The following is a 230,686-nucleotide window of genomic DNA, read 5'->3' on the forward strand; positions in this document are numbered from 1 at the left end:
CACTAGGACGCGACGGTCGACGGGCTCGAGGCTGTCCAGCTCGGCGCGGAAGGGCGCCACCGTGCGCCAGCCGTCGGGAATGTTGTCCGACAACGAGGCGATTGCGACCGGATCGACGGATTCGGGTACCGGAATCAGCATCGCGTCGGCATACGGCACCAACACCAGGTCGGACATAAATCCGCCACCGTCCAGCCCGGCAATCGGGGCCATGCCGTACATCGCCAGTAACGGCACCGACGCGCACGAGCCCGTCACGCCGCGGCGGCAATGTGCGCAACCGCCGCAGCTGATCTGAAACGGCACCACCACCCGGTCGCCCGCCCGGACGGTGTGGACATCGTCGCCAACCGCGACGACCTCACCCAGCCCCTCGTGGCCGACCGCGTGTCCGGGCGGCATCGGCAGTCTCCCCTCCACGACCGCGACGTCAAGATCGCAACAGGCCACCGCCGTCGGTCGCACCAGTGCCTGTTCTGGTGACTTGATCTCGGGTTCGACCGTCTCTCGCCACGCGTAGCGGCCGTCTTCTTCAAACACCAATTGCCGCACTACCCGATTATTGAGTAATCACTCAAAAATAGCAAGTAGTATTGGGCAATGTGCCGAGACCTGATCGCAGCCGGGCCGCCCTGATCAACACCGCCGCCACCCTGTTCCGCCGACAGGGCTATGCCGCAACCGGGCTCAATCAGATCCTCGCGGAGGCCGGAGCGAAGCCCGGCTCCCTGTATCACCACTTCCCACGAGGCAAGCAGCAGTTGGCCGCCGCGGTCGTCGAGACCGCAGGGACCGGCATCGAACAACTGCTGCGTCGATTTCTGGCCAGCGACCGCTCGGTGGCCGACATCGTCGATCGCTGGATCGACCTGCTTATCGACGGTCTCGCCGGCGACCAACGGGACGGCTGCCCAATCGAGCCGATCGCCACCGAGTCAGTGAACGCCAGTCCCATGGTGCGCGAGGCCTCGGCGCGTGTGTTCAAGGGCTGGTGCACAGCGATCGAAGAACGGCTGGTCGCCGAGGGTTGGCCCATCAAAGACGCAGAAAGCTTTGCTACAGCGGTAATTTCGTTGATTGAGGGCGCTTTGATACTGTCCCGGACCGCTGGCGATACGGCTGCGCTTGAGGCTGCCAAACCGGCAGCGCGCCTGCTGCTACGCAATGGCTATCCGCGAACAGATGCGAAGTCTGCTTATATTTAGGCGATTTGGGCGCTTTTGCGTCTGCTCGGTCGAGGCTGGCTCACGTGTCCAGGCCGATGTCGAGCACCCGCGTCGAGTGGGTGAGCGCACCCACCGCAAGGAAGTCGACCCCGGTGGCGGCGTATTGCGCGGCATTGTCCAGCGACAGACCCCCGGAGGACTCGAGCTTGGTACCCGCAGCGCGGGCATCGCGACGCTGCACCGCGATCTGGGTCTGCCACACCGCAAAGTTGTCCAGCAGCACCAACTCCGGCTTTTCTGCCAGCACCTCGTCGAGTTGCTCCAGCGAATCCACTTCCACTTCGCACGGCAGATCGGGTGTGGCCGCGCGCACTGCGCGCAGCGCCGCCACCACCGAGCCGCCGCGGCGACGTGGTTGTCCTTGATCAGCGCGGCATCGCCCAGGCCCAGCCGATGGTTCACACCCCCGCCGACGCGCACCGCGTACTTCTGCAGCGCCCGCAGCCCGGGCAGCGTCTTGCGGGTATCACGGATCTGCGCTTTGGTCCCCCGCACCGCGTCAACCCACGCAGCAGTCGTGGTGGCGATCCCCGAGAGGTGGCCGACCAGATTCAGCATGGTGCGCTCGGCGGTCAACAAACCGCGGGTCGGCGCCTCGAGCACCAGCAGCGGAGAGCCCGGCTGCAGTCGGGCGCCGTCGTCGACGCGGTCGAGTACCCGGTATTCGCCGTCGAGCACTTCCTCGAGCACCAGCAGCGCGATGTCCACACCGGCGATCACGCCGGGTTCCCGGGTCACCAGCGACGCGGTCGTCACCGCTTCGGCCGGCACGGTTGCCGACGTGGTCACATCCGGTCCGTAACGTAAATCCTCGTCCAGGGCGCGTCGTATCACGGCGCGAGCTTCGGCCAGGTCGCAGCCCGACAATGCCGCCGCAGTCATCAGCACACCGCCGCCAAAGCCTCGACGTGCACGCCGATCTCGTCGTCGGCCAGCCGAACCACACTGCTTTGCGCCTGTTCGGGTGTGGTGTGCGGGTAGTCGGCCCGGGTGTGGCAACCCCGGCTCTCGTCGCGGGCGAGCGCCGCCGCGGCGACCGCGCGAGCGGTCAGGGTCAATGCCGCGTCTTCGACGTCGGCCCGGTTTTCGACGGGCCGGCCCGTCGCTGCGGACAACGTGTCGAGCAACCGCTGCAGCCCGACGGCATCGCGGACCACCGATGCGTCCCGCGTCATCGCCCGTTGCAGTTCGCGGCGCTCCACAGCCGAATAGCTGGTTAGCTCAATCGGTTTCGCGTATGAGGGTCCGACCGCTGCTGCGTGCGCGGCGGCGGCGCGTCCCGCACGTCCGCCGACGACCAGCCCCTCCAGCAGGCTGTTGGACGCCAGCCTGTTGGCGCCGTGCATTCCGGTGCGAGCGACCTCCCCGGCGGCGAACAGGCCAGGCAACTCGGTGCGGCCGCAGACATCGGTGACGACGCCGCCGCAGCTGTAGTGCGCGCCCGGCACGACCGGTATGGGCTGGCGCACAGGGTCGACACCGACCGCCTGGCAAGCCGCGGTGACGGTCGGGAACCGGGATTCGAAGTCGGCAATCCCGCGGGCATCCAGGTACACACACGGGTCACCGGTTGCCTTCAGCCGGGCGTCGATGGCAGCCGCGACCACGTCGCGCGGCGCCAGATCACCCATCGGATGCACGCCCGCCATCACCGAAACACCTTGGGCATCAACCAATGTCGCACCCTCGCCGCGGATCGCCTCGGTGACCAGTGGTCGCCGGCCTCCGGCGAGGCCGCCGAACAGCATGGTCGGATGAAACTGGATGAACTCGAGATCGCTCACCGCGACACCGGCCCGCAGTGCCAGCGCGACACCGTCGCCGGTCGAACCGTCGGGATTGGTGGTCACCCCATAGAGATGCCCGAGCCCACCGGTGGCCAAGATCACCGACGGCGCGTGCACGACGCCGAGTCCGTCGGGATTGAGCACCGACACCCCCGTCACCGCCGCATCGTCGTGCAACACCTGCACGGCGGTGTGGCCGGTGCGGATATCCAGTGCGGCAGCCGCATTGTCGAGCACGCGTTGCACCTCTGCCCCGGTGGCGTCACCTCCGGCGTGCACGATACGGCGGTGCGAGTGGCCGCCTTCTCGGGTCACCGCCCACCGGCCAGGGAAGTCTTCGTCGAATCGCGCTCCGTCGCGGACCAATTCCGCTACCGCGCGAAACCCGTCCGCGACGATCGAGCGCACCGCGTCGGGGTCACACAACCCTGCGCCCGCGGCCAGCGTGTCGGCGACATGCGCCTCGACCGAGTCGTCGCTGTCGGGCAGCACCACTGCGATACCACCCTGGGCGTAGTGGGTGGCGGTGACCCCGCTTGTTTGGGCGGCCTTGCTGAGCACCACGACGCGTCGCCCCGCCCGGTGAGCGGCCAGCGCGGCCGCTAACCCGGCGACGCCGGTACCGATGACGACGACGTCGGCTCGCTGTTCCCAAGCCGGGGTCATTCGCCGCCACCCGGCTGGCCGATCTCGATCATCCGTTGCACACTGCGCCGCGCCAGCGCCGACGTCTCGGGATCCACGTCGACCTCGTCGACGCCGTCGAGCAGGCAGCGCAGCAGCGCGGCGGGGGTGATCATTTTCATGTACTTGCACGATGCCCGGTCGTTGACGGCCTGGAAGTCCACCTGGGGCGCCGCGCGCCGCAGCTGATACAGCATGCCCACCTCGGTGGCCACCAGCACCTCTCGGGCGCGGGTAGCGCGCGCAGCGTCCAGCATGCCGCCGGTGGAGAGGATCTTCACCCGGTCTTGCGGGAAAGCGCCCTCCCCGGCGAGATACAAAGCTGAAGTGGCGCAACCACATTCGGGGTGCACGAATAATTCGGCGTCGGGGTGCCGGCGGGCCCGGTCGGCGAGCTCGTCGCCGTTGATCCCGGCGTGCACATGGCATTCGCCGGCCCACACGTGCAGGTTCTTGCGGCCGGTCACCCGCCGGACATGCGCACCCAAAAATTGGTCGGGGCAAAACAGGACGTCGCGGTCCGGATCGATGGAGTTGACCACGTCGACGGCGTTGGACGACGTGCAGCAGATGTCGGTAAGCGCCTTGACCGCGGCGGTGGTGTTGACGTAGGACACCACGACCGCGCCCGGATGCTCGTCCTTCCAGGCGCGCAGTTCTTCGACGGTGATCGAGTCGGCCAACGAACAGCCGGCCCGCTGGTCGGGGATGAGCACAGTCTTGTGCGGGCTCAGGATTTTGGCGGTCTCGGCCATGAAATGCACGCCGCAGAACACGATGGTGTCCTCGGGCGCGTCGGCCGCCACCCGCGACAGCGCCAACGAGTCACCGACATGGTCGGCGACGTCCTGGATGGCCGGCAGCTGATAGTTGTGCGCCAAGATGGTGGCATTGCGCAGTTGCGCGAGCCGGCGAATCGCTGCGGCCCATTGTTCGCTGCCGTCCACACCGGTGTAGCCGGCCGGGGAGTCGACGATCCCGGCGGCCAGCTCGTCTACCAGGGTTTCCGTGCGATTCAGGACCGTCATGGCCGTTCCTTCCGCCCAAAAGAAGAGGTTTTCGACTTAGAATCGAAAACATGGCCCATGGTAGCACTGCGCACGAAGTGCTCGCCGTCGTGTTCCAGGTTCGCTGCCCGGGATCGGGCAGCGCACGCGAGAAGCCCCAGCTCAACGTGCTGCTGTGGCAGCGGGCGCGAGAGCCGCAAGTGGGGGCATGGGCCCTGCCCGGTGGACGGCTGCGAAACGACGAGGATTTGACCACCTCGGTTCGGCGTCAACTGGCCGAGAAAGTCGACCTGCGAGAGCTCGCCCATTTGGAGCAGCTGGCCGTGTTCTCCGATCCCCACCGGGTGCCTGGCGGTCGGGTGATCGCATCGACGTTTTTGGGTCTGGTGCCCTCCCCCGCCACCCCGGAACTGCCACCCGACACCCGCTGGCATCCGGTGACCGCGCTACCGCCGATGGCGTTCGACCACGGTCCGATGGTGGCCCACGCCCGGGCCCGCCTGGTCGCCAAGATGTCGTACACGAATATCGGATTCGCCTTGGCGCCAAAGGAATTCGCGTTATCCACACTGCGTGACATTTATAGTGCAACCCTGGGCTACCAGGTTGACGCGACCAATCTGCAGCGAGTGCTGGCCCGCCGCGGCGTCATCACCCAGACCGGCACCATCGCCCAGTCGGGCCGCAGCGGGGGCCGCCCGGCCGCGCTGTACCGCTTCACCGACTCCCGACTGCGGGTCACCGACGAGTTCGCCGCGCTCCGGCCACCCAGCTAACCCAGTGACACGTCCCACACCGGAAAGCCGGCGCGGCAACTGGATTCTTAATGCCTTCTTAAGTAACAATGGCCCCGATGGACCCAGCCGCGCGCGCCGGCACGAGCGGCGCCGAATGGATCGCCCGTCCTCCGCACGAAAAGCTGCGACGCAAGGAGCGTCCGCCGCTGCCGTCGGACGACCCGTTCTACCAGCCACCGCCCGGCTTCCAGCACGCGCTGCCGGGTACCGTGCTGCGTTCCCGCGACGTCGAGCTGGCCTTTCTCGGGCTGATACCGCAGCGGGCCACCGCCACCCAGCTGCTGTACCGGACCACCGACATGAACGGCAAGCCGGAGGCGGCGGTGACCACGGTGATCGTCCCCGCCGAGGTCGCGCCCGGGCAGCCGTGCCCACTGCTGTCGTACCAGTGCGCGATCGACGCGGTGGCGTCCCGCTGTTTCCCCTCTTATGCGCTGCGGCGTTACGCCAAGGCGATCGGCGCATTGGCCCCGCTGGAGTTTCTGCTGATCACCGCGGCCCTCGCTGAGGGCTGGGCGGTGTCGGTGCCCGACCACGAGGGCCGCCACGGCATGTGGGGTGCGCCTTACCAACCTGGTTATTGCATTCTCGACGGAGTCCGCGCCGCGCTCCGCTCGGAGCGCACCGCGCTGTCGCCGTCGGCGCCGGTGGCGTTGTGGGGCTATTCCGGTGGAGGGCTGGCCACCGCATGGGCGGCCGAAGTATGCGCCGACTACGCGCCCGAGCTCGACATCGTCGGCGCGGTGCTGGGATCGCCCGTCGGCGACCTCGCCCACACCTTCCGGCGGCTCAACGGCGGCCTGCTCGCTGGTTTGCCGGCGTTGGTGATCGCTGCGCTGGCGCACGTCTACCCCGACCTGGACCGGGTGATCAAGAAGCACACCAACGAAGCGGGGCGGACTCTGCTTCGCCAGCTGGAGGAGATGACGACGGTGGGGGCTGTCATCCGGATGGCCGGCAAGAACGTCAACCAGTACCTCGACCGGCCGCTCGAGGAGATCCTCGAGATGCCCGAAGTCCAATACGTTTTCGACAACATCAAACTGGGCACCGCGGTGCCGACACCGCCGATCCTGATCGTGCAGGCCGTACACGACTACCTCATCGCCGTCGAGGACATCGATGCGCTGGCCGACGCCTACTCGGGCGGTGGCGCCGACGTCACCTACCACCGGGACGCGTTCAACGAGCATCTGCTGTTGCATCCGCTGTCGGCGCCCCTGACCCTGCGCTGGTTGCAGGCCCGCTTCGCACGTCGACCGCTCAACGAGCGCCGGCTCCGCACGACGTGGCCGACCCTGTTCAACCCCGCCACCTACGTCGGCATGGCCAGGCTGGGCGTCATCGCGGCGAAGGTCATCACCGGCAGGCCGGTGCACCGGCGCCCGCTGTAACTACCGCGAGCCGCCGCCCGGCGACACGGTGACCGCGGTCGGGGCTTGCGGCGACTCCACCGCCGGATAGCCGCCCAGGTCGTCACGCACCGCCGCCGCGACCAGGAAGGCGTACACCAGGGCGGTGGTGGCCGCCGGCAACAGCAGCGTGCAGCCGATCTGCAGCGGGCCGGGCCCGAAGAATACCGGCGGCGCCTCGGTGAAGTAGTGCACCCGGTGCTCGGGCGTCAGCGGCGCTGCGGCGATGTCGACGACGCCGTAGCGCGCACGCACCAGCAGCGCGCCCAGCGGGGTTGCGGCCGCTGCGGCGCCCACCATGCCGACCGACAGCGCGACCACCATCGCCGGCCCGCGGTGGGCCCGCCATTCCCACACCAGCACGGAGGCGACCACAGCCACCACCGTCAACAGCCCCAGCATCAAAAACGCGGCGACGAAGAAGTGGTCGGCTTCGTTGCCGAGGTAGTCGTGGACTCGTTCACCCTCGTGGGTCAGCGCCACGACCCCGTGGATGGGCGGGGCGATCCACGCCCACAGCGCGCCGATTACCACACCCGCGGCGACCAGGCCCGCCACCACCACCGCGATCGCTCGTCGACGAGACGCGCGCGGGGCGTCACCCGAACGGGGCTCGCTCATCGCCGCGTTTCCAGGTCGGTGGAGTCCACCCGGCCGTGCCGGGAACACTTGGCCCACCAACCATCGGGCCGCACCTGGACAACCATCCGGCGGCCGCATTCCGCGCAGAACCGAGGCGGCTCCAACCCCAACCGGGCGGCGGGCGGCGATACCGAGGTGCCCGCCGGGTCCCCGGTGTAGACGTCGTAGCTCCCCGCGCCGAGCGGAGCGGGCAGATCGCGAACCATCGCCTCCCAGTATCTACAGGCTTGCGTTGAGCGCCTTGATCGGCATCTGCAGATCGTCGAGCAGTTCCAGGTCGGCCGCGGCCGGCCGGCCCAGTGTGGTGGTGGTAGTTGCCGACGATCACTGCGTTGATGCCGCCGAGCATGCCACGTTTGGCACCGAGGTCCCCCAGCGTGATCTCACGGCCGCCCGCGAATCGGAGCATGGTGCGCGGTAGTGCCAGCCGAAAGGCGGCCACCGCCTTGAGCGCTTCGCTGGCCGGCATTACCTCCAAGTCGGCGAAGGGGGTGCCCGGGCGCGGGTTGAGGAAGTTCAGCGGCACCTCGTCCGGACCGAGTGCGGCGAGCTCCGCGGCGAATTCGGCGCGCTGCTGCAGTGTTTCGCCCATGCCGAGGATGCCGCCGCAACACACCTCCAGGCCGGCCTCGCGCACCATCGACAGCGTGTTCCAGCGCTCTTCCCAGGTGTGGGTGGTGACGACGTGGGGAAAGAACGAGCGGGCCGTCTCCAGGTTGTGGTTGTAGCGGTGCACACCCATCGCCGCCAGTTGCTTCACCTGCTCGGCGCTGAGCATCCCCAGCGAGCAGGCGATATTGATGTCGACCTCGTTGCGGATCGCCTCGATGCCCGCGGCCACCTGGGCCATCAACCGCTCGTCGGGTCCGCGCACCGCGGCCACGATGCAGAACTCGGTGGCACCGGTCTTTGCGGTCTGCTTCGCTGCTTCCACCAGGCTCGGAATGTCGAGCCAGGCGCTGCGCACAGGTGAGGCGAAAAGCCCTGACTGCGAACAAAAATGGCAGTCCTCCGGGCAGCCACCGGTTTTCAGGCTGATGATGCCCTCGACCTCGACCTCGGGGCCGCACCAGGCCATCCGCACCTCGTGAGCCAGCGCCAGCAGTTCTTCGAGTCGGTCGTCGGGCAGTTGCAACACCTGCAGCACCTGATCTCGGCTCAGTCCCTCGCCGCGATGCAGCACCTGCTGGCGGGCCAGGTCCAAGATGTCGGTGCTGGGCCGAGTCGCCGCCTGGGTCACCGGGTACTCCCTTACATCCTTATCTGTGCGGACACAAAACCGGGCCAGGCCCGCCGGGCCCGGCGTAAACGGTGTTCACGTTAGGGTACGGGCGCTCCACCGCACAAACGCGCCGAGGGCCCGGTGACGGGGTACGTTCGCCGGTAACAGTCAACCAACGGAAACCATGAGTCAAGCGCACGTCGAATACCTTGCCCATCATTGGCTCCTGCTGGCGGGGCCGGCGTTTTTGCCTGCCGTGATCGTCGTCGGCGTAGTGCTGTACATCGCGGTACGCGACCGGCGCAACGCAAACCGGAACAAGCAGACCGAGGTAGGCGACGGGCCGAAATGACATCGCATTGTTAGACGAATTGGTGTTTGGGCTCCCGCTGGATCGGTAACCTACCGTCGAGTAAGTTGCCGCGGCTTGGCGGCCAGACTCCCGGGTTGGCCCGGTGTGGTTGGGAGGCGATGACGGTGGGATCAGCAATTGTTGCGGAGGCGCCCGCACGCGGTGCCGGGCTCAACCAGGTGATCGGGTTGACGATTGCCGCGGCCGTGATCGTGGCTTTGATGCTGTGGGCGGGTTACGCGCACCGCAGTCATCGGATCAACTGGTTGAACGGGATCGCGGAGTGGCTGGGCGAAAAGTTCAACCGTCCCGCGTGGGTAGCCCTGCCGGTTCTGGTGTTCACGACGTCGATCATCTGCGCCCTTTTTGGCTTCATCTGGGACGTCAGCTGGCACATCGGCAATGGCCGCGATCCGGGACCGTTGGCCAACCCTGCGCACTACTTCATCGTGGTCGGGCTTTTCGGCATTTTCCTCGCCGGCATGATCGCGGTGGTAGTCCCGTTCGAGAGGCCCGGCCCGGCGGCCGTACGCATCACCGACAGCTGGTACGCACCGGTCGGCGGTGTGCTGATGGCAGGCTGCGGGCTGTACGCACTGACCGGTTTCCCGCTCGACGACATCTGGCATCGCATCTTTGGCCAAGACGTGACCCTTTGGGGACCAACGCATTTGATGATGATCGGTGGCGCCGGGTTCTCGCTATATGCGGCGTTGATGCTGGAATACGAAGGCGGACGGGCCATGCCGGAAACGCCAGCCGAGGGTCCTTACGGCCAACGCGAGCGCCCGTTCATCCAATTCCTGCGGTACCTGTCCTTCGGCGGGTTGTTCATCGGGATGTCGGTCTGGCAGATCGAGTTCGATTTCGGTGTGCCCCAGTTCCGGCTGGTGTTTCAGCCGATGCTGATCGCTGCGGCAGCCGCCGTCGCCGCCGTCGCAGCCCGCATCACGATGGGACCAGGGGCGGCGGTCATCGCGGCGCTTCTCGCGATCGCGCTCCGCGGCGCGGTCGCCGTGCTGGTCGGGCCGGTCTTGGGAGCCCCGATCAACTGGTTCCCGCTGTATCTCGGTCCGGCCGTAGTGGTCGAATTGCTGGCCCTCACACCGATTTTCCGGCGTCCGCTGCTGTTCGGTGCCGTCGCCGGTTTAGCTGTGGGCACCATCGGGCTGTGGCTGGAGTCGCTGTGGATCGGCGCCGTGTACCACTACCCGTGGCCGGTCAGCATGTGGGGCGAAGCCCTGGCGATGGCGGTGCCGGCTGCGGTGCTGACCGGGATGTGCGGGGCGATGCTGGGGATGGTGCTGACCGGCCAGCGCCTGCCGGGGCGGGCCGCAAGCATCGCGATCGTGGCGCTCACCGTGCTCGTTGTCGGAGCCGGAGTGGCCAACGGTCTGCATATCCGGGTGCCCAAGCAAGACACCGCCACGATCACCTTGACCGACCTGCCGAGCCCGCCCGGGCGACACATGGTGTCGGCCGACGTGCGGATCAATCCACCCGACCTGGTCAGCAGCCGCCCGGACTGGCTGACGATCCTGTCCTGGCAGGGGCAGATGAGCGATCACCGGGGCTTGATGATCGACTGGCTCAAGCAGGTCGGGCCCGGGCACTACCAGTCCACCCAGCCGGTTCCGGTCTGGGGCACCTGGAAGACGCTGCTGCGCGTCCAGGACGGCAGGACCATGACGGCGGTGCCGATTTGGGCGCCCGCCGACGACGCCATTCCCGCACCCGAAATTCCGGCGCTGTCCTCCACCACTCGTCCGTTCGTGCTCGAGGTCACGATCTTGCAGCGCGAACGCGACCCGAACGTGCCGGCCTGGTTGTTCACCACCGGCGGTGTGATTGTGCTGATCTTCACGCTGATGGTCATCGCCGGGCTGACGTGGGGCGCTGGCCGCATCAACGCTCACGACACCACGCCCGGGCAGCCGGACCAGAAAGCGGCGGATCGTTCCCCTCCACAGGCAGCGTGATCGTGACGAAGACCATTCGCGCGGCGCTGGTCATCGTCGCGGCCGCGGCCCTGATCGGGGGCCTTCTCGCGTGCGGTGGTCCATCGCACAAAGGTGGGCCGCCCAACGCCGTGGTGGTCAATGTCACGATCAGCAAGGGGCAAGTCACGCCAACCAATGCCACCCTGCAGGCCAAGGTCGGCGCGCCGATCACCTTCGACGTGACCAGTGACGCCGCCGACGAGCTGCACGTGCATTCGGTGCCTGACCACAAGTTCGCGGTCGCGGCCGGGCCGAACCAAAAGTTCGTATTCAAGGTCGACGTCCCGGGCAATGTCGAGGTCGAGCTGCATCATCTGGACCGCACCATCGCCACCATCCAAGTGCGCCCGTGACGGCGGCCAGCGCCGCTGACGTTCTGGCGCACGGCCTGGGCGGCTCGAGTGATCTGCCGGTGCCCTACGCCTATGCGGTGGTCGGTGCGGCCTGGGCGCTGACGTTCACGTTCGCCCTGGTGGCCTTCGCATGGCGGCGGCCGCGGTTCGATCCATTCGCGCCCGGCCGACCACTGCCCGCAGTGATCACCGCGGTCATGGATGCCCGCATCACCCGCGCTTCCGCTGCCGGAGCGGCACTGGTATTCGCGGTGTGGGTGGTGCTGGCCGGGTTGTGGGGCCCGCAGACGCCGAACAACGCCCTGCTCGGAGCGTTCTACGTGCTGCTGTGGGTCGGATTGGTCGCGCTGTCACTGCTTTTCGGACCGGTGTGGCGGGTACTTTCGCCCGTGCGGACGGTTTACCTGCTGCTTTTGCGCGTCACCCCGCCGCGGCTGCGTCGTCCACGACTGTCCTACCCGGAAAGCTGGGGATATCGCCCGGCCGCAGTAGGCCTGTTCGCGTTCGTGTGGATGGAGTTGGCCAGTCCCAACTCGGCGTCACCTCCCGCGGTCGAGACGTGGCTGCTGGTCTACGCGGTGGTGTTGCTGGTCGGAGCGTGGGTGTGCGGGCAGCGCTGGCTGGCCCGGGTTGACCCGTTCGCGGTGTACAGCATGGCGGTCTCGCGGCTCTCGCCGTTTCGCCGCAACTCGGTCTCCGGGCAGATCGTCGTCGGCAACCCGCTCGATCACCTGCCGTCGCTGCCGGTCCGGCCGGGCGTCGTGGCGATGCTGGCGGTGCTGCTCGGCTCGACCGCATTCGACAGCTACTCGGCTTCACCGACGTGGCGCAACTTCGCCGACCGGTTGTCGCGGGCTGCTGGCGCCGTGCCCACCGCGGTGTCGTCGTCGGTGCTGCGCAGTGTCGGATTGCTGGTCTTTATTGCCGTTGTGGCGCTGACGTTTTCGCTTGCGGCACGGGCCACCGGCGGCGTCGACCGTGAGCAGCGCCGGGCCCTGCCGGGCCAGATGGCGCACTCGTTGATCCCGATCGTGGTGGGCTACATTTTCGCCCACTACCTGTCGTATCTGGTCGAGCGCGGCCAACAGGCCCTCTTCGCGCTCGCCGACCCGCTGGCCCGGGGCTGGAACCTGCTCGGTTTGGCGCAGCTGCATGTCGCCTATGTGCTGTCCATGCACCCGTCGGTGTTGGCCGGGATCAAGGTGGCCTGCGTCGTGACCGGCCACATCGTGGCCGTTGTCGCCGCCCACGACCGAGCGTTGCGACTGCTGCCGAAGGGCCATCAGCTCACCGGCCAACTCACCATGATGCTGGTCATGGTGGGCTATACCTTCACCGGTCTGTACCTGTTGTTCGGCGGATAGGCTCGCGGGTCAGGCGATCAAGTACTCGGCCTTCTTGTTGCCGTCCCAGCGGCGCAGCCCCGCGATGCCGCCGGCGATCTCCGACGGTCGTGCGGCGATGCGCAGCGCACGCCCGAGCTGGGCGCCGCCGACCCGTCTGGCCAGCGTGATGTGCGCTGTCCAATGGCCTGGCAGGCAGTTGGGCATCGGCGCGGGCGCCAGATGCGGCAGGGACAGCCGGTACACCTCGGCGTGCACGCTCAGCAACTCCGTTGTCGGAATGACCAGCCGCGCCAGCACCGCCTTGCCGCGACCGAACAGCAGCGGCGCGCCGATGACACACTCCGGCGGTAGCCGGCGGGCAACGGCGGCCAACAGCGCGTCGACCTCGGGCTCGATGCGTTCGGCGACCACCAGCGTTGCGTGCGGACGGCTGGCCGGTGCCTGGCTGGGGATGCCGGCAGCGGCAAGGTCGCTCCAGATGCGGCGAATCGCCGCCTCGGTGTCGGCGTCGAACACCAGCTCGATCGAATGGACCATCAGCCGACCAGCGCGCTCACCCAGTCCCGGTCGAACGCTCGCGCGCTCATCGCGGCGAAATCCGCAGCGTCCATCGTCCCGGCCGAGGCGGGCAGCACGGCCCGCACCGGTGCCAGCTTCGCCAGCACGCACCGGTTGGAGACATGCACCGTCGCCGGCCGGGCCGCCAACTGCCAATTACCAGTCCGGCGCACGGAACACCGTGCGCTGCAAGAGCTTCCAATGTCAGCGCGGTGTGGTTGAGGGTGCCCAGCTCGCAACGGGTCACCAGCAGCACCGCCGCGTCGAGGTCGACGGCGAGGTCGCGCAACGTGACACCGTTTTGGGCCAGCTGCACCAGCAGTCCGCCCGCGCCTTCGACCAGGGTCAACCGTGTCGGGCGGTCGACGCCGCGGACCAGGCCCAGTAGGTCGGTGCGGGAGGGCAGGCTCATGCCGGCGTGGTAGGCAGCGGCTGCCGGCGCCAGCGGCTGCGGGTAACGCGCCAACCCGGCCAGCCGGGTGACCCCGGACAGCCGGGCCACGACGGCGAGGTCGTCGTCGCCGGCGTCGGTGCCGGTCTGCACTGGTTTGCACACCGCCACGTCGGCTCCGGCTTGCCGCGCATGGCAGGCCAGTGCCGCGGTGGCGATCGTCTTGCCCACCCCGGTGTCGGTGCCGGTGACGATCAGGATTGTCAAGGCCGTGCTGTGGCCAGCACGTCGGTCAACACCGTTCGCGCCCGCTCGAGATCGTCGTCGTCCAACGATGCCCGGGCGGTCAGCCGCAGCCGCGACGTCCCGGCGGGCACGGTCGGGGGGCGGAAGCAGCCCACCCGCACCCCGGCGTCCAGGCACGCGGTCGCCGCCGCTGCGGCGACCTGCGGATCCCCGAGGATCACCGGCACCACCGCGGACTCCGGTACCTGACTTACGCCGCAGATCTGGGCGAGCCTGCGGGCATGGCGCAGCACCGCGTCGGGCCGCCACGGCTCGGCCGCCAGCACGCGCAGCGCGGCCAGCGCCGTGCCCACCGCTGCCGGCGCCAGAGCGGTGTCGAATATGAACGCTCGCGCCGCGTCGATCAGGTGATCCCGGACCTCGGGCGGCCCGAGCACCGCGCCGCCCTGGCTGCCGAGCGCCTTGGACAACGTGGCCGTCATCACCACGTCGGGCGCGCCGGCGAGGCCGAGCTCGTGCACCAGCCCGCGCCCGCCCGCACCGCGCACCCCGAGGCCGTGCGCCTCGTCGACGATGAGCAGCGCGCGGTGCCGTCGGCAGACCTCGTACAGCTGCTGCACCGGCGCCAGGGCACCGTCGGCGGAAAACACCGAGTCGGTGACGACCACCGCACGCTCCTCCTGCCGCGACGCCAGCGCCGCATCCACCGCGTCGACGTCGAGGTGCGGCGTCACCACCACCCGGGCCCGAGACAGACGGCAGGCATCGACCAGCGAGGCGTGCGACTGCGCGTCGGACACCAGCAGCGAACCGGGACCCGACAAGGCGACCACCGCGCCCAGGTTGGCGGTGTAACCAGACGAGAACACCAAACCTGTTGGTGCGCCGACGAATTGTGCTAGCTCACACTCGAGTTCGTGATGCAGTTCGGTGTCGCCGGTGACCAGCCGCGAACCGGTGGAGCCCGCCCCCCACGTCCGCAGGGCCTGCACCCCGCCGTCGACGACCTCGGGATGCTGGGAAAGACCGAGGTAGTCATTGGACGCCAGGTCCAGCTCGGCGGCCACCGCCGGGCGCGGCCGCAGCGAGCGCCGCAAGCCGGCCTGCCGGCGCTGTTGTTCTACCGCCCGTAACCAGGCCAGCGGTGAGGTCTCGATCGGCGCGTGCGTCATGTCGGCGTTCAGCCTACGAGGCGAGCCACCTCGACCATCGCCGAGGTGATCTGGGTGATCTCCTCGGGCCCGCAGATGAACGGCGGCATCGCGTAGACAAGGTTGCGGAACGGTCGCAGCCACACTCCGTGGTCCAGCGCGGCCGGGGTAGCGACGGCCAAATCGACGGGGCGATCGCATTCGATGACGCCGATGGCGCCGCATACCCGCACATCGGTCACGGCCGGCAGCGCCCGGGCCGGTTGCAGCCCGGCGGTGAGCCCGGCGCTGATCTCGCTCACCGCCGCTCGCCAGTCGTGCCGCAGCAGCAGCTCGATGCTGGCCACCGACACCGCGCAGGCCAGCGGGTTGGCCATGAAGGTGGGCCCGTGCAGCAGCGGACCCGCGGAGCTGATGCGGTGCGCGACGTCGGTGGTGCACAGCGTGGCGGCCAGGCTTAGGTAGCCGCCGGTGAGCGCTTTGCCGACACACATGATGTCCGGGCTGACCTCGACGTGGTCGGCGGCGAACAGCTCGCCGGTACGCCCGAAGCCGGTGGCGATCTCGTCGAAAATCAGCAAAACCCCGTGCCGGTCGCAGATGTCTCGCAGGTCGACCAGGTAGCGGGGGTCGTGGAAGCGCATCCCGCCCGCGCCCTGCACCACCGGTTCGACGACCACGGCCGCCAGTTCGCCGGCGTGCTCGGCCAGTTGCGCCTCGAACGCCGCGCTGTAGCCCGGGTCGTAGTCGCGCGGCACCTGCGGGGCGAACACCTGCTGGGCGAGCACGTCGGCCCACAGCTTGTGCATCCCGCCGTCGGGGTCGCAGATGCTCATCGGGGTGAAGGTGTCACCGTGGTAGCCGCCGCGCCAGGTCATCAGCCGCGTCTTGCCGGGCTGGCCGCGGCTGCGCCAGTACTGCAGCGCCATTTTCACCGCGACTTCGACCGACACCGACCCGGAGTCGCAGAAAAACACCGTCTGTAGCGCGGCCGGAGTGATGTCCACCAGTAGCTGGGCCAGCCGCGCGGCCGGCTCGTGGGTGAGGCCGCCGAACATGACGTGGTTCATCGTGCTCAGTTGTTTGGTCAGCGCGGCGTCGAGGACCGGGTGGCCGTGGCCGTGGATCGCGGTCCACCATGAGCTCATCGCGTCGAGCGCGTCGATCGACTCGCCGTCGCGGATCAGTGTCAGCCAGGCACCACGCGCACCGACCGCCACCACCGGCGGCACGGCTTCGGCGCCGATCGTGCTGTACGGGTGCCACAGGTGGGCGGCGTCGATGGCGCTGATCTGCAAAGGAGTCAACGCGGGCACGATGACCGAGCGTAATCCAGCGGTATGCGGCCCATCGGTCGCAGAACTCGCCACCATCGGGAAGCATTGACCGGCATGGCCTCGCATGAGCCCCGCCACCCCTACCCGGGGAACAGCCAACCGCCGAAACGTCAGCCGCGGCTAGCGCTTTGGGACGTGATCTGCACCCTTGTCACAGTGACGCTGGTCGTTGTCGCGGCCACCACGACGACGTTGCCGTCGCGGCTCTTCGGCTTCGTGGCGGACGTCTGTGCGGCGGACAGTTGCGCCCCTGCCCCGTTGGGCATCAACTACTGGATCTACCCGGTGGTATGGGGCGGTTTAGGTGCGGCGTGTGCCGCCGCTGCCATCGGCCCATTCGTCTCCCTGGTGAAGGGCTGGTACCTGTTCTTCTGGCCGCTGCTGGCCGTCGCCATCGTCGCCCTCAGCTCGGTGGCCGGATCGGTGATGACCGCATTCAGCGAACGGTACGGACATTGACGCCGCATCGCCGGGGTGAGACCGAAATCACAACGGGCCGCGCAGGATTCGGCCAGTAGCGGTCACCGTTCGGTCACAGTACGACAAAATTCCCTCTCGCGGCCGCCCCGGCTATGGCCACCACGACCAATTGTTGTCAAAGTGTCTTTAGTGATTACCGTGACTCAAGTGACTAACGTGACGGTAGGTGTGCGCAGCATTGTGACCGAGAGGGGTGGACTCGAATGAGGCGCAGCTATGCCGCCGCACTCGGCGCGGCCGCGGTGGCAGCCGGGTTGACGGCGACGGCCGGTGCGGCGAGCGCTGACACGAACGTCGTGTCGGCCAGCCACCAGCAGGTCATCAACTACGTGATCCAGCGCGCATTGTCCCAGCGCGGCGTGCCGTACCTCTACGGCGGGGGCAACGCCGCAGGGCCCACCCACGGCACCGGCCTGCACGCCAACACCGTCGGGTTCGACGCCTCAGGCCTGGTTCAGTACGCCTTCGCCGGCGCCGGGATCAAGATGCCGCGGACTTCGGGCGAGCAATGCAACGTCGGCCGCAAGATTTTGCCGGCGCAGGCCCGACCGGGCGACTTGATCTGCTACGGCCCCGGCGGCAGCCAAAGCGTGGCGATCTACCTCGGCAACGGACAGATGATCGAAGCCACCGAGCCCGCGGTGACGGTGTCGGCGGCACGCACCACCAACATGACGCCCTACCTGACGCGGATCATCGACTCCTGAGGTCCGCCGAGCAGACGCAAAATCGCCCATTTTGGCCAAGATTGGGCTGATTTTGCGTCTGCTCGGCCGGGAAACCGGTTAGGTAGATTGTCTGGCGATCATGCTGACCCTCTCCGCGAATCGCCCGGCTGCCGCGCTGCAGCCTGCCGCCGCCGCGAGCCGCGATCGCAAGTCGGCGTTCTACCGCCACGACCTAGACGGCCTGCGCGGCATCGCGATCGCGCTGGTCGCGATGTTCCACGTCTGGTTCGGCCGGGTGTCCGGCGGCGTGGACGTGTTCTTGGCGCTGTCGGGATTCTTCTTCGGCGGCAAGGTGTTGCGGACCGCGCTTAACCCGGTGGCGTCGCTGTCGCCGGCGCCGGAGGTAATCCGGCTGGTGCGACGATTGCTGCCCGCGCTGGTCGTCGTGCTCGCCGGGTCCGCGGTGCTGACCATCCTGATCCAGCCGCAGACCCGCTGGGAAACCTTCGCCGACCAGAGCCTGGCCAGCCTCGGCTACTACCAGAACTGGGAGTTGGCCCGCACCGCGGGCGACTACCTGCGGGCCGGGGAAGCCGTCAGCCCGCTGCAGCACATCTGGTCGATGTCGGTGCAGGGCCAGTTCTACCTCGCGTTTTTGGCGCTGGCGTTCGGTTGCGCGTACGCGCTACGCCGATCCTTCGGCTCGCGGCTGCGGGCGCTGTTCGTCGTGCTGCTCGGCGCACTGACCGTCGCCTCGTTCGGGTATGCGATCGTTGCCCACCAGACCGGCCAGGCGATCGCCTACTACGACAGCTTCGCGCGGGCGTGGGAACTGCTGCTGGGAGCGCTGGTCGGCGCGCTGGTGCCCTACATCCGCTGGCCGATGTGGCTGCGCACGCTGCTCGCCACGATCGCGCTGGCAGCGATCCTGTCCTGCGGCGCGCTTATCGACGGCGTCACGGAATTTCCGGGGCCGTGGGCGTTGGTCCCGGTCGGCGCGACGGTGCTGATGATCCTTGCCGGCGCCAACCGCCACGCCGACCCGGGTGCCGGCGGTCGCATGCCGCTGCCCAACCGCGTGCTGGCCGCGGGTCCGCTGGTGACGCTCGGCGGCATGGCCTACTCGCTGTACCTGTGGCACTGGCCGCTGCTGATCTTCTGGCTCGCCTACACCGGCCATCGGCGCGCCAACTTCGTCGAGGGCACTGCGGTTCTGGTGATCTCCGGCGTGCTGGCCTATTTCACGATGCGCTACGTCGAGGATCCGCTGCGGTACCGCGCCCCGGCCCACCCGGTGGCACAGCCACCCGCGGTGCCCTGGCGGTCGCGGCTGCGCCGGCCCACGATGGCGCTGGGCTCGGTGGTGGCCCTGCTGGGCGTCACCCTGACCGCGACCTCGTTCACGTGGCGTGAGCACGTCACCGTGCAACGCGCCGACGGCAAGGAGCTAAGCGGGCTCAGCGCTCGCGACTATCCGGGCGCGCGCGCTTTGGTCCAACACGTGCGGGTGCCCAAGCTGCGGATGCGGCCCACCGTCCTGGAAGCCAAGAACGATCTGCCGCTGTCCACCAAAGACGGCTGCATCAGCGACTGGACCAACCCGGCGCTGATCAACTGCACCTACGGCGACGCCAACGCCGCGCGGACCATCGCACTGGCCGGCGGGTCGCACGCCGAGCACTGGATCACCGCGCTGGATCTGCTCGGCCGCATGCATCACTTCAAGGTAGTGACCTACCTCAAGATGGGCTGCCCGCTGTCCACCGAGGAAGTCCCGCTGATCATGGGCAATAACGCCGCCTACCCGCAGTGCCACCAGTGGGTGCAAAAGACGATGGCCAAACTCATCGCCGACCGTCCGGACTATGTGTTCACCACGTCCACTCGACCGTGGAACATCAAGCCCGGCGACGTGATGCCGGCGACCTATATCGGGATCTGGCAGACGTTCGCGGACAACAACATTCCCGTGCTGGCCATGCGGGACACACCGTGGCTGGTCAAGGACGGCCAGCCGTTCGAACCCGCGGACTGCCTGGCCAAGGGCGGCAACGCATCCTCGTGCGGAATCAAACGCTCCGATGTGCTGGCCGATCACAACCCAACCCTGGACTTCGTCGAGCAGTTCCCGGGGCTCAAACCGCTGGACTTAAGCGACGCGATCTGCCGCGCCGACATCTGCCGCGCGGTCGAGGGAAACGTGTTGATCTACCACGACGCCCACCACCTGTCGGCCACCTACATGCGCACCCTGGCCGGTGAACTCGGCCGGCAGATCGCGGCCACCACCGGCTGGTGGTGACGCCCGAGCGTCGGTGACGCGACACGGATAAAGTCGAGTGATGCCGCCGAGACAACCGAACACGGCAATGACCGACACCACACCGACGCTGCCCACCGTGTGGCCGGGCAACAGCTATCCGCTCGGCGCCACCTACGACGGCGCAGGCACCAACTTCGCGCTGTTTTCCGAGATCGCCGAAAAAGTCGAGTTGTGTTTGATCAACGACGGCACCGAAACCCGCATCACCCTCGACGAGGTCGACGGCTATGTGTGGCATGCCTATCTGCCGGGCGTCGGACCGGGCCAGCGCTACGGGTTTCGGGTGCACGGCCCGTTCGAGCCGGCCGCCGGCCATCGGTGCGATCCGAGCAAGCTGCTGCTCGACCCGTACGGCAAGGCCTTTCACGGCGAATTCGACTTCTGTCAGGCGTTGTTCTCCTACGACATGGAATTCGTCAACTCCGAAGGCGCCGAACCCGGAGAGACCGGCACCCCACCCATGGTCGACTCGCTCGGACACACCATGACCAGCGTGGTGATCAATCCGTTCTTCGACTGGGCATTCGACCGCGCGCCGCGCACCCCCTACCACGAAACGGTGATCTACGAAGCACATGTCAAGGGCATGACGCAGACCCACCCGGCGATACCCGAGGAACTGCGCGGCACCTACGCGGGCTTGGCCCACCCGGCGATCATCGACCATCTCAAGTCGCTGAACGTCACGGCGATCGAACTGATGCCGGTGCACCAGTTCATGCACGACAGCCGACTGCTGGAGATGGGGCTGCGAAACTACTGGGGCTACAACACTTTCGGCTTCTTCGCCCCGCATCACGAATACGCGTCGTCGCGTGAGCCGGGCAGCGCGGTGGGCGAATTCAAGGCCATGGTGAGGACCTTCCACGAAGAAGGCATCGAGGTCATCCTCGACGTGGTCTACAACCACACCGCCGAAGGCAACCACCTCGGCCCGACCATCAACTTCCGCGGTATCGACAACGCCGCTTACTACCGCCTCGAAGACGACGACCCCCGCTTCTACAAGGATTTCACCGGCACCGGCAACAGCCTCAACGCGCGGCACCCGCACACTTTGCAGCTGATCATGGACTCGCTGCGCTACTGGGTGACCGAGATGCACGTCGACGGATTCCGGTTCGACCTGGCCTCGACGCTGGCCCGCGAGTTCTACGACGTCGACCGACTGAGCGCGTTTTTCGATCTGGTGCAGCAAGACCCGGTGGTCAGCCAGGTGAAGTTGATTGCCGAGCCGTGGGACGTCGGTGAGGGTGGCTACCAGGTGGGCAACTTCCCGGGTTTATGGACCGAATGGAACGGGAAATACCGCGACACTGTGCGTGACTACTGGCGCGGCGAGCCCGCAACCCTCGGCGAATTCGCTTCCCGACTGACCGGCTCGTCGGACCTCTACGAGGCGACCGGCCGGCGGCCCAGCGCCAGCATCAATTTCGTGACCTGCCACGACGGGTTCACGCTGGCCGACCTGGTCTCGTACAACGAGAAACACAACGAAGCCAACGGCGAGGACAACCTCGACGGTGAAAGCCACAACCGGTCCTGGAACTGCGGGGTCGAGGGTCCCACCGACGACCCCGAGATCCTGGCGCTGCGCAGCCGTCAGATGCGCAACATCCTGGCCACGCTGATGGTCAGCCAGGGCACCCCGATGATCGCCCACGGCGACGAGTTCGGGCGCACCCAGCACGGCAACAACAACGTCTACTGTCAAGACTCCGAGCTGTCGTGGATGGACTGGTCGCTGGCCGAGAAGAACGCCGATTTGCTTGCCTTCACCCGCACGGTGACGCAATTTCGCAAAGACCATCCGGTGTTTCGCCGCCGCCGCTTCTTCGAAGGCCGGCCCATGCGCCGCGGCGACGAACTGCGCGACATCGCCTGGCTGACACCGAGCGGGCGGGAGATGACGCAGGAGGACTGGGACAGGGGTTTCGACAAGTGCGTGGCAGTATTCCTCAACGGCAATGCCATTCGCGAACCCGACGCGCGAGGTGAACGAATCGTCGACGACTCGTTCCTGTTGTGTTTCAACGCTCACGACGAAGACGTGGAGTTCATCGTCCCCGACGGTGACTACGCCGACCAGTGGACCGCAGAGCTGGACACCACCGATCCCGTCGGCGCTGCGGACCTGGTCGTCAACGCCGGCGACAAGGTCGCCGTTGCCGGCCGCTCGGTGCTTGTCCTGCGTAAGACCGCCTGACGCATGGCTTTTCCGGTACTGTCCACCTACCGGTTACAGCTGCGCGGCCCCGAGAGCGGATTCGGGTTCACCTTCGCCGACGCCGAACGTCTGCTCGACTATCTCGACGAGCTCGGGGTTTCCCACCTCTACCTCTCCCCCGTCATGACCGCGGTCCGCGGTTCGCCGCACGGCTACGACGTCACCGACCCGACGACGGTGTCCGCCGAACTCGGTGGTGCCGAGGGTTTGGCGCGGCTCTCCGCGGCAGCGCGACAACGCGGGATGGGGCTGGTGGTCGACATCGTGCCCAACCACGTCGGGATCGACAAACCCGAGCAAAACCCGTGGTGGTGGGACGTGCTCACCCATGGCCGTTCGTCGCGCTATGCGCGTTTTTTCGACATCGACTGGGACCTTGGTGATGGCCGAATCATTTTGCCACTGTTAGGTTCCGACGACGACCTGGCTGGGCTGACAGTGGATGGCGACCGGCTGCGGCTCGGGGATCTGGTGCTGCCCATTACTCCTGGCAGCGGCGGCGGCAGCGCTGCGGAAGTCCATGACCGCCAGCACTTTCGGCTGGTGGGTTGGCGCAACGGGGTGTGCGGTTATCGGCGTTTCTTTTCGATCACCTCGCTGGCCGGGCTGCGCCAGGAGGACCGCGAGGTGTTCGACGCCTGGCACGCCGAAGTCGCCCGCTGGATTTCCGAGGGACTGGTCGACGGCGTGCGTGTCGATCACCCCGACGGGCTTTCCACGCCCACAGGCTATTTGACGTGGCTGCGTGACCTGTTGGGGCCGGACGCCTGGATCGTCATCGAGAAGATCCTGGCCGTCGACGAGGCGCTGGAGCCCACGCTGCCGGTGGCCGGCACCACGGGCTACGACGTGCTGCGGGAAGTCGGCGGCGTCTTCCTCGACCCGGCGGGTTCCGCGGAGTTAACAGCGCTGGTCGAATCCGCCGGTGTCGACTACGACGACATGCCAGCCCTGCAGCGCAGCCTGAAAGCCACCGTGGCCACCGACACCCTGGCCAGCGAGTTGGGCAGGCTGCGGCGCAGCATCGTCGCCACCACCGGTGCCGACCATGCGCAGCTGCCCCGAGCCCTGGCGGCGCTGCTCGGCTACATCGACGTCTACCGCTGCGACTACCCGGGCCTGGCCGCGACGCTGCCCCGAGCTCTGGCCGAAACTGCCACGGCGTCACCGGAATTGGGCCCGCCGCTGCAGATCATCGCGGCGGCGCTGGCCGCCGGCGGTGAACCCGCGACACGGCTGCAGCAGTTGTGCGGCGCAGTCACCGCCAAGGCGGTCGAGGACTGCCTGTTCTACCGGGACGCCCGGCTGGTGTCGCTGAACGAAGTGGGCGGTGAGCCCCGCCGGTTCGGTGTCGGCGCCGCCGAATTCCACTGTCGCGCCGCGACCCGTGCCCGGTTGTGGCCGCACACCATGACGACACTGACCACCCACGACACCAAGCGCAGCGAGGACGTCCGCGCCCGCATCGGAGTGCTCTCACAAGTGCCGTCGCTGTGGCGAGAGTTCGTCACCCGCTGGGAGAAGCTGGCGCCCTCCCCCGATATCGCGACCGGATTGTTTCTGTGGCAGAACATCTTCGGCGTGTGGCCGGTCGGCGGCACGGTCACCGCCGAGTTGCGCGACAGGTTGCACCGCTACGCGGAAAAAGCGATCCGGGAAGCCGCATCGCACACCTCGTGGCACGATCCGAACACCGAATTCGAGGACGCGGTCCACTCCTGGCTCGACGCAGTGCTCGACGGGCCGGTCGCGCGTGAGTTGACACAGCTCGTCGGCCAACTACATCCGCATGAGGAAAACGACGCACTGGGCCAAAAACTGCTCGCGTTGACCGTTCCCGGTGTCCCCGATGTCTATCAGGGCACCGAATTGTGGGACGACAGCCTGGTCGATCCCGACAACCGGCGCCCAGTGGACTACACAGCCCGCCGCCAAGCGTTGAAGTCGTTGCAGCACCCGAAGGTTCGTGTGGTTGCAGCAGCGCTGCGGCTGCGACGAGCTCGCCCCCGCAGTTTCCTGCGCGGCGGTTACCATCCGTTGCTCGCCAGCGGAACGGCAGCCGATCATATCGTGGCGTTCGGCCGCGGTGACGACGTCGTGGTCGCCGTCACCCGCTGGACGTTCCGGCTCGACGAAACCGGCTGGGGCAACACGGTGATGCCGCTGCCCGACGGCCTGTGGCGCGACACCCTTAGCGGCACGGTGTTCACCGGCGCGACGCCGGCTGCTGCGCTGTTCCCCGACCTTCCGGTGGTGTTGCTGGAGCGCGCAGATGCGTGAATTCGCGGTCTGGGCACCCAAACCCGAGCGGGTGCGGCTCGACGTCGACGGTGTAGCTCACCCGATGACACGCACCGAGGGCGGCTGGTGGCGAGCCACCGTCGACGCGATGTCGAACTCCCGCTACGGCTTTCTGCTCGACGACGATCCCGCGGTGTTGCCCGACCCGCGCTCGCCGCGCCAGCCCGAAGGCGTGCACGCACGTTCCCAGCTGTGGGAGCCTGCTGCTGCAGCGTGGACCGATGGCGACTGGGCTGGGCGTTCCGTGGAGGGCGGGGTGATCTACGAGTTGCACGTCGGGACGTTCACGCCGACGGGAACTTTCGACGCTGCGATCGAAAAGCTCGATCATCTGGCCGATCTGGGTGTCGACTTCGTCGAAGTGATGCCGGTCAACTCGTTCTCCGGCACACACGGCTGGGGATACGACGGTGTGCTCTGGTATGCGGTGCACGAACCTTACGGCGGCCCGGACGGACTCGTCCGGTTTGTCGACGCCTGCCATGCCCGCGGCCTGGGTGTGCTGATCGACGTCGTGTTCAACCATCTCGGCCCGTCGGGCAACTACCTGCCGCGGTTCGGGCCGTACCTGTCGTCGGCAAGCAATCCGTGGGGCGAGGGCATCAACATCGCTGACGCCGGCTCTGATGAGGTGCGCCGCTATATCATCGACTGCGCGCTGCACTGGATGGTCGACTTTCACGCCGACGGCCTGCGGCTAGACGCGGTGCACGCGCTGGTGGATACCACCGCGATCCACATCCTGGAAGAGCTTGCCGCCGAAACCGATCGGCTGTCGGAGCAATTGGGCCGCCCGCTGTCGCTGATCGCCGAAAGCGACCTCAACGACCCGCGGTTGATCACCCCGCGCGATCAGGGCGGCTACGGCCTGACCGCGCAGTGGGACGACGACATCCATCACGCCGTCCACGCCGCGGTCTCCGGCGAACGGCAAGGCTACTACGCGGATTTCGGCTCGCTGGCCACACTGGCGGACGCATTGCGGCACGGCTTCTTCCACGCCGCTACGTACTCGTCGTTTCGGGGCCGTCGGCACGGTCGGCCGCTGGACAGGTCGAGGATTCCGGCCACCCGGCTGCTGGCCTACACCTGCACCCACGACCAGGTGGGCAATCGGGCGCTGGGCGATCGCCCCTCGCAGAACCTCAGCTTCGGCCAGCTTGCCGTCAAGGCTGCTTTGGTGCTCGGATCACCTTATACAGTAATGCTTTTCATGGGCGAGGAGTGGGGCGCCTCAACTCCGTTCCAGTTTTTCAGCTCGCATCCAGAACCCGAGCTTGCTCGGGCCACCGCCGAGGGGCGCAAGAAGGAGTTCGCCGAACACGGCTGGGACGCCGACGAGATCCCAGACCCGCAGGACCCGAGCACATTTCAGCGTTCTAAGCTCGACTGGGACGAGGCCGGCGCCGGTGAGCATGCGCGCCTGCTGAGCATCTATCGTGAATTGATCGCCTTGCGGCGCAAAGAACCGGATTTCGCTGACCCGTGGCTTGAGCATCTTGATGTCGACTACGACGAGGGCCAACGCTGGATCACCTTGCGCCGCGGCCGGTTTACCGTCGCCTGCAACCTCAGCGCTGACCCGGTGAGGGTGCCGGTCGGCGGCGAGGTGGTGCTGGCTTCAGACCAGCCGGCGGCGAGCGTCGAGCACAGTGTGCTGCCCGGGTATTCGTTCGTGGTCCTGCGTATCGGTAGCTGATCGCCGTCACGCCGTCTCGTCACCGCAAGCCAGCTGGCGGGCGCGGGCGCGCCGCGTGTTGTCCCACCACGACCCGACCACCATCACAGCGCCTGCCCAGGCGGCACCCAGCAGCCAGCCGGCCACAACATCGCTGATGTAGTGCACCCCGAGATAGACGCGGGAGAACCCCAGCACGGCGGCAATGCCGATCGCGGCGGCCCACACCGCCACCCGGCCGGCCCAGCGGGTAACCAGCCATCGCGTCAGCATCCACGCGAAAAGACCTGCGCCCGCAGCGGCGCCGCGGCGTGGCCGGAGGGGAACGAATAGCCGTCCGCGGCGATCGCCGCGAACGGCAAGGGCGGACGGTCCCGGACCACCAGGGCTTTGGCGGTGAATAGCACCAGCGTGATCCCGCCGGCACCGGCGAGGCCGAACACTACAGGCGCCCAAGACCGAGACGCCCAGCTGGCGGCCGCGCAGGCGATGGCGGCCACCGCACCCAAGGTGGCGCCCCCGCCCGCACCGGTGATCGCGCGCAGTGCCGTCGTCAGCCACAAGTCGCGGTGGGTTGCCAGCCACCGAGCGGCCGGTTGGTCGATACCGGCGATACCGTCACCCTCGAGCACGTCATCGAGCACCTCGGTAAAGCCAGCCCCCAGTGCCACGACGACGGCCAAGCCGACGAGCAACGCCACACCCGCCACCTCGGATAGCGGCCACCGGAGCGGCAACGACCATCCCCGGTCGTGCAATTTCTCGCGGGCCCAGGCCTCGGCTCGCGTTACCGCGGCGACGTTTCGGAGGCGAGCCCACAGCATGGGGACCAGATCCCGATTTTGAGCTACCCACACAGCCGCTGCGACCAGCAGGATCAGCGACACCAGGACGCCGACGCTGACCAAGCCGAAATTCTGTGTCCCCGGGCCGTACGTCATGATCGAAATCCAACCAGGAAACACCCGGCGGCCGGCGAGCGGTCCTCGTCCTGGGCGCTTCTTTCGATCGACGGTTATCGGTTGGCAAACCAATCGACGCCTGGTGTTTGCACAAGCGACCATTTGCTGTCGATTCGCTGTCGTGAGCCGCTGGTATTCTTCTGCGCGCATCGCGAGCACTAGGACCGTCGTGAAATGACCCGCAACGTTGTCCCGCCGCGCGGTCAACGGGGGATACGTTATGGCTTGGCTATTCCGAGACATATTGTGTGGCAACGTTCTTCGGTGCACCATACCGCCGCGTCGACTGGGTGGTGGGCCCGCATCAAAATCGCGCTGATTCGACACCAGGCGTTAACGGTGCTGGCATCGGCAGCCCCGACGCTGCTGATCTGCCTCGGTGTGCTGCTGTGGTCAATTGGCAACCCGCTGGGCCAGATTGGCGAGTCACCGATACTCGCCGACGGTGATTCGGGGGCCCTGTACGCCCGCGTGGGCAACACCTTGTATCCGGTGTTGAATCTGGCCTCGGCGCGGCTGATCACCGGCCGGTCGGACAACCCGCATCAGGTGCGGTCCAGCGCGATCGCTGGCCTGCGGCGCGGGCCGGTGGTGGGCATCCCCGGAGCGCCGTCAGGATTCTCGCCGACCAGTCCGGTGTCGTCGTCGTGGCTGGTGTGCGATGCGCTAGCACCCGTGCCCGCATCCGGCGCTGCGCCGGTGGTGACGGTCATCGACGGCGTCCCCGACATGTCAGGGCGCCAGCGAATATTAGGCGAGTCAGACGCGGTGGTCTTGCGCTACGGCAATGAGACGTGGGTCATTCGGCAAGGGCGCCGGGCGCGCGTCGACCCGCCTGACCGGTCAACGTTGTCGCGGTTGGGGTTGACGCCGGACCAGCTCAGTCAGGTGCCGACCATGAGCCGGGCGCTGTATGACGCCTTGCCGGTGGATTCCGAATTCCCTGTTCTCTCCGCTGATCTCAATGGTCAGCTGAAGGTGGTCGATATGCAGGACAACCCGACGACCTGCTGGTGGTGGGAACGGACCGCCGGCGAGGGCCGGGCCCGTGTCCACGTGGTGTCGGCGCCCGCGGTTCCCGTGGCGGCGACCGAAGTGAACAATTTTGTGCCACTGGCGAAATCGGATACATCGGATCCGCAGCCGACCGGTTCTATTTCGGGCCTGGGTACGCCAACTTTGTTGTCGCGGTCGAAACCAATCCACCGACGCCGGAAACGCTGTTCTGGCTGGAGAATTCGGGGGTGCGGTTTGGTGTGGACGCCACCGGTGCGACGCGTTCGGCGTTAGGGTTGCTCGCTGCGCCAAGTCCGGCGCCGTGGGCCGCGCTGCGGCTGCTCGTTCCGGGACCGACACTGTCCCGCGCCAGTGCGTTGCTCCGCCACGACGCCGGCCACGGTGACGTTTCGCCGCGGTGATCCCGACACAGGGTTTCGAGGCGCCGCCGCGTTGTTTGTCGGCAGTTCTGTGGATAGCTGGCTGGCGGCAACGCCGCACACCATTGATGCTTCACCCATGAGTCATCGCGAACTGCCTACGCCACCTGTTGCCACGGCGACCGACCCGGTGCAGTCGGCCGCCGATTTGCGCCAGCGATGGCGCGCGCTCATGGGACCACTGGGGTTTGGCGAAAAGCTGCTGTGGTTCGCCTTTGTCGGACCGGACCGTCGGCTCACCAAGGTGCTCAGCCAGGTGCCGATCGGCCCGCGTCCACAGGGCCGGATGCTCAGGAAGCTGATGTCGGCATTGCGCACGCTGCTCGACGACATGGCGTCCAAAACCACTGTCGCGCTGCTGCTGACCGGGCCGGGGCGGGGCCCGATCTCGACCGGCGACCGGGTGTGGGCGAAGTCGCTGACGGAAACGGCCGAACGGTTTGGCGTGCCGCTCGAGCCGATATTCCGGGCCAACGACGAGGCGCTCGTCCAGATCGACGGGCACACGAACCGCACCACCCCGCTGCCTGATGGGATCGCCTGCTTCCGCGAGCCGAAGCGTCGTCACAGCAAGTAGCGGTACGCCGGTGAGCCGGGCTCGAGCACTTCGATGTGCAGGTCGGTGGCCCGCATTCGCGCCAGCAGCCCGTCGAGCTCGGCGGCTGAGCCCAGTTCGATGCCGACCAGCGCCTCGCCGGTTTCCCGGTTGTTGCGCTTGACGTACTCGAACAGCGTGATGTCGTCGTTGGGTCCCAGCACCTGGTCGAGGAAACGGCGCAGCGCGCCAGGTTCCTGAGGAAAGTCGACCAGGAAGTAGTGCTTGAGGCCGAGGTGGACCAGCGAGCGCTCGAGGATCTCCCCGTAGCGGGAGACGTCGTTGTTGCCCCCCGAGATCAAGCACACCACCGTCGACCCTGGCTCAATGTCGGCTTCCAGCAGGCCCGCGACCGACAACGCGCCCGCCGGCTCGGCGATGATGCCCTCGTGCTGGTAGAGATCGAGCATCGCGGTGCACACCGCGCCCTCGTCGACCGCGGTGATCGACACCATGTCACCGGCGGCCGCCAGCGCCGCGTAGGTCAGCGTTCCCGCCCGATTCACCGCCGCGCCGTCGACGAACTGGTCCACGTGGTCCAACGTCACCGGCTCGCCCGCCGCCAGCGCGGCCATCATCGCGGCGGCGCCGCCGGTTCAACACCGAGCACCGAGGTGTTGGCCGTCCGCTCCGCCAGATAGGTCGCGATGCCGGCCACGCATCCGCCGCCGCCCACCGGAACCACCACCAGGTCAGGCTCGACGTCGAGCTGGTCGAGTAGTTCGACGGCGATGGTGCCCTGACCAGCGATGGTGCGCACATCGTCATACGGCGGCACCAGTGTGGCACCAGTGCGCGCCACGTCGGCGAGCGCCGCCTCGGCCGCCATGTCGTATGTCGAGCCGCCGACGATCAGCTCGACGAATTCTCCGCCGTGGTAGCGAATCCGGTCCTTCTTCTGCTTAGGCGTCTTGGCCGGCACGTAGACCCGGCCGCGAACCCCCAGCGCGCGACAGGCGTAGGCAAAGCCCTGGGCGTGGTTGCCGGCCGACGAGCACACCACACCCGCCGCGATCTCGTCCTCGGAAAGCTGCACCAGCAGGTTGTAGGCGCCACGCAGCTTGTAGGAGCGCACCGACTGCAGATCCTCGCGTTTGAGGTAAACCGTCGCCCCAGTGGCCTCCGACAATCGCTCGCACAGCTGCAGTGGGGTGGGTGCGACGACAGGAGCGATCCGCTTGGCCGCAGCGTCGATGTCCGCCGCGGACAGCGGCGGGGCGCTGGGCTCTTGGCTGAGTTCGGCGGACACCGGGTTCATGGTGCCATTCAACAGGCAGTTCAGCCGACCGGGGTCAGCACGAACACCGGAATCTGGCGATCGGTCCTGGCCTGATACTTGGCGTAGTCCGGCCAGACCCGCACCGCACGTTCCCACCAGAGCGCCTTTTCGTCGCCGAATACCTCGCGCGCCTCGTAGTCCCTGGTGACCGGGCCGTCCTGCAGCTCCACCCGCGGGTTCTTCTTGACGTTGTGGTACCACACGGGGTGCTTCGGGGCACCGCCCAGCGAGGCGACGATCGCGTATTGGCCGTCATGTTCAACCCGCATCAGCGGAGTCTTGCGGAGTTTGCCGGTTTTGGCTCCGACCGTGGTCAGCAGGACAACGGGCTTTCCCTGCAGCTCGGTGCCCTCGGCCCCGCCAGAGGCCATGTACTTCTCGGCTTGCTCGCGGGACCAGTCGAGCGGGCTGGGTGCGTATTCACCTGAAAGCGGCATATCGACACCTTAAGGGCTGGTGGGCCCGCGATGACTTGTGCCGCCAGATCCAGTGTTTCGGTTGGCCGAAAAAACAAGTAAGCGCTACCTTTAATTTGTGACGACTGCACAGCAGTTACGGTCGTTGGTCGCTGCCGACGAGATGCTGGTTGCCGGTGTGCCATGGCCCCGATACAAGGCCGTGGCACTGATCGCCGGCTTTGCCACCTTGCTGCTCGTCGCGGTGTTGACCGCCAGCGTGGCGCCGTCCGTCCTCGCCGCCGCCGGGGTTTCCGTGAGCGTGGGCGTGGTGCTCAAGGCGCTGCAACAGCCGCGCCAGTAGGCGCTATTTCACGCGGGTTGTGCGGTGGGCGCGGCAGCGGGTTCGTGGACGTGCGGACCCGGCTGCTCCGCGTAGAGCTCCTCGATCTCGGCGGCGTATTTCTCGGCGATGGGGCGGCGTTTGAGCTTCATCGTCAGCGTCATCTCCTCACCACCCGGCTCCCACACTGTCGGCAACACCCGGAAACGCTTGATCTGCTCGACCCGCGACAACTTGGCGTTGCCCTCGGCCACCCCCGCGGCAATCTGCGCGATCACATCCGGGTGGGCTGCCAGCGCTGCCGGAGACGCGTCGGACAGCCCGTGCTGGGCCGCCAGGGGTCCAACCGAGTCGGCGTCGAAGACCAGCAACGCGGTGTTGTAGGGCCGCCCGTCGCCGATGGTGACCATCGCCCCGATCATCGGGCACGCGGCCAGGATCGCGTTTTCGATGTTGGCCGGCGACATGTTCTTGCCGGCCGCGTTGATGATCAACTCCTTCTTGCGGTCGACCACCCGCAGGTAGCCGTCGGAGTCCATGTCGAGGATGTCGCCGGTGTGCAGCCAGCCGTCGGCGTCGATAGCCTCGGCGGTCTTGGCGGGCTCTTTGCGGTAGCCCTTCATCACCAGTGGGCCGCGCACCAGAAACTCACCGTCGTCGGCGATCTTGCCCTCCAGCCCGGGCAACAACTTGCCGACCGTGCCCAACCGGGCGTCGCGCGGGTGGCTGACGCTCGCCACGCAGCTCAGCTCCGACATCCCCCACACTTCGCTGATCGGGATGCCGATGCCGGCGAAGAAGCCCAGGGTCTCCTTCGGGATCGGCGCCGCACCCGAGACCGCCCAGCGCAGCTCTCCAAAGCCCAGGCGCTCCCGAAGCTTCGAGAGCACCAGCTCGTCGGCCTTAGCCCATTCGGCGGCCAGCTCGTCGGACATCGGTTCACCGGCCAGCAGCGCGGCCGCGCGTTTCGCCGCCACCGACATACCCCACTGCAACGCCTGCCGCTTGGTCTCGTCCGGCTCATGTGTGACAGCGAATTCTATTGCCGCTTTGAGCTTTTCCCATACCCGCGGGACGGCACCCCAAATGGTCGGCCGGGTGTCGGGCAGCGCCGCCGCGATCGCCCTGGCATCAGACACCACGGTGACCTGCACGCCGAACACCTCCTGGTTGTACAACGCCATCATCCGGTCGGCGATGTGCGCCGAGGGCAAAAACGAGGTGATCCGGTCACCGAAGCGCACACCGAGAACATCTTGCAGCGCTGAGGCCTCGAACATCAGGTTGGCATGCGTCATCTCCACGCCCTTGGGGTTGCCCGTCGTGCCCGAGGTGTAGATAAGCGTGACGATGTCGTCGGGTTGCACTGCGCGCCAGGTGGATTCGAAGTCAAAGTCAGTCGGCGCGGCGGCGTAGAGGTCGTCCACGGACAGGGTGCCCTCCGGTGAGCCGTCAATGCAGACAATGTGCTCGAGTTGGGCGCCGCTGGCGCGAATCCGGTCGACGTATTGTTGCTCGCATATCACCAGCTTGGTGCCGGCGTTGTCGAACAGGTAGGTCAACTGTTCGGCGGGCAGTGTGTTGTACACCGAGAACGAGGTCGCGCCGACATGCTGCGCACCGACTTCCAACGGGTAAAACTCGATCCGGTTCGCCATCATCAGCGACACCGTGTCGCCACGCCGTACGCCCAGCCCGGCCAGCCCGGCCGCGACCCGACGTACCTGGGCCGCGTAGTCTCGCCAGGTCAACGTCTGGTGGCCGCCGGGCGTTCGGAGTGCTACGGCACCCGGATCGATTGCGGCGGTGCGCTGAAACGCCTCGCACATCGTGGTGGGGCGCTCTGCCAACGTCATTTTCGTCCTCCTTTGTGTGCCTACCTCATCTGAGCACAGACCTGACAGGCCGTGGAGTAGGTTCGCCGACATGGCAACGATCCTGATCACTGGTGCCAACGTGTGGGATGGACGCTCCGATGCGCCGACGCCCCGTCAGGTGCTGGTGGCCGACGGCCGCATCCAGCGGATCGCCGACACGATCGAGCCGCCCGCACAAACGCAGGTGATCAACTTGCCGGGGCATACCCTGACGCCCGGATTTATGGATTGCCACGTGCACGTGACGTTGGCGCCGCCGCTCGGCCCCGCGGTGGCGACCGCCTCGAGCGTCGCGAAGGCGTTGAAATCTTTGCCGGTGCTGCAGACCTTGCTCATGAACGGGTTCACCACCGTGCGCGACCTAGCCTGTGCAGACCTCGATTACCCGACCGTCGATCTGCGCGATGCTGTGGCGGCCGGCACCGTGGTGGGTCCGCGGATGCTGGTGGCGCCGCACATGATATCGGCGCGCGGCGGTCACGGCGACTTCAGCGGAATGGTCGCCGACGAATATCAAGGCCCCTCGCGGGCGCTGGAATTGGCGGCGGCCGACGGGTGCGACGAGATCCGCACCCGGGTGCGCCAAGAGATCCGCGCCGGCGCGGATTGGATCAAGTTCGCCGCCACCGGCGGTTTCGCGTCTCCCTCCGACGATCCCGGCCAGGCCACCTACAGCCAGGAAGAAATGGACGTGTTGGTGGCCACAGCGGCGGATCTCGGTGTGCCGGTCACGCCGCACAGCTACGGCGACGAAGGCATCCAGCGCGCCGTGCGTGCCGGGGTGCGCAGCATCGAACACGGAAACCTGGCGTCGGCCGACACATTGCGGATGATGGAAGACGCCGGGGTGTTTCTGGTGCCGACGCAGTACGCGATCGTCTCCGGCGCCCGACGCGGCGAGGACGATCCGGTGTGGGCGGCCATGCCCGAATACGCGAAGCGCAAAGCCCGCAAATATCGGGGCGCGTTGCTGGACGCCGCCGAGCGCGTCGCGGCAAGCAATGTCCGTATCGCTTTCGGCACCGACGCCGGAATGTTCCCGCACCAAGACAATTGGCGCGAGTTCCCGACGATGGTGTCCACCGGGATCAGCCCGCTGCGCGCACTACAGGCTGCCACCAGCGTAGCGGCGGAGCTACTTCAGCTCGACGACCTGGGAGTGATCGCCGAAGGCAAGATCGCCGATCTGATTGCGATGCCGGGCGACCCGTTCACCGATATCGAAGTCACTGGTCAAGTGGACCTCGTGATGAAAGAGGGCGTCATCTATAAGGATCCGGCCGGCAAGCGCGAGGCGCGGGTCGCAACCGCCTGTTAGGCGACATGGCGTGCCAGCATGATACCGACCCGCGCCTCAATCTCGCTCACCGTCACGGTCAGTGTGCGCTGCGGCGCCTTCGACCGATACCGGTGTCCCGTTGGTGTCGTGAATTCCGCTGTGTGCCTTCCCGTTTCGTCGGCTGCAGCGATGACTCGCCAGCCCGCAGACTCCTTCGTGTAGTTGCACCGTTCGCAGGATCCCAGCCCGTTATCCGCCGTGGTGGGACCGGCGCGAGCGTGCGGTTGCGCGTGGTCGCGGTGCCTGATCGGAGCGTCGCAATACGGGGTGCGACAACGCTGGTCACGCAGACCGATGAAGGCGGCCAGCCCGCGGGGAAACAGTCGTGCCCGCGACTCCATCGCCACTAGTGCCCCGGAGCGGGGATGGGCGTACAGGCGCCGCAATGTGGCCCGGGACCGCCGGTCAGTTACCGCGGCCGACACCAGGCCGCGTGCAACGGCAGCCGGGATGGGGCCGTAGCCGCACAGATCTCCGGGGCTGTTTGCACCGCCCAGGAGCGTCTCATCCGACAACACCAGGTTGACTGCGATTGGCGTGGCACTCGCCGCGCTGCGTCCGGTGACACGCTCGATCAAGGTGTCGGCCATCACCTGGCCACGGGTACGGCCGTCGAACGTGGTATCGGCTGCCCGGCGCAGCGCCGCGTACACCGAGACGCCCTGAGCGACCGGCAGCAACGCGGTCAGATACGTCATGGTGTCGGGTGCCGGACGGATGGTGACCGTCCGCTCGCCTTCCGCCTTCGCTGCCCGCTCGACGACCGCGCGTGGATCGAGCCGGTAGGCGATTGCCTTGGCGGCGTACGCTATCCGCGCATCGCCCATCCCGTCCAAAGCGGCAGCGTCAGCGCACAGCTCGGCGTCGAGGGCGCGCCGGTCATCGACGTCTAGGCAGGCACTCTCGCGGACGATGAGGGTGGCCCGCCATTCGGACAGGATTCCGCGCTCCAACGCTGCCAAGGTGTGCGGCATCTCGTTGACCAGTGCCTTGGCGAAGCCGAGATGCCGACTGCCGCGAACCGGTGAATCGCGGCGCGCCAAAGCTACTTCCGTCGCCACGCCACGACCGCGACGCGCCGCCGGTACCCCCGTCGCGGTCTCGGCGAGCCGCCGCGCCGCGTCCAACGCGGCAGCTGCCCGTGCCTGACCGGCTGATGCGGCCGCCTTGAGCCGCTCCAGCGCGGCGATGCGCTCGATCAGCGCCGGCTCATCGCAGTCTGGGTCGATCACCGCCGCCGCGGACGCCACCGCTTGCCAATCGAGCATGGCTTCGTTGTAACAGAGGGGTCTGACAAGTCCGTCCGGCCTGGTTAGGCGCCCAAGCACCCTGGGCCGAGCAGCGCCTTAAGGTCACCCATCAACGCCGGGGACGGTGTCACCCGAAGCGAGGAGTCCAGCTCCAACGTCGTGACCCGGTCTCCGCTAAGCAGCCGCAGATGCACCTGCGAAGTCCCGGGATGCCGGGCCAGGACTTGCTTGAGCGCATTGACCTTGTCGGCTGTGCATTGGCGGGTGGGGAGGCTCACTTCCAGTGGCCGCACCGGCTGCACATTCGAAAAGTCCGGCACCACAAGGTCGTTGGCGACCAAGCAGATCCGATCGTCTTGGACTTTCACTCGAGCGTTGATCACCACCACGGCATCGTCGACGATGTCGGCACCATAGCTGGAGTAGGTGTGCGGGAAGAACATCACCTCGATGCCACCGGTGAGGTCTTCTAGTTGCGCTGATGCCCAAGGCATTCCGTTCTTGTTCACCCGGCGGTTCACCGATGCCAGGATGCCGCCGACCCGCACCGGAGCTTCGTTGGGGACGTCGCCGTCGAGGATCGCCGGGATGGCGGTGTCCACCTGGGTGGCCAGCAGATGCGCCACCCCGTTGAGCGGATGCCCGGACACGTATAGCCCCAGCATTTCGCGCTCCAACGCCAGCTTGTGCTTGTCGTCCCACTCCTCGTCGGGCACTTTGACGCTGAACACCGCGTCGGTGGCCGTGTCGGTGCCGCCGAACAGGTCGAACTGGCCCATCGCCTCGGCCTTCTTGGTGCCCAGTACCGCGTCGACAGCATCCGTGTGCACCAGGAACAAGCCCTTACGGGGGTGGCCCAGCGAATCGAACGCGCCGGCTTTGATCAGCGATTCGGTGACCTTCTTGTTGCACGCCGCGATGTCGATCTTGTTCAAGTAGTCGGAGAAGTCGGTGAACTTACCCTTCTCGGTGCGGGTCTTGAGCAGCGAGGCAACAACATTCGCACCGACGTTGCGCACTGCGCCGAGCCCGTAGCGGATGTCGGTGCCCACCGACGCGAAGTTCAAACCCGACTCGTTGACGTCGGGCGGCAGCACCGTGATGCCCAGCTTGCGGCAATCGGCCAGGTAGACCGCGGCTTTGTCCTTGTCGTCGCCAACCGAGGTCAAGAGCCCGGCCATGTATTCGGCCGGGTAGTTGGCCTTCAAGTAGGCGGTCCAATAAGACACCATCGCATATCCGGCGGCATGCGACTTGTTGAACGCGTAGTCGGCGAACGGCAAGATGGTGTCCCACAGCGCCTTGATCGCCCCGCTCGAGAATCCGTTGGCACGCATGCCCGCCGCGAAGCTTTCGTATTCGGCGGCCAGAACGTCAGCTTTCTTCTTGCCCATGGCTTTTCGCAGAATGTCGGCTTGGGCCAGCGAATAGCCCGCAACCTTCTGCGCGATCCGCATGATCTGCTCTTGGTAGACGATCAAGCCGTACGTCTCGGCCAGGATCTCCTGCAACGGCTGGGCGAGTTCGGGGTGGATCGGTGTGATGGGCTGGCGGCCGTTCTTGCGGTCGGCGTAGTCGTTGTGGGCGTTCATGCCCATGGGCCCGGGCCGATACAGCGCGATCACCGCGACGACGTCTTCGAAGCCGGTGGGCTGCATGCGCCGCAGCAGGTCCCGCATGGGGCCGCCGTCGAGTTGGAAGACACCGAGCGTGTCGCCGCGGCCCAGCAGCGCGTAGGTGGCCGGGTCGTCGAGCGGCACAGATTCCAGGTCGACGTCGATTCCCCTGTTGGCCTTGATGTTCTCGATCGCGTCGCCGATGATCGTCAGGTTGCGCAGGCCGAGGAAATCCATTTTCAGCAGCCCGATTTCCTCGCACGCCGGATAGTCCCAGCCGGTGATGATCGCGCCGTCCTGGGGGCGCTTCCACAGCGGGATGGCGTCGGTGAGCGGTTCGCTGCTCATGATCACCGCGCAGGCGTGCACCCCCGCGTTGCGGATCAGACCTTCCAGCCCGCGGGCGGTCTCGTAGATGGTGCGCACGTCGGGGTCGGTGTCGATCAACCCCCGCACCTCGGCGGCTTCCTTGTACCGCTCGTGGTTGGGATCGGTGATTCCCGACAGCGGAATATCTTTGGCCATGATCGGCGGCGGCAGGGCCTTGGTGATCCGGTCGGCGATCGCGAAACCTGGCTGGCCGTAGTGGATTCGCGCCGAATCCTTCAGCGCTGCTTTGGTTTTGATGGTGCCGAATGTGATCACCTGGGCGACCCGGTCATGGCCCCACTTGTCGGCGGCGTATCGAACCATCTCGCCGCGGCGGCGATCGTCGAAGTCGATGTCGATGTCGGGCATCGACGTGCGCTCGGGGTTGAGGAACCGCTCGAACAGCAGTCCGTGCGGGATCGGGTCGATGTCGGTGATGCCCAACGCGTACGCGACCAGCGAACCGGCCGCCGAGCCGCGGCCCGGCCCGACCCGGATGTTCACCGAACGGGCGTAGTTGACCAGGTCGGCCACGATCAGGAAGTAGGACGGAAAGCCCTTGGCGCAGATGACTTCGATCTCGTAGGCGGCCCGCTCGGCATATCCGGGCGGTATCCCGTCCGGGAACCGGCGAGCCAGCCCGGCCTCGACCTCGTGACGCAGCCACGACGCCTGGTCGTGTCCGTCGGGCACCGGGAAAACCGGCATCCGGTTGCGCGGTGTCCACACCTCGGCATACGAGCCCACCCGCTCGGCGATCAGCAGCGTGGTGTCGCAGGCCCCGGGCACGGCGTCGTCCCAGATCGCCCGCATCTCGGCGGCCGACTTCAGGTAATAGCCGTCGCCTTCGAACTTGAACCGAGTCGGATCCGACAGGGTTTTGCCGGTCTGCACGCACAGCAGCGCCTCGTGGTTGTGCGCGGCGTCGCGAGTGACGTAGTGGCAGTCGTTGGTGGCCAGCGGCGCGATACCGAGCTTGCGGCCGATCTCGAGCAGCCCGTCGCGGACCCGTCGCTCGATGGTCAGCCCGTGGTCCATCAGCTCCAGGAAATAGTTGTCCGGGCCGAAGATCTCCCGCCACCGGGCGGCCGACTCCAGCGCCTCCCGGTCCTGGCCGAGCCGCAGCCGGGTCTGCACCTCACCGGAGGGGCAGCCGGTGGTGGCGATGATGCCGCCGGCGTGCTCGGCGATCAGCTCGGCGTCCATCCGCGACCATTTGCCCAACTGGCCCTCGAACGACGCCAGCGACGTCAGCTTGAACAGGTTGCGCAGCCCGGCGGCGTTTTCGGCGATCATGGTCAGGTGGGTGTAGGACCCGCTGCCTGAGACGTCGTCGCCCTTCTGCGCCGGATCGCCCCAGAACACCCGCCGCGAGTCGAACCGTGAGCCGGGCGCGACATAGGCCTCGACCCCGATGATCGGCTTGATCCCGGCTTCGGTGCATGCGTTGTAGAACTCGCTGGCGCCGAACATGTTTCCGTGGTCGGTCATCCCGATGGCCGACATGCCCAGGCGCTGCGCCTCGGCCAGCATCGGGCTGATCTTCGCGGCACCGTCCAGCATCGAGTACTCGGTGTGGTTATGCAGGTGCACGAAGGAGCCAGTCATCGCAGACGCCAGTCTATGGCCGCCCACCGACACCGGTTCGGCGTGTCGCCCGGGAGTGTCGTGACGTGTGGTCGCGATGAGCCGGCGTGCAGGTCGGTGAGTCACCGGCAATCGTGTTGTTACGTCGAGTAATCGCGCCGTGATGGCGCGCTAACGGATGGGCAACGCCGCAATGGTCCCCTGGGGATATGGGAATGCTGCCACGATTCCGCACGCGCAAGGCGCGATCTATCTACGACCGCATCGGCGGCCATGAGGCGATCGAAGTGGTGGTCGAGGACTTCTATTCGCGGGTGCTTGCCGATGCGCAGCTGGCCGGCTTCTTCGCCGGGACCAACGTCAATCGGCTGAAGGGCAAACAAGCCGAGTTCCTTGCCGCAGCGCTCGGCGGCCCGCTGCCCTATACGGGTGTCTCGATGAAGCAGGCTCATAAGGGCCGCGGGATCACCATGCACCACTTCAACCTGGTGGCGGGACACTTGAGCGATTCGCTCACCGCGGCGGGCGTGCCCGACAAGACGGTGGCAGAAATTCTTGCCGTGGTGGCACCGCTGGCCAGCGACATCGCCTCCGACGCCGAGCCAGCACGCGTCTGACACCTCGCCACGCGCCGCAGCGGGCGGGTGCCGATCGGCATCGGCCACAATGCCTGCATGCCCCGAAGCTTCGACGACCTGGTGGCCCAGGCCGCGGCGGCGCCCGTCGAGGGCTGGGACTTCTCCTGGCTGGATGGTCGCGGGACCGAGGAACGCCCGTCGTGGGGTTATCAGCGGCTGATGAGCCAGCGGTTGGCCCGGGCGTCAGCCGCCGTCGACCTGCAGACCGGTGGCGGAGAAGTATTGGCCGGGGCGGCCACGTTCCCGCCGACCATGGCCGCCACCGAGTCGTGGCCACCCAACGCTGCACTGGCCACCCGGCGCTTACACCCGCGCGGGGTGGTGGTGGTCGCTACGCGCGACGAGCCGCCGCTGCCGTTCGCCGACGAGGCATTCGACTTGGTGACCAGCCGCCATCCCATCGCGGTGTGGTGGACGGAAATCGCGCGGGTGCTAAGGCCGGGCGGCACGTACTTGGCCCAGCACATCGGTCCGGCAAGCGTACGTGAGCTGGTCGAGTTCTTCCGCGGACCCCAGCCAGCGGCCCCGCGCTACCCGGACGACTGGAACACCCAGGCCCAAGCGGCCGGCCTGCAGATCGTCGACCTGCGCATGGAACGCCTGCGGGTGGAGTTCTTCGACGTCGGTGCGGTCATCTACTTTCTGCGCAAGGTGATCTGGGCGGTGCCCGACTTCAGCGTCGACCGCTATCACCAGCGGCTGCGCGACTTGCATGACCGCATCGAAGCCGACGGGCCTTTCGTCACGTATTCCACGCGAGTGCTCGTCGAAGCACGCAAACCGCCGTGATCACCCCTCGGCCCGCAACACGTCCAGCGCATGCTGCAGATCCGGCGGGTAGGGACTGACGATCTCGATCTGCCGGCCGTCGGCCGGGTGTGCGAACGACAGTGACCTCGCGTGCAGCCATTGACGCTCCAGCCCAAGCTTTTTCGCGAGCTTGGGGTCCGCGCCGTAGGTCAGGTCGCCGCAACAAGGGTGATGCAGCGCCGCGAAATGCACCCGGATCTGGTGAGTGCGACCGGTTTCCAGGTGCACGTCGAGCAGGCTGGCGGCAACGAACGCTTCGATGGTGTCGTAATGGGTGAGACTGTGCCGGCCGTGTTTGGTGACGGCGAACTTCCAGTCGTGGCTGCGATGCCGGCCGATCGGGGCGTCGATGGTCCCGCTGGAGGGATCCGGATGTCCTTGCACCAGCGCGTGGTAGCGCTTGTCGACGGTGCGCTGTTTGAACGCGCGTTTCAGCACGGTGTAGGCGCGGTCGGACAGCGCCACCACCATCACCCCTGAGGTGCCGACGTCAAGGCGATGCACGATGCCCTGCCGCTCGTGGATGCCTGACGTGGTGATCCGGTAACCAGCGGCGGCCAAGCCACCGAGCACCGTCGGCCCGGTCCAACCCACCGTGGCATGCGCGGCCACCCCGGGCGGCTTGTCGACCGCGACGATGTCGTCGTCGGCATACAGGATCGTCATGCCCTCGATCGCAACCGGCGTGTTTTGCAGCGGGGGCGATGCCTCGGGCAGCCGCACATGCAGCAGGGCACCCGGGGTCAGCCGGTCGGATTTGCCAACCACCACGCCGTCCAACTCGACCCCGCCGTCTTCGGCCAGCGCGGCGGCGGCGGTCCGCGACAGGCCCAGCAGACGCGCGAGGCCCGCGTCGACACGCATGCCCGCCAATCCCTCCGGGACCGGCATCGAGCGGTGGCGCATCAGGGTTGGTCGGCCTCACGCGGTGCCCGGGAAACCTCGCGCTTGCGCCTGCCCACAGTGTCGAAGTCATAGCCGAACACCGACAGCGCGACCAGCAAGATCGCCCCGCCCACCACCGACGGGTCGGCGACGTTGAACACCGGCCACCAGCCGATCGACAGGAAATCCACGACATGACCGCGCAGCGGTCCGGGGGACCGGAAGAACCGGTCGACCAGGTTGCCCGTCGCCCCGCCCAGAATCATGCCCAGGCCGATGGCCCACCACGGCGACACCAGCCGTCGCCCCATCCAGAAGATGCCGACCACGACACCGGTCGCGATCACCGTCAACAGCCAGGTGTATCCCGTCGCCATCGAGAACGCCGCCCCGGAATTGCGCACCAACGTCCAGGTGACGGTGTCGCCGATGATCGACACCGGCTGTCCGGGGGTCAGCAGTTCGACAGCGAGCACCTTGGTGACGATGTCGAGTACCAGCACCACCGCGGCCACCGACAGCAGCAGGCGCAGCCGCCGCGGCGGCGCGGCGGCGTCAGAGTCTCCCGCCGTCACCGGCTCAGCCGACCGCGTTGGTTCCTCGGGCACGCCTACATCATCCCCTAACATCCCAGCATGGGCCGCGTTGCCGTCGTCACCACCGGGGGAACGATCGCCAGCAGCAGCGACCCCGACGGAATACGGCGGCCGACCCGCGGCGGCGCCGAGCTGACGGCCGGGCTCGACGTCGACGTCGTCGAGCTGATGGCGCTCGACAGCTCGCGGCTGACGCCGGCCGATTGGGACCGGATCCGCGACGCGGTCCAAGCGGCGGCCGACGGTGGTGCTGACGGCGTGGTCGTCACGCACGGCACCGACACGCTCGAGGAGACGGCGCTGTGGTTGGACCTGACCTATGCCGGCCCGGTGCCGGTGGTGTTGACCGGCGCGCTGCGCAGCGCCGACGACCCCGAGGCCGATGGTCCGGCCAATCTGCGTGACGCGGTGGCGGTAGCACGGTGCCCCGAGGCGCGCGGCCTTGGCGTGGTGGTGTGCTTCGGGGGGCGGGTGTTGCAGTCGTTGGGCCTGTACAAGGTGGCCACCCGCGACGGGTTCGCCGGCGCGCCGCTGGGCGTCGTCGCCCATGGCGAGGTGACCGTGACCGTGCCCACGACTCGGCCTTACCTGGGAGACCTGCGCGCTGCCGCAGCACCGCGCGTGGACATCGTGGCGGCCTACGCAGGCAGCGACGCGGTGGCGCTGGACGCCTGCGTGGCCGCCGGCGCCCGCGGGGTGGTGCTGGAGGCACTGGGTTCGGGCAATGCCGCAGCGGCGGTGGTCGACGGAGTGCGCCGCCACTGCCGCGACGGCATCGTGGTCGCGGTGTCGACCCGGGTTGCCGGGGGCGGGTTCGGCCGGGCTACGGCCCGGGCCATGACCTGGTCGAAGCCGGCGCGGTGATGGTGCCCGGGCTGGCGCCGAGCCAGGTGCGGGTGCTGCTGATGGCGGCGCTGGCCGCGAAGCTACCGGTCGGCGACGTCATCGACCGCCTGCTCTGACAACGCCGCCACATACTCCGGCCAGTCGAGGCTGTCGACCGGATTGGCGGGGCTGAGCTCGCCGCTGTCGACGGGAAATGTGCGCGCCGGTCCGGGCCCGGAGCTGCGGGTCTCGAACCGCACGGTGACCACGCCGTGCCCGGCGCCCTGAACCCAGCCGTGGCCCAGTTCGCGGTGCTTCACGTCGTCGCCGATCCGCCAGGCCGCCGTCTGTGCCATCTCGGCGGAGGTGTCGACGCGCTGATCGGGCGCCGACATCACACCAAACAGGTCCAGGTCGGAAAACAGCGACTCTTGGCGTATCTCGGTCAAACCCGAAAACCCCACTCCCAGTAAGCGAATTGGCCCAATCTCGCGCGGGTCGAGCAGCAGCCGCCGGGCCACCGCGACCAATGCGGCGGCATCGGTGGTGCCGTAGGGTAGCGTCGCCGAGCGGGTCAGCGTGCTCATGTCGGACTTCTTCAACTTCACCGTGACAGTGCGCGCTCCCCGCCCGTCGCGGATGAGGCGTTGATGCGCATGCTCGGCGATCGGTCCGATCGCCTCCCCCAGCTGGTCGAGTGTGGTCAGGTCGGCCGGGAAGGTGGACTCGGCGCTGATCTGCTTGGCTTCGGCGCGTTCGGCCACCGGGCGGTCGTCGATGCCGCGGGCCAGCCGGTGCAGCGCGGGCCCGATTGTCGCCCCCAAGATGTTGGCCACCTCGGCTTCGGTGAGCGCGGCCAGCTGGCCGATCGTTTCGATGCCGAGCCGGTGCAGCTTCTCCTCGGCCACCGGACCGATGCCCCACAGCCGTCGCACCGGCAACCCGGCCAGCAACGCCCGTTCGTCGGCGCGCCGGATCACCCGCACGCCGTCGGGTTTGGCCAACCCGGAAGCGATCTTGGCGATCTGCTTGCCCGACCCGGCGCCGACCGAGGCGATAAGGCCGGTCTCCTCGCGCACCCGTCGCCGCAAGTCCTCGCAGAACCGCTCGACGTCGACGACCGAGGCGCCGGCGAGCTCGGGGGGTTCTGCGAATCCCTCGTCGTAGGAAAGCTGTTCGACAACGGCCACCGCTGCGCGCACCGTGTCGAAGACACGCCGACTGGCCACCCCGTACACCACGCCGCGCGGCGGCAACACCACCGCGTGGATACCCACCAGCCGGCGCGCCTGGTGCATCGGCATCGCCGAGCGGGCACCGAACGTCCGCGCTTCGTAGCTGGCGCCGGCCACCACACCCCGGCCGCCCAGCCCACCGACCAGCACCGGCCGGCCCCGCAGGGTGGGACGGGTGAGCTGCTCGACGGAGGCGAAGAACGCGTCCATGTCCAGGTGCAGCACCCAACGGGAGTCCACAACCGCAGATGCTATTGCTATAGCCTCAAAACCCATGGCGATGAATCTGTGTCACCGGGTGTGCTGCAGCTCCAACCGCTACTTCAAGGCGGTCGAGAACCGGCTGCTGCCATGGGTTCTGGCCGATGTGGATCTCGGCGACGACGTGCTGGAGATCGGACCTGGCTACGGCGCCAACATCCGGGTGCTGATCGACAAAGCCGCACGCTACGCCGCCGTCGAGATCGACCAGGCGATGGCCGAGCGGCTGCGCGCCACCTACGGTGACCGGGCACGGATCATCCACGGCGACGGCACTGACACCGGCTTGCCGGCCGACAATTTCAGCTCGGTGGTGTGCTTCACCATGCTGCACCACATCCCGACCGCGGCATTGCAAGACCGCCTGTTCACCGAAGCGTTCCGGGTGCTGCGGCCCGGCGGGGTGTTCGCCGGCAGCGACAGCGCGGCGTCGATTTTATTCCGGATTTTGCATTTCCGCGACACCTGTAACCCGGTGTCACCCCATACCCTGCCGAATCGGTTACAAGCCGCGGGTTTTCGCGACATCGACGTCGACTCCCGCGGCGGCCGCATGCGCTGGCGCGCGGTCAAGCCTTAGCCGCGAAAATGCAACTGCCGACAGGCCTACTCGAGAAATGCGTCGGCAGTTGCACTTTCGCGGCTCTAGAGTGGGCATCCCGCGGCGTGAAGCGCCTCTCGGGCCCGCGCGACGATGACGTGTGGACGGTGCCGCAACATTTCGGAGCTCACCCGTACCAGCCGCCAGCCCAAGCGCTCGAGTTTGACCGTGCGCTCGATGTCGTTAGCGCGGATCCATGGGTCGGTCCAGTGTTGAGGGCCGTCGTATTCCACGCCGACGCGCCATTCCTCCCAACCCATGTCGATGCGGTACTTGCCCACCACGATCTGGGTCTGCGGCCTGGGCAGACCACCCGCGATCAGTACCAGTCGTGTCCGTGTCTCCTGCGGTGACTCGGCGCCGGCGTCGACCAACGGGAGCACGCGTCGCAGCTGTTTGATGCCGCGAGCGCCACGATGGATGTCGATCAGCGGCTGAACTTCACTGATGCTCATCCCGGTGGCTTGCGCCAAAGCATCGATGCGAATGGCGGCCGTCTGGAAACCGGGACGCCGCCCAATGTCGAACGCGGTGCGAGCGGGCGACGTCACGGCAACACCGTCGACCGACGTGGTCTCGCCGCACAGCAGCGTCTCGTTGCGGGTGATGATCAGCGGCGGCGGGCGCTTGCGATCGGTGATCAGTTCGGCGGGCTCGTGCGGGTCGACCCACTTCGCACCGAGTAGTGCGGCCGCAGAGTTGCCGGCAACGACCGCCTTCTTGCCCGACCACAGCCATGCGGCGATCGCGCGATCTCGCGCGGTGAGCTCGGCGTCCTGACGCTGGTAGACGTTGCGGTAGATACGCGTGCAGGACCGCCGCAGCTCACGTTCAGTTACCTTTCCCGCGCGGAGTGCTTCGGTGCCGACGAACGGTGTGGTCGCCATAATCCCCCCTCCGCGAAAGTGCAACGATCGACGCGTGTAGTCGAGAAATGCGTCGTGGAATGCACTTTCGCGGGTCAGAGTTTAGAGATCGCGACCCGGACGCCGTCACCGATTTCCACACCGTCGGGCGGCTCGCCGAATTCGAAACTGGTCGCCAGGATTTCGCGGGCGATCAGCTCGCGATGGGTGCGAGCCCAGTCGGCGCGTTCGGCCGGTACCGACATCACCACGCTGATCCGGTCGGACACGTCGAGACCGGTCGACTTGCGCAACTCTTGCAGTTCACGGATGCGGTCTTTGGCCCAGCCTTCGGCTTCCAATTCGGGTGTCACCGCGGCGTCCAGCACCACCAGCCCGGCGCCGTCGGGCAGCGCAGCGGTGAATTCGGGGTCGGTGGCCACCAGCCGTGAGCTGTATTCGTCGGGTTGCAGCACGGCCGGGCCCGCGGTGAGGGTGCCGTCGGGGTTGACGACGCCCTCACCGGCCTTGACGGCCTTGATGGCGGCCTGCACCTGCTTGCCCAGCCGCGGCCCGGCCACCCGCGCGTTGACGGTGAGTTCGAAGCGCCCATAGGTGTCGACGGCGTCGGTCAGCTCGACCTGCTTGACGTTGAGCTCGTCGGCGATCAGTCCGCTGAACGGTTCCAGCCGCTGCGGATCTGGCACTGCCACAGTCAGTTTCGGCAACGGCAGCCGCACTCGCAGCTTTTTGGCCTTGCGCAGCGACGACGCCGCCGAGCACACCTCGCGGACTTGGTCCATGGTAGCGACCAGCTCGGCGTCGGCGGGCAGCGCGTCGGCCGAGGGCCAGTCGGTCAGATGCACCGAACGCTCGCCGGTGATACCGCGCCAGATCACCTCGGTGGTCAGCGGCAGCAGCGGAGCGGCCAGCCGGGCGGTGACCTCCAGCACGGTGTGCAACGTGTCGATGGCGTCGGCGTCTTCATCCCAGAACCGCTGTCGGGAGCGCCGCACATACCAATTCGTCAACGCCTCGGTGAATTGGCGCAGCTGTTCGCAGGCACCGGCGATGTCGTAGACATCCATCGCCTCGGTCAGGTAGTCACGTAGCGCGGCCAGCTTGGCCAGGATGTAGCGGTCCAATACATGCGACGAATCGGTGCGCCAGTTCCCGACTTTCGGTGCGTATAAGGCCAGGAAGCTGTAGGCGTTCCAGAACGGCAGCATCACCTGACGCACGCCCTCGCGGATGCCCGGTTCGGTCACGATGAGGTTGCCGCCGCGCAGGATCGGCGACGACATCAAAAACCACCGCATCGCATCGGACCCGTCACGGTCGAACACCTCGTTGACGTCGGGATAATTACGCAACGACTTGCTCATTTTTTGGCCGTCGTAGCCCAACACAATCCCGTGGGCCACACAGGTTTTGAATGCAGGGCGGTCGAACAGCGCCGTGGCTAGCACGTGCAGCGTGTAGAACCAGCCGCGGGTCTGCCCGATGTACTCGACGATGAAGTCGCCGGGATAGTGGGTTTCGAACCAGGCGCGGTTCTCGAACGGATAATGCACTTGCGCGTAGGGCATCGACCCCGAGTCGAACCATACGTCGAACACATCGGGGATGCGCCGCATCGTCGACCGCCCGCTGGGGTCGTCGGGATTGGGCCGGACGAGCTCGTCGATGTAGGGCCGGTGCAGATTGTCCGGGCGCACACCGAAGTCGCGCTCCAACTCGTCGAGGCTGCCGTAGACGTCGATCCGCCGGTAGGCCGGGTCGTCGGAGACCCACACCGGAATCGGGGTGCCCCAGTAACGGTTTCGCGAGATCGACCAGTCACGCGCGCCTTGCAGCCAGTTGCCGAACTGGCCGTCCTTGACGTGTTCGGGATACCAGGTGATCTGCTGGTTGAGTTCAACCATGCGGTCCCGGAATTCGGTGACCTTGACAAACCACGACGACACCGCCCGGTAGATCAGCGGGTTGCGGCAGCGCCAGCAGTGCGGGTAGGGGTGCTCGTAGGTGTCGTGGCGCAGCAGCACCGCGCCGTTGGCGGCGGCGGGGCCGGTGCCGTTTTTCAGGTCGCGGATGATGTGCGCGTTGGCGTCGAAGACGTGCTGGCCCTGGTAGTCGGGCACGGTGGCGTCGAAGCGTCCGTTGGAATCGACCGGGGTCACCGCCGCGATGCCCACCTCGTCGGCGACCGCCATGTCGTCCTCGCCGTAGGCCGGTGCCAGGTGCACGATCCCGGTGCCGTCCTCGGTGGTGACGAAGTCGCCGGCCAGCACCCGAAAAGCCTTGGGCGAGTCCATGAAATAGGCGAACGGCGGCAGGTAGCGCTGGCCCAGCAGATCCGCGCCGCGATAGCGGCCCAGCACCTCGGGTTCGTCGCCGAGTTCCCGCGCGTAAGCACCCAGCCGGCCCTCGGCCAGCACATAGCGCCGCTCCCCTGCCCGCACCTGCACGTAGGTCACGTCGGGGTTGACGGCGACCGCCTGGTTGGACGGCAACGTCCACGGTGTCGTCGTCCACACCAGCAGGTATGTGCCCGCCAATTCGCCGTCGGGCACGGCGAATCCGACTGTGATGGCCGGGTCTTGGCGGCTCTGGTAGACGTCGTCGTCCATCCGCAGCTCGTGGTTGGACAGCGGCGTTTCATCACGCCAGCAATACGGCAGTACGCGGTAACCCTCGTAAACCAGGCCCTTGTCCCACAGCTGCTTGAACGCCCAGATCACCGACTCCATGTAGGGCAGGTCGAGCGTCTTGTAGTCGTTGTCGAAGTCCACCCACCGGGCTTGACGGGTGACGTAGGCGCGCCATTCGTCGGTGTAGCGCGACACCGATTCGCGGCAGGCTTCGTTGAATGCCGCAACGCCCATCGCGTCGATCTGCGATTTGTCGGTGATGCCGAGCTGGCGCTCGACTTCGAGTTCGGCCGGCAGCCCGTGGGTGTCCCAGCCGAAACGGCGCTCCACCTTGTAGCCGCGCATGGTCCGATACCGGGGCACGATGTCTTTGACGTAGCCGGTGAGCAGATGCCCGTAGTGCGGGAGGCCGTTGGCGAACGGCGGCCCGTCGTAGAACACGTATTCTTCGGCCTCCGCGCGGCGGGCGATGCTGGCGCGGAAGGTGTCGTCGCGCGCCCAGTAGTCGAGAACCTCGGCTTCCAACGCCGGGAAGTCGGGTGCCCCGCTGCCCAGTTTGGGATAGCTGTGCTCGCTCACTTGCGTCGTCTCCTGTGCCATTGTCAGGCCCGGGGACGACGCCGCGCCGATGCGCGAGCGCCGCGGTACCACCCCGCTTGCCGCGCCTGGGCGCGACCACTCGTTGGCGGCTATGACGGGCCTACCCGTTCGGTTCTACTGGGGCCCGCACGCCGGCTGGGCCTGTTCTTCCGAAGGCTCCCCGGTGATGGCCGGATCGACGCCGATGCTCAAAATTCTAGGGGTTCGCCGAATCGCGGCAAATCAGCCCAGGGCCGCCTTCGCGTCGGCGAGGTTATCCGCGCCCAACACGAGACGGGTGTGGGTGGCCAGGTAAGCGGTCTCCAAGTTGACCTTTGCGTCGCCGAGCTTGTGGACCACCTCGGCGAGGGCGCCTGGCCGGTCTTCGATGTCGAGGACGATGACTTCCTGCTCTTCGACGATCTTGATTCCGGCCCCCTGTAGCGCTTCGAAGGCCGGTGTGGCGTCGTGAACCAGGATGTGCACTTCGGACTGGCCGCCACCGCTGCTGAGCGCACACAGCCCGGCGATGTTGACGCCCGCTTTGCCGAGCACGTCGCCGACCCTGGCCAGCTCCCCCGGCTCGTCGTCAAGATAGAGCGTCAGATCGGTCGCCATGACCCGCTCCCTTCGTGCCGCGCCCAGCATGTCAACGCTACTGCGCAGAGCCATCGTTGTTGCCGCGATTTCCCGGGCCGCGCCGGCGCTGCGTTCCTAGACTGCGGCGTGTGGCCTTCGACGCGTTGTTCGCTCGCGACGTGGCCCTGCCGTTGGCGGCGGCCGCCTACAGCGTGCTCAGCGGTAGTCCCGCGGTCTTGCCGACTGGATTCGTGAAAACCGCATTGATCCGCGCCGACGGCGCTGCGCTGACCGCGATGACCGATCCGCACCCCGCGGTGACCGCGATGACCAAGGACACCGACCTCTTCGGCCTGTTGGGTCATAACCCGGCCAGCCGCACCGCGTTCGTGTCGTTTCGCGGCAGCGCGGATCTGGCGGATTGGCTGGCTGACATCGATGCCCTTCCCCAGCCCTACCTCCCGATCGCGGGATTCGGGCACGTCCATGCCGGCTTCCAGCAGGTCTATGAGTTGGTCCGCGAAAGCGTCGCCGCCAACCTGGCTGCGGCCACTGCTGGGACCGACCAGATTCTGGTCACTGGGCACAGTCTGGGCGCCGCGCTGGCTGTGCTGGCCGCGCCGGACATCTGCCGCAACATGCCGCCGAACACCATCGAGCCGCGACTCGTCACCTTCGCCGGCCCGCGGGTCGGGTTGAGCGACTTCGCGGCCGCGTTCAACGCTGCGATCGAAAGTTGTTATCGGGTGGTGAATTTCCTCGACATCGTGCCGCACGTGCCGCCGTCACCGTACGTGCATGTCGGGGTGGAGATCGACGTCGACAGCGGCGGGGCGATCGACGTCGCCTGGCGCCACAGTTTGACGGCCTACCGGGACGGGTTGACCGCACTCATCGCCGCGGCATCTGCCTAGGACGCGACGCACCGATCATGGAGGCAACCAATGATGACCGGCGCGCCGCGTCCCGCGAATACGCAAGTTGCCAGGCCGCCCGACAAACAGTCAGCGACCTGGCAACTAGAGGCTTGGGTGAGAGGATTGCTCGGCAGTCATCGGACTACGCCCCGACCTCGAGCACCCCAACCCGCCACAGCGCTGCGTATAGGTGACGCAGCGGAATGCTCAACAGACGAGCAGCCCCGGTGACCAACGGGTCGCCGCCACCGAAGGGGTCGGAGTCGATGCGCCGCGACGCCTTCTTCGGCGCGGCTTCCTTCGGCGCGGGGGCCACGGTCAGCTTGGGAGCTGCCGTCAGCCGGGGGGCGGGTGCTGTCGTCACCACCTCGTCGTACAGAACAGCGGTCATGGTTGCCTCCTAGGCGGAAATCAAGCGGTCATATTTGGACTCGCTGTTCCGTCCCGCGGTTCCGAGCAGGTCTCTGCTCTGGGGCAACGCGCGCGTCGAGCCGATTCAGCCGGAGGCGGCGTGCCGGGGACCGGATCGGGACGAAACAGGACCCCTATATCGGTCCGGACTCTCACTGGAACTCATTCGTCCCTCACCTCCTCACGGCGACGCCAGGTGCGGATCACCCGCACGATCCACGTGCACTGCAGGAGTACAGAACCCGACGAACGTCGGAGACCGCACCCCTCTCGCTAGAGCTTCGGCACCACACGGCGTGTCCGGTAGGACCGGAAGCCACTTGGGCTCAACCCTTAAGCCGGGAGGAGCTGTCCTGACCCGGGGCGTCTCTCGACGTTCAGGGTCAGTGGCCTATATCCGTGTAGCCGCCTCACCTAACGAGGTGCTTGCCCTTCCGATGATGCACCAACAACTTGAGCGGGTCAATTTAATCCCGGCCATCGTGTCGGTGAATTGACGGTATCTTTTCGGACACGCCACTTCCCCAGCGCTGATGCGCTGCTACACGAGGTCGTAGTCGGCCAGCTCAGGGCGTGCCATGACCTCGCGGAACCGCGTGAAGCTCCACGGCCACACGGCCGGCAACCCGCGGTCATCGAGATACCAACTTCGGCAGCCGGTCACCCAGACCGTCTTCGCCGACGCCCTGGCCCTCGCGTCCTCGAAGCGTGCGGTGGCCTCGGTACTGGCGCTGATCGTGCGGTAGCGGCCGTCGCCCAGTGCCTCGATGAGCTGCATGAGGTAGGCGAATTGCGCCTCGGCCACATCGATCAGCGAGAAGTTACCGACCGGCCCGTTGGGACCGTTGAGCATGAATAAATTGGGAAAGTTCGGTACCGACACCGACAGGTAGGCGAACGGACGCTGCGCCCACACGTCGTCGAGGCGCACCCCGTCGCGGCCGACCACCTGGATCGGCCGCAGAAAGCGGTCCACCCGAAACCCCGTAGCCAGCACCAACACATCCAGCCGGTGCAGCTCGCCGTCGACGGTGCGGACTCCCTCGGGCTCCACGCGGGCGATCGGCTCGGTGACCAGGCGGGCGTTGGGCCGCTGGATGGCGTCGTAGAAGTTGGGCGAGATGATCAACCGTTTACACCCGGCCCGGTAGTCGGGCCGCAGCTTCTCTCGCAGCACAGGGTCGGCGACGTTGTCCTCGAGGTTGGCGCGGGCGGCCTGCTGCAGCTGCTTCAGCTGCGGCGAGTCGGCGTCGACGACCGCGTTGGCGAAGCTTTGGACGAACCCACTGTTCAGCTCGTCGCGCAGCGCGGTCAACACCGACGGATCAGCGCGGTATCGGGTCCGGTCCGCCTCGTCGATCGGCGGGTTTTGCACCGGCAGGATCCATTGCGGGGTGCGCTGGAACAGGCGCAGCCCTGCCACGGTGTTCGGTCACGGCGCCGACGATCTGCACCGCCGAGGAGCCGGTGCCGATCACGCCGAGCCGTGTGTCGCCAAGCGAGACGCTGTGGTCCCAGCGAGAGCTGTGGAAAACCCTGCCGGCAAACCGGTCCAGCCCGTCGATGTCGGGATAGCGCGGGTGATGCAGCACGCCCGTAGCAGCGATGACGACGTCGGCTACGTCGGGTTCTCCGGTGGAAGTTGTTATTCGCCAACGGTTTTCGATGTAGTCCAGGCGACGTACTTCGCGGCCGTAGCGGATCAGCTTGTCGACGCCGTGGCGGTGCGCGACGCTGTCGAAGTAGGCGAGGATCTCCGGGCCGGGCGCGAACGTGTGGCTCCAGTCCGGGTTGGGCGCAAACGTGTAGGTATAGAGGTGTGACGGCACATCACAGGCGATTCCCGGGTAGGTGTTTTCTCGCCAGGTGCCGCCGAGCCGATCGGCTTTCTCGTACACCGTGACATCGGCAAAGCCGGCCTCGCGCAGTTTGATCGCGGCCAGTATTCCCGCCATCCCTGCCCCGACGATGACGAAGCGCACGTCACCCCCTGCGAGGTCGCAACCCGTCGAGGACCAGCGACACCACGAAGTCGGCGACCTCGGCGGCCGTGACGCCGTCGTCGGTGGAAAGCCGCCGGTGCGCCAGTTGGCCGATCAGCGCAGCCAGGGTGTAGGCCACCATCCGCGGCGGCGCCGCCACCACCTCGCCGCGTTGTTGCGCGACGACGATGAACGTTTCGATGTCGTCGATGAACCGTTCATAGATGCCACCGAGGTGCTTTTCGAATCGGTCGCCGAGGGCATAGGCGTCGCGGAACAACAATTTGACGGTGGCTTTGTCGGTTTCGAAGAACTCGAAGGTGGCCTGCACGGCTGCACGAAACGACGCCTCGACGCCGTCACCGCCCGGCGCTTCGACCGCGGCAGCGAGGTGGCTGCGCAAGGCCTGCTCTTCGACGGCCATCAACGCGTGGAACAGGTCTTCTTTGGAGTCGAAATACCAATAGACCGACCCGTAGGCTAGCCCGGCCTGTTTCGCGACGTCGGCGATGGTGGCAGCGTGAAAACCCTTGCGCGCAAACACTTTTTTGGCTGCAGCCATGATCTGGTCACGGCGCGCGGACTTGTCCTCGTCGCTGACCGCGCGACGGCGCCGGGTCGGCGCGCTCACCGCTCGACCAGCCGCTCGAGGCGCTCGACGGCGTCGATGAACTCCGAGACCATGTCCAGCACCACCGACCGCGCCGGCTGCACTTTGTCCAGCGATCCCACCACCTGGCCGACGAAGTAGGTCGCCAGTTCACGTGCTTTGGCGTCGGGCTGGTTGGCGGCGGCGTTGATGCGCAGCTGCGGGTCGGCGACCAACGCGCTTTGCAGCGGCATGCCCAGCGGCTCGGGGCTGCCGGGCCGCTCCCACTCGTCGGTCCAGGCGGTGCGCAGCATCCGGGCGGGCTTGCCGGTCAGCGACCGAGACCGCACGGTGTCCGTCGACGAGGCGGCCAAGAACTTGTCCTTCACCACCGGCGGTGTCTCGGCTTCCTCAGTGGTCAGCCACACCGACCCGCACCACACACCTTCGGCGCCCAGCGCCAACGCGGCGGCGATCTGGCGGCCGCGGGCGATCCCGCCGCCGCCAACACGGGGATCGGGTCGACGGCATCGACGATCTCGGGCACCAGCACCATCGTCGCCACCTCACCGGTGTGGCCGCCGGCCTCGGTGCCCTGCGCGACGATCAGGTCGACGCCCGCGGCGGCGTGGCGCAGGGCGTGCTGTTTGGTGCCGGCCAGGGCGGCCACCAGCACATCGTTGTCGTGGGCACGGGTGACCAAATCCGGCGGCGGCGGGCCCAGCGCGCTGGCGATCAGCCGAATGTCGTGGTCGAAGGCGACGTCGAGCAACGGCTGGTAGCCCTTGGGCGAAATGTTGAGTCCCGCGGTGGGCGGCAAAGACCCTGCCTCGCTGCGGATTCCGTAGCGGTCGAGAAGGTCGTCGAGGAATGCGCGATGCTCCCGCGGCAGCAGCTCGCGAACCTGCCGCGCGTCGATCCCGCCCGCGTCCGCGCCGACATATTTGGGCGGCAGCAGCAGGTCGACACCGTAGGGCTTGCCGCCGGTCTGCTGCTCGATCCAGGTCAACTCGGTCTCCAGCCGCTGCGGGCTGTGCGCGACGGCGCCGAGGATGCCGAATCCGCCCGCGTTGGACACCGCGGCCACCACGTCACGGCAGTGGCTGAACGCGCAGATCGGGAACTCCACGCCGAGCAGTTCGGCGACCCTGGTTCGCATCGCCTCGACGCTACGAGTTATTGATTGATGTGTCAATCGCGTGCGGTACAGTGCGGCCATGGCTTTGACCGAGGAACAACAGCACAAGCGCCGCCAGGCGGTGCGCGACCTGATGCCGACCACGCCGTTCCTGGCCGGCCTCGGCATCGTGTTCGAACGCTACGAGCCAGACGACGTCGTCATCCGGTTGCCGTTTCGGGAGGATCTGACCAACGACGGCACCTACTTTCACGGCGGGGTGATCGCGTCGGTGATGGACACCGCCGGCGCCGCGGCCGCCTGGTCCAACCACGACTTCGACAAGGGGATGCGCGCCTCCACTGTCGCGATGAGCATCCAGTACACCGGGGCAGCCAAGCACTGCGACCTGCTATGTCATGCCCGCACCGCGCGTCGGCGAAAGGAGCTGACCTTCACCGAGATCACCGCCACCGACGCCGAGGGCAACATCGTCGCCCACGCCGTGCAGACCTACCGGATCGTGTGAGCGCGCTGCGCTACGGAGCTTGCCCGTCGGGTGGCCAGCTGGCGACGCCATCTTCCAACGGAACTTGCAGGCTTTGGACGATCGTGGCGATCATCCGCCAAGCAGCGATCGCGGTGACGAGCTCGATCAACACGGCGGGGTCGTCTGCGAGTTCGCGTTGGCAGGCGGCCCAATTCTGAGCACTTACCGCACCGTCACGCACGACATCGTCGGTGGCCGCGAGCACCGCCTGCTCGGCGGGCCCGAAGCCGTCATAGGCGCGCCAGTCCCGCACCCCGAGCAGATCGTCGGCCGAGACACCCAGGCCCTGAGCTACCCGCCAATGCTGGGTCCACTCGTAATCGGCTCCGGTGAGCCAGGCGATGCGCATGATCACCAATTCGCGCAGCCGCGAATCAAGGCGGCCGTGCCACAGCATGCTCGCCAGCAGGTCGTTGATGGACCGGGCCAGCAGCGGGTGGTTCAACAGCACCTGGAAGATCGCCAACTCGGCCATGTAGTTGGGCACACCTGCTTCGTCAGCTGCGGCCTTGGCCTCGTCGACCGGCAGGCGCCGCACCCGCGGCTTGGTCATGGCGTGATCACCCCGTGGACCGGTGGGACACCGGCGCGTTCGCCGGCCATCGTCGCGATCAGCTCCTCGGCATCGTCGAGGCCGACGCAGCGACGAGGCAAGCTCTCGAACGGGTAGCGGCCCGACGCCAGCAGCTCCAGCGCCGCCCGATATGCGGTGACGTCGACGCCGAGTGCACCAAGGACGCGTAATTCCTTGAGCACCAGGATATCTGGCGAGAAACCCGGGGCGCCGCTGTCAAAGCCTCTGGTGCCGGCGATCACGACGGTGCCAGCGGGACGGGCGAGCGCGATCGCTTGCGCGAAAGCCGCCGGGGCCCTGGCGGTGACGTCGACGACGACATCGGCCAGCCTGCCGGCCGCTTTTGTCAGTGCTGCGACTGGATCGTCGACGGCCACGTCGACCGCGAGGTCGGCGCCGAACTTTGCGGCCAGCGCCAATCGGTCGGCGTCGCGTGGGCCCAGTCCTGTCACCATGACGAATCCGGCGCCGGCCTCTTTGGCCGCGGCGGCGGCACACAACCCGCGAATCCCGGGGCCGAGCACCGCGACCACGTCACCCGGACTAGTGTCGGGGAGCGTTGCGCCCCAGCGTATTCCAGCGCCCAACGGATTGAACAAGGTGGCAACGACCGGATCGAGGTCGGCCGGTATCGGCAGCACCATCGAATCCGGTGACAGGTATTGGTAGTCGGCGTAGCCGCCCCACAGCCCAGGTGGGCGATCGACGGGAATGAATCCATACATGTCGGCGATTCCGTGGCGCTCACAGCGCCGGTATTGTCCGGCAAGGCAATTCGCGCATTCTCGGCACGACTGGAAGACTTCGACGGCGACCCGATCGCCGACGGCCACGCCCCAGCGCTGCGCCGCCCGTGGGCCGATAGCTTCGATAGTCCCCACCGTCTCGTGACCCGGGATGAACGCGAAACCGCCGGATAGCTCGCCGGTGTACTCCTCGTGGTCGGTGCCGCAGAGCCCGCAGGCCGCTACCCGCACCACCGCATCGTCGGCGCCCACCGCCGGCACGGGGAATTGGCGACTCACCAGGTGCCGCGGCGCCTCCAGCACCAGGGCCCGTGCCATCGCGTCGCGCGACATACGCGCACCTTACGGAGTTGTTGATTGATGAGTCAATCGCGAGGTTCGCGGCGTTATTTCCGAGACCTCTGCTGGAATACATGGGTCAGTACGGGCCATTCGGCTTTTAAACGTGTGGCTTAGAACTTAAAACGTGGTAGGAAATTGGCGCGCCACAGCCAGCGGATCGACTCCGGAATTAACCCCCGATGGAGCAGGCGGGCGCTATTGTACCGGTTACAGCGAAAAATGGGCTGGCGTTTTGTGAAGAAATGTTCTTAGGCAGTGCATAGCTATCTGGGCCGTCACCAAAGGGTATAGACGCTAAGCTGATAAGATCGCCGTCCAATGTCCGGCGATGAATTCGTTGAAAGGTGTTCATAAATGGTCACATTCTTGTCGCCCAGACTGGCGACCGCGGTCGGTGCTGTGGCATTGTCGCTGACCGCCGGAGCCGGCCTGGCGTCCGCACAGCCGGATCCAGTCATCAACACCACCTGCACCTACCCGCAGGTGGTCTCGGCGCTCAACGCGCAAGACCCAGCTGCGGCTGCGCAGTTCAACGCATCGCCGGTGGCGCAGTCGGCGCTGCGCCGATTCCTCGCCTCTCCGCCGGCTCAGCGCCAGCAGATGATCCAGCAGCTACAGGCCAGCCCAGGCGGTCAGCAGTACCTCGGAACAATCGAACAGGTCGCTCAGACTTGCAATAACTACTGAGCCTGGGGATCACCCTCCACGGCGGTCGGTCCGCGGCGGCGCCACGCTGGTTATGGTGCACGCGTCCACCGGCGAAAGGCGTGCCATGAGCAACCACACCTACCGCGTGATCGAGATCGTCGGCAGTTCACCCGACGGCGTGGACACAGCGATCCGCAATGCGATCTCGCGCGCCGCGCAGACCATGCGCGGGCTCGACTGGTTCGAAGTGCAGTCCGTGCGCGGGCACCTGGAAAACGGCGCGATCGGACACTTCCAGGTGACGCTCAAAGTCGGGTTCCGGATGGAGGACGCTACCTAAAGCGTCGTTAGCCGGCGGCCTCGCCCGGCCGAGGGAACGGCGCCCCGAAATCGGGCACCGGCTCAAACCCCCGTCGTCGTGCCAGCGATGCGCCCCGACGCAGCATGGCCCCCATCGCGACAAACCCGGCGTGGTCCACAACAACGAACGGCGACAGCAGCCTGTTGTGCACGAACGCGAACGCCACGCCGCTCGCCGGGTCGGCCCAGCCCAGTGAACCGCCCAGTCCCGCGTGACCGAAGCCCGGCATCACGTTGAACGGCACACGATGATAACCCATGTGAAATGCTAATGGCACCAAAATGTTTCGGTCGGGCCGCAGGCTCCGCCGTCCGCTGAGCGCGGCCACCAGCTCCTGCGAAAGGAACTGGGCGCCGTCGATTCGGCCGCCGTTGGCGATGGCGCCGTACATCCGTGCCAAGCTTCGCGCCGTGGCCACCCCGTTCACCGACGGAATCTCGGCGTCAAGCAACGGAATGTCGCCCTGCACAACAGCTCTCATCCCCGGGAAGTACATCGAGCCGAACCCGGCGGACAGCTCCAGCGCGGCGATCCGCGGAGCGATGCTGTTGAACACCGGATTCGGAATGGTGCTTTGCGGCATGATGATTTGCGCGACCTTCGTCGGCGACTCCAGCGGCGGCCGGCCCAGGTGCAGTCCGTCGGTGTCCAGCGGCTCGGCCAGCTCCTCGCGAACCAGCTCCCGCATCCCTTTGCCGGTGACGGCCCGGGCCAGGCCCGACATCAGCCAGCCGTACGTCAACGCGTGATACGCGGGTTTGCCCAGCAGGCTGCCCGGGGCGGCTGCAGCGATCCGCTGTTCCATTCGCACGTGATCCAGCAAGTCCTCCTTGCTGGCGCCGCGCAGGTGTGAGAGGCCGGCGCGGTGGCGCATCACCTGGCGGACGGTGATGCGCTCTTTGCCGTTCGCCCCGAACTCGGGCCAGTACCGAGCAACCGGTGCGTCGTAGTCGATCAACCCGCGGTCGGCCAGCCGGTGGATGACGGTGGAGGCCATGCCCTTGGTCGCCGAGAACACCATGGCTCCGGTATCCGCCGACCACGGCACCTCACCGGCCCGGTCTGCCCAGCCCGTCCACACGTCGACGACGGGCTCGCCGTCGACATATACCGCGAGCGCGCCGCCGCCGAATCGCCGAGATGGGAAGATGCTGGCGAAGCTACGCACGGCGCAGGCAAAGTGCGGATCCGCTGCGCCGTGCACCCCACGGGGCAGCACCGCACCGCGGTAGCCACGGGTTTCTTGCCTCACACCATCGAATTTACCCACCCGGTTGGCAAACAATCCTTAAGTTACCTTTCCGTTAGGCTGATGCAACCTTAAGTATTTGCTGAGCCGCCATTGCCGGGGTCAATTCCCCAGCTAGCACCTGCCGCTCGACGTCCGCGCCGATCTTGCGGACCTCGGGATTGGACAGCACCCGCTCCAGCACCGTGTCGCGAACCATCTGCCAGGTCCAGTCGACCTGCTGCGCGCGCCGGCGCGCCTCGAACTCGCCAACCTCGGTCAGCACCCGGCGGTGACGTTCGACGGTGTCCCACAGCTCCTCCAGGCCCGTTCCCTCGAGCGCGCTCATGGTCAAAACTGGTGGGCGCCAAAGAGTATCGCGTGGATAGATCACCCGGATCACCGACGACAGCTCGCGAGCGGCGACCCGCGCCTCGGCCAAATGGTCACCGTCGGCCTTGTTGACCACCACGATGTCCGCCAGCTCCAGCACGCCTTTTTTGATGCCTTGCAACTGGTCGCCGGTGCGCGCCAGGGTCAGGAAGATGAAGGTGTCCACCATGTTGGCCACCGCCACCTCGGACTGGCCGACCCCGACGGTCTCGACCAGGACCACGTCGAAGCCCGCGGCCTCGAGCAGCACGATGGTTTCCCGGGTGGCTTTGGCCACCCCGCCCAGCGTGCCGGAGGTCGGGGACGGGCGGATATAGGCGTCGGGATGCGTTGCCAGCCGGGGCATCCGGGTCTTGTCGCCAAGAATCGATCCCCCGGTGCGGGTCGACGAGGGGTCGACCGCCAGCACCGCCACCCGATGGCCCTGCCCGATCAGCTTCATGCCGAGCGCTTCGATCGCCGTCGACTTGCCCACCCCGGGCACCCCGGTGATGCCGACGTGGTGAGCGCGTCCCGCCGCGGGCATCAGCGCCAGCAGCAGCTGTTGAGCCTGCTCGCGGTGGTCGATCCGGGTGGACTCCACCAACGTGATCGCGCGGGCCAGTGCGGCGCGGTCGCCGCCGCGCACGGCGGCCGCCAGCTCGTCGACGGTGTCGGTGTCCTCGGCTGCCATCTAGGTAAGTGTGTACCCCCGCCGCTCGGCGAGCTTGTGCAGCAAGTCGATCGCGGCGTCGGCGATCACGGTGCCCGGCGGGAAGATCGCGGTAGCGCCAGCGGCGTACAGCGCGTCGAAGTCGCCCGGCGGGATCACACCGCCCACGACGATCATGATGTCGGGCCGGCCTACCTCATGCAGCGCGTCGCGCAACGCGGGCACCAGCGTCAGGTGACCGGCCGCCAGCGACGAGACCCCGACGATGTGCACGTCGTTGTCGGCGGCCTGCCGGGCCACCTCCTCGGGAGTGCAGAACAGCGCTCCGACGTCGACGTCGAATCCGATGTCGGCGAACGCCGTGGCGATCACCTTCTGGCCGCGGTCGTGGCCGTCCTGGCCCATCTTCGCCACGAGAATCCGTGGCCGTCGGCCGTCGGCCTCGGCGAACTTCTCGACGAGCTTGGTCGCTCTGGAAAGGGGGGTGATGCTTCCTTCTCCTCCGGCTTCATCACGGTAGACCCCGGCGATAGTACGAATTTCGGCCTGATGACGTCCGTATACCTTTTCGAGTGCGTCGGAGATCTCGCCTACCGTCGCCTTGGCTCGTGCCGCGTTGATCGACAGCGCCAAAAGGTTGTTGCCGAGCCCGTCTGGACCCGCTTTTCCCTGCGCAGCGGCGGCGCGGGTCAATTCCGCCAGCGCCTTATCCACCGCCTCCTGGTCCCGATTCGCCCGCAGCTCTTGGAGTTTGGCCAGCTGCTCGGCACGCACCCGGGTGTTGTCGACCTTGAGCACCTCGATCTCGTGGTCTTCGTCGACCCGATACTTGTTGACCCCGATCACCGTCTGGCGCCCGGAGTCGATGCGGGCCTGGGTACGCGCGGCGGCCTCTTCGATGCGCAGCTTGGGGATGCCGTCGCTGATGGCCTGGGCCATGCCACCGTGTTCGGCGACCTCGCGCAGGTGTGCGCGAGCCTTGGCGGCGAGCTGATGGGTCAGCCACTCCACGTAATACGACCCGCCCCACGGGTCGATCGGCCGCGTAGTGCCCGATTCCTGCTGCAACACCAGCTGGGTGTTGCGGGCAATCCGTGCCGAAAAGTCGGTGGGCAGCGCCAGCGCCTCGTCCAGCGCGTTGGTGTGCAGCGACTGGGTGTGACCCTGGGTGGCGGCCATCGCCTCGATACAGGTTCGGGCCACATTGTTGAACGGGTCCTGAGCGGTCAGCGACCAGCCCGAGGTCTGCGAATGAGTACGCAGCGACAGCGATTTGGGGTTGTTCGGGTTGAACTGGGCGACCAGCTCACTCCACAGCAGCCGTCCCGCTCGCAGCTTGGCGACTTCCATGAAGAAGTTCATTCCGATGCCCCAGAAGAACGACAACCGCGGCGCGAACTGGTCGATGTGTAAGCCGGCGTCCAGGCCCGCCTTGATGTAGTCCACCCCGTCGGCAAGCGTGTAGGCCAACTCCAAATCCGCTGTGGCGCCGGCTTCTTGGATGTGGTAGCCGGAGATCGAGATTGAGTTGAACTTCGGCATCTTGGCGCTGGTGTAGGCGAAGATGTCGGAAATGATCCGCATCGACGGCTTGGGCGGATAGATGTAGGTGTTGCGGACCATGAACTCTTTGAGAATGTCGTTTTGGATGGTGCCGGCGAGCTTCTCCGGCGGCACGCCCTGCTCCTCGGCGGCCACCACATAAAGCGCCAGAATCGGCAGCACCGCGCCGTTCATGGTCATCGACACGCTGACCGATCCCAGGTCGATTCCATCGAACAGCTGCCGCATGTCGAGAATGGAATCGATTGCCACACCCGCCATTCCCACGTCGCCCTGGACACGGGGATGGTCGGAGTCGTAGCCCCGGTGGGTGGCCAGGTCGAACGCCACCGACAGGCCTTTCTGCCCGGCGGCCAGGTTGCGGCGGTAGAACGCGTTGGATTCTGCCGCGGTGGAGAACCCGGCGTATTGGCGGATGGTCCACGGCTGGTTGACGTACATGGTCGGATAGGGGCCGCGGACGTAGGGCGGTTCACCCGGGAAGCTGTCCAGCGGATAGCCGTCTTTGACCGCCGCGTCGCGGTCGGCGGCGATGTAAACCGGTTTGACGACAATGCCTTCCGGCGTGTGCCATTCCAACTGCTCGGGGGTGTACCCATGTGCCGACGCCGCTGCGGCGACGTGCTTTTCCACAGCCGCCTCAGTAACCGGCTCGCCGGTAATGTCGCTGTGCAGCGGTACATCGGCGAAGCTGCCGATAATCGAGGTGCTCGCAGTCATCGCTAGGCCCCCAATCGGGTGAGCAGATTCGACAGAGCTTCCACCGCATTGATTTTGGCGGTCAGGTACTCGTCGGGCAGATATTCTGCATCTTGCAGAACCGTTTTCGGCCCGGCGAGGTAAATCCGCTCCACCCCGGCACCGCGCGCCGCCCTGACGACCTCGGCGGCCTCGTCCTTGTAGCGCTTGTCGGTGCCGCAAATCACCGCGGCTTTCGTGATACCGGCGTCGGACACGGCTTGCGCGACACCGGCGGCGTCGACCGGCCCGGGGTTGATCGCCTCGATCCCGCCGGAGGCCAGCAGGTTGGTCGCGAACGTGGCGCGGACGTTGTGCTCAGCCTGCGGGCCCAGCGGCAGCAGCAGCACAGATGGACGTTGCCCGGTCGACTCCCAGTAAGCGTCGGAACGATCTCGCAATGCCTCGAACTGTGCGGCGTAGCGTTGCACTGTGGGTGTCGAATCGGCATGCGGCAGAGGCGGTTCAGCGAGGTTCGGGTATTCGTTGACTCCGGTAACGGCGGTGCGGCGGTGCGCGATGTCGTCGATGCGCCTCGCAGCAACCTGGGCGATCTGATCGCTCAGATAGTCGCGGGCCTCGACAAAGCCGCCACGCGCCTCGATGTCCTGGAAATGCCGCCAGGCCTGCTGGGCCAGCTCTTCGGTGAGGTTTTCGACGTACCAGGAGCCACCGGCCGGGTCGAGGACGCGGCCGATGTGCGACTCCTCCAACAACAACAGCTGGGTGTTGCGGGCGATGCGGCGCGAGAAGGCCTTCGGCGTGCCCGGATAACCCCCCGGGATCGCTGCGTCGAACGGCAGTACCCGCACAGTGTCGGCACCGCCCACACCTGCGCCGAAGGCCGCCAGCGTGGTGCGCAGCATGTTCACCCAGGGGTCGCGCTGGGTCATCATCGGCAGTGACGTCTCAGCGTGCACAACCGCCGTGCCGCTGTCGGGTTCGCCGACCACCTCGGCCACCCGCGCCCACAGTTGTCGCGCCGCGCGCATTTTCGCGATCGTCATGAACTGGTCGTCGTCGGCGGCCAGACGAAAACTGATCTGCCGCAGGGCATGCGGAATTGCCAGTCCGGATCCGCCGAGCACCCGCAGATAGCTGACCGCGGCGGCGATGCTGCCGGCGAGCTCCCAGGCGGCGTTGGCGCCCCGGTTGTGGAAGGCGGGTCCGTCGACGGTAACAGCCCGCACCCCGCGCGCGTGCGCCACGCGTGCCGCGATCGCGACCACGTCGTCGATCGAAGGGGCCGAACGCCGACTCAGCGGCGCGGTGAGCGGGTCGGCGCCGAGGTCAACCGAGAGCCTGGCCCGCTTGTCATCGTCCAGTTCGTCGATCAGCGCCAGCACGGTGTTGGCAGCCGTTGGGTAGTCGGCGCCGGCGTCCACAATCACCGGCACCAAATCCAAATACACCCCGGCGAGCAGGCGGTCGAGCCGGGCCGGTGGCACGCCGGACTGGCCCACCTGCAGCACCAGGGCGCTGACCCCGTCGCTCAGCGCGGCCAGCAGCGCCGCATTGTCGTCGGCGCCATTGCCGGGGAACGCTTCGGCCACTTTCCAGCCGACGTTGACGTCGCGGTGGGCGTCTGCGCCACGCACATAGGGGAACTCACCCGGCAGCGGCCGCTCCGGCAGCGCGTCGAGCGCGGTGTAGAGCGCGCGGATCGCGAACCCTTCATAGGTAGGGGTGTCCAGCAGCCGCTCGGGTTCCGCACCGAGCTCGTCAGCCGGACGGCGGGTGCTTTTGGCCAGCACCTCGGCCACCGCTGTGCGCCATCGGGCACGAGCCTGCGCCAGATCGGCGGGCTCGGACGACACATCGACGGACACCGGCGGCTCCCGTTATCGCAGCATGTGACGGCAGAGGTTCGATTGCCAGGCTAATTGATTGGCCTCGAGGCGTCAGAGCCGAGGTGCGCTGGCCTGCCGGATCGCGGCCGCCGGAAACGACCCGTCACCCGACACCCGTAGCCTTGGACACCGTGATGGTTGCCGCCGCCAGCAAGATCGTCGACACCCTGCGTGGCGTCGCGTCTGCGGTGGTCGCGACTGCGCGTCAAGTGCCCCGGCGGCGGATCGGCGTGGCTGCGGCAACAATCGTGGCTCTGGTCGCGGTGGCGCTGCTGGTTCCGATTCCCACCGCGGTGCAGTTGCGGGACTGGGCGACATCGGTGGGGCCCTGGTTTCCGCTGGCGTTCCTGGGCGCGCACATCGTCGTGACGGCGCTGCCGTTTCCCCGGACAGCATTCACCCTGGCCGCCGGCCTGTTGTTCGGGCCGCTGCTCGGGGTTCTGATCGCGGTGCTGGCCAGCACCGCCAGCGCGGTGGTCGCGTTGGTGCTGGTGCGGGTGGCCGGCCTGCAGCTAAGCCGTCTGGTACGCCACCGGGCGATCGACACGGTCGACGAGCGGCTGCGTGACCGCGGTTGGCCGACGATCCTTTCGCTGCGACTGATTCCGGCCGTGCCGTTTTCGGTGCTCAACTACGCCGCCGGGGCTTCGGCCGTGCGCTTTTGGCCATACACGGTGGCCACGCTGGTCGGCACCGCCCCGGGGACGGCTGCCGTGGTGATCCTCGGCGATGCGCTGACCGGTCATGTCAGCCCGCTGCTGGTCCTGGTGTCGCTGTGCACCGGCGCCGTCGGCTTTGCGGTGCTGTGCTACGAGATCCGCCAGCATCGGCGGCGGTCGGCCGGCCTGCACGGCTCGGCGGGGCCGGTGGCTAGCCGGTGAGGGTCTCGTCGGCGTCGACGGGCAAGCTGAGCCGGAATTGAGCGCCGCCGTCGTGAGATAGGCAGGTCAGCTCGCCCCGTGGGCGCGGGCCAGGGCCCGCGCGATCGGTAGGCCCAAGCCTGCGCCGCCGTGATCACGGGCCCGTCCGGCATCCAGGCGGACCAGCCGTTCGAAGACGCGTTCGCGCTCGTGGTCGGGAATGCCCGGGCCGGTGTCGGTGACCGTCACCTCGGCATGGTGCTCGCGTTGCTGGAGGTCGATGGTGATCTGTCCACCCCGCGGGTGTGCCGTCGTGCGTTGTCGAGCAGGTTGGACACGATCTGGGCGACCCGGGTCGGGTCGGCCCGCAGCGGCAACGTGGTGACCCCGGTGCGGGTGACGGTCAGTTGCGGCGCCAGCATCGCGGTACGGTCGGCTTCGGTGTCGACGATCCCCGCGAGGTCGCAGTCTTGGCGGTCCAGCGGCAACCCGGCGTCGATGCGGCTCAGGTCGAGCATGTCGGCGACCAGGCGGGCCGCTCGGCGGGCGTCCGAGAGCAACAGCGTTGCGCGACGGTACTGGCGGCGCGCAGCCGGGTCGGACCGGCGCTGGCTGGCGTTGCTGACGAGTTGCTCGGCGGCGGCTTGGATCCCGGCCATCGGGGTGCGAAGTTCGTGCGCGGCGTCGACGAGGAATCGCCAGGTCGCGGTTTCGGCGCGCTGCGCGGCTTCCGCGGCACGCTGAGCGCGGTGCTCCGAGGCTTCCAACGCATCAAGCATGCCGTCGAAAGCGCTTGCGGCGCGGCCTAATTCGGTGTCGGGGCGGTCGGGTCGCAGCCGTCTGCCCCGGTCACCGGTGGTGATGCTTTTCGCCAGCTGAGTCAGCCGTTCCAGCGGTCGCAACGCGGCGCGGCTCGCCGCGACAAGCAGCAGGGCCGCGACGGCGAGTGTGGCGAGGCCGGCCCCGATCATCAGTCGGCGCAGCTGGCCCATCATTTGTGTGGTCTGGGTGGTGTCGGCCACCAGGATCACCCGTCCGCCGCCCGGCAGCGGGTGCACCAAGGCGGTAGCGGTCGCATCCGGCGGCGGGGGCGGTGGCGGAGGCGCCTGAGCCCAGGGCGCCTCCAGCGGGGGTGGGGGCGGCGGAGCCCACGGCGGTGGTGGTCGTCGAGGCGGCGGCGGGGGCCGAGGCGGCGGAGGGACGAGCGGGCCCGCAGCGGTGTCTGGGCTGATCGCCGGGTCACCGTAGGTGGCGCCGTCGGCGGTCACCACCAGCGCCCGCACGCTACCGCCGTTGAGTTCGGCGGCCAGTTGGGCCGGTGCGGCGCCGCCGGCGGCGAGCGCGTCGGCACGCGACGTGGCCGCAAGCAGCCGGTCATGCAGATTGCGGCGGGCTTGTACTGCCACGCTCACGTCGATGATCGCCCCCAGCAGCAGCAAGACCACCGCCAGCAGCCCGACCACGATCAGGGTCACCCGGCGCTGCAGCGACGGGGTCGGCGTGGCGGCCGACGTCATGACCGCTGCGGTTGTAGGCGGTAGCCGATACCGCGAACGGTGTGCAGAATTCGCGGCCCGTGCGCCTCGAGCTTGCGGCGCAACCCGCTGATGTGCACCTGCACCAGGTTGGGGTCGTAGGCGTCATAACCCCACACCGCGGTCAGGATCTGGCCCGCGCTGACGATCCGGCCGCGCTGCTCGAGAAGGAAGGCCAGCAGCCGCAGCTCGGTGGCGGTCAGATCCAGCCGGTGGCCGTCGCGGGCGGCCACTCCGGCGTCGATATCCACCATCAGGTCGCCTGCTTGCACCGCCGCGGGCAGCCGTCCCCGGCGGCGCAGCACCGCACCCACCCGCGATACCAGTTCGGCGAGCTCGAAGGGTTTGACCACGTAGTCGTCGGCGCCACCGTCGAGACCGCGCAACCGGTCGGGCAGGCCGTCACGGGCGGTGATCATCACGATCCCGACATCGCCCCAGGCAAGCGCGACGTCAATCAGGCTGAACCCGTCGCGGCCGCCCGGCAGCATCACGTCAAGCACCACCAGGTCTGGGCGGAAGCCGTCGAGCACGTCTTCGAGGCCCTCGCCGTCGGGTCGGGCGTCGGTGTGGTAGCCGGCGTCGGCCAGCGCCTCACTGAGCATTTCCCGGATGGTCTCCGAGTCCTCGATCACCAGCACCCGCGGCGCGCCGACGCTGAACCGATTGCCCCTTCGGGCAACCGCACGCCTGCCCTGGCGGCCGGCGCCACGGCGATCGGTCATAGTTCATTGTTAGCGCCGCTTTTCTGAGACCAACCTGAAGAAACGGCGGCGACCGTTTCTTCAGGTTTACTTCAAGTTCGCTGGCTACCGTCGGCGCTGACCACTCAGGCCGACGTAGGAAGCGACATGACAGACCAGCAACCCACCCCCGACAACGATGCCGACATTGCCACGCCCGTCATCGAATCTGACGGCCGGCCAACAGCTTCCGATCATGAAACGCCGCGCCGTCAGGGCCGCTGGACCGGCTTCACCCACCGCCATCCGACGGGTGCGGTCGTCGGCGCAGGAGTGGTTGGGCTGCTGGTCGGGGCGGTTGCCGCCGCCGCGGTGATCACGATCACCGCGCCCGCACCCGAGTTACCGGCCCGCGCCGCCGCGCCGTGGGCGCTGGGTCCGATCCCACGCCACCTCGAGTTGGGCAATCGGCCGCCCATGCCGGACCAGCCAGCTCCGCCACCGCCGCCGGCACCACCTCCCCCGCCGGGCAGACCATGCCCGCCAGGCGCACCTCCCCCGCCGGCCTGGGGCCCACCCCCACCGCCGCCGCCGTGGGGACCACCTCCGCCACCGTAAGGCATGCCGGGTGTCACCGCGCGGGTCACCGGCCTCCGTGGCGACCACCGAACCCGCCGAATCCGCCACCGATTCCGCCGATTCCGCCGAAGCCGCCATGGCCGCCACCGCCAATCCCGCCGAGCCCGCCGTGGTTTCCGGCTATGCCACCGGGAAGCCATCCGCTCCCGCCGCGGTCACCGCCCGGTTGCCATCCGCGGCCGGGCGGCCATCCGCCGCGATCGTTGCCACTACCGCCGGGCCACCCGCCCCGATCGTGGTCGCCTCCACCGGGCCGGACCGGTGGGTTCTGGGCCGGCGGATTGAAGATTGGCGGCAGGATCGGAACCGCCGGCGCCGCCGGCACCGGGATAGGCAGCGGTGCGACCGCCACAGGAGCAGGGGGTGGAGCCGCGGGAGGGGGAGCGGCCGGGACGGGTGCTTGCGCCGCGGGCACCGGAGCAGGAGCGGCCGGAGGGGGCGTCGCAGCGACGGGCACCGGGACGGGCTTCGAAACAGCGGGCACCGGCGCGGGGACGGCGGCCTCCGGCGCAGGGGCTTCGGGCATCGGCGCAGGTGGTGGAGCCGCTGGCGCAACCGCTTTGGGGGCCGCTTGCTGCGCCTCGGGCGCTGGCGGCGGCACCATGTTCGGCGGCGGCGCGAGCGGGGCTTGCGGCTCCGGCTTCGGCGCCTTCGGAGCCGGGACGGGCGCCTCCTTAACCGGGAAAATGAGGTCCGTGCCAACCCTGGGCTGCTGACTCACCGCGGGGCGAGCCCGTAGCCCCAACGAGATCACCAGCGCCGACACTCCTACGAAGAAGACCGTCATCACCCCCAGGGCCACCAGGAACGGTCTGCGGCCGGGTTCGTCGGCGCGGAAATTTTCCTCGTCGTAGCTGTAGGCCGGGTCGTCGACGGCGTCAGCACCTGCGTCACGGGAGCCGGCGCCGGCCGCAGACGCATCGACCACCCCGGCGGTGGTCCAGTCGGGGACTTGCGAGTAGGCCACGGCCGCGGTCGAGGACACGAACAGCGGTGCATGCGCCGACGCCAACGCCGCGCCGCGAGCGAGCGCCGTCTCCGGCTCTTCGGGCACGGTCACCGGCAGCGTCGTCGCCGACTCCACGCAGGGCTTGATCGACGTGATGTCAACCCCGGCACCCACCAGGAAGACCCCGTCGGGCGGCGATTCCAACGCGTCGAACTGAGCCACCAGGTCGGTCAGTTCGTCCACCGCATCGGCGCTCTGCACCGGCCGGCGGCGCACGTCGATGATCGAGCCGTCGGCGGAGTCAACGACTGCCAGCGTCGCAGTGTCGGGTTCGAGGAACAGCAGCCCGGTGTGCGCATAGCCCACAGCGCTGCCGACCGACTGGGCCAGCGCCGCCGCGGCCAAAAACGCCGAGACCAACATGACGTTCTCGACCTTGTGTGCCGCCAGCGCATCCCGCAGGATCGCGGCTTCGACGGGGTCGGTCCACGTGACCCCGGTTGACGCCAGGCGGTAATCACCTTCTGCCGCGCTCTCCCGGGTGCCGAGGATGGCCGCGATCACCCGCTCAGGCGCACCAGAGGTGGGCGAGTCCTCGGCAGCGACCACCTCGAAGCCGTCTTCGTCGACTGTGGCGCCGTCGGCGTTTTCCCCTTCGACCAGCACCAGGCGGACCGTCGTGGGCGCCATCGACACACCGAGGACGATGTCCACTGCTCCTCCACTCACCTGGCCTACTCGGCGATCCCGCTACAACATAGAGTTGCTAAATATCAGCTTACTCACCTGGCATCGTTCAGCGTTCGTGCGTGGGCGCTCAACACCTCGGACACGAGAGGCAGAACCATGTCGGCATTAGAGCCATCATCGCGGCTTGCCGCCATCGGCGCCAGGCTGCTTCGGTCACGCAGGCTGATGCGCGCTCCGATTTGGATCTATAGGGCTCGCGCCGGGGCGGTGTTCGGCTCGCGGCTGCTGATGCTCGAACACATCGGCCGCAGGTCCGGTCGCCGCCGCTACGTCGTCTTGGAAGTCGTCGATCACCCGACGCCCGACACGTATGTCGTCGCCTCCGGGTTCGGCGGCAACGCGCAGTGGTTCCGCAATATTCAGGCCAACCCACGCGTGCGCGTCTATGCCGGCAGTCGCGCCCCGACACCCGCTAGGGCGCGCGTGCTTAGCCAACACGAAGCCGACAACACGCTCGGCATCTACATCCGTCGACATCCGCATGCGTGGACGGCGTTTCAGCGCGTACTCGAGAACACCCTGGGAACATCGGTCACCGAGACCAACACGCCGCTGCCCATGGTCGAGTTGCGAATGGCTGCGAATCAGTCCGGTGGCTGACAGCCCTCGGTCGCGGCGGCGTTCGCTACCGCGAGTTTCGGGGAAAGTCACGACGCTCGCGCGACATCTACTGGCTCAACTCGGGCGTCGTGCCGACCGGGCCCTCCACCGGCTTACGCGCATCGGCCTCGGCCTTGGCCACCGCCTGCATGATCGCCGGATCCGTCTGCGTCGAGAACCAGTCGGCGATCTCGTCGCTGTCGTCTTCGGGCTTGGGCAACTCTTCCTCAACCGGCGAGGGTTGATAGCGGTACACGCCGTCATCGCCCGGCGCCCCAAGCAGTTTGGTGAAACCTTGTAAGGCCGAGCCGAAGTCGCTGGGGATCACCCACACCTTGTTCGCGTCGCCCTGGCCGAGTTGCGGCAGCACTTGCAAGTACTGGTAGGCCAGCAGCTCCGGAGTGGGCCTGCCGGCCTTGATCGCGGCGAATGTCTTCTCGATCGCCTTGGCTTGGCCTTGGGCCTGCAGGTAAGCCGCCGCCCGTTCGCCCTGCGCCCGCAGCATGCGCGACTGCCGGTCGGCCTCGGCCGCCAAGATCGCGGCCTGCTTGGCGCCCTCGGCTTCCAGGATCTGCGCCTGCTTTTGCCCCTCGGCCTGTTTGATCGCCGACTCGCGGGTGCCCTCGGCGGTTAAGATCATCGCCCGCTTCTCCCGGTCGGCTTTCATCTGCTTTTCCATCGACGCCTGGATCGACGGTGGCGGGTCGATGCTGCGTAGCTCCACGCGCGCCACCCGCAGCCCCCACCGGCCGGTGGCCTCGTCGAGCACGCCGCGCAGCTGCCTGTTGATGACCTCCCTCGACGTCAGGGTCTGCTCCAGTGTCATGCCACCCACCACATTGCGCAGCGTGGTGGTGGTCAGCTGCTCGACACCGACGATGTAGTTGCTGATCTCGTAGACCGCGGCCTGGGGGTTGGTGACCTGGAAGTAGACCACGGTGTCGATGTTGAGCGTGAGGTTGTCCTCGGTGATCACCGGTTGTGGCGGAAACGACACCACCCGCTCACGCAGATCCACCCGAGCGCGGATGCGGTCGATGAACGGCACCAGCAGCGTCAGCTGACCGCTCACCGTGCGGCTGTACCGGCCCAACCGTTCGATCACCGCGGCCTCCGCCTGCGGGATCAGCGCCACCGATTTGGCCACCACGATCACCGCAAAAATCACTAAAACAGCAAGCAACACCAGACCGGCAACCGCACCTTGCATGGGCTTCTCCTATTGCTCTCGAGGGTTTAGACGTTCTTCCACACCACCGCGGTGGCGCCGTCGATGCGCATGACGGTCACCAACTCGCCGGGCTCATAGACGTCGGCCTCATTGAACGGCCGCGCCGTCCACACCTGACCGTCCAGCTTGATTTGACCCTCGTGTCGTGCGACGCGGTCGAGGACCAGCGCGCTCTTGCCCTCCAGCGCCTGCACCCCGGTCGCTATTTCCTTCGCCGGGGTCAGCCGCCGCCGTACCGCGGGCCGGACCACAGCCAGCAGCAGAACCGAGACCACCAGGAACACCGCCCCGTCGGCCCACGCCGGCCAGTCCAGCAGCCAACTGGTTGCGGCCGCAGCCAGCGCCCCGCCACCGAGCATCAGCAGGAACATGTCGCCGGTCAGCGCCTCCGCGCCGGCCAGGCCCAACGCGAAGATCAGCCAGAGCAAGGCTGCGGGCATGCGGTCAGGATATCGCGCGATCAGCCACAATCAGGGCGAACAACTAGACTGCGAGAACATGTGGTGCCCTAGTGCGACGCTCTCGGTTTGGGCTAACGCCTGGCTCGCTGGCAAGGCGGCGCCCGACGACGTTCTCGACGCGCTATCACATTGGGCGCCAAGACAATCCGTGACCGCGTATGACGCCGTCGCGGCCGGCCACACCGGCCTGCCGTGGCCGGATGTGCATGACGGGGGGGCGGTGTCACTTTTGCAAACGCTGCGCACCGCGGCTGGCCGGCCCGCGGTCAACGGACCGTCGGTGAACGTCGTTTTACCGGTGCCGGGCGACGTGCGAGGGCTGGCGGCTGGCACGCAGTTCGAGCGTGACGCGCTGGCCGCGGGCGAGGCGGTGATTGTCGGCGATCCCGGCGATCAGTCCGTGGCCGTCGGGCTGATTCCCGAGTGCCGCTACGACGACTCCGATGACCGGGCCGATACACCCGAAGTGCTGTGCTGGACAGTGTATTCCCTGCCCGCCGCACCCGTTTTCGACCCGCACGAGCTCGGCGAGGCCGAATACGCGCTGCGGTCAGCGGTGCGCTCTGCGGCCGACACACTGGCCGCGATCGGGTTCGACAGCCCCGCAGCAGATGTCGACGATCCGCGCGCGCTGGTCGCGCAGCTGCTGGCAGCCTCGCAGCAGCACCGAATTCCCGACCACGCACCGACGCGGGCGGTGCGAGTCCTGGAGAATGCGGCACACGTCGATGCGATCATCACGGTCAGCGCCGCGCTGAGCCGGCTGCCGATCGCGGCGCAATCCTTGTCGCAGAACCGAATCGCCGCCGACGCGTTGCGCCCGCTGGCCGGCGTGGTGCGTTCGGCGCGAATCGCGGCGATCAGCGCGATCCTGCGGTCGGCGTGGCGGGATTGACGGCGGCGCGCATTCGGCGACGCAGTGCGGCGGCCGGCATGGCGTGCCGTTGACGCTGGCCCCGCAGCCGGGTACCGGATCGGGTCCGCCGACCCGCTTCGGCGCACGGGCGTAGCGCATTTCGTCGATCAGTTCCACGGCCAGGCGGGCGAATCGCCGATCGGCGTTGGGGGTGCTGGCCCGGGCGAACGCCATGCCCGCCGCCTGGGCCTGCGACCGCAGCTCATGGTCGAGATCCCACACCACCTCGATGTGGTCGGCGACGAAACCGATCGGGCACACAACGACAGCTTTGGTCTCACGGTCAGCAAGGGCCGCGAGATGATCGGCGACATCGGGCTCCAGCCAAGGGATTTGGGGCGGACCCGATCTCGATTGCCACACCACGTCATAATCGGTGTATCCGGCGGCGGTCGCGACAAGCCTTGCAGCATAAGCGACTTGGCGGCTGTACAGGCGGGGACCGCAGCGCTCGTCGGCGGCAACCGGAATCGAATGCGCGGTGAACACCAGCCGCGCATCGGCGGGTACGGTCTCAGCGGCTTTGGTGATCGCCTCCGCGAACATCTCGACGAACAGCGGGTGGTCGAAATAGGGCCGCAGCTTGACCAGCTCCGGCGCGTCCGGGCCAGCTGCAGCCCGGGCGCGGGCGATGTCCTCGACATACTGGGCACAGCTGGAATAACCACTCCACGCCGACGTGGTGAACACGGCTGCACGGCGAATCCCGTTGTCACGCATCGCCTTAACAACGTCCTCGACGTAGGGTTCCCAGTTGCGGTTACCGAAATACACTGGCAGATCGGTCTCGGCCCGCAGTTCGGTGACCAGCGCCCGGTTGATGCCGTTGATCGGCGATACCCCGCCGAAATGCAGGTAATGCTCGGCGACCTCGTCGAGACGCTGCGGCGGCACACCGCGCCCGCGGGTGACGTTCTCCAAAAACGGCCGCACCTGCTCGGGCCCCTCCGGTCCGCCGAAGGACAGCAGCAGGACGGCGTCGAACCGCATCAGAGCAACTGGGTATGGGCACCGCCGTCGGCGTAGATGATGTCCCCGGTGGTGGCCGGCAACCAATCCGACAGCACCGCGCACACCGTCTTGGCGACGGGTGTGGCGTCCTTCATGTCCCAACCGATCGGGGCGCGCTGGTCCCAGCCCTGTTCGAGCAACTCCATCTGCTTGCTGGCTTCCTCACCCAGCGCACCACCGACGATCGCGCTCATCGCCAATGTCCGAATCGGTCCGGCGGCAACAAGGTTGGATCGCACGCCGTATGGGCCGGCCTCACGGGCGACGAAACGGTTCACCGACTCCAGCGCGCTTTTGGCGACCGTCATCCAGTTGTACGCCGGCATCGCGCGGGAGGGGTCGAAGTCCATGCCGACGATCGCCCCACCGCGATTCATGATCGGTAACAATGCCTTCGCCAGCGACGCGTACGAGTACGCCGAAATGTGAATGCCTTTGGCGACGTCCTCCCACGGCGCCTCGAAGAACGGGTTGATGCCCATCCCGCTCGGCGGCATGAACCCGATGGAGTGCACCACACCGTCGAGCTTGTTGCCCTCCCCGATGACCCCGATCACCCGGTCGGCCAGCGTGTCGAGATGCTCGTTGTTCTGCACGTCGAGTTCGAGCAGCGGCGGCTTCTGCGGCAGCCGGTCTAGGATGCGCTCGATCAGCCGCAGCCGGTCGAAACCGGTGCAGACCAGCTGTGCGCCCTGCTCTTGCGCGACTCGGGCGATGTGGAACGCGATCGACGCGTCGGTGATGATCCCGCTGACCAGGATCCGTTTGCCGTCAAGCAGTCCTGCCATGTCCGTCCTTTGTCGACCCTTTTTCGAAAAAGTGCCGGCGAAGAGCCTAGTGCCCCATTCCCATCCCGCCGTCGACGGGAATCACCGCGCCGGAAATGTAACTGGCGTCCTCGGAAGCCAGGAAGCTGACGACACCGGCGACCTCGGCGGCGGTGCCAATCCGCTTCGCCGGGATGAATTCCAGTGCGCCCTTTTGGATCCGCTCATCCAGCGCGCGGGTCATATCGGTGTCGATGTAGCCCGGGGCCACCACATTGGCGGTCACGTTGGCCTTCGACAGCTCCCGGGCGATCGAGCGGGCCATCCCGATCAAACCGGCTTTGGAGGCTGCGTAATTGGCCTGGTTGCCGATGCCCCAGGTGGCCGAGACCGAACCCATGAAGATCATCCGGCCGAAGCGATTTCGCTGCATGCTGCGTGACGCGCGCTGGGCTACCCGGAATGCGCCCGTAAGGTTGGTGTCGATGACCTTTTCGAACTTCTCCTCGGTCATCCGGATAAGGAACGCGTCGGCGTTGAGGCCGGCGTTGGCGACCAGCACTTCGACGGGACCCTGGTGCTCTTCGACAGCGGTGAACGCCGCGTCGACGGCGGCGGAGTCGGTGACGTCGCACTCGACGCCGAACAACCCCTCGGGTGCGCCCGATCCGCGGTGGGTCACCGCTACTTTGTGGCCATCGGCGGCCAGTCGGCACGCGACCGCGAGACCGATCCCCCGGTTTCCGCCCGTGACGAGCACCGACCGGGAAACGAACGGCGGCCTGACCGCGGCAAGAGTCTCAGACGGTTTCTCGGTAGCAACTTCAGTCACCCCGACAACTTAGCGCCTTGTCAGCGCGGCCCCGAAATCGGCCGACCCGTCGCCGACGGGCCGCTCGACACAACAACATCACGTCGGCAGGCGGCGGTTGATCAGCAGCGCAGCCAGTCCCGCCACCGCCAGGATCAGCGAACCCAGCCGCAGCCAGCCGACGCTGGCGTCGCCCTTGATCGTCTCGTAGCCGATCTGCTGCTGCAGCGTCGAGTAAACCTGCTTGAGTTCCTGCAAGTTGGACGCGTTGTAGGCGTTGCCGCCCGAGAGCTCGGCGACCTTTTTCATCGTGGTGTCGTCGACTGGCACCGGCTGGCGCTGGCCGTTGATCTCGACGAAACCGTACGGTGTGCCGAACGAAATCGTCGAGATCGGCACCCCCTGGTCCTTGGCGGTGCGCGCCGCGGTGAACGCGCCCTTGGGGTTGTCGGGGTTGGTCGGCACGGTTTCCTTGCCGTCGGAGAACAACACGATCCGCGCCGGCGGCGGGGTGTCGCCACCGCCGATCACCGCGCCCACGGTAGCGATGGCCTGCAACGCGGTGAAGATGCCTTCCCCGGTGGCGGTGCGGTCGGCGAACTGTAGCTTGTCCAGCGCAGCCTTGGTGGCCGCCCGGTTGGTGGTCGGTGAGACCAGCACGGTCGCAGTGCCCGCATAGGAGATCAGCCCCAGGTTGATGCCCGGGGTCAGCTCGTCGGCGAACGTCTTGGCGGCCTCCTGCGCGGCAACCATCCGGTTGGGTTCGACGTCGGTGGCCCGCATCGATTGCGAGACGTCGATGACCAGCATCACCACCGCACGGTTGCGGGGAATCCGCACGTCATGGGTCGGGCCGGCCATCGCGATCGTCAGCAGCAGCAACGACGCCACCAACAGGGTCGCCGGCAGGTGCCGCCACCGCGTGGGCCGCCGCGGTGCGACGCTTTCCAGCAGCTCCATGTTGGCGAACCGCAGCATCCGCCGATGCCGGGCCACCTGCATGATGATGTACAGCGCGACGATGCCGAGGACGACCAGCAAAAACAGGAAAAACCACGGGTGTTCGAACCCGGACAGCGTCATCGGCCCGAGTAACGGCAGCGTCATCGTAGACCGTGACCCGTCACTGCAGTCCTGCCAAAGCTCCCCGCCGACGCGACTCGACGAACCGGACGATGTCGGCGATCCAGTCGCGGTCGGTGCGCAGCGACAGCAACGGCGCGCCGCACCCGCGCAGCGTTTGGGCCACCTCGGCGCGGTGAGCTGCCGCCGCCTTGGCGAAGTCGTCGCGCAGCTGCGCGTCGATGGTGAACTCGCGGATCACACCGGATTCGGCGTCTTGCAAGATGACATCGCCGACGTCGGGCAGCTCGACATCACGGGGGTCGAGCACTTCGATACCGAGCACCTCGTGCCGGCCGGCGATGGCACGCAGCGGACGCGTCCAGTTGATCGGGCCAAGGAAATCGCTGATGATCACGGCCATCCCGCGGCGTCGTTGCGGCCGCCGCAACGCGTCGATGGCGCCGGCCAGGTCACCGCGCACGCCCACCGGGGCCTTCGGCGTGGTCGCAATGGTGCGCAACAGCGTCTGCTCATGCATGCGCCCGGAGCGGGCCGGCACCCGGATCATCCGCTCGCCGTTGGAGATCAGCGCGCCCAGCCGGTTACCGCCACCGCTGTTGAGGAACGTGATCGCGGCTGCGGCCGCCACCGCCAAGTCGCGCTTCTCACAGACCGTGGTGCCGAAGTCCAGGCTCGCCGACATGTCGACCACCAGCCAGGTCTCCAGTTCCCGGTCGGCGATCATCTCGCGCACGTGGGGGACCGTGGTGCGCGCGGTGACCGCCCAATCCATGCGGCGGACGTCGTCGCCGGGTTGATAGAGCCGCGACTCCCCCGGCTCGGTACCCGGCCCGGGGAGCAGTCCGAGGTGGTCGCCGTGCAGCATCCCGTCGAGTTTGCGTTTGACGGTCAGCTCCAAGGTGCGCAGCGCCGCCGACAGCTTCGGGTCGTCGATCTCCCCGCGCAGCATCGACGGCGGATGATTAGCCGCGGGCTTCGCCGCAGCGGAACGAGCCTCGGTCACCGACCGCCAGCCGCCGCCGCAGCCTGCATCACCGGCGGCACCGAATGTCCTTGCTGCGGAACAGCATTCACCTGCGGCAAGGCAACCGTCTGCAGGACCCGGTTGATGACGATCTCCGGTGAGATCTCGTCGGCGAGCGCGTCGTAGGTGAGCACCAGCCGGTGCCGCAGCACGTCGGGAATGACTTCGATGACGTCCTGGGGGATCACGTAGTCGCGGCCGCGCACCAGCGCCAGCGAGCGGGCGGCGGCGATGATGCCCAGCGAGGCGCGCGGCGACGCGCCGAACGCGACCCAGCTCTTGACGTCGTTCATGCCCAGCTGCTCGGGGTGGCGGGTGGCGGTGACCACGCGCACCACATAGTCGACCAGCGCGTGGTGGACGAAGTTGTTGGCCGCGATGTCCTGCAGCCGCAACAGGTCACCGGTCTGCAGCACCTGCTTGGGTGTCGGCGGGGTGACACCCATCCGGTAGATGATCTCGCGCTCTTCTTCCGGTGACGGGTAGCCGACGTTGATCTTGAACAGGAAACGGTCACGCTGCGCTTCCGGCAGCGGGTAGACGCCCTCGTGCTCGATCGGGTTCTGGGTCGCCATGACCAAAAACGGGTTGGGCATGGGGAAGGTCTTGCCGCCGATGGACACGTGGCGTTCCTGCATGACCTCCAGCAACGCCGACTGCACCTTGGCCGGGGCCCGGTTGATTTCGTCGGCGAGCAGGAAGTTGACCACCACCGGGCCCAGCTCGGTGTCGAACTCCTCCTTGCCCTGCCGGTAGATGCGGGTACCGATGATGTCGGTGGGCACCAGGTCGGGCGTGAACTGGATGCGGGCGAAGGTCCCGCCGACCACCCGGGCGAAGGTCTCCACCGCCAGGGTCTTGGCCACCCCGGGCACACCTTCGAGCAGCACGTGCCCCTTGGACAGCAACCCGACCAGCATCCGCTCGACGAGCTGGTCCTGGCCGACGATGATCCGCTTGACCTCGAAGATGGCCCGCTCGAGGGTGTGCACCTCGGCGGCCAGCCCGTTGCCGCCGGCCGGCGGCGCCGCGTGCGCCGGGGATGTCGGGGGCCCGCTCGGGCCGGGGTAACCGCTGGCGCCCGGGGGCGGTCCACCTGGTGATGTCATCGACTTTCCTTCACGGCTCAACCTTCACAGCTCCATCAGACATGAGTGCCGACACGACCGGCGTCGCGGGGGCAGCAGCATGCCCTCGTCCAACTATTCCAGGCCACCGGGATTCCGTCGACGTGACCGGGTCTCAGTACTCGATGATGCGGGTGACATACGGCGTCATCCCTTCCGTGCGCACGGGGCTGACGGTGACTTTGCCGGCGATGCTGGACGCTTCCAGCATCTGCCCGTTGCCCAGGTAGAGGGTGACGTGCTGGCTGCCGCCCGGACCGTAAAAGATCAAGTCCCCTCGCTTGGCCTGCGACGGCGGGACGTGCCGGCCGGCGTTGTACTGATCACCGGAAAACCGGGGAATCAGCACGCCCACCCCGGCGAAGGCATATCGGGTCAGCCCCGAACAGTCGAACCCGACCGTGTCCGCGCCGGAATCGACGCCGCGGCTGGGGCCTTGCAGGGTGCCGCCACCCCAGGAATACGGCACCCCCAGCTGCGAGCTGGCCCGACGGATCACGTACTCGACGGCCTGACGACCGTACACCCGCGGAATTCTGCTCGGACTGGTGTTGTTGCCGCCACCCCCGCCGGCACCGCCCCCACCGATACCGAGGCTGCCCAAAAACTTGCGGCCCAGGTCCAACGTGGTCTGGGTGGCCTGGGCGGTGGCCGCGATAGAAGCGTTGGCGATCGCCACCGGGTCGCCTGGTGCGCCCGCGCTGGGCACCTTGGGCAGCGTCGGGTCCCACTGGGCGTCGTCGGCTTCGGCCGGGCTTGCCAACGCGACCAGCAGCCCGATCACCGCGAGCACCGGCCAGGCCAGCGTCAGTCGGCGAAACCCTTTGTGGCGCATCACGATTCCCATGTCAAAACTCGATGTAGCGGACCACGTAGGGCGTCATGCCGCTGGTTCGCACCGGCGCCACCCGCACCCTCAAGCCGACGTCGGGGGCCTCGAGCATCTGCCCGTCACCGAGGTAGAGCGTCACGTGCTGGCTGCCGCCGGGGCCGTAGAAGATCACGTCGCCGCGACGCATCTGGGCAGACGGGATCTTGCGGCCGAGGTTGTACTGGGAACCGGAGTAGTGCGGCAGCTTGATGCCCACCCCGGCGAACGAATAGAGAATCAGCCCCGAGCAGTCGAAGCCCACGGTGTCGGCTCCCGAGCCGATGCCCCGGCTCGGGCCCGCGGCGGTCCCACCACCCCACGAGTACGGCACCCCCAGCTGCGAGAGCCCGCGGCGAATCACGTATTCGGAGGCCTGCCGGCCGTACACCCGCGGGATGCGCCCGTTGGTGATCCCGGTGTCGTTGGGCTTGAGGATGCCCAGCTTCTGCAGGAAGCTGCGGCCCATGTTGGCCGTGACCTGCGACGACGTCGCCGAAATCCCCAGGACGGTGTTGATGATCGCGATGGGGTCGCCGGGGACGTTGGCGCTGGGCACCATCGGCAGGGTGGGATCCCACTCCCCGTCCCACTGCCTGGAATCGCTGGGCCGTGCCGTGGCCGGCCCGCCCGGATCCCACCGATCACGAGGCCGGGGGACGGCGCCGCCGGCGGGTGCCGACCAAGTGCGGGCCGCCTCGAGCCTGGCTTGGGCCGCGTCGCGTTCGGCGGCCAGGCGACGGGCTTCGGCCTGTTGCTCGCCGAACTTGCGCTGGGCGGCGGTGAGGGCGGACACCGCGGCGTCCTGGCTGGACTGCGCCTCGGCCGCGGCCCGATCCGCCTTCTGCTTGGCCAGCCGAGCCGCCGACTCCTTGTTGACCTGCTCGGTGCGGGCCCGCAGCAGGTTGGCCATCGCCTGCTGGGAGCTGGCGGCCAGGGTACGGCCGGCGCTTGCGGTGGCGATGATGTCTTCGGGGCCGGTCGCGGTCAGATAGCTGTTGGACGGACCGTTGACGTAAGTGGCCGCCGCGAAGGTGTCGAATCGCCGTTGGGCAGCGGCAATTGCCGCGTCGGCGTCCTTCACCGCCTGCTGACTGACCTCAACGTCATGTTGCGCCGCGGCGGCGTTGTCGCGCGCGGTCTGCACGTCGACCAGCGCCTTGTTGACGCTTTCCTGTTCGGCCTGAATGGCGGCACGCAGGTCCTCCAGGCGCTGGTTGGCCTTGGCCACCTCAGCGATCAGCGCAGGCAGCGAGTCGCTGCCGCCGCCCGGTTCAGCGGCGGCCAGCCCGGGCGTGCCCAGCAGCAGGGCAGCGCTGAGCACCGCGGCCACGGCCCGCCGGGCAACCCGGGCCGCCAGTCGGAAAGACGAGCCGCGGCGGATGCGTCTCATTCGACTCGGGTCTCCTATGGCTCAGCGCAGGCGGATGACGCCAGCCGCAGTAATAACTGCAGGCACGATTCACAACAACGGCACCACTTGCACCATAGGTCACAGACGACCCTATGGAAACTTTAGTCACAAACTACAGCGCGGTACGTTGACGACTCGTGACCGAACGGTGACTTAGCGCGATGAAGGCGGTCAGGCGTGAACGTCGGCGCCGTCCGCGCGCGCTTCGGCGTCGGGTGGCGCGGTCACGGATCGCTTGCTGCGCACCTGCAGGATTCGGGCGCCGACAGCGGCCAGGAGCACCCCGATCACCACCACGATCGTGAACGCCGTCCACGGAAACTGCGGAGTGGTCAGTTCGTGCAGAAAATTCTGCGCAGATTGCACCGCATTACCGGTCTTGGCGTTGTCTTCCCCGATCTCCAGCGTCGCTCGCGGAAAGTGGGTGCTATAGCTGCCAACGTGCGACGGGCTCAGCACCAAAACCGTGGCATCCGGGTGGCTGCTGCCAATCACCGTGGCAACGTCCCGCAATGGGGTGTCCATCGGCGGGTTGCGGTCGAGAACCACGATCTTCAGGTCGATGCCGTCCTTGCGTGCCTGGTCGATCACTTGGCGCAAGCCGGGAACGTCGGCGGGCGGCGCGCTGATGCCCTCGGCCGCGACGGCGACTTTGACCAGAGCCAGGCACTGGTCGGGCGGGGTGGACGGATCGGCACCGACGGTGCTGCAGATTTCCCCGGGGATGTACAGCGGCGCGTCCAGCGTGGTCACGGTCCAAAACGGTACGCGACCACCACCCGAACGATGATCCGGGACCCGCAGCAGCCGCCTGCGTGGCATCGAATGGCGGGCAGGACAAGACTGGACGATATCCGCGCCAGCATGCGGTCGCGCCGAATTGCAGGACAAGCGTACTGTTAATGTGGCACGGAACCGCCGGCACGGCCCGTCGGCGGCGGAGAACTAAATCTGGGGAGTAGATGTGACGACAGAGTCGGTGAATTCGTTCGGAGCCCGCAGCACCCTCAACGTCGGGGACAACAGTTACCAGATCTACCGCCTCGACGCGGTGCCCGGAACCGAGAAGCTCCCTTACAGTCTCAAAGTTCTCGCCGAAAACCTGTTGCGCAACGAGGACGGCCGCAACATCACCACCGACCACATCGACGCGATCGCACGCTGGGATCCCAAAGCCGAGCCCAGCGTCGAAATCCAATACACGCCCGCCCGCGTCGTGATGCAGGACTTTACCGGGGTGCCGTGCATCGTCGACCTGGCGACCATGCGTGAGGCGGTCGTCGACCTCGGCGGAGATCCCGAAAAGGTCAATCCGCTGGCCCCGGCCGATCTGGTGATCGACCACTCGGTAATCGCGGATCTGTTCGGTCGTGCCGACGCATTCGAGCGCAACGTCGAGATCGAATACCAGCGCAACGGCGAGCGCTACCAGTTCTTGCGTTGGGGTCAGGGCGCTTTCCGAAATTTCAAGGTGGTGCCGCCGGGTACCGGGATCGTGCATCAGGTCAACATTGAATACCTGGCCCGCGTCGTGATAGCCCGCGCTGACGGCGCGGGAAAACTCACCGCCTACCCGGACACGTGCGTCGGCACCGACTCGCACACCACGATGGTCAACGGCCTGGGTGTTTTGGGCTGGGGTGTGGGCGGCATCGAGGCCGAAGCCGCGATGCTGGGTCAGCCGGTGTCGATGCTGATCCCGCGGGTGGTCGGGTTCAAGCTGACCGGTGAGATTCAGCCGGGCGTCACGGCCACCGACGTCGTCCTCACGGTCACCGAGATGCTGCGCAAGCATGGTGTGGTCGGCAAGTTCGTCGAGTTCTACGGCGAGGGTGTGGCTGAAGTGCCGCTGGCCAACCGCGCCACGCTGGGTAACATGAGTCCCGAATTCGGTTCCACCGCAGCGATTTTCCCGATCGACCAGGAAACCATCGACTACCTGCGGTTCACCGGGCGCAACGAGGAACAGCTTGCGCTGGTCGAGGCCTACGCCAAGGAGCAGGGCATGTGGCACGATCCCGCCCACCAGCCGGCGTACTCGGAGTATCTGGAGCTCAACCTGTCCGACGTGGTTCCCTCGATCGCGGGGCCGAAGCGCCCGCAAGACCGCATCGCGCTATCCGAGGCGAAATCAGTTTTCCGCAAGACACTTCCGAACTATGTCGGCGCCCACCAGGTGGCACCGCATTCCAAGCTTGACGAAGTCGTCGAGGAGACCTTCCCGGCCAGCGACCCGGGGCAGCTGACATTCGCCGACGACAACACCGACGTGGTGCAATCGGCCGCCGCCGGTGCGAACGGCCGGGTGAGCAAGCCGGTGCGGGTGAAGTCGGACGAGCTGGGCGAGTTCGTGCTCGACCATGGCGCGGTGGTGATCGCCGCGGTCACGTCGTGCACCAACACCTCCAACCCGGAGGTGATGCTGGGCGCGGCGCTGCTGGCCCGCAACGCTGTGGAAAAGGGCTTGGCCTCCAAGCCGTGGGTGAAGACGACGATGGCGCCTGGCTCGCAGGTGGTGCACGACTACTACGAAAAGGCCGGACTATGGCCGTATCTGGAAAAGCTCGGCTTCTATCTGGTGGGCTACGGCTGCACGACCTGCATCGGCAACTCGGGTCCGCTGCCCGAGGAAATCTCGAAGGCCGTCAACGATAATGACCTTTCGGTGGCCGCGGTGCTTTCGGGCAACCGCAATTTCGAGGGCCGCATCAACCCCGATGTGAAAATGAACTACCTGGCGTCGCCGCCCTTGGTGATCGCCTACGCGCTGGCCGGCACCATGGACTTCGACTTCGAGACCGAGCCGCTGGGCAAAGACCACGACGGCAACGACGTCTATCTGCGTGACATCTGGCCGTCGCAGAAGGACGTCTCCGATACCATCGCCTCGGCGATCAACCAGGAGATGTTCGTCAAGAACTACGCCGACGTGTTCAAGGGTGACGAGCGGTGGCGCAATTTGCCGACGCCGAGCGGCAAGACGTTCGACTGGGACCCGAATTCGACGTATGTGCGCAAGCCGCCGTATTTTGACGGGATGGCCGCCGAACCGCAACCCGTGCGCGACATCACCGGTGCTCGGGTGCTAGCGCTGTTGGGCGATTCGGTGACCACCGACCATATTTCGCCGGCGGGCAGCATCAAACCCGGCACGCCGGCGGCGCAATACCTCGACGAACACGGCGTCGCGCGCAAGGATTACAACTCTTACGGCTCTCGCCGCGGCAATCACGAGGTGATGATCCGCGGCACGTTCGCCAATATCCGGCTTCGTAACTTGCTGCTCGACGATGTTGCAGGCGGCTACACTCGCGACTTCACCAGAGAAGGTGGGCCGCAAGCGTTCATCTATGACGCTGCGCAAAACTATGCGGCCCAAGGTATTCCGCTGGTGGTGCTGGGCGGCAAGGAGTACGGCTCCGGCTCGTCGCGCGACTGGGCAGCCAAGGGCACCGCGCTGCTGGGGGTGCGCGCGGTGATTGCCGAGTCATTCGAGCGCATCCATCGCTCCAACCTGATCGGCATGGGTGTGATTCCGCTGCAGTTCCCGCAGGGCAAGTCGGCCTCCTCGCTGGGGCTGGACGGCACCGAGGTTTTCGACGTCACCGGTATCGAGACGATCAACGACGGCAAGACCCCGAAGACGGTGCGCGTCAAAGCCACCAAACCCGGCGGCAATTCGGTCGAGTTCGACGCGGTGGTGCGCATCGACACTCCCGGTGAGGCCGACTACTACCGCAACGGCGGGATCTTGCAGTTCGTGCTGCGCAACATGCTGAAGTCCAGCTAACGCAGGTGACCCGTGCCCAAAGTCAGCGCGGACCACTTGGCGGCCCGCCGGCGTCAAATCCTCGACGGTGCTCGACGCTGCTTCGCCGAATACGGTTACGACAAGGCCACAGTACGCCGCCTGGAACAGGCTGTCGGATTGTCGCGGGGCGCGATTTTTCACCATTTCCGCGACAAGGACACACTGTTTTTCGAGCTGGCCCGCGAGGACGCCGAGCGGATGGCGGCGGTCGCGTCGCGCGAGGGACTGATCCAGGTAATGCGTGACATGCTCGCCGCGCCAGACCAATTCGACTGGCTTGCAACGCGTTTAGAGATTGCACGCAAGTTGCGTAACGACCCGGCTTTCAGTCGCGGATGGCGGGAACGATCGGCGGAACTAGCGGCGGCGACAACCGAACGGCTGCGCCGGCAAAAGCAGGCGGGTCGGCTGCGCGACGACGTCCCCGGCGAGGTGCTGCAGTGCTACCTGGACCTGATTCTTGACGGATTGGTGGCGCGGCTCGCGGCCGGTGAAGACCCGCAGCGTCTGACCGCCGTCCTGGATCTGGTCGAGCACTCCGTGCGGCAGGGCTAGTCGCGAGCTAGCGAGACGCGCGGGTGCGGTGGTTGGGCCCGCCGCGGCTGCGCATCGTGGTACCCGACTCGCGCAGCATGCTGTGGATGGACCCGTACGATCTGCCGGTGGACGCGACCAGTTTCCGGATGCTGGCACCACCTTCGTAAGCATTGCGCAACTCCGTCAGCAGCTGCTCGCGCGTCTTCTTCGTTTTCCTCATCGGCGCCTCCCCGCGGTCACCCCGATACGCTTAGCGTAGGAAGCAACCATGGGCTGTGCGGCAGTTTTGGCGAAACCGCCTGCGGCGCCTCTCAAGCCAGTTGGATCAGATCCCGGTATTCGTCGGACCAGTAGTCCTCGGTGCCGTCAGGCAGCACGACAACCCGTTGCGGCTGCAGAGCCTCAGCCGCCGCCGGGTCGTGCGTCACCAGCACCACCGCTCCGGTATAGCTGCGCAACGCGTCGAGCACCTGCTCGCGAGATGCCGGATCGAGGTTGTTCGTGGGTTCGTCGAGCAGCAAAACGTTGGCGGTCGACGCCACCAACCCGGCCAGCGCCAGGCGGGTCTTTTCCCCACCGGACAACGTGCCGGCCGGTTGCTCGAGCTGCGGACCGCTGAACATGAACGCCCCAAGTAGGCCACGCAAATCCTGCTCGCCGGAATCCGGTGCGGCGTGGACGATGTTCTGCCACACCGTGGCCGCGTCGTCGAGCGTGTCGTGTTCCTGCGCGAAGTAGCCGATTTTTAGACCGTGCCCGGGTTGTAGCGTGCCCGTGTCGGGTTTTTCCACCCCGGCCAGCAGCCGCAGCAGCGTCGTCTTGCCGGCGCCGTTGAGCCCCAGCACGACCACCCGAGAGCCGCGCTCGACGGCCAAGTCGATGCCGGTGAACACCTCCAGCGATCCATACGTCTTGGTCAAGCCCTCGGCCACCAACGGGGTTCGCCCGCACGCCGCCGGGGTGGGGAACTTGATCCGGGCCACCTTGTCGGCGACCCGCTCTTCGTCGAGCGCCGCCATCATCCGCTCGGCGCGTCTCAGCATGTTTTGCGCTGCAACGGCTTTGGTGGCTTTAGCGCCGAGCTTGGCGGCTTGGGAACGCAGGGCCGCGGCTTTGCGTTCGGCGTTCACACGTTCCCGGCGGCGGCGCTGCTCATCGACGGCGCGGGCGTCGAGGTACGTTTGCCATCCCATGTTGTAGACATCGACCTTGCCGCGCACGGCGTCGAGAAACCACACTCGATTGACGACGTCGGCAAGCAGGCCGACGTTGTGGCTGACGACGACCAGCCCGCCGGTATGCGCGCGCAGGAAATCTTGCAGCCAGCCTAGGGAATCTGCGTCGAGGTGGTTGGTCGGCTCGTCGAGCAGCAAAGTGGTGGACGAATCGCCACCACTATCGGACGCGGCGAACAGGATGCGGGCCAGTTCGACTCGGCGGCGTTGACCGCCCGACAGCGTGCGCAGTGGCTGGGTCAGCACCCGTTCGGGCAGGCCGAGGTTGGCACAGATTCGGGCGGCTTCACTTTCGGCGCGGTATCCGCCGAGCGCCGCGAATTTCTCCTCGAGTCGGCCGTAGCGGCGAACAGCGCGGTCACGCTCGGCGTCGTCGACGACCTCGGCCATCAGCGCCTGTTGCTTTTCAAGCTCGGTGAGCAAAGCGTCGAGTCCGCGCGCCGACAGCACACGGTCGCGGGCAAGCGTGTCGAGGTTCCCCTCTTTGGGATCCTGCGGCAGATAACCGATCTGGCCGCTGCGAGTCACCGATCCGGCGTACGGCTGAGTCTCGCCCGCGAGGATACGCAACGTGGTGGTCTTGCCGGCGCCGTTGCGTCCGACCAGCCCGATGCGATCACCGGGCTGCACCCGCAATGTCGGTCCGTCCGCGGAGAGCAGGATGCGCGCCCCAGCGCGGACTTCGAGGTCCGTTGCCGTGATCACGATCTCTCTCCTTGGTCGAGTTGGCCTGTGGCCGCTATAGGTCGTCGGTGAATACCGGGGGCCGTTTCTCGGCCCGCGCAGCAACCGCTTCCTCGAAGTTGGAGGTGAGCAGACGAACGAACAGCTGTCCGAGGCCTTCGGCCTGCATGTGCCCTTCCAGGCTAGCGGCGTCCAGTCCACTCCACAGTGTGCGCTTGGTCAACTCGATTCCCGGACGCGAGAACGCCGCGATTCGTTCGGCCAGCGCGTAGCAGGTGTCCAGCAGCTGCTCGTCGGGCACGCGATACGAGACCAGCCCGATGCGTTCGGCTTCTTCGGCGTCGACGTCGCGACCGGTCAGCATCAGTTCGAACGCCCGCGACGAGCCGATAGCCCGGGGCAGCAGGTAGCTCAGCCCCAATTCGCTGGCGGTCAGCCCGTTGTTGATGCCGGCGGCCCGGAAGTAGGCACTGCTGGAAGCGACCCGGATGTCGGCGGCCAACGCCAGGCAGAGCCCGCCGCCGATGGCGGCGCCGTTGACGGCGGCAATCACCGGTTGATGCAGCCGGCGCAGCCCCAGGATCACGTCGTCGAGCAGTTCCATGGAGCGCAGCGCGTAAGTGGGCCGGGTGAGCCCCTCGACGTGCGGGACGTGCCCCGCCGATTTGTGGTCGGCGCCCGACGAGAAGCCGCGGCCTGCTCCGGTCAACACGACGACCCGCACGGAGTTGTCGCAGGTGACCTCGGCCAGCGCCTCTTTGAGCGGCACCATAACGTCGAAGGCCATGGAATTCATCCGCTCGGGCCGATTGAGGGTGATCAGCGCGACGTGCGGCCGCGGGTGTTCGACGAGGACAAAACCAGTCTGCGGGCTCACGGGTTGCACGCTATCGCGTGCGGGGCGTCAGACCTGGTCGGGTGTGGACTGCTCGGCGACGGCCGCGTCGACGTCGAAGGCTTTGACCTGCTGCACCAGGTCCTCCAGGGCCGCTGGTGGCAGCGCGCCAGCCTGGTTGAACACCAGCTTGCCTTTCTTGAACGCCATCAACGTCGGGATGGCCCGGATCTGGGCGGCCGCCGCCAGCTGTTGCTCGGCTTCGGTGTCGACCTTGGCGTGCACGACGTCGGGGTGTTTTTCCGAGGACGCCTGAAACGTGGGCGCGAATTGGCGGCACGGACCGCACCAGGACGCCCAGAAGTCGACGAGGACGATGTCGTTGCTGTTGATGGTGTCGTTGAACTCTGCGGCGGTAAGGTCTCGAGTAGTCACCTACTGCCCAACGTGGTGAGCTGCCGCAATTGTTCCCGGGGCACCAACGAACCGGCGGCGGCCACCCCCTCGGTGGCCGCCGCCGTCGATCATCATCGTCGACGAGGACCATTATAGATGTATACATGTCGAGGTCTACATGTTTGTCCCGGGCATTTAGTGCCGGGTGTGGTTGAATTTCCCTGTGGGCCGTGGAGTGAAGGGGCGGGCATCGCCGCTGCTGACCAATCCCGCCGCGGCGGGTAAGGTTGCCGAGACACTGCAGGCGCTGGCTTCCCCGAACCGCCTGCGTATCCTGACCCGGCTGCGGCAGTCGCCGTGCTCGGTGACCGAATTGTCGGCGGCGGTCGGCATGGAACAGCCCGCGGTGTCCCACCAGCTTCGGCTGCTGCGCAACCTCGGCCTGGTGGCCGGCGACCGCAGCGGGCGCAACATCGTCTACCGCCTCTACGACAGCCACGTAGCCTCGCTGCTGGACGAGGCGGTCTACCACATCGAGCATCTGCGCCTCGGCGTCAGCGACACCATGCCTCACCCCGTCGACCCGTTGCGGCCGGGATGGCCGCGCGAACGTCAGGGTGGGGCACGACAATGAAAAGCTCACGGCGCCGGCCAAAAACGGCCAGCCCGGTGGCGCTCACCACGGTCACTACATAATGCGGGCGGGCACCGGCCCCAAGAGGAGACCAGCCGTCGATGTCTGCCACGTCGCTTCCGCCCAAAACGCGGCCCGTGATCTTCCCGCTCATGGGAGTGCTTGCGTTATGGACAGCTGCGTGCGGTAGTTCAACGACTTCACACGACGAGAACACCAGACAGCCAAACGCATCGGCACACCCAACCTCCGGGCCTACGCAAGCGCCGCCAGCACCTCGCGAGCACATCGACAACGTTGAGGGCATGGTGGCATCGGTATCGGGCAACACGATCCACCTCCGACTCCGGAATGGCGCCGCCGCGGTGGATTTCTCGCCGTCGACAGTGGTCACCGAGCTCAGCTCGGCTCAGCGTGCCGACGTGACCGTTGGCAGCTGCGTCGCTGTGGAGCCAACCCCGGACAGCCCCCGGTCCGGGGATGAGGTCACTGCGCGATCCGTGACGATCAGCCCACCCGTCGACGGCAAGTGCACCCCATTACCGGCGGCGGCCAGCACAGCATCGCCCCCCACCTCTGCTGCACCCGCCGCGAATCCCACCGTCCGGGGCATGGTTGCATCCGTTTCCGGCAATACATTCACCATCAACAATATTGGCGGCAACACCTCACAGACGAATGTGACCGTCACCAGCACGACCACCTACGTCAAGCAGACGTCCAGCAATACTCAAGCGGTCACGCAGGGCAAGTGTATGGCGGCTCAGGGACCCGACCGTGACGGCGTACTGCAAGCGACGACAATCGAGCTTCAGGCATGCCCGCCGCTGGGCCGACCCCGTTTCCGTTTCCCATTCCCTCATCTCCCCCACCACCACCACTAACCGGATCAGTACGAACGCGGCAGCCCGAGGCTGTGCCGGGCGATGTGGTTGACGATCATCTCGCGAGTGATCGGCACGGTTTTGAACAGGCGGACGAACTCATACATGTTGGCCAGCGCGACTTCTCGGGTGAATCCACTGCCGCCGTGGACTTCGATCGCTTGGTCGACGCAGCGGATTGCGGGATCCGCGGCAAGGAATTTGGCCATGTTGCTCGCCTCACCAGCATCGGCGCGGGAGTCGTAGGCGGCTGCGGCGTGGCGGGTCATCAGCCGGGCCGCTTCCAGCGCAATCTTGGCCTCCGCCAACGGGTGTGCCACGCCTTGATGCGAGCCGATCGGCACGTTCCAGACATGTCGTTCACGCGCGTAGGCCACCGCCTTGTCGAGGGCATATCGACTGATGCCGTTGCAGATCGCTGCGATGACCACCCGTTCGGGGTTCATGCCGTCAAAGGCGACCCGGAGCCCGTTGCCCTCACCTCCGACGAGGCGATCCACGGCCACCGCCACATTGTCGAAGAACACCGTGAAGACTTCTCTGTGATCTCGAATGTCATTGGGATACAGTGCATGTCGATGCCCGGCGCATCACGGCCTACCAAAAACGGCGAAAGCTGTGCGCGCCCGTCCGCGTGCGTGCCGGTACGGGTGACGACGAGCAAAGCGTCGGCTTGGTCGGCGCCGGTGATAAACGTCTTCTGCCCGCTGATGTAACAGCTGTCGCCGGCACGGCGCGCCGTGGTGGCCAGCTGATGGGTGTTAGAGCCGGCGTCGGGCTCGGGATGCGTTGGCGGCGGGGCGCTCGCCGATGTCGCCGAACGCGGCATCGCCGCCGCCGGTGCCGGATATCACGAGTTTCACGAACTTCTTGTGCAGGCAAGCGGAAACCCCATCTTGACAACGGTTCTCGCCGCTGTCGAGCAAGCCGTCCGCTGGGCCGCCGCCGAACAAGACATCACCCAGTACGACCGCGCCGAAGCCACCAGATCGCACCGCGCGATCGCCGACGCCATCGCCGCGGGCGACCCACAGAAAGCCGAGCATCGAATGCGTCGACATCTCGACGCAGCGCTGCGCCACGTCGAGCAATCGGGATTGCTTGGCGCGCCGATGATTCCGCCGTCGTGTTGGCGAGGCCACAACAGCAACGTGCCGTGGCGGTGATCAGCAGCGCGGCACGGGCGTGACCCTGACGCCGGACGTCCGGGGTCAATCCTCGAGGTGGCGTTCCTGCTCCCAATGCTCAAGCCACGCCTGGAGGTTGTAGACAAGCAGCGCCACCACGACGAGTAAGACCGCGAGGCAGACGTCTACGGCGGCGTTCATCGGCCGTCGCTTTCACAGGCCGTCAGTATCCGCTTTACTTCGCCACATCGCTGTGTCGCCGCGGGTCGTACGGTCACAACCGCTATCGTCGTCGCCTCCCCCTGCCGTGTCCCTTCGCTCACGTGGCCAACGTAAGTCGGATGGGCCCTCACCGGCACGAGTAGTCGACTACCTGTTCTGCGGTACAAATAGAAATTGGCGGGCAATCACACTGTGAAGCCGAGAGCGCGAAGTTGCTCGCGACCGTCGTCGGTGATCTTGTCCGGTCCCCACGGCGGGTTCCACACCCAGTTGATGCGCAAGTCGTCGACCAGGCCCGCGCCGACCAGGGCGGTGCGCGACTGGTCTTCGATGATGTCGGTCAGCGGACAAGCCGGCGAGGTCAGCGTCATGTCGATGAGCGCGACGGTCCCCTCGTCGGTTTGTGCCACATTCAGGCTGTAAACCAATCCCAGGTCGACGACGTTGATGCCCAGTTCCGGGTCGACCACATCGCGCATCGCCTCCTCCACGTCGGCGAGCAATTCACTATCGGCTGCTGCGGTCTCGCTCATCGTCAACCTCCTCGAAGTCTTGCATGGCTTGTGCCAGTGCGTCTTTGAACGCCATCCAGCCGAGCAACGCGCATTTCACCCGGGCCGGGTACTTGGCCACCCCGGCGAACGCGACACCGTCACCGAGAACGTCCGGGTCCCCTTCCACGGTGCCGCGCGACGACACCATTTCGGTGAACGCGGTGACGGTTTTCAGCGCGTGGCCCACGGTGTGGCCGATCACCTGCTCGGTGAGCACCGAGGTCGACGCCTGGCTGATCGAACAACCTTGCCCGTCGTAGGAGACGTCGACGACGCGCTCACCGTCGTCGGACAACGCGACGCGCAGCGTGACTTCGTCGCCGCAGATCGGGTTGACGTGGTGAACTTGCGCGCCGAATGGCTCGCGCAGGCCCCGATGCTGCGGATGCTTGTAGTGATCGAGGATCACGTCCTGATAGATCTGCTCCAGGCGCACCCTTACGCTCCCCCGACCCATGGCGACGACCCGCTGCGCCCGGCTTCGCCGCGCTTGCGATCGCCGACGAAGAACTCCACCGCGCGACGGACCCCGGCCACCAGCCGGTCAACCTCCTCGACGGTGTTGTAGACAGCGAACGACGCCCGGGCGGTGGCCGCCAAACCAAAGCGGCGGTGCAGCGGCAACGCACAGTGGTGCCCAACCCGAACGGCGATGCCTTCGTCGTCGAGCACCTGACCGACGTCATGGGCATGCACCCCGTCGACCACGAATGACACCGGCGACCCGCGGTCTTGCATCGACGTCGGCCCGATGATCCGCACGCCCTCGATGCCGGACAGCCCCTCGATCGTGGCGGTCACCAGTCGGCGTTCGTGCGCTTCGACGGTGTCCATGCCGATCGCCTGCAGGTAGCGTGCTGCCGCTGCAAGTCCGACCACTTGGGAGGTCATCGGGGTCCCCGCCTCGAACCGCTGCGGTGGCGGCGCGTAGGTGGTGGCCTCCATCGTCACCGTTTCGATCATCGAACCGCCGGTGAGGAACGGCGGCATCTTCGCGAGCAGCTCGCGTCGGCCGTACAGCACGCCGATCCCGTTGGGGCCCAGCATTTTATGGCCGGAAAACGCCGCGAAATCGACGTCGAGCGCATGCAGGTCCACCGGTTGGTGCGGCACCGACTGGCAGGCGTCCAGTACGGTCAGCGCGCCCACGGACTTCGCCCGCGATACCAGCTCGGCCACCGGTGCCACCACACCCGTCACATTCGAATGATGCGTGAATGCAACTACTTTGACGCGCTCGTCGAGTTGCAGAGACTCGAGGTCGATCCGCCCGTCGTCGGTCACCCCGTACCACCGCAGGGCGGCGCCGCTGCGCCGGGCGAGTTCCTGCCACGGGATCAGGTTGGCGTGGTGTTCGAGCTCAGTGGTGACGATGACGTCGCCCGGACCGACCGCACGCTCGAACCTCGTGTCGCCCAGCACATAAGACACCAGGTTCAGCGCCTCGGTGGCGTTCTTGGTGAACACCAGTTCGTCGGCGTCGGCCCCGACGAACGCCGCGACGTCGGCGCGGCCCTGCTCGTAGGCGTCGGTGGCCTCCTCCATCAGCTGATGCGCGCCCCGGTGCACCGCACCGTTGGAGGTGACCAAGAACTCGCGCTCGGCGTCGAGCACTTGCACCGGACGCTGCGACGTCGCACCGGAATCCAAGTACGCCAACTGCTTGCCGCCGCGCATCACGCGCTTGAGGATCGGGAAATCGGCGCGTATCGCGGTCAAATCCAGTGGAGTCACCGACGTCACCATGGTCAAGCCCCCGTTGCTGCGGCTTGGGTGAATCGGACGTAGCCGTTTTGGTCCAGCTCGTCGGCCAGCTCCGGCCCCCCGGATTCCACGATCCGCCCGCCGACGAACACGTGCACGAATTGCGGGTGAATGTAGCGCAGGATCCGGGTGTAGTGGGTGATCAACAGGATGCCGCCGCGGACCTCTTCGGCGTAGCGGTTGACCCCGTCGCTGACCACACGCAGCGCATCGACGTCCAGGCCGGAGTCGGTCTCGTCGAGGATCGCGATCTTGGGCTTCAGCAAGCCGAGTTGCAGAATCTCGTGGCGCTTCTTCTCGCCACCGGAAAAGCCTTCGTTGACACTGCGTTCGGCGAACGCCGGATCGATGTCAAGGGCATCCATCGCCGATTTGACTTCTTTGACCCAGTGCCGAAGCTTCGGCGCCTCGCCCCGGATCGCGGTGGCAGCGCTGCGCAAAAAGTTCGACATCGAGACCCCGGGCACCTCGACCGGGTACTGCATGGCCAAGAACAAACCGGCCCGGGCTCGCTCGTCGACGCTCATGTCCAGCACGTTTTCGCCGTCGAGGGTGATCGACCCGGACGTCACCTTGTACTTCGGGTGCCCGGCAATGGCGTAGGACAGTGTCGACTTGCCTGAGCCGTTGGGGCCCATCAACGCGTGTGTTTCGCCCGAGCTCACCGTCAGGTCGACACCGTTGAGAATAGGAATCTCCCGTTCGGTGTCCGACGGGTCGGCGACGCTGACGTGCAAGTCTTTGATTTCTAAAGTGGTCATGAAGCCGTCGTCTTTGCTGTCGTGTTTTCCGAGATGGCCAGTTCGTGTTCGATGGCTGCGCTCAGACGCTCACGCACCGCGGGCACGGCGATCTTGGCGATGATTTCGCCGAAAAAGCCCCGCACCACCAGCCGGCGGGCCTGCTCTTCGGGGATTCCGCGGGAACACAGGTAGAACAGTTGCTCCTCGTCGAAGCGTCCGGTGGCGCTGGCGTGTCCGGCGCCGACGATCTCCCCGGTCTCGATCTCGAGGTTGGGCACCGAGTCGGCGCGCGCGCCGTCGGTAAGCACCAGGTTGCGGTTCACCTCGAAGGTGTCGGTGCCGGTGGCCGCGGCGCGGATCAGCACGTCGCCCACCCACACGGTGTGCGCGTCGGGCCGACCCGAATCCGGATTCCCCTGCAACGCACCTTTGTACAGCACGTTGGATTTACAGTCCGGGTGAGCGTGGTCGACCAGCAGCCGTGACTCGAGGTGCTGCCCGTCGTCGGCGAAGTACAGACCGAGCAGTTCGGCGTCGCCGCCGGATGCGCCGAACCGCACCCTACCCGTCAGCCGCACCACTTCGCCACCGAGGGTGACCGCGACGTGGCGCAGCACCGCGTCCTTGCCCAGCGCGGCGTGGTGCATGCTGACGTGTACGACGTCGTCGGCCCAGTCGGCGATCCACACCACGGTGAGCCGAGCGGCGTCACCGACCACGAATTCCACGTTGTCGGCATAGGTCCCGCTGCCCCGCAGGTCGATCACCGCGACCGCCTCGGCGAGCTCTTCCGCGCGGATCTGCAGATGCCCGTAGGCCGTCGCGCCCTCGCCCGGGCCGGTAATCGAGATGTCGATCGGCGCCGGCACCGATGCGCCGCGTTCGACGGTGACCAGTGTCGCCGAGTTGAACGACGAAAAAGCCTGCGCTGCAACGCGGTCGGCCGGCACACCGCCCTGGCCGAGCCGCACGTCGCCGCGCCGCACGGTTTCCACGGTGACACCAGGCTGTTCGGCGACGGTGATCTGTGCCCTGCCCGTTGCACGCGCTGAGCCGTCGTGCAGGCCGCGTAATCGCCGCAGCGGGGTGAACCGCCAGATCTCGTCGCGGCCGCCGGGAACCTCGAAGGCGTCGACGTCGAACGACGCGAACAGCTCTCCCTTGTTCAGTGCGGCAAGTGACGACCCCGCTGGCGATCCCTCGACGGTCAGGTCGGAAGCTGTCATCCGACAGCACCCTCCATCTGCAGCTCGATCAGCCGGTTGAGCTCCAGCGCGTATTCCATCGGCAGCTCTTTGGCGATCGGTTCGACGAAGCCGCGCACGATCATCGCCATCGCTTCGTCCTCGGTCAGCCCACGGCTCATCAGGTAGAACAGCTGGTTTTCACTGACCTTGGACACGGTGGCCTCGTGGCCCATCGTGACGTCGTCCTCGCGGATGTCGACATACGGATACGTGTCGCTGCGGCTGACCGTATCCACCAGCAGCGCATCGCATTTCACGCTGGAGCGCGATCCGTGCGCGCCCTTGTTCACCTGCACCAGGCCGCGGTAGGAGGTGCGTCCGCCGCCTCGGGCCACCGACTTGGACACGATGGTGCTCGACGTGTTCGGCGCCAGGTGCAACATCTTGGCGCCAGCGTCCTGATGCTGGCCTTCGCCGGCGAATGCCACCGACAGCACTTCGCCTTTGGCGTGCTCGCCGGTCATCCACACCGCCGGGTATTTCATCGTCACCTTGGAGCCGATGTTGCCGTCGATCCACTCCATCGTGGCGCCCTCTTCGGCGCGGGCCCGCTTGGTGACCAGGTTGTAGACGTTGTTCGACCAGTTCTGGATCGTCGTGTAGCGGCAGCGTCCGTGCGGCTTGACGATGATCTCCACCACCGCCGAGTGCAGCGAATCCGACTTGTAGATGGGCGCCGTGCACCCTTCCACGTAGTGAACGTAAGCGTTCTCGTCGACGATGATCAGGGTCCGCTCGAACTGGCCCATGTTCTCGGTGTTGATCCGGAAGTAGGCCTGCAGCGGAATCTCGACGTGCACGCCCGGCGGGACGTATATGAAGCTGCCGCCGCTCCAGACGGCAGTATTCAAGGCAGCAAATTTATTATCGCCAGCCGGGATCACAGTTCCGAAGTACTGCTTGAAGATGTCCTCGTGTTCGCGCAGCCCTGTATCCGTGTCCAGGAAGATAACCCCTTGCGATTCAAGGTCCTCCCTGATCTTGTGGTAGACGACCTCGGAGTTGTGTACCACGAGACCTGCGGCCACGAAGTTGTGCGGCCCGTCGACCTCGATGTCGTACACCGGCTCGACGGCGTATGGCTCGACGGACTCGACCCGCTCGAAACCGAGCCACTCATTGCCATGCACGCGAACCGCCGTTCCGTGCTCGTCGTTGGGCGAATGCATGTTGCGACGCCGTCCTAAGCCACTCGTGTGCTTCGGGTTACGGCATCCGAGATGCTCGAAATCGCCGGAAATGCTCAGACGCCAAGCAATTTGGGTACGTGAGCGATCGTGGTCATACGGCTGGGTGAACGCCCATGGCCCTCCTGCGCGCAATCCGCAGAGTTCGGCCAGTTCGCGCGCCTGTTCGAGCAATGCCTCGTTGCCGCAGGTCAGCAAGACGGAGCCGCTGTGATCCGGGCCGACATGGCCGTCAGCGTCGACCCAACCACCGAGGAACGCCAGCCGCTGATCGCGCGGCAGCGAGTAGACCCAGTCCGGCACCCGCTTGGTCAACGACAAACCGCCGAAGCCCAGCTCCACGATCCAGTCGGTCAATGCCTTGGAGTTGACGACCGCGCGGTATTCGCCGGCTTCGACGCAGCGCAGCCCGAACAGTTCGTCGACGACACGGGCCAATTCGGCGCGAAGCGCGGCATCCGTGGCCGCAATGGCGAACTGAACCCGGTAGGTCTTCGTCGATAGATGCAGGTTGCCGGCGCCGATGTAAAAGCCCAGCAGCCACATCAGGTCGACGGAGCTCACCGCAGGAGTCCGCAGACCGGCAGCACTCGGAAGTTCCGCGGCCACACCGAATTCGGGCAGACGGCGCGGCACCGCGATGAAGTCGCCCGGCTGGATGTCGCCAACCGTGACCCACCGCCGGACATACCGGGCACGCTGCCGGTCTCCCGTGCGCTCGTCGCGCGACACCAGCACGGGGTGGTTGTCGGTGGCGCGGATGCTCCGCCCAGTGGTCTTGACCTCGTGGGTCAAACGGGTGTCGGTCTGGGCCGCAGCCTTGACGGGCGCCACGACGAAGCGCCCGGCGTCCTCGTCGTAGGCGAACACCCGGTCACCGAACTCGATGTCCTTGATCGCGACCTGGCCGCGGTTGGCGGTCCACACCAAGGTGTCACCCGCCAAGCATTCGTACTGGGCCGCCACGCCGGCAATCAGCCGCTGCTTTTCGGCTTCCGGAATTCCCAGCTTGTCGTACGTATTACGAATGTCTGCCGGCAAATCATCCCAGGTGGCTGCCTGCTTCTCGGTGGAGCGCACGAAGTACTTGATGTTGTCGAAGTCGATTCCGCTGAGATCCGACCCCCACGTCGGGATCGGCTTGCGCTCGAAGATGCGCAACGCCTTCAGCCGGTTCTCCAGCATCCACCGCGGCTCGTTCTTCTTCGCCGAGATGTCGCGGACCACTTCCTCGGAGAGCCCGCGCCGGGCGCTGGCGCCCGCGATGTCGGAGTCCGCCCAGCCGTAGCCGTAGCGGCCCAGCGCGGCGATCGCCTCCTGCTGGGTCAGCGGCTCGTCCAGCTTGCGAACCTCAGGGGTGGTCGTCATCGCGACGCTCCTTGCTTGCTAGTGGTGGCTTCGACATGGGCTGTACGCCGAAGAGGTGTGGTGCTTATCGGGGTGAGCGGCACGTGGGTGGTGCAGGCGCAATCCCCGTTGACGATGGTCGCCAGCCGCTGCACGTGGGTGCCGAGCACCTCGGCCATGGCCTGCTGCTCTGTCTCGCAAAACTCCGGAAACTCCTCGGCCACATGGGAAACCGGGCAGTGATGCTGGCAAATCTGCACGCCGTGGATCGGCCCACCTACTCGCGTGGTCGTGGCCACGTAACCCGCTTTGGTCAGCGCAGTGGCGATCCGCTCGGCGGTCGCCTCGACGTCGGCGTCGGCATGGCTGCTGGCCGGCTGAACCCCGGACAAGATCGTGTCGATGCGCCGCCGTGCGAAGGTCCGCACCGCTTCGTCGCCACCGATTTCGCGGAGTTGATGCATTGCCGCCGACGCGAGGTCGTCGTAGGCGTGTTCGAGCGTCTCGCGGCCGGCCGCGGTCAGCCGGTAGCGCTTCGCCGGTCGCCCGCGTCCCATCTGCTGCCAGGCCGCAGCCGGCACCGACTCCGCCTCGCCGGCGTCGATCAGCGCATCGAGATGACGGCGTACACCGGCAGCCGACAGGCCCAACCGCTCACCGATCCGGCCCGCGGTGATCGGCCCCGACTCCAGCAGCAACTGCACGACCGCACGACGGGTGGGCCCGTCATGCGTCGCCGCTGCCTGGTCGGCCTCCGACCGGAATTTCACAACACCAGTGTGACAAAATTCCGGGACCGGGTCCAGCTGGCGGCCGACGGGTCTTCCCGCTGTGGCAGTTACGCTGCTCTGATGGCAGCCCGCCACCACACGCTGAGCTCGGCGATTGCCCGCTGGCACGGCGACGAACTGGCCGTGGGTTCGCCGCTTAACGACGCCGAAGTCGTCGCGCTTCGGCGGACCCGGCTGTTCGGGGCCACCGGCACGGTGCTGATGGCGATCGGCGCACTCGGCGCCGGTGCCCGGCCGGTCGTCCAGGACCCCACGTTCGGGGTTAGGCTGCTCAACCTGCCGTCCCGGATTCAGACCGTGTCGCTGACGATGACCACCACGGGCGCGGTGATGATGGCCCTGGCGTGGCTGATGCTGGGCCGCTTCGCGCTGGGCGCCAGACGGATGTCCCGCGGGGATTTAGATCGCACCTTGTTGTTGTGGACGCTGCCGCTGTTGATGGCGCCGCCCATGTACAGCAAGGACGTCTATTCCTATCTGGCGCAAAGCCAGATCTGCCGACTGGGGCTCGACCCCTATCGGGTGGGCCCGGCGCGAGCGTTGGGCCTCGACCACGTGTTCACGCTGTCGGTGCCGAGCCTGTGGCGTGACACCCCGGCGCCGTACGGTCCGCTGTTCTTGTGGATCGGCCGCGGCGTGTCCGCGCTGACTGGCGAAAACATCGTCGCGGCCGTGCTGTGCCATCGGCTCGTGGTGCTGATCGGCGTCGGCCTGATCGTCTGGGCCACCCCGCGCCTGGCCCGGCGCTGCGGTGTCGCCGAGGTCAGCGCGTTGTGGCTGGGTGCGGCCAACCCGCTGCTGATCATGCATCTGGTCGCGGGCATCCACAACGAAGCGCTGATGTTGGGTCTGATGCTGGCCGGCACCGAATTCGCGTTGCGGGGCCTAGATGTCTGGGACTCGCCGAAGCTGCCGACGCCGAGGCCGACGACCGGTTGCCGGGGCTGGGCGCCGATCGGCATGCTGCTCTTCGGCGCGGTGCTGATCACGCTGTCCTCGCAGGTGAAATTGCCGTCGCTGCTGGCCTTGGGGTTCGTCGCGACGGCCCTGGCCCGCCGCTTGGGTGGCAGCCTGCGGGCCTTGCTGCTGGTCGGCGGGGCGATGAGCGCCGTGGCGCTGGCGGTGATGGCCGTCGTCGGCTGGGCCAGCGGGCTGGGGTTCGGGTGGATCTTTACGTTGGGCACCGCCAATGTGGTGCGTAGCTGGATGTCACCGCCGACGCTGCTTGCCCTGGGCACCGGGCAGGCCGGGATCCTGCTGCGGCTAGGCGATCACACCACTGCGGTGTTGTCGCTGACCCGCGGCATCGGTGTGCTGATCATCGCGGTGATGGTGGGCTGGCTGCTGGTGGCGGTGTGGCGCGGCCGGCTGCACCCCGTGGGCGGGCTGGGCGTGGCGCTGGGCGTCACGGTCCTGCTGTTCCCGGTGGTGCAGCCGTGGTATCTGCTGTGGGCGATCATCCCGCTGGCTGCTTGGGCGACCCGCCCAGGCTTCCGGGTGGCGGCGATCGTCGTCACGATCGTCGTCGGTGTCTTCGGCCCGACGGCCAACGGAGACCGTTTCGCGTTGTTCCAAATCGTGGACGCCACACTGGCCAGTACCGTGATCGTGGTGCTGCTGATCGCCATGACCTACACGCGCTTGCCGTGGCGCCGACTGCCGATCGACACTCGCGTGCTCCGTCACGAGGCGGTGACTGAACCGGCGCCTGATGTGGTGTCCCCCACCGATACCGCGCAGCGCCAAGCAGTGCCGGGCGCTTAGGCTGGCTTTCCGTGAGCTCAGCGCCAGATGTCCCGGTGCGGCTACGCGGGGTACGCAAGCAGTACGGGTCCACAACCGCGGTCGCGCACCTCGACCTGGAGGTGCACCCCGCCGAAGTGCTGGCCTTGCTGGGTCCCAACGGTGCGGGCAAAACCACCGCGGTCGAGATGTGCGAGGGCTTCATCCGCCCTGACGCCGGCACCATCGAGGTGCTCGGTTTAGACCCGATCGCCGATCACGCCCGGCTCCGGGCGCGGATCGGAGTGATGCTGCAAGGCGGTGGCGGCTACCCGTTGGCCCGCGCCGGCGAGATGCTCAACTTGGTAGCCGCCTATGCCGCCAATCCCCTGGACCCACAATGGCTGATGGCCACGCTCGGTCTCACCGACGCTGCACGCACGTCTTATCGCCAGCTCTCCGGCGGGCAGCAGCAGCGGCTGGCGCTGGCCTGCGCGCTGGTGGGCCGTCCAGAACTGGTGTTCCTTGACGAACCGACCGAAGGCATGGACGCGCATGCCCGGCTGCTGGTCTGGGAGCTGATCGACGCGCTGCGCCGCGACGGTGTGACGGTGTTGCTGACCACCCACCAACTCAAGGAGGCCGAAGAGCTCGCCGACCGGATCGTCATCATCGACCATGGTGTGGAGGTGGCCGCGGGAACGCCCGCCGAGCTGATGCGCACCGGCGCCAAAGACCAGTTGCGGTTCAGCGCGCCGCCGCGGCTGGACCTGTCACTGCTGGTTGCCGCCTTGCCCGAGGACTACAAGACGACTGAGGTAACGCGGGGCGAATACCTCGTCGAAGGACCGATCAACCCCCAGGTGCTGGCGACTGTGACCGCATGGTGCGCGCAGATCGACGTGCTCCCCACGGACATGCGGGTGGAACAGCGCAGCCTCGAAGACGTGTTCCTGGATCTCACCGGCAGGGAGCTGCGCTGATGACCGGTGATTCGCTTTTTCCCGCAGGCACCTTCACGCCGGACCCGCGACCCAACACGGTGCCCCGGATGCTGGCCGCGCAATCCGCGCTCGAGTTGAAGCTGTGGCTGCGCAACGGCGAGTACTTGCTGCTGACCCTGTTCATCCCGATCGCGCTGCTCGTCGGGCTCACACTGCTACCGCTCGGCTCGTTCGGCCCGAACCGCGCGGCGACCTTCGTCCCGGTGATCATGGCCTTGGCGGTGATCTCGACCGCTTTCACTGCGCAGGCCATCGCGGTGGCCTTCGACCGGCGCTACGGCGCGCTCAAACGGCTGGCGGCCACCGCGCTGCCGATCTGGGCGATCATCGCCGGCAAGTCGCTCGCGGTGGTCGGAGTGGTGTTGTTGCAGTCAATCACCTTGGGGGCCATCGGGTTTGCATTGGGCTGGCGGCCTGACGTCGCGGGCCTGGCGCTGGGCGCACCGATCATCGCGCTGGGCACCGCGGCCTTCTCGGCGCTCGGGCTGCTGCTGGGCGGCACCCTGCGATCCGATGCGGTCCTGGCGGTCGGCAACTTGCTGTGGTTCGTCTTCGCCGGGTCCTGCGCGCTGACCGTGGAAACCACCATGGTGCCCACGGCGCTGCAGCGGGCCGCGCGGCTGACCCCGTCGGGGGCGTTCACCGACGCGCTGTCGGACGCGCTGTCGCGGTCGGTCGACTGGTTCGGCATCCTCGTGCTGGCGATATGGGGTGCGCTGGCGGCGCTGGCTGCACTGCGCTGGTTCCGCTTCACCTGACTCGGCCGCTACTACGCCGTGTAGTTCCTATTCGCCTAGCATCGAAGCCGTGGCGACCATGGCGATGCCCGTCCGGCGGTGGCTGCTGCGGTTGGTGGACCTGCTGCCCATGCCCAGCGTGCGCGCGCAGCGCACTATCGCTGCCGCCGTGATCGGCACCCAAGGTGGCATCGCCGTTACCGGCGCCGTCGTCCGCGTCACCGCGTCGGGGCTGGGCTGCCCTACCTGGCCGCAGTGTTTTCCCGGCAGCTTCACCCCGGTAGCGGTCGCCGAGGTGCCGCGGGTCCACCAGGCGGTGGAGTTCGGCAACCGCCTGATCAGCATCGCTGTGGTCGTCGCCGCGGTGCTGGCGGTGCTGGCGGTCACCCGGGCGCGCCGCCGGCCCGAAGTGCTGGTGTATGCCTGGCTGATGCCTGCCTCCACGATCGTGCAGGCAGTGATCGGCGGCATCACCGTGCTCACCGGGCTGCTGTGGTGGACGGTGGCCATCCACCTGCTGGCGTCGATGACGATGGTGTGGCTAGCGGTGCTGCTGTACGTCAAGATCGGCGAACCCGACGGCGGTGTGGTGCGCTATCGGGTGGTCGCACCGCTGCGTGGGCTCACCGCGCTGAGCGCCGCGACGCTGGCAGCGGTGTTGGTGGCCGGCACTTTGGTGACCAGCGCCGGCCCGCACGCCGGCGACCGCAGCACGTTCCGGACCGTGCCCCGGTTGAAAATCGAGATCACCACGCTGGTGCACATCCACTCGTCGCTGCTGGTCGCCTACCTGACGCTGCTGGTCGGGCTGGGGTTCGGATTGCTGGCGGTGCACGCACCACGGCGGGTGCTGCTGCGGCTAGGTGTGCTGGTGCTGCTGGTGTGCGGGCAAGCGCTGATCGGTACCGTGCAGTTCTTCGCCGGTGTGCCCGCCGCGCTGGTCGCGGTGCACGTCGCGGGAGCGACGCTGTGCACCGCGGGCACCGCCGCGCTATGGGCGTCGATGCGAGAGCGGGCCCAGCCCTAACCGCTCCAGCGCTGACTCGACGCACAGCGCGAACTGTCGCTCGCGGTCGCCACGGGCGGTGTCGGGCAGTACGCTCCACCCGAGCCGTGGCGCGACGAGGTCGAGTCGCGCAAGCCTGCCGTCCTCGGGGCCACCGGTCACGTCCGCGCGGGCATAGAGCAACTCGTCCGCCTCGATGCCGACTTGGTCAGCCGCGGCCCGCAGCGCGGCATGCCCCACCTCCCACAGCTCGAAATCCGGTTCGACAGCCTGCTTTCCGGTAAATGCATGCGACTGCCGGCCGCCGAGAAAAACCAACGCGGTAGTAACGGCGCCGCGTGGTGCGGTTGGCACACCGGCACGTTTGAGCGCGGCCAGATATCGCGCGTCGATATTCCAGGCGATGACCTCTGGCGGGTTCAGCAGATGCGACACCCGTGTCGTCCAGGCGAGGAACTCGCCCACCCGGCCGGGTGATCCCGCGCTGCGCGCAGGATGACCAGGTCGGCATCCAGCGTTGCCGGGTCGTCCCACGACAGCCACCGTGCATGGAGCCCCCGTTTGCGCAGGGCGGCGACCAGGCCCGCGTCATCGCGGTCGCCTTCGATGGACCGCGCGGAGCCGGCCAGCACGATGCGGGGATGACGGACATCGGGGCGGGCCAGCTTCATGGGCTCACCACACCTGCGGATGATAGTTAGCACGGGATCGACGTTGCCGAACGGGTTCTTCGTCAGAGGTCATCGTCTGCCGCGCCTGCCTTGTTGGGCCGGTCGTGTTCACCCCCCCAGGTGCCCGGCACCATGGGGATGGTCGGCCCCCCGCCGAACTCGTCGCCGGCCAGCATCGTCAAACCGGCGGTCTCGCTGACGGCGCCCTTACGCACGGTTCCGGCGAACCCGAGCGGCCCGGCGCGCTGATCGGATGCCGCGGTCGACGCGACTGGCGCCTCACCCGGCGGCGCACCCCAGTCCGGGTCGACCTCGACGTTCATCTCCATGAACTCATCGCCGTGGCCGCGCAGCTTCGCGCGCCGCCGCCGTCGCACCCGCGCCTGCTCCCGCGCGGCCACCGCACTCACCGCCGCGGTGGTATCGGGTTGTGGCGCTTTTCTTTTGGCGCTCGCGCTGGAGGTGCTGCCCATCCCCGAGTCAGACCCGATGCCGGGAGGACCCACCGCGTAGGGAGGGGTGAAACTCGCGACTCCGGTGGCGACCGGCACCGGCGGCGGCGCGGAGCCGGCGACGGTGCCCGTCGCGGGTGCGGTTGTTGGTGCCGGGGCCGTCGCAGATCCCGCCACAAGCGCGGTGGAAGCCGGGGCGGTCGCAGCGACCGGCATCGGTTCGGGTGCGGCCGCCGCGGGTGTCGACGCCGGCGCCGTCAGGGCTGGTTCGGCGGCGGGTTGGGGCAGGCTGGTCGGCTCGGCCAGCCCCACCACGCCGCCCACCGCCCCGACGGGGGCGATCGCCAGCGGGTAGAGATAATAGAACGGCGGCAAATTCAAGAAGAATGGGGCGATTACCTCGTCGCCGTCGAAGATCAAAGAAGCCGGATTAGCCAGCGCCGCAACCGGATTCGCCAGAAATTTGGTGATCAGCTGCTCCGTGAACTGCACCGGATTGTTCAGGAATTGAAATATGTGGTCGATTCCGAACTCATCGACTAGCGGTCCTAGCCCCAACCTGTCCGCCAGAGAATCCAGCAGGTCGCCCAGACCCGTTGAAAACCCGGATTCGGCAGGCTGCGTTCCGGTTGACGCCGACGTAGAGCCCGCGGATTTCTGGATCTGCGGCGCCGGGCTGGTGTGCGGAGTCGACGCCAGCGCGATGGTCGAAACCGCTTGATAGGTGGCCATTGTCATGGCGGCCTGGACCCACATGCGCACATAGTCAGCCTCGTTGAGCGCGATCGGAATCGTGTTGATCCCAAAGAAATTCGTCGCCACCAGCACCGCGTGAATAGCGTGGTTAGCCGCCAACTCGGCCAGGGTCGGCATCGCCGCCAATGCGGCCGCGTAAGCCGCGGCCACCGTCTCCAGCTGGGCGGCTGCGGCGACGCTGTCGGCGCTGGCCTGCATCAGCCACGCCAGAAACGGCACGTGCGCCGCCGCATAAGACTCCGCAGTGGGCCCCTCCCACGCGCCGGCCTGCACCCCGGCCAGCAGGGCGCTGAGCTCCTCGGCCGCTGAGGCGTATTCGACGCTCAGCGTGTTCCATGCGCCCGCCGCCGCCAACATCGACCCGGGCCCCGGGCCGCTGGAAATCAACGCCGAATGCACCTCCGGCGGCAGCGCCATCCACACCGGCGTCGTCATGTTCAGCCACCCGAATAGCAGGCCGCATCACCAATGCCGGGCCGAGCCACATCGACCCAGGCCACGCACCCATCGCCGCGGTCTTCCACGCCTCTGCGCGCCTCCCCCGACGCTATGCCGATTGCCGCAGCTTAGCATTGCCTAAGCTAATCTGTCGAGCCTGCGCGGTGGCGCGGCCCCGTTCGTCCGCCCGCGCCGAGCGGCCAGCACGCTGCAGGGATCACGCCATCCGGGCGGCCCAATTCCATGGGGTCTTTGCGCCTGCGGATGATTGTCAGCATGCATGCCATCGAAGTCGCCGAACTCGGCGGACCGGAAGTCCTGCGCTATGTCGACAAGCCGCAGCCGTCACCGGCATCCGGCGAGGTGTTGATCAAAGCCGAGGCGATCGGGGTCAACTTCATCGACACCTATTTCCGGTCCGGGCAATACCCGCGGCAGCTGCCTTTCGTGCTCGGCACCGAAGTGTCGGGCACGGTCGCCGTCGTGGGTGACGGGGTGACGAGGTTGCGCGTCGGCGATCAGGTGGTGACCGCGGCCGCGGCGGGGACCTACGCCGAATACTGCACGGCGCCAGCAGAATTCGTCGCACCTCTACCGTTCGGGGTCGACTGCGATGTGGCGGCTTCGGCGCTGCTGAAGGGGCTGACCGCGCATTACCTCATCAAGTCGGTGTATCCGGCACAGCCCGGCGATACGGTACTGGTGCACGCTGGCGCCGGTGGGGTGGGCTTGATCTTGACGCAGTGGGCGTCCAGCCTTGGTGTCCGCGTGATCACCACGGTGTCGACACCGCAAAAGGCTGAGCTGTCGCGCCAAGCCGGCGCCGCGGACGTGCTCGATTACCCGGATGACGCCGACGGATTCGGCAAACGGATCCGGGAGTTGACCGACGGTGCTGGTGTGGCCGCGGTCTACGACGGGGTGGGGGCCAGCACGTTCGACGCCAGCTTGGCCAGTCTGGCCGTGCGAGGCACGCTGGCATTGTTCGGTGCTGCCAGTGGACCGGTGCCGCCCGTCGACCCGCAGCGGCTCAACGCCGCCGGCTCGGTATACCTGACTCGCCCGAAGCTGGCCGACTTTACCCGCACCGAGCAGGAATTCTCCTGGCGCGCAGAGGAATTATTCAATGCGATCGCCGACGGGTCGGTCAAGATCACCGTGAGCAGGCGTTACCCGTTAGCCGATGCCGCTCAGGCGCATCGGGATCTCCAGGGGCGCAAGACGGTCGGCTCGATCGTGCTGGTGCCATAGTTGGCACAAGAGCGACAGCGGCGGAAGTTGGCCGGACCGAAACCGGACGCGGAGGTTGGGGCGAGGCCGATCAGGTGACCACGCCGCGCACCGGGGATCGGTGAGACGACTTCGTCCCAAGAATGTGCGAAGCAATCGCATTCCCTGGGAGTCACACGAACTCGCTGCAGCGGCCCTCAGTGAATCTGTTGCAATCAATGCTTTTCGCTAACCGCCTTGGTCTTGGTCCCAGGTGCCCGGCAGCATCGGCGTGCGTGGACCCTCACCAAACATGTCGCCGGCCAACGTGGTCAGCCCGGCCGCCTCGGTCGCGTTACGTTTTTCGCGCACCGTCCCGGTGAAGCCCAGGGCCCCGGCACCGCTATCCGAGGCCGCCGTGGAGGCGGCGGGCTGCTCGTCCGTCGACTCCCAGTCAGGGTCGACGTCGACGTGCATGGCCATGAACTCGTCGCTAACCCCCCGCTCCGTCGCACGCCGGCGCCGTCGCGCCCGCGCCTGCTGGCCCGCGGCGGCTGCTGCCCTAGCTGCTGCCGAGTCAGGTTCTGGCGCCTTTCTTTTCGCGCTCGAGCTGGCGCTGGTACTCATCCCCGTGCCGGCGCCAATTCCGGGCGGCCCCACCGCGTAGGGAGGGACGAAACCCGCCGCACTCGCTGTCGCCGAGGGGAGTGTCGGCGGAGCAGAACCGCCGACAGTGCTGACCGCCGAGGCGGTCGTGGGTGCCGGGGCCGGGGCCGGGGCCCCCGCCGGCACGGACATGGTCGGAGCCATTGCGACGGCCGGCAGTACTGTCGGCGCGGACGCGGGTTCGGCCGCGGGCGCCACGGCGGGCACGGCAGAGGGCATGGCGGCCAGGCCGGTCAGCCCCGCGAAGCCACCCACGGCCCCGGCCGGGGCGAGCGCTGCCCCGATCACGACCGCCAGCAACTGCTGAGTTGGGTTCAGCCCGGTGAGCTGGGCAATGTGGGTCGGCCAGTCGAACAGCGCAAGTTCGACGAGGTATTGGAAAGCGGCCGCGGGATTTTGCACCAGATCGACACCGAACTGCTGGAAGTCCTCGAACAACTCGAGTGCTCGAACAACCCACCACATCGGGTCGGCGGGGTTCGTATAGGCGTCGTAGGGTAGGCCGTTGACGGTGCCGTTGGCCGGATCCCAATTGATTCCAAAGTTTTTCAGGAAGTTTGCGATCAGGTCATCGATCGGGTTGTCGACCGTCGGGTCGGGAGCTCCGCCGGAATCCTGGGCGGTCGATTCGGATTTCTGGATTTGCGGGGCCGGGGCAGTTTGCGGCGTCGACGCCACCGCGGCGCTGGACACCGCTTGATAGGTCGCCATTGTCGTGGCGGCCTGGATCCACATCCGCACATAGTCTGCTTCGTTCAGTGCAATCGGAATCGTGTTGATGCCAAAGAAATTCGTCGCCACCAACACCGCGTGAACAGCATGGTTGGTAGCCAGCTCGGCCAGCGTCGGCATCGCCGCCAATGCCGAGGTGTACGCCGTGGCGGCGGTCTCGAGCTGGGTGGCCGCCGCCGCGCTGTTGGCGCTGGCCTGCGTCAGCCAGACCAGGTACGGCACGTGTGCGGCCACATACGACTCTGCACTCGGCCCCTGCCACGCCCCGGCCCGCACGCCCGCCACAATCGCGCTGAGTTCTTCTGCGACCGAGGCGTATTCGGCGCTGAGGGAGCTCCACGCCCCCGCCGCAGCCAACAACGGCCCCGGTCCCGGTCCCGCGCTCAATAACGCCGAATGCACTTCTGGCGGCAACGCCATCCAAACCGGCGCGGACACCGTCAGCTGTCCTTGATCGCATTCGACGACGCGCCAGCAGCATTGACGGGATCGAGGCGGACGGCCAATGTTTGGTCGGCGACGCTGGCGGCGAGTCTTTCGGGAACACCTTGCGACGGCATGGCAAACACTCCTCTCCGCGTCGCCAACCATAATGAATATCGTTTTCATTTTCAACCATGGCGGCCATGCCGTTGGTTGTGCGGCCACGCGGAGCGCCCGCGGCTTGTGATGAAGGTCAGCCAGTTATTACCGGGTGCCGTCTGTTGACTCGGGCCCGTTGCGCCATGTCGCGGGCACCATTGGCACACCCGGGTTTCCGCTGGTGTCGTCTCCGGCCAGCCTGGTTAATCCCGCCGCTCGAGTCGCCTCGCCGGTGACCGTCCCGGCAAATCCCAACGGCCCCCCACCGTGGTCCGACGCCGCGGTCGAGGCAGCAGGATCGTCACCCGGCGGCTCGCCCCAGTCGGGCTCCACCTCGACGTTCATCGCCATGAACTCGTCGCCGTGCCCCCGCAACTGTGCCCGTCGGCGCCGCTGGGCCCGGGCCCGGTCCCGCGCTGCTGCCGCGGCGGCAGCGGTCCCCGATTCCGGCGCCTTCCGTTTCGCGCTCGAGCTGGCGCTGCTGCTCATCTCCGAGCCGAAGCCGATACCGGGTGGGCCCACGATGTAGGGGTAGCCGATGGCGGGCTGTGCCGCGGCGGGCGGCGCCGCCGGCGCGGAACTGGCGACGGTGCTGGGTGTCGGCGCGGGCGCGGGCGGCGACGACGTCGCCGGCGCCGCCGCCGGCGCGGCAACAGCCGGGGACATCGCGGCGGCAGGCACCGATTCCAGCCGCGCCGGAGCGGCCATCGCCTCGGGCGCAGCTGGTGCCGCGGCCGGTTGAGGCACGCCGGCCAGGCCGGCCAACCCGGCAAATCCGCCGACAAAGCCGGCATTGGCCAGCGTCAGTGTGAGCGCGGCCGCGGTCAACTCCGGTTGGAACGTGTTGATGAATTCGCCCAGGTGGCCGATCTCGTCGGCAATCAAGGCCGGAATGTCGCTCAGCAGCTGTTGCAGCGCCGCGGACGGGTTTGTCCCAAATTCGGACAAGTCGCGCCCCAGGGTATCGGTGATTTCGGTGATCCGGTTGACGTACCAGCTGAGCTGGGTCGGGTCTCCGCCGTCGTTGTCGATGATGCCGCTGCCGTCGCCGCCACTGTCGCTGCTGCTGCTGCTGTCGCTGTTGGTTTTTTGGATTTGTGGGGCTGGCGCAGTGCTTGGCGTTGAGGCGACTGCGGTAGTGGAAACCGCCTCATACGTGCTCATCGTGGTGGCTGCCTGGATCCACATCCGCACATAGTCGGCCTCGTTGAGCGCGATCGGAATCGTGTTGATCCCAAAGAAATTCGTCGCCAACAACACGGCGTGAACGGCGTGGTTGGCCGCCAGCTCCGCAAGCGTCGGCATCGCCGCCAAAGCAGCGGTGTACGCCGCGGCCTCCGTTTCATGCTGGGCGGCCGCCGCCGCGCTGTTGGCGCTGGCCTGCGTCAACCAGGCCAGGTACGGCACGTGCGCGGCCACATACGACTCCGCGCTCGGCCCCTGCCACGCCCCAGCCTGGACCCCTGCCAGCACCGCGCCCAGTTCGTCGGCCACCGAAGCATATTCAGCGCTCAACGACGACCACGCCCCCGCCGCCGCCAGCAACGATCCCGGCCCCGGGCCGGCAGAAAGCAGCGCGGAATGCACCTCGGGTGGAAACGCCATCCAGATCGGCGCTGTCACAGGCACTCCTTCCGGTCGTCTTTGCCGGGTAGCGACCTGCTCACCTTCGGCAGCCTGCCGCCGGGCCGCCGGCTGAGCCGCTCACCAGAGCGGCATTCAATACGACGCGACGTCGTAGAACAAGACCCGGTCCGGGTATGGGGTATTTGCTGAATTCGACCCAGCTGCGATCAGGTGCCCAGAAGGATCGGCAAGTTCAGCACCGAATCAACCGCCAGCGCACAGAACAGCACCGCCAGGTAGTTGTTCGACTGCAGGAATAGCCGCAACGGCTTGACCGGCTCGCCGCGGCGAACCCCCGCATAGAGCTGGTGCGCCATCGCCAAGAACCACACACCGGCCAGCACGGCAACCGTCGCATACAGCCAGCCGGCCGACAGCGCGAGCACCAGCGTCGCGAACACGGTGAGCCAGGTATAGACCAAAATTCGCCCGGTCACCTCTCGCTCGGTGGCGACAGCCGGCAGCATCGGCACTCCGGCGGCTTTGTAGTCGTCCCTGTACCGCATGGCCAGCGCCCACGTGTGAGGCGGGGTCCAGAAGAAGATGATCGCGAACATCACCAGCGCCGGCCAGCCGATGGTGCCCGTGACCGCCGACCAGCCGATCATCACCGGCATGCAGCCAGCCGCCCCACCCCAGACCACGTTCTGGGAGGTGCGGCGCTTGAGCAGCAGCGTGTAGACGAACACATAGAACGCGATCGTGGCGACGGCCAACAGCGCGGACAGCAGGTTGGTCGTCCACCACAGCCAGAAGAACGATCCGACGCTCAGTGCCAGGCCGAACACCAGTGCGTTGCGCGTCGGCACGACCGCTCGCGCCAGTGGCCGTCGCGCGGTCCGCTTCATCAGCTTGTCGATGTCGGCGTCGGCGACGCAGTTGAGCGCATTCGCACCCCCGGCGGCCAGCATCCCGCCGATCAAGGTGCTAGCGATCAGCAGCGGGTTCACCGTGCCGCGCTCGGCGAGCAACATCGCCGGTATCGCAGTGACCAATAGCAGTTCGATGACGCGCGGCTTGGTCAACGCGAGATACGCCACCACGCGCTGTCGAATCACCCGGCTGGGCGCGACGCGCCCGCGAACGCTCACGCAATAACTCCTCGATCGCAGCAGCGCGCAGCTTCTACTACAGACGATGGTAGACCGGGCGGCCGCGGCGGCCTGACCGCAGGGTCGATTCGTAACCGTTCGCACATGATCGCGGCGGTCATCCGCTGTTTCCGCCGCGGCGGGGCGTGGTACGACGAGAGTTGCACCTGCGGCGTGCAGTGATCCACCACTAGGGTGGGGATGAACCGGCTTGTCGAATCGAGGACTGAGCTTGTGACCACGCTTGACGACATTTCCGTGCTTACCCAACCACACCACCCCGACGACTGGACCGAGATCGATTCGCTGGCGGTCGACACCGTCCGGGTACTGGCCGCGGATGCGGTCCAGAAAGTCGGCAACGGCCACCCCGGGACCGCGATGAGTCTCGCCCCGCTGGCCTACACCCTGTTTCAGCGGGTGATGCGCCACGACCCCAGCGATCCCACCTGGCTGGGCCGTGACCGGTTCGTGCTGTCGGCCGGGCACAGCAGCCTGACGCTCTACATCCAGCTCTACCTCGGCGGGTTCGGGCTTGAGCTTTCCGACATTCAGGCGTACCGAACCTGGGGATCGAAAACTCCGGGCCACCCGGAGTTTCGTCACACCAAGGGTGTCGAGATCACCACCGGCCCGCTGGGTCAGGGCCTGGCATCGGCGGTCGGCATGGCGATGGCGTCGCGTTATGAACGTGGACTGTTCGATCCCGACGCCCCACCCGGAAGCAGCCCGTTCGACCACTACATCTATGTAATCGCCTCCGACGGCGACATCGAAGAGGGTGTGACGTCGGAAGCGTCGTCGCTGGCCGCTGTCCAGCAGCTCGGCAACCTGATCGTGTTCTACGACCACAACCAGATCTCGATCGAGGACGACACCAACATCGCGCTCTGCGAAGACACTGCAGCCCGCTACGAGGCCTACGGCTGGCACGTGCAGCGGGTCGAGGGCGGCGAGAACGTGGTCGGGATCGAGGAAGCCATCGCCAACGCGAAAGCGGTCACCGACCGGCCGTCGTTCATCGAGCTGCGCACCATCATCGGCTATCCCGCGCCGAACCTGATGAACACCGGCAAGGCGCACGGCGCGGCGCTCGGCGAAGAGGAGGTCGCTGCCACCAAGAAGGTGCTCGGGTTCGACCCAGACAAGACATTTGAGGTGCGCGACGAGGTGTTGGCCCACACCCGCAAGCTGATCGACCGCGGCAGGGCGGCCCACGAACGCTGGCAGCCCGAGTTCGACGCATGGGCCCGGCGCGAGCCGCAGCGCAAAGCGCTGCTGGATCGACTGCTGGCGCACCAGCTGCCCGACGGTTGGGACACCGACTTGCCGCACTGGGAGCCCGGTTCGGGCGAGGTGGCCACCCGTAAAGCGTCCGGCGCGGTACTCAACGCGGTGGCACCGAAACTTCCCGAGTTGTGGGGTGGCTCCGCCGATCTGGCCGAAAGCAATCTCACCACGATCAAGAACGCCGACTCGTTCGGCCCGCCGTCGATCTCCACCAAGGAGTTCACCGCGAGCTGGTATGGCCGCGTTTTGCATTTCGGTGTGCGCGAGCACGCGATGGGCGCGATCTTGTCCGGAATTGTGTTGCACGGCCCCACCCGCGCTTACGGCGGCACGTTCTTGACGTTCTCCGACTACATGCGCCCATCGGTGCGGCTGGCGGCGCTGATGGACATCGACACCATTTATGTGTGGACCCACGATTCGATCGGCCTGGGCGAGGATGGTCCGACGCATCAGCCGATCGAACATCTGGCGGCGCTGCGCGCCATCCCGAGGCTGTCGGTGGTGCGTCCCGCCGACGCGAACGAAACCGCGTATGCGTGGCGCACGATCCTGGCCCGCGGCAACGGCAGCGGGCCGGTCGGGCTGATCCTGACCCGGCAGGGTGTCCCGGTCTTGGAGGGCACCAGCCTCGAAGGCGTCGCCCGCGGCGGCTACGTGCTGGGTGACACCGGCGCCGCCCAGCCCGACGTCATCCTGATCGGCACCGGCTCCGAAGTACAAATCGCCGTCGCCGCCCAGAAAGTATTGGCGGACAAAGGAATTACGGCGCGTGTTGTCTCGATGCCGTGTGTCGAGTGGTTCGAGTCCCAGCCGTACGAGTACCAGGAAAGCGTGCTGCCCGCTGATGTCACGGCCCGGGTAGCCGTCGAGGCCGGGGTCGCGATGCCCTGGCACAAAATCGTCGGTGACGCCGGGCAAATCGTATCGATCGAGCACTACGGGGAATCAGCGGATTACAAGACCCTGTACCGGGAATTCGGCTTCACCGCAGAAGCCGTCGTCGCCGCGGCCGAACGATCACTGGACAACTCCAGAAGAAGGGCTAATCAATGACTCAGAATCCCAATCTCGCCGCATTGAGCGCGGCAGGCGTATCCGTCTGGTTGGATGACTTGTCACGCGACCGGATCGAGTCCGGCAACTTGCAGGAGCTGATCGACACCAAGTGCGTCGTCGGTGTCACCAGTAACCCCACCATCTTCCAGAAGGCGATAGCGGGCAGCGACCGTTACAACGAACAGATCGCCGACCTGGCCAAGCGCGGCGCCGACGTCGACTCCGCTGTTCGGACCATCGTGACCGACGATGTCCGGGCCGCGTGCGATGTGCTCAAGCCGCAATGGGAGGCCTCTGAGGGGGTGGACGGGCGAGTCTCGCTCGAAGTTGCCCCCGGGCTGGCGCACGACACCGAGAAGACGATCGCGCAGGCCGGCATGCTGTGGAAAATCGTCGACCGCCCAAACCTGTTCATCAAGATCCCGGCCACTAAGGCGGGCCTGCCGGCCATCACTGCGGCGATTGCGCAAGGGATTTCGGTCAACGTCACGCTGATTTTCTCGGTCGAACGCCACCGTCAAGTGATGGACGCGTACCTGGCGGGGCTCGAGAAAGCCAAGGAGGCTGGCCGCGACCTGTCGCAGATCCATTCGGTCGCATCGTTTTTCGTTTCCCGGGTGGACACCGAAATCGACAACCGGCTGGAGAAAATCGGCTCCGAAGAGGCGCTCGCATTGCGGGGCAAGGCCGGTGTCGCCAACGCCCGGCTGGCCTACGCCGCCTACCAGGAGGTGTTCGAGGGTGGCGCGCGTTACCAGGCGCTCAAGCGCGACGGCGCGCGGGTGCAGCGCCCGCTGTGGGCCTCGACCGGTGTCAAGAACCCCGAGTACCCAGACACTCTCTACGTCACCGAGCTGGTCGCCCCGAATACGGTGAACACAATGCCGGAGAAGACGATCGATGCCGTCGCCGATCACGGTGTCATCACAGGTGACACGGTGACCGGCAGGGCGGGCGAGGCTCAGGAGGTGTTCGACAAGCTGGAGGCGATCGGCATCGACCTGACCGACGTCTTCAAAGTCCTCGAGGATGAGGGCGTGGAGAAGTTCGTCGCCTCGTGGGACGAGTTGCTCAAGGAGACCAAGGCTCAGCTCGAGTCCGCCGCCCAATGAGCCCAGCCGGCCGGCATGCCGCGCGAGCGACCGCCGCCGCCCAGTGGCAGAACCCGCTGCGGGACAAGCGCGATAAGCGGCTGCCCCGGATCGCAGGCCCATGCGGCATGGTGATTTTCGGGGTCACCGGCGATCTGGCCCGCAAGAAGGTGATGCCGGCCATCTACGACCTTGCCAACCGGGGTCTGCTGCCCCCTACTTTCGCGCTGGTCGGGTTCGCCCGCCGCGACTGGGATCACGAGGATTTCGGTCAGGTAGTGTACGAGTCGGTCAAAGAGCACTCCCGCACACCGTTTCGCCAGGTGGTGTGGGAGCGGCTGGCCGACGGATTCCGGTTTGTGCCAGGCACGTTCGACGACGACGAGGCGTTTGCCCGGTTGGCCGAGTGTCTGGAGAAGCTCGACATCGAGCGCGGCACCGGCGGCAACCATGCCTTCTATCTGGCCATTCCGCCGAAGGCTTTTCCCGTGGTGTGCGAGCAGCTGAACCGCTCCGGGCTGGCCCGCCCGCAAAACGGCCGCTGGAGCCGGGTAGTCATCGAAAAACCCTTCGGCCACAACCTGGACAGCGCACGCGAACTCAACAAGGTGGTCAACAGCGTCTTCCCCGAGGAGTCGGTGTTTCGCATCGACCACTACCTGGGCAAGGAAACGGTACAGAACATCTTGGCGCTGCGGTTCGCCAACCAGCTGTTCGACCCGATCTGGAACGCGCACTATGTCGATCACGTGCAGATCACCATGGCCGAAGACATCGGGCTGGGCGGGCGAGCCGGCTACTACGACGGCATCGGTGCGGCCCGCGACGTGATCCAGAACCACCTGATGCAACTGCTGGCGCTGACCGCGATGGAAGAGCCGGTCAGCTTCCAGCCGTCGGAGTTGCAGGCCGAGAAGATCAAGGTGCTCTCGGCAACGCAACTCACCGAGCCGCTGGACGAAACCACTTGTCGGGGCCAATACACCGCCGGCTGGCAGGGCGGTGAGCACGTGGTGGGTCTGCTCGACGAGGAGGGTTTTGCCAAGGACTCCACCACCGAGACTTTCGCTGCGATCACGCTGGAGGTCGATACCCGCCGCTGGGCGGGGGTACCGTTTTACCTGCGGACGGGAAAACGCCTGGGCCGCAGGGTCACCGAGATCGCACTGGTCTTCAAGCGAGCACCGCATCTGCCGTTCGACGCCACCATGACCGACGAGCTGGGCGCGAACGCGCTGGTGATCCGGGTGCAGCCCGACGAAGGGGTCACGCTGCGGTTCGGCTCCAAGGTGCCGGGTAGCGCCATGGAGGTCCGCGACGTCAACATGGACTTCTCTTACGGCTCGGCGTTTGCCGAGGATTCACCTGAACCCTACGAGCGGCTGATCCTCGACGTGCTGCTCGGGGAACCGTCGTTGTTTCCGGTCAACGCCGAAGTCGAGCTAGCTTGGGAAATCTTGGATCCCGTGTTGGACAACTGGGCTGCGCACGGAAGGCCGGAGCCGTACGCTGCGGGCACCTGGGGTCCGGCGTCATCGTTCGAGTTGCTGCGCCGCACCGGTCGGGAATGGCGGCGCCCGTGATTATCGATTTGCCGGACACCAGCACCACCGCGGTCAACAAGAAACTCGACGAGTTACGCGAGCGGGTCGGCGCGGTGACCTTGGGCCGGGTATTGACGCTGGTCATCGCACCGGATAGCGACGGCGTCGTCGAGGAATCTATCGAAGCCGCGAATTTCGCCAGTCACGAGCATCCCAGCCGGGTGATCGTGGTGATGACCGGTGACCGCGACGCACCGGATGCGCGGCTGGATGCCCAGTTGCGCGCGGGCGGCGATAGCGGAGCCGGCGAGGTGGTGGTGCTGAGGTTGTCGGGCCCACTGGCCGATCACGCCGGCAGCGTGGTCGTGCCGTTCCTGCTGCCCGACATCCCGGTGGTGGCATGGTGGCCTGACATCGCTCCCGCGGTGCCCGCTCAGGATCCGTTGGGCCAGTTGGCTATCCGTCGCATCACTGACGCCACCAATGGAGCGGACCCGCTGTCGGCGATCAAGAGCCGGCTGCCGGGATATACCCCCGGCGACACCGACCTGGCCTGGAGCCGCATCACGTACTGGCGTGCGCTGCTGGCCTCGGCAATCGATCAGCCGCCACACGAACCGATCACCTGCGCGCTGGTTTCGGGATTGAAAACCGAGCCAGCGCTCGATGTCCTGGCGGGTTGGCTGGCCAGCAGGATCGACGGACCGGTGCGCCGCGCGGTGGGCGAGCTCAAGGTGGAGCTGGTTCGCCCCAGCGAGACGGTGACGCTGAGTCGGCCGCAGGAGGGATTGACCGCGACGCTGAGTCGCACGGCGAAGCCGGATGCGCTGGTTCCATTGCCGCGCAGGGAAACTCGTGAGTGCCTGGCCGAAGATCTGCGCCGGTTGGATCCGGACGCCATCTATCTGGAGGCTCTCAAAGGTATCGGTCAGGTGGATTACATATGAGCACAGTCGTGGAGACCTATCCCGACCCCGAGGCACTGGCGGCGGCGGCGTGCGATCGGCTCGTCGGTGCCATCGACGCTGCGGTGGCCACGCGCGGTCAAGCGCTGATCGTGTTGACCGGCGGCGGCAACGGCAACCGGCTGCTGCGCAAGCTCGCTGAGCAAAGCCAGCGCGTCGACTGGTCGAAGGTGCATCTGTTCTGGGGTGACGAGCGGTATGTGCCCCGCGACGACGACGAGCGCAACGACAAACAGGCCCGTGCGGCCCTGCTGGAGCACATCGACATCCCCGCGCGCAACGTGCATCCGATGCCCGCCAGCGATGGCGAATTCGGCGGTGACCTTGACGCAGCGGCGCTGGCCTATCAGCAGGTTCTCGCCGCATACGCGCAACAGGGCGAGCCGGCACCCGATTTCGACGTCCACCTACTTGGGGTCGGACCTGAGGGACACATCAATTCGCTGTTCCCCCACACCCCGGCGGTGCGCGAGACCGCCAGGCTGGTGGTGGGGGTCACCGATTCACCCAAGCCGCCGCCGCAGCGAATTACGTTGACGTTGCCCGCTGTTCAGCGTTCCCGCGAAGTCTGGACGATGGTATCGGGATCGGAGAAGGCCGACGCCGTGGCCGCCGCGATCGGCGGCGCCGACCCCGTCGCGGTGCCGCCGCCGGAGCGATCGGCCGGGAGAACACGGTGTGGCTGCTCGATGTGGAGGCCGCGGCCAAGCTGCCGGGTGGCGCGCGCTAGCAAGAGCGCCGCTGTTCAGCTCGGGCGTCGGCATAGCCGGCCGCGTAGTCATCGATTCGCCGCCTGATGTCGCGTTCGGTGTCGCGGATGCTTACGAGGCGAGGCTCCGCCAGGCTGTCGCATTGTCTTTGCCGCACACCGTTTCGACGTCGCGCCGCCTCCCGTGGTTCCCGTGGCAGTGTCCCGTGCGTCACAGCGCAGGAGGCGGACCGACGACCTCGATGCCGTAGGAACTCGCCATTGCCGCAAGGGCAGCCGGATCGGACGGCACCATTTCGGGCGGCATCGTGTCGGTCGTGCTGACAGGCGCTCCGGCAGCAAGGGCGAACCGGTCGAAGCCGGCGGGGGTATGCAGCGTGAGGAACCGGGCCTGCGCACTGGTCACCACGAAGCCGTGCGGCCGCTGTCGAGGCAAGAACGCCACCGCACCGGCTCCGGCGAGGTGCATGTCACCGCCGACTTCGATGCGCACTTCGCCGTCGATCACGAAGAAGGTTTCCTCGTCGGCCAGATGACGATGCATCGGACTGTTGTAGCCGCGTTCACCCTGGTGTTCGAGAACCGCCAAGCTCCCAGCTGTCGCGTCACCGCCCGCGCGAATACGGACCAGCGCGCCGAGGAACCACACCGCCTGCTGAACCTCTGGGGCGAGAATCACTGGAGCGCGCGACGAATCGTCGTTGCGAAGGGTCATGACCCATTAGATACCGCCGGCCCTGGCTGTGCGGGTGAATTGACGACGAGGCAGCACTTTTCGATCCGATCGCCCGCCGGCGGACTCAGGCCGATGCGCTCCCGGGGGCGCGGGCGGGCGCATAATGACCGTCATGGCAGAGAAATCCGCCCGCACCGGTTCCGAGCGGCAGCGGCTGAAAACCCTCGCACAGGCCGCGTTGAATGCCGACCTCACCGTGCAACAACTCGAGGGCGTGCTGGCCGACATGAATACATCGCTTTCGGGTCTCAACGGCGCCCTCGACACCTTCGAGAACAGTCTGGAACACCTGAACACCACGCTGGGCAAGCTTGACGAGCTCGCGCCCAGGCTCGACAGCGTGGTCGATCGGATGGAGTTGATCGTCGGGCGGGTCGAGCACATCGTCGATCTGACCGAGGCAGTGATGTCGCCGTTGTCGGCGACCGAGCACGCGGTGCGCGGCGTGCTCAACGCCTTGCGGAACCGCACTGCGCGATAGTTGCCAGGTCGGTGTTGGCCAGCGTCTGGGCCGACTCAGCGGTATTTGATCAGCAGCGCCATCCCGATGATGGACACCAGCCAGATGCCGGTGACGAACAGCGTCAACCGGTCGAGGTTTTTCTCCACGACCGTGGACCCGGACAGCGCCGATTGCACGCCGCCACCGAACAGCGTCGACAGACCCCCACCCTTGGCGCGGTGCAGCAACACCAGCAACACCACCAGCACGCTGGTGATCACCAGGATGATCTGCAGGGTCAGCTCCATGGCCGACAGACTACCGGAACGCTGCTACGGCAGCGGTCCCCCGGCGGCGATGGCGCACAGCTTGGCGAACTCCTCTCCATCCAGCGACGCCCCGCCGACCAGGGCACCGTCGACGTCGTCGCAGGCGATGATGTCGCCGATGTTCTTGGCGTTGACCGAGCCGCCGTAGAGCACGCGCACGCTCTCGGCCATCGGTGGTGATGCCAGCACACCCAGCTCTTTGCGGATCGCCGCGCACACCTCTTGCGCATCGGAGGCGCTCGCCACCCGCCCGGTCCCGATCGCCCACACCGGCTCGTAGGCGATCACGACCGCGCCGATCTGCTCGGCCGAAAGCCCCGCGAGCGAGCCGCGCAGCTGCTCGACGTTGTGGCTGACATGATCACCGGCTTCGCGAACGTCGAGGTGCTCACCGATGCACACGATCGGGGTCAGCCCGTGTCTGAGGGCAGCGGCGGCCTTGGCGGCCACTAGCGCGTCGTCCTCGTAGTGGTAGGTGCGACGTTCGGAGTGCCCGACGACGACGTAGGTGCATCCCAACTTCGCCAGGAATGCCCCGCTGATGTCGCCGGTGTAGGCGCCCGAATCGTGTGGCGAGAGGTCTTGGGCGCCATAGGTTAGCCGCAGTTTGTCACCGTCGACCAGGGTTTGCACGCTGCGCAGGTCGGTGAACGGTGGCAGCACCGCGACGTCGACCTTGTCGTAGTACTTGTCGGGCAGCGAGAACGCGATCTTTTGCACCAGCGCGATCGCCTCGAAATGGTTCAGGTTCATTTTCCAGTTGCCGGCGATCAGCGGCTTGCGGCTCATCGGACTCCTTTGTGTCAGGTGTTCAACACCGCTAGACCGGGCAGTTCTTTGCCCTCGAGGTATTCCAGCGACGCACCGCCGCCGGTGGAGATGTGTGACACGGCACCCTCGGGAAGGTTGAGCCCGCGCACCGCGGCTGCCGAATCGCCGCCGCCGACCACGCTGAACGCGCCCTTGGCTGTGGCCGCGACGATGGCTTCGGCGACGCCTTTGGTGCCGGCGGCGAATGCCGGGAACTCGAAGACCCCCATCGGGCCGTTCCAGAAGATGGTCTTGGCGTTCGAGAGCAGGGTGGCGAACCGATTGACCGATTCCGGTCCGATGTCCAGACCCATTTTGTCGTCGGGAATCGCGTCGACAGCAACGACTTCCGACGGTGAATCGGCGGCGAACTTCTCGGCCGCGACGATATCCACCGGTAGCCGCAGCACGTCCGCGTAGGTTTCGCACAGCCGCCGACAGGTATCGACCATCTCCGGCTGAACGAGTGAGGTGCCTACCGAATGTCCTTGCGCGGCAAGGAATGTAAAGCACATCCCGCCGCCAATCACGATACTGTCGGCCTTGGTCGCGAGCTTTTCGATCACGCCGAGCTTGTCGGAAGCCTTCGCGCCGCCGAGCACCACGGCATATGGCCGTTTGGTGGAGCTGGTGAGATGCTCGAGGACTTTCACTTCCTCCGCGACCAGCTTTCCGGCGTAGTGCGGCAACAGTGTTGCGACGTCGTAGACCGAGGCCTGCTTACGGTGCACCACTCCGAACCCGTCGGACACGAAAGCGCCGTCTTCTCCGACCAATTCGGCCAGTTCGCGGGCCAGCGCGAGCCGCTCCTGGTCGTCCTTGCTGGTCTCGCGAGGGTCGAAGCGCACATTCTCTAGCAGCAGCACCTCACCAGCGGTCAGCCCTTCGGCGCTGGCCCGCGCGTCGAGACCAACCACATCGGTGGCCAGTGGCACGTCTTGGCCGAGTTGCTCGCTGAGCGCGGCCGCGACCGGCGCCAGCGACAGCTTCGGGTCCGGACCGCCTCTGGGCCGCCCAGGTGCGCGGCGACTATTACTTTGGCGCCGGCGGCGACCAGCGCCTTCAGTGTCGGCACCGACGCGGTGATACGACCCGGATCGGTGATGGTGCCGTCAGGGCCAGCGGAGTCGAGCGGCACGTTGAGGTCCGAGCGCACCAGAACTCCGCGACCCGAGACTCCTTCGGCGAGAAGGTCTTCGAGTGTCTTGATGCTCACGGTTACACTGACTTGCCAACCAAGGCGACAAGATCGACGAGGCGGTTGGAGTAGCCCCACTCGTTGTCGTACCAGGAAACCACTTTGGCCTGGTTGTCGATCACCTTGGTCAGGCCCGCATCGAAGATCGAGCTGTGCGGGTCGGTGACGATGTCGGTCGACACGATCGGCGCGTCGTAGTACTTGAGGATGCCTTTCAGTCGGCCCTCCGCGGCGGCCTTGAACGCGGCGTTGATCTCTTCGACGCTGGCCGATTTGGACAGGTCGGCAGTCAAGTCGGTGACCGAGCCGGTCGGGATCGGGACCCGCAGTGCATACCCGTCGAGTTTGCCGTTGAGTTCGGGCATCACCAGCCCGATGGCCTTGGCAGCGCCGGTTGACGTGGGCACGATGTTCAGCCCGGCAGCGCGGGCGCGGCGCAAGTCCTTGTGCGGTCCGTCTTGCAGATTCTGGTCCTGGGTATACGCATGGATGGTAGTCATCAGCCCTTTGACGATGCCGAACTCGTCATTGAGCACTTTAGCCAGCGGTGCAAGGCAATTCGTGGTACACGATGCGTTGGAGATGATGTTTTGGCTACCGTCGTACTTGTCGTCGTTGACGCCGAGCACGATGGTGATGTCGGGGTCGGTGGCCGGAGCGGAGATGACGACCTTCTTGGCACCGGCTTCCAGGTGGCCCTTGGCCTTGGCGGCGTTGGTGAACAAGCCGGTGGATTCGACGACGACGTCCACGCCGAGATCACGCCACGGCATGGCGGCCGGGCCTTCCCTGACCTCCAGTGCTTTGATTTTCTTGGTGCCGACGACGATGGTGTCGTCGCCTTCCAGACCCACGTCTTGGGGCAGCCGGCCCAGAATCGAATCGAACTTGAGCAGGTGCGCCAGCGTGGCGTTGTCGGTGATGTCGTTGACGGCCACCACCTCGACGTCGGCGATGCCCTGCTCCTGCTGGGCGAGTAGGGCCCGATAGAAGTTGCGTCCGATTCGACCGAAGCCATTGATGCCTACTCGGACCGTCACGTCGATCTCTCCTTAATCGCTGGTGGTCTCCCTGGGCCAGCCTAGTGGCGACCGCAAGCGCGGCGAAGCCGGGCGCAGCGGGTCGCCACCAGGACGGGTGGCGTGGCGACCGCAAGCGCGGCGAAGCCGGGCGCAGCGGGTCGCCACCAGGACGGGTGGCGACGAGCCCTTTCAGGCTTCGCGCATCCGGCGCAGCGCCGATTCGGCGGCGTGATAGCCGCAAAGCCCGTGCACGCCGGCGCCCGGTGGGGTGGATTGCGAGCACAGGTAGACACCGGGCACTCCGGTGAAGTAGGGATCGACCGCTACCCGTGGCCGGAAAAGCACCTGCAACCGGTCGTTGGCGCCGCCGATGATGTCGCCGCCGACGAAATTGGGGTTATAGGCCTGCAATTCCGCGGTGGACATGCTGACCGTCGCGACAATACGGTCGCGGAATCCCGGCGCGAACCGCTCGATCTGGTCGATGACGGCCGCGGTGGCGTCGCCGGCGTAGCCGAACGGCACGTGAGCGTAGGCCCAGATCGGGTTGATGGTGCCCTGGGACCGCGTCGGGTCGGCCAAATACTGCTGTCCGACGAGCACAAATGGCCGCTCCGGCATTTGGCCTTGGGCACGTGCGCGTTCAGTCTCCGCGATCTCGGCGAACGTTCCGCCCAGATGAACTGTGCCCGCCCGCCGGCAGTCAGGATTGGTCCACGGGATGTCGCCGTGGATCGCGAAGTCGACCTTGAACGCCGAGGAGCCTTCGCGATAACGCTGGTAGGAGCGCCTGATGCGGGCGGGCATGACATCGCCGTAGATCGACAGGACGGCTGCAGGGCTGAGATCGAGCATCACGATGTCCGCGTCGGGGATGTCGGAGCGGGTGGCGACGGTGACGTCGGTGGTGATGACGCCGCCGTGCTCGCCCAGCACGGTGGCCGCGGCCGCGGTGATGGACCCCGATCCGCCCTGTGCGACGGGCCAGCCGTAACGGTGGCCGCTGGCCAGAATCATCAATCCGAGTGACGCGGTCAGTGGCCGGTCGAGCCGGGTGTATACGTGGGCGGCCGCGCCACCGAACAGTGCGCGGGCTTTTTCGGTGCGGAACCACCGGGCCATCAACGTGGCCGGCAACACGGCGCGTGGACCGAAACCGGCCAGCCGAAGCGGGTGGCGCGGAATACCCACAATCGGTCGCAACAGGTCCTGTGCGAGCTCGTCGAAGCCGTCGGCCAGGTCACCCAGCGCGCGTCGCCACCTCTTCCCGTCGGAGCCCAGGCCCGCGACGGTCTGATCCAGCGACCGGTACAACGCCCCGGCAGTGCCGTCGTCGAGTGGGTGCGCGCAGTCGATCTCCGGCCAGAGCCAGACCAGTCCGTGGCGTTCCAGGTCGACCTGCCTCCAGAACGGTGAACCCACCGCCATCGGGTGAAACGCCGAGCAGTGGTCGTGGATTACACCTGGCACTGTGAGCTCGCTCGAGCGCGCTCCCCCGCCGATGGTGTCGCGCGCCTCCAGCACCTGTACGTCAACGCCGTTGCGGGCCAACTGGATTGCTGCGGCCAGACCGTTGGGTCCGGCCCCGACGACGACCCCGGTCGTCATCGCGGGGCGGTGTCGGTGTGCTGCGTCGTGGGGTACACAGGAAACTTGTCACCGGGTTCGGGCCACGGCTGACGGCTCAGCATGTCCTCGACCCTGACATAGCCTTCTTCGATGGGACCGCCCTTCGCATCCACGATGCGATACCACTGCTTCTGTGTCTGGATCGGCTGGCCTTCCAGGATGACCACCCGGACGTCGCCCTCCTGGAACTGACAACGCCGCTGCACCGCCTCGAGCAGTTGCTCGTTGTGCAGGTGGCCTTCACCGAAGTTCCACCCGATGAGTGGCCCCGCGACGACTTCACCCTCGCGCACTGTGTATTCGGCCTCGTTGGGGATTGCGCGCGGCAGCAGTCCATTGAGCGCACGACCGTGCGCGTGCATGGCACGAAACGCCGCCACTTTGTCGGCCATGATCTCGGCGGTCTTGGCGCCGTAGAGTTTTGCCAGCTGCTTGGCGACCAGTGGTGAACTTTTCACGATGCTCGCTTCCAACTTCTCCTCGGCGCCCGTGCGGAAGCACCAGATGCTGGTGGCCCAGTTCCCGGCGTAGTACCGCATTGCAGGGAGAAACGAAACCCGTTCGGGGAGCAGATTTCCCACAACAGGAACGACGGCGAGGGCGACGATCAAGATGGCCAGCAACAGCGGTGCCTGCAGATCGGTGGCGTCGATGGCGCTGTAATGGCCGAACAGGTAGAAGAGCGAGAAGATGAAAAACACGTTCCACTCCAACGGAACCCCCATGGGGAGGTTGGAAATGATGTTGAGGTGGAAGATCACCATGAAGCCGATCAGTATCCACCGCCACGGCTGCCCGTCGGCGACGAACACCAGAAGCCCCGGCACAATGAATTCCGCGGTGGTGCCGCCGACGTGCGCCAGAAGCGCTGGCACCCGGGAGGGGCGCAGGTCGTTGACGGGGTCGCGGTAAAGCCTGCGCTTGAACCACCCGAATGCCTTGCTGCGCAGCAATGCGTTGTTGCTCATCATGACCGCCACCACGTACGGGAAATGGTGGTTGAGCTTGGAGGTGGCAGCTCCCCACCACAGCGCCAGCATGATGATCTTGAAAGCCGCGATCTGGTCTGTGAACGGGAAGAAGAACACGAACAATTTCAGCCAGTAGTGCTCGGCGCGGGCGGCCAGGAAGATGGTCTTGTCGCGCAACCCCAGTAGGGCCAACGCCGCGATAAGCGGCACCACCAAGACCGGGTCGATCAGCCCGACGTCACCGGCACTAGTGACGGGACCACCGTGCCCTGGCGACAAAAGTGCCCAGACTCCGGAAACCAGCACGACGGCATAAAGGGCAACGTCGACAAGCGTGCGGCTGTCGCCAGCCGTAAGCGGAATCTTGCCCGGCCAGGGTGGCAGCCGAATGGTGTTGGGCCGCAACCAATACAGGAATCCGCCGATCGGCGGCCAGAACCGACCGGTGAGTGGGCCGGATCCGCAGCCCAGCCCCAGCACCTCGAAGAGCAGGGTGAAGATCACGAATTTCTGGTACACGATCGGCTGGGTCCACCACTGGGCGATGTGACCCAACCCGTCAAGGCCGGGAGTGATCGCGATGACCGTCGCGGCCACCGTGACGTACAGCGCGATCTTGATTAGGTACAGCAGGTAGACCGCGTACGGGGTGCCGAAGCCGTGTTCCACCCAGTGGCGGGTCACGATCTGCAGCCTTGTCGGCCGCGGCAGGGCGGGCCAGGCGTCGTGATCGACGTCCGGAAGCTCCGGTGAGATCAATCCCATGGCGTCCTCGTTCTCGCGGAAAGCGAGAGTCTATCGCGAAATCACTTGGCGGATATGGCGAATCCGCGCTGATTCGGCCGCGTCGGGCAGCAACCGGACCAGGCCTGTGGATGAATGCAGCTCTGTGGATAAGTCCTGCCAGGGACAGGCTGACCCGCCACTGGCGTCGGCCGGCCGCACTATACTCGAAAGCATGTTCGATACAACCGATCCGTTGCGGGCCACCGGTGTCGCCGAGCCTGCCGCGATGTCCGCGCTGGATCCGGGGGATCTGGTGGAGGCGATCGGGTCCTCACACCGGTTGGAGTCGATGCTGGTGGCGCGGCGGCTCGCGGCGGTCGCGGCCCTGCTGTGCCACCGGCTCGCTGCGGCCCAGAACGTGAACGCCGAGCGCGGCTATGCGGCGATCGACGGGTTCGACCAGGCCACTGCTGAGATCGCGGCCGCGATGAACCTTTCGCCCACGGCTGCGAGTTACATGGTGTCGTACGCCCAAGCACTCGATGTCCGGTTACCTAAGATTGCAGCTCTGCTAGCCGAAGGAAGAACCGACTGGCGCACGGTGCGGTTGATCATCAGCCGGACGGATCTGGTCACCGACGGCGATTTGATTGCCAAGCTCGACGAGTCGTTGTCCGCGCGAATCGTCAAGTGGCACGGCTGGTCGAAGCAACGAATCGTCAACGCCGTCGACGCCGCGGTGCGTGTCATGGACCCGGACGCAGCTCGTGAGCGCCGGGTTGCCGCCGAGCAAGACCGCCATATCAGCGTAACGGCGCAGGACAACGGGATGGCCGAAGTGCATGGCACCGTTGCCGCTGCCGCCGCCGCAGCTTTCGACCGGCGGTTGTCGCAACTTGCCAAGCAGGTGTGTCCGGCCGATCCACGAACGCTGGATCAGCGCCGAGCTGACGCGCTCGCCGCGCTCACGGAAGGACGTCGCCTGGCGTGCTGCTGCGGAAAATCAGGCTGCCCCAACAAAACCGCGAACACCGAAGGTCGCGATATGGGTGGTGCACAAGTCGTCGTGAATGTGGTGGCGAGCGAGCAAACGGTCTACGGCGACAGCGCCCAGCCCGGCTACCTCGAGGGCTACGGTGTCATCGATGCCGAGCAGGTGCGCGAGCTCGCGGCGGCTGCGTCGGTTCGGCTGGCTGATTTTAGGGTGACGCCAACAGAGGCGGTGCGCTATCAACCGTCGGCTGCGCTCGAGCGCGCGATCCGCTGTCGGGATTTGACGTGCCGGTTTCCGGGATGCAGCCGTCCGGCGATGGTCTGTGATATTGACCATACGATTCCGTTCAACCACAGTGACCCGAAAGCCGGTGGCTTAACTGTGCCGTCGAATTTGAAATGCCTTTGCCGCCAACATCATAGACTCAAGACCTTCGGCGGCTGGCGCGATGCTCAGTTGGCTGACGGCACTGTTGTGTGGACGTCGCCGACCGGACGAATCTATCGCACCGCTCCGGCAGGTGCTGAGTTGTTCCCGCAATGGCGCACTCCGGCATGTGCGACGCCCACACCGAGCCGCCGCAGCCGCGCGAAGCAACGTGCTGGTCGAATTGCACGTGCCCGCAGGCACAATCGATTGCAACGGCCTATCAACAAAGAGCGTCGCCACCTCGCCGAAGCCCGCAAAGACGAAATCGCAGCGCGCAAGTTCCGGAACCACATGCGGGACATGCTGTTTTTGTTCAAGGGCAAACCCAGCACCAGCCCGTTCTGCCCCTGGGTGAACGATCCACGAGAACCGGAGGAACTACCGCCGGATTGGCAGCCGCCACCGCTGCAACCCTTGCCCGACGACCCGCCGTTCTGAGTCAGGCATCCTCCAACAGGTCCGGGGTCACCGCTGATTCGGTGTCCGGAATGCCCTCCTGCTTCGCTCTGCGATCGGCCATCGACAACAGTCGCCGAATACGCCCTGCCACAGCGTCTTTGGTCATAGGTGGATCTGCTAGTCGGCCTAGCTCTTCCAGGGAGGCCTGCCGGTGCTCGATGCGCAGCTTGCCTGCCGCGGCCAGGTGGTCGGGCACGCTGTCGCCGAGGATCTCCAGTGCCCGCTCCACTCGGGCCGCCGCCGCCACCGCGGCCCGAGCCGAGCGGCGCAGGTTGGCGTCGTCGAAATTGGCCAGCCGGTTGGCGGTCGCCCGGACTTCGCGCCGCATCCGGCGCTCTTCCCATATCAGCCGGGTGTCTTGGGCCCCCATCCGGGTTAGCAAGGCGCCGATTGCGTCGCCGTCACGCACCACCACCCGGTCGGCGCCACGGACCTCGCGGGCCTTTGCGCTCACGCCTAGTCGACGCGCCGCGCCGACTAGGGCTAGGGCGGCCTCAGGGCCCGGGCAGCTGACCTCGAGCGACGAAGAGCGTCCCGGCTCGGTCAGCGACCCGTGCGCCAAAAAGGCTCCCCGCCAAGCGGCTTCGGCGTCGGCGATGCTGCCACCCACCACTTGGGCCGGCAGGCCGCGCACCGGGCGTCCACGCTGGTCGAGCAGGCCGGTTTGACGTGCCAGTGCCTCGCCCTCGTTGGTCACCCTCAGCACATACCGGGTTTGCTTGCGAATACCGCTGGCCGACAACACATGTACGACGGCGTTGTAACCGTACAGCTCGAAGATGTCCTTGCGGAGCCGCCGCGCGATGCTGCCCAAATCCACTTCGGCCTCAATGACTACCCGGCCGCCCACGATGTGCAGTCCCCCGGCGAACCGCAGCAGCGACGTGACTTCGGCGCGCCGCGCACTTACCGAATTCACGACCAAGCGGCTCAGTTCGTCTTTGACTTCGGCCGTCATCGCCACGCGTCGTCACCTCTCGGTCCGCTACGACCCGGTGCCTTTGCGCCGGTCCCTTCACTTTCAATTGGCATCGGTGCGGTGGCTGCCGGGCGTGCGTCAACCTCGGTGCCGCGCACCCGCACCCCGTCCAGCACCGCGGCCAGCTTGCCCGGATCATGTAAAGGTGTACCAGGTCTGGAGACATCGACGAATTGGACCTGTGCGTCGAGCAGCTTCGCAGTGCGGCGCAGCTGCTCGCGTTCGCGCTCACCGGGTACCCGGTCGGCGTCGATGATGACCTCATGCACGGTGAAGTCCGGCGCATGCTGCGCGAGCACGTGCAAATGACGTTCCACTGAGAAACCCGCGGTCTCTCCCGGCTCGGCCACCAGGTTGAGCACCAGCGCGCGCCTGGCCGTGGTGGCCTGCAGCGCCGCGGCCAGTCCCGGCACCAGCACATGCGGAATGACGCTGGTGAACCACGATCCCGGGCCCAGCACCACGAGGTCGGCGGCCATGATCGCGTCGACGGCCTGCCTGGTGGCCGGCGGGTTGGCGGGCAGCAACCGCACCCGGCGCACTTTTCCCGGAGTGGTCGCGATCGCTACCTGGCCGCGAATCACCCGGCTCATCCGCGGGTCGGCCTCCAACCCGGCGACGTCGGCCTCGATTTGCAACGCGATCGGGCACATCGGCAACACCCGGCCCTTGACGCCGAGGATGCGACCCAGTTCGTCGAGCGCCGCGACCGGATCGGCCAGCACCTCGTTGAGGCCGGCGAGCAGCAGGTTGCCGATCGGGTGCCCGGCCAATGCCCCGCTGCCGCCAAACCGATGCTGCAGGATGGTCGCCCACAGCCGCCCGTGCGGGCTGTCAGATGCCAACGCCGCCAATGCCATTCGAAGATCACCCGGGGGCACCACGTCGAGTTCGTTGCGCAGTCGCCCGGACGAGCCGCCGTCGTCGGCGACGGTCACCACCGCGGTGACGTGCGGGGTCAGCCGACGCGCCGCCGACAGCGTCGCATACAGACCGTGTCCGCCGCCCAGGGCGACTATGCGTTCGTTCATTCGCGGCCCAGATCCCGATGCAGCACCCGCACCGACAGTTGGGTATCGGGTTCTAGCCGACGCGCCAACGCTTCTGCGATGACCACGCTGCGGTGCTTGCCGCCGGTGCAGCCGATGGCGACGGTCATGTAGCGCTTCCCCTCTCGCCGGTAGCCCTCGACAACCAGGGACAGCAACCGATGGTAGGTGTCCAGAAACTCTGCCGCGCCGCTCTGGCCCAACACGTAGTCACGCACCGCCGGATGTTGGCCGCTGTGCGGGCGCAGGTCGTCGACCCAGTGCGGATTGGGCAGGAAGCGCACGTCCATCACCATGTCGGCGTCCATCGGCAGGCCATATTTGAAACCGAACGACTCCACGGTGACGTTGCTGTGCGCGACGGCCTCGCCACCGAATGCCCGTTCGATGCTTTCCCGCAAACCTCGCACCGATAGTGTGGACGTGTCGATGATCAAATCGGCGGTCGCGCGCACGGGCGCCAGCATCTCCCGCTCGGCGGCAATGCCTTCGGCCAGTGTCTGTTCCCCTTGCAGCGGGTGGCTGCGCCGGTTCTGCTCGTAACGGCGCACCAACATGTCGTCCGACGCTTCCATAAACAGCACCCGCGGCGTGATGTTGCGGGTGGCCAAGTCGTTGCGTACCCAGTCCAGGTCGCCGGTGAACCCGCGCGAACGCACATCCATCACCACCGCCAACTGGGTGATCCGCGACCCGGCGGCCAGCCCGAAGTCGACCATGCGGGTGATCAGCTGCGGGGGCAGGTTGTCGGCGACATACCAACCGAGGTCCTCGAGCACCTTGGCTGCGGTGCCCCGCCCCGCGCCGGAGAGACCGGTCACCAGGACGACGTCGATGCCGGATTGGGGCGCGCCGTCTGCGTTGTCGCCGGTCATGCCTTGGCCCCTCATCCCGACGCCCGTTCAGGGACCCGGTCGGTCGAAGTGTCGGATCGCAGCGCCTCGAGCACCGCGGTCGCCGTCGCGACGCCGATGCCCGGAACAGCGGTGATCTCCTCGACCGTCGCCTCCCTAAGCCGGGCCAACGACCCGAAATGGGTGACCAATGCCTTACGGCGGTGCTCCCCCAGCCCCGGCACGGCGTCCAGAGCCGACGCGGTCATCCGCTTGGAGCGTTTGCTGCGGTGATAGGTGATGGCGAACCGATGCGCCTCGTCGCGCACCCGCTGCAACAGGTAGAGGCCCTCGCTGTTGCGGGGCATGATGATCGGCTCGGGCTCAGACGGCACCCACACCTCTTCGAGCCGCTTGGCCAGACCGATCACCGCGACGTCGGTGATCCCGAGTTCGTCGAGCACCGCGGTCGCGGCGTTGACCTGCGGGGCGCCGCCGTCGACGACATACAGGTTCGGCGGATAGGCAAACTTTCGCGATCTTCCTTCGGGCGCAAGCATATTGGGGTCCTGCTGGTCGCGCAGGTGGCGCATGAACCGCCGCCGGGTCACCTCCGCGATGGAGGCGACGTCGTCGGAGCGCCCTTGGCCGGCGGCTTCCCGGATCGCGAAGTGGCGGTAGTCGGACTTGCGCGGCAACCCGTCTTCGAACACCACCAGCGAGCCGACCACATCGGTGCCCTGAACATGGCTGACGTCGACGCACTCGATCCGCAGCGGCGCTTCGGCTAAGCCGAGAGCCTCCTGAATATTTTGCAGCGCAGCAGATCTGGCGGTGAAGTCACCCGCGCGCTTCAGCTTATGTTGCTGCAGTGCCTCTTTGGCATTGCGCTGCACGGTTTCGGCTAACGCCTTTTTGTCGCCGCGCCGCGGCACCCGTAGCATGACACGGGCACCGCGGAGCTTCGAGAGCCAGTTGGCCAGCTCGTCGGCGTTAGGGGGCAGACACGGAACCAGCACCTCGCGTGGCACCGGGTTGGTGGATTCGTCCGCTGCGCCACCGAGTTCGGCCTGCTCGCCGTAGAACTGGGTGAGAAACTGCTCAACTAGCTGTGCTTCACCGGAATCGCCTGGGTCACCAGACTTTTCGACGATCCACCCGCGCTGGCCGCGAACTCGCCCGCCGCGAACGTGGAAGACCTGGACCGCGGCTTCCAGCTCGTCGTCAGCGAAGGCAACGACGTCGGCGTCGGTGCCGTCGCCGAGTACCACCGCCTGCTTCTCAAGTGCCCGCTTCAATGCCGACAGGTCGTCACGCAGTCGGGCGGCCCGTTCGAAATCGAGCTGCGCGGCGGCCGCATTCATCTGCTGTTCGAGGCCGCGGGCGAACTTCTCGGTTTTGCCGGACAGAAAGTCGCAAAAATCGTCGACGATCTGCCGGTGCTGTTCGGCGGTCACCCGTCCCACACACGGCGCCGAGCACTTGTCGATGTAGCCCAGCAGGCACGGCCGGTCGATTTGCTTGTGCCGCTTGAATACTCCGGTCGAGCAGGTGCGCGCCGGAAACACCCGGGTGAGCAGGTCCAGGGTTTCGCGGATGGCCCAGGCGTGCGAGTACGGCCCGAAATAGCGCACCCCCTTCTTGCGGGGTCCGCGGTAGACCATCAGCCGGGGGAACTCCTCGTTGAGGGTGACCGCCAGCACCGGATAGGACTTGTCGTCGCGGTAGCGGACGTTGAACCGCGGGTCGAATTCCTTGATCCAGTTGTATTCCAGTTGTAGCGCCTCGACTTCGGTGTTGACCACCGTCCACTCGACCTTGGCGGCGGTGGTCACCATTTGCCGGGTGCGCGGGTGCAGGCTGGCCACGTCGGCGAAATAGGACGTCAGCCGGCTGCGAAGGCTCTTGGCCTTGCCGACATAGATGACGCGTCCGTGCTGGTCCCGGAACCGGTACACCCCCGGCTCGACCGGGATGGACCCGGGCGCGGGGCGATAGGTGGCGGGATCAGGCACGTTTCTCAGGCTAGTCGTCGCGAGCAGACACAGAATCGCACTGGGGAGGCGCCGCGCGTGCGAGTCTACGTCTGCTCGCGCGGGGGGCGGTAGCGCTCCAGCAGCGAGCGCACGGTATCCATAGCGGCCACGGCCCGCTCCTTGTCGATGGCCTGGATGGCCATCACCGGGATGTACTCGTCGCCGGGCAGGTCGATGCGCGCCCAGCGGGCGCCGGAGGGAAACGACACGCCGACCACCTGCGACCACGGGATCAACCGGTCGCCCAGCAAATTGCGCACCGACAACCCCGCGGCGCCGACGCGCAGCCGCGGCCGCGCGAACAGCAGCACCCCGGCGGCGATGACGAGGCCGAGCACGGCGATCGCCACCTGGTCGGCGGTGCGGAACACCACACCGGTGGACTTGACTTTGAGCAGCAGGCCCACTCCGATGTGCGCGGCGGCGATCAGCGCCGCCGCGGCGTAGGCGAAGTACGGCGTCAGGTGCGGGCGCACTTCCACGTCCCACTCCGGTGTGGGGCTCACGACCGTGTGCGTAGCTCGCGCAGCGTCAGCGCGGTGTTCAACGCGGCGGCGGTCGCCTGCGCACCCTTGTCCTCGGTCGATGTGGGCAAGCCCGCCCGGTCACGCGCCTGTTCCTCGGTGTTGGTGGTCAGCACGCCATTGGCCACCGGCGTCGACGCGTCCAGAGAGACTCGGGTCAGACCCTGGGTCACCGCATCGCAGACATAGTCGAAATGCGGTGTCTCCCCGCGGATTACCACGCCGAGGGCGACGACCGCGTCGTGGCTGCGGGCCAGCTCCTGTGCTACGACCGGGATCTCGATCGCCCCGAGCACCCGAACCACCGTCGGATCGTCGATCCCCCATTCGGCCGCCGTTTTCCGGGCGCCAGTCAACAGCGCATCACAGATTTCGGTGTGCCAGGTGCTGGCGACGATTGCCAGTTTCAAACCGGACGCGTCGAGCGCCGGCAGCTCGGGCATACCGGCGGCTGGGCTCATGCTGTGCGGCTCACAAAGCGCCCCCGAATTCGCCTGGCAAATGGACTGATTCGTGGTAGTCGTCCAGCCCGATCAAGTCGTGGCCCATCCGGTCGCGTTTGGTCATCAGATACCGGATGTTCTCGGCATTGGCCCGCACCGGCAGCGGCACCCGCTCAATGATGTGCAGCCCGTAGCCGTCTAGGCCGACCCGCTTGGCGGGGTTGTTGGTCAGCAACCGCATCGAGCGGACCCCCAGGTCGACCAGGATCTGCGCGCCGATGCCGTAATCACGTGCGTCGGCGGGAAACCCGAGTTTGAGGTTGGCGTCGACAGTGTCCTCGCCCGCGTCCTGCAGCTGGTAGGCCTGCAGTTTGTGCAGCAGGCCGATCCCGCGGCCCTCGTGGCCACGCATATAGAGCACGACGCCGCGTCCTTCCCGCGCGACCATCGCCATCGCGGCGTCCAGCTGGGGCCCGCAGTCGCAGCGGCGCGACCCGAACACGTCGCCGGTCAGGCACTCCGAGTGCACCCGGACCAGCACGTCGTCGCCGTCGTAGTTAGGCCCCGCGATCTCGCCGCGCACCAAGGCCACGTGCTCGACGTCGTCGTAGATGCTGGTGTAGCCGATCGCGCGGAACTCGCCGTGGCGGGTAGGGATCCGGGCTTCGGCCACCCGCTCGATCTGCTTCTCGTGTTTGCGCCGATACTCGATCAAGTCGGCGATGGCGATCAGCGCTAGGTCATGCTCGTCGGCGAACACACGTAGCTCGTCGGTCTGAGCCATCGCGCCCTCGTCCTTTTGGCTGACGATCTCGCAGAGCACGCCCGCGGGTTGCAGTCCGGCCATGCGGGCCAGGTCGACGGCGGCTTCGGTGTGGCCGGGTCGCCGCAACACGCCACCGTCCTTGGCGCGCAACGGGACTACGTGACCGGGCCGGGTGAAATCGTCGGCGACGCTGGTCGGGTCGGCCAGCAACCGCATCGTGGTGGCTCGATCGGAGGCCGAAATCCCGGTTCCTACACCATTTTTCGCATCAACAGTGACGGTGTAGGCGGTGCCGCGTTTGTCCTGGTTCACGGCGTACATCGGCAGCAGGCCCAGCCGGTCGCAGATCGCGCTGTCCAGCGGCACGCACAAGTATCCGGAGGTGTAGCGGACCATGAACGCCACCAGGCTCGGTGTTGCTTTTTCGGCGGCGAAGATGAGGTCGCCTTCGTTCTCCCGGTCCTCGTCGTCGATGACGATGACGGCCTTACCCGCCGCAATGTCGGCAACCGCCCGTTCGACGGAGTCCAACCTCGTCATTTCTGCCACCTTGTCCGTTCCCGACCGTTCTCGGCCGAGAACGCTCACCAGACGAGCCCCGGTGAAGAGCTCAAGTGCTGCATCCAGTATGAACCACCGCGCGGGCACCGTTGTTGGCGCTGCTTACTGGGCGCGACGTTGGATCAACCGCTCGACGTATTTGGCGATGACGTCGACCTCGAGATTGACCACCGTTCCCACCGGGGCGCGCCCCAGCGTGGTCAGCTCCCGGGTGGTCGGAATCAGCGAGACCTCGAACCAGCCGTCACCGAGCGCGGAGACGGTCAGCGAGATGCCGTCCACCGTGATGGAGCCCTTCTCGACGACGTAGCGGTCCAGGGCGGGCGGCAGCTCGATGCGCACCACTTCCCAGCCTTCGGCAGGAGTCCGGGCCAGGATTCGACCGGTCCCGTCGACGTGGCCCTGCACGATGTGCCCACCGAGGCGGCCATTCACCGCGGCGGCGCGCTCCAGGTTCACCGCGCTGCCGACCTCAAGCCCGCGCAGGCTCGACCGAGTCAGCGTCTCGCCCATCACGTCGGCGGTGAACTGCCCGCCGGGAAGCACCTCGACGACGGTCAGGCACACGCCGTTGACGGCGATCGAGTCGCCGTGCCCGGCGTCGGCGGTGACCACCGGGCCGCGGATGGTCAAGCGAGCGCAGTCGCCCAGCGGCTCCATGCCGACCACTTCGCCGAGTTCCTCGACGATTCCGGTGAACACCTGACCAGGCTAGTAATTCGGCGCGGGCCGCGGGAAGGCGCGCCACCTCTGGCTTCCCGGCGAAGCCACGGCCACCCTCTACGATGCACCTATGCAGACGCGTCGCCACCTATTTGCCGTCCTCGCCGCCATGACCACCGCCGCCGTCCTGATCAGCGGTTGCTCCTCGTCCTCCAAGTCGTCCAGCAAGCCGCTCCCGGATGCGGCGACGCTGGTCAAGCAGTCCAGCCAGGCCACCAAGAACGTCAAAAGTGTGCATTTGGTGTTGTCGACCACGGGGAAGGTCCCGGGGCTGCCGATCAAAACTCTCACCGGCGACCTCACCACTAACCCCACCGCCGCGAAGGGCAACGCCAAGATCACCATCGGCGGCTCGGACATCGACGCCGACTTCGTGGTCTACGACTCAAATCTGTACGCGACGCTCACACCTAACAAGTGGGACAACTTCGGCCCGGCCGCCGATATCTATGACCCGTCGACGATCCTCAACCCTGACACCGGTCTGGCCAACGTCTTGGCCCACCTCAGCGACCCCAAGGCCCAGGCGCGAGAGAGCATCAACGGCCAAGACACTGTCCGCATCACCGGCCAGGTGCCGGCCGACACGGTGAATCAGCTTGCGGCGCCGTTGAAAGCGACACAGCCGCAACCGGCTACGGTCTGGATCCAGGAGAACGGCGACCATGAGCTGGTCCAGGCCAAGCTGGATCAGAGCCCGGGCAATTCCATCCAGATGACGCTGTCGAACTGGAACCAGCCGGTGCAAGTCACCAAACCACCGGTGAGCTGACAAGATGCAGGCCGGACGCAGAATCGCGATCAGCGCGGGCAGTCTCGCCGTGCTGCTCGGTGCCCTCGACACCTATGTCGTGGTCACGATCATGCGCGACATCATCACGACGATCGGGATCCCGATCAACAAACTCGAGCGGATCACCCCGATCGTCACCTGGTACCTGCTGGGCTACATCGCGGCGATGCCGCTGCTGGGCCGGGCCTCGGACCGGTTCGGCCGCAAGCTGCTGCTACAGGCCAGCCTGGCCGCGTTCGCGGTCGGCTCGGTGGTCACTGCGCTGTCAACCGAGCTGCACGTGCTGGTCGTCGGCCGCACCATCCAGGGCTTGGCCGCCGGCGCGCTGCTGCCGGTCACCCTCGCCCTGGGCGCCGATCTGTGGTCGACACGCAACCGTGCTGGCGTGCTCGGCGGCATCGGCGCCGCCCAGGAGCTCGGCAGCGTGCTGGGGCCGCTGTACGGGATCTTCATCGTCTGGCTGACGAGCCGCTGGCAGGACGTGTTCTGGATCAACGTGCCGCTGGCGGTAGTCGCGATGGTGATGATCCAGTTCAGCCTGCCGTCGCGGGAGCGCAGCGCCGAGCCGGAGAAAATCGACCTGGTCGGTGGGCTGCTGCTGGCGGTGGCGTTGGGCCTGGCGGTGATCGGCCTGTACAACCCGGATCGGAGCGCTCAGCAGGCGCTGCCGAGCTACGGGTTGCCGCTGGTGGTCGGCGCGATTGTCGCCGCGGTCGCGTTCGGGCTGTGGGAGCGCTTCGCGCGCACCCGGCTGATCGAGCCCGCCGGTGTGCATTTCCGGCCGTTCTTGGCCGCGCTGGGCGCATCGGTTGCCGCGGGTGCGGCGCTGATGGTGACGCTGGTCGACGTGGAGCTATTCGCTCAGGGCGTGCTCGGCAAGGACCAGGACGAGGCCGCGTTGATGTTGCTGTGGTTCCTCGCCGCGCTGCCGCTCGGGGCGCTGATCGGCGGGTGGATCGCCACCCGGATCGGTGACCGGGCGATGACTTTCCTCGGGCTGCTGATCGCGGCCGGGGGGTATTGGCTGATCTCGGGGTGGCGGCCCGATCTGCCGACCCACCGGCACGACGTCCTCGGCCTGGTGAGCCTGCCCGCGATGGACACCGATTTGGCGATCGCCGGGCTTGGCCTGGGCCTGGTGATCGGGCCGCTCTCGTCGGCGAGCCTGCGGGTCGTCCCTTCCGTGCAGCACGGCATCGCCGCGGCGCTGGTGGTGGTGGCCCGAATGACCGGCATGCTGGTCGGGTTGGCCGCGCTGAGCGCATGGGGGTTCCAGCGGTTCAACCAGATCGTGGCGGCCAAGACCGCGGCCGTGCCGGAAAACGCCAGCCTGGCAGAACGGCTGGCTCTCAAAGCGGTGCTGTACCGCGATGCGTTCGCGGAGATGTACGGAGGGATCTTCTCGGTCACCACGGTGGTCTGCGTAGTGGGAGCGCTGCTGGGTCTGCTGCTATCCAGCCGGCGTGTTCACGCCGAGGAGCCGGAACTGCCCGAGCACGAGCCGGTGGGTCCCAAGGCGTAACGGCGCGCTAGCGCGGCACCAGGCTTAGCAGCAGGTCCGGGCCGACCCGCTGCACCCCGTCAAACCGCCAGCGCAGGGCCCGGGCGATGCTCGGCACCCCGACGTCGTCGACCGCGGTGATCGGCCCCCCCAAGAGGATCGGCGCGACATAGGCCAGGATGCGGTCGATGGCCCCGGCGCGCAGGAAGGCGCCCGCGAGCGTCGGCCCACCCTCGAGCAACACGTCGGTACGATCCGACAGGGCCTTGAGCACCTCGTGTGGATCATGGGTGCGGATCACCATGGTGCGCGAATCGTCGTTGAGAACTTGTGCCTCCGAAGGGATTTCGCGCTTGCCGACCACTACCCGCAACGGCTGGCGCTCGGCGAGAGTGCCGTCGGCCAGCCGGGCGGTCAGCGCCGGATCGTCGGTGAGCACCGTGCCGGTGCCGACGACAATGGCGTCGGCGGCGGCGCGGCGGCGATGCAGGTCCGCGCGGGCGGCCTCGCTGGTGATCCACTGGCTCGAGCCGTCGGCGGCAGCGCTGCGCCCGTCGATGCTGGTGGCGTACTTCCATGTCACGTGCGGCAATCCGGTGCGCTGCTTGTGCAGCCACTCACGCAGCGGCCCCGCCGCCACCAAATCCGCCTGCACACCCGGAACCACATGCACGCCGGCGGCGGCCAGCCGGGCTGCGCCGCCGGCGGCGACGGGGTTCGGGTCGGCAACCGCGTACACCACCGTGGCGATACCGGCGTCGAGCAGGGCATCCACGCACGGCGGGGTCTTGCCGTAGTGGTTGCACGGCTCCAGCGTCACGACCGCGGCCCCGCCCGCAGCCAGACCCCCAGCGCGGCGCAGCGCCACGATCTCGGCGTGCGCGCTGCCGGCCGGTTCGGTGCCGCCAGCGCCGGCGACTCGGCCCTCCCGGTCCAGGATGACCGCGCCGACCGGCGGATTGGGATAGGTGTTGCCCTTGACCAGCTCCGCGTGCTCGACGGCCAGCCGCATAGCGGCGTCGTAGCTGATGGCCACGGGCGTGCTCATCGGCGCAGATGCGGTGACGTGGCCCGGGCCTGGCGGCGCAGCGCTTCCACGGCGGCGGCCGGGTCGTCGGCGCCGTAGACAGCAGATCCGGCGACGAAGCAGTCGACGCCGGCCTCGGCGGCCTGCTCGATGGTGTCGGCATTGATCCCGCCGTCGATCTCGACCAGGACGGTCAGCTCGCCGGAATCGACCATCTTGCGGACCTTGCGGACTTTGCCCAACACCTCGGGCATGAAATCCTGGCCCCCGAACCCAGGTTCCACCGACATGACCAGAAACGTGTCGAAGTCTTTGAGGATGTCCAGGTAGGGCTCCAACGGGGTACCCGGCTTGATGCTCAGGCCGGCTTTGGCTCCCGCGGCGCGGATGTCGCGGGCCACCTTGACCGGGTCGTGGGTGGCCTCGGCGTGGAACGTGACGTTGTAGGCGCCCGCCTCGGCGTAGGGCGGGGCCCACCGATCGGGGTTTTCGATCATCAGGTGGCAGTCCATCGGGATGTCGGTGACCTTCAGCAGGCTTTCGACCACCGGCAGGCCGATCGTCAGGTTGGGCACGAAATGGTTGTCCATCACGTCCACGTGCAGCCAATCGGCACCGGTCACGGCGGCCACCTGGTCAGCCAGGTGGGCGTAGTCGGCATTGAGGATCGACGGCGCTATCAGGGGCCGATCGGTCTTGCCCGGCATGCGCCTCAGCCTACTTTGGGCCCACTTGAAGCGCCGCGGCGAACATGGCGTCGGTGCCGTGGCGATGCGGCCACAGCTGAACATACGGCCCGTCCCCAAGCTGGTCGACGGGCTCGAACAACGGCCGGGTGTCCAGTGCGCGCACCGGGTGCCGGCGCAGCGCGTCGGCGACCACGCCGACGGTTTCGGCCAAATGCGGTGAGCAGGTCGCATACACCACCACACCGCCGGGCCGGGTCAGGGCGATCGCCGCGTCCAACAGCTCGCGTTGCAGCTTGGTTAGCGCCGGGATGTCGGTGGGCTGGCGCCGCCAGCGGGCCTCCGGCCGACGGCGCAGCGCCCCCAGGCCGGTGCACGGCACGTCGACCAGGACCCGGTCGAAGCCCGGGTCGAGCCCGCTGCACCGAGCGTCGACCCGCACCACCTCCACCGGGAGCCCCCGGGTGTTGCGCGCTACCAGCTCCGCGCGGTGCGCCGCCGGCTCCACCGCGGTCACCCGCGCCCCGCTGCCCGCGCCCAGCGCGGCCAGCAGCGCGGTCTTGCCGCCTGGGCCCGCGCACAGGTCCAGCCAGCGTCCGGTGTCGGCGTCGACCGGCGCCAACGTCAGCGCGCGGGCCACTAGTTGACTGCCCTCGTCCTGAACCAGGGCGAGCCCGTCGCGCACCGCCGGCAACTGCGCGGGGTCACCGGTCGGCAGGTACACCGCATAGGGCGAGTACCGGCCGACACTGCCGTGCACAGCGTCGGCCAGCTCGCGGGCGCTCAGCACCTCGGGTCTTGCCGCCAAGTGGACTTGCGGCCGTTCGTCGTCACTGGCCAGCAGTGCATCGAGTTCGCCGGCCGCGGGACCCAGCGCGTCGGCGAAGGCCTGCGCGATCCACCGCGGGTGGGCGTGCACGAACGCGGTGTAGCCGATCGGGTCGCGCGTGGGGTCGGGGGCCAATTCCGCCAGCCAGGACTGCTCGTCGCGCGCGTCGATGGCTCGTAGCACCGCATTGACGAAACCTGCTCTGGCCGAGTCGAATTCGATGCCAGCCTGCTCTACGGTGGTGGACACGGCGGCGTGCGCGTCGACCCGGGTGCGCAGCAGCTGGTAGGCGCCCAGCCGCAGCAGATCAAGCAGGACCGGGTCGATGGACTCCGGCGGGCGCCCGGCAGCGGCGCCGATGATCGCGTCGAGCAGACCGAGGGTGCGGCAGGTGCCGTAGGTCAGTTCGGTGGCAAATGCCGCGTCCCGCCCCCGGATTCGGCGTTCTCGCAGCAACGCAGGCAGCGCGAGGTTGGGGTAGGCGTCTCGCTCGGTGACCGCCCGCAGCACGTCGAAGGCGGCGCGGCGCGCCGGATCCAGTGGCCGTCGGTGCTGCCGATGCCGCGGTTTAACTGGCCGGGGTGGCCGGCTATCCGGTGAACGCTTGCGGCGGGTCATACCGCTCGCGCGTCCGGGTCGAGGCGAGCGCCGCGGGCCCAGTCGACAGCGTTCATGAATTTCTTTCCGGGCGGCTGGATTTGACCCAGCCGCACCGGCTCCGACGCGGTGCCGATCCAGACGTCATGCCGGCCGACGAGAATGCTGCCCGGTTCCAAGGGTTTTGGTGCTTGCCTGTCGATGCTGACCGGACCGATTTTCACCCGCTGGTCACCGATGAGTGTCCATGCCCCGGGCTTAGGGGTGAAGGCGCGGATCCGCCGCTCGACAACCGGCGCGGGTAAGTCCCAGCGCACCCGCGCCTGCTCCACGGTGACCTTGGGAGCGAAGCTGACCCCCTCCGCAGGCTGCGGCACTGGGGTGAGCGTCCCTTCAGCGATGCCGTCGAGCGTGGTTTCCAGCAGCACGGCGCCCGAAACAGCCAGTCGCTCAAGCAAATCGCCCGCGGTGTCGGTGGGGCGAATCTCCTCGGTGACGACGCCGTAGACCGGCCCCGAGTCCAGGCTCGGCTCGATGCGGAAGGTCGTCGCACCGGTGATTGTGTCACCGGCGGCGATGGCGGCCTGCACGGGCGCCGCCCCGCGCCACGCGGGCAGCAGCGAGAAGTGCAAGTTGACCCAGCCGTGAGGAGGTATCGCGAGCAGCTCCTTGCCCAGCAGGGCGCCGTAGGCCACCACTGGGCAGCATTCGGGTGCCAGCTCGGAGAGTTCGGCGACGAATTCAGCGGAGTTCGGTCGCCGCGGCCGCAGCAGCGGGATGCCAAGGTCGAGAGCCGCCCGCGCCACCGGCGACGGCTCCGGCCTGCCGCGGCGGCCGGACGCCGCATCCGGGCGGGTGAGCACGGCGACCACGTCGTGCCGGGGCGAGTCGATGAGCCGACGCAACGCCGGCAACGCGGTTTCCGGGGTGCCGGCGAAGACGAGGCGCACCGGCACAGTGTAGGGACGCCGCCACGAACGTCGTCGGCCGATCAGGCCTCGTCGTCGAGGTAGGCGGCCGGCTCTCCCCCGGCGGCGGTGAACGCCGCGAGCGCACGCACCAGACCGTGACGTTCCGACGCCGGCATTCGTTCGACGATGCGGGCGATCTCGGTGCGCCGCCGCGCGGTGACCTTTCGCACCACCTCACGTCCGCGGGGAGTCAAAGCGGCCAGCAGTTCCCGCCGCGACGTGGGGTGGGGTTGACGGTCGACGAGTCCGGCGCCGACGAGCCGGTCCACCATTCGGCCCGCGGCCGACGGCTGCACGCCCAGCAGGTTGGCCAGTGTCGCGAGGTTGATCGGCCCGCGGTTGGACAGGATCACCAAGGTCCGGAACTGCGGAATGGTGATGGTCTCGTCGACTCGGGCGATGGAGCGAGCCGAGATGCCCACCAGCAACCGTGACGCGGTCAGCAGCGCGTCGGTGATCGCGTCGAGCGACTCTTCGGTTGCAGTGGCTTTGGTGGTCATCGCCGCGCTTTCTGGTCACGCGAATCGTTCCGGTACACAGGCTTACCACAGCATAGCAGCAGACAACTATAACGTACTAGAACTATTTCCTAAGGCTACTATTGTGTTGAGAAGCCCTGCATTGCTGGAGGAGACCGTATGAGCATTGACGTCCCAACCGGAACACCTCGCACCTCGGCGATCAGCGACCGGGCGATGTGGGCCTTGGGTGACTACGCGCTGATCGCCGAACAGGTGATGGCTCCGCTGGGCCCAGTGCTGGTGGCCGCCGCCGATATCGGTCCCGGCGATCGCGTACTCGACGTCGCCGCCGGGTCCGGCAACGTCTCGATTCCCGCCGCCAAGGTCGGCGCCCGCGTGGTAGCCAGCGACCTCACACCGGAGTTGTTGCAGCGCACCCGAATACGAGCTGCCGAACAGGGGCTGCACGTCGAGTGCCGGGAAGCCAATGCCGAAGCGTTGCCGTTTGCCGACGGCGAGTTCGACGCGGTGGTCTCCGCCATCGGGGTGATGTTCGCGCCGCGGCATCAGCGCGCCGCCAACGAGCTGCTGCGGGTGTGTCGGTCCGGCGGCACCCTCGGGCTGATCAGCTGGACACCGGAGGGGTTCTTCGGCCAGATGCTCGCAGCGATCCGCCCGTACCGGCCAACACTGCGGCCGGGTGTGCCTCCGGCGGCGCTGTGGGGTCGCGAGGACTATGTCGCCGGGCTGCTGGGTCAGCGCGTGAGCGGCATCAGCGCGCGCCGCGGCATGTTGACGGTGGACCGATTCGACAGCGCCGAGGCGGTGCACGAGTATTTCAAGAACCACTACGGCCCCACGATCAGCGCCTACCGCAGCATCGCCGACAATCCGGTCCTGGTCGCCAGCCTCGACGCTCAACTGGTCGAGCTAGCCCGAAGCCACCTGAGAGACGGTGTAATGCAATGGGAGTATTTGCTGGTCACCGCCCGGAAGTGGTGAGCGGCTAGGCGTCAGGCTTCTTCTTCGGCCAGGCGGGCGATCAACCCGCCGGCTAACACGTCCGCCACCTGGCGCCGCGAAAGCCGGTGCCGCACAGTGAAACACGTCTTTTTGGTGACGTTGTCGACGTGCAACGTGTCGCTGCGCGCCAGAGTGTCGCGAAGATTCGTGATGCGCAGCGTGTCGCCCTGCTGGACCTTGTCGTAATCGTCCTCGCCATCGAACTCGAGTGCCAGCACGCCGTAGTTGGCCAGGTTTTGCCAGTGGATGCGGGCGAACGACTTGGCGATGACCATCCGCAGCCCGAGATAGCGCGGCGCGATCGCGGCATGTTCGCGCGAGGATCCCTGGCCGTAGTTGTCGCCGCCGACGACGACGTGGCCGGTGTGCTCGGCCTCCTGTGCCCGCTGCGGGTAGGACTCGTCGATCTGGGCGAAACTGAACATCGCGAGCTTGGGAATGTTGGACCGATACGGCAGCGCTCGCGCGCCGGCCGGGGAGATCTCGTCGGTGGAGATGTTGTCGCCGACTTTGAGCAGCACCGGCGCCTCGATCTCGCCGGGCAGCGGCGAGAGCTCCGGAAGGCTCGACACGTTGGGACCTTTCACCGGTTCGACCTTGCGCGCCTCGTCCTTTGGCAACGGTGGCACCAACATCGCGGTGTTGATCGAACTTTGTTCGGGCAGATCAAGTTTCGGATAGTCCATCTTTGCCTCACGCGCCCACTGCCGCGGATCGGTGATCACTCCGGTCAACGCCGAAGCGGCGGCGGTCTCCGGCGAACACAACCACACCGAGTCTTCCTTGGTGCCCGAGCGGCCGGGAAAGTTCCGCGGCATGGTGCGCAGCGAGTTTCGGCCCACGGCCGGGGCCTGACCCATACCGATGCAGCCCATGCAGCCCGCTTGGTGAATTCGGGCACCGGCCACCACCAAGTCGGTCAGCGCGCCCATCCTGGTCAGGTCGGCCAGGATCTCCCGCGAGGTCGGGTTGATGTCGAAGCTGACGTGCGGTGCCGTCTGGCGTCCCGCGACCATCGCGGCGGCGACCGCGAAATCGCGGAGCCCCGGGTTGGCACTCGACCCGATCACCACCTGCGCCACGTCTTCACCGGCGACGTCGCGGACCGGCACCACATTGCCCGGCGAGGACGGTCGTGCGATCAGCGGCTCGATCTTCGACAGGTCGATGGACTCGTCGATGTCGTAGCCGGCGCCGTCGTCGGCCACCAGTTCGACCCAGGCGTCCTCGCGACCTTCGGCCCGCATGAAGTCGCGTACCGCCTGATCGCTGGGGAAAACCGTTGTGGTGGCGCCTAATTCGGCACCCATGTTCGCGATCACGTGCCGGTCCATCGCGGTCAGGCTAGCCAGGCCGGGACCGTGGTACTCGATGATCCGGTTCACCCCGCCCTTGACGTCGTGTCGGCGCAGCATCTCCAAGATGACGTCCTTCGCCGAACACCAGTGGGGCAGTTCACCGTCGAGTCTCATACCCCACACCTCGGGCATCCGCAGGTGCAGTGGACGCCCCGAAATCGCCAGTGCCACTTCAAGTCCGCCCACCCCGATGGCCAACATGCCCAGCGAGCCGGCCGCCGGGGTGTGCGAATCCGAGCCCACCATGGTTTTGCCTGGAATCCCAAAGCGCTGCATATGCGTCGGGTGTGACACTCCGTTGCCCGGCTTGGAAAACCAGAGGCCGAAGCGCTGGCAGGCGGTGCGCAGATATTCGTGGTCCTGGGCGTTCTTCTCGTCGGTTTGCAGCAGGTTGTGGTCGACGTACTGCACGCTCACTTCGGTACGCGCTCTGTCGAGCCCGAGTGCCTCGAGTTCCTGCATCACCAGCGTGCCGGTCGCATCCTGGGTCAGTGTCTGGTCGATGCGGATCGCAATCTCCTCGCCCGGCGTCATCTCGCCGGACACCAGATGCGACTTGATCAACTTGTGGGTGACGTTGAGCGCCATCATGGTCCTTCCCGGTCACAGTGCGCTGGTGCGCTACCGGATGTATTCCCATGACAGGCTCACCGCTACCACTGCGATTTAAACAATTCATCGTAGGCTAACTTTAGTTGCCGAAAACTGGTGGTATTTTTTGCTTAGGCAAAGCTGCCCTGAATTAGTATTACCTTCGTTGCCACCGGTGTCTACCTGCGCTAACGTTCCTATTATGAGCAATCGGAACGTCCCTACAACAAAATTCAATGCGCTCGTGCAAGAGCAAATACGCAACGAATTCACCGTCGCCCAGCAATATATTGCGATGGCGGTGTATTTCGACGGCGACGACCTGCCGCAGCTGGCGAGACACTTTTACAGCCAGGCCGTCGAAAAGCGGAATCACGCAATGATGCTGGTGCAGTACCTGCTCGACCGGGACGCGCCCGTGGAGATCCCGGGTGTCGACGAGGTGCGCAACCAATTCGACTGCGTGCGAGACGCGTTGGAGTTCGCGGTGCAACACGAACGGGCGGTGACCGAACAGGTCGGCAGGCTTGCCGGTGTGGCCCGCGAGGAAAGCGACTACCTGGGCGAACAGTTCATGCAGTGGTTCTGCAAGGAGCAGATCCGGCAGGTGGCGCTGATGACGACCTTGTTGCGAGTCGCCGACCGCGCCGGCGCCAACCTGTTCGATCTGGAGAACTTCGTCGCCCGCGAGGTGGGGTCGGCGCCGAGTCCCTCCGGTGCTCCGCATGCCGCCGGGGGCAGCCTGTGAACCGACCGTCCGGCTGAGACAGGCGCCGCGCGCCCCAGGCCCCTGGCGTCAGCCGATGTGCAAAGGGTCGATCTGAACGCGGACGGGCTCGTGCGTTTGCCGGGCACTGAGCACGGCAACAGCGCGGCGCAGGGCTGCCGCCAACGCCAGGCCCTGGTCGCGGCGCACCCTCAGCAGCATCCGGGTCACCGCCGTGCCGGCCTCAGCGCCCGCCGGACGGCGCGCGCCCGGCGGCAGCTGCACCGGGCCGAGCACATCGGTGCCGTCGGGCAGCCGAACTTCGTCGAGCAGCGCTGCCACCGCATCTGCGGTGCCGTCGACGGCGGCGATGTGCACGCTCGGCGGCAGTCCGACGTCCGTACGCCCGGCGAGCTCGGCGTCCGCGTGGCCGACCGGGTCCCAGCGGATCAGCGCTTGGACGGTGGGGATCGATGATTCCGCGACGACGGTGACCACCCCGCCGTCCCGGCGACTGCGAACCAGTGCCGCGGCGGCCATCCAGCGGCGCAGCGTGTCTTCGGCGGCACGCAGGTCCTGCCGGCCCAGCAGCGCCCAGGCGTCCACCAGCAACGCCGCCCCGTACCCGCCGGGAACGCGGGGTTCGGCCCCCGGGGTGGCGACGACCAGCGCCGGACGGGCTGCGACCTCGGACACGACGGCGTCGCCCGCGGAGGTGATCACAGTCGTGCCGGGAAATGCCCTGCCCAGCTCCTCGGCCGTGCGCCCGGCGCCGACCACCACCGCACGCACCGCATCGGATCCGCAGCGGGCGCATCGCAGCGTGGGCTCGACCCGGCCACACCAGCGGCACACCGGGCCGGCCGCAGCGCGGTCGGGCAGCGACAGAGGACCGGTGCAATGCCGGCAGCGGGTGATGGCGCGGCAGCGTCCGCAGGCCAGCGCCGGGATGTATCCCCGGCGCGGCACCTGCACGAGCACCGGGGCACCCGACCCCAAGGCCGAGCGGGCCGCGCGCAGGGCCACCGACGGCAGCCGCGCGGTGCGCGCCGCGGGGTCACGCTCTTCGGCGTAGCCGTGGTCGTCGATCGCCACCACCCGGGGCGCACAGGCGCGCACCACCGGACGGGCCGCGACGATGTCGTGCGCCCAGCCGCGTCGAACCAGCGCGTGAGCCTCTGCGGTGCGGGCATAACCGCCGAGCAGCGCGGCGCAGCGGTGCTGGTGAGCCCGCAGCAGCGCGACCTCACGGGCATGGGGATACGGTGCCCGCGGCTCGGCCAGGGTGTCGTCGCCGTCGTCCCACACCAGGACCAAACCCAAGTCGGTCACCGGCGCGAACACCGCGCTGCGGGTGCCGATCACCAGGCGGGCGCGGCCCCGCAACACCGCCAGCCAGCGACGGTAGCGGGCAGCGGGCCCCAGCCCGGCCGACAACGCCACCACCGCGGAGTCGTCGATACGTGTGGTCGCCGCCCGCCACAGCGCGTCGACGTCCCGCTGATCGGGGACGATCGCCAGCACACCGTGCCCGGCGCGGACCGTCTGCGCGGCCGCTTCGGCGAATCGGTGCACCCACAGCTCGCCCGGCAGCGCCTGCCATACGGCCCGGGCTGCGCGTGATTCGCCCAGCGCGGCCAGAAACTGGCCGCCACGGCCGTAGGCCTCCCAACCGGCGGGGTCGACCGGCTCCACGACGGGCCGGCTGATCGCGGCGGGGTTTTCCCGCTCCGCGCCGGCATGGCGCGCCGGCACGGCCAGCCGCAGCACGTCGGCCCGGGTTCCGGCGTAGCGCGCCGCCACCGCGTCGACCAGCCGGCGGATCTCCGGGGTGAGCACCGGCTCGGCGGAGATGACACGGTCCAGCCAGCCCAACTTGCCGGTGTGGTCGGTGTCGGTGCGGCGCTCCAGCACGAAGCCGTCGACCAGCCGACCATGGAACCGGATCCGGACCCGCACCCCCGGCTGGGCGTCGTCGGATTGCTCTGCGGCAACGAGATAGTCGAACTCGCGGTCCAGATGCGGCACCGACAACATCGGCAGCACCCGCGCGATCGGCTCGTGCTCGGCGGCCTGGCGGGTCGCGCTCACCGCTCGGCCGCCGGCTCCGTCCGACCGAAGAAGAACCCGGCCGTGATCAGGATCTGCGCCAGCGCATAGGCCCACCAGACCGGAACCGCCAACGCCTCGTTGTCGAGCACGAAACGCTCGATGCCGATCATCGCGTCCGACACCGCGAAACACACCGCACCTACCGCGGTCCACACCGTCGGCAATCGTGCCAGCTGCGCGGCGCACACCATCACGGCCAACACCACGATGTATGCCGTTACCGGAACCGCCAGCGTGTGCAGCCGCGGCCAAAACCACGCCAGCAGCGCCGCACACGCCAGGCAGGTCGCCACCACAGCGACGAGGCGCGCGGCCGACCAACGGGCCAGTGGGAGCAACGCAGCGAGAAAACACAAGTGCGCCAACAGAAATGATGCAAGTCCTGACACGAACGACGGCGCCCACCACGGGATGGCCAGCAGCCAGTCGCCGACGGCCGACAACAACAGCGCCGGCGTCAGCCAGCGACGCTCCCGCACAATCGGATGCGCCGCGGCGCCCACGGCCAACAGCAGCGCCATCGCCGCCTTGAACGCGGGTTGGGCCACCCAGTGCCCGGTCAACTCGGCACCCGGCGACGACCGCAATGCGGTCACGGTCAAAAACATCCCGTAGCCGACACCGAACCAACCGGCAGCCACCCATGCACCCACCACCACACAGGGTGCGTACGGTGCGCCCATGCCCAGCTTCGATAAGACCGGCCCCGCGATCGACCCCATCTTGCTGAAGGTACTGGATAAGGTTCCGTTCCGGTTCTCCGCCGACGACGGTGTCGAGGTGGTGCGGCAGCGGCTGCATGACCTGCCGCGCCGCCCGGTACATCCAGACCTGCGGGTCGAAGACACCAGCATCGGCGGGCCGGCCGGCACCATTGGTATCCGAATCTATTGGCCGACACACGCTTTGGAAGCCGCGCTACCGGTGGTGCTGTACTTTCACGGCGGCGGTTTTGTCGCCGGCGATCTGGACACCCACGACGGCACCTGCCGCCAGCACGCCGTGGGTGCCGACGCTGTTGTGGTTTCCGTCGACTACCGGCTGGCACCCGAGCACCCGTACCCCGCTGCTGTCGAAGATGCTTGGGCGGCAACGCAATGGCTCGCCGAGCACGGCGACGAACTCGGCGCCGACCCCGCCCGCTGCGCGGTGGCCGGCGACTCGGCCGGCGGCACGCTTTCCGCGGTGGTCGCGCAGCGTGCCCGCGACGAGGGTGGTCCGCCCTTGGCCTTCCAGCTGCTGTGGTATCCGTCCACGCTGTGGGATACCTCGCTGCCGTCGTTCACCGAAAACGCGTCTGCACCGATCCTGGACCGGGCCGCGGTCGCCGCGTTCTCGCGTTGGTACGCCGGCGAACTCGACTTGGCCAACCCGCCGCCGGGACTGGCACCGGGGCGGGCGGCCAACCTCGGTGGGCTTCCGCCCGCCTATATCGCGGTCGCCGGCCACGACCCGCTGCGCGACGACGGCATCCGCTACGGCGAGTTGCTCGCCGCGGCGGGCGTGCCCGTCGAAGTGCACAGCGCCGAAACCCTCGTGCACGGCTACCTCGGATACGCCGGCGTGGTGCCCGCCGCCACCGAGGCCATGGACCGTGGGCTGGTGGCCCTGCGCAAGGCGCTGCACCACCATAAAACCACAGGTTTTGGGTGCTTTAGCGGCCCCGCGGATACGCGCTGGGCGCGACGCCGTGCCAACGTTTGAACGCATGCGAGAACGTCGAGACGTCGCTGTAGCCGAGCCGCTTGGACACCTCTTCGACGGTCAGCCCGACATTGCAGAGCAGATCCACCGCCACCGCGGACCGGGCTTCGGCCAGCAGCGCACGAAACGACGTGCCTTCGTCGGCAAGACGCCGCCGCAGCGTGCGTGGATGCATGTCGAGCTCGGCGGCGACGTCGGGAAGCGTCGGGAACATGCCGGAATCGCGAAACAGCTTGCTGCGCACCACCGCCGTAATGCCCCGGCGTTGCTCGTTGCGCTGCATCAGCACGTCGCACTGTGCGATGCAGATCTCCAGCGTATGCGGATCGGCCTGGGGCAGTGGCTCGTCGAGCATCGCGCGCGGGAAATGCAGGCGGTTATGGGCTCGCCCGAACGCGAGGTTGCGCAGCGGCACCAGTCTCAGCAGCGGAGCCAGCAGGTCTTCGTCGATCGCCACGTCGACTGACACCTGATCGGCGTACTTCTCGACCACTGGAAGCACGAAACTGGTTGTCGTGGTGATGATCCCGGCGATATCACGCTCGATGAAAAAGCCACGCACATCAGCGGGCAGGTGGTCGGCGCTTAGCTCGAGCACACACTCGTCGGCGCCTTCGAACAGCGCAATATCGATGTGCAACATGGTCAGCGCGAAATAGCGCATCGCGATTGTGAGCAGTTCGCGCAGCGTCCCGCACGACATCACCGCGAACCCCAGCAACCCGAAGTGGGTGAGAGTGAACCGGCTGCCCACCTCAATGCCCACACCACTCGGATAAGATAGCCGGGCCAACAGCCGGCGCACCGCGGTCGCCTCGTCCGCCGCGCTGACTAGCGCCTCGGGGTCAGCGAGGTCGGCGGGCTGGATACCGGTGCCGGCCAGCACATCCGCCGCCGGAACACCATGCTCCTCGGCCACGTCGCAGAGCACCCGGGTGGCGTACACGGGATGCCGCATGTCCGGTGTCCACGTCGCCATCTGTCCTCTTCTCCCAAGTCTTTGTCCTATAGTCCCATTAACCGCGCGATCCGTCGCCCATACAGTGGGGTCATGGCGACGCTGACACCGAGCGCACCGGCGAAGCGGTTGAGCACCTGGACCATGACGCGGGAGGCGATCACCGTCGGCTTCGACGTCGGTGACCGGTTCATGGGCAGGCTGCGCGGCAGCGATATAGCCAGATTCCGTTGCGGCGGAAGACGCTTCGTCGCTCTTGGTCATCCTGACTATGTCGACCACGTGCTGCACCGCGCACGACTGCGCTACGTCAAGTCCCCGGAATACGAGCCGATCCGGGCGGGTGCCGGGATCAACTTACTCACCGACGAAGGCGAGTCGTGGGCCGTGCACCGTGGCGTGCTCAATCCGACGTTCGCCCGGCGCCGCCTGGCCGAACTCGTCGACCTGATGATCGAGCCGATCGAGGATGTCACCGCGTCCCTGACCGCAGACACCGAGTTCGACATGCACGAGACGATGGTCGAGGCCACACTGCGGGTGGTGGCGAATGCGTTGTTCAGCCAGGACTTTGGACCGTTGGTCCACCGCATGCACGACCTGGCCACCCGGGGGCTGCGCCACGCCGAGAAGCTGGAGCGGCTCGGCCTGTGGGGGCTGCTGCCTGCGCCGGTCTACGACGGGCTGATCTGGTGCACGTATTCGCGGGTGCCGTTGCCGCCGCCGCTGCGCGACATGCAGCGGATCATGCTGCAGCTCGACGACGCGGTCAACGCGATCATCGACGAACGGCTGGCCCATCCGACCGACACCAACGACCTGCTGAACGTGTTGTTGCACGCCGAAAATGGCACCTGGCCGCGCAAGCGGGTGCGTGACGAGGCGCTGACATTCATGCTCGCCGGCCACGAGACCACGGCGAATTCGATGTCGTGGTTTTGGTACCTGATGGCGCTGCACCATGCGGCGCGTGCCCGCATGCTCGACGAGATCGACACCGTGCTCGACGGCCGCCGGCCCAGCGCCGACGACCTGGCGAAGCTGCCCTGGACCACGGCGTGCATCCAAGAGGCGCAACGGTATTTCTCGGCGGTGTGGGTCCTGGCGCGCAAGGCCGTCGAGGACGACGAGATCGACGGCCACCACATCCGCGCCGGGACAACGGTGATCATCCCGATCCACTACATTCACCACGACCCGCGCTGGTGGCCGAACCCCGACGACTTCGATCCCTCCCGGTTCTTGAGCGGCGGCGGCGAGCGGCCCCGCTCGGCCTATCTGCCGTTCGGCGGCGGGCGGCGGATCTGCATCGGGCAGAGCTTCGCGCTGATGGAAATGGTGCTGATGGCGGCGATCATGAGCCAGCGGTTTACCTTTGACCTCATGCCCGGACATCCGATAGAACTCGAGGCGACGCTCACGCTGCGGCCCAAACATGGTGTACACGTCGTCGCGCGGAGACGCCCATGACCGACTACCACACCGTCGTCGTCGGCGCCGGATTCTCGGGCATCGGCGCCGCGATCAAACTCGACCAGGCGGGGCTCGGCGACTACCGGGTGATCGAAGCCGGCGACGGCGTCGGCGGCACCTGGTACTGGAACACCTATCCCGGTATCGCCGTGGATATTCCGTCGTTTTCCTACCAGTTCTCGTTCGAGCAGAGCGCGCACTGGTCGCGAACCTACGCGCCCGGCCACGAACTTCGGGCCTATGCGGAACACTGCGTCGACAAGTACGGGATCCGGCCCAAGATCCGCTTCAACACCAAAGTTCTCGCCGCGCAGTTCGACGACGACCACAACCTGTGGCGGGTGCAGACCGACCCCGGCGGCGACATCACCGCAAGGTTTTTGGTGAACGCCAGCGGTGTGCTTACCGTGCCCAAGCTGCCCGACATCGACGGCGTGGACTCGTTCGAAGGCATCACCATGCACACCGCCCGCTGGGATCACGGCCAGGACTTGACCGGCAAGCGGGTCGCGGTGATCGGCACCGGGGCCTCAGCTGTGCAGGTGATCCCCGAGATTGCCCCAATTGTTAAGCATCTCACCGTTTTTCAGCGCACACCGATCTGGTGCTTCCCCAAGTTCGACGTGCCGCTGCCGGCGCCGGCGCGCTGGGCGATGCGGTTGCCGGGCGGCAAGGCGGTGCAGCGGCTGGCCAGTCAAGCCTTCGTCGAGGCGACGTTTCCGATCCCGGCGCATTACTTCACCGTCTTCCCGCTGGCCAAACGGATGCAGGCGGCGGGCCTGGCCTATTTGCGTCAGCAGGTCCGCGACCCCGTCGTGCGCGAGAAGCTCACCCCGAGATACGCCGTCGGCTGCAAGCGGCCCGGATTCCACAACGGCTATCTGGCCACCTTCAACCGTGACAACGTGCGGCTGGTCACCGAGCCGATCGACAAGATCACGCCCACCGGCGTGGCCACCCGCGACGGCGAGAACCACGAGATCGACGTGCTGGTGCTGGCGACCGGCTTCAAGGTGATGGACGCCGACAGCGTGCCCACGTTCGCGGTGACCGGCAGCGGTGGTCGCTCGCTAAGCGCATTCTGGGACGAGCACCGGCTGCAGGCCTACGAGGGCGTCAGCATTCCCGGGTTCCCGAACCTGTTTTCGGTGTTCGGTCCCTACGGCTACGTCGGGTCGTCGTACTTCGCGCTGATCGAGACCCAGACCCACCACATCATCCGGTGCCTGAAGCGGGCCCGCCGCCGGGGCGCAACCCGGGTAGAAGTCACCCAGGAAGCCAACGACCGGTACTTCGCCGAGATGATGCGCCGCCGGCACCGCCAGGTGTTTTGGCAGGACAGCTGCCGGCGGGCCAACAGCTACTACTTCGACAAGAACGGCGACGTGCCGTTGCGACCCACCACCACGATCGAGGCCTATTGGCGCAGCCGGCGCTTCGACCTTGACGACTACCGGTTCACGTAACCGGCGCGTGTTACACAGCGCGCTTGAGGTCGTCGACCTTGTTGAGTCGCTCCCAGGGCAAGTCGATGTCGGTGCGGCCGAAGTGACCGTAGGCCGCGGTCTGCGCGTAGATGGGCCGCAGCAGATCGAGGTCGCGGATGATCGCCCCGGGCCGCAGGTCGAACACCTCGCCGATGGCCTTCTCGATCTTGAGGGGGTCGACGGTCTCGGTGCCGAACGTCTCGACGAACAGCCCGACCGGTGCGGCCTTGCCGATGGCGTAGGCGACCTGCACCTCGATCCGCTCCGCCAGCCCGGCCCCGACGACGTTCTTAGCCACCCAGCGCATCGCATACGCCGCCGAGCGGTCCACTTTGGAGGGATCCTTGCCGGAGAAGGCGCCGCCACCGTGGCGTGCCCAGCCACCGTAGGTGTCGACGATGATTTTGCGGCCGGTCAACCCCGCGTCGCCCATGGGCCCGCCGAGCACGAACTTGCCGGTGGGGTTGACCAGTAGCCGTGCCTCGGAGGCGTCCAGGGTGTCGTGGGCCAGGTCGTCGAGCACGGTGTTGAGGACCTTTTCCCGGATGTCGGGAGTCAGCATGTCCAGACCGATGTCGGGGGCGTGCTGGGTGGAGATGACGACGGTGTCCAACCGGACCGGGGTGTTGCCTTCGTAAGCGATGGTGACCTGGGTTTTACCGTCGGGGCGCAGATACGGCAGCACACCGTTCTTGCGGACCTCGGCCAGCCGGCGGGCCAGCCGGTGGGCCAGCGCGATCGGCAGCGGCATCATCTCCGGGGTGTCTTTGATCGCGTATCCGAACATCAGGCCCTGGTCACCGGCGCCCTGCGCGTCGAGCGGGTCGGCAACGCCCTCGACGCGGGCCTCGTAGGCGGTGTCGACGCCTTGCGCGATGTCGGGGGACTGCCTGCCGATGGCGATGTTCACTCCGCACGACGCTCCGTCGAAGCCCTTGTCTGAGGAGTCGTAGCCGATCTCCAGGATGCGGCTGCGCACGGTGTCGGTGATCTCAGCGAACGCCTCCTTGGCGCTGGTCGTGACCTCGCCGGCGACGTGCACCTGGCCGGTGGTGACCATGGTCTCGACGGCGACCCGTGAGCGGGGATCGTCGGCCAGCAGGGCGTCGAGCACCGAGTCGCTGATGGCGTCGCAGATCTTGTCGGGGTGTCCCTCGGTTACGGACTCGCTGGTGAACAGCCGACCCTTTTCGCTCACGCCCAGATCCTTCCGCCACAACCATCAAAATGTTAGCCAGACGAATTATATCGTCGCGCTGTCCACCCGTCCGGCGGCGCGGGCGCCGCGATCGGAGTTACCCGCTGCCGCTGCGCAGAAAGGCGGCGATGGCGTCCACGATACGACTGGCCATCAGCGTCTTGGAGCCGTGCTGCAGCGCCGACTCGGTGCCGTCGGCGGCCAGCAGCCAGCCGTCGTTGCTGTCGACCTCGAACGCCCTGCCTTCACCGACCGCGTTGACCACCAGCAAATCGCAGCCCTTGCGGCGCAGCTTATTTCGGGCATGGAACAGCACGTCGCCTTGTGCGTCGCCGGTCTCCGCGGCGAACCCGACGATAGCTCGCATGTTGGGCAGCTGCCCGTCGGCGCGGGCCCGCACCGCGCCGGCCAGCACGTCGTCGTTGCGCACGAGCCTGATGGTCGGGGGTCCCTCGACGCCCTTTTTGATCTTGGCGGTCGCGGCCTGCGCCGGACGGAAATCGGCGACCGCGGCCGCCATCACCAGCACATGGGCGTCGGGGGCATGTTTGGATACCGCGTCGCGCAGCTGCGCTGCCGAGCTGACGTGCACCACATCGACGCCGGCGGGATCGATGAGCCCGGCGGTGTGCCCGGCGATCAGGGTCACCTCGGCACCGCGTTGCGCGGCGACACGCGCCAGTGCGTAGCCCTGCTTGCCCGAGCTGCGGTTGCCGATGAAGCGCACCGGGTCGATCGGCTCGCGGGTGCCGCCGGCGGTCACCAGCATCTTGTAGCCGGACAGGTCGTAGGGCAGGGCGTCGGGCCGCTCCAGCAGCAGCTGGGCGAAGGTCGTGATCTCCTCGGCCTCGGGTAGCCGCCCGGCACCGCTGTCGGCACCGGTCAACCGCCCGGATGCCGGTTCCAGCACCACCGCGCCGCGGCGCCGCAGCGTGGCCACGTTGTCGACGGTGGCTGGGTGCAGCCACATCTCGGTGTGCATCGCCGGCGCGAACAGCACCGGACATCGGGCTGTGAGCAGTGTCGCGGTCAGCAGATCGTCGGCCCGGCCGGCCACCGCGCGAGCCAACAGGTCGGCGGTCGCGGGGGCAACCACCACCAGGTCGGCCTCTTGGCCGATGTGCACATGCGGCACCAGGGGAACGTCGTCGAAGACCCCGGTGTGTACCGGTTCGCCGGAAAGCGCCTCGAAGGTGGCCGCGCCGATGAAACGCAACGCCGATTCGGTGGGGACCACCCGGACCCGGTGGCCCGCTTCGGTGAGCTGACGGACGACCGTGCACGCCTTGTAGGCGGCGATGCCTCCCGAGACGCCGACGACGATCCGCTTGCGGTCCATGCCGCGACGCCTACTTACTCGCCTTCGGTGTGCTCGAGCAGGTCGGCGTGGATTTCGCGCAGCGCGATGGACAGCGGCTTTTCCTGGAGTCCCGGTTCCACCAGCGGCCCGACGTACTCGAGGATGCCCTCGCCGAGCTGGTTGTAGTAGTCGTTGATCTGCCGTGCCCGCTTGGCCGCGTAGATCACCAGGGCGTATTTGCTCGAAACGCGCTCCAGCAGCTCGTCGATGGGCGGATTGGTGAGGCCCAGCGGCGGGTCGTAGGTGACGGTGCCACCCAGAGTCGGATCGAACTGCTCCTTGGTGGCCGACGGCGCGTCGGGCTGCGGAGTACTCACTGAAAAATTTCTCCTGGCAAAGTAGTGCGGCTGGGAACGACTAACGGCCAGACAAGCCGATTCACCCTGGACCCGGCGTTCCCACCAGCAAGGATACCAATTGCGCGCACGCGGTCTCCAATCGATCGTTGACCACGACCTCGTCGAAGTCGCCCTGGGCTGCCAGTTCGGCGCGGGCCGTGTCGAGCCGCCGTTGGATCACCTCGGGCGTCTCGGTGCCGCGGCCGACCAGCCGGGCCTTCAAATCCTCCCAACTCGGCGGCGCCAGGAAGACGGTGACTGCCTCGGGCATCGCCTTTTTGACCGCTCGGGCGCCAGCCAGGTCGACCTCGATCAGCACCGGATGTCCGGTCGCGGCGGCATCGCGAATCGGCTGTGCCAGGGTGCCCGACCGGTGCAGCCCGCCGTGGATCTCGGCCCACTCCAGCAGCGCGCCGTCGTCGATCAGTTGCTGGAAGCGCTCCGGTGTGACGAAGTGGTAGTCGACGCCGTCGACCTCGCCTGGCCGCGGTGCCCGAGTGGTGACCGACACGCTGAAGTGCAGGTCGGGAATCCGCTCCCGCAGGCACCGGACCACCGTCGACTTTCCGACGGCAGAGGGGCCGGACAGCACGACCACGCGCCCTGCCGTCGCCGGCCGCAGGTTTGGGTCGTGCTCGCCGTCCGGTTCCCCGTCGGCGCTCATCTGTCGGGCTAGGCGGAGCCGAACTTTTCCAGCAATGCCTTGCGCTGGCGGTCGCCGAGCCCGCGTAGCCGTCGGGTCGGCGCGATCTCGAGCTCGGTCATGATCTCCTGCGCCTTGACCTTGCCCACTTTCGGCAGCGCCTCGAGCAGCGCGGAAACCTTCATCTTGCCCAAGACCTCGTCGGTCTCGGCGTCCTTGAGCACTTGCTTGAGGTTGGTGCCGCCGCGCTTGAGCCGATCCTTGAGTTCGGCTCGCGCTCGACGTGCGGCAGCAGCCTTCTCCAACGCGGCGGCGCGCTGCTCGTCGGTCAACTGGGGAAGGGCCACGATTCCTCCGTCTCATCGATCTGTGTGTATCTCAGCCGGGTACTCCAGCCAGCGGAGACGACCGTACCCACGCTGCCTGACGAAATCTAACCCGCCCCCCTGCTTGAAGCCACAAAGGCGCAGCTTGTGGCGGCGACAAAGGCGATGTTCGACCTCGGTGAAGCCGGTTCGCCCGACCCCGCCCGGCACGGTCGCATGCGTGCGCCTGGAGCCGAAAACACGGCATCTACCAGGCGTTTCGACCCCGGCGCTGGGTTGTGCAGCCCGCGGCGCGAGGCCACTTGCCGCGCCAGCAACGGCGGTCGGCAGCCAATCTTGACCCATTTCGCATGTCGCGGCGTGTCGCGCGTGTCGCGCGGCGCGTCGCACGCAAAAGACAACGCAACTACGTTGCGTAGTAGCTCGGTGCGCCCAGGGCCGGTGAGCTTACTTCGCGCTGCGCCAGGCTCGGTCGAACGGAAGCCGCCATGCGTGCGGGGCGATGAGCTGGTGAATGGCGTTTGGGCCCCACGAGCCGATGTCGTAGCTGCGCACCGGCGGTGGATCCTCGAGCAGCGGGGCGGAGACCTCCCAGAGCCGCTCGATACCTTCCGACGTGGTGTAGAGCGTGTGGTCACCGTGCATGGCATCCAGGATCAGCCGCTCGTAGCCCTCCAGCACGTCGCGGACGGCCTCGGTCTCGGCTATCGCGAACTGCAGGCTGTGCTTGTCCAGCTTCATTCCGGGTCCGGGACGTTTGCCGTAGAAGGACAGCGACACTTTGGACTCGTCGGCGAGGTCGAAGGTGAGGTGATCGGGGCCGTGCAGGCCGATGCCGCAGCCGGGCGGGAACATGCTCTTGGGTGGTTCCCGGAACGCGATCGAGATGATCCGCTGGCCCTCGGCCATGCACTTGCCGGTGCGCAGATAGAACGGCACGCCCGCCCAGCGCCAGTTGTCGATCTCGCATTTCAGCGCGACGAACGTCTCGGTGTCGGACTCCGGTGAGACGCCGGGTTCTTCGCGATATCCCCGGTATTGGCCTCGCACCACGTTGCGCGGGTCGAGCGGCAGCATGGACTCGAACACCTTGTTCTTCTCGGCACTGATCGCCCGCGAAGCCAGCGCGGTCGGTGGCTCCATCGCCACGAACGCGAGGATCTGGAACAGGTGGGTGACCACCATGTCACGGAAGGCGCCGATCGGCTCGTAGAACGCCGCTCGCCCTTCCAATGACAGCTTTTCCGGCACGTCGATCTGGATGTGGTCGATGAATGTCCGGTTCCAGATCGGCTCGAACAAACCGTTGGCGAATCGGAACGCCAGGATGTTCTGCGCAGCTTCTTTACCCAGGAAATGGTCGATCCGGAAGATCTGCGATTCGTCGAACTTCTCGTGGATCGCGGCGTTGAGCGCCACCGCGCTTTCCAGGTCGGTGCCGAATGGCTTTTCCATCACCACCCGGGCACCCTTGACGAGGCCGGCATCTTCGAGGATCTGGATCACCGGGATCACGGCTTTGGGTGGGACGCTCAGGTAGTGCAGCAGCCGTACTTCGCCCTCGAGGTGCGCGGCCTGCTCGGTGACCGCGGCCGAGAGCGCGCCGGCTCCGCTGCTCTGCGGGACGTACCGCAAGGTCTGCAGCCATTTGTCGAGATCCTCCCGGGACACCTCACGCCGCGAGAACTGCATGCATGCTTCTGCGGCGAGCTTGCGGAAACCTTCGTCGTCGAGCTCCTCCAGCGACGTTGCGACCATCCGCAGTTCGGGCGCCAGCCTGGACATCCAGAGGTGAAACAATCCGGGAAGCAACTTGCGGCGCGCCAAATCCCCTGTGGCGCCGAACAAGACGACGACGTGGGGTGCGGCAGTACTGGCCTGGCTTTTGGTTCCTGCAGTTGACCCGGTCACAACTACGATGTTCCCACTTGGTTTCGCTGTCTGCCGACCGATTTAGGCGGGCCGACACCAAGGCCGATCCGGGAGACGGCCACATTTGGCGGTTTGCGCCGCATTCGCGGCGGCTGGGACACACTGGGCGCCGTACGTAGCGCATACGATTGGCTATGCGCAAAATGCGGATCCGGGAGGCGGCCGAACTGCTGGGTGTCAGCGACGACACCGTGCGGCGGTGGATCGACCAGGGCAGCTTGTCGGTCAGCCTCGACCAGTCGGGCCGCAAGGTGATCGCCGGGGACGAGCTAGCCGAATTCTGGCGCACCAACACGCGCCCGCTGCCGCCGAACCCGTTGGGCGTGGCCAGCTCGGCGCGCAACCGGTTCGTCGGCTTGGTCACCAAGGTGATCACCGACAAGGTGATGGCGCAGGTCGAGATGCAATGCGGGCCTTTCACCGTCGTGTCCCTGATGAGCAGTGAGGCCGCGCACGAGCTGAAACTGGAGCCGGGCAGTGTGGCCGTGGCCGTCGTCAAGGCCACCAACGTCATCGTCGAAACCCCGGACGAGCTCCCCTGACGGCGTCGGCTAGCCGGCCGCGAGATAGGCGACGGCGTCTCGCATCTGTTCTGCCGCCGCGCGCAAGTCTGCGACACGGGGCCCCGCCCGCAGCACGTCGCGCGACACCGCGGGCAGAAGTTGCCCGGGCGCCGCGCCGCCCAGCCCGCCGAGCGCCCGCACCCGTCCCCCTGCGCCCCCACGCCGGGCACCAGGACCGGCCCGTTCAATGCGCTGACGTCGGGGGGATCGGCCGCGGTGGCGCCGATGACCACGCCGACGAAGCCGGGCCCGGGCAGTGACGCCCGGTTGACCGCCGCCGCCGCGTCGACAATCAGCTGGGCCACGGTGCGGCCGTTGACGTTGGCGCGCTGCACGATTGCCCCCTCCGGATTGGACGTGGCAGCCAGCACGAACACTCCGCGCGCGTGCGCGGCGGCGGCGTCCAGCAGCGGTTGCAGCGCACCGAAACCCAGATATGGCGACGCGGTGACGGCGTCGACCGCAAGCGGCGAGTCACTGATCCAGGCCTGGGCGTAGGCGGCCATCGTGGAGCCGATGTCGCCGCGCTTGGCGTCGGCCACCACTAGCACGCCGGCCTCGCGCAACGCGGCGACGCTGTGTTCCAGCACCGCGTATCCGGCCGCGCCGTACGCCTCGAAGAACGCCACTTGGGGCTTGACCACGGCGAAGCCGGCGTACGCCTCGACACAGGTGTCGCAGAACGCGGCAAGGCCCTCCGCGGTGGCGGGCAGATCCCAGGCGCGCAGCAGCTCGGGATGCGGGTCGATGCCCAGACACAACGGGCCGCGTTGCGACATAGCGTCGCGCAGCCGGGCCCCGAATCCGGGCATGCTAGTGGCCGCCGTTGCTCAGCGCGCGGTGCAGTTCCTGCAGGGGGCGCACCCCGATGTCGCCGCGGATGCCTGCCTCGATGCCCTGCACGGCCGCCGAGGCGCCCTGCACCGTTGTCACGCAGGGGATGTTCATCGCCACCGCGGCCGAGCGGATCTCGTAGCCGTCGATGCGCGGACCGGAGTTGCCGTAGGGGGTGTTGATCACCATGTCGACCTCACCGGCCCGGATCGCGTCGACCGCGGAGAGGGCGGGCCGGTCCGGGCGGGGCTTTTCGAAATGCTTGCGAACTACCTCGCAGGGGATTCCGTTGCGGCGCAACATCTCCGCGGTTCCTTCGGTGGCCAGCACCCGAAAGCCTAGGTCGGCCAGCCGCTTGACCGGGAATACCAGCGAGCGTTTGTCGCGGTTGGCCACCGACACGAACACCGTGCCCTCCGCCGGCAGCGAACCGTAGGCGGCGGTCTGGCTTTTGGCGAACGCGCTGCCGAAGTCGCGGTCGATGCCCATCACCTCGCCGGTCGACTTCATCTCCGGGCCGAGCAGCGAGTCGATGCCGGCGCCCTCGACGGTGCGGAACCGGTGGAACGGCAGCACGGCTTCCTTGACCGCGATCGGCGCGTCCGGCGCTGCGGTCGCCCCGTCACCGGTCGCTGCGAGCATGCCTTCGTTGCGCAGTTGGGACATGTTGGCGCCCAGCATGATTCGCGCGCAAGCTTTGGCCAGGGGTACCGCGGTTGCTTTCGAGACGAACGGCACGGTGCGGCTGGCGCGGGGGTTGGCCTCCAGCACGTAGAGCACATCGTCTTTGAGTGCGAATTGCACATTGAGCAGGCCCACCACGCCGATGCCGTGGGCGATGGCCTCGGTCGCGTTGCGCACCTTCTCGATGTCGGTGCGGCCCAATGTCACCGGGGGCAGCGCGCACGCGGAGTCGCCGGAGTGGATCCCGGCCTCCTCGATGTGCTCCATGATGCCGCCGATGTAGACCTCGCTGCCGTCGCATAAGGCGTCGACATCGATCTCGATGGCGTCCTCGAGGAAACGGTCCACCAGCACCGGGTGCTCGGGGGAAAGCTCGGTGGCGCGGGTGATGTAGCCCTCCAGCGTTTCCTCGTCGTAGACGATCTCCATGCCGCGGCCGCCCAGCACATAGGACGGGCGCACCAGCACCGGATAGCCGATCTCGGCGGCGATGCGGCGAGCCTGGTCGAACGTTGTCGCGGTGCCGTATCGTGGGGCCGGCAGCCCCGCCGTCGCGAGCACGTCACCGAACGCGCCGCGGTCCTCGGCCAGATTGATCGCCTCCGGCGGGGTTCCGACGATCGGAACGCCCGCGTCGGCCAGCCGTTGCGCCAGTCCGAGCGGCGTCTGGCCCCCTAATTGCACGATGACGCCCACCACACCGGGTCCGTCCTGGGCCGACTGGTTTTCAGCGTGGAAGACTTCTAGGACGTCTTCGAAGGTCAGCGGCTCGAAGTACAGCCGGTCGGCGGTGTCGTAGTCGGTGGACACCGTCTCCGGGTTGCAGTTGACCATCACGGTTTCAAACCCGGCCTGGCTCAACGTCGTTGCCGCGTGCACGCAGCTGTAGTCGAATTCGATGCCCTGACCGATCCGGTTAGGCCCGGAACCGAGGATGAGCACTTTGGGTTTTTCGGTTTGCGGGGCCACTTCGGTTTCGGCGGCGGGGTCGAGCTCGTAGCTGCTGTAGTGGTACGGCGTCTTGGCTTCGAACTCCGCGGCGCAGGTGTCGACGGTCTTGTACACCGGGTGGATGCCGAGCCGGCTGCGCAGCGAGCGCACGCCGTTTTCGCCGGCCAGTTCCGGTCGCAGCGCCGCGATCTGGCGGTCGGAAAGCCCGCTGTGTTTGCAGCGGCGCAGCAGGCCGGCGTCGAGGACGGCGGCGTCGACCAGCTCCGAGCGCAACTCGACCAGTTGCGCGATCTGGGCGACGAACCACGGGTCGACGCCGCTGGCCTGGGACACCTGCTCGATTGTGGCACCCAGTCGCAGTGCCAATTCGATGTCGTAGAGCCGGTTTTCCGACGGGCTGGCCAGCCGCCGCAGGGTTTCGTCAGCGCTGCCCGGCGGATCTGGCGTCGTCCAGAACCCGGCCCGACTGGTCTCCAGCGATCGCATGACCTTGCCGAGGGCTTCGATGAAGTTGCGGCCCAACGACATCGCTTCGCCGACCGATTTCATGGTGGTGGTCAGTGCGGGGTCGGCGCCCGGGAACTTCTCGAACGCGAACCGCGGCGCCTTGACCACGACGTAGTCCAGGGTGGGCTCGAAGCAGGCCGGGGTCTGCTTGGTGATGTCGTTGAGGATCTCGTCGAGGGTGTAGCCGATGGCGAGCTTGGCGGCGATCTTGGCGATCGGGAACCCGGTGGCCTTCGACGCCAACGCGCTCGAGCGCGACACCCGCGGGTTCATCTCGACGACGATCAGCCGGCCGTCACGAGGGTTGACCGCGAACTGGATGTTGCAGCCGCCGGTATCGACCCCGACCTCGCGCAGGATCGCGATCGCCAGGTCGCGCATCCGCTGGTATTCGCGGTCGGTCAGTGTCATCGCCGGGGCCACCGTCACGGAATCGCCGGTGTGCACGCCCATCGGGTCGACGTTTTCGATCGAGCACACTACGACCACGTTGTCGTGGCCGTCGCGCATCAGCTCGAGCTCGAATTCCTTCCACCCGTAGATGGATTCCTCGATCAGCACGTTGGCGCTGGGCGAGGCGGCCAGCCCGGCGCCGGCCATCCGCTCGACTTCTTCGGCGCTGTGCGCCATGCCCGAGCCCAGGCCGCCCATGGTGAACGACGGGCGCACCACCACGGGCAGGCCGAGCTCGGCGACCGTTTCGCGAACCTCGGCAAGAGTGAAACACACCCGGCTGCGGGCGGATTCGCCACCGACCTTGGCGACGATGTCTTTGAACCGCTGCCGGTCCTCGCCGCGCTGGATGGCGTCGAAGTCGGCGCCGATCAACTCCACACCGTAGCGTTCCAGCACCCCGTTCTCATAAAGGGCGACCGCGGTGTTCAGCGCGGTCTGCCCGCCCAAAGTGGCCAGCAGCGCGTCGATCTTGTTGCCACGCTGGGCTTGTTGGGCGATAACGCGTTCCACGAAGGCCGCGGTGATCGGTTCGACATAGGTGTAGTCGGCGAACTCCGGGTCGGTCATGATCGTGGCCGGGTTGGAGTTGACCAGGCTGACCTGCAAGCCCTCGGCTTTGAGTACACGGCAGGCCTGGGTGCCCGAGTAGTCGAACTCGCAAGCCTGCCCGATGACGATCGGCCCGGAGCCGATCACCAGCACGTGGCGCAGGTCGGTGCGGCGCGGCACTAGTGCCCCTCTCCTGCCATCAGGTCGACGAACTGGTCGAACAGGTATTCCGCGTCGTGCGGACCGGCTGCCGCCTCCGGGTGGTACTGCACCGAAAACGCGCGCCCGCTGGCCAGTTTGACGCCTTCGACGACGCCGTCGTTGGCGCAGGTGTGACTGACGATCGCCGGTCCGAACGGGGTGTCGAATCGCTGACCCGCTTCGCCTTGCACCGCGAAGCCGTGGTTTTGCGCCGTGATCGCGATCCGCCCGGTGGCGTGGTCGATCACCGGCACGTTGATACCGCGGTGGCCGAACACCATCTTGTAGGTGGACAGACCCAGTGCGCGGCCCAGGATCTGGTTGCCGAAACAGATGCCGAACAAGGGGATTCCGGCGTCCAGCACCTGCCGGGTGACGGCGACGACGTGGTCGGCCGTGGCCGGATCGCCGGGGCCGTTGGACAAGAACACGCCGTGCGGCTTGATCTCGGCGATCTGCTCGAAGGTCGCCGACGACGGCAGCACATGGCTGCGGATGCCGCGCCGGGCGAAGTTCCGCGGCGTGTTGGTTTTGATGCCGAGATCGAGTGCGGCGACGGTAAACCGATGCGGCCCTTGGGGTTCGACGACATAGGTATCGGCGGTGCTGACCTGGCCGGCCAGGTCGGCGCCGAGCATCGGGGGCTGGGCGCGCACCCGCTCGATCAACTCGTCCGGCTCGGCCAGGGCGGCGCCGGAGAAGATTCCGGCTTTCATCGACCCGAAGTTGCGGATGTGACGCACCACGGCGCGGGTGTCGATGCCGGCCACGCCGACGATGCGCTGGCGGACCAGTTCGTCCTCCAGCGTGGTCGTGGCCCGCCAGTTCGACACCCGCGGTGACGGATCCCGCACCGCGTAGCCGGCCACCCAGATCCGATCACCGCGGCTTTCGGAGTCTTCGGTGTTCCACCCGGTGTTGCCGATCTGCGGCGCGGTGGCCACCACGATCTGGCGGTGATAGCTGGGGTCGGTCAGGGTTTCCTGGTAGCCGGACATTCCGGTGGAAAACACCGCCTCGCCGAGGGTTTGGCCGATCGCGCCGAACGGTGTCCCGGTGAAGATCCGGCCGTCCTCGAGAACCAGCACGGCACGCAGCGTTGCGGGGTTCATGCCGGGCACTTTCCGTCGCGAGCGGTGACCTTGCCGCGCAGCAGCGTCGCGGTCACCGTCGCCGGCAACGTCATCGATTCGTAGGGGGTGTTGGCCGACCGGCTGGCCAGTGCGGAGCCGGTGACGGTCCAGGTGGCGTCGGGGTCGACGACGGCGAGGTTGGCCGCTCGCCCACCTCCAGCGGGCGGCCGTGATCGGGCAACCCGGCAATGCGTGCCGGGTTTTCGCTCATCACCCGGGCGACGTCACGCCAGCCCAGCAGGCCCGGCTCCACCATGGTGGCTACCACCACCGACAGCGCGGTCTGCAGCCCGAGCATGCCCGGGCGCGCGGCGGCGAATTCGACACACTTCTCGTGTTCGGCGTGCGGCGCGTGATCGGTGGCCACACAGTCGATTACCCCGTCGGCCAGAGCCTGCCGCAACGCCGCCGCATCGGCCGACTCACGCAGCGGCGGGTTCACGCGGTACACGCCGTCGTAGGTTGCGAGCCTGGAATCGTCGAGCATCAGGTGATGCGGGGTGACTTCGGCGGTGATCGAAATACCTTGCGCCTTAGCCCAGTTGAGAATCTCGACGGTGCCGGCGGTGGAGGCGTGGCAGATATGCACCCGGGCGCCGGCGTCGCGGGCCAGCAGCGCGTCACGGGCGACGATCGACTCCTCGGCCGCCCGCGGCCACCCGGCAAGGCCAAGCCGCGCGGCGTTGGGCCCCTCGTGGGCGACCGAGCCCACGGTGAGCCGCGGTTCCTCGGCGTGCTGAGCGATGAGCACACCCAGACCGGTGGCGTACTCCAGGGCACGGCGCATCACCAACGGATCGGCCACGCAGTTGCCGTCGTCGGAGAACATCCGCACCTGAGCGGCGCCGGCGGCCATCATGCCCATCTCGGTGAGCTCTTTGCCGGCCAGTCCCATTGTGACCGCGCCGACCGGGTGAACGTCGACCAAACCCACCTGCTGGCCGCGCTGCCAGACGTGGTCGGTGACCACTGGGCTGTCGGCCACGGGGTTGGTGTTGGCCATCGCGAACACCGCGGTGTATCCGCCCAAAGCAGCGGCGGCCGAGCCTGTTTCGATGTCTTCGGCGTATTCGCGGCCCGGTTCACGCAGGTGGGTGTGCAGGTCGACAAAACCCGGCAGCAGTATCTGCCCGGTGGCGTCGATCACGTCGGCGTCTTCTGGAATCTGTAGTCGCGCACCGATGTCGGCGATCTGCCCGTCGTCGACGAGCACGTCGACGCGCTTGCCCTCGCCGTAGCGGCGCACACCGCGGATCACGACGCTCACGCTGCAGCCTCCTGTGCTCCGACCAGGACGTGGAACAGCACCGCCATCCGCACGTGCACCCCATTGGAAACCTGTTGCAGCACAGCGGATTGCGACGAGTCGGCCACCGAGGACTCGATCTCCATGCCGCGCAGCATCGGGCCGGGGTGCAGCACCACCGCGTGGCCGGGAAGCAGCGCCTGACGCCGGTCGGATAGCCCGTAGAGCACCGAATACTCGCGGGCAGAAGGGAAGAAGCCGCCGTGCATCCGCTCGGCCTGCACCCGCAGCATCAATACCGCGTCGGCCGCGGGCAGTTCGGCGTCGAGGTCGTAGGACACGGTGACCGGCCACTCGGCCACCCCCACCGGCAGCAGCGTCGGCGGTGCCACCAGCACTACGTCGGCGCCCAGCGTGGCCAGCAGATGGGTGTTGGAGCGGGCGACCCTGCTGTGCAGGATGTCGCCGACGATCACGATGCGCCGCCCGTCGATGCCGCCGAGGCGCTGCCGGATGGTCAGCGCGTCCAGCAGCGCCTGTGTCGGGTGCTCGTGGGTCCCGTCGCCGGCGTTGATCACCGAGGGCCCACCCTGTTCGGTGGCGGTCCAGTCGGCCAGCCGATGCGCCGCACCGGAGGCGGGGTGGCGGATCACCAGCGCGTCGGCGCCGGCGGCGCGCAGGGTCAGCGCGGTGTCGCGCAGCGATTCGCCCTTGCCCACCGACGATCCCGTCGCGCTGACGTTGATCACGTCGGCGCTCATCAGCTTGCCGGCCACTTCGAACGACACCCGGGTGCGGGTGGAGTTCTCGTAGAACATCGTGATGATGGTGCGCCCGCGCAGCGTCGGCAGCTTCTTGACCTCACGGCCCACCAGGGCCTGGGCGAACCGGTCGGCGTCGTCGAGGATCGCGGTGGCGTCATCACGGCTCAGATCACCGGCGGCCAGCAAGTGTCGCGTCATCGCGAGATCACCACCTGATCGCGGCCGTCGTGTTCGGCCAGCAGCACGTGCACGCTTTCGCTGCGGGAGGTGGGCACGTTCTTGCCCACGTAGTCGGCCCGCAGCGGCAGTTCGCGGTGCCCGCGGTCGACCAGCACCGCCAGCTGCACGGCCCGCGGCCGGCCGATATCGCGCAGCGCGTCGAGTGCGGAGCGCACCGAGCGCCCCGAGTACAGCACGTCGTCGACGAGGATCACCAGCGCGTCGTCGATGCCGCCGGGCGGGATGGAGGTGGCCTCCAGGGGCCGCGGCGGCTTTTGCATCAGGTCGTCGCGGTACAAGGTGATGTCGAGCGCGCCGTGATCGACGTTGACACCGGAGAACTCGCCGATGTTGCGGGCCAACCGCTCGGCCAGGATCACGCCGCGGGTGGGGATGCCCAGCAGCACCACGCGCGGGGCCTCGGGCGCGTCGAGCGCGGTCTTTTCGATGATCTGGTGAGCGATGCGGGAAATGGTGCGTCCCACGTCGGCCGCCGACATCAATTCTCGGGGCTCGCTGCCTACGCCGGTCTTGCCCGCGGCACCCATGGGAAACTTGACCTCCTTCTCCGCCTCGCCGGACGGATCGTTAAAGGATGTCGACTGCCCGGCAGCGTAGCACTTGGCGGCTCAGGTCCGTCGATGCAGGCCGGCGCGTGGCGATGCGGTGCGAACTATGCGCGCGCCACTTGTCGGTGGCGTGATCTAGCATCGCACCTATGTTCGAGGATTTCGCCGCGGTCGACCCTACCGCTGACGAATCAGCGCTGGTCGAGCGCATCGCCGCGCTGGAGCGGCTGAAATCGGCCGCGGCTGCGGGTCAGGCACGAGCGGCGGCGGCGCTCGATGCGTTGCGTCGCTCCAATGAGGCCGATGCCGGGGTGCCGGCGGCCGAGCGTGGCCGCGGGGTGGCCAGTGAGATCGCACTTGCGCGACGGGATTCGCCGGCCCGGGGTGGCCGGCACCTCGGATTGGCGAAGGCATTGGTTCACGAGATGCCGCACACGCTGGCCGCGCTGGAGGCCGGCCAATTGTCGGAATGGCGGGCCACGCTGATCGTTCGGGAATCGGCCTGTTTGGACGTCGAGGACCGCCGCGCACTGGATGCGGAGCTGTGTGCCGACATGTCGGCATTGGACGGCATGGGCGATGCGCGGATCGCCGCCGCCGCAAAGGACATCGCCTACCGGCTCAACGCGCAGGCGGTGGTCGACCGGGCCGCAAAGGCCGCGTCCGAGCGCACGGTGACGATTCGCCCCGCCCCGGACACCATGACCTGGGTGACGGCGTTGTTGCCGGTCGCGCAGGGCGTCTCGGTGTATGCGGCGCTCAAGCGGGCCGCCGACACCACCTTCGATGACCGCACGCGAGGGCAGGTGATGGCCGACACGTTGGTCGAACGCGTCACCGGACGTGCTGCCGACGTCGCCGAACCGGTCGCGGTCAACCTGGTCATCTCTGATGAGACCCTGCTGGGCGGCGCCGACGCCGCGGCGCGGATCGACGGGTATGGCCCGATCCCGGCGAGCGTGGCGTGCAACATGGTTGGCGCCGCGGTTACCGATGCCCGGTCGCGGGCAACGCTGCGCCGGCTCTACCGGCATCCGCGCTCCGGGGCCTTAGTGGCGATGGAGTCGCGGGCGCGCCGCTTCCCCAACGGCCTTGCCGCCTTTATTTCCCTGCGTGACCAGCGCTGTCGCACCCCTTACTGTGATGCCCCGATCCGACACCGCGACCACGCGCTGCCGCACCGCCGCGGCGGACCGACCGACGTCACCAACGGGCTCGGTTCGTGTGAGCGCTGCAATTACGTCAAGGAATCGCCTGGCTGGCGGGTCACCGCGAGCCTGGATGAAACCGGTCGGCACACAGCACAATTCACCACACCGACGGGGATGCATTACCACTCGACGGCACCACCGCAACCCGGGCCCCTGATGGTCACGGTCAGTGAGGTCGAGACCCGAATAGCGGTGTCCCTCGCCGACCTGCACGCCGCCTAACGGACCGATGGCGAACGCTAGGCTACCGACAATGACCAGCTTTTTGCGCTCATGAAGCTCGACGGCAATCAGCAATCCATCCGGGAGGCCTGCGACGCCGGTCTGCTCGCCGGCGCGGTGACGGTCGTCTGGCGACATGGAAAAATATTGCAAGTCAACGAAATCGGCTATCGTGACGTCGATGCCGGATTACCGATGCAGCGCGACACCATATTTCGTGTCGCATCGATGACCAAGCCGGTGACCGTCGCCGCTGCGATGAGCCTGGTCGACGAGGGCAAGCTCGCGCTGCGCGACCCGATCACGCGCTGGCTACCGGAATTCGCCGACATGCGCGTGCTCGACGACCCCGACGGCCCGCTGGAGCGCACCCATCGTGCGCAGCGGGCGATCCTGGTCGAAGATCTGCTCACCCATACCAGTGGTCTGGCGTACGGATTTTCGGTCACCGGCCCGATCTCGCGCGCCTATGTACGGCTGCCGTTCGGGCAGGGCCCCGACGCCTGGCTGGCCGCGCTGGCCGAGCTGCCGCTGGTGCACCAGCCGGGTGAGCGGCTCACCTACGGCCATGGCATCGACGTGGTCGGCGTGCTGGTGTCGCGGATCGAGGGCAAACCATTTCACCAGGTCCTTGACGAGCGAATCCTGCAGCCGCTGGGCATGTGCGACACCGGGTTTTTCGTCCCAGCCGAGAAGCGCTCCCGAGCGGCAACCATGTACCGGCTGGATGACGACGACCGGCTGCGACACGACGTGATGGGCCCGCCGCAGCTGGCGCCGCCGGCGTTTCCCAACGCCGGCGGCGGGCTGTGGTCGACCGCCGACGACTACTTGCGTTTCGCGCAGATGCTGTTGCGCGACGGGACACTGGACGGGGTGCGGGTGCTGTCGGCCGAATCAGCGCGGGCGATGCGCACCGATCGGCTCACCGCCCAGCAGAAGCAGCATCCCTTTCTGGGCTCGCCGTTTTGGATTGGCCGCGGGTTCGGGTTGAACCTGTCAGTGGTGACCGATCCGGCGAAATCCGCGCCGCTGTTCGGGCCGGGCGGGCTGGGTACGTTCAGTTGGCCCGGCGCTTACGGGACGTGGTGGCAGGCTGATCCGTCCGCGGACCTCATTGTGCTGTACTTGGTTCAGAATCTCCCGACGTTGTCGTCGGACGCTGCGGCTGCTGTTGCCGGCAACACGTCGCGCGCCAAATTGCAAGCGGTACAACCGAAGTTCGTGCGTCGCACCTATCGCGCGCTGGGGTTGTAGGATTTCGCTCGAACGAGTGTGCGGCCTCGCTAGTGCCGCAGCATCACGTCGAGAAATCGCTCGCGGCGCCCGGCGGCCCGCGGGTTCGGTCGCGAACCGGACAGATGCAAAAAGCCGATGCCCGCGGCGAAAGTGGCGTTGGCGCGCATGTCCGCCTCGTCCGGGTCGAAACCGTCGTCGATGAAGGCCTGCCGCACGGCGGCAACCACCCGCTCGTCGGATTCGCGTACTGCGGCCGCGACCGCGGGCTCGGAGCGCGCCCATTCACGCATCGCGCGCTCGAGCATCCAATGCCGCGGGCCGACCATCGCGGTCATCATCCGCGACAGCCGTTGCCGCGGCGGGTCGTCGGCGACCGAGTCGAAAAATCCGCGATCCTCGTCGCGAACCGTGGCCCAGGTGTCGATCAGCGCCCGACGGTAGGCCTTCATGTCGCTGAAATGCCAGTAGAAGCTGCCCTTGGTCACGCCGAGACGGCGGCACAGCCGGTCGATGGTCAGCGCCTTGACGCCCTCCTCCGCGAGGATCCGGAACCCGGTCTGGACCCAGTCATCCACTGTCAGGCGGTGATTGGCCGAGCCGCCCGAAGTCGTCACGGTAGGCAAGCCTAGTGATTCGGGTGGACACAGATTGCCGTAATTGGACACATATCTCATAGATTGGCGGCGTCTCGCGGTGTGTCGCGGCGTGGTCAAGCCGTGGCGCCCGTTGCGCGGGCCAGTGAGCAAGCGCGCGGCGGGCGTAAGCGCGCACGTCGGCATCGCGGTCTTTGACCGCGATGCCCAGCGCATCCCTGGCGGCGGGCTATTCGACCTGCGGCTGGGGCGGTCCGTCGGGATGGCGCAACGGCCGGTAAATCAGCTCGTGCACATTGCGCAACTGCTCCTCGGGAAGACGTTGCGGCGCAGCAATATCGGGCAATGCCGACGCCGCATCCGCACCGGCCAGATCGCCGAAGACAAAATGCGCCGATCATGTAGTTGTGCGGCAAGCCCGCGAGATCGCCGGCGGCGTAGAGCCCGGGCACGGTAGTGCGGGCATGTTCGTCGATCCGCTGGCCGACGCCGTCGCCGAGGCGGCACACGGCATCGGACCCCGCAGCGTGTGACAGCGAGCACGCATACGTCAAGGTGGTGGGGTGACACGCGAAGCTTTTGGCGCCGAGTTTGACGGTGCCGACGGATTCCTGGACACCGCTACCTATGGTGTGCCGCCCCGGTTTGTCGCCGAGGCACTGCGCGACGGTGTGCGCTCGTGGCAGCACGGCAGCCTCGAGGTGAGCACGTTCGTCGAGCTCATGGCCACCAGCCGAGCCGCGTATGCCTCGCTGACCGGGACGGACCCGCGGCGGGTAGCCATCGGCAACAGCACCTCGTCGCTGATCGGCCTGGTCGCCGCGTCCATCCCGGACGGCACCCGGGTGGCGACCGTGCCTGGCGAGTACACCAGCGTCACCTTTCCGTTCGCGGCTCAGGCGGCTCGCGGTGTGAGCGTCACCGAATTGCCGCACGGCCAGCTCGAGAGCAGCGCCGCCGACTTCGACGTGGTCGCCGTCAGCCTCGTGCAGTCGGCCGACGGCGCGCTGCTCGACGTCGAGTCGCTGCGCCGCAGCGTCGCCGGGTCCGACACGATCACGGTGATCGATGCGGTACAGGCGTTGGGGTGGATGGACGTCGAGCTGTCATGGGCCGACGTCGCGGTCGGAGCCAGCTACAAGTGGCTGCTGGGGCCGCGGGGCGTGGCCTGGATGTCGTTGAGCGACCGGATGTTCGAAAAGCTGATACCGCACATGGCGAATCCGTTTGCGGCAGAAGACATGTGGTCCTCGCTGTACGGTTTGCCGATGCGACTGGCCGGTGATGCCCGGCGATTCGACTCGTGGCCGGCATGGTTCAGCTTGCTCGGCGCGGGACTGTCCCTGGCGTGGCTGGCGGCACTGGATCGCAACGCTGTGCAGGCGCACACGGTGGGGCTCGCGAATCGGCTGCGGGCCGAATTGGAGCTCGCGCCAATGGATTCCGCGATCGTCTCAATCCCCATCGCCAAGTCGGCTGATGCGTTGCAAAAGGCCGGGATCCGCGCAGCCGTACGCGCGGGGGCGGTGCGTGTCGGGTTTCACCTCTACAACACCGAAGCCGATCTCGACCGTCTCCTGGACGCGCTATAAGAGGCCTGGACGTTGCGCTACGGCCCGGCGGGGCATCGACATCACTTGTCGGAGTCGTCCCCGGGCCCTGACCTGCTGCGGGTGATCTCCATCCACCGTCGCACCGGCGAGTCCCAGCGCCGCGACGGCAAGTCGGTGACGTCGCTGAGCGAGCGCACCACGGCCTGGGTCAGACCCATGATCGCGGCCATCACCGGAAGCAGCGGCTGGAACGGTTTGGCCGCCGAGCGCACGGTGCTGATGCGATGCGCTACGAGGTAGCGCTCGATGCAGTGATACAGCCAGGCGCCGACGCCCAGCGCGTAGATCGCCAATGCGCCGGCGACGACGGCCAGCCCGTAGGCGGCGCACGCCACGGCACCCAGCACGACCGTGGCCGCCAGCACGGCGGCGATTGCGACCCGCAGTTCCAGCCGGGTCATGGCTCGCGCCTTCCGCGGACGGCTTGGGCGGCCGCGCGGATTTGCGGTGTCACCAACATGATCTGGCCCAGCACCCCATTGACGAAGCCGGGCGACTCGTCGGTGGACAGCTCCTTGGCCAGCTGAACCGCCTCGTCGACGGCGACCGGCTCCGGCACGTCGTCGGCGTGCAGCAGTTCCCACACCGCAACCCGCAGAATGGCACGGTCCACCGCGGGCAACCGGTCCAGTGTCCAGCCCTGCAGATGCGAAGCGATCAGCTCGTCGATGTGCGCGGCGTGCTCGGTGACGCCGCGGGCCACCGCCGTCGTGTAAGGGTGCACGGGTGCCACCTCGGGGTTGGTTTCGGCCAGCGCCGCGCGGGCCTCGGCCATCTCGGCGGGGCTACGCCCGCGGGCCTCGGCTTCGAACAGCAAGTCGACCGCGCGCTTGCGGGCCTGGTGCCGGCCCTTCACCGGCTTACCGCCAGGCATGGTCAGGCGCGGCCGAGGTAGCTGCCGTCGCGGGAGTCCACCTTCAGCTTGTCGCCGGTGTTGATGAACAACGGGACCTGGATCTGCGCGCCGGTCTCCAATGTTGCGGGCTTGGTACCGGCGCTGGAGCGGTCACCCTGCAGCCCCGGCTCGGTGTGGGTGACCTCCAGTTCGACGGTCACCGGCAGCTCAATGTACAGCGGGGTCCCGTTGTGGAAGGCCACCTGCACCGGCATCCCTTCCAGCAGGAACTTGGCGGCGTCGCCGACCAGCGACTCCGGCAGGTGGTGCTGCTCGTAGTCCTCGCTGTCCATGAACACAAAGTCGGAGCCGTCGCGATACAGGTAGGTGGTGTCGCGGCGGTCCACGGTGGCGGTTTCCACTTTCACGCCGGCGTTGTAGGTCTTGTCGACGACCTTGCCGGACACTACGTTCTTCAGCTTGGTCCGCACGAACGCCGGGCCCTTACCGGGTTTGACGTGCTGGAACTCGACGATCTGCCACAGCTGGCCGTCGATCACCAGCACCAGTCCATTTTTGAAGTCGGCCGTCGTTGCCACGGTGGGTGACTCTCCTACAGGATCGCCAGTTCCTTCGGGAACCGGGTGAGCAATTCCGGTGTGTGCCCAGATGTTTCGTCAGCCACAACCAGGGTGTCCTCGATGCGGACGCCGCCGCGGTCGGGTAGATAGACACCGGGCTCCACGGTCACCACGGAACCCGCCAGTAGTGTACCGACGGCCGTCGCGTTGATCCCCGGCGCTTCGTGGATCTGCAGGCCTACCCCGTGCCCCAGGCCGTGGCCGAAACGCTCCCCGTGGCGGCGTCGGTGATCACTTGGCGGGCCGCGGCATCCACATCATGCAGGTTCGCGCCCGCCCGCAGCGCCTCGCGCCCGGCTCGTTGTGCGGTGGCGACCAGTTCATAGATCTCCCGTTGCCAGTCTGCGGCCCGGCCGAGAACGAACGTGCGGGTCATGTCCGAGTGGTAGCCGGCGACCAGCGCGCCGAAGTCGATCTTGACGAAGTCGCCGGTGGCCAGCACCGCGTCGGTGGGCCGGTGGTGCGGGATCGCCGAATTCGCCCCGGCCGCCACGATCGTGTCGAACGACACGCCGTCGGCGCCGTGGTCGAGCATCAACGCCTCGAGCTCGCGGCTCACCTCCCGCTCGGTGCGGCCGGGCCGCAGACCGCCGCGCTCGATCAAGTCGGTCAACGCCGCGTCGGCCGCCTCGCAGGCCAGCCGCAGCAGCGCCACCTCGCCGGCGTCTTTGACCTCGCGCAGCGCCTCCACCATGCCCGAGGCGCGCACCAGCTCGGTCTTACCAGCTTCCGCGGTCAGCGCGTCGAACCCGTCGACGGTGACCACGTGGCTTTCGAAACCCAGCCGCCGGACATCGCCGGCCGCGGCCCGCGCGACCAGATGCCGTCCGCATGCCCGCTCGATCGCGATCTCGAGGTCGGGGGCCTGCTGCGCGGCCTGCGTGCGGTAGCGCCCGTCGGTGGCCAGCACTGGGGTCCGCTCGTCGGCGAACACCAGCAGCGCGGCGTTAGAACCGGTGAATCCGGAGAGGTAGCGCACGTTGACCAGGTCGCTGACCAGCAGCGCATCCAGCCCGGCGGCACGAATCCGCGCGCTGAGATTTTCTCTACGCTGGGAATGTGTCACAACCGCTGACGCTACTCGCTACGCTGTGGCCCCATGACTAACTGGAGGCTGCGCGGACTGGTGTTCGCTGCTGCGATGGTCGTCGTCCGGTTGTTCCAGGGGGCGCTGATCAATGCGTTTCCCACCCGCGCGGCGTTGATCAGCATCGTGTTGGTGCTCCTCTTCGCTGTCGCCGTCATCGCCTGGGGGCTGATCGACGGGCGTGCCGATGCCGCAGCGCAGCCCGACCCGGACCGCCGCCAGGATCTAGCGATGACGTGGCTGCTGGCCGGGCTGGTGGCCGGGATTCTCGGTGGCGCGGTGGCGTGGCTGATTTCCCTGGTCTACACCGGCCTCTACACCGGCGGGCTGATCAACGAGGTGTCGACGTTCGCCGCCTTCACCGCGCTGCTGGTGTTCCTGCCCGGAATGGGCGGGGTGACCCTGGGCCGCTGGCTGATCGACCGCCACGCTCCCCCGCCGCCCAAGCATGGGCACCGCGAGGAGGACACCGACGTGTTCGCCGCCGTCCATGAGGACGAGGCACCGACCGACGGCATGGCCGCAGTTAGAGCAGGGGAACAACCCACCCAGCCGACGTCGACCTCACCTGACACGGAGCAGACCGAGCGCGCCCCCGGGGCCGGAGAAGATCAGCGGTAAACGCCGGCCAGGTAGCGCAGGGCGAGCAGATAGCCTTGCACGCCGAGCCCGACGATCACCCCGGTGGCGACCGGGCTCAGGTAGGAGTGGTGCCGAAAGTCCTCGCGCGCATACACATTGGAGATGTGCACCTCGATGAGCGGTGCGGTCAATTCGGCGCAGGCGTCGCGCAACGCCACCGAGGTGTGAGTCAGCCCCCCGGCGTTGAGGATGACCGGCTCCATTTTGTCGGCGGCCTGATGAATCCACTCCAGCAACTGTGCTTCGCTATCACTTTGCCGCACAACAACTTTCAGCCCTAACTCGGCAGCCTCCCGCTCGATCAGCGCGCTGAGCTCGTCGTGAGTGGTGGCGCCGTATACGTCGGGTTCGCGTTGCCCGAGCCGGCCCAGGTTGGGGCCATTGATCACGTTGACGGTCGTCACGGTCTGCCGACCTCGGCGTAGGCGGCGGCCAGCAGCGAAGGATCCGGTCCCTCAAGCCGGCCGGGCTTGGCCAGCCCGTCGAGCACCACGAAGCGCAGCACCCCGGCCCTGGTTTTCTTGTCGGCGGCCATGATCTGCAGCAGCTCCGGCAACGCGTCGGCGTCGTAGCTGACCGGTAACCCCAGCGACGTCAAGACGCTGCGATGCCGGTCGGCGGTGGCGTCGTCGAGGCGCCCCGCCAGCCGCCCCAGTTCGGCGGCGAACACCAAACCGACCGATACCGCGGCCCCGTGTCGCCACTGGTAGTTTTCGCGGCGCTCGATTGCGTGCCCGAGGGTGTGGCCGTAGTTGAGGATCTCGCGCAGCTGCGACTCCTTCTCGTCGGCGGCGACGACTTTAGCTTTGACGGTCACCGCACGCCGGATCAGCTCCGGTAGCACCTCGCCGGACGGGTCGGTCGCGGCCCGCGGGTCGGCTTCGATGAGGTCCAGGATGACCGGGTCGGCGATGAACCCGGCCTTGACCACTTCGGCCATACCGGCGACAAGTTCGTTGCGCGGCAACGTTTCCAGTGTTGCCAAGTCGGCCAGCACGGCGATCGGCTGGTGGAACGCGCCGACCAGGTTCTTTCCCGCGTCGGTGTTGATGCCGGTCTTGCCGCCGATGGCGGCGTCGACCATGCCCAGCAGCGTGGTGGGCACGTGCACAATCGACACCCCGCGCAGCCAGGTCGCAGCGGCGAAGCCGGCGACGTCGGTGGCGGCCCCGCCGCCCAGGCTGACCAGCGCATCCTTGCGACCGATCCCGATGCGGCCCAACACTTCCCAGATGAATCCGACCACAGGCAAATCTTTGCCGGCTTCGGCGTCGGGAATTTCGATACGGTGAGCGTCGACGCCTTTGTCCGCCAAGCTTTTTCGGATCGATTCGGCGCTCTGGGCAAGCACCGGCTGATGCAGGATCGCGACCCGGTGCCGCTCTGCCAGCAGATCGACGAGCTCGCCGAGCAGGCCGGTGCCGATCACCACCGGGTAGGGCGGGTCGACGGCCACCTGCACGGTGACCGGAGGGATGTGTGTCATTTGTCCGCCTCGGCCCGGCGAGCGGCGGCCAGCGCCACCGTGGCGGGGCTGGGTCGCTGCGTGGTCGGCGGATTCGGCGGATTTTGCAGCCGCGACATGATGTGGCGCACCACCGCCCCGGGATTGCGGCGGTTGGTGTTGACCCGCATCGTCGCGACCCGCCGGTACAGCGGAACCCGCTGTGCCATCAGGGCGCGGAACTTCTCGGCGCGGTCGGGCCCGGCCAACAACGGACGCACGGTGTTTCCGCCGGTGCGGCGGATGCCTTCGGCGGCGCTGATTTCCAGGAAGATCACGGTATGACCGGCCAGCGCCGCGCGCACCCCGGGGCTGGTCACCGCACCGCCGCCCAGCGCGACGACGCCGTCGTGCTCGGCCAGCGCCGTGCGCACCACCTGCTCTTCGATGCGGCGGAACTCTTTTTCACCGTCGGCGGCGAAAATGTCGGCGACCTTGCGCCCCGTGCGCTGCTCGATCGCGGCGTCGGTGTCGAGCATCTCCACCCCGAGCGCCCTGGCCAGCCGGCGCCCGATGGTGGACTTGCCCGAGCCGGGCAGCCCGACCAGCACCGCCCTGGGGGCCATTACCCGGACGCTCCGGCGGGGTCGCTCACCGGTTCGCGCTGGGCGACCGAGCGCAGGTAGGCCTCGACATTGCGGCGGGTCTCGGCCAGCGAGTCGCCGCCGAACTTCTCCAGCGCCGCGCGAGCCAGCACCAGCGCCACCATGGCTTCGACCACCACCCCGGCTGCCGGCACCGCGCACACATCGGAGCGCTGGTTGATGGCGACGGCCTCGTCGCCGGTGGCCATGTCCACCGTCGCCAGTGCGCGCGGCACCGTGGAGATCGGCTTCATCGCCGCCCGCACCCGCAGCGGCTGGCCGTTGGTCATGCCGCCCTCCAGGCCGCCGGCCCGGTTGGTCGACCGCGCAACCCCGTCGGGGCCGGGATACATCTCATCGTGTGCTTGGCTGCCGCGACGGCGCGCGGTCTCGAACCCGTCGCCGATCTCCACACCCTTGATCGCCTGGATGCCCATCACCGCACCGGCGAGCTGGCTGTCGAGCCGGTTCTCGCCGCTGGTGAACGACCCGATACCGACCGGCAGCCCCAGCGCGACGGCTTCTACCACACCCCCGAGGGTGTCGCCGTCTTTCTTGGCCGCTTCGATCTCGGCGATCATGGCAGCTTCCGCCGCCTTGTCGTATGCGCGCACCGGGCTGGCGTCGATCGCGGGAAGATCCTCAGGCTGCGGCGGCGAACCGTCGTAGGGCGCCGACGCGCCGATCGAAATGACGTGGGAGAGAACCTCGACACCGAGCGCCTGACGCAGAAACAACCGGGCGACCGTGCCGGCCGCGACGCGGGCGGCGGTCTCGCGGGCGCTGGCGCGCTCTAGCACCGGGCGGGCGTCGTCGAACCCGTACTTGAGCATGCCGGCGTAGTCGGCGTGGCCAGGCCGCGGCCGGGTCAGCGGCGCGTTGCGGGCCAGGTCGGCCAGCTGCGCCGGATCGACCGGGTCGGCCGCCATCACGGTTTCCCACTTCGGCCATTCGGTGTTGGCGATCTCGATCGCGATCGGCCCGCCCAGGGTGTAGCCGTGCCGCACGCCGGCCAGCACGGTCACGGCGTCGCGTTCGAATTTCATCCGGGCGCCGCGGCCGTAGCCCAGCCGCCGGCGGGCCAGCTGCTCGGCGATGTCGTGCGACGTGACGGCCACCCCGGCCACCATGCCCTCCAGCACGGCCACCAGAGCGCGGCCGTGGGATTCACCGGCGGTGGTCCATCGCAACACGTGTCCCATCTTCCCATGCGGGGCGCATGTGCGAGATTCGCGGCGTGCGCGTGCGGCAGGCAGATCGATATCGATGATGCGTTGCTGGCCCGCGCGCAGGCTGCGCTCGGTACCAATGGGCTGAAGGACACGGTCGATGCGGCCCTGCGGGCAGCGGTGCGGCAGTCGGCGCGCACGCGCCTTGCCGAGCGAATCGCGTCGGGTGCAGGCATCGACCGGTCCGAAGCCCTTTTTGCCCAGACTCGACCCGCGCGATGACGCGCTACTGCGTCGACACCAGTGCATGGCATCGTGCAACGCGGCCCGAGGTGGCGCACCGATGGCTGGCCGCCTTGTCTGCGGATCAGGTCGGCAGTTGCGAGCAGGTCCGGTTGGAGATCCTCGACTCGGCGAGATCCGCAACCGACTACGACGCGCTCGCTGAGGAACTCGACGGCTTAACCCCGATCCCGATCGACAACGAAACCTACACGCGCGCATACCAAGTCCAGTGCGAGCTTGCCCACGCCGGCGGTTTGCACCACCGCAGCGTGAAGATCGCTGACCTGATCATCGCGTCAGCGGCCGAGCTCTCGGGCACGATCGTGTGGCACTACGACGAGGACTACGACCGGGTCGCAGAGATCACCGGCCAGCGTATGGAGTGGATCGCGCCCCGCGGAAGCTTGTAGACCGCCACACCCACGTGCGAGCGAGCCCGATACCGCAGCCAGCTCGCCAGCCCTGAGGTCGCACAGCCTCGAGCCGTCGGCCAACGGTTAGATCAGAACGAGCCCGACCGCGGCCGCGCTCGCCACACACATCGACGGCCCGTGCGGCACCGTCGAGGTGCCACGAGCCACCTTCGCGACGATGCCGCACATCGCGGTCAGTAGCGCCGCGCTGAGCGCCGCCAACAACCACACCTCGACACCGAAACATCCCGTCAGCGCGCCGAGGCCGATCGCCAGCTTGACATCCCCGGCGCCCATCGCCGTCGGCCACAGCACATGCACCAGCAGATACACCGCGCTTAGCGCCGCCCCACCCCCCAGCGCCGAAACCCCGTGCCCGCCAACAGCTGCGCCCAACATGATGGCGCCCGCTCCGGGCAGCGTCAGCGCATTGGGCAGCCGACGCTGGCGAAGGTCGCAGAGGCTCAGCACCGCCAGCCAGGCCAGCACCGCGCCGGCGACCACGATCCGCATGCGCGGGACGTTATTGCAAAGCGGCCGCCATGGCCTCCCGCGGCGCCGGCAGCCCTGTGAATTGTTCGACTTGCGCGAACGCCTGGTGCAGCAGCATCTGCAGTCCGCCGATCACCCGGCCGCCAGCCGCGGCCACTGCGGCGGCCAGCCGTGGGGCCACGGGTCGTAGACGACATCAAGCAACACTGGGACACCCGCCAGCGCCTCGGCGTACCGCGCCGCCACCTCGGCGGGAATCGTGCTGACCAGCACGCCGGCGTCGGCCGCTTCCGCGGCCAGAGCAGCACTGTCCAAATCGCAGAAGCGTGTTGCGACCCCGAGCCGGTTGCCCAGGTCGACCAGCCGCGCAACCTTGTTGGCGTTGCGCGCGACGACGGTGAGCCCGTCGACGCCCAGTTCCGCCAACGCCACCACGACCGCCGGCGCGGTGCCACCCGACCCGAGCACCATGGCGTGGCCGCTCACCGCGCCCAGCGCACCCGTCACACCGTCGATGTCGGTGTTGTCGGCGCGCCAGCCACCCGGTGTGCGCACCAGCGTGTTGGCCGAACCCGCCAGCCCGGCGCGCTCGGTGTGCTCGTCGGCGAAGGCCAGCGCGGCGAACTTGCCGGGCATCGTCACCGAAAAGCCCACCCACTCCGGCCCGCAGCCGCCGACCACGCGGGGCAACTCGTCGGCGTCGCATTCGATGCGCTCGTAGGTCCAGTCGTGCAACCCCAACGCGCGGTAGGCGGCCAGGTGCAGCTGCGGGGACCGCGAATGCGCGACCGGCGAGCCGAGGATTGCCGCTTTTCTACCGCGCGGAATCGAGGACACCGTTGTGCCTGGCCAGCTCGATGTTTGCCAGATGCTGCTGGTAGTCGCGGGTGAACAGGGTGGTGCCCTGCGAATCGATGGTCACGAAATACAGCCAGTCCCCGGGCTGCGGATGCTCGGCCGCGCGCAGCGCATCCACACCCGGTGAACAGATCGGGGTGGCTGGCACCCCTTCCGACACGTAGGTGTTCCACGGGGTGGGCTGCGCGCGGTCGGCGTCGGTGGTGGCCACCTCGCGGCGGTCCAGCGGATAGTTCACCGTCGAATCGAACTCGAGCGTGCGGTGCTCACGCAGGCGGTTGTAGATGACCTGGGCGACCTTCGGGAAATCCTCCGGCTTGGATTCGCGTTGCACCAGCGACGCCACCACCAGCACGTCGTAGGGCGACAGGCTCAGCGAGGTGGCGGTGTCGAGCAGATCCGAACGAACGTACATCTCGGCGCTTGCGTTGATCAGCGTCGACAAGATCGATTCGGCGGAGCCCGACGGGTTGACGTTGAAGGTGCCCGGCGCGATCAGGCCCTCGATGCGCCGGTGGTCATTGCCCATCGCGGTGACGGGCTCGGTCGCCCAGTCCGGCACCGACAGGGCCGCCAGCGGATGTACCCGGGCGGCCGCGTTGCGCAGGTCGGGCACCGACACGCAATGCACGGTGCCGTCGAGATCGACGCAGGTGGCGCGGGAGATCAGCGTGAGAATCCCCGGAGTCACCGCGTTGGTTTTCATATCGGTGGTGTCGTCGAGCTGACGTCCCTCCGGGATCACCAGCTTGCCGACCCGGTTGTGGGGGTCGGCGAGGCGCTGCACCGCTGACTTGGCCGGGATCTCGGTGCGCATCCGGTAGTAGCCCGGCTGGATCGCCGAGATCGCGCTGTTGCCGTGCGCGGCGTCGACGAAGGCCCGCACGGTGCGGACCACGCCGTGGTTGAACAGCGTCTCACCGACCGCCGTGGTCGAATCGCCGTCGTGGACCTGGATGACGATGTCACGCTTGCCGCTGCCGGTGTAGTCGTTGTCGGGGCCGAACACGGTGTGCCACAGCCTGGAACCCACGAAGACGGCGGCCACGACAACCACGACGAGCACGCCGACCGCCAACCCGCCGATGAAACGCCGGCGACGACGGTGGCGCAGTGCGCGGATGCGCTCGACACGGGTCCGACGACGCCGGTGCGGTCCGACCGCCGTCGGCTGGGCGCGGCTGCGCTGGGTGCCCTCAGCCACCGCCGACCTGCCCGCCAAGCGTGGCACGGCGCTGGTCGAGCCAGCCCTGCAGAATCGCCACCGCCGCGGCCTGATCGATCACCGCGCGCTGGCTTTTGGCGCTGATGCCCGCCGCGCGCAGCGACCGCTGCGCGCTCACCGTGGTCAGCCGCTCGTCGGCCAGCCGCACCGGGATGGGCGCGATCCGGCGGGCCAGCGCGTCGGCCAGCCCGATCGCGTCCCGGGCCGACGCACCGGTCCGGTCGGCCAAGGTCCGGGGCAGCCCGACGATCACCTCCACGGCGCCCAGTTCGGCGGCGAGTTCGGCCAGCCGGCGTACATGGGCGCCGGAGCGGTCGCGGCGCACCGTTTCCACCGGAGTGGCGAGGATGCCGTCGGGATCGCTGCTGGCCACCCCGATGCGCACACTGCCGACATCGACGCCCAGCCGGCGGCCCCGGCCGGGGTCGTCCCCGCCGGGCCGATCGGGCAGCCGGTGCTCCAGCGACGTCACTCAGCCGACCCGCGCTATCTGTGCACGCACCGCGTCGAGTGCCGCGTCGATGCCGGACGGGTTTTTGCCCGAACCCTGGGCGAGGTCGGGCTTGCCCCCGCCGCGACCGTCGACGGCCGCGGATAGCGGCTTGATCAAATCGTCGGCGCGCAGGCCGAGATCCTGGGCGGCGGTGTTGGTCGCCACCGCGTAGGGAACGGTGTTGCCGTCGCCGGCGGCGATCAACGCCACCACCGCGGCCTCGTTGCCGAGCTTGCCGCGGATGTCGCCGGCCAGCGACCGCAAGTCGGCGGCCGTCATCTCGCTGGACATCCGCTGCGCCACCACCCGCACATTACCGATGCGCTCCGCGCCGGCGGCGGCGTTGGCCGCGGCCGCCCGCGCGCTGGCCAGCCGCATTCGTTCGAGCTCCTTCTCGGCGGCCTTGAGCCTTTCCACGAGGTTGGCCACCCGGGCCGGCACCTCCTCCGACGGCACCTTCAGCGTCGCGGCCAGCCCGGCCATCAGCGCACGCTCCTTGGCCAGGTGGCGGAAGGATTCCAGCCCGACGTAGGCCTCGACCCGGCGCACCCCGGAGCCGACCGACGACTCGCCGAGAATCGTGACCGGGCCGATCTGCGCCGAGTTGTGCACATGGGTGCCCCCGCAGAGCTCCAGTGAGAACGGTCCGCCGATCTCGACGACCCGCACGATCTCCGGGTAACGCTCGCCGAAGAGCGCCAGCGCCCCCATCGCCTTGGCCTTGTCGAGCTGTTCGGTAAACGTGTGCACCTCGTAGTCGGCCTGCACCGCCTGGTTGGTGACTTCTTCGACCTGGCCCAGCTGCTCTTCGGTCAACGGGCCCTGCCAGTTGAAGTCGAAGCGCAGATACCCCGGCCGGTTCAACGATCCGGCCTGAACAGCGTTGGGCCCCAACACTTGTCGCAGCGCGGCATGCACCATGTGGGTGCCCGAGTGGCCTTGGGTGGCGCCTTTGCGCCATTCGGGGTCCACCGCCGCGATGACGGTGTCGCCTTCCACGAATTCGCCGGACTCGACGTTGACGCGGTGCACCCACAGGGTGTGTGCGATCTTCTGCACGTCGGTGACGGCCGCCCGGGCGCTTTCGCTGGCGCCAGTGCCGGTGATGCTGCCGGCGTCGGCGAGCTGCCCCCCGGACTCCGCGTAAAGCGGGGTGCGGTCCAGCACGAGTTCGACGCGGTGCGCGCCATCGGTGCTGTGCGAAACCACCGGAACCCTTCTGCCGTCGACGAAGATGCCTAAAATCCTTGCCTCGGAAGTTAATTCGTCGAACCCGGTGAACTCGGTGGGCCCGGCGTCGACCAGTTCGCGGTAGGCGGAGAGGTCGGCGTGCGCGTGTTTGCGCGCCGCGGCGTCGGCCTTGGCGCGGCGGCGCTGCTCGGCCATCAGCTCGCGGAAGCCCCGCTCGTCGACCTGCAGGCCCGCTTCGGCAGCCATCTCCAGCGTGAGGTCGATCGGGAACCCGTAGGTGTCGTGCAGGGTGAACGCATCCGAGCCGGACAGCACAGTCGAACCCGAGGCCTTGGTGGCGCTGGCCACCTCCTCGAACAGCCGCGACCCAGACGCCAGGGTGCGGTTGAACGCGGTCTCCTCGGCGACCGCGATACGGTGGATACGCTCGAAGTCGCTGACCAGCTCGGGATACGACGGGCCCATCGCGTCGCGCACGGTGGCCATCAGCTCGCCGACGATCGGGCCCTCGATGCCCAATAGTTTGGCCGAGCGGATCACCCGGCGCAGCAGCCGGCGCAGCACGTAGCCGCGCCCGTCATTGCCGGGGCTGACCCCGTCGCCGATCAGGATCGCCGCGGTGCGGCTGTGGTCGGCGATGACGCGGTAGCGCACGTCATCTTCGGGGGTGCCGTGGTTGCCATATGGCCGCGGAGCGCGCGCGGCGACCGTGTCGATGACGGGCCGCAGCAGGTCGGTCTCATAGACATTGGGCACGCCCTGCAGCACGCACGCGACGCGCTCCACACCCATGCCGGTGTCGATGTTCTTGCGCGGCAACGAGCCGATGATCTCGAACTCGTCCTTGGTGCCCTCACCACGCTCGCTTTCCATGAACACCAGATTCCACAGCTCGATGTAGCGATCCTCGCTGACCACCGGACCGCCTTCCGGGCCGAACTCCGGCCCGCGGTCGTAGTAGATCTCCGACGACGGGCCACACGGGCCGGGGATGCCCATCGACCAGAAGTTGTCGCCCATGCCACGGCGCTGGATGCGCTCCGGCGGCAGCCCCGCCACCTCCTGCCACAGCTGGGCCGCCTCGTCGTCCTCGAGATATACTGTGGCCCAAATCTTTTCAGGTTCTAACCCGTATCCCCCGTCTTCGACGGGATTGGTCAGCAACTTCCAGGCCAGCTCGATCGCGCCGCGCTTGAAATAGTCGCCGAACGAGAAATTGCCGGCCATCTGGAAAAACGTGTTGTGCCGGGTGGTGACACCGACCTCGTCGATATCGGGTGTGCGGATGCATTTTTGGATGCTGGTGGCGGTCGGGTACGGCGGTGTTTGCTGCCCCAGGAAGTACGGCACGAACTGGACCATGCCCGCGTTGACGAACAGCAAGTTGGGGTCGTCGAGGATCACCGAGGCGCTCGGCACCTCGGTGTGGCCCGCCTTCACAAAGTGATCAAGAAACCGCTTCCTGATCTCGTGTGTCCGCACTCTTCCGCTTCCTTTTGCCGCCGCTGCACGGCCTCATTTTCGACCGCATTACCCTACCGGGCCGGTTACCCGTGCTGAACAGCTAACGAACCGTGGCGCCCGGTGGTGCCGAGACCCGTCATCCGTCGACGAAGCTCAGCCGGACCTTCCGCCGCGGGTTGTCCCGGTTGAGGTCGACCAGGACCACGCTTTGCCAGGTGCCCAGCAACGGTGCGCCGTCCTGCACCGGCACCGTCACCGAGGGGGCAACGATCGCGGGCAGCAGGTGATCTGCGCCGTGGCCTTTGGATCCGTGCGCGTGCCGGTAGCGGTCGTCTCGGGGCAGCAACCGCTCCAAGGTGTCGACGAGGTCGTCGTCGGAGCCCGAGCCGGTTTCGATGATCGCCACACCCGCCGTCGCGTGCGGGACGAACACGTTGCACAGGCCATCCCGGTGACCGCCACAGAACGAGCGCACCGCGCCGGTGAGATCTACGACCCGGCGACGCGCGGTGTCAACTTCCAGCACATTGGTATCCACGAGCCCCAGACTACGAGCCGGGCGGACATAGCTGCCAATGCCCGGCAAACCCATTGCCACGCTTACCCGGTGAGAGGAAAGTAATACGTGCACCGGTGGCGCCACCGGGGCGCCACCACCGGATAGGTGAGGGGGTGGATCGTGTACGCACGCTCTACCACTATCCAGGCGCAGCCTTCGTCAATCGACGCCGGGATTGCGCATATTCGCGACGAGGTGATGCCCGCGTTGCAGGCCATCGACGGATGCGTCGGGGTATCCCTGTTGGTCGACCGGCAGTCCGGCAGATGTATCGCCACTAGCGCGTGGGAAAGCGACGAGGCGATGCATGCCAGCGCCGAGCGGATCCAGCCGATTCGCGACCGGGCCGCGCAGATGTTCGGGGGCCCCGCGACGGTCGAGGAGTGGGAGATCGCGACCCTGCATCGCGACCATCGCTCACGCGAGGGCGCATGCGCGCGGGTGACCTGGGTCAGGGGCGATCCGGCCCGGATGGATCAAAACGTCGAATACTACAAATCGGCCGTGCTACCCGATCTGGAGAACCTCGAAGGATTCTGCAGCGCCAGCCTTTTGATCAACCGCGCATCAGGGCGAGCGGTCTCTTGTGCGACGTTCGACAGCCGCGACGCGATGGAGCGCAACAGGGAGCAGTCGAGGTCTTTGAAGGAGGCCAAGATCAAAGAAGCGGGCGTTGAGGAACTCGACGAGTGCGAGTTCGAGCTAGCGCTCGCTCATCTGCGGGTGCCTGAGCTGGTCTGATCGACGCTAAGGCGCAGGCTGGCCGAACCGGGCGGGCGGTTTTCGGCCAGTGCGGATTTCGTGCGCCCTGCCGGTCTTCGGCCACCGCCCGGGGATTCACCGATCCTCGGCGAACCCATTGCGGGGGTCACCGGGGTGGAGCAAAGTTGAGTGCACCGGTGGCGCCGTCGGGGCGCTGCTCCGAACGAGGAGGGTCGGATCGTGTACGCGCGCTCTACCACTATCGAGGCGCAACCGTCGTTGATCGACACGGGGATTGCGCACGTTCGCGATGTGGTCATGCCGAGGCTCATGGAGATCGACGGATGCGTGGGGATGTCGCTGCTGGTGGACCGGGAGTCCGGCCGCTGCATCGCGACCAGCGCATGGCAGACCCGGGAGGCGATGCATGCCAGCGCCGAGCAGGTGCGGCCAGTGCGTGACCGGGCGGCGCAGGCCTTCGGGGGCAGTCCGACCGTCGACGAATGGGAGATCGCGGTCTTGCACCGCGACCACCGCTCGGGGCCGGGCGCGTGCGTGCGGGCGACCTGGCTCAAGGTGCGCCCCGACCAGTTCGACCGGGCCATCGCGTTCTACCGGGAATCGGTGCTGCCCGACATCGAGAAGCTCGAGGGGTTCTGCAGCGCCAGCCTGATGCTCGACCGCACCTCCTGGCGTGCCGTGGCGTCGTCGACGTTCGACAGCATGGAGGCGATGCAGCGCAACAGGGATCAGGCCCGCTCGATTCGCACCAACGGGCTTCGCGACCTGGGCGCCGACCAGCTCGACGTCGGCGAGTTCGAGCTCGCGATCGCCCAGCTGCGGGTGCCCGAGCTGGTCTGACTACGGCAGCGCATCACCGGGGAAACCCCGACACGGGTGCACCTCGAACGTGAAGACCCCGGCTTGTACGCCGGGGTCTTCGTTCATAACGGCGATGGTGTCGTCGACGGTCCCGGTGGACACGCCGACCCCGCAGACCTCGGAGCCGTCCGTGATCGGAAGCACCACCGCCAGCACGCCCTCGTGGCGAAGCGCGAAGTTTCGCCGGCCGTGTTCCCAGATGATCGCCGGGGTGTTCGCGCTGCCGAAGTCCGGTCCACGCTTGAGGATCACGACGCTGTAAGGCTTGGGGGCGGACAGCAACTCGTTCATCTCGTCGTCGGTGAACGTCTTCATGACCGTCCTTCCCCTTGCCCGCGGATGATCGCCCGCAGCCGCTGCAGACGGCCGCCGATTTCGCGTTCCCGGCCGTGCCCGGTCGGGTGGTAATAGTCCACGCCGACCAGTTCATCGGGTGGATATTGTTGCGCGACAACACCATCGGGGTGGTCGTGGGAATATTTGTACCCCACCGCGTTGCCCAGCGCCGCCGCGCCCGAGTAGTGGCCGTCGCGCAGATGGGCCGGCACCAGCCCGGCCTTGCCCGCGTGGATGTCGGCCATCGCCGCACCCAGCGCGGTGGTCACCGCGTTGGACTTGGGCGCGGTGGCCAGGTGCACGGTGGCGTGCGCGAGTGTCAGCTGGGCTTCGGGCATGCCGATCAGCTGCACGGTGTGCGCGGCGGCGACCGCGGTCTGCAGGGCGGTGGGATCGGCCATCCCGATGTCCTCGCTGGCCAGGATCATCAGCCGGCGCGCGATGAACCGCGGGTCCTCGCCGGCGACCAGCATCCGCGCCAGGTAGTGCAGCGCGGCGTCGACGTCGGAGCCACGCACCGACTTGATGAACGCGCTGATCACGTCGTAGTGCTGATCGCCGTCGCGGTCGTAGCGCACGGCCGCCTTATCCAAGGAGCGTTCGATGGCCTCGACGGTGACCGGGTTGGCGGCCTCGGCGGCCACCTCCAGCGCGGTCAGCGCGCGCCGCGCGTCGCCGGCGGCCAGCCGCACCAATAACTCGACGGCGTCGGGGTCAACGGGCACCCGCCCGGCCAGGCCGCGCGGGTCGTCGATCGCGCGCTGGACCACCGTGCGCACGTCGTCGGCGGTTAGCGGGCGCAGCTGCAGGATCAGCGACCGCGACAGCAGCGGCGCCACGACCGAAAACGACGGGTTTTCGGTGGTCGCGGCCACCAGCAGCACCACCCGGTTCTCCACCGCTGACAGCAGCGCGTCCTGCTGGGTCTTGGAGAACCGGTGCACTTCGTCGATGAACAGCACGGTTTGTTCACCGTGGGCGGCGGCCTTGCGTGCCATCTCGATCACCGCGCGGACCTCCTTGACCCCGGCCGACAGCGCCGAGAGCGCCTCGAAGCGGCGGCCGGTTGCCCGCGAGATCAGCGCGGCGAGCGTCGTTTTGCCGCTGCCCGGTGGCCCGTAGAGGATGACCGACGCCACCCCGGAGCCCTCGATCAGGCGGCGCAGCGGCGACCCGGGTCGCAGCAGATGGTCCTGGCCGACCAGCTCGCCGATTGTGGCCGGGCGCATCCGTACGGCCAGCGGTGCCGCGGCCGAAGCAGCGGGGTCGCGGTCGGTGAAGCTGGGCGTACCGGGCAGGTCGAAGAGACCGTCGGACACGGTCTCAGGTTAACCACCGGCGGCGTCGAGGGGGCTGGGCTTTTGCGCGCCGGCTCCCGATGAACGGGACCGGGCATCAGCGGTCCGCGGCGGCGGGTGATGATCGACGGGTGACGAATCTTGCCGGGTACGGGCCGTGGGCGGTGATTGCCGGCGGATCAGAAGGCGTCGGCGCCGAATTCGCCCGACAGCTCGCCGGCGCTGGGCTCAACCTCGTGCTGGTGGCGCGCAAACCGGGCCCGCTGGAGACCACCGCGAATGACTGCCGCGGGCGCGGCGTGCAGGTGCGCACGCTCGCGCTGGATCTGGTGCAGCCGGGTGCGGTCGGCGAAATCATCACGGCGACAGGCGATCTCGAAGTGGGATTACTGATTTACAACGCCGGGGCCAACACCTGCAGCGAGCAGTTCCTCGACGCTGACCTGGCCGATTTCCAGCGAGTCATCGACCTCAACATCACCGCGATGCTGGCACTGGTACAGCACTACGGCCGGCCGATGCGCATGCGGCGGCGCGGCGGCATCCTGCTGGTCGGCTCGATGGCGGGATACCTCGGGTCGATGCGGCACACCGTGTACGGCGGGGTGAAGGCGTTTGGTCGCATCTTCGCCGAAAGCCTGTGGCTCGAGCTGCGTGACCACAACGTGCACGTGCTCGAGCTCGTGCTCGGCGTCACCCGCACACAGGCGATGGAGCGGGCCGGGCTAAATTTCGACGTGCCCGGACTGCGGGTCGCCGACCCCCGTGACGTGGCCCGGGAAGGACTCGAGCAGTTGCCGCACGGCCCGGTGTATGTCGCCGGCGGTAACGCCGACGACGTGGCGCGCCGCAACCGCCCGGACCGGGCGAAAGTCGTGCTGGGCACTCACCGGGTGATGCAGCAGCTGCTGGGCGCCGACTAAGACCCTGACCTTTGTAGGAGTCACGATGGCCGACGATCGCCTCACCGAACTCGAGCGACGCTTGCAGACAATCGAAGACGAACGCGCGATCGAACGATTGATCGCGTCCTACGGCCCGTTGGTCGATGCGGGTCAATCCGAGGCGGCGGCCCAATTGTGGTCCCCCGACGGCGTTTACGATGTCGAAGGCTGGGCGATGAACAGCCGCGACGACGTTGCGGCGATGGTTGCCTCCGATGCGCATCAGGGTTTGATCCGCCGGGGCGCCGCGCACTTTCTGGGCCCGGCCGTGGTCACCGTTGACGGCGACAAGGCCGTCGCGGTGTGCGAATCGCTACTTGTGGTGCACCGCGACGGCGGATACACCGTGTGGCGGGCCGGCGCCAACCACTTTGAGTTGCGACGCATCGATCACCGCTGGCAGATCACCGCCCGCGTGACCCGGCCGTTGGACGGGGGCGCGCAGGCGCGTGAGCTGCTCACCGCCGGCGTGGCCGGGAGCCCCCGGTGAGCGGGACGCTGGCGGGCAAGGTCGCGTTGGTAACCGGAGCCGGGGCCGGCATCGGGGAAGGCATCGCCCGCCGCTTCGCCGCCGAAGGCGCCCGCATCGTGGTAGCCGAAATCGACGCGGCCGCAGGCCAAGCCGTCGCACGCGACATTGGCGGGGTGTTCGTCGGCACCGATGTCGCCAACCGTTCGGAGGTCGAAAACGCGGTGCAGACAGCGCTTTCCGAATACGGGTCGATCGACATCGTCGTCAACAACGCCTGGGGTGGCGGCAAGATCGGCCGCGTCGAGAACAAGACCGACGAGCAGCTGGCACACGGCATCGCGGTCGGCTACTACGGCCCATACTGGGCGATGCGCGCCGCGTTTCCCCATATGAAGGCGCGGGGCTGGGGCCGTGTGATCAACATGTGCAGCCTCAACGGCGTCAACGCCCACATGGGAACACTGGAATACAACGCCGCCAAAGAAGCGCTTCGCGCCCTGACCCGCACCGCCGCGCGGGAATGGGCACCCACCGGCGTCACCGTCAACGCGATCTGCCCGGCGGCGAAGAGCCAAGCGTTCTTTCAGGCCATCGGGCAATACCCGCAGCTGGAGGCGATGGCCGATGCGGCCAACCCGATGGGCCGCCTCGGCGACCCGTACGAAGACATCGCGCCGGTCGCGGTGTTTCTGGCCAGCGAAGGCTGCCGGTACCTGACCGGGAACACACTGTTCGTCGACGGCGGAAGCCACATCAACGGCGTCGCGTGGGCACCCGACCTCGACGCGGACTAACGCCGGTGGCTTACCCGGTGCGGGTCACCTCGTCGATGACGGTGTGGATGAAACCCATCTTGTCCAGCACGGCGGCCGGCAGCACGAACGGGTAGAGATCGTCGTGTCCCATCGAGCGGTTCACCATGTTCAGCGACCACGACAGCGGCAGCCACATTTCGATGATCTTCCGGAAAGCGCTGGGCCCCAGCGGGGGACGCTCGAACGTGGCCGCGGCCGGGGCAAGCCCGCAAGAAGCCGAAGTGTCCAACGCGTCGCGGATGTGCAAGTAGTGGGCGAAGGTTTCGGCCCAATCCTCGCTCGGGTGCATGGTGGCATACGACGACACGAAGCGCTGCTCCCAGCCCGCGGGCGCACCCTCGCGGTAATGTCGATCCAGCGCGGCCTGGTAGTCGGCGTCAGGGTCGCCGAACAGCTCGCGAAACCGGGCCAGGTAACCCGGTGACGTGTCGATCAGCCGGTAGAAGTAGTAGTGGCCGATCTCGTGGCGGAAGTGCCCGAGCAGCGTGCGGTACGGCTCGCCCATCTCGACGCGTAGCTGTTCCCGGTGCACGTCGTCGCCCTCGGCCAAATCCAGTGTGATGACGCCGTTGTGGTGTCCGGTCATCACCTGCTGGTGTGCGCTGGAGAGCAGGTCGAACGCCAGCCCGTAGTCGGGGTCGCGATCGCGCCCGATGATCGGCAGCTTCAACTCGTAGAGCTCGACGATCAGCCGTCGTTTGGCCCGCTCGGCGCGCGCAAAGGCGGCCAGCGCCTTGGTGTCGGAGTCGTTGGGTCGACAACGGGTCAGCTTGCAGGAAGCGCAAAGCCCGCCCTCCTTGACGGGCACCAACCAATTGCATTCCGCCAGATGCATATTGGCGCACAGCTGGTATTCGGTGGCGCTGACGGTTCCGGCGTGACCGCGCTGGGAGCCGTTGGTGATCACCAGCAACGCCATGTCGGGGAGCGAAAAGCCCAGCGCGGAACCGCACGACAAACACACCGAGTTCTCGAATGTCAAGCGCTGACCGCAGTTGGGGCACACGAAGTCACGCATGCAACACTCCCCCGGCGCAGGGCACCACGTCGACGGCGACGTCGATCTCGCTGTTTTCGGAGTTGGTGTAGATGATGCCGCGCAGCGGGGGCACATCGGCGTAGTCGCGACCCTGGCCCACCACGATGTAACGTTCGTCGACCATCTGGTTGTTGGTGGGATCCATTCCCAGCCAACGATTTTCCGGCGTCCACACCTCCACCCAGGCGTGGGTGGCGTCGATGCCGACCATGCGTTCCTTGCCCGGCGGCGGGTCGGTGGCCAGATAACCCGACACATAGCGCGCGGCAAGGCCGTTGGCCCGCAGGCAAGCGATCGCCAGCCGGGTGAAGTCCTGGCACACCCCCTCGCGCGCCACCAGCATCTCGTGGACCCCGGTGGACACCGTCGTCGCGCCGGAGCGGTAGGTGAAGTCCGCGTGGATGCGTGAGCTCAGCTCGCGCAGCACGTCGATCAACCGACGCCGCGGAGCAAAGCTCGGGGCGGCATAGTCACGTACCTCGTCGGTGATCTGCGGCGGATCCAGGTCGAGGGTGAACTCGATGGCCAGTGCGCCGTCCGGCGCCGTAGGGCGGGCGTCCTCCCACGGTGCCCACGCCGACCCGCTGCCGTACAGCTCGTCAGGCGGCGGATCGACTTCGACGACCGAGTCGCTGGTGACGGTCAGCACCCGGTGCGGCTCGGTGACGTGTAAATAGGAGCTGATGTTGCCGTAGACGTCGCGGCTGAGCGAACTGTCGGCCGGTGGCGGGTCGATGCGCAATTCGTGGGACAGGCAGCGCTGGCCGGGCAGGTCGCGGGGAGTGAGAAAACCGCGCCCGTAGGAGCTGGTGACCACGTCGGAATAGCGGTATTCGGTGCGGTGAGTGACCCGGTAGCGGCGTGGGCCTTCGGGCGAGGTCACGGCGCCATCCGGCGGCGGACTGGCCCGGACAGCGGGTGCATCGCCCCGGGCAGCGAGAGTTGGGTGGCGGTGATGATGCCCGACAGGTCACGCAGCCCGCGGTGTACACCGTCGAGCAGGTCGGTCAGCTCCGTGCGCTCTCCCGCGGCGTTGACGTCCTCCAGGTCGGCCGGGTCCATGCGGCGCAGCCGGGTGCTGAGCTCTTCGACCAGCCGCTCCGCCCGCGACGAGCCCGACGCCCCGGGCAGTGCTTTCAGGTTCGCCCGCAACCGCTCCAGCTGGTAGACCAGCGACCGCGGATTTTCCGCCTCGACGAGCACCAGATCGGCCACAGCGGCCACACTAACGGCGCCCAGGTTGCGCCGAAGATAGATCACCGACGACTCGCAGGCCACCAGGACCGACTCGACGATCAGCTGCTCGGCGGCGCGACTGCGCGCGGTGCCCAGCGTGGCGCGCAGCAGCGCAGTGAGAAACAGGCCGCGCTCGATCCGTTTGCCGATGTCGGTCATGGTCCAGTCGACGTCGCGCACCATCGACTCGGCGGCCACCCCGGACAGGGCCAGCATTCCCGCCAGGGTCAGGGCGTGCGTGGACGCCAGCGCGGTGTCGTCTTCGGGTTGGCCGTTGGGCCGCTGGGCGGCCAGCTGGGCCAGCGCGCGTTCCACGCCGCCGAGCACCATCCACGTGTCGTTGGACATCTGGTCGCGCACCGCCCGGGCGGACAGCCCGAGCCGTTCGACCGACTGGGCCAGCGACCCGGAGCGCTCCCGGTCGACGGTCAGCGACCACAATGTGCGCGGTGTGGCGGCAACGGCCGCGGCGTCGGCACCGTCGGCGCCGGTGATCTGCTGCAGCGCGGCCAGCAGCACCGACACGCATTCGCGCCCTTCGCCGTCGGGCTGGGAGCGGTAGTCGTGGTAGCGGTCGCGGACGATGCTCAGCAGCCGGGCCATGCTTTCGGCGCGTTCGCCGTAGCGGCCCAGCCAGAACAGGTCGGACAGCACCCGCGGTGAGCTGATGCCGCGGGTGCCGGCCGGCGTCGGCGTGGGCCGCTCGGGCGGGGGTGCGGTCACCGTCAGCTCCGCCTGTGCCCGCACCGGCGGACGTACCCAAACATCTTTGGCAGCAACAGTTTTCAGCAGGTAGGCGTCGTTGCCGGGGGCCAGCACGTAGCCCAGGCCGCCCACCATCGGCGCGTAGCCGCCGCGCTGGGACACGGTGAAAAGCCGCAGTCCGACGCTGGCTGCCGCCATCTGATCGGTGGGTGCCGAGGAGAACTGCGGCAGCTCCTGCCCGACCCACTGCCACGGTGTCGCCTCGATGCGCGCGGCCAGCGTGTCGCGCTGCTGCGACGACAGCGCGGGCCCCACGATGGGCCGCCCGCCGGTAGTCGGCTTGATCAGCAGCGACGACAGGTTGGCCAGCAGGTGTGAGCGCTCGGCGTCGATACCGCCCCAATACAGCGGTGCGGTGTGCAGCTGCGGGGTTTCGCCGAGCAGCTGCTCGGCCAGCTCGGGCAAGAACCGCAGCAGCCCAGGGCTTTCCAGGACCCCACTACCGAGTGTGTTGACCACTGTCACCGCGCCGCGGCGCTGCACCTCGACCAGCCCGACCACCCCCAGCTGAGAGTCCGAACGCAGATCCAACGGATCGGCGTAGTCGGCGTCGACTCGGCGCAACACCACGTCGACGCGTTTGAGCGTGCCCAGCGACCGCATCCACAGCGTGCCATCGCGGACCACCAGGTCGGCGCTTTCCACCAGCGGAAAGCCCAGCACCGAGGCCAGGTAGGCCTGGTCGAATGCGGTCTCGGAGTGGATGCCCGGGCTGAGCACGACCACGACCGGGTCCTCGGCGGTCTCGGGCGCGGCCTCGATCAGCGCCAGCCGCAGCGCCTGGGCGAACGGTGCGGTCGGTCGCGGGCCGAATCGCTCGTAGAGGTCGGGGGCAGCGTGCACGATGACACGACGGTCGGCCAGCGCGTAGCCGGCGCCCGACGGTGCCTGCGTCCAGTCGGCGTTGACGAGAAAACCGCCGGACCGGTCCCGGCTGACATCGCAGCCGTGCAGGAACAGTTGGTGGCGGCCGGGTATTTCGATCCCCCGCGCCGCCCGCACGTAACCGGGATGCGCGAACAGCAGCTGGGGCGGCAATACCCCGCTGGTGATGGCCCGCTGCGGCCCGTACAGGTCGACCAGGATCGCGTCGAGCAGCCGGCTGCGTTGGACCACACCGGCTTCCAGCGTGGCCCAGTCCTCGGGCGAGACCAGCAGCGGCAGGCCGTCCAGGCGCCACGGCTGGGGCGCGGCGGTGCCAAGCCCGTCGGGGTCGTGGTGGTCGATCGCAATGTAGGTGATGCCGTCGTGGTCGACGAGGGCGCTCACCGCTTCGCGCAGCCGCTCCAAACCGGCACGTCCCCGCATCCCGACCACCTCGGCGAGCTCCGACCAGCCCGGCCGGATGTCGCCGGAGGCGTCGACGAATTCGTCGTACCCGGTCGCCCCGAAACCCGAACGGTCTGCGCGCAGGTCGAACAGGGCCTCCTGGGTGCGCGCCGCGCGGTAGCCGGCCACCAACCGGTCACGATCGGGTGACGTCGGCCGGGCATCGGGCGACGCCCCTCGCGGCAACGACACCGCCGCACCTCCTGCCCTCTCGGCCCGCGCTGCTGTCCGGCATACCCACAGCCATTATGGGTACGCGCGCACAGCGCGTCCGGGCGCGGCCGGTCGCGACAGATCCCGTTCGCGCCGCAACACGGGCTCACCCTGACCGGACTGCACCACCTCGAGCTGCTCAACCACCCGCAGATCTACGCCAAGCTGCGGGACTGGCTCACCGAGGCGTGACTGGGCGCGGATGCCAGGTATCGTCCGGCTTTGGACCGGCAGACAACTCCAACAACATTCGCAACATCAGTCACTCTAGATATTTTTTGCCTCTTTAAATACCAATTGCCAATCTAATATCTTTTGCATCAGCAAACACAGAATTGACTTTTATTGACTCATAACACCAGGAAATCATCCATCCCGCTAAACAATTTCCGGCACAACTGTTGACAATTTTCACGGCCCTTTGTTACACGTGTTTAATGGCGAATTTCAGCGGAGCGCCGCGAGCGGAAACCCTGCCCAAGACATTCACCAGGGCCGCGGTCATCGTCGTCGCCATCTCGATGTTCACCGATCACACAACGGGCGTGGCCTACGCGGATAGCGTCAACTGGGACGCCGTCGCCGAATGCGAGTCAGGCAGTGACTGGCACGCCGACACCGGCAACGGGCGATACGGCGGCCTGCAATTCAAGCAGTCGACGTGGGACGCCAACGGCGGCGTGGGCTCGCCGGCCGACGCCACCCGCGAGCAGCAGATCGCAGTGGCCGAACGGGTCCTGGCCACTCAGGGACCCGAGGCGTGGCCCAAATGCGGCCCAAACCAAGCCCTGTTCCCGTCGGAAGTGGTCAACATCCTGCGATCCGGCCATCCGGTGCAGTCCGCCCTGAAAAAGCTTTGGTCCAAAGCGATTCCGCATTAGAAGCACTCGACCGCACATGGGTGACTGCGCGCGGGGTGATGTGATCGGCTCGTGATCGACAGCGGCTAATTCACCGGCTGCAGCTCGAAAAGTGCGATCACCCGGCTGGTTTTGGCCTGGCGGTCGGCGAAACTCGGCGCGGCAGCCGCGACTTTGGGAAATATCGCGTCCCGTTCGTCCGGCGGTAATTCGCGGGGCGATCACGGTGCACCCAGGCAGGATGCACGTCCGCACCCGCTGTGGCTACCGTCGATCGCGGTGCTCAGGAACGACGTCGATGCCGGACTCCTTGCGCTGCTGCGCGGTGATCGGCGCGGGCGCCTCGGTCAGCGGGTCGACCCCTCCGCCGGTCTTGGGGAACGCGATGACCTCGCGGATCGAATCCATCCCGGCCAGCAGCGCGGTGATCCGGTCCCACCCGAACGCGATGCCGCCGTGCGGGGGCGCGCCAAACATGAACGCCTCCAGCAAGAACCCGAACTTCTCTTCTGCTTGCACCTTGTCGAGGCCCATCACCGCGAACACCCGCTCTTGGATGTCGCGGCGGTGGATACGAATAGAACCGCCACCGATCTCATGCCCGTTGCAGACGATGTCGTATGCGTCGGCCAGCACCGCCCCGGGATCGGATTCGATGCGGTCCTCCCATTCGGGTTTGGGTGCCGTGAATGCGTGATGCACCGCCGTCCACGCGCCGGTGCCCACGGTCACCTCACCGGCCGCCGTGGCCTCGTCGGCGGGCTCGAACAGCGGCGGGTCCACCACCCAGACGAACGCCCACGCGTTCGGGTCGATCAGGCCCAACCGTTTGGCGATTTCGACGCGGGCAGCGCCGAGCAACGCGCGAGACGACTTCGCCGGGCCTGCCGAAAAGAACACGCAGTCCCCCGGTTTCGCCCCGACGTGGGCGGCCAGACCGGCGCGCTCGGCGTCCGAGAGGTTCTTGGCCACCGGTCCGCTCAGTGTGCCGTCGTTTCCCACCAGCACATAAGCCAATCCCCTGTGGCCACGCTGTTTGGCCCAGTCCTGCCAGCCGTCGAGCGTGCGGCGCGGTTGCGATGCCCCGCCCGGCATCACCACCGCACCGACATACGGCGCCTGAAACACCCGAAAAGGCGTGTCGGCGAAGAACTCTGTGCACTCCACCAGCTCCAGCCCGAACCGCATGTCAGGTTTGTCGGTGCCGTAGCGGCGCATGGCTTCGGCGTAGCTGATCCGCGGAATAGGGGTGGGCAGTTGGTAGCCGATCAGCGCCCACAGCGCCGCCAGGATCTCTTCGGAGATCGCGATCACGTCGTCGGCGCTGACGAAGCTCATCTCCATGTCGAGCTGGGTGAATTCCGGCTGCCGGTCGGCGCGGAAGTCCTCGTCGCGATAACAGCGGGCGATCTGGTAGTAGCGCTCCATCCCGGCGACCATCAACAGCTGCTTGAACAACTGCGGGCTTTGCGGCAGCGCGTAGAACGAACCCGGCTGCAGCCGTGCCGGCACCAAGAAATCGCGGGCACCCTCTGGAGTCGAGCGGGTCAGCGTCGGTGTCTCGATCTCGACGAAGTTGTGCCGGGCCAGTACCTCACGGGCAGCGGCATTTACCTTGGAGCGCAACCGAATCGCCGAGCCCGGCCCGTCGCGGCGCAGGTCGAGGTAGCGGTATTTGAGCCGCAGCTCCTCACCGGCCGGCTCGTCGAGCTGAAACGGTAGCGGCGCGCACTCGCCCAGCACCGTCAGCGACGTCGCGTTGACTTCGACCTCACCGGTGGCCAAGTCGGGATTCTCGTTGCCCCGCGGGCGGATTTCGACCACACCCTCGACGGCCACGCAGAACTCCGCGCGCAACCGGTGCGCCTGCTCCAGGACGTCGGCGGCGCGGAACACCACCTGTGAGATGCCCGAGGCGTCGCGCAGGTCGATGAAGATCACCCCGCCGTGGTCGCGACGGCGCGCCACCCAGCCGGCCAATGTCACCTTCTGCCCGGCGTCGGCGGCGCGCAACGCACCGGCGGCGTGACTGCGCAGCACAAATACTCCCTCGGCGATGCTCGGAAACGACTGCCCAGTGTAGATGGCCGGTGCGGTTGCTAACTTCTGTGCATCACCACACAGATTGCGGTTGTCGGTCCGGGTGCCGTCGGTGCGACGGTCGCAGCGTATCTGCACGCCGCCGGCCATCCGGTGTTGCTGTGCGGGCGCACCGCGCGCGAGCAGATCGAAGTGCGCCCCGACGGTGCGGACCCGATCATCGTGCCCGGGCCGGTGCACACCGATCCGGGCGAGATCACCGGCTGCGTCGACGTCGTCGTGTTTGCCGTGAAAGCCACCCACAACGCTGACGCCGGCGCCTGGCTTGCCCGGCTGTGCGACGAACACACCGTGGTCGTCGTGCTGCAAAACGGCATTGAACAGGTCGAGCAGGTGCACCCGCACTGCCCGTCGTCGGCCGTGGTGCCCGGCATCGTCTGGTTCGGGGCCGAAACCCAGCCGGGCGGCTGGGTGTGGTTACGGAGCGAACCCCGGCTGGTGCTGCCGTCCGGACCCGCCGCCGAAATCATCGCGGAACTGCTGCGCGCCGCCGGTTGCCCGGTGGACTGCGAGCCCGACTTCGTCACCGCGGCCTGGCGCAAGCTGCTGGTGAACGCACTGGCGGGGCTGATGGTGCTGACCGGCCGGAGATCGGGAATGTTTCGCCGCGACGATATCGCGGTCCTGTCACGCTGCTACCTCGCCGAATGCCTGGCCGTCGCCCAAGCCGAAGGGGCGCGCCTGGGTGACGATGTCGTCGACGAGATGCTCGGGCTTTTCCGTCGCGGTCCCGTCGACATGGGCACCTCGATGCTGGCCGACCGGCAAGCGGGCCGAAAGCTGGAGTGGGACATCCGCAACGGGGTGATCGTCCGCAAGGCCCGCGCGCACGGCCTGCCCACACCGATCAGTGACGTGGTCGTGCCCCTACTGGCCGCGGCCAGCGACGGACCCGGCTAGTGTCTAGGGCCATGCTTCCGTGCGAACGCGTCGACCTGGGCTTCATCGAGACCGCGCCGTATCGATTCCGCAACAGCGTCGAACTCGCCATCACGCCCGAGCAGCTGTTCGAGGTGCTCGCCGACCCGCAGTCGTGGCCCCAGTGGGCGACGGTGATCACCAAGGTGACATGGACCAGTCCCGAGCCGCGCGGAGTCGGCGCCACCCGCATCGTCGACATGCGCGGCGGCATCGTCGGCGACGAGGAGTTCCTCGCCTGGGAACCGTTCACTCGCATGGCTTTTCGGTTCAACAACTGCTCCACACCCGCTGTCGCGGCGTTCGCTGAGGACTATCGCGTCGAGGCCATGCCCGGAGGGTGCCGGTTGACGTGGACGATGGCGCAAAAGCCCGCCGGCTTCGCTCGGCTGGCGATGTTCGTCGGCCGGCCGCTGCTGAATCGAATGCTCCGCCGGTTCCTCGCCAACCTGCGCACCTACACCGACAGACGCTTTGGCGCCGCGCCGGTTTCGCCCCCGAAAGACGCCGGCGCTGACAGCCAGCCGCGAACAGATGCAACGGAGAGCGCGCCATGACCTTCAACGAGGGTATGCAGATCGACACCAGGACCACCTCGACATCGGGAGGCTTCGGTGGGCGAACGATCGCGATCGGCGGTGGCCTCGGCGGGCTGGTGATCGCCGTGGTGGCGATGCTGCTCGGCGTCGATCCCGGCAACGTGTTGAGCCAGCAGCCGGTCAACACCTACGAGAACACCGCGCCAGGTTTCGACTTGGCCAGGTGCCGGACCGGTGCCGACGCCAACAAATACGTGCAGTGCCGCGTGGTGGCCACCGGCAACTCCGTCGACGCGGTCTGGAAGCAGCTGCTTCCCGGCTACACCCGCCCGCATGTGCGGCTGTTCAGCGGCGCGGTGGACACCGGCTGCGGGCCGGCCACCAGCGAGGTCGGGCCATTCTATTGCCCGGTGGATCAGACCGCTTACTTCGACACCGACTTCTTCCAGGTACTCAAGGACCAATTCGGTTCCAGCGGTGGGCCGTTGGCGCAGGAGTATGTCGTGGCGCACGAGTTCGGCCATCATGTGCAGGACCTGGCGGGGGTCTTGGGTCGCGCCCAGCAGGGCGCGCAAGGCGCCGGCGGCAACGGCGTGCGCACGGAGCTGCAAGCCGACTGCTATGCCGGCGTGTGGGCGCATTACGCGGCGACGGTCCGTCAGGAAAGCACCGGGGTGCCGTTCTTGCAGCCGCTGACCGACCAAGACATTCACGACGCACTGTCGGCCGCTGCCTCCGTCGGTGACGACCGCATCCAGCGCAGGGCGACCGGGCGCACCAACCCGGAGTCGTGGACGCACGGGTCGTCCGCGCAGCGCCAGCACTGGTTCACCGTCGGCTATCAGACCGGTGACCCGAACAAGTGCGACACCTTCCACGCCGCCGATCTGGGCTAGGGCCGCTAGAACGCTAGAACAGCGTCGGCTCCGGTGCCGCGGCGGCCGGTGCGGCAGTGGTGTGCGCGCCTGCCCGCTGCTCTCCGGCCAAGCCGTAGCGGGCCAGCAGCGGCGCCACCCGCTCGCGCAATGCGGCCCGGTACCACGACGGCAAATAGGCTGCGCGCCCGTACAATTCGCGATAGCGCGCGACCAGCTCCGGATGTGACCGCGCCAGCCACGACATGAACCAGCCGCGGGTCGACCCCCGCAGATGCAGCCCCAACACCGTGGCACCCGTCGCGCCGGCGGCGGCGATGTCGCGCACCAATGCCTCCAGGTGTTCAGCGGAATCGGTCAGATACGGCAGCACCGGAGCCACCATGACGTGGCAGTCCAAACCGGCGTCGCGGACCGCGGCGATCAACCCGAGTCGGGCCTGCGGACTCGGTGTGCCCGGTTCGACGTCCTTGTGCAGCGCGGGATCGGCCACCGCCAGCGACACCGCGACACCGACCGGCACCTGTGCGGCGGCCCGCGCGATCAGCGGCAGGTCGCGGCGCAGCAGCGTGCCCTTGGTCAGGATCGACAGCGGGGTGCCCGATTCGGCCAGCGCGCCGATGATGCCCGGCATCAACGCGTAGCGGCCCTCGGCCCGTTGGTAAGGGTCGGTATTGGTGCCCAGCGCCACCTTCTCGCGGCGCCACGAGCTGCGACGCAGCTCCCGGCGCAGCACCTCGACGATGTTGGTCTTGACGATGATCTGGGTGTCGAAGTCGTTGCCACAGTCCAGATCGAGGTATTCATGGGTGGGCCGCGCGAAACAGTAGCGGCAGGCGTGTGAGCAACCGCGATACCCGTTGACGGTGTATCGGAAGGGCAGCATCGAGGCGTTGGGAACCTTGTTGAGCGCGGACTTGCACAGCACTTCGTGAAAAGTGATGCCGTCGAATTGTGGTGTGCGCACACTGCGGACGAAGCCGATGCGCTCCAAGCCGGGCAAAGCGCCGTCGTCGACGTCGATGCCCTGCGGGTCCCAGCGCATATCCCCTATTCGAACTCTTGTTCGAGCCGATGTCAAGGCGGCGCGACAACCGCTTACACCTCGGCGAGCAACTCCCGCAGCCTGGCCCGGCCCGCGTCGTCGAGTGGCAGCAGCGGCCGGCGGGGATCACCCACGCCAACCCCGAGGAGGTCTAACCCCGCCTTGACCGTGGTGGCCAGCCCGCCCGCCACGATGAACTCCAGCAGCGGCTTGAGCATCTCGTAGAGCTTGCGCGCCTTGTCCATGTCGCCGGCGCGCACTGCGTCGTACAGCTCGATGCACGGTTGTGGGCGCAAACACGGTGCGGCGGTGCACCATCCGGCTGCGCCGGCTTTCAGCGCGTCGAGCACCAGCGGGTTGCTGCCGTTGTAGAACGGCAGCCGGCCACCGCTGAGCTCGGCAATGCGCTGCATTCGCGACAGGTCGCCGGTGGACTCCTTGACCATGGCCAGGTTGTCGATGGTCTCGAACATCCGCACCAGCAGCTCGGGCTTCATGTCGATACCGCTGGTGGCGGGGTTGTTGTACGCCATGATCGGAATCCCGATCGCCTCGCCGACACTGCGGTAGTGCTCGACGATTTCGCGCTCGGTGAGCTTCCAGTAGGACACCGGCAGGACCATCACCGCGTCGGCGCCGGCTTTCTGGGCATACTGGGCGCGCCGAATTGTCTTGGCGGTGGTGACATCTGACACCCCGACGACGACGGGCACCCGGCCGCCCACGGCGGCGATGGTGGTGTCGACCACGGTGTCGAACTCGTACTCGTCGAGATAGGCCAGCTCACCGGTGCTGCCGAGCGGTGCGATCGCGTGAACGCCGGCGCCCACCAGCCGCTCCACCAGTGCGCTCAGTGCCGCGGTGTCGATGGTGCCGGCCGAATCGGTGGCGAACGGGGTCACCGGGTAGGCGATGATGCCGTGGATGTTGGGCACTATAGGCTCCTCAACTGGTCAAGACGTCAGGGTGGCGCTTGAGCGCCCGACGCGCGTAGTAGGCGAAGTTCGCCCGGCTGCGCTCGGGTCGCAGGGTCCAATCGTGGGCCTCGCGGGCCAGTTTTTCGGGAAGCTCCTTGATCGTGCCGGCCGCCATCGCGGCCAGCTGCAGCTTGGCCGCGCGTTCGATGAGCATCGCCAGCGAACAAGCTTCTTCGATGCTGGCACCGGCGACCACCTGACCGTGGTGGGCGAGCAGGATCGCCTTCTTGTCGCCGAGGGCGGCGCTGATGATCTCCCCCTCCTCGTTGCCCACCGGAACGCCCGGCCAGTCGGCCAGAAACGCGCAGTCGTCGTAGAGCGGCGTGGTGTCCATCTGCGACACGATCAGCGGAACCTCGAGCATCGACAGCGCCGCGCAGTGGAACGCGTGGGTGTGCACGATGCACTGGACGTCGGGCCGCGCGCGGTAGATCCAGCTGTGAAAGCGGTTGGCGGGGTTGGCCATTCCCTCGCCGTCGAGCACGTTGAGGTCCTCGTCGACAAGCAGCAGATTGGCGTCGGTGATCTCGTCGAACCCCAGCCCCAGCCGCTGGGTGTAGTACGTGCCGGGCTGCTCGGCCCGTGCGGTGATCTGCCCGGCCAGCCCCGAATCGTGGCCGGCGTCAAACAAGGCGCGACAGGTCAGCGCCAGCTTCTGGCGGGCAGTCAATCCCGACTCCCCGACGTTGGCGGCCAGCCGCTCCTGGGCGCGACGCATCAACTCGGCTTTGGAGTCGGTGAACGTGGTTGCCATCGGGGGGCTCCGGTATCTCGACAGCTTGTGAAACAATGGCCACGATAGGAAACCTTGTGTCATCATGCAACCATGACGACGAACGGGCAGCGCCGGTGACGGCGCTGCTGCGAGCCGTGCGCAGGCAACGCGGTCTTACCCTGCAGTCGCTCGCCGAGCAAACCGGTTTGACCAAGAGCTACCTGTCGAAGATCGAGCGCCGGCAGAGCACACCCTCGATCGCGGTGGCCCTCAAGGTTGCCCGGGCACTCGATGTCGATGTGGCGCAACTGTTCTCCGACCAGACCACCGACGAGAAGATCACCGTCGACCGCGCCGGCGACCGCACACACGAACCAGGCCGCTACGTCGCGCTGGCATCGGGTGTATTAGGAAAGTCGATGTCGCCCTTCGTAGTTCGGCCGACCGCAACGAGTACCGATGACCCGCACCCGGTGCATGCGGGTCAAGAGTTCGTGTTCGTGCACACCGGGACCGTCGAACTGCAATACGGAGACCGCGCCGTCGAACTCGGCGCCGGTGACAGCGCCTACTTCGACGCATCGGTCAGCCACCGACTCCGCGCGGTCGGCAAGGTGCCCGCCGAGGTCGTCGTCGTCGCCCACCAGGACTCCGGCGCCAACCGAAGTTAGCCGGTGCCGAGGAGTCGGCCGCGGCGAGCGTTCACCGGCACGTATGTCCACCGTCGCCCAATTCAGGTATGAAGCATAGGGTGAGCGAAGACCCAGAACCGGCCGACGGTGGTGCCACGCAACAGCGGGGCATCAGCCGCCGGACGTTGTTGGCGACGGGCGCGGCGTCGGCGGTGGTCGGCGCGGGCCTCGGGGTGGGCGGCACGGTTTTGGCGCGGTCCCATCGGCCCGGGCCCGCGCTGTGGCAGCGGCCCGACCGCGCCGCGCACCGCCGGTGCGCGGTCTGCATTTGCAATTCGGCCAAAACGCGTCCACCCAAGTCGTGGTGTCCTGGCATACCACCGACGCCGTGCGCAATCCGCGGGTCATGGTCGGCGCCCCGGGATCCGGGTTCGGCCGTACCGTGCCAGCAGAGACCCGCACTTACCGGGACGCCAAGTCCAACACCGAGGTTCGCGTCAATCACGCGGTGCTGGACAACCTGACACCGGACACCGACTATGTCTACGCCGCCGTACACGACGGCGCCAGCCCCGAGCTGGGAACGGCTCGCACTGCACCGTTGGGGCGAAAGCCGTTGTGTTTCACCAGCTTCGGCGACCAGGCCACGCCGACGCTGGGCAGGCTGGTCGGCACCACGTATGCCAGCGACAACCTCGGATCGCCGGCCGCCGGTGATATCACCGCCGCAGTCGAACGCATCGGCCCGCTGTTCAACCTGGTCAACGGGGACCTGTGCTATGCCAACCTGGCTCGCGACCGGGTGCGCACCTGGACCGACTGGTTCGACAACAACACCCGCTCGGCACGCCATCGACCATGGATGCCGGCGGCGGGCAACCACGAAAACGAACTCGGGAACGGGCCGGTCGGCTACGCGGCCTACCAAACGTACTTCGCGCTGCCCGATTCGGGATCAGACCCGCAATTCCGCGGCCTGTGGTACTCGTTCACCGCCGGCTCGCTGCGAGTGATCAGCCTCAACAACGACGACGTCTGCTTCCAGGACGGCGGAAACTTCTACATTCACGGCTACTCGGGCGGTGCGCAAAAGCGTTGGCTTGAAGCCGAACTGGCCAATGCGCGGCACGACCCAGAGATCGACTGGATCGTGGTGTGCATGCATCAGACCGCGATCTCGACCACCAACCGCACCAACGGCGCCGACCTGGGCATCCGCCAAGAGTGGCTACCGCTGTTCGACCGCTACCAGGTCGATTTGGTGGTGTGCGGACATGAACACCACTACGAGCGTTCACACCCGGTTCGCGGCGTGCTGGGCGGCGACACCAGGACACCGATACCCGTCGATACCCGTACCGACGTCGTCGACACCACCCGGGGAACCGTGCATCTCGTCATCGGTGGCGGCGGCACGTCGGCGCCGTCCAACAAGCTGTTCTTCGCCCAGCCGCGATGCCGGGTACTGACCGGCGTCGGCGGATTCGACGCCGCGATCGGTCGCAAGGCGCCGATCTACCTCACCGAGGAGGCGCCGTGGTCGGCGTTTCGCGACCGCGAAAACCCCTACGGCTTCGCCGCATTCGAGGTAGACCCCGGTGCGCCGGGCGGCACTACCTCGATCAAGGTCACACATTACGCGGTGGGCGGGCCCGCCGGTGCACTCAGCGTCGTCGACCAGTTCACCCTCACCCGACCGCGTGGCGGCTAGCGGCGCAGCCGCGAAAGTACCTCGGCCACAAGGGAATCCGTCGCGACACTGACCTGTTCACCTGTCGACAGGTCCTTCACCTCGACGGTGCTGGCTTCGATATCGCGGTCGCCGGCGACCAGCGCGATGCGCGCGCCGGAACGGTCCGCCGCGCGCATCGCGCCCTTGAGGCCGCGGTCGCCGTAGGCCAGATCCACCCGCAGACCACCCGCCCGCAATTGGGCGGCCAACACCGCCAACCGAAGCTTGGCCTGCTCGCTTAACGGCACGCCGAACACGTCGCACCGGCTGGCCTCCCCGACCGTCTTGCCCTCGGCTTGCAGGGCCAGCAGTGTCCGGTCCACGCCGAGCCCGAAGCCGATGCCGGACAGATCGGCCCCGCCGAGCTGGCGCATCAGCCCGTCGTAGCGGCCGCCGCCGCCGATACCGGACTGCGCGCCCAGCCCGTCATGGACGAACTCGAATGCGGTCTTGGTGTAGTAGTCCAGGCCACGCACCATGCGCGGGTTGATGACATAGCGCACGCCGAGCGCGTCCAAGTGGGCCAGCACCGTGTCGAAGTGCTGTTTGGCGACATCGGAGAGGTGGTCGAGCATCACCGGCGCGTCGGCGGTCATCGCCTTGACCTTGGGACGCTTGTCGTCGAGCACCCGCATCGGGTTGATTTCGGCGCGCCTGCGAGTTTCTTCATCCAGGTCGAGCTGAAACAGGAAGTCCTGCAACAACTCTCGATACTGAGGCCGACAGGTTTCGTCGCCCAGCGAGGTGATTTCCAGCCGGAAGTCCCGCAGGCCCAGGGAACGAAACCCCGCGTCGGCGACCGCAATCACCTCGGCGTCCAGCGCGGGATCGTCGACACCGATAGCCTCGACGCCGACCTGTTGCAGCTGGCGGTAGCGGCCGGCCTGGGGACGCTCGTAGCGGAAAAACGGGCCCGCATAGCACAGTTTGATCGGCAGGGCGCCGCGGTCGAGACCGTGCTCGATCACCGCGCGCACCACACCGGCGGTGCCCTCGGGGCGCAGAGTGACCGACCGGTCGCCGCGGTCGGTGAACGTGTACATCTCCTTGGACACCACGTCGGTGGACTCGCCCACCCCGCGGGCGAACAGCGCGGTGTCTTCGAAGATCGGCAGCTCGATATCGCGGTACCCGGCCCGGCGGGCGGCGTCGAGCAGGCCGTCGCGGACCGCGACGAATCCCGCCGACTCCGGTGGAACATAGTCTGGTACACCCTTGGGTGCCGAGAACTGGGTCACGGGCTCAGGCCTTCGAGGAATGGGTTGTATCGACGCTCGGCGCCGATCGTGGTCTTCGGGCCGTGGCCCGGCAGGACCAGGGTGTTGTCGTCGAGTACCAGCAGCTTGTCGACGATCGAGCACAGCAGGTCGCGGCCGCTGCCGCCGAACAGGTCGGTGCGCCCCACCGAGCGCTCGAACAGGGTGTCGCCGGTGAACACCACGTCGGACCCGTCGCCATCGACCCGGAACACCACCGATCCGCGGGTGTGGCCCGGGGTGTGGTCGACGGTGACCGTGATGTCGGCCAGGTCGAGCTTGTCGCCGTCGCGGTCGAGTTCGACGACCTGTCTGGGTTCGCGGAACATGGCGCTGAACAGCAGCTGGCCCAAACGCGGCCCGAAACCCTTGATCGGGTCGGTCAGCATGAACCGGTCCTCGGGGTGGATATAGGCGGGGCAGCCGAACGTGTCGGACACCTTCTGCGCCGACCAGATGTGGTCGATGTGACCGTGCGTGAGCAGGACGGCCGCCGGGGTCAGCCGGTTTTCGTCGAGGATCCGCCGCAGCGGGCCCATCGCGCGCTGGCCGGGGTCGACGATGATGGCGTCCGCTCCCGGGTGGGGCGCCACCACGTAGCAGTTGCACTGCAGCAGTCCAGCCGGAAATCCGGTGATCAACACGGTCCCCAGTCTCCCATCCGCCGACGCGGCCGGGTGGTGCGACCCGCATTCACCGCTGGCTGGCACACTCTGTCCAGACTCGAGGCAACAACAACGGCAACAACAGCGGAGGGGTAGCGGCGGTGCCGAGCAACGAACAACGCCGGGCGGCGGCCAAGCGCAAACTGGAACGGCGACTGGAGCGTCGGGCCCAGCAAGCCCGCCGGCGCCGGGCCTTGATGATCGTCGGCGGTTCGGTCGCGGCGGTGGTCGTCATCGCCGCGGTGGTGGCGACCCTGGTGCTCACCAACCGCGAGCACCAGCACAAGACCGCGTCGGCGAAGACGGGCACGGCCGCGTCCACCTCTGCTCACCCCGCCGCGCCGGGCGTGCCGCCGTTGCCGCCGTTTAGGCCGTCGGCCGACCTGGGTGCCAACTGCCAGTACCCGCCGTCGCCGGACCCCGCGAGCAAACCGGTGCAGCCCCCGCGGTCGGGCAAAGTACCGACCGATCCGGCCCAGGTCAGCGTCAGCATGGTCACCAACCGGGGCAACATTGGCCTGCTGCTCGCCAACGACAGGTCGCCGTGCACCGTCAATAGTTTCGCGAGCTTGGCCGGTCAGAAGTTCTTCGACGACACTCGATGCCACCGGCTGACGACCTCGCCGACCTTGGGGGTGCTGCAGTGTGGGGACCCCAAGGGCGACGGCACGGGCGGACCGGGCTACCAATTCGCCAACGAATACCCCACCGACCAGTACAAGCCCGACGACCCGGCAGTGCACGAGCCGGTGGTGTATCCGCGCGGCACCTTGGCCATGGCCAACAGCGGGCCGAATACCAATGGCAGCCAGTTCTTCCTGGTGTACAAGGATTCGCAGCTGCCGCCGGAATACACGGTGTTCGGCACGATTCAGCAGGATGGGCTGGCCACCCTGGACAAGATCGCCAATGCCGGTGTGGCCGGTGGTAAGGACGACGGCGAACCGGCGGAGGACGTCACGATCAAATCGGTGCGCCTCGACTGACCCGCGGCCCGCTCTAGCGGGACGATTGCGGCGGCGGGTTTTTGCCGCTTGTGAACCAGGCGACTTTGGCGTGCCAGGATCGGGCCGACCCATAGGCGAACCCGACCGCAGCCAGGCAGGCACACAGCCAGACGGGCAACGTGATATCGACGCCGATCTCAGCGGTGATCACCTGGATCGCGGTCGCGGCGATCCCGAACTCGGCTGAAATCAGATAGAGGTTGACCGTCGTCGTCGAACGCGGGTCCTTGCGCAGAATCAGCAGCACCCGGCCCGCGTAGCTGAACAAATAGATCAACAAAACCCCCAGCACCAGCCAGTAGGCGCCGAACCAGACCGTGCTGACGTGGGCCGGGAACAGGTCCGGGTGATAACCCTCGTCGGCGATGACGAACACCGCTACCAGCGACGGAATACCGAGCAGCAGCGGGATTTCGACCTGGCGGCGAAACAGGCCGCGCAGCTGGCGCTCGTCGCCCAGCCGGGCCAACCCGTGGTAGATGATGGCGGTCACCGCGGCGATCAGGCACAGGTGGCCGAGGAGATCCTCCACATTCCAGCGCCTGAGGATGTGGTACAGCGGCGGGCCCAATTTCGCCGACGCCCACGGCGACATGAGCAACACCGCGCAGCCCTGCAGGGCGATGTTGAGGCTCGCGCCGGCTTCCCAGCGGGAGCGCCACGTGTCACGGCGGATCCACAGGCTGTAAAAGACGGCGGCCAGGGTGGCGAGGATGAGTGCAGACACCATTGTCGCCACCCAACTTACCCGCGATGCCGTCAGACAGGCGGCTTCCTCGGGTCGGGTTGCAGGTCGCGCAGTCTCACCCGGTGGGGCGTCGAATCCACGTATTCGGTGACCGCCTCATGCGGGATCAACCCGTAGCGGACCTGCAGGTCGACCGGGTTTAGCCCGAAGTACTCGGCCGCCCTGATGAGGTTGTCCGCGGTGATCAGCCTGCCCTCGCGAGCCGCCTTGTAGTACGCCGATTTGCGATACCCGAACGCCTCGTAGACCTCCGTGGCCGCGAGGGGCCTGCCCACAAGATAGGAAAGGACCACCGCCGGGTCTTTGTCACGGTCGTCCATGGCGATGGACAGTAGCTCAGCCGGGTGGCCCGAGTACAACCAAAAGCCCCTGGTGAAGCGATCCGACCCATGATCGTAACAAAGGTCCACTTTTGTAAACTGCTGTTTACCTATAGGCGGGTCGGCTGCCCGCGATCCGGTGCCCCAAAAGGTGCGCGCGCCGCGTAATTAGGCGGCAGTCCACACGTGGCGGCGGTGGAGGATATACCGAATACGCGCACAGCTGCGCCATTTTTCACTACAGAAGTTCACTTTTATGGACTAAAGTGTCGTGGTGTAGCCGTCGCGAGGAGACAACGATGTCCGTACCCGCTGACCGAAAGCCGGCACGCAAAACTGCGAGCGGTTGGCCCCGTCATCGTGCCGATCGGTACGCCCAAGGCAATACCAGCCGCGACGAGGCGTCGCCGATCGTGAAATTGGCGAAGCTAGCGCAGCAAGCGGTGATCATCGGTGCCGGTGCGCTGGTTCTGGTCGGCGCCGTCGGCGGTCCCGGCCTAGTGGCGCAAGCCCACGCGAACACCCCCCAGTGCGTCACCAACGCGACAGATCCATGCCCGCCGCCGCCCGGCGGTTCCCCCGGCCCGCAAAACCAACTCCAACAACAGTCGGCGGATCAACCTCGAGAGCACGTCGTTTGCCAGCCGGCCGGCAAGGTCGGAGCATTCTGCTACCGCATCGTGAAGTGACCGCGACGGTCACGGTTACCGCGAGCAGACGCAAAAACACCCAAAACTGAGCTGCTGCAGGGATTTTGCGTCTGCTCGCCCACATTACGCCGCTGACGTGACCCGGTAGACGTCGTAGACGCCCTCGACGTTGCGGACGACGTCGAGCAGATGCCCCAGATGCTTGGGGTCGCCCATCTCAAACGTGAAGCGGCTGATGGCAACTCGGTCGTTCGACGTGGTCACCGACGCCGACAGGATGTTCACCTTCTCGTCGGAGAGCGCCCGGGTGATGTCCGACAGCAGCCGGTGGCGGTCGAGCGCCTCGACCTGGATCGCCACCAAAAATACCGACGACGGCGACGGCGCCCAGTGCACTTCGATGATCCGCTCGGACTGCTGGCGCAGCGACGCGGCGTTGGTGCAGTCGGTGCGGTGCACGCTGACCCCACCGCCGCGGGTGACGAATCCCATGATCTGGTCGCCGGGCACCGGGGTGCAGCACTTGGCCAGCTTGGTCAGCACACCGGGAGCGCCGGGGACGGCGACCCCGGTGTCCTCGGTGCTGCGCTGGCGGCGCGGCATGGTCGCCGGCGTGGACCGCTCGGCGAGCTCCTCTTCGGCCTGTTCGATGCCGCCGAGCTCGGCCAAAAGCCGCTGCACGACGTGCTTGGCCGACACGTGCCCTTCACCGATCGCGGTGTAGAGCGCCGATACGTCCGCGTAGTGCAGCTCGTGAGCCACCGCGGCCATCGATCCGCCGTTCACCAAGCGCTGCAACGGAAGTCCGCCGCGGCGCACTTCCCGGGCCATCGCTTCCTTGCCGGCCTCCAGCGCCTCCTCGCGGCGCTCCTTGGCGAACCATTGGCGGATCTTGGTCTTGGCCCGCGGCGACGCCACGAACTGCTGCCAGTCACGCGACGGCCCGGCGTTGGGCGCCTTCGAGGTGAAAATCTCGACGACTTCCCCGTTTTCCAGCTTCCGCTCCAGCGCCACCAGCCGGCCGTTGACCCGCGCGCCGATGCAGCGGTGCCCGACCTCGGTGTGCACGGCGTAGGCGAAGTCCACCGGCGTCGACCCGGCCGGCAGGGTAATCACGTCGCCCTTCGGGGTGAATACGAAAATCTGTTGCACCGCAAGGTCATAGCGCAACGACTCCAGAAACTCGCCGGGGTCGGCGGCTTCCCGCTGCCAGTCGAGCAGTTGACGCATCCAGGCCATGTCGTCGATCTCGGCGGCGGCATGCGGATGCGGAAGACCGTTGCGGCCCTTGGCTTCTTTGTAGCGCCAGTGCGCAGCAATGCCGTATTCGGCGGTGCGGTGCATGTCGCGGGTGCGGATCTGCACCTCCAGCGGCTTGCCCTCCGGGCCGATGACCGTGGTGTGCAGCGACTGGTATACCCCGTAGCGCGGCTGGGCGATGTAGTCCTTGAACCGGCCGGCCATCGGCTGCCACAGCGAATGCACCACGCCCACGGCGGCGTAACAGTCGCGGATCTCGTCGCACAGAATACGGATGCCCACCAGGTCGTGGATGTCGTCGAAGTCGCGGCCCTTGACGATCATCTTCTGGTAGATCGACCAGTAGTGTTTCGGCCGGCCCTCGACGGTGGCGTTGATCTTCGACGCCTTCAGGGTGGCGACGATCTCGTCGCGCACCTTGGCCAGGTAGGTGTCCCGCGACGGCGCACGGTCGGCCACCAGCCGCACAATCTCTTCGTATTTCTTGGGATGCAGGATCGCGAACGCCAAGTCCTCCAGCTCCCACTTGACGGTGGCCATACCCAGCCGATGTGCAAGCGGCGCAATGACTTCCAGGGTTTCGCGGGCCTTGCGGACCTGCTTCTCCGGCGGCAGGAAGCGCATGGTGCGCATGTTGTGCAGCCGGTCGGCCACTTTGATCACCAGCACCCGCGGGTCGCGGGCCATCGCGATGATCATCTTGCGGATCGTCTCGCCCTCGGCGGCGCTGCCCAACACCACCCGATCCAGCTTGGTCACGCCGTCAACGAGATTGCCGACCTCTTCGCCGAATTCGGCGGACAGCTGCTCCAGCGTGTAACCGGTGTCTTCGACCGTGTCGTGCAGCAACGCAGCCACCAGCGTGGTGGTGTCCATGCCCAATTCGGCCAGGATGGTGGCCACCGCAAGGGGATGGGTGATGTAGGGATCCCCGGAGTGGCGCAGCTGGCTGGCGTGGCGCTGCTCGGCGACTTCGTAGGCCCGCTGCAGCAGCGACAGGTCGGCCTTGGGGTAGACCTGCCGATGCACCGCCACCAGCGGTTCGAGCACCGGGTTGATCGCGTTGCGCTGCGCGGTCATCCGCCGCGCCAGCCGCGCCCGCACTCGCCGCGACGCGCTGGTAGTGGTCTTCAGCCCTACCCGAGATTCGGCCGGCAGCGCGTCGGGGGCCGACGGCGATTCGGCAGCCGGCTCTAACGCTTGCGCCGCCCGCTGGTCGTCCGCCACGTTCGTCACCTCCGAGCTCCCAGGATATCGCTCCAGCTCGGGCGCAGGCTGGCAGCGTTTCAGATGCTGCGCAGGCTTCGTACTGGCAGCGGTGCCAGCAGGTCGCGCCCGCCCAGCTCGGCGAGCTCCAGCACCACCACGGCCATGGTCACGACGGCGCCGGCATGCTCAAGCAGCCGGTGCGCGGCAGCCAGCGTGCCGCCGGTGGCCAGCACGTCGTCGACGATGACCACCCGCCGGCCCGCCAGCTCGATACCGCTGGCCGGAATCTCCAAAACAGCGGCGCCGTACTCCAGGTGGTACCGCTCGGCGAGCACTGGCGGGGGCAGCTTGCCGCCCTTGCGCACGGCCAGCACGCCGGTACCCAGCCGGGTGGCAAGGGCCGCCGCGGCCAGGAAGCCGCGGGCATCGATGCCCGCCACCAGGTCGGCTCCGGCCGCGGCGGCGGCCAGTGCGTCGGTGACCGCGGCCAGCCCGCGGGCGTCGGCGAAAAGCGGAGTCAGGTCTTTGAATTGCGTTCCCGGCGTAGGGAAATCGGCTACCTCCCGGGTCAGGGACGCGATGAGGTTTTCGACCGAGCCGCCGTGGGACGTCACCGCACCAGCACCCAGCGGTCCATGTTCCACCCCGCCCCCCAGCGGGTCGGGTTGCTGTTGACGGCATACATCTTCTTCTTTGTCACCAGCGTGCGCTGCTGGCGGTAAAGCGGCAGCGTCGGCATGTCCGCCCACAGCACCGCGGCACCGTCGCCGAGCAGCCGGGCCAGCGTTCTACCGGGTCGGCGGAAACCGCCTGGGCGCCGATGATGCCGTCGATTTGACCGTTGCGGTAACCGGAGAGGTTGTTGCCGTTGCCGCTGTGCAAGGCGTAGGCGTCCATCGCCGACGACCCGGTCGATCCGCCGCCGGTGGCGCCTCCGGTGCCGGCCAGCAGGGCGTCGATCTGGCCGGCTTTGAGCGTCTGGGGGCCAGCGGAGGGCGAGGTCGCGTCCGACACCGCGACGCCCGCCGGTCCGCAAGCCTTGGCGATGGCCCCGACGATGGCCGCCAGCCGCGCGTTGGGCGCCCGGTAGCCGATCCGCACCGACAGCGGCGCACCGCCCAACTCGCTGCGGGCGGCCGCCGGATCGGAGCGGGTGAACGACGCGGCCGCCGGGGTGGCGCTCTCGGCCTGGCCGAGGGCGTCGTCGGCGGCGGCGTGCAGCCGCGTGTTGGCGATCGGCACGCCGGCGTCGCGGGCGATGAGATCGCGCGGCGTGCACAGCGCGAGCGCGCGGCGGGCCCGGGTCTGCGACAGCGGGCCGACGGGAGCAAAGATCAGCTGCTCGATGCCCGCCGACGCCGAATCGGTGCGCTGGTAGTCGTCCGGGGTGATCAGCGATCCCGACGACCCGGCCGCAACGTCAACGACGTCGACGGACTTGTTGTTGACCCGGTCTTGAATGTCGGCTTCCTGCGGCCACACCGTGATCCGCTTGGTGACGGGTTTGGTGCCCCACCAACGGTCGTTCGCGACGAGCACCACGGCGCCGCCGTCGAGCAGCTTTTCGATCTTGTACGGTCCCGACGACGGGAAGTGTTTCAGGTCGACGCCGGGCTTGAGGTCCCAGGTCGTGTTCCATACCTGCGCGATCCGGTCCACTACCGGCATGTTGTTGGTCTGCAGCGCGGTCGTCACATCGACGCCGAGCTCATCGCCGATGACATGCGAGGGCATCAGCGAGGTCGCGGTGAACAGTTGGGCATAGTCGACGACGTTGCGGTCCGGGGCAAACGACACGCGCGCCTTCTTCTGGCCCGGCTGGCAATCGACGTTGGCGATATCGGCGTAGCCGGCGTGGCTGGCGGCGTCGAAACCGGGAAAACGGCCCGACTGCGCGGCCCAGGTCAACACCAGGTCGTCGCAGGTGATGGGCCTGCCGTCGGAATAGACGGCGTTGTCGGCGATCTGGTAGTCGAGGACCAGCGGCGCCCCGCCGACCACCGATACGGTCCCGAAGTCGTGGTCAGCGACGACTTGCCCGTCCGGCCCGTGGTAGCCGAACCCGATGAGGGTGCGGGCGAATGCCTGCGCTCCGGCCGACGCGGCACCCGTGACCGTGTTGGTGTTGTAGCTCACCAGCGTCCCGTCGACAACGTAGTCGATCTGGTCGGAGGCGCTGCCTGAGCACGCGGTCAGCCCCGCCGGGCCGGCCGCCGCCAGCGTCGCGGCCACCGACACCGCGGCCGCGCGCCGACACCAGACCGCCATCGGGCTATCGCTTGTTCCGCTTGCCGGTGGGACGTCGCTGGCTGGTTGTGGGCCGCACCGGGCGTGCCCCGGGTGCGGGTTTGGTCGGTGCGGGCTTGCTGCGAGCGGGGGCGGCCGCGCTGATGTCTTGCTGCGCCTCCTCGCCCGGCGAAGCCTCTCGAGGCTCGGCTGCGGGCTCTGGTTTCTCGGTGGTGTCCGTGGCCCGAGCCGGATCGCGGCGCCGCAGCACCCGCCGAGTGTGATTGCGCACCAGTTCGGTGCGTTCGCGAAGGGTGACCAGCAGCGGGGTGGCGAAGAAGATCGACGAGTAGGTGCCGACGAGGATGCCGACCAGCTGGACCAGCGCCAGATCCTTGAGGGTGCCCACGCCGAGCAGCCACACCGCCACCACCAGCAAGGCGATCACCGGCAACACCGAGATCAGGCTGGTGTTGATCGAGCGCATCAGCGTCTGGTTGACCGCCAGGTTGGCCTGCTCGGCGAAGGTGCGCCGGGTGGTGTGCTGGAAACCTCGGGTGTTCTCCTCGACTTTGTCGAACACGATGACCGTGTCGTACAGCGAGAAACCCAGGATCGTCAGCCACCCGATGACCGTGGCCGGGGTGACCTCGAAGCCGACCAGCGAATACACACCAGCGGTGACCGTCAGGTCGAAGAACAGGGCGGCCAGCGCCGAAATCGCCATGTAGCGCTCGTAGCGCACGGTGATGTACAGCGTCACCAACACCAAGAACACCACCAGCGCGATCAAGGCCTTCTTGGTGATCTGGCCACCCCAGGTCGACGACACCGCCGAGTCGCTGATCGCCTGCTTGCTGGGCTGACCGTCGGCGCCTCGCGGATGAAAAGCGTTGAACAGGGCGTCTTTTAGCTTCGCGGTCTGCTGGTTGGTCAGCGTTTCGGAGCGGATCTGGACGGTGGCCGAGGCGCCACTGCCGACGATCACCACCGACTCTGGGTCGCTGCCCAGGGTGCGCCGGAACACGTCTTCGACTTGGGCGACTTTGGCGTCGCCGCGCGGGAACGACACCTTGGTGCCGCCAGCGAAGTCGATGCCGAACGTGAACCCGCGAATGGCGATGCTGGCGACGGCGATTGCGACGATCATCGCGCTGATCGCGTACCAAAACCGGCGTCGCCCCACCACCTCGAAGGCACCGGTGCCGGTGTAGAGCCGGGACAAAAAGCCGTGGTGCGGTAGCTCGGCGGCGTGGGCGCTGTCGACGACGGTGGCGTTGGACTCGGTGATTTCCACGGCTTCTGTTGCTTTGGAGGCCATTTCGCTATCCCGTCCAATCGGCCTGTGAATGAGCCAGGGCGCGGCGTTCGCGGGCGACCTGCTGGACCGCACCCAGGCCGTTGTAGGCCGGCTTGGCCAAGGTCGCCGACTTGGACGCCAGGTAGACCAGCGGCCAGGTCACCAAGAACACCACGACAAGGTCGAGGACCGTGGTGAGGCCGAGGGTGAACGCGAAGCCCTTCACTTGCCCGATCGCCAGGAAGTAGAGCACCGCGGCGGCCAGGAAGGTCACCGCGTTACCCGACACGATCGTCTTGCGGGCCCGTGCCCAGCCGCGGGGCACCGCGGAGCGAAACGAACGGCCTTCGCGGATCTCGTCTTTGATCCGTTCGAAGAACACCACGAACGAGTCGGCGGTGGTGCCGATCCCGATGATCAGACCCGCGATGCCGGCCAGATCCAGCGTGTAGTTGATGTAGCGGCCTAACAACACCAGAATCGCGAAAACCATTGCACCGGAAGCCACCAGCGACAGTGCGGTCAGCAATCCCAGCACCCGGTAATACAGCAGCGAATACACCAGCACCAAAACCAGCCCGATAGCACCTGCGATCAGACCGGCGCGCAGCGACGTCAATCCCAGTGTGGCCGAGACTGTTTCGGCTTCCGATGATTCGAAGGACAGTGGCAATGACCCGTACTTCAGCACGTTGGCCAGTTCGCGGGCCTGGCCCTGGGTGAAGTTTCCGGTGATCTGGGTGCGGCCCCCCGGTATCGCCTCGCGGATCTGCGGTGCGCTGACCACCTGCGAGTCCAGCGTGAACGCCGTCTGGGTGCCCACGTGGGCGGCGGTGAAGTCCGCCCAGGTATTGGCCGCCGAGCTCTTGAACTGCAGATCGACGACGTAGCCGCCGCTGTGCTGGTCCAGACCATACGTGGCGTTTTGGATCTGGTCACCGCTGATGATCGACGGCGCCAATAGGTAGGCGGTCTTGTGGTCGGTCGAGCAGGTCACCAGGGGCAGGTTGGGGTCGTCGTTTCCGGCGAGGATGTCATCCTGCCCGCAGCGGGTGGCCTGGTATTGCAGCGCCAAAAACTGCACACCCTGGCTGGTGCTCTGCCGCCACTTCTTCTCCTGGGCAATGCGCTCGGCGAGGTCCTTGCGCGGGTCTGGGGGGGCCAGGCTTCTCGGCGGGCGTTGGCGGCGCGTTGTTGTCCGGTGGCCCCGGAGTCGGGGTGGGCGTCGGCTCCTGCGGGTACGGCCGCGGCTGCGGAGCGGGCTTTCCACCGGGAGTTCCCGCCGGCGCTTCGCCGGGCTGTGCGCCCCCCCGGCGCCGGGCCTGGATGCTGGTCAGCCGGCGGCGCGGACTCCGCGGGTATCGCGTTGGTCACCGGCCGGATGTACAACCGCGCGGTCTGCCCCAGGTTGCGGGCCTCGTTGCCGTTATTGCCAGGCACCGTGATGACCAGGTTGTCCCCGTCGACAATGACTTCCGAGCCCGAAACTCCCAGACCGTTGACTCGGGCGCTGATGATCTGCTGGGCCTGCGACAGCGCCTCGCGAGTCGGGGCCGAGCCGTCCGGGGTCCGTGCGGTCAGGGTGACCCGGGTACCGCCCTGCAGGTCGATGCCGAGCTTGGGTTCGGCCCGCTTGTTGCCCGTCAGAAAGACCAGCAGGTAGACACCGACCAGCAGGATCAGGAACACCGACAGATAGCGGGCAGGACGCACCGGCGCCGAAGGCGATGCCACGTTCTCTCCTCACACTCTCGCGCGATCCGCTCCCACGGTGATCACTGCGACTGCACCCCGCAAAGATTACGTGCCAGGGGGCAGACCTCAGTCGTTGGTCAGGCGCTCCGGGTCACCGGTGGTCTGCTCGACACCGTCGTCGTCGCGGTCATCGACGTCTGGTTCGATGCGGTCCCGGATCGCCAGCTTCATCCAGGTGGTGACCACGCCCGGCGCGATCTCAAGGTCCACCGTGTCGTCGGTGATCCCGGTGACGGTGGCCTGCAGTCCGGATGTGGTGTGCACCCGGTCGCCGATGCGCAGCGACTCGTGCAGGTCGATCGTGGCTTGCATCGCACGTTTTTGACGCCGCGACGCGAAGAACATGAACGCTGCCAGGATGACAAGCAGCGGCAAGAAAACGACCAGTTGATCCATGACGGCCAGTCTGCCATCGCGCCCAGCCCTTGACGCGGCGGTGCGGCAGTGGGACAACGGGCGATATGGCCCGCGTCGTCGATTCCGACCAGCACCTCTACGAAAGTCGGTCACTGTGGGCCGACCACATCGATCCGTCCGCCCGCGACGAAGCGCTGAGCCTGGTCGATGACGAACGCGGCTATACCTGGCTGAGCTGGCGGGGCTTTCCCCTCGCGCTGGCTGATGTCCACGTTCCCGGCGACACCGCGTCGTGCGGCGACCACCGCAACCGCTGCCGGGCCGGAAAACCGCCCGCCTACCGCTACGACGAGGCGTTGCCGGCTTCCTACTGGCGTCCCGAGGCTCGCGTTCGCTGGCTCGACGAGGTCGGCCTCGACGAAGCCGTGGTGTTCCCCAACTACGGCTTGCTGTGGGAGCGACGCCTCTCGTCGTCGCGGCCCGCGGTCACCGCGAACATGACGGCGTGGAACCGGTGGTGCGCTGCCGTGCAGGCCGACGGCAGGGGCCGACTGCACCCGGTCGCTCATCTGACCCTGCGTGACCCGGAGTGGCTGGAGGCCGAGTTGGCCCGACTCGCCGGGGCCGGGGTCAGGCTGGCCATGATCGGCGCGGGCTCGGTGGAGGGACGCGCCCTATCGCATCCCGACCACGACCGGATCTGGTCGGCGTTCGTCGAGCACGGCATCACCCCGGTCTTCCACGTCGCCGATCAGGTGCGGATCTTCGACGATTGCTGGTATCCCGACGACCAGTCGGGCGATCTGGTGCCCGCCACCGAAGCGGTGTTCCTATGGGTGCCACCGGCGCTGGCGTTGACCGATCTGATCTTGCATGGTGTGTTCGACCGTCATCCGCGACTCCGTTTCGGCGTGGTGGAGCTCAGCTCGGCGTGGGTGCCCCAGTTTTTGCTGCTGCTCGACGGCGCGTCGGACTTCACCACCAGGCTCAACGGCAAGCCGGTGGCCCAGCTGTCGCGGCGGCCCAGCGAATACTTCCTTGAACATGTCCGGGTGTCGTCGTTCTCCTACGAGGACCCCAAGCAGCTGACCGAAAAGACCGGCGACGTGTTCATGTTCTGCAGCGACTACCCGCACTCCGAGGGGACGTCGACACCGCTGGACGACTACCGGCGGATGGGCTGCGAGGAGCCGGCGATGCCCGGACTGTTCCACGACAATGTCGACGCGCTGCTTCGTCATTGAGCGGATCGAGCTCACCGAGGCCTTACGAACCACCGGTGCGATCCGCGAGTTCACCGGCCAGCCCGTGGACACCAGCCGGCCCGGTCTTCGGGGCGAGCGGTTAATCGAGTCGCTAATGTAGCGGGCCGAGGACACCAGGGAGGCATGCGGTGCAAAACGTTGTTCGCCGCTTAGCGGTTGTCGTGGTAATGGCAATGGCGCCGATGGCTTTCGCGATCGCCGTGACGCCGGCCGTCAGTTCCGCGCAGTGCGCGAACGGCTGGTGGTGGGACCCGAAGGCCAACATGTGCCGACCGGCTGACGCGCCGCTGGCGCTGCAGTGCGACCCGGGCCAGTGGTGGGACCCCACCGGCGATGTCTGTCGGCCGCTGGGTGTCGGGCCGCAACCGCTGGACTGCGGGAGCGGCCAGTGGTGGGACCCCACCGCCAACGTGTGCCGGCCGCTGGGTGTGGCGGCGCAACCGCTGGCATGCGATAACGGCTGGTGGTGGGACCCGACGTCCAATGCCTGCCGCCCGCCGCTGGTACCGCCGTCCGCGTAGCCCGCGACGCGGGTTGCCGTCGTCGCCGAGCCGCCGCGGATAGGCTCGAACCACCGCGCGACCCGCACCGCCCGTGAGGAGACCGACGTGCCCGCCGTCAACCAGAGTCGCCACCTCCTCACCGAAATCCCGGGCCCGGCCTCGCTGGAACTGACCAAGCGTCGAACCGCCGCGGTGGCCCGCGGGGTCGGCAGCATCATGCCGGTCTACGCGGCGCGCGCCAGCGGCGGGATTGTCGAGGATGTCGACGGCAACCGGCTGATCGACCTCGGCTCGGGGATCGCGGTCACCACGATCGGCAACGCGGCCCCGCGGGTGGTGGACGCCGTCCGCGCGCAGGTCGCCGAGTTCACCCACACCTGCTTCATGGTGACCCCGTACGAGCACTACGTCGCCGTCGCCGAGCAACTCAACCGGTTGGCCCCGGGCGGGGGCGACAAGCGCTCGGCGCTGTTCAACTCCGGCGCCGAGGCGGTGGAGAACGCGATCAAGGTCGCCCGCTGCTATACCCGCAAACCGGCTGTGGTGGCGTTCGACCACGCATATCACGGTCGCACCAACCTGGCGATGGCGCTGACCGCCAAATCGGCGCCGTACAAAAACGGGTTCGGGCCGTTCGCGCCGGAGATCTACCGTGCTCCGCTGTCGTACCCGTTTCGCGACCGCCTGCTCGACGAAAAATTGGCCAGCAACGGCGAACTGGCCGCCGAGCGGGCGATCCGCCATATCGACCAGCAGGTCGGCGCCGACAACGTGGCGGCGCTGCTCATCGAACCTATTCAGGGCGAAGGCGGCTTCATCGTCCCAGCCCCGGGGTTTCTGGCCACTCTGCGCCAGTGGTGCCAGCAACACAACGTGGTCTTCATCGCCGACGAGATCCAGACCGGATTCGCGCGCACCGGGGCGATGTTCGCCTGCGAGCACGAGGGCATTGAGCCCGACCTAGTTTGCGTCGCCAAGGGCATCGCCGGAGGGCTGCCGCTTTCGGCGGTGACGGGACGCGCCGAGATCATGGACGCCGCCCACCCCGGCGGCCTGGGCGGGACCTTCGGCGGCAACCCGGTGGCCTGCGCGGCGGCGCTGGCCAGCATCGCGACCATCGAGAGCGACGGGCTGATCGAGCGGGCACGTCAGCTCGGCGAGCTGATGACGCAGCGGCTGCTGGCGTTGCAGCGGCGCGACGACCGGGTCGGCGATGTCCGCGGCCGGGGCGCCATGATGGCCATCGAGCTGGTGAAACCCGGCGGCGCCGACCCGAATCCGCAGCTCACCGACGCGCTGACCGCCGCCGCGCACGCCGCCGGGGTGATCGTCTTGACCGCGGGCACCTTCGACAACGTGGTGCGACTGCTGCCACCGCTGACCATCAGCGACGAACTGCTGACCGAAGGTCTCGACGTCATCGCGTCGTGCCTCGCCGAGCTCTGAACCGCGCGCCGTCACATCTGCCACACCAGTCTCCGCGGAGAAGGATGTGCCGATGTGCCCGCCTCGCAGCGACAACCAACCGTTTGGCCGCGGGTTGGCGGCCTTGAAGCGTTCACTTGTGACAGTAATGACCCGTGCGCCACATCAGCCCCGCGACACCGGGTGTTGCTGGCGTGCCCGGCTATCAGCGACAACGGGCTTGGTCGCGTAACGACTGCACGCGTTTGTGAATCCGGTGCTCGGTGCCGCGGGGCATCCAACCGGGGCCATAGCGGCCGCGTCCGAGCCGACGGACCCGGCCGTGCCCGATCTCCCAGCGCAAAGCATCCGAGATCGACTTCGATGCCCGGCCACCCGCAGCAAAGCCGTGCCAGGCGAGCGCGTCGGCCAGCTCCGCGACGGTCGCGGGCCCGTGGATAAACAGATGCATCGTCAGGACGTAGCGAAGCTCGGTTCCCCGCAACTGCAGCGGTTCGCTCATCCTCAGATCGTCGCAGCGATGTCTGACAATCCATTCCTTGTCGCTGATAGCCGGGCAGTTCGGACCCAAGGCACTCGCCATGACGCAAGTGACCGATGGACGAAAGCGTCTTGTTGGTTGTCCGCGCGGCACAAGAACCGCCGCTTTGTCGCTGCCAGGCGGGCACATCGACACCACCCGCGCGGCGGTGGAGGTCATTGCCGAGCAGCAGCGCTGCCGCCCGCCCGGTGCCGAGAACTCGCAGCGTTAGTTACCGATCTCACACGCGACCGCGGTTCCCGGGACGCCGTGTCCGGAATAAAGTTAGCTTTGCTAACGTAGTTCCTCGTGTTGGGCGCAGCGTGGCGCCGGTCAGCTTCACCACCACTGTGTTTCGAGGTTTGAGATATGCCGATGGATACCCGTGAAGACCAGCTGGAGCGCCGCATTGCCGCGTTGACCGCCGATGATCCGCAGTTCGCCGCGGCGCGTCCCGACGAAGCGGTGGCCACGGCGGTCCAGCGGCCCGGGCTGCGCCTGCCAGAGGTGATCGAAACCGTGCTGCAGGGTTACGCCGACCGGCCGGCGCTCGGGCAGCGTGCGGTCGAGTTCGTCAAAGACCCGAACACCGGCCGTACGTCGGCGCACCTGCTGCCCCGCTTCGACACGATCACCTACCGCGAACTGGCCGACCGCGTCGGCGCGTTGGCCAGCGCCTGGGCCCGCGAGGCCGTCTCGCCCGGTGACCGCGTCGCCATCTTGGGCTTCACCAGCGTCGACTACACCACGATCGACGTGACCCTGGCCCGAATCGGCGCCGTGTCGGTGCCGCTACAGACCAGCGCGGCCCTCGCCCAGCTTCGGCCCATCGTCGTCGAGACCGAGCCCACCGTGATCGCGGCCAGCGTCGACTACCTGTCCGACGCGGTCGAACTGATCCGCACCGGTCACGCGCCGGCGCGGCTCGTGGTATTCGACCACCACCCCGAGGTTGACGACCACCGCGAGGCGCTCGATGCTGCCCGCGGCCGGCTGGCCGGACATGCGGTGATCGTGGAGACACTGGCCGAGGTGCTGGAACGCGGCACGTCGCTGCCCGCCCCGACGGTCGCCGCCGAAGACAACGACCTGGCGCTGCTGATCTACACCTCCGGCAGCACCGGCGCACCCAAGGGCGCGATGTATCCGCAGCGCAACGTCGCCAAGATGTGGCAGCGCTCCAGCCGCAACTGGTTCGGCCCGAGTGCTGCGTCGATCACCCTCAACTTCATGCCGATGAGCCACGTCATGGGCCGCGGCATCCTGTACGGAACGCTCGGCAACGGCGGAACCGCTTACTTCGGCGCCACGAGCGACCTGTCGACGCTGCTCGAAGACCTCGCCCTGGTGCGGCCCACCGAGTTGAACTTCGTGCCGCGGGTTTGGGACACCCTGCACGCAGAATTTCTCACCAGGGTTGACCGGCTCACCGCGGAGGGCGCCGACCGGGCCAGCGCGGAAGCCCTGGTGATGGGCGACCTGCGCGACAACCTGCTCGGCGGGCGGGCGATCTTCGCGATGACGGGCTCGGCGCCGATTTCCTCGCAGCTCAAAACGTGGGTCGAGTCGCTTCTGGGGATTCACCTGCTCGACGGCTACGGCTCCACCGAGGCCGGGATGGTTTTGTACGACGGTGTGGTGCAACGCCCGCCGGTGATCGACTACAAGCTGGCCGACGTGCCCGATCTGGGTTACTTCAGCACCGACCGGCCCTTCCCGCGGGGTGAGTTGCTGCTCAAGACCGAGAACATGTTCCCCGGCTACTACAAGCGCCCGGAGATCACCGCCGGAGTGTTCGACGACGACGGTTACTACCGCACCGGCGACGTAGTGGCCGAGGTCGGCCCCGACCGGCTGGTCTACGTCGACCGCCGCAACAACGTGCTCAAGCTTGCCCAAGGTGAGTTCGTCACCGTCGCCAAGCTCGAGGCCGTGTTCAACAACAGCCCGCTGGTGCGCCAGATCTACATTTACGGCAACAGCGCCCACCCTTACCTGCTGGCGGTCGTGGTGCCGACGGACGTGAACGCGTCGAAGTCAGCGATCGCCGAGTCGTTGCAGCGCGTCGCCAAAGACGCCGGCCTGCAGTCCTACGAGGTGCCGCGCGACTTCCTCATCGAGCCCGAGCCGTTCACGTTGGAGAACGGTCTGCTCACCGGCATCCGCAAGCTGGCGTGGCCCAAACTGAAAGAACGGTACGGCGAGCGGCTCGAACAGCTCTACGCCGAGCTGGACCGAAGCCAGGCCGACGAGCTGAGTGAGTTGCGCCGCAGCGGCGCTCAGCGCCCGGTGCTGGAAACGGTTACCCGGGCCGCCGGTGCGCTGCTGGGCGCCGCGGCCAGCGAGCTGCAGCCCGATGCCCACTTCACGGACCTGGGCGGAGACTCTTTGTCGGCGTTGACATTCGGCAACCTGCTGCGCGAGATCTTCGACGTCGACGTGCCGGTGGGGGTGATTGTCAGCCCGGCATCCGACCTGCAGGCCATCGCTGGCTACATCGAGGCCGAACGTCAAGGCTCCAAGCGGCCGACGTTCGCCTCGGTACACGGCCGTGCCGAAGAAGGGGAGGCGGTCGAGGTGCGCGCTCGCGACCTGAGGCTGGACAAGTTCCTCGACGCGCGCACGCTGGAAGATGCCCCGGCCTTGCCCGGGCCAAGCACCGAGGTGCGCACGGTGCTGCTCACCGGCGCGACCGGATTCTTGGGCCGCTACCTGGCGCTGGAGTGGCTGGAGCGGATGGACGCCGTCGACGGCACGGTGATCGCGCTGGTGCGCGCCAAAGACGACGCCGCGGCGCGGGAGCGTCTCGACCGAACGTTCGACAGCGACCCGAAGCTGCGGGCGCACTATCGCGCGCTGGCCGCCGATCACTTGGAGGTCGTCGCCGGCGACAAGGGTGAAGCGAACCTTGGTCTGAGCCAACAGGTTTGGCAGCGGCTGGCCGACACCGTCGACGTGATCGTCGGCCCGGCGGCGCTGGTCAACCACGTGCTGCCCTACAGCGAGCTGTTCGGCCCGAATGTGCTGGGCACCGCCGAGTTGATCCGGCTGGCGCTGACAACGAAGATCAAGCCCTACACCTATGTGTCGACGATCGGGGTGGGCGACCAGATCGAGCCCGGCAAGTTCACCGAGGACGCCGACATCCGGGTGATCAGCCCGACCCGGCGGATCAGCGACAGCTACGCCAACGGCTACGGCAACAGCAAGTGGGCCGGGGAGGTGTTGCTGCGCGAGGCCCATGACCGCTGTGGCCTGCCGGTCGCGGTGTTTCGCTGCGACATGATCTTGGCCGACACCACGTACGCTGGCCAGCTCAACCTGCCCGACATGTTCACCCGGCTGATGCTGAGCCTGGCGGCCACCGGGATCGCGCCGCGCTCGTTCTACGAGCTGGACGCCGAGGGCAACCGGCAGCGCGCCCACTATGACGGGCTGCCGGTGGAGTTCATCGCCGAGGCGGTCTCGACGCTAGGGGCTCAGACCGTCGAGGGCTACCAGACCTATCACGTGATGAACCCGCACGACGACGGCATCGGGCTCGACGAGTACGTCGACTGGCTGATCGAGGCCGGCTACCCGATCCGGCGTGTCGACGACTACGCCGACTGGCTGCAGCGGTTCGAGACCGCGATGCGGGCCCTGCCGGATCAGCAGCGCCGGTACTCGCTTTTGCCGCTGCTGCACAACTACCAGAAGCCCGAGAAGCCGATGCGCGGATCGATGGCCCCGACCGACCGGTTCCGGGCCGCGGTGCAAGAGGCGAAAATCGGCCCGGACAAAGACATCCCGCACGTGACGCGGGAGGTCATCGTCAAATACGCCACCGACCTGCAGTTGCTCGGCTTACTGGACGAGAAGAGGGTTTAGCGATCGGCGCTGACGCGGCGGCGGCGGAAGAAGCTGCCACGCTGCCGCGGCTCGTCGGCAGGCGCGCCATGCTGCTCACCGCGCACCTGGGTGACCGCGTCGGGTGAGACCTCGGGAGCGACCGGGTAGTCGGGCGTCGGCCCGTCGGCGGACATGTCGGCGGCCGGTACCGGCTCGACGTCACGGGCCAACCGCACCGCCAGCCGCGCCAGGACACCTCCGCCAAGAAAGACGATCAGCGTTCCCAACCCGGAGAAGTAAGCAATCTCGAGAAGTGCCCGCTTGCCGTCGGTCGACGCCACCGGATGGCCGATGTCGCCGATGTGCACGTCGAGGCCAAGGCGCCGCCCACCACGAACCAAGCGCCCGCAAAGCTAGCCAGCCAACCACCGAACATCGCGGTGGCCCGGTTGCCGGAACCGATCAGCAGCAGACCTCCCACCAGCGTGGTGACTCCGGGGAATACCTCCAGCCAGCCGCGGGCCGCGGTCCACGTCCAGGGCTGGTTCGGCGTGTAGGCGAAGTCCAAGTATGGCCCGACGAACGGTATCAGCGCACCCCAGGCACCCAGCAACACAAGCAGCAGGCCGGTGATCGCGCCGCGGCTGCGTGGCATGTGCAGACCGTCGTAGCCGTCGACTCCACTGCGTGAGCGTCTCATCGTGTCTCCATCCACCTTGGGCCCCGGCTGTCCCGGCGCCAAGTGCCCGAGGGATACCCACATCGGGGGCAGATGTAACGCCGCCGCCTGCTAGTCGAACAGGCCCGGCTGGGCCCACCCCGAGACCCCCGCCGGCGGCGTCATCCCCAGATGAGTCCAGGCCAGCGGGGTCGCGACCCGGCCGCGCGGGGTGCGGGCAATCATGCCGGCGCGCACCAAGAACGGCTCGCACACCTCCTCGACGGTGGCGGCTTCCTCCCCGACCGCCACCGCCAGCGTCGACACCCCGACCGGGCCGCCGCCGAAGCTGCGGGTCAGCGTCGACAGCACGGCGCGGTCCAGGCGGTCCAGGCCCAGCTCGTCGACGTCGTAAACCTCCAGTGCGGACTTCGCGACGTCGCGGGTGATCACCCCGTCAGCGCGCACCTCGGCGAAGTCGCGGACCCGCCGCAGCAGCCGGTTGGCGATGCGCGGGGTCCCCCGAGAACGGCGGGCGATCTCCGCGGCGGCGTCCGCGCCGAGCTCGATGCCCAAGATTCCCGCCGAACGCGCCAGCACCTGCTCCAGCTCGGCGGGTTCGTAGAAATCCATGTGGGCGGTGAAGCCGAAGCGGTCACGCAGCGGACCGGTCAGCGCGCCGGACCGGGTGGTGGCGCCGACCAGCGTGAACGGCGCGACTTCCAGCGGGATCGACGTGGCTCCCGGGCCTTTGCCGACGACGACATCGACCCGGAAGTCCTCCATCGCCAGATACAGCATCTCCTCGGCGGGCCGGGCGATGCGGTGGATCTCGTCGATGAACAGCACGTCGTGTTCGACCAGATTGGACAGCATCGCCGCCAGATCCCCGGCCCGTTCCAGCGCCGGCCCGGACGTCACCCGCAGCGACGACCCGAGCTCGGCGGCGATGATCATCGCCAGCGAGGTCTTGCCCAGCCCGGGCGGCCCGGACAGCAGGATGTGATCCGGTGTGCCGCCGCGGTTCTTGGCGCCCTCGATGACCAGCTGCAGCTGCTCGCGCACCCGCGGCTGGCCGATGAATTCGCGCAGCGACCGGGGCCGCAGGCTAGCGTCGACGTCGCCCTCACCGACGGTCAGCGTCGGCGACACGTCCCGCTCGGCGGGCTGGCCGGGCAACTCGCTGAACCGGCTCATGTGGTCTTCCCCAACAGCGACAGGGCGGCGCGCAGCGCGCTGGCGGTGGTGGCGGCGCGGTCGCTGGTCAGCACCGCGTCGGTGGCCTCCTCCGCTTGCTTGACCGCAAACCCAAGGCCGACAAGGGCGTCCACCACGGGTCGGCGCACCGCGTGACCGTTGACGGCCGCACTCGGCGCTGCGGTTGGCCCGATCTTGTCGCGTAGCTCGAGCACCATTCTTTCGGCGCCGCGCTTGCCGATGCCCGGCACCCGGGTCAACGCGGCGACGTCGCCGTCGGCCAGCGCCTTACGCAGCGCCGCGGTGTCGTACACCGCCAGGGTGGCCAGCGCGATCTTCGGCCCTACCCCGGAGACCCCCAACAACGTCAGGAACAGGTCGCGGGTCTCGCTGTCGGGAAAACCGTAGAGCGTCATCGAATCCTCGCGCACGATCATCGCGGTGATCAGCCGGGCTTCGCTGCCGCGTCGCAGCGTCGCCAGCGTCGAGGGCGTCGCGTTGACCCGGTAGCCGACCCCGGCCGCCTCGATCACCGCGTGGTCGAGCGCCACCTCGAGCACCTCGCCGCGCACCGACGCGATCATCGGGCGGCCTTCATTTTCGAGGCGAATTTCTTGCGATGCTCGGCCGCCTTAGCCTCAGCGGCCGCCATCCGGGCAATCATCGGCGCGCGCCAGCAATGGCAGATGGCCAGCGCGAGTGCGTCGGCGGCATCCGGTGGTGTCGGTTTAGCTTGCAGCGCAAGGATTTTGGTGACCATTGTGGTCACTTGGTCCTTACCGGCGACGCCGTTTCCGGTGACCGCGGCCTTGACCTCGCTGGGGGTGTGGAAATGCACGTCGATGCCGCGCTTGGCCGCTGCTAATGCGATCACCCCGCCGGCCTGGGCGGTGCCCATC

The 230,686-nt window shown here is 67.4% G+C and carries 198 protein-coding genes, 24 pseudogenes and 1 riboswitch (2 of these 223 only partly in view); of the genes and pseudogenes, 78 read left to right on the forward strand and 144 right to left on the reverse strand.

What is annotated here, in order from left to right:
* On the reverse strand, positions 1–552 hold the 5' portion of the coding sequence (locus MYXE_RS13320; RefSeq protein WP_232061609.1) for an alcohol dehydrogenase catalytic domain-containing protein. The gene continues 120 nt to the left of window position 1, outside the view; 552 of the gene's 672 nt are visible here — the first part of the coding sequence; the start codon lies at positions 550–552; its stop codon lies beyond the left edge, outside the window.
* Between the two features lie 50 nt (positions 553–602).
* On the opposite strand from MYXE_RS13320, the gene MYXE_RS13325 reads away from it, so the two are divergent.
* Positions 603–1,205, forward strand: a complete 603-nt coding sequence (locus tag MYXE_RS13325) for a TetR/AcrR family transcriptional regulator (protein WP_003920337.1) — start codon at positions 603–605, stop codon at positions 1,203–1,205.
* A 40-nt stretch (positions 1,206–1,245) separates the two neighbouring features.
* Here MYXE_RS13325 and nadC read toward each other — a convergent pair.
* From nadC to nadA, 3 genes and pseudogenes are all read right to left on the reverse strand, one after another.
* Positions 1,246–2,015: pseudogene (nadC, locus tag MYXE_RS13330) on the reverse strand (carboxylating nicotinate-nucleotide diphosphorylase).
* 92 nt (positions 2,016–2,107) lie between these two features.
* A complete protein-coding gene (locus MYXE_RS13335; RefSeq protein ID WP_085198348.1) occupies positions 2,108–3,679 on the reverse strand; it encodes an L-aspartate oxidase in 1,572 nt (523 codons plus the stop codon).
* Entirely contained in the window at positions 3,676–4,725 is a 1,050-nt protein-coding gene (gene nadA / locus MYXE_RS13340) for a quinolinate synthase NadA (RefSeq protein ID WP_085198351.1), read from the reverse strand. The genes MYXE_RS13335 and nadA overlap by 4 nt, the downstream gene beginning before the upstream one ends.
* A gap of 50 nt (positions 4,726–4,775) precedes the next feature.
* Between nadA and MYXE_RS13345 the strand changes: the two genes are divergently transcribed.
* A complete protein-coding gene (locus MYXE_RS13345; RefSeq protein WP_085198353.1) occupies positions 4,776–5,480 on the forward strand; it encodes an NUDIX hydrolase in 705 nt (234 codons plus the stop codon).
* Between the two features lie 77 nt (positions 5,481–5,557).
* The gene (locus MYXE_RS13350; protein WP_003920332.1) at positions 5,558–6,895 is read left to right on the forward strand and encodes a lipase family protein; all 1,338 of its coding nucleotides are present in this window, start codon (positions 5,558–5,560) and stop codon (positions 6,893–6,895) included.
* Here the strand turns inward: MYXE_RS13350 and MYXE_RS13355 are convergent, their stop codons facing one another.
* From MYXE_RS13355 to bioB, 3 genes and pseudogenes are all read right to left on the reverse strand, one after another.
* A complete protein-coding gene (locus tag MYXE_RS13355) occupies positions 6,896–7,534 on the reverse strand; it encodes a DUF2567 domain-containing protein (RefSeq protein WP_085198358.1) in 639 nt (212 codons plus the stop codon). It lies immediately after the preceding gene.
* Entirely contained in the window at positions 7,531–7,761 is a 231-nt protein-coding gene (gene bsaP, locus MYXE_RS13360) for a biotin synthase auxiliary protein BsaP (protein ID WP_003920330.1), read from the reverse strand. The genes MYXE_RS13355 and bsaP overlap by 4 nt, the downstream gene beginning before the upstream one ends.
* A gap of 13 nt (positions 7,762–7,774) precedes the next feature.
* A pseudogene (gene bioB / locus MYXE_RS13365) lies at positions 7,775–8,795 on the reverse strand (biotin synthase BioB).
* A gap of 166 nt (positions 8,796–8,961) precedes the next feature.
* Here bioB and MYXE_RS23805 point away from each other — a divergent pair.
* From MYXE_RS23805 to MYXE_RS13380, 4 genes are all read left to right on the forward strand, one after another.
* Positions 8,962–9,129, forward strand: coding sequence for a hypothetical protein (locus tag MYXE_RS23805; protein ID WP_003920328.1), 168 nt, complete (start codon positions 8,962–8,964; stop codon positions 9,127–9,129).
* Positions 9,130–9,248: 119 nt separating this feature from the next.
* Positions 9,249–11,108: a hypothetical protein gene (locus tag MYXE_RS13370; protein WP_085198361.1), complete on the forward strand. Its 1,860-nt coding sequence runs from the start codon at positions 9,249–9,251 to the stop codon at positions 11,106–11,108.
* Positions 11,105–11,482, forward strand: a complete 378-nt coding sequence (locus MYXE_RS13375; protein ID WP_003920326.1) for a hypothetical protein — start codon at positions 11,105–11,107, stop codon at positions 11,480–11,482. The genes MYXE_RS13370 and MYXE_RS13375 overlap by 4 nt, the downstream gene beginning before the upstream one ends.
* A complete protein-coding gene (locus MYXE_RS13380) occupies positions 11,479–12,846 on the forward strand; it encodes a hypothetical protein (protein WP_085198364.1) in 1,368 nt (455 codons plus the stop codon). The genes MYXE_RS13375 and MYXE_RS13380 overlap by 4 nt, the downstream gene beginning before the upstream one ends.
* A gap of 9 nt (positions 12,847–12,855) precedes the next feature.
* Here the strand turns inward: MYXE_RS13380 and MYXE_RS13385 are convergent, their stop codons facing one another.
* From MYXE_RS13385 to MYXE_RS13400, 4 genes and pseudogenes are all read right to left on the reverse strand, one after another.
* A complete protein-coding gene (locus MYXE_RS13385) occupies positions 12,856–13,365 on the reverse strand; it encodes a 2'-5' RNA ligase family protein (RefSeq protein WP_003920324.1) in 510 nt (169 codons plus the stop codon).
* Positions 13,365–14,044, reverse strand: a pseudogene (gene bioD, locus MYXE_RS13390) (dethiobiotin synthase). Before bioD ends, MYXE_RS13385 begins: the two are co-directional and overlap by 1 nt.
* Entirely contained in the window at positions 14,041–15,195 is a 1,155-nt protein-coding gene (locus MYXE_RS13395; protein ID WP_085198370.1) for an 8-amino-7-oxononanoate synthase, read from the reverse strand. Before MYXE_RS13395 ends, bioD begins: the two are co-directional and overlap by 4 nt.
* A gap of 8 nt (positions 15,196–15,203) precedes the next feature.
* On the reverse strand, positions 15,204–16,490 hold the full coding sequence (locus tag MYXE_RS13400; protein WP_085198633.1) for an adenosylmethionine--8-amino-7-oxononanoate transaminase: 1,287 nt from the start codon (positions 16,488–16,490) through the stop codon (positions 15,204–15,206).
* A gap of 177 nt (positions 16,491–16,667) precedes the next feature.
* Between MYXE_RS13400 and MYXE_RS13405 the strand changes: the two genes are divergently transcribed.
* The 6 genes from MYXE_RS13405 to treZ all read left to right on the forward strand — a co-directional run bounded on the left by MYXE_RS13405 (position 16,668) and on the right by treZ (position 26,209).
* Entirely contained in the window at positions 16,668–16,970 is a 303-nt protein-coding gene (locus MYXE_RS13405; protein WP_232061610.1) for a hypothetical protein, read from the forward strand.
* A 224-nt stretch (positions 16,971–17,194) separates the two neighbouring features.
* Positions 17,195–17,698: an NlpC/P60 family peptidoglycan-binding protein RipD gene (gene ripD / locus MYXE_RS13410; protein WP_085198372.1), complete on the forward strand. Its 504-nt coding sequence runs from the start codon at positions 17,195–17,197 to the stop codon at positions 17,696–17,698.
* A 100-nt stretch (positions 17,699–17,798) separates the two neighbouring features.
* Positions 17,799–19,961 (forward strand): acyltransferase family protein, encoded by a 2,163-nt coding sequence (locus MYXE_RS13415; RefSeq protein WP_085198375.1) that lies wholly within the window; start codon positions 17,799–17,801, stop codon positions 19,959–19,961.
* Between the two features lie 67 nt (positions 19,962–20,028).
* Positions 20,029–22,188: a glycogen debranching protein GlgX gene (glgX, locus tag MYXE_RS13420; protein WP_112650141.1), complete on the forward strand. Its 2,160-nt coding sequence runs from the start codon at positions 20,029–20,031 to the stop codon at positions 22,186–22,188.
* Between the two features lie 3 nt (positions 22,189–22,191).
* Positions 22,192–24,489, forward strand: a complete 2,298-nt coding sequence (gene treY, locus MYXE_RS13425) for a malto-oligosyltrehalose synthase (protein ID WP_085198381.1) — start codon at positions 22,192–22,194, stop codon at positions 24,487–24,489.
* Positions 24,482–26,209: a malto-oligosyltrehalose trehalohydrolase gene (treZ, locus tag MYXE_RS13430; protein ID WP_085198383.1), complete on the forward strand. Its 1,728-nt coding sequence runs from the start codon at positions 24,482–24,484 to the stop codon at positions 26,207–26,209. The genes treY and treZ overlap by 8 nt, the downstream gene beginning before the upstream one ends.
* 6 nt (positions 26,210–26,215) lie before the next feature.
* Here the strand turns inward: treZ and MYXE_RS13435 are convergent.
* Positions 26,216–27,129, reverse strand: a pseudogene (locus tag MYXE_RS13435) (phosphatase PAP2 family protein).
* 195 nt (positions 27,130–27,324) lie between these two features.
* Between MYXE_RS13435 and eccB the strand changes: the two are divergent.
* Positions 27,325–28,568, forward strand: a pseudogene (eccB, locus tag MYXE_RS25300) (type VII secretion protein EccB).
* Positions 28,569–28,716: 148 nt separating this feature from the next.
* Positions 28,717–29,163, forward strand: a complete 447-nt coding sequence (locus MYXE_RS13445) for a hypothetical protein (protein WP_174893204.1) — start codon at positions 28,717–28,719, stop codon at positions 29,161–29,163.
* Here MYXE_RS13445 and ilvA read toward each other — a convergent pair.
* Both ilvA and MYXE_RS13455 read right to left on the reverse strand, forming a co-directional pair.
* Positions 29,151–30,430, reverse strand: a pseudogene (gene ilvA, locus MYXE_RS13450) (threonine ammonia-lyase). The gene MYXE_RS13445 and the pseudogene ilvA sit on opposite strands and share 13 nt — an antisense overlap.
* Positions 30,431–30,459: 29 nt before the next feature.
* Entirely contained in the window at positions 30,460–30,897 is a 438-nt protein-coding gene (locus MYXE_RS13455) for a nitroreductase family deazaflavin-dependent oxidoreductase (protein WP_003920310.1), read from the reverse strand.
* Positions 30,898–30,994: 97 nt separating this feature from the next.
* Between MYXE_RS13455 and MYXE_RS13460 the strand changes: the two genes are divergently transcribed.
* Complete coding sequence (locus MYXE_RS13460) at positions 30,995–31,219, forward strand: hypothetical protein (RefSeq protein WP_085198386.1); 225 nt, start codon at positions 30,995–30,997, stop codon at positions 31,217–31,219.
* Positions 31,220–31,227: 8 nt separating this feature from the next.
* Here the strand turns inward: MYXE_RS13460 and fadD11 are convergent, their stop codons facing one another.
* Positions 31,228–33,054, reverse strand: coding sequence for a fatty acid--CoA ligase FadD11 (fadD11, locus tag MYXE_RS13465; RefSeq protein ID WP_085198389.1), 1,827 nt, complete (start codon positions 33,052–33,054; stop codon positions 31,228–31,230).
* A gap of 70 nt (positions 33,055–33,124) precedes the next feature.
* Here fadD11 and MYXE_RS13470 point away from each other — a divergent pair, with 70 nt between their 5' ends.
* Entirely contained in the window at positions 33,125–34,393 is a 1,269-nt protein-coding gene (locus tag MYXE_RS13470) for a metal-dependent hydrolase family protein (protein WP_003920307.1), read from the forward strand.
* Here MYXE_RS13470 and MYXE_RS13475 read toward each other — a convergent pair.
* Positions 34,390–35,682 (reverse strand): HNH endonuclease, encoded by a 1,293-nt coding sequence (locus MYXE_RS13475; protein ID WP_085198392.1) that lies wholly within the window; start codon positions 35,680–35,682, stop codon positions 34,390–34,392. The genes MYXE_RS13470 and MYXE_RS13475 overlap by 4 nt on opposite strands.
* Before the next feature lie 44 nt (positions 35,683–35,726).
* Complete coding sequence (dnaE, locus tag MYXE_RS13480) at positions 35,727–39,257, reverse strand: DNA polymerase III subunit alpha (RefSeq protein ID WP_085198395.1); 3,531 nt, start codon at positions 39,255–39,257, stop codon at positions 35,727–35,729.
* 188 nt (positions 39,258–39,445) lie between these two features.
* Between dnaE and MYXE_RS13485 the strand changes: the two genes are divergently transcribed.
* Together MYXE_RS13485 and MYXE_RS13490 are read left to right on the forward strand one after the other, a co-directional pair.
* Positions 39,446–39,853 (forward strand): group I truncated hemoglobin, encoded by a 408-nt coding sequence (locus tag MYXE_RS13485; RefSeq protein WP_085198398.1) that lies wholly within the window; start codon positions 39,446–39,448, stop codon positions 39,851–39,853.
* 57 nt (positions 39,854–39,910) lie between these two features.
* Entirely contained in the window at positions 39,911–40,663 is a 753-nt protein-coding gene (locus MYXE_RS13490) for a class I SAM-dependent methyltransferase (protein ID WP_085198636.1), read from the forward strand.
* On the opposite strand, the gene MYXE_RS13495 is transcribed toward MYXE_RS13490, so the two are convergent.
* Together MYXE_RS13495 and lspA are read right to left on the reverse strand one after the other, a co-directional pair.
* Positions 40,664–41,590, reverse strand: a complete 927-nt coding sequence (locus MYXE_RS13495) for an RluA family pseudouridine synthase (RefSeq protein ID WP_003920301.1) — start codon at positions 41,588–41,590, stop codon at positions 40,664–40,666. It abuts the gene before it with no gap.
* A complete protein-coding gene (gene lspA / locus MYXE_RS13500) occupies positions 41,590–42,177 on the reverse strand; it encodes a signal peptidase II (protein ID WP_003920300.1) in 588 nt (195 codons plus the stop codon). Before lspA ends, MYXE_RS13495 begins: the two co-directional genes overlap by 1 nt.
* 27 nt (positions 42,178–42,204) lie before the next feature.
* On the opposite strand from lspA, the pseudogene MYXE_RS13505 reads away from it, so the two are divergent.
* Positions 42,205–43,127 (forward strand): annotated as a pseudogene (locus MYXE_RS13505) (asparaginase).
* Here the strand turns inward: MYXE_RS13505 and MYXE_RS13510 are convergent.
* Positions 43,092–44,465, reverse strand: coding sequence for a DNA polymerase IV (locus tag MYXE_RS13510; protein ID WP_085198404.1), 1,374 nt, complete (start codon positions 44,463–44,465; stop codon positions 43,092–43,094). The pseudogene MYXE_RS13505 and the gene MYXE_RS13510 sit on opposite strands and share 36 nt — an antisense overlap.
* Before the next feature lie 34 nt (positions 44,466–44,499).
* Between MYXE_RS13510 and MYXE_RS13515 the strand changes: the two genes are divergently transcribed.
* On the forward strand, positions 44,500–45,066 hold the full coding sequence (locus MYXE_RS13515) for a class I SAM-dependent methyltransferase (protein ID WP_085198408.1): 567 nt from the start codon (positions 44,500–44,502) through the stop codon (positions 45,064–45,066).
* 65 nt (positions 45,067–45,131) lie between these two features.
* On the opposite strand, the gene MYXE_RS13520 is transcribed toward MYXE_RS13515, so the two are convergent.
* The 3 genes from MYXE_RS13520 to MYXE_RS13530 all read right to left on the reverse strand — a co-directional run bounded on the left by MYXE_RS13520 (position 45,132) and on the right by MYXE_RS13530 (position 49,780).
* Positions 45,132–45,974 (reverse strand): DUF559 domain-containing protein, encoded by an 843-nt coding sequence (locus MYXE_RS13520; RefSeq protein ID WP_085198411.1) that lies wholly within the window; start codon positions 45,972–45,974, stop codon positions 45,132–45,134.
* 74 nt (positions 45,975–46,048) lie between these two features.
* Positions 46,049–49,183 (reverse strand): isoleucine--tRNA ligase, encoded by a 3,135-nt coding sequence (gene ileS, locus MYXE_RS13525; protein WP_415624427.1) that lies wholly within the window; start codon positions 49,181–49,183, stop codon positions 46,049–46,051.
* A 222-nt stretch (positions 49,184–49,405) separates the two neighbouring features.
* Positions 49,406–49,780 carry an amino acid-binding protein gene (locus MYXE_RS13530; RefSeq protein ID WP_112650172.1) on the reverse strand — a complete coding sequence of 125 codons (375 nt, stop codon included), beginning with the start codon at positions 49,778–49,780 and terminating at the stop codon, positions 49,406–49,408.
* Positions 49,781–49,890: 110 nt separating this feature from the next.
* Between MYXE_RS13530 and MYXE_RS13535 the strand changes: the two genes are divergently transcribed.
* Positions 49,891–50,655: a lipase family protein gene (locus tag MYXE_RS13535; protein ID WP_085198414.1), complete on the forward strand. Its 765-nt coding sequence runs from the start codon at positions 49,891–49,893 to the stop codon at positions 50,653–50,655.
* Positions 50,656–50,800: 145 nt separating this feature from the next.
* On the opposite strand, the gene MYXE_RS13540 is transcribed toward MYXE_RS13535, so the two are convergent.
* From MYXE_RS13540 to MYXE_RS13555, 5 genes and pseudogenes are all read right to left on the reverse strand, one after another.
* Positions 50,801–51,049: an Rv1535 family protein gene (locus MYXE_RS13540; RefSeq protein WP_003920292.1), complete on the reverse strand. Its 249-nt coding sequence runs from the start codon at positions 51,047–51,049 to the stop codon at positions 50,801–50,803.
* Between the two features lie 278 nt (positions 51,050–51,327).
* A riboswitch (M-box (ykoK) riboswitch) is annotated at positions 51,328–51,498 on the reverse strand.
* A 112-nt stretch (positions 51,499–51,610) separates the two neighbouring features.
* Positions 51,611–52,492 (reverse strand): flavin-containing monooxygenase, encoded by an 882-nt coding sequence (locus tag MYXE_RS24545; protein WP_232061613.1) that lies wholly within the window; start codon positions 52,490–52,492, stop codon positions 51,611–51,613.
* Positions 52,395–53,051, reverse strand: a complete 657-nt coding sequence (locus MYXE_RS24550; RefSeq protein WP_232061614.1) for a flavin-containing monooxygenase — start codon at positions 53,049–53,051, stop codon at positions 52,395–52,397. The genes MYXE_RS24545 and MYXE_RS24550 overlap by 98 nt, the downstream gene beginning before the upstream one ends.
* 1 nt (position 53,052) lies before the next feature.
* Entirely contained in the window at positions 53,053–53,682 is a 630-nt protein-coding gene (locus MYXE_RS13550; protein ID WP_085198417.1) for a TetR/AcrR family transcriptional regulator, read from the reverse strand.
* A pseudogene (locus MYXE_RS13555) lies at positions 53,679–54,799 on the reverse strand (NAD(P)H-dependent flavin oxidoreductase). The gene MYXE_RS13550 and the pseudogene MYXE_RS13555 overlap by 4 nt, the downstream one beginning before the upstream one ends.
* Positions 54,800–54,857: 58 nt before the next feature.
* Here MYXE_RS13555 and MYXE_RS13560 point away from each other — a divergent pair.
* Positions 54,858–55,286 (forward strand): PaaI family thioesterase, encoded by a 429-nt coding sequence (locus tag MYXE_RS13560; RefSeq protein ID WP_039889935.1) that lies wholly within the window; start codon positions 54,858–54,860, stop codon positions 55,284–55,286.
* Positions 55,287–55,296: 10 nt separating this feature from the next.
* On the opposite strand, the gene MYXE_RS13565 is transcribed toward MYXE_RS13560, so the two are convergent.
* Together MYXE_RS13565 and MYXE_RS13570 are read right to left on the reverse strand one after the other, a co-directional pair.
* A complete protein-coding gene (locus tag MYXE_RS13565) occupies positions 55,297–55,860 on the reverse strand; it encodes a carboxymuconolactone decarboxylase family protein (RefSeq protein ID WP_085198420.1) in 564 nt (187 codons plus the stop codon).
* Complete coding sequence (locus MYXE_RS13570) at positions 55,857–56,960, reverse strand: zinc-dependent alcohol dehydrogenase (RefSeq protein ID WP_085198423.1); 1,104 nt, start codon at positions 56,958–56,960, stop codon at positions 55,857–55,859. Before MYXE_RS13570 ends, MYXE_RS13565 begins: the two co-directional genes overlap by 4 nt.
* Positions 56,961–57,323: 363 nt before the next feature.
* Here MYXE_RS13570 and MYXE_RS13575 point away from each other — a divergent pair, with 363 nt between their 5' ends.
* On the forward strand, positions 57,324–57,656 hold the full coding sequence (locus MYXE_RS13575; protein ID WP_085198426.1) for a hemophore-related protein: 333 nt from the start codon (positions 57,324–57,326) through the stop codon (positions 57,654–57,656).
* Between the two features lie 85 nt (positions 57,657–57,741).
* Entirely contained in the window at positions 57,742–57,957 is a 216-nt protein-coding gene (locus MYXE_RS13580) for a dodecin (RefSeq protein WP_003920284.1), read from the forward strand.
* A 7-nt stretch (positions 57,958–57,964) separates the two neighbouring features.
* Here the strand turns inward: MYXE_RS13580 and lipL are convergent, their stop codons facing one another.
* The 4 genes from lipL to mutA all read right to left on the reverse strand — a co-directional run bounded on the left by lipL (position 57,965) and on the right by mutA (position 64,381).
* A complete protein-coding gene (gene lipL, locus MYXE_RS13585; protein WP_081485302.1) occupies positions 57,965–59,182 on the reverse strand; it encodes an esterase/beta-lactamase LipL in 1,218 nt (405 codons plus the stop codon).
* A gap of 100 nt (positions 59,183–59,282) precedes the next feature.
* On the reverse strand, positions 59,283–60,272 hold the full coding sequence (meaB, locus tag MYXE_RS13590; protein ID WP_085198429.1) for a methylmalonyl Co-A mutase-associated GTPase MeaB: 990 nt from the start codon (positions 60,270–60,272) through the stop codon (positions 59,283–59,285).
* Positions 60,273–62,534, reverse strand: a complete 2,262-nt coding sequence (gene scpA / locus MYXE_RS13595; protein ID WP_085198432.1) for a methylmalonyl-CoA mutase — start codon at positions 62,532–62,534, stop codon at positions 60,273–60,275.
* A 2-nt stretch (positions 62,535–62,536) separates the two neighbouring features.
* Positions 62,537–64,381, reverse strand: a complete 1,845-nt coding sequence (gene mutA / locus MYXE_RS13600; RefSeq protein ID WP_085198434.1) for a methylmalonyl-CoA mutase small subunit — start codon at positions 64,379–64,381, stop codon at positions 62,537–62,539.
* A 155-nt stretch (positions 64,382–64,536) separates the two neighbouring features.
* Here mutA and MYXE_RS13605 point away from each other — a divergent pair, with 155 nt between their 5' ends.
* On the forward strand, positions 64,537–65,283 hold the full coding sequence (locus MYXE_RS13605) for a TVP38/TMEM64 family protein (protein ID WP_085198436.1): 747 nt from the start codon (positions 64,537–64,539) through the stop codon (positions 65,281–65,283).
* On the opposite strand, the pseudogene MYXE_RS13610 reads toward MYXE_RS13605, so the two are convergent.
* Together MYXE_RS13610 and MYXE_RS13615 are read right to left on the reverse strand one after the other, a co-directional pair.
* A pseudogene (locus MYXE_RS13610) lies at positions 65,273–66,779 on the reverse strand (HAMP domain-containing sensor histidine kinase). The gene MYXE_RS13605 and the pseudogene MYXE_RS13610 overlap by 11 nt on opposite strands.
* Entirely contained in the window at positions 66,776–67,522 is a 747-nt protein-coding gene (locus tag MYXE_RS13615; RefSeq protein WP_085198438.1) for a response regulator transcription factor, read from the reverse strand. Before MYXE_RS13615 ends, MYXE_RS13610 begins: the two are co-directional and overlap by 4 nt.
* Positions 67,523–67,648: 126 nt before the next feature.
* Here MYXE_RS13615 and MYXE_RS24025 point away from each other — a divergent pair, with 126 nt between their 5' ends.
* Positions 67,649–68,098, forward strand: a complete 450-nt coding sequence (locus MYXE_RS24025; protein ID WP_178031425.1) for a hypothetical protein — start codon at positions 67,649–67,651, stop codon at positions 68,096–68,098.
* Positions 68,099–68,123: 25 nt separating this feature from the next.
* Here the strand turns inward: MYXE_RS24025 and MYXE_RS13625 are convergent, their stop codons facing one another.
* Positions 68,124–69,782, reverse strand: a complete 1,659-nt coding sequence (locus MYXE_RS13625; RefSeq protein ID WP_415624428.1) for a DUF7159 family protein — start codon at positions 69,780–69,782, stop codon at positions 68,124–68,126.
* Positions 69,783–69,914: 132 nt separating this feature from the next.
* On the opposite strand from MYXE_RS13625, the gene MYXE_RS13630 reads away from it, so the two are divergent.
* Entirely contained in the window at positions 69,915–70,418 is a 504-nt protein-coding gene (locus tag MYXE_RS13630; protein WP_039889892.1) for a nitroreductase family deazaflavin-dependent oxidoreductase, read from the forward strand.
* 67 nt (positions 70,419–70,485) lie between these two features.
* Here MYXE_RS13630 and MYXE_RS13635 read toward each other — a convergent pair whose 3' ends face one another.
* Entirely contained in the window at positions 70,486–71,628 is a 1,143-nt protein-coding gene (locus MYXE_RS13635) for an SPFH domain-containing protein (protein ID WP_003920269.1), read from the reverse strand.
* Between the two features lie 26 nt (positions 71,629–71,654).
* Positions 71,655–72,089: an NfeD family protein gene (locus MYXE_RS13640; RefSeq protein WP_003920268.1), complete on the reverse strand. Its 435-nt coding sequence runs from the start codon at positions 72,087–72,089 to the stop codon at positions 71,655–71,657.
* A gap of 58 nt (positions 72,090–72,147) precedes the next feature.
* On the opposite strand from MYXE_RS13640, the gene MYXE_RS24555 reads away from it, so the two are divergent.
* Positions 72,148–73,005: a hypothetical protein gene (locus MYXE_RS24555; RefSeq protein WP_003920267.1), complete on the forward strand. Its 858-nt coding sequence runs from the start codon at positions 72,148–72,150 to the stop codon at positions 73,003–73,005.
* Here the strand turns inward: MYXE_RS24555 and MYXE_RS13645 are convergent.
* The 9 genes and pseudogenes from MYXE_RS13645 to MYXE_RS13685 form a co-directional block, all read right to left on the reverse strand.
* A pseudogene (locus tag MYXE_RS13645) lies at positions 72,985–74,016 on the reverse strand (ferrochelatase); the annotation flags it as partial. The gene MYXE_RS24555 and the pseudogene MYXE_RS13645 sit on opposite strands and share 21 nt — an antisense overlap.
* Positions 74,016–74,825, reverse strand: coding sequence for an NADH-dependent enoyl-ACP reductase InhA (gene inhA, locus MYXE_RS13650; RefSeq protein ID WP_003920264.1), 810 nt, complete (start codon positions 74,823–74,825; stop codon positions 74,016–74,018). The pseudogene MYXE_RS13645 and the gene inhA, both read right to left, overlap by 1 nt.
* Positions 74,826–74,871: 46 nt before the next feature.
* Entirely contained in the window at positions 74,872–75,636 is a 765-nt protein-coding gene (gene fabG1 / locus MYXE_RS13655) for a 3-oxoacyl-ACP reductase FabG1 (protein ID WP_039889888.1), read from the reverse strand.
* Between the two features lie 78 nt (positions 75,637–75,714).
* Complete coding sequence (locus MYXE_RS13660) at positions 75,715–76,722, reverse strand: VWA domain-containing protein (protein WP_003920261.1); 1,008 nt, start codon at positions 76,720–76,722, stop codon at positions 75,715–75,717.
* Between the two features lie 16 nt (positions 76,723–76,738).
* The gene (locus MYXE_RS13665; RefSeq protein WP_003920260.1) at positions 76,739–77,650 is read right to left on the reverse strand and encodes a DUF58 domain-containing protein; all 912 of its coding nucleotides are present in this window, start codon (positions 77,648–77,650) and stop codon (positions 76,739–76,741) included.
* A gap of 50 nt (positions 77,651–77,700) precedes the next feature.
* Positions 77,701–78,834, reverse strand: coding sequence for a chaperone MoxR1 (gene moxR1, locus MYXE_RS13670; RefSeq protein WP_003920259.1), 1,134 nt, complete (start codon positions 78,832–78,834; stop codon positions 77,701–77,703).
* A gap of 133 nt (positions 78,835–78,967) precedes the next feature.
* A complete protein-coding gene (ripB, locus tag MYXE_RS13675) occupies positions 78,968–79,687 on the reverse strand; it encodes an NlpC/P60 family peptidoglycan endopeptidase RipB (protein ID WP_003920258.1) in 720 nt (239 codons plus the stop codon).
* Positions 79,688–79,700: 13 nt separating this feature from the next.
* A complete protein-coding gene (gene ripA, locus MYXE_RS13680; RefSeq protein WP_003920257.1) occupies positions 79,701–81,113 on the reverse strand; it encodes an NlpC/P60 family peptidoglycan endopeptidase RipA in 1,413 nt (470 codons plus the stop codon).
* 192 nt (positions 81,114–81,305) lie between these two features.
* Positions 81,306–81,848, reverse strand: coding sequence for an Rv1476 family membrane protein (locus tag MYXE_RS13685; RefSeq protein ID WP_039889932.1), 543 nt, complete (start codon positions 81,846–81,848; stop codon positions 81,306–81,308).
* Between the two features lie 250 nt (positions 81,849–82,098).
* Here MYXE_RS13685 and acnA point away from each other — a divergent pair, with 250 nt between their 5' ends.
* Complete coding sequence (gene acnA, locus MYXE_RS13690; protein WP_003920253.1) at positions 82,099–84,924, forward strand: aconitate hydratase AcnA; 2,826 nt, start codon at positions 82,099–82,101, stop codon at positions 84,922–84,924.
* A gap of 12 nt (positions 84,925–84,936) precedes the next feature.
* On the forward strand, positions 84,937–85,500 hold the full coding sequence (locus tag MYXE_RS13695) for a TetR/AcrR family transcriptional regulator (RefSeq protein ID WP_003920252.1): 564 nt from the start codon (positions 84,937–84,939) through the stop codon (positions 85,498–85,500).
* 7 nt (positions 85,501–85,507) lie between these two features.
* On the opposite strand, the gene MYXE_RS13700 is transcribed toward MYXE_RS13695, so the two are convergent.
* The 4 genes from MYXE_RS13700 to trxA all read right to left on the reverse strand — a co-directional run bounded on the left by MYXE_RS13700 (position 85,508) and on the right by trxA (position 88,671).
* A complete protein-coding gene (locus tag MYXE_RS13700; RefSeq protein ID WP_003920251.1) occupies positions 85,508–85,702 on the reverse strand; it encodes a helix-turn-helix domain-containing protein in 195 nt (64 codons plus the stop codon).
* A 91-nt stretch (positions 85,703–85,793) separates the two neighbouring features.
* A complete protein-coding gene (locus MYXE_RS13705) occupies positions 85,794–87,422 on the reverse strand; it encodes an ABC-F family ATP-binding cassette domain-containing protein (RefSeq protein ID WP_085198444.1) in 1,629 nt (542 codons plus the stop codon).
* A 34-nt stretch (positions 87,423–87,456) separates the two neighbouring features.
* Positions 87,457–88,287, reverse strand: a complete 831-nt coding sequence (locus MYXE_RS13710; RefSeq protein ID WP_112650142.1) for an enoyl-CoA hydratase — start codon at positions 88,285–88,287, stop codon at positions 87,457–87,459.
* An 18-nt stretch (positions 88,288–88,305) separates the two neighbouring features.
* Positions 88,306–88,671, reverse strand: coding sequence for a thioredoxin (trxA, locus tag MYXE_RS13715; RefSeq protein WP_003920247.1), 366 nt, complete (start codon positions 88,669–88,671; stop codon positions 88,306–88,308).
* A gap of 184 nt (positions 88,672–88,855) precedes the next feature.
* On the opposite strand from trxA, the gene MYXE_RS13720 reads away from it, so the two are divergent.
* On the forward strand, positions 88,856–89,266 hold the full coding sequence (locus MYXE_RS13720; RefSeq protein WP_050947680.1) for an ArsR/SmtB family transcription factor: 411 nt from the start codon (positions 88,856–88,858) through the stop codon (positions 89,264–89,266).
* Between the two features lie 409 nt (positions 89,267–89,675).
* Here the strand turns inward: MYXE_RS13720 and MYXE_RS24560 are convergent, their stop codons facing one another.
* Positions 89,676–89,879 carry a hypothetical protein gene (locus MYXE_RS24560; protein WP_232061615.1) on the reverse strand — a complete coding sequence of 68 codons (204 nt, stop codon included), beginning with the start codon at positions 89,877–89,879 and terminating at the stop codon, positions 89,676–89,678.
* Between MYXE_RS24560 and MYXE_RS24565 the strand changes: the two genes are divergently transcribed.
* A complete protein-coding gene (locus MYXE_RS24565; protein ID WP_232061616.1) occupies positions 89,878–90,150 on the forward strand; it encodes a hypothetical protein in 273 nt (90 codons plus the stop codon). The genes MYXE_RS24560 and MYXE_RS24565 overlap by 2 nt on opposite strands.
* A gap of 5 nt (positions 90,151–90,155) precedes the next feature.
* Here MYXE_RS24565 and MYXE_RS13730 read toward each other — a convergent pair whose 3' ends face one another.
* Positions 90,156–90,656, reverse strand: coding sequence for an acyl-CoA dehydrogenase family protein (locus MYXE_RS13730; RefSeq protein ID WP_157139243.1), 501 nt, complete (start codon positions 90,654–90,656; stop codon positions 90,156–90,158).
* A complete protein-coding gene (locus MYXE_RS25305) occupies positions 90,593–90,979 on the reverse strand; it encodes an acyl-CoA dehydrogenase family protein (protein ID WP_081485299.1) in 387 nt (128 codons plus the stop codon). Before MYXE_RS25305 ends, MYXE_RS13730 begins: the two co-directional genes overlap by 64 nt.
* Between MYXE_RS25305 and MYXE_RS13740 the strand changes: the two genes are divergently transcribed.
* The gene (locus MYXE_RS13740; RefSeq protein ID WP_003920241.1) at positions 90,909–91,316 is read left to right on the forward strand and encodes an FCD domain-containing protein; all 408 of its coding nucleotides are present in this window, start codon (positions 90,909–90,911) and stop codon (positions 91,314–91,316) included. The two genes, MYXE_RS25305 and MYXE_RS13740, sit on opposite strands and share 71 nt — an antisense overlap.
* Before the next feature lie 368 nt (positions 91,317–91,684).
* On the opposite strand, the gene MYXE_RS13745 is transcribed toward MYXE_RS13740, so the two are convergent.
* From MYXE_RS13745 to MYXE_RS13775, 7 genes are read right to left on the reverse strand one after another with little or no spacing between them, the layout of a single operon-like run.
* Positions 91,685–92,032: a metal-sulfur cluster assembly factor gene (locus MYXE_RS13745; protein ID WP_003920240.1), complete on the reverse strand. Its 348-nt coding sequence runs from the start codon at positions 92,030–92,032 to the stop codon at positions 91,685–91,687.
* Entirely contained in the window at positions 92,007–92,489 is a 483-nt protein-coding gene (gene sufU, locus MYXE_RS13750) for a Fe-S cluster assembly sulfur transfer protein SufU (protein WP_003920239.1), read from the reverse strand. The genes MYXE_RS13745 and sufU overlap by 26 nt, the downstream gene beginning before the upstream one ends.
* A 2-nt stretch (positions 92,490–92,491) precedes the next feature.
* On the reverse strand, positions 92,492–93,799 hold the full coding sequence (locus MYXE_RS13755; protein WP_003920238.1) for a cysteine desulfurase: 1,308 nt from the start codon (positions 93,797–93,799) through the stop codon (positions 92,492–92,494).
* Positions 93,800–93,801: 2 nt separating this feature from the next.
* Positions 93,802–94,578 (reverse strand): Fe-S cluster assembly ATPase SufC, encoded by a 777-nt coding sequence (gene sufC, locus MYXE_RS13760; RefSeq protein ID WP_003920237.1) that lies wholly within the window; start codon positions 94,576–94,578, stop codon positions 93,802–93,804.
* A complete protein-coding gene (sufD, locus tag MYXE_RS13765; RefSeq protein WP_003920236.1) occupies positions 94,575–95,786 on the reverse strand; it encodes a Fe-S cluster assembly protein SufD in 1,212 nt (403 codons plus the stop codon). The genes sufC and sufD overlap by 4 nt, the downstream gene beginning before the upstream one ends.
* The gene (gene sufB, locus MYXE_RS13770; protein WP_112650143.1) at positions 95,783–98,362 is read right to left on the reverse strand and encodes an intein-containing Fe-S cluster assembly protein SufB; all 2,580 of its coding nucleotides are present in this window, start codon (positions 98,360–98,362) and stop codon (positions 95,783–95,785) included. The genes sufD and sufB overlap by 4 nt, the downstream gene beginning before the upstream one ends.
* On the reverse strand, positions 98,359–99,147 hold the full coding sequence (locus MYXE_RS13775; RefSeq protein ID WP_081485297.1) for a helix-turn-helix transcriptional regulator: 789 nt from the start codon (positions 99,145–99,147) through the stop codon (positions 98,359–98,361). The genes sufB and MYXE_RS13775 overlap by 4 nt, the downstream gene beginning before the upstream one ends.
* A gap of 45 nt (positions 99,148–99,192) precedes the next feature.
* Between MYXE_RS13775 and mptB the strand changes: the two genes are divergently transcribed.
* From mptB to MYXE_RS13795, 4 genes are all read left to right on the forward strand, one after another.
* Positions 99,193–100,896, forward strand: coding sequence for a polyprenol phosphomannose-dependent alpha 1,6 mannosyltransferase MptB (gene mptB, locus MYXE_RS13780; protein ID WP_003920232.1), 1,704 nt, complete (start codon positions 99,193–99,195; stop codon positions 100,894–100,896).
* An 11-nt stretch (positions 100,897–100,907) separates the two neighbouring features.
* Positions 100,908–101,837 (forward strand): ABC transporter ATP-binding protein, encoded by a 930-nt coding sequence (locus MYXE_RS13785; RefSeq protein WP_112650144.1) that lies wholly within the window; start codon positions 100,908–100,910, stop codon positions 101,835–101,837.
* Complete coding sequence (locus MYXE_RS13790) at positions 101,837–102,616, forward strand: ABC transporter permease (protein ID WP_085198454.1); 780 nt, start codon at positions 101,837–101,839, stop codon at positions 102,614–102,616. Before MYXE_RS13785 ends, MYXE_RS13790 begins: the two co-directional genes overlap by 1 nt.
* A 109-nt stretch (positions 102,617–102,725) precedes the next feature.
* Positions 102,726–103,622, forward strand: a complete 897-nt coding sequence (locus tag MYXE_RS13795) for a COX15/CtaA family protein (protein WP_172468594.1) — start codon at positions 102,726–102,728, stop codon at positions 103,620–103,622.
* Here MYXE_RS13795 and MYXE_RS13800 read toward each other — a convergent pair.
* Positions 103,587–104,272, reverse strand: a pseudogene (locus MYXE_RS13800) (hypothetical protein). The gene MYXE_RS13795 and the pseudogene MYXE_RS13800 sit on opposite strands and share 36 nt — an antisense overlap.
* Before the next feature lie 62 nt (positions 104,273–104,334).
* Positions 104,335–105,915: a PPE family protein gene (locus MYXE_RS13805; RefSeq protein WP_085198458.1), complete on the reverse strand. Its 1,581-nt coding sequence runs from the start codon at positions 105,913–105,915 to the stop codon at positions 104,335–104,337.
* Between the two features lie 279 nt (positions 105,916–106,194).
* On the opposite strand from MYXE_RS13805, the gene MYXE_RS13810 reads away from it, so the two are divergent.
* Positions 106,195–107,169 (forward strand): quinone oxidoreductase family protein, encoded by a 975-nt coding sequence (locus MYXE_RS13810; protein ID WP_085198642.1) that lies wholly within the window; start codon positions 106,195–106,197, stop codon positions 107,167–107,169.
* A 207-nt stretch (positions 107,170–107,376) separates the two neighbouring features.
* On the opposite strand, the gene MYXE_RS13815 is transcribed toward MYXE_RS13810, so the two are convergent.
* The 3 genes from MYXE_RS13815 to MYXE_RS13825 form a co-directional block, all read right to left on the reverse strand.
* The gene (locus MYXE_RS13815) at positions 107,377–108,963 is read right to left on the reverse strand and encodes a PPE family protein (protein ID WP_085198460.1); all 1,587 of its coding nucleotides are present in this window, start codon (positions 108,961–108,963) and stop codon (positions 107,377–107,379) included.
* 249 nt (positions 108,964–109,212) lie between these two features.
* Positions 109,213–110,730 carry a PPE family protein gene (locus MYXE_RS13820; RefSeq protein ID WP_085198462.1) on the reverse strand — a complete coding sequence of 506 codons (1,518 nt, stop codon included), beginning with the start codon at positions 110,728–110,730 and terminating at the stop codon, positions 109,213–109,215.
* Between the two features lie 170 nt (positions 110,731–110,900).
* Positions 110,901–111,824: a heme o synthase gene (locus MYXE_RS13825; protein ID WP_071700124.1), complete on the reverse strand. Its 924-nt coding sequence runs from the start codon at positions 111,822–111,824 to the stop codon at positions 110,901–110,903.
* Between the two features lie 234 nt (positions 111,825–112,058).
* Here MYXE_RS13825 and tkt point away from each other — a divergent pair, with 234 nt between their 5' ends.
* The 5 genes and pseudogenes from tkt (at position 112,059) to pgl (ending at position 118,503) form a co-directional block, all read left to right on the forward strand.
* On the forward strand, positions 112,059–114,170 hold the full coding sequence (tkt, locus tag MYXE_RS13830) for a transketolase (RefSeq protein ID WP_085198464.1): 2,112 nt from the start codon (positions 112,059–112,061) through the stop codon (positions 114,168–114,170).
* A complete protein-coding gene (tal, locus tag MYXE_RS13835; RefSeq protein WP_085198466.1) occupies positions 114,167–115,285 on the forward strand; it encodes a transaldolase in 1,119 nt (372 codons plus the stop codon). The genes tkt and tal overlap by 4 nt, the downstream gene beginning before the upstream one ends.
* A complete protein-coding gene (gene zwf / locus MYXE_RS13840; protein ID WP_085198468.1) occupies positions 115,282–116,847 on the forward strand; it encodes a glucose-6-phosphate dehydrogenase in 1,566 nt (521 codons plus the stop codon). The genes tal and zwf (MYXE_RS13840) overlap by 4 nt, the downstream gene beginning before the upstream one ends.
* Positions 116,844–117,755, forward strand: a complete 912-nt coding sequence (gene opcA / locus MYXE_RS13845; RefSeq protein ID WP_085198644.1) for a glucose-6-phosphate dehydrogenase assembly protein OpcA — start codon at positions 116,844–116,846, stop codon at positions 117,753–117,755. Before zwf (MYXE_RS13840) ends, opcA begins: the two co-directional genes overlap by 4 nt.
* Positions 117,752–118,503 (forward strand): annotated as a pseudogene (gene pgl, locus MYXE_RS13850) (6-phosphogluconolactonase). The gene opcA and the pseudogene pgl overlap by 4 nt, the downstream one beginning before the upstream one ends.
* Before the next feature lie 190 nt (positions 118,504–118,693).
* Here pgl and MYXE_RS13855 read toward each other — a convergent pair.
* On the reverse strand, positions 118,694–119,197 hold the full coding sequence (locus tag MYXE_RS13855; protein WP_085198472.1) for a cupin domain-containing protein: 504 nt from the start codon (positions 119,195–119,197) through the stop codon (positions 118,694–118,696).
* Between the two features lie 124 nt (positions 119,198–119,321).
* On the opposite strand from MYXE_RS13855, the gene MYXE_RS13860 reads away from it, so the two are divergent.
* The gene (locus MYXE_RS13860; RefSeq protein ID WP_003920217.1) at positions 119,322–119,699 is read left to right on the forward strand and encodes a hypothetical protein; all 378 of its coding nucleotides are present in this window, start codon (positions 119,322–119,324) and stop codon (positions 119,697–119,699) included.
* Positions 119,700–119,734: 35 nt separating this feature from the next.
* Here the strand turns inward: MYXE_RS13860 and secG are convergent, their stop codons facing one another.
* The 6 genes and pseudogenes from secG to MYXE_RS13890 form a co-directional block, all read right to left on the reverse strand.
* On the reverse strand, positions 119,735–119,968 hold the full coding sequence (secG, locus tag MYXE_RS13865) for a preprotein translocase subunit SecG (RefSeq protein ID WP_003920216.1): 234 nt from the start codon (positions 119,966–119,968) through the stop codon (positions 119,735–119,737).
* Positions 119,969–119,992: 24 nt separating this feature from the next.
* Positions 119,993–120,778: a triose-phosphate isomerase gene (gene tpiA, locus MYXE_RS13870; protein WP_085198474.1), complete on the reverse strand. Its 786-nt coding sequence runs from the start codon at positions 120,776–120,778 to the stop codon at positions 119,993–119,995.
* Positions 120,779–120,792: 14 nt separating this feature from the next.
* Positions 120,793–122,075 (reverse strand): annotated as a pseudogene (locus MYXE_RS13875) (phosphoglycerate kinase).
* The gene (gene gap, locus MYXE_RS13880) at positions 122,018–123,037 is read right to left on the reverse strand and encodes a type I glyceraldehyde-3-phosphate dehydrogenase (RefSeq protein WP_085198478.1); all 1,020 of its coding nucleotides are present in this window, start codon (positions 123,035–123,037) and stop codon (positions 122,018–122,020) included. Before gap ends, MYXE_RS13875 begins: the two are co-directional and overlap by 58 nt.
* A 171-nt stretch (positions 123,038–123,208) precedes the next feature.
* A complete protein-coding gene (locus MYXE_RS13885; protein ID WP_085198481.1) occupies positions 123,209–124,627 on the reverse strand; it encodes a phytoene desaturase family protein in 1,419 nt (472 codons plus the stop codon).
* The gene (locus tag MYXE_RS13890) at positions 124,624–126,384 is read right to left on the reverse strand and encodes a DUF3556 domain-containing protein (protein ID WP_085198483.1); all 1,761 of its coding nucleotides are present in this window, start codon (positions 126,382–126,384) and stop codon (positions 124,624–124,626) included. Before MYXE_RS13890 ends, MYXE_RS13885 begins: the two co-directional genes overlap by 4 nt.
* A gap of 247 nt (positions 126,385–126,631) precedes the next feature.
* Between MYXE_RS13890 and MYXE_RS13895 the strand changes: the two genes are divergently transcribed.
* Positions 126,632–128,206 (forward strand): HNH endonuclease signature motif containing protein, encoded by a 1,575-nt coding sequence (locus tag MYXE_RS13895; protein ID WP_085198646.1) that lies wholly within the window; start codon positions 126,632–126,634, stop codon positions 128,204–128,206.
* Position 128,207: 1 nt separating this feature from the next.
* Here MYXE_RS13895 and whiA read toward each other — a convergent pair whose 3' ends face one another.
* The 8 genes from whiA to MYXE_RS13935 form a co-directional block, all read right to left on the reverse strand.
* The gene (gene whiA, locus MYXE_RS13900; RefSeq protein ID WP_112650174.1) at positions 128,208–129,185 is read right to left on the reverse strand and encodes a DNA-binding protein WhiA; all 978 of its coding nucleotides are present in this window, start codon (positions 129,183–129,185) and stop codon (positions 128,208–128,210) included.
* Complete coding sequence (yvcK, locus tag MYXE_RS13905) at positions 129,182–130,237, reverse strand: uridine diphosphate-N-acetylglucosamine-binding protein YvcK (protein WP_085198487.1); 1,056 nt, start codon at positions 130,235–130,237, stop codon at positions 129,182–129,184. Before yvcK ends, whiA begins: the two co-directional genes overlap by 4 nt.
* Positions 130,234–131,130 carry an RNase adapter RapZ gene (gene rapZ, locus MYXE_RS13910; RefSeq protein ID WP_112650145.1) on the reverse strand — a complete coding sequence of 299 codons (897 nt, stop codon included), beginning with the start codon at positions 131,128–131,130 and terminating at the stop codon, positions 130,234–130,236. Before rapZ ends, yvcK begins: the two co-directional genes overlap by 4 nt.
* Before the next feature lie 11 nt (positions 131,131–131,141).
* Complete coding sequence (gene uvrC, locus MYXE_RS13915) at positions 131,142–133,103, reverse strand: excinuclease ABC subunit UvrC (RefSeq protein WP_085198491.1); 1,962 nt, start codon at positions 133,101–133,103, stop codon at positions 131,142–131,144.
* Between the two features lie 65 nt (positions 133,104–133,168).
* A complete protein-coding gene (locus MYXE_RS13920) occupies positions 133,169–133,630 on the reverse strand; it encodes a PH domain-containing protein (RefSeq protein WP_003920205.1) in 462 nt (153 codons plus the stop codon).
* Positions 133,627–134,109 carry a 6,7-dimethyl-8-ribityllumazine synthase gene (ribH, locus tag MYXE_RS13925; RefSeq protein WP_085198494.1) on the reverse strand — a complete coding sequence of 161 codons (483 nt, stop codon included), beginning with the start codon at positions 134,107–134,109 and terminating at the stop codon, positions 133,627–133,629. The genes MYXE_RS13920 and ribH overlap by 4 nt, the downstream gene beginning before the upstream one ends.
* Before the next feature lie 10 nt (positions 134,110–134,119).
* On the reverse strand, positions 134,120–135,397 hold the full coding sequence (locus MYXE_RS13930) for a bifunctional 3,4-dihydroxy-2-butanone-4-phosphate synthase/GTP cyclohydrolase II (protein WP_003920203.1): 1,278 nt from the start codon (positions 135,395–135,397) through the stop codon (positions 134,120–134,122).
* 123 nt (positions 135,398–135,520) lie between these two features.
* Positions 135,521–136,120 (reverse strand): riboflavin synthase, encoded by a 600-nt coding sequence (locus MYXE_RS13935; RefSeq protein WP_003920202.1) that lies wholly within the window; start codon positions 136,118–136,120, stop codon positions 135,521–135,523.
* A 91-nt stretch (positions 136,121–136,211) separates the two neighbouring features.
* Here MYXE_RS13935 and MYXE_RS13940 point away from each other — a divergent pair, with 91 nt between their 5' ends.
* Together MYXE_RS13940 and MYXE_RS13945 are read left to right on the forward strand one after the other, a co-directional pair.
* Entirely contained in the window at positions 136,212–136,913 is a 702-nt protein-coding gene (locus MYXE_RS13940) for an LppX_LprAFG lipoprotein (RefSeq protein ID WP_085198496.1), read from the forward strand.
* Positions 136,914–136,917: 4 nt separating this feature from the next.
* The gene (locus MYXE_RS13945) at positions 136,918–138,456 is read left to right on the forward strand and encodes an MFS transporter (protein ID WP_085198498.1); all 1,539 of its coding nucleotides are present in this window, start codon (positions 136,918–136,920) and stop codon (positions 138,454–138,456) included.
* Positions 138,457–138,463: 7 nt separating this feature from the next.
* Here MYXE_RS13945 and ribD read toward each other — a convergent pair whose 3' ends face one another.
* From ribD to MYXE_RS13970, 5 genes are read right to left on the reverse strand one after another with little or no spacing between them, the layout of a single operon-like run.
* A complete protein-coding gene (gene ribD / locus MYXE_RS13950; RefSeq protein ID WP_085198500.1) occupies positions 138,464–139,483 on the reverse strand; it encodes a bifunctional diaminohydroxyphosphoribosylaminopyrimidine deaminase/5-amino-6-(5-phosphoribosylamino)uracil reductase RibD in 1,020 nt (339 codons plus the stop codon).
* Positions 139,480–140,169, reverse strand: a complete 690-nt coding sequence (gene rpe, locus MYXE_RS13955; protein WP_085198502.1) for a ribulose-phosphate 3-epimerase — start codon at positions 140,167–140,169, stop codon at positions 139,480–139,482. Before rpe ends, ribD begins: the two co-directional genes overlap by 4 nt.
* A 10-nt stretch (positions 140,170–140,179) precedes the next feature.
* Positions 140,180–141,595 (reverse strand): RsmB/NOP family class I SAM-dependent RNA methyltransferase, encoded by a 1,416-nt coding sequence (locus MYXE_RS13960; RefSeq protein WP_085198504.1) that lies wholly within the window; start codon positions 141,593–141,595, stop codon positions 140,180–140,182.
* Positions 141,592–142,524, reverse strand: a complete 933-nt coding sequence (fmt, locus tag MYXE_RS13965) for a methionyl-tRNA formyltransferase (protein ID WP_085198648.1) — start codon at positions 142,522–142,524, stop codon at positions 141,592–141,594. Before fmt ends, MYXE_RS13960 begins: the two co-directional genes overlap by 4 nt.
* Before the next feature lie 41 nt (positions 142,525–142,565).
* Positions 142,566–143,045 (reverse strand): MarR family transcriptional regulator, encoded by a 480-nt coding sequence (locus tag MYXE_RS13970; protein ID WP_003920195.1) that lies wholly within the window; start codon positions 143,043–143,045, stop codon positions 142,566–142,568.
* A 138-nt stretch (positions 143,046–143,183) separates the two neighbouring features.
* Between MYXE_RS13970 and MYXE_RS13975 the strand changes: the two genes are divergently transcribed.
* Positions 143,184–144,008 (forward strand): class I SAM-dependent methyltransferase, encoded by an 825-nt coding sequence (locus MYXE_RS13975; RefSeq protein ID WP_085198506.1) that lies wholly within the window; start codon positions 143,184–143,186, stop codon positions 144,006–144,008.
* 11 nt (positions 144,009–144,019) lie between these two features.
* On the opposite strand, the gene MYXE_RS13980 is transcribed toward MYXE_RS13975, so the two are convergent.
* Positions 144,020–145,975: an aconitate hydratase gene (locus tag MYXE_RS13980; RefSeq protein WP_085198650.1), complete on the reverse strand. Its 1,956-nt coding sequence runs from the start codon at positions 145,973–145,975 to the stop codon at positions 144,020–144,022.
* Between the two features lie 205 nt (positions 145,976–146,180).
* Here MYXE_RS13980 and MYXE_RS13985 point away from each other — a divergent pair, with 205 nt between their 5' ends.
* On the forward strand, positions 146,181–146,726 hold the full coding sequence (locus MYXE_RS13985; protein WP_003920192.1) for a ferritin: 546 nt from the start codon (positions 146,181–146,183) through the stop codon (positions 146,724–146,726).
* 48 nt (positions 146,727–146,774) lie between these two features.
* On the opposite strand, the gene MYXE_RS13990 is transcribed toward MYXE_RS13985, so the two are convergent.
* Both MYXE_RS13990 and MYXE_RS13995 read right to left on the reverse strand, forming a co-directional pair.
* Positions 146,775–148,721, reverse strand: coding sequence for a primosomal protein N' (locus MYXE_RS13990; RefSeq protein WP_085198652.1), 1,947 nt, complete (start codon positions 148,719–148,721; stop codon positions 146,775–146,777).
* Positions 148,722–148,771: 50 nt separating this feature from the next.
* Positions 148,772–149,479, reverse strand: a complete 708-nt coding sequence (locus MYXE_RS13995) for a lysoplasmalogenase (RefSeq protein ID WP_112650146.1) — start codon at positions 149,477–149,479, stop codon at positions 148,772–148,774.
* Here MYXE_RS13995 and MYXE_RS14000 point away from each other — a divergent pair.
* Positions 149,478–150,500, forward strand: coding sequence for an alpha/beta hydrolase (locus MYXE_RS14000; RefSeq protein WP_085198510.1), 1,023 nt, complete (start codon positions 149,478–149,480; stop codon positions 150,498–150,500). The two genes, MYXE_RS13995 and MYXE_RS14000, sit on opposite strands and share 2 nt — an antisense overlap.
* Here the strand turns inward: MYXE_RS14000 and MYXE_RS14005 are convergent.
* The gene (locus MYXE_RS14005) at positions 150,451–151,479 is read right to left on the reverse strand and encodes an AraC family transcriptional regulator (protein WP_085198512.1); all 1,029 of its coding nucleotides are present in this window, start codon (positions 151,477–151,479) and stop codon (positions 150,451–150,453) included. The genes MYXE_RS14000 and MYXE_RS14005 overlap by 50 nt on opposite strands.
* A gap of 72 nt (positions 151,480–151,551) precedes the next feature.
* Here MYXE_RS14005 and MYXE_RS14010 point away from each other — a divergent pair, with 72 nt between their 5' ends.
* The gene (locus MYXE_RS14010; protein ID WP_003920187.1) at positions 151,552–152,928 is read left to right on the forward strand and encodes a cytochrome P450; all 1,377 of its coding nucleotides are present in this window, start codon (positions 151,552–151,554) and stop codon (positions 152,926–152,928) included.
* Complete coding sequence (locus MYXE_RS14015) at positions 152,925–154,397, forward strand: flavin-containing monooxygenase (protein WP_003920186.1); 1,473 nt, start codon at positions 152,925–152,927, stop codon at positions 154,395–154,397. The genes MYXE_RS14010 and MYXE_RS14015 overlap by 4 nt, the downstream gene beginning before the upstream one ends.
* A 10-nt stretch (positions 154,398–154,407) precedes the next feature.
* On the opposite strand, the gene metK is transcribed toward MYXE_RS14015, so the two are convergent.
* The 6 genes from metK to zwf (MYXE_RS14045) form a co-directional block, all read right to left on the reverse strand.
* The gene (gene metK, locus MYXE_RS14020; RefSeq protein ID WP_003920185.1) at positions 154,408–155,616 is read right to left on the reverse strand and encodes a methionine adenosyltransferase; all 1,209 of its coding nucleotides are present in this window, start codon (positions 155,614–155,616) and stop codon (positions 154,408–154,410) included.
* 97 nt (positions 155,617–155,713) lie between these two features.
* Entirely contained in the window at positions 155,714–156,955 is a 1,242-nt protein-coding gene (coaBC, locus tag MYXE_RS14025) for a bifunctional phosphopantothenoylcysteine decarboxylase/phosphopantothenate--cysteine ligase CoaBC (RefSeq protein WP_003920184.1), read from the reverse strand.
* A gap of 14 nt (positions 156,956–156,969) precedes the next feature.
* Positions 156,970–157,293: a DNA-directed RNA polymerase subunit omega gene (gene rpoZ / locus MYXE_RS14030; RefSeq protein WP_003920183.1), complete on the reverse strand. Its 324-nt coding sequence runs from the start codon at positions 157,291–157,293 to the stop codon at positions 156,970–156,972.
* A 61-nt stretch (positions 157,294–157,354) separates the two neighbouring features.
* Positions 157,355–157,978 carry a guanylate kinase gene (gmk, locus tag MYXE_RS14035; RefSeq protein WP_003920182.1) on the reverse strand — a complete coding sequence of 208 codons (624 nt, stop codon included), beginning with the start codon at positions 157,976–157,978 and terminating at the stop codon, positions 157,355–157,357.
* Positions 157,979–157,986: 8 nt separating this feature from the next.
* Complete coding sequence (gene mihF, locus MYXE_RS14040) at positions 157,987–158,304, reverse strand: integration host factor, actinobacterial type (protein ID WP_003920181.1); 318 nt, start codon at positions 158,302–158,304, stop codon at positions 157,987–157,989.
* A 426-nt stretch (positions 158,305–158,730) separates the two neighbouring features.
* Positions 158,731–160,194, reverse strand: a complete 1,464-nt coding sequence (zwf, locus tag MYXE_RS14045) for a glucose-6-phosphate dehydrogenase (protein WP_085198514.1) — start codon at positions 160,192–160,194, stop codon at positions 158,731–158,733.
* 155 nt (positions 160,195–160,349) lie between these two features.
* On the opposite strand from zwf (MYXE_RS14045), the gene MYXE_RS14050 reads away from it, so the two are divergent.
* The gene (locus MYXE_RS14050) at positions 160,350–160,757 is read left to right on the forward strand and encodes a TOBE domain-containing protein (RefSeq protein ID WP_085198516.1); all 408 of its coding nucleotides are present in this window, start codon (positions 160,350–160,352) and stop codon (positions 160,755–160,757) included.
* A 9-nt stretch (positions 160,758–160,766) separates the two neighbouring features.
* On the opposite strand, the pseudogene pyrF reads toward MYXE_RS14050, so the two are convergent.
* The 6 genes and pseudogenes from pyrF to pyrR all read right to left on the reverse strand — a co-directional run bounded on the left by pyrF (position 160,767) and on the right by pyrR (position 168,870).
* A pseudogene (pyrF, locus tag MYXE_RS14055) lies at positions 160,767–161,590 on the reverse strand (orotidine-5'-phosphate decarboxylase).
* Between the two features lies 1 nt (position 161,591).
* Complete coding sequence (carB, locus tag MYXE_RS14060) at positions 161,592–164,939, reverse strand: carbamoyl-phosphate synthase large subunit (protein ID WP_085198520.1); 3,348 nt, start codon at positions 164,937–164,939, stop codon at positions 161,592–161,594.
* Complete coding sequence (carA, locus tag MYXE_RS14065) at positions 164,939–166,072, reverse strand: glutamine-hydrolyzing carbamoyl-phosphate synthase small subunit (RefSeq protein ID WP_039889869.1); 1,134 nt, start codon at positions 166,070–166,072, stop codon at positions 164,939–164,941. The genes carB and carA overlap by 1 nt, the downstream gene beginning before the upstream one ends.
* A pseudogene (locus tag MYXE_RS14070) lies at positions 166,069–167,360 on the reverse strand (dihydroorotase). Before MYXE_RS14070 ends, carA begins: the two are co-directional and overlap by 4 nt.
* Positions 167,357–168,301: an aspartate carbamoyltransferase catalytic subunit gene (locus tag MYXE_RS14075; protein WP_003920174.1), complete on the reverse strand. Its 945-nt coding sequence runs from the start codon at positions 168,299–168,301 to the stop codon at positions 167,357–167,359. Before MYXE_RS14075 ends, MYXE_RS14070 begins: the two are co-directional and overlap by 4 nt.
* Positions 168,298–168,870 (reverse strand): bifunctional pyr operon transcriptional regulator/uracil phosphoribosyltransferase PyrR, encoded by a 573-nt coding sequence (gene pyrR / locus MYXE_RS14080; RefSeq protein WP_003920173.1) that lies wholly within the window; start codon positions 168,868–168,870, stop codon positions 168,298–168,300. Before pyrR ends, MYXE_RS14075 begins: the two co-directional genes overlap by 4 nt.
* A gap of 170 nt (positions 168,871–169,040) precedes the next feature.
* Between pyrR and MYXE_RS14085 the strand changes: the two genes are divergently transcribed.
* A complete protein-coding gene (locus tag MYXE_RS14085) occupies positions 169,041–170,324 on the forward strand; it encodes an HNH endonuclease (protein ID WP_085198522.1) in 1,284 nt (427 codons plus the stop codon).
* Between the two features lie 51 nt (positions 170,325–170,375).
* On the forward strand, positions 170,376–171,581 hold the full coding sequence (locus tag MYXE_RS14090; protein WP_085198524.1) for a serine hydrolase domain-containing protein: 1,206 nt from the start codon (positions 170,376–170,378) through the stop codon (positions 171,579–171,581).
* 29 nt (positions 171,582–171,610) lie between these two features.
* Here MYXE_RS14090 and MYXE_RS14095 read toward each other — a convergent pair whose 3' ends face one another.
* Both MYXE_RS14095 and MYXE_RS14100 read right to left on the reverse strand, forming a co-directional pair.
* On the reverse strand, positions 171,611–172,177 hold the full coding sequence (locus tag MYXE_RS14095; protein ID WP_039889922.1) for a TetR/AcrR family transcriptional regulator: 567 nt from the start codon (positions 172,175–172,177) through the stop codon (positions 171,611–171,613).
* A 211-nt stretch (positions 172,178–172,388) separates the two neighbouring features.
* Positions 172,389–172,635: pseudogene (locus MYXE_RS14100) on the reverse strand (hypothetical protein); the annotation flags it as partial.
* 84 nt (positions 172,636–172,719) lie between these two features.
* On the opposite strand from MYXE_RS14100, the gene MYXE_RS14105 reads away from it, so the two are divergent.
* Positions 172,720–173,748, forward strand: coding sequence for an aminotransferase class V-fold PLP-dependent enzyme (locus MYXE_RS14105; protein ID WP_085198526.1), 1,029 nt, complete (start codon positions 172,720–172,722; stop codon positions 173,746–173,748).
* A gap of 41 nt (positions 173,749–173,789) precedes the next feature.
* Here the strand turns inward: MYXE_RS14105 and MYXE_RS14110 are convergent, their stop codons facing one another.
* From MYXE_RS14110 to MYXE_RS14125, 4 genes and pseudogenes are all read right to left on the reverse strand, one after another.
* On the reverse strand, positions 173,790–174,170 hold the full coding sequence (locus tag MYXE_RS14110; RefSeq protein WP_085198528.1) for an antitermination protein NusB: 381 nt from the start codon (positions 174,168–174,170) through the stop codon (positions 173,790–173,792).
* Positions 174,167–174,643: a transcription antitermination factor NusB gene (nusB, locus tag MYXE_RS14115; RefSeq protein ID WP_003920167.1), complete on the reverse strand. Its 477-nt coding sequence runs from the start codon at positions 174,641–174,643 to the stop codon at positions 174,167–174,169. Before nusB ends, MYXE_RS14110 begins: the two co-directional genes overlap by 4 nt.
* 2 nt (positions 174,644–174,645) lie before the next feature.
* Positions 174,646–175,203 carry an elongation factor P gene (gene efp / locus MYXE_RS14120; protein ID WP_003920166.1) on the reverse strand — a complete coding sequence of 186 codons (558 nt, stop codon included), beginning with the start codon at positions 175,201–175,203 and terminating at the stop codon, positions 174,646–174,648.
* A 14-nt stretch (positions 175,204–175,217) separates the two neighbouring features.
* Positions 175,218–176,311, reverse strand: a pseudogene (locus MYXE_RS14125) (M24 family metallopeptidase).
* Between the two features lie 33 nt (positions 176,312–176,344).
* Between MYXE_RS14125 and MYXE_RS14130 the strand changes: the two are divergent.
* Complete coding sequence (locus MYXE_RS14130) at positions 176,345–176,953, forward strand: B-4DMT family transporter (RefSeq protein ID WP_085198532.1); 609 nt, start codon at positions 176,345–176,347, stop codon at positions 176,951–176,953.
* Here the strand turns inward: MYXE_RS14130 and aroQ are convergent.
* Genes aroQ through aroC form a run of 4 tightly spaced genes read right to left on the reverse strand, consistent with a single transcriptional unit; the run spans position 176,944 to position 180,255 of the window.
* Positions 176,944–177,378 carry a type II 3-dehydroquinate dehydratase gene (gene aroQ, locus MYXE_RS14135; RefSeq protein WP_085198534.1) on the reverse strand — a complete coding sequence of 145 codons (435 nt, stop codon included), beginning with the start codon at positions 177,376–177,378 and terminating at the stop codon, positions 176,944–176,946. The genes MYXE_RS14130 and aroQ overlap by 10 nt on opposite strands.
* Complete coding sequence (aroB, locus tag MYXE_RS14140; protein ID WP_003920162.1) at positions 177,375–178,460, reverse strand: 3-dehydroquinate synthase; 1,086 nt, start codon at positions 178,458–178,460, stop codon at positions 177,375–177,377. Before aroB ends, aroQ begins: the two co-directional genes overlap by 4 nt.
* Positions 178,457–179,044 carry a shikimate kinase gene (locus MYXE_RS14145; RefSeq protein WP_003920161.1) on the reverse strand — a complete coding sequence of 196 codons (588 nt, stop codon included), beginning with the start codon at positions 179,042–179,044 and terminating at the stop codon, positions 178,457–178,459. Before MYXE_RS14145 ends, aroB begins: the two co-directional genes overlap by 4 nt.
* Positions 179,044–180,255: a chorismate synthase gene (gene aroC, locus MYXE_RS14150; RefSeq protein WP_085198654.1), complete on the reverse strand. Its 1,212-nt coding sequence runs from the start codon at positions 180,253–180,255 to the stop codon at positions 179,044–179,046. Before aroC ends, MYXE_RS14145 begins: the two co-directional genes overlap by 1 nt.
* 63 nt (positions 180,256–180,318) lie before the next feature.
* Here aroC and MYXE_RS24575 point away from each other — a divergent pair.
* Both MYXE_RS24575 and MYXE_RS14160 read left to right on the forward strand, forming a co-directional pair.
* Positions 180,319–180,417: pseudogene (locus tag MYXE_RS24575) on the forward strand (type II toxin-antitoxin system VapB family antitoxin); the annotation flags it as partial.
* A gap of 92 nt (positions 180,418–180,509) precedes the next feature.
* On the forward strand, positions 180,510–180,926 hold the full coding sequence (locus MYXE_RS14160; RefSeq protein WP_085198538.1) for a PIN domain nuclease: 417 nt from the start codon (positions 180,510–180,512) through the stop codon (positions 180,924–180,926).
* Positions 180,927–181,013: 87 nt separating this feature from the next.
* On the opposite strand, the gene MYXE_RS14165 is transcribed toward MYXE_RS14160, so the two are convergent.
* The 6 genes and pseudogenes from MYXE_RS14165 to MYXE_RS14190 form a co-directional block, all read right to left on the reverse strand.
* Positions 181,014–181,433 carry a prepilin peptidase gene (locus tag MYXE_RS14165; protein WP_232061833.1) on the reverse strand — a complete coding sequence of 140 codons (420 nt, stop codon included), beginning with the start codon at positions 181,431–181,433 and terminating at the stop codon, positions 181,014–181,016.
* A 19-nt stretch (positions 181,434–181,452) separates the two neighbouring features.
* Positions 181,453–182,249, reverse strand: a pseudogene (locus tag MYXE_RS14170) (shikimate dehydrogenase).
* Positions 182,236–183,483 carry an endolytic transglycosylase MltG gene (mltG, locus tag MYXE_RS14175; RefSeq protein ID WP_085198658.1) on the reverse strand — a complete coding sequence of 416 codons (1,248 nt, stop codon included), beginning with the start codon at positions 183,481–183,483 and terminating at the stop codon, positions 182,236–182,238. Before mltG ends, MYXE_RS14170 begins: the two are co-directional and overlap by 14 nt.
* Complete coding sequence (ruvX, locus tag MYXE_RS14180; protein WP_003920021.1) at positions 183,476–183,976, reverse strand: Holliday junction resolvase RuvX; 501 nt, start codon at positions 183,974–183,976, stop codon at positions 183,476–183,478. The genes mltG and ruvX overlap by 8 nt, the downstream gene beginning before the upstream one ends.
* The gene (alaS, locus tag MYXE_RS14185; protein WP_003920020.1) at positions 183,977–186,670 is read right to left on the reverse strand and encodes an alanine--tRNA ligase; all 2,694 of its coding nucleotides are present in this window, start codon (positions 186,668–186,670) and stop codon (positions 183,977–183,979) included.
* Positions 186,671–186,788: 118 nt separating this feature from the next.
* A complete protein-coding gene (locus MYXE_RS14190; protein ID WP_003920019.1) occupies positions 186,789–187,178 on the reverse strand; it encodes a secondary thiamine-phosphate synthase enzyme YjbQ in 390 nt (129 codons plus the stop codon).
* Between the two features lie 153 nt (positions 187,179–187,331).
* On the opposite strand from MYXE_RS14190, the gene MYXE_RS14195 reads away from it, so the two are divergent.
* Complete coding sequence (locus MYXE_RS14195; protein ID WP_085198542.1) at positions 187,332–187,952, forward strand: antibiotic biosynthesis monooxygenase; 621 nt, start codon at positions 187,332–187,334, stop codon at positions 187,950–187,952.
* A 201-nt stretch (positions 187,953–188,153) separates the two neighbouring features.
* Positions 188,154–188,774: a hypothetical protein gene (locus MYXE_RS14200; RefSeq protein WP_003920017.1), complete on the forward strand. Its 621-nt coding sequence runs from the start codon at positions 188,154–188,156 to the stop codon at positions 188,772–188,774.
* Here MYXE_RS14200 and MYXE_RS14205 read toward each other — a convergent pair whose 3' ends face one another.
* Together MYXE_RS14205 and MYXE_RS14210 are read right to left on the reverse strand one after the other, a co-directional pair.
* Positions 188,775–189,110 (reverse strand): hypothetical protein, encoded by a 336-nt coding sequence (locus MYXE_RS14205; protein WP_085198544.1) that lies wholly within the window; start codon positions 189,108–189,110, stop codon positions 188,775–188,777. It abuts the gene before it with no gap.
* Complete coding sequence (locus MYXE_RS14210; RefSeq protein ID WP_085198546.1) at positions 189,107–190,450, reverse strand: replication-associated recombination protein A; 1,344 nt, start codon at positions 190,448–190,450, stop codon at positions 189,107–189,109. Before MYXE_RS14210 ends, MYXE_RS14205 begins: the two co-directional genes overlap by 4 nt.
* A 110-nt stretch (positions 190,451–190,560) precedes the next feature.
* On the opposite strand from MYXE_RS14210, the gene MYXE_RS14215 reads away from it, so the two are divergent.
* Genes MYXE_RS14215 through MYXE_RS14225 form a run of 3 tightly spaced genes read left to right on the forward strand, consistent with a single transcriptional unit; the run spans position 190,561 to position 192,639 of the window.
* Positions 190,561–191,352 (forward strand): SDR family NAD(P)-dependent oxidoreductase, encoded by a 792-nt coding sequence (locus MYXE_RS14215; protein ID WP_085198660.1) that lies wholly within the window; start codon positions 190,561–190,563, stop codon positions 191,350–191,352.
* 25 nt (positions 191,353–191,377) lie between these two features.
* Positions 191,378–191,863, forward strand: coding sequence for a nuclear transport factor 2 family protein (locus tag MYXE_RS14220; protein ID WP_003920013.1), 486 nt, complete (start codon positions 191,378–191,380; stop codon positions 191,861–191,863).
* Positions 191,860–192,639: an SDR family NAD(P)-dependent oxidoreductase gene (locus MYXE_RS14225; RefSeq protein ID WP_003920012.1), complete on the forward strand. Its 780-nt coding sequence runs from the start codon at positions 191,860–191,862 to the stop codon at positions 192,637–192,639. The genes MYXE_RS14220 and MYXE_RS14225 overlap by 4 nt, the downstream gene beginning before the upstream one ends.
* 10 nt (positions 192,640–192,649) lie before the next feature.
* Here MYXE_RS14225 and MYXE_RS14230 read toward each other — a convergent pair whose 3' ends face one another.
* The 3 genes from MYXE_RS14230 to MYXE_RS14240 are packed head-to-tail and all read right to left on the reverse strand — an operon-like array spanning position 192,650 to position 197,221.
* Positions 192,650–193,678, reverse strand: a complete 1,029-nt coding sequence (locus MYXE_RS14230; RefSeq protein ID WP_003920011.1) for a zinc-binding metallopeptidase family protein — start codon at positions 193,676–193,678, stop codon at positions 192,650–192,652.
* Positions 193,671–194,582 (reverse strand): transglutaminase family protein, encoded by a 912-nt coding sequence (locus tag MYXE_RS14235; protein WP_085198548.1) that lies wholly within the window; start codon positions 194,580–194,582, stop codon positions 193,671–193,673. The genes MYXE_RS14230 and MYXE_RS14235 overlap by 8 nt, the downstream gene beginning before the upstream one ends.
* A complete protein-coding gene (locus MYXE_RS14240; protein ID WP_085198550.1) occupies positions 194,579–197,221 on the reverse strand; it encodes a circularly permuted type 2 ATP-grasp protein in 2,643 nt (880 codons plus the stop codon). The genes MYXE_RS14235 and MYXE_RS14240 overlap by 4 nt, the downstream gene beginning before the upstream one ends.
* A gap of 458 nt (positions 197,222–197,679) precedes the next feature.
* Here MYXE_RS14240 and MYXE_RS14245 point away from each other — a divergent pair, with 458 nt between their 5' ends.
* Positions 197,680–198,123: a transglycosylase family protein gene (locus MYXE_RS14245; protein ID WP_003920008.1), complete on the forward strand. Its 444-nt coding sequence runs from the start codon at positions 197,680–197,682 to the stop codon at positions 198,121–198,123.
* Positions 198,124–198,188: 65 nt separating this feature from the next.
* Here MYXE_RS14245 and MYXE_RS24580 read toward each other — a convergent pair.
* Together MYXE_RS24580 and aspS are read right to left on the reverse strand one after the other, a co-directional pair.
* A pseudogene (locus tag MYXE_RS24580) lies at positions 198,189–198,361 on the reverse strand (PNPOx family protein); the annotation flags it as partial.
* A gap of 5 nt (positions 198,362–198,366) precedes the next feature.
* A complete protein-coding gene (gene aspS / locus MYXE_RS14255) occupies positions 198,367–200,142 on the reverse strand; it encodes an aspartate--tRNA ligase (protein ID WP_003920007.1) in 1,776 nt (591 codons plus the stop codon).
* A 72-nt stretch (positions 200,143–200,214) separates the two neighbouring features.
* On the opposite strand from aspS, the gene MYXE_RS14260 reads away from it, so the two are divergent.
* Genes MYXE_RS14260 through ypfJ form a run of 3 tightly spaced genes read left to right on the forward strand, consistent with a single transcriptional unit; the run spans position 200,215 to position 202,555 of the window.
* A complete protein-coding gene (locus MYXE_RS14260) occupies positions 200,215–201,102 on the forward strand; it encodes an oxidoreductase (protein WP_169714222.1) in 888 nt (295 codons plus the stop codon).
* Between the two features lie 11 nt (positions 201,103–201,113).
* Entirely contained in the window at positions 201,114–201,677 is a 564-nt protein-coding gene (locus tag MYXE_RS14265) for an SRPBCC family protein (RefSeq protein ID WP_003920005.1), read from the forward strand.
* A complete protein-coding gene (ypfJ, locus tag MYXE_RS14270; RefSeq protein WP_085198554.1) occupies positions 201,674–202,555 on the forward strand; it encodes a KPN_02809 family neutral zinc metallopeptidase in 882 nt (293 codons plus the stop codon). The genes MYXE_RS14265 and ypfJ overlap by 4 nt, the downstream gene beginning before the upstream one ends.
* 13 nt (positions 202,556–202,568) lie before the next feature.
* Here ypfJ and MYXE_RS14275 read toward each other — a convergent pair whose 3' ends face one another.
* The 3 genes from MYXE_RS14275 to MYXE_RS14285 are packed head-to-tail and all read right to left on the reverse strand — an operon-like array spanning position 202,569 to position 205,310.
* Positions 202,569–203,579 carry an Rv2578c family radical SAM protein gene (locus tag MYXE_RS14275; RefSeq protein WP_003920003.1) on the reverse strand — a complete coding sequence of 337 codons (1,011 nt, stop codon included), beginning with the start codon at positions 203,577–203,579 and terminating at the stop codon, positions 202,569–202,571.
* Positions 203,580–203,632: 53 nt separating this feature from the next.
* A complete protein-coding gene (locus MYXE_RS14280) occupies positions 203,633–204,514 on the reverse strand; it encodes a dihydrodipicolinate synthase family protein (RefSeq protein ID WP_003920002.1) in 882 nt (293 codons plus the stop codon).
* A gap of 10 nt (positions 204,515–204,524) precedes the next feature.
* Positions 204,525–205,310 (reverse strand): aldolase, encoded by a 786-nt coding sequence (locus MYXE_RS14285; protein ID WP_085198556.1) that lies wholly within the window; start codon positions 205,308–205,310, stop codon positions 204,525–204,527.
* Positions 205,311–205,405: 95 nt separating this feature from the next.
* Between MYXE_RS14285 and MYXE_RS14290 the strand changes: the two genes are divergently transcribed.
* Together MYXE_RS14290 and MYXE_RS14295 are read left to right on the forward strand one after the other, a co-directional pair.
* The gene (locus MYXE_RS14290) at positions 205,406–205,942 is read left to right on the forward strand and encodes a helix-turn-helix domain-containing protein (RefSeq protein WP_085198663.1); all 537 of its coding nucleotides are present in this window, start codon (positions 205,406–205,408) and stop codon (positions 205,940–205,942) included.
* 68 nt (positions 205,943–206,010) lie between these two features.
* A pseudogene (locus MYXE_RS14295) lies at positions 206,011–207,614 on the forward strand (purple acid phosphatase family protein).
* Here MYXE_RS14295 and hisS read toward each other — a convergent pair.
* Positions 207,611–208,873 (reverse strand): histidine--tRNA ligase, encoded by a 1,263-nt coding sequence (gene hisS, locus MYXE_RS14300; RefSeq protein ID WP_003919998.1) that lies wholly within the window; start codon positions 208,871–208,873, stop codon positions 207,611–207,613. The pseudogene MYXE_RS14295 and the gene hisS overlap by 4 nt on opposite strands.
* On the reverse strand, positions 208,870–209,535 hold the full coding sequence (locus MYXE_RS14305) for an MBL fold metallo-hydrolase (RefSeq protein WP_085198560.1): 666 nt from the start codon (positions 209,533–209,535) through the stop codon (positions 208,870–208,872). Before MYXE_RS14305 ends, hisS begins: the two co-directional genes overlap by 4 nt.
* 122 nt (positions 209,536–209,657) lie before the next feature.
* Here MYXE_RS14305 and MYXE_RS14310 point away from each other — a divergent pair, with 122 nt between their 5' ends.
* The gene (locus MYXE_RS14310; RefSeq protein WP_085198562.1) at positions 209,658–210,542 is read left to right on the forward strand and encodes a peptidylprolyl isomerase; all 885 of its coding nucleotides are present in this window, start codon (positions 209,658–209,660) and stop codon (positions 210,540–210,542) included.
* Between the two features lie 13 nt (positions 210,543–210,555).
* Here MYXE_RS14310 and MYXE_RS14315 read toward each other — a convergent pair whose 3' ends face one another.
* Both MYXE_RS14315 and MYXE_RS14320 read right to left on the reverse strand, forming a co-directional pair.
* Positions 210,556–211,293, reverse strand: coding sequence for a hypothetical protein (locus MYXE_RS14315; protein WP_085198564.1), 738 nt, complete (start codon positions 211,291–211,293; stop codon positions 210,556–210,558).
* A 29-nt stretch (positions 211,294–211,322) separates the two neighbouring features.
* Positions 211,323–211,631, reverse strand: coding sequence for a hypothetical protein (locus MYXE_RS14320; protein ID WP_039889773.1), 309 nt, complete (start codon positions 211,629–211,631; stop codon positions 211,323–211,325).
* 299 nt (positions 211,632–211,930) lie between these two features.
* Here MYXE_RS14320 and MYXE_RS14325 point away from each other — a divergent pair, with 299 nt between their 5' ends.
* A complete protein-coding gene (locus MYXE_RS14325) occupies positions 211,931–212,320 on the forward strand; it encodes a hypothetical protein (RefSeq protein WP_085198566.1) in 390 nt (129 codons plus the stop codon).
* Positions 212,321–212,404: 84 nt separating this feature from the next.
* Here the strand turns inward: MYXE_RS14325 and MYXE_RS14330 are convergent, their stop codons facing one another.
* The 6 genes and pseudogenes from MYXE_RS14330 to yajC form a co-directional block, all read right to left on the reverse strand.
* Positions 212,405–214,768, reverse strand: a complete 2,364-nt coding sequence (locus tag MYXE_RS14330) for a RelA/SpoT family protein (protein ID WP_003919992.1) — start codon at positions 214,766–214,768, stop codon at positions 212,405–212,407.
* Between the two features lie 59 nt (positions 214,769–214,827).
* Entirely contained in the window at positions 214,828–215,364 is a 537-nt protein-coding gene (locus MYXE_RS14335) for an adenine phosphoribosyltransferase (RefSeq protein WP_003919991.1), read from the reverse strand.
* Positions 215,361–217,018: pseudogene (locus tag MYXE_RS14340) on the reverse strand (ABC transporter substrate-binding protein). Before MYXE_RS14340 ends, MYXE_RS14335 begins: the two are co-directional and overlap by 4 nt.
* Positions 217,019–217,022: 4 nt before the next feature.
* Positions 217,023–218,297 (reverse strand): protein translocase subunit SecF, encoded by a 1,275-nt coding sequence (gene secF, locus MYXE_RS14345; protein ID WP_085198570.1) that lies wholly within the window; start codon positions 218,295–218,297, stop codon positions 217,023–217,025.
* Between the two features lie 4 nt (positions 218,298–218,301).
* A pseudogene (gene secD, locus MYXE_RS14350) lies at positions 218,302–220,010 on the reverse strand (protein translocase subunit SecD).
* An 87-nt stretch (positions 220,011–220,097) separates the two neighbouring features.
* A complete protein-coding gene (yajC, locus tag MYXE_RS14355; RefSeq protein WP_085198574.1) occupies positions 220,098–220,427 on the reverse strand; it encodes a preprotein translocase subunit YajC in 330 nt (109 codons plus the stop codon).
* Positions 220,428–220,492: 65 nt separating this feature from the next.
* On the opposite strand from yajC, the gene MYXE_RS14360 reads away from it, so the two are divergent.
* The 3 genes from MYXE_RS14360 to gabT all read left to right on the forward strand — a co-directional run bounded on the left by MYXE_RS14360 (position 220,493) and on the right by gabT (position 223,602).
* Entirely contained in the window at positions 220,493–221,632 is a 1,140-nt protein-coding gene (locus tag MYXE_RS14360; RefSeq protein ID WP_085198576.1) for an amidohydrolase family protein, read from the forward strand.
* A 149-nt stretch (positions 221,633–221,781) separates the two neighbouring features.
* On the forward strand, positions 221,782–222,174 hold the full coding sequence (locus MYXE_RS14365; protein WP_085198578.1) for a hypothetical protein: 393 nt from the start codon (positions 221,782–221,784) through the stop codon (positions 222,172–222,174).
* Positions 222,175–222,261: 87 nt separating this feature from the next.
* Complete coding sequence (gene gabT, locus MYXE_RS14370) at positions 222,262–223,602, forward strand: 4-aminobutyrate--2-oxoglutarate transaminase (RefSeq protein ID WP_085198580.1); 1,341 nt, start codon at positions 222,262–222,264, stop codon at positions 223,600–223,602.
* 184 nt (positions 223,603–223,786) lie between these two features.
* On the opposite strand, the gene MYXE_RS14375 is transcribed toward gabT, so the two are convergent.
* Complete coding sequence (locus MYXE_RS14375; protein ID WP_085198582.1) at positions 223,787–224,083, reverse strand: hypothetical protein; 297 nt, start codon at positions 224,081–224,083, stop codon at positions 223,787–223,789.
* A 37-nt stretch (positions 224,084–224,120) separates the two neighbouring features.
* Between MYXE_RS14375 and MYXE_RS14380 the strand changes: the two genes are divergently transcribed.
* Both MYXE_RS14380 and car read left to right on the forward strand, forming a co-directional pair.
* Positions 224,121–224,333 carry a hypothetical protein gene (locus MYXE_RS14380; RefSeq protein ID WP_085198584.1) on the forward strand — a complete coding sequence of 71 codons (213 nt, stop codon included), beginning with the start codon at positions 224,121–224,123 and terminating at the stop codon, positions 224,331–224,333.
* A 143-nt stretch (positions 224,334–224,476) separates the two neighbouring features.
* Positions 224,477–227,971 carry a carboxylic acid reductase gene (gene car / locus MYXE_RS14385; RefSeq protein WP_415624489.1) on the forward strand — a complete coding sequence of 1,165 codons (3,495 nt, stop codon included), beginning with the start codon at positions 224,477–224,479 and terminating at the stop codon, positions 227,969–227,971.
* Here the strand turns inward: car and MYXE_RS14390 are convergent.
* The 4 genes and pseudogenes from MYXE_RS14390 to ruvC all read right to left on the reverse strand — a co-directional run.
* Positions 227,968–228,632, reverse strand: a pseudogene (locus MYXE_RS14390) (hypothetical protein). The gene car and the pseudogene MYXE_RS14390 sit on opposite strands and share 4 nt — an antisense overlap.
* A 90-nt stretch (positions 228,633–228,722) precedes the next feature.
* Entirely contained in the window at positions 228,723–229,787 is a 1,065-nt protein-coding gene (gene ruvB / locus MYXE_RS14395) for a Holliday junction branch migration DNA helicase RuvB (RefSeq protein ID WP_085198588.1), read from the reverse strand.
* Entirely contained in the window at positions 229,784–230,371 is a 588-nt protein-coding gene (gene ruvA / locus MYXE_RS14400; protein WP_085198590.1) for a Holliday junction branch migration protein RuvA, read from the reverse strand. The genes ruvB and ruvA overlap by 4 nt, the downstream gene beginning before the upstream one ends.
* Positions 230,368–230,686 carry the 3' portion of a crossover junction endodeoxyribonuclease RuvC gene (gene ruvC, locus MYXE_RS14405; RefSeq protein WP_085198592.1) on the reverse strand. It continues 236 nt past the right edge of the window, so only the last 319 of its 555 coding nucleotides appear in the window; its start codon lies off the right edge, out of view — the gene reads right to left on this strand; it ends in the stop codon at positions 230,368–230,370. The genes ruvA and ruvC overlap by 4 nt, the downstream gene beginning before the upstream one ends.

Source organism: Mycobacterium xenopi (assembly GCF_009936235.1).
Taxonomy (GTDB): domain Bacteria; phylum Actinomycetota; class Actinomycetes; order Mycobacteriales; family Mycobacteriaceae; genus Mycobacterium; species Mycobacterium xenopi.

Excerpts from the sequence above, each read along its gene's own strand:
- MYXE_RS13335 (WP_085198348.1), bottom strand. The coding sequence starts at position 3,679 with ATGACCCCGGCTTGGGAACAGCGAGCCGACGTCGTCGTCATCGGTACC.
- nadA (WP_085198351.1), bottom strand. The coding sequence starts at position 4,725 with ATGACGGTCCTGAATCGCACGGAAACCCTGGTAGACGAGCTGGCCGCC.
- MYXE_RS13345 (WP_085198353.1), top strand. The coding sequence starts at position 4,776 with ATGGCCCATGGTAGCACTGCGCACGAAGTGCTCGCCGTCGTGTTCCAG.
- MYXE_RS13350 (WP_003920332.1), top strand. The coding sequence starts at position 5,558 with ATGGACCCAGCCGCGCGCGCCGGCACGAGCGGCGCCGAATGGATCGCC.
- MYXE_RS13355 (WP_085198358.1), bottom strand. The coding sequence starts at position 7,534 with ATGAGCGAGCCCCGTTCGGGTGACGCCCCGCGCGCGTCTCGTCGACGA.
- bsaP (WP_003920330.1), bottom strand. The coding sequence starts at position 7,761 with ATGGTTCGCGATCTGCCCGCTCCGCTCGGCGCGGGGAGCTACGACGTC.
- MYXE_RS23805 (WP_003920328.1), top strand. The coding sequence starts at position 8,962 with ATGAGTCAAGCGCACGTCGAATACCTTGCCCATCATTGGCTCCTGCTG.
- MYXE_RS13370 (WP_085198361.1), top strand. The coding sequence starts at position 9,249 with ATGACGGTGGGATCAGCAATTGTTGCGGAGGCGCCCGCACGCGGTGCC.
- MYXE_RS13385 (WP_003920324.1), bottom strand. The coding sequence starts at position 13,365 with ATGGTCCATTCGATCGAGCTGGTGTTCGACGCCGACACCGAGGCGGCG.
- MYXE_RS13395 (WP_085198370.1), bottom strand. The coding sequence starts at position 15,195 with ATGACGCACGCGCCGATCGAGACCTCACCGCTGGCCTGGTTACGGGCG.
- ripD (WP_085198372.1), top strand. The coding sequence starts at position 17,195 with ATGAGGCGCAGCTATGCCGCCGCACTCGGCGCGGCCGCGGTGGCAGCC.
- MYXE_RS13415 (WP_085198375.1), top strand. The coding sequence starts at position 17,799 with ATGCTGACCCTCTCCGCGAATCGCCCGGCTGCCGCGCTGCAGCCTGCC.
- glgX (WP_112650141.1), top strand. The coding sequence starts at position 20,029 with ATGACCGACACCACACCGACGCTGCCCACCGTGTGGCCGGGCAACAGC.
- treY (WP_085198381.1), top strand. The coding sequence starts at position 22,192 with ATGGCTTTTCCGGTACTGTCCACCTACCGGTTACAGCTGCGCGGCCCC.
- treZ (WP_085198383.1), top strand. The coding sequence starts at position 24,482 with ATGCGTGAATTCGCGGTCTGGGCACCCAAACCCGAGCGGGTGCGGCTC.
- MYXE_RS13455 (WP_003920310.1), bottom strand. The coding sequence starts at position 30,897 with ATGCCGCTTTCAGGTGAATACGCACCCAGCCCGCTCGACTGGTCCCGC.
- fadD11 (WP_085198389.1), bottom strand. The coding sequence starts at position 33,054 with ATGACGTTGGCAGAGCGCCCCACCACGATGTGCGAGGCGTTTCAGCGC.
- MYXE_RS13470 (WP_003920307.1), top strand. The coding sequence starts at position 33,125 with ATGGCAACGATCCTGATCACTGGTGCCAACGTGTGGGATGGACGCTCC.
- MYXE_RS13475 (WP_085198392.1), bottom strand. The coding sequence starts at position 35,682 with ATGCTCGATTGGCAAGCGGTGGCGTCCGCGGCGGCGGTGATCGACCCA.
- dnaE (WP_085198395.1), bottom strand. The coding sequence starts at position 39,257 with ATGACTGGCTCCTTCGTGCACCTGCATAACCACACCGAGTACTCGATG.
- MYXE_RS13485 (WP_085198398.1), top strand. The coding sequence starts at position 39,446 with ATGGGAATGCTGCCACGATTCCGCACGCGCAAGGCGCGATCTATCTAC.
- MYXE_RS13490 (WP_085198636.1), top strand. The coding sequence starts at position 39,911 with ATGCCCCGAAGCTTCGACGACCTGGTGGCCCAGGCCGCGGCGGCGCCC.
- MYXE_RS13495 (WP_003920301.1), bottom strand. The coding sequence starts at position 41,590 with ATGCGCCACCGCTCGATGCCGGTCCCGGAGGGATTGGCGGGCATGCGT.
- MYXE_RS13515 (WP_085198408.1), top strand. The coding sequence starts at position 44,500 with ATGGCGATGAATCTGTGTCACCGGGTGTGCTGCAGCTCCAACCGCTAC.
- MYXE_RS13520 (WP_085198411.1), bottom strand. The coding sequence starts at position 45,974 with ATGGCGACCACACCGTTCGTCGGCACCGAAGCACTCCGCGCGGGAAAG.
- ileS (WP_415624427.1), bottom strand. The coding sequence starts at position 49,183 with ATGGCACAGGAGACGACGCAAGTGAGCGAGCACAGCTATCCCAAACTG.
- MYXE_RS13530 (WP_112650172.1), bottom strand. The coding sequence starts at position 49,780 with ATGGCGACCGATCTGACGCTCTATCTTGACGACGAGCCGGGGGAGCTG.
- MYXE_RS13540 (WP_003920292.1), bottom strand. The coding sequence starts at position 51,049 with ATGACCGCTGTTCTGTACGACGAGGTGGTGACGACAGCACCCGCCCCC.
- MYXE_RS13560 (WP_039889935.1), top strand. The coding sequence starts at position 54,858 with ATGGCTTTGACCGAGGAACAACAGCACAAGCGCCGCCAGGCGGTGCGC.
- MYXE_RS13565 (WP_085198420.1), bottom strand. The coding sequence starts at position 55,860 with ATGACCAAGCCGCGGGTGCGGCGCCTGCCGGTCGACGAGGCCAAGGCC.
- MYXE_RS13570 (WP_085198423.1), bottom strand. The coding sequence starts at position 56,960 with ATGTCGCGCGACGCGATGGCACGGGCCCTGGTGCTGGAGGCGCCGCGG.
- MYXE_RS13575 (WP_085198426.1), top strand. The coding sequence starts at position 57,324 with ATGGTCACATTCTTGTCGCCCAGACTGGCGACCGCGGTCGGTGCTGTG.
- MYXE_RS13580 (WP_003920284.1), top strand. The coding sequence starts at position 57,742 with ATGAGCAACCACACCTACCGCGTGATCGAGATCGTCGGCAGTTCACCC.
- meaB (WP_085198429.1), bottom strand. The coding sequence starts at position 60,272 with ATGGCAGCCGAGGACACCGACACCGTCGACGAGCTGGCGGCCGCCGTG.
- scpA (WP_085198432.1), bottom strand. The coding sequence starts at position 62,534 with ATGACTGCGAGCACCTCGATTATCGGCAGCTTCGCCGATGTACCGCTG.
- MYXE_RS13605 (WP_085198436.1), top strand. The coding sequence starts at position 64,537 with ATGGTTGCCGCCGCCAGCAAGATCGTCGACACCCTGCGTGGCGTCGCG.
- MYXE_RS13615 (WP_085198438.1), bottom strand. The coding sequence starts at position 67,522 with ATGACCGATCGCCGTGGCGCCGGCCGCCAGGGCAGGCGTGCGGTTGCC.
- MYXE_RS24025 (WP_178031425.1), top strand. The coding sequence starts at position 67,649 with ATGACAGACCAGCAACCCACCCCCGACAACGATGCCGACATTGCCACG.
- MYXE_RS13630 (WP_039889892.1), top strand. The coding sequence starts at position 69,915 with ATGTCGGCATTAGAGCCATCATCGCGGCTTGCCGCCATCGGCGCCAGG.
- MYXE_RS13635 (WP_003920269.1), bottom strand. The coding sequence starts at position 71,628 with ATGCAAGGTGCGGTTGCCGGTCTGGTGTTGCTTGCTGTTTTAGTGATT.
- MYXE_RS13640 (WP_003920268.1), bottom strand. The coding sequence starts at position 72,089 with ATGCCCGCAGCCTTGCTCTGGCTGATCTTCGCGTTGGGCCTGGCCGGC.
- MYXE_RS24555 (WP_003920267.1), top strand. The coding sequence starts at position 72,148 with ATGTGGTGCCCTAGTGCGACGCTCTCGGTTTGGGCTAACGCCTGGCTC.
- inhA (WP_003920264.1), bottom strand. The coding sequence starts at position 74,825 with ATGGCAGGACTGCTTGACGGCAAACGGATCCTGGTCAGCGGGATCATC.
- MYXE_RS13660 (WP_003920261.1), bottom strand. The coding sequence starts at position 76,722 with ATGACGCTGCCGTTACTCGGGCCGATGACGCTGTCCGGGTTCGAACAC.
- MYXE_RS13665 (WP_003920260.1), bottom strand. The coding sequence starts at position 77,650 with ATGCTGCGCGGGGAGATCGACGACCCGAAGCTGTCGGCGGCGCTGCGC.
- moxR1 (WP_003920259.1), bottom strand. The coding sequence starts at position 78,834 with ATGACATCACCAGGTGGACCGCCCCCGGGCGCCAGCGGTTACCCCGGC.
- ripB (WP_003920258.1), bottom strand. The coding sequence starts at position 79,687 with ATGCGCCACAAAGGGTTTCGCCGACTGACGCTGGCCTGGCCGGTGCTC.
- ripA (WP_003920257.1), bottom strand. The coding sequence starts at position 81,113 with ATGAGACGCATCCGCCGCGGCTCGTCTTTCCGACTGGCGGCCCGGGTT.
- MYXE_RS13700 (WP_003920251.1), bottom strand. The coding sequence starts at position 85,702 with ATGAGGAAAACGAAGAAGACGCGCGAGCAGCTGCTGACGGAGTTGCGC.
- MYXE_RS24565 (WP_232061616.1), top strand. The coding sequence starts at position 89,878 with ATGGTTGCATCCGTTTCCGGCAATACATTCACCATCAACAATATTGGC.
- MYXE_RS24560 (WP_232061615.1), bottom strand. The coding sequence starts at position 89,879 with ATGCCCCGGACGGTGGGATTCGCGGCGGGTGCAGCAGAGGTGGGGGGC.
- MYXE_RS25305 (WP_081485299.1), bottom strand. The coding sequence starts at position 90,979 with ATGCCGCGTTCGGCGACATCGGCGAGCGCCCCGCCGCCAACGCATCCC.
- MYXE_RS13745 (WP_003920240.1), bottom strand. The coding sequence starts at position 92,032 with ATGAGCGAGACCGCAGCAGCCGATAGTGAATTGCTCGCCGACGTGGAG.
- MYXE_RS13755 (WP_003920238.1), bottom strand. The coding sequence starts at position 93,799 with ATGGTGACGTCGGTGACTCCACTGGATTTGACCGCGATACGCGCCGAT.
- sufC (WP_003920237.1), bottom strand. The coding sequence starts at position 94,578 with ATGACCACTTTAGAAATCAAAGACTTGCACGTCAGCGTCGCCGACCCG.
- sufD (WP_003920236.1), bottom strand. The coding sequence starts at position 95,786 with ATGACAGCTTCCGACCTGACCGTCGAGGGATCGCCAGCGGGGTCGTCA.
- sufB (WP_112650143.1), bottom strand. The coding sequence starts at position 98,362 with ATGACGACCACCCCTGAGGTTCGCAAGCTGGACGAGCCGCTGACCCAG.
- mptB (WP_003920232.1), top strand. The coding sequence starts at position 99,193 with ATGGCAGCCCGCCACCACACGCTGAGCTCGGCGATTGCCCGCTGGCAC.
- MYXE_RS13790 (WP_085198454.1), top strand. The coding sequence starts at position 101,837 with ATGACCGGTGATTCGCTTTTTCCCGCAGGCACCTTCACGCCGGACCCG.
- MYXE_RS13795 (WP_172468594.1), top strand. The coding sequence starts at position 102,726 with ATGCCCAGCGTGCGCGCGCAGCGCACTATCGCTGCCGCCGTGATCGGC.
- MYXE_RS13805 (WP_085198458.1), bottom strand. The coding sequence starts at position 105,915 with ATGACGACGCCGGTGTGGATGGCGCTGCCGCCGGAGGTGCATTCGGCG.
- MYXE_RS13810 (WP_085198642.1), top strand. The coding sequence starts at position 106,195 with ATGCATGCCATCGAAGTCGCCGAACTCGGCGGACCGGAAGTCCTGCGC.
- tal (WP_085198466.1), top strand. The coding sequence starts at position 114,167 with ATGACTCAGAATCCCAATCTCGCCGCATTGAGCGCGGCAGGCGTATCC.
- zwf (WP_085198468.1), top strand. The coding sequence starts at position 115,282 with ATGAGCCCAGCCGGCCGGCATGCCGCGCGAGCGACCGCCGCCGCCCAG.
- MYXE_RS13855 (WP_085198472.1), bottom strand. The coding sequence starts at position 119,197 with ATGACCCTTCGCAACGACGATTCGTCGCGCGCTCCAGTGATTCTCGCC.
- MYXE_RS13860 (WP_003920217.1), top strand. The coding sequence starts at position 119,322 with ATGACCGTCATGGCAGAGAAATCCGCCCGCACCGGTTCCGAGCGGCAG.
- secG (WP_003920216.1), bottom strand. The coding sequence starts at position 119,968 with ATGGAGCTGACCCTGCAGATCATCCTGGTGATCACCAGCGTGCTGGTG.
- tpiA (WP_085198474.1), bottom strand. The coding sequence starts at position 120,778 with ATGAGCCGCAAGCCGCTGATCGCCGGCAACTGGAAAATGAACCTGAAC.
- MYXE_RS13885 (WP_085198481.1), bottom strand. The coding sequence starts at position 124,627 with ATGACGACCGGGGTCGTCGTCGGGGCCGGACCCAACGGTCTGGCCGCA.
- MYXE_RS13890 (WP_085198483.1), bottom strand. The coding sequence starts at position 126,384 with ATGGGATTGATCTCACCGGAGCTTCCGGACGTCGATCACGACGCCTGG.
- MYXE_RS13895 (WP_085198646.1), top strand. The coding sequence starts at position 126,632 with ATGTCCGCGCTGGATCCGGGGGATCTGGTGGAGGCGATCGGGTCCTCA.
- whiA (WP_112650174.1), bottom strand. The coding sequence starts at position 129,185 with ATGACGGCCGAAGTCAAAGACGAACTGAGCCGCTTGGTCGTGAATTCG.
- yvcK (WP_085198487.1), bottom strand. The coding sequence starts at position 130,237 with ATGAACGAACGCATAGTCGCCCTGGGCGGCGGACACGGTCTGTATGCG.
- rapZ (WP_112650145.1), bottom strand. The coding sequence starts at position 131,130 with ATGACCGGCGACAACGCAGACGGCGCGCCCCAATCCGGCATCGACGTC.
- ribH (WP_085198494.1), bottom strand. The coding sequence starts at position 134,109 with ATGAGCCCAGCCGCCGGTATGCCCGAGCTGCCGGCGCTCGACGCGTCC.
- MYXE_RS13930 (WP_003920203.1), bottom strand. The coding sequence starts at position 135,397 with ATGACGAGGTTGGACTCCGTCGAACGGGCGGTTGCCGACATTGCGGCG.
- MYXE_RS13940 (WP_085198496.1), top strand. The coding sequence starts at position 136,212 with ATGCAGACGCGTCGCCACCTATTTGCCGTCCTCGCCGCCATGACCACC.
- MYXE_RS13945 (WP_085198498.1), top strand. The coding sequence starts at position 136,918 with ATGCAGGCCGGACGCAGAATCGCGATCAGCGCGGGCAGTCTCGCCGTG.
- ribD (WP_085198500.1), bottom strand. The coding sequence starts at position 139,483 with ATGAGCACGCCCGTGGCCATCAGCTACGACGCCGCTATGCGGCTGGCC.
- rpe (WP_085198502.1), bottom strand. The coding sequence starts at position 140,169 with ATGCCGGGCAAGACCGATCGGCCCCTGATAGCGCCGTCGATCCTCAAT.
- MYXE_RS13960 (WP_085198504.1), bottom strand. The coding sequence starts at position 141,595 with ATGACCCGCCGCAAGCGTTCACCGGATAGCCGGCCACCCCGGCCAGTT.
- MYXE_RS13970 (WP_003920195.1), bottom strand. The coding sequence starts at position 143,045 with ATGACCACCAAAGCCACTGCAACCGAAGAGTCGCTCGACGCGATCACC.
- MYXE_RS13975 (WP_085198506.1), top strand. The coding sequence starts at position 143,184 with ATGAGCATTGACGTCCCAACCGGAACACCTCGCACCTCGGCGATCAGC.
- MYXE_RS13980 (WP_085198650.1), bottom strand. The coding sequence starts at position 145,975 with ATGGCGCTCAACGTCACCCACAAGTTGATCAAGTCGCATCTGGTGTCC.
- MYXE_RS13985 (WP_003920192.1), top strand. The coding sequence starts at position 146,181 with ATGAGCAATCGGAACGTCCCTACAACAAAATTCAATGCGCTCGTGCAA.
- MYXE_RS13990 (WP_085198652.1), bottom strand. The coding sequence starts at position 148,721 with ATGTTGTCGGTGCCGCATCTGGACCGCGAGTTCGACTATCTCGTTGCC.
- MYXE_RS14000 (WP_085198510.1), top strand. The coding sequence starts at position 149,478 with ATGCCCAGCTTCGATAAGACCGGCCCCGCGATCGACCCCATCTTGCTG.
- MYXE_RS13995 (WP_112650146.1), bottom strand. The coding sequence starts at position 149,479 with ATGGGCGCACCGTACGCACCCTGTGTGGTGGTGGGTGCATGGGTGGCT.
- MYXE_RS14005 (WP_085198512.1), bottom strand. The coding sequence starts at position 151,479 with ATGGCGACGTGGACACCGGACATGCGGCATCCCGTGTACGCCACCCGG.
- MYXE_RS14010 (WP_003920187.1), top strand. The coding sequence starts at position 151,552 with ATGGCGACGCTGACACCGAGCGCACCGGCGAAGCGGTTGAGCACCTGG.
- MYXE_RS14015 (WP_003920186.1), top strand. The coding sequence starts at position 152,925 with ATGACCGACTACCACACCGTCGTCGTCGGCGCCGGATTCTCGGGCATC.
- coaBC (WP_003920184.1), bottom strand. The coding sequence starts at position 156,955 with ATGGACCGCAAGCGGATCGTCGTCGGCGTCTCGGGAGGCATCGCCGCC.
- gmk (WP_003920182.1), bottom strand. The coding sequence starts at position 157,978 with ATGAGCGCCGACGGGGAACCGGACGGCGAGCACGACCCAAACCTGCGG.
- MYXE_RS14050 (WP_085198516.1), top strand. The coding sequence starts at position 160,350 with ATGCGCAAAATGCGGATCCGGGAGGCGGCCGAACTGCTGGGTGTCAGC.
- carA (WP_039889869.1), bottom strand. The coding sequence starts at position 166,072 with ATGAACCCCGCAACGCTGCGTGCCGTGCTGGTTCTCGAGGACGGCCGG.
- MYXE_RS14075 (WP_003920174.1), bottom strand. The coding sequence starts at position 168,301 with ATGACGCGACACTTGCTGGCCGCCGGTGATCTGAGCCGTGATGACGCC.
- pyrR (WP_003920173.1), bottom strand. The coding sequence starts at position 168,870 with ATGGGTGCCGCGGGCAAGACCGGCGTAGGCAGCGAGCCCCGAGAATTG.
- MYXE_RS14085 (WP_085198522.1), top strand. The coding sequence starts at position 169,041 with ATGTTCGAGGATTTCGCCGCGGTCGACCCTACCGCTGACGAATCAGCG.
- MYXE_RS14090 (WP_085198524.1), top strand. The coding sequence starts at position 170,376 with ATGAAGCTCGACGGCAATCAGCAATCCATCCGGGAGGCCTGCGACGCC.
- MYXE_RS14110 (WP_085198528.1), bottom strand. The coding sequence starts at position 174,170 with ATGACCCGGCTGGAACTGCGGGTCGCAATCGCCGCCGTGCTGGCGGCC.
- nusB (WP_003920167.1), bottom strand. The coding sequence starts at position 174,643 with ATGCCTGGCGGTAAGCCGGTGAAGGGCCGGCACCAGGCCCGCAAGCGC.
- MYXE_RS14130 (WP_085198532.1), top strand. The coding sequence starts at position 176,345 with ATGACTAACTGGAGGCTGCGCGGACTGGTGTTCGCTGCTGCGATGGTC.
- aroB (WP_003920162.1), bottom strand. The coding sequence starts at position 178,460 with ATGACACACATCCCTCCGGTCACCGTGCAGGTGGCCGTCGACCCGCCC.
- MYXE_RS14145 (WP_003920161.1), bottom strand. The coding sequence starts at position 179,044 with ATGGCCCCCAGGGCGGTGCTGGTCGGGCTGCCCGGCTCGGGCAAGTCC.
- MYXE_RS14160 (WP_085198538.1), top strand. The coding sequence starts at position 180,510 with ATGACGCGCTACTGCGTCGACACCAGTGCATGGCATCGTGCAACGCGG.
- MYXE_RS14205 (WP_085198544.1), bottom strand. The coding sequence starts at position 189,110 with ATGAAGACGTTCACCGACGACGAGATGAACGAGTTGCTGTCCGCCCCC.
- MYXE_RS14220 (WP_003920013.1), top strand. The coding sequence starts at position 191,378 with ATGGCCGACGATCGCCTCACCGAACTCGAGCGACGCTTGCAGACAATC.
- MYXE_RS14230 (WP_003920011.1), bottom strand. The coding sequence starts at position 193,678 with ATGCGTGACTTCGTGTGCCCCAACTGCGGTCAGCGCTTGACATTCGAG.
- MYXE_RS14245 (WP_003920008.1), top strand. The coding sequence starts at position 197,680 with ATGGCGAATTTCAGCGGAGCGCCGCGAGCGGAAACCCTGCCCAAGACA.
- MYXE_RS14265 (WP_003920005.1), top strand. The coding sequence starts at position 201,114 with ATGCTTCCGTGCGAACGCGTCGACCTGGGCTTCATCGAGACCGCGCCG.
- ypfJ (WP_085198554.1), top strand. The coding sequence starts at position 201,674 with ATGACCTTCAACGAGGGTATGCAGATCGACACCAGGACCACCTCGACA.
- MYXE_RS14275 (WP_003920003.1), bottom strand. The coding sequence starts at position 203,579 with ATGCGCTGGGACCCGCAGGGCATCGACGTCGACGACGGCGCTTTGCCC.
- MYXE_RS14285 (WP_085198556.1), bottom strand. The coding sequence starts at position 205,310 with ATGGCAACCACGTTCACCGACTCCAAAGCCGAGTTGATGCGTCGCGCC.
- MYXE_RS14315 (WP_085198564.1), bottom strand. The coding sequence starts at position 211,293 with ATGGTGTCTGCACTCATCCTCGCCACCCTGGCCGCCGTCTTTTACAGC.
- MYXE_RS14320 (WP_039889773.1), bottom strand. The coding sequence starts at position 211,631 with ATGGACGACCGTGACAAAGACCCGGCGGTGGTCCTTTCCTATCTTGTG.
- MYXE_RS14325 (WP_085198566.1), top strand. The coding sequence starts at position 211,931 with ATGTCCGTACCCGCTGACCGAAAGCCGGCACGCAAAACTGCGAGCGGT.
- secF (WP_085198570.1), bottom strand. The coding sequence starts at position 218,297 with ATGGCCTCCAAAGCAACAGAAGCCGTGGAAATCACCGAGTCCAACGCC.
- yajC (WP_085198574.1), bottom strand. The coding sequence starts at position 220,427 with ATGGATCAACTGGTCGTTTTCTTGCCGCTGCTTGTCATCCTGGCAGCG.
- MYXE_RS14360 (WP_085198576.1), top strand. The coding sequence starts at position 220,493 with ATGGCCCGCGTCGTCGATTCCGACCAGCACCTCTACGAAAGTCGGTCA.
- MYXE_RS14375 (WP_085198582.1), bottom strand. The coding sequence starts at position 224,083 with ATGAGCGAACCGCTGCAGTTGCGGGGAACCGAGCTTCGCTACGTCCTG.
- car (WP_415624489.1), top strand. The coding sequence starts at position 224,477 with ATGGATACCCGTGAAGACCAGCTGGAGCGCCGCATTGCCGCGTTGACC.
- ruvB (WP_085198588.1), bottom strand. The coding sequence starts at position 229,787 with ATGAGCCGGTTCAGCGAGTTGCCCGGCCAGCCCGCCGAGCGGGACGTG.
- ruvA (WP_085198590.1), bottom strand. The coding sequence starts at position 230,371 with ATGATCGCGTCGGTGCGCGGCGAGGTGCTCGAGGTGGCGCTCGACCAC.